Source organism: Halobacillus sp. ACCC02827, from assembly GCF_030291935.1.
Lineage (GTDB): Bacteria > Bacillota > Bacilli > Bacillales > Halobacillaceae > Halobacillus.
This window is the reverse complement of record NZ_CP128168.1, coordinates 1,270,962-1,495,554: the sequence shown is the minus strand read 5'-3', so window position 1 is coordinate 1,495,554 and position 224,593 is coordinate 1,270,962. Positions and strand designations below refer to the sequence as shown.

The window sequence follows — 224,593 nt, the reverse complement described above, 5'->3', positions numbered from 1 at the left end:
CTTCGTGCCGCGCTCCAGTAGTTCAATAGCCGCATAATGACATTCCCTTTCTTCCATATCGAACAGGAGTTTCGCAGCCTCCATCCTCTCCGCTTCCTCTATGTTCCGGTATTCTTTCCATATCGGCCGGCATAGAAGCCGGCGATCCGGTGCTTTTATCCCAAAAAAAGAAAAATGGTGTTTCATATAAGCTTCCATGGGCCTCTTGTTTTTCTCGTTCTTGTTTGAAGCAAGCGCCTCGTGAACAGCTGCGGCCAATACCTTCGCCCTATTCATCAACTTTCTTTCCCCAAAAAAGAAGCTAGAAGCTCTGCAGACTGTTTCGCTTCTTCATACCCTTGAACATAGAGCTGGTGCAGACGTTCTCTGTTCTTTTCCACACGCCCGACCTTAAGCGGCTCTTTCGGCCGGATAATGAAGACCGATCCTTCCTCTTCCATCTCCTTCAAAAGCTTAAGCTGCTGATTGTATTTGATATGGCGTTCGATCATAGCTCTTGCGAACAAGGGAAACTGCTTGTACTTCCGATTCATATACCAGGCGCCTTTCATCTTTCCTTTGATATACCCATCGTTCCTGGTCAGGACGACGACGTGCTTCTTATTGCCGTCCTCCATCGAGCGGTCCAGGGGAATCGGGTCCGCTATGCCGCCATCCATCAACTGCCTGCCATCGTAAGCTATGCTTGGAGCGATCATGGGTAGAGAGCTTGAAGCACGTATCAACTGAAGCAGACTGCTCCTATCAGGATACTTATCATAAAACACCGGAGCCCCGGACTCCATATCCGTCGTACCGATCACAAAAGTCGTATCCTGTTTAAGAAACGCATCGTAATCGAAAGGAACCAATTGGTTTGGAAGTGTATCGAATATGAAATCCATTCCAAACAATTGACGTTTTGTGAACATCCGTTTGTAAGATATGTATTCCGGATGACTCCCGTATTCGACGATTACTTCATAGTTCCTCCCCCGCTGTCCCGCGACGTAAGAACTGCCGTTACAGGCTCCTGCAGAAGCACCGACGACGTAAGGGAATTGGATGTTTTCATCCAGGAAGTAGTCCAACACCCCCGCTGTATAAGCGCCGCGCATGCCGCCGCCTTCCAGCACCAGTCCCGTATTTTCCATTGAAATCACCTTCTGATTTGTTTTAAGATATTCTTATTATCATTCTGCCACAAATGATTCCGGAAAGTAAAAAGAAGCGCCCGCAGAATCGGACGCTTCTCTCATGTACTGTTATCAATTGACATACGTTTTCTTTTCCAGTCTTTTGGCATGCTTTTCATCTATTTTGTTCTCGATTTCTTCGAGGGCGTCTTCGTCCTTCAGAAGCTGCTGTTTGTTACGATCTACAAGATCTTCAAAGGAAATTCGGTTTGGTCTCATAGCTGTTCTCCTTTCCATTTCTTCCTTAGCAGTATACCAAATGTCTGAAGGCTGCACCATTAAATTGTTTGAACATTTTGTTAATTATGTGTTACAAGGAGAGAAACGATGAAACATAGGATCAATACGAAAGTAACAGAAATCGAAATATCCGGAATACGACGGTTCTTTAATATGGTCAGTGGCTACAAAGATGTTGTTTCTCTGACAATCGGGCAGCCTGATTTCCCGACACCGGCAAACATCAAAGCAGCCGGGATTAAAGCCATCGAAGAAGACCGGACCAGCTACACGCACAACGCAGGCATTCTCCCATTAAGAGAAGCGATCAGCAGACATGTACAGACGAATTACCGACTCAATTATGCACCGGAAGATGAGATTATTGTCACCGTAGGAGCTTCCGAGGCCCTCGATGTGACACTTCGGACAATCCTTGAACCAGGCGATGAAGTAATCCTTCCGGGACCTGTCTATCCCGGCTATGAACCGCTTGTGCACCTGGCAGGCGGACAGGTAGTCACCGTCGATACAAGGAAAAGCAACTTTAAACTCACACGGGCCGAAATAGAACGGGCGTGGACGGATAAGACGAAGGCCGTCATTCTTCCTTACCCATCCAATCCTACCGGCGTTTCGATGACAGAGCCGGAATTGGAAGATATTGCGGACTTTCTTGCCGGTAAAAATGTCTTCTTGATTGCTGATGAGATATACAGTGAACTTGTGTACGAACGGCCGCACGTCTCCATCGCCTCGTATGCCGAACTGAGAGATAAGGTCATCGTCATCAACGGTGTTTCGAAGTCCCATAGTATGACAGGATGGCGGATCGGATACTTACTTGCCCCGCGCTGGCTGGCTTCCCATATTCTCAAGGTGCACCAATACAATGTCTCCTGTCCGACATCGATCAGCCAGTACGCAGCTTTAGAGGCGCTGACAAACGGAAAGCAGGACGCCGAACAAATGAGGGATGCCTATAGGAAACGGAGGGATTATGTGACCGAAAGGCTGCGCCAAATGGGTCTGTCCTTCGCTGAACCGGAAGGCGCCTTCTATATTTTCGTGGAATTTCCACTTGAAGGAAGAACGACGTTCGATCGAGCTGTCCAGCTGGTAGAGGAAGCCAAACTCGCTCTCGTACCCGGTGATGCCTTTTCCGCTTCCGGCCAAGGGTTTATGCGGCTTTCCTACGCCTACCATATGGATACGCTGAAAGAAGGACTCGACCGGCTCGAGAAGTTTCTCCAAAAAAATTGAAACAGCAAAAAGCCCGTGGACTGGATCCATGGGCTTTTCCAGAAGATCAAAAAACTTAAAAAGGTAATTCATTTTTTCGAAGCCCGTTCGCTAGGAAAAGTACTTCTTCCATAAGCTAAAAAAGCATATAGACGGGATCCATATGCTTTATTTCGGACGTTTATCACTTTGTATCTCATTCAGTAAGGTGTCTAATTCCTGGCTTAATTTCACGGATTCTTTACTTGAGAGTCCTTTTTCCATGGCTACTTTGGTCATTTCTTTCCGGAGTATCTCCACTCTCGTTATGCGAGGATCCTTATCGGTCATCTGCATTCCGACTACCTCCTGACTTGTTCTATCCATTTCATTGCACTCTTCCTTCTAAAAAGAAAGAATGTGTGTTCGTATGCAACGTGGCACGGGAAGAATTATCTCAATTTTCATTCACTTTGTAAATACGAATGCAAAAAGTTCCTAAAATTCGACAAATATTCCCTTCCATTATACCCTCTACGAGCTGCCGGTATTGTTACATCTGTATTAAATTAAGCTTCCCTTCCCTTTCATTTCTTATCCTCTATGGTAAAATATATGTGATAAAGCGTTCATCGAGAAAGGAAGATCAGATTGTCCGAGCAATCGAAAAAAGAATGGCTGGAGTGGCTGAAAGCCATTGCCGTTGCCATCACGCTGGCTTTTATCCTTAGAACGTTCTTCTTTGCAACTTCCATCGTGGAAGGTGCCAGCATGGACCCGACACTTCAAAACGGTGAACGAGTCATGTTCAATAAAATTGTGTATTATATAGACGAGCCGCAGCGTGGCGATATCGTCATCATCGAACGTCCTGTGAAGAGCTATGTGAAACGGATTATTGGAAAACCGGGTGACACGGTTGAAATTAAAGAACACGAACTGTATGTAAACGGCGAAAAACAAACACAGGACTATTTGACGGACGAGGCAGCTACGGCGACCCGTGACTTTGGTCCCGTTGATGTACCGGAAGGCGAATATTTCGTTATGGGTGACAACCGTTCGATCAGTAAAGACAGCAGAAACGGTCTCGGCTTTATTGATGAAGAAGAGATCATCGGCCGGACAGAACTGGTCATTTACCCATTCCAGGAATGGGGACTCACGAAGTAAAACCCTCCGTGAGCGAAGACACCAATAAAAAAAGAAAGGCCCGGACGGCATAGAGCCTCCGGGCCTTTCTTTTTTATGGAATCCATTTTTCCGGCAGCCGATGTATGGAGTCGATCAACTGGTCCAGCTTCCCTTCTACTCTATGCAGCAAGTAGAACGTTACTGCCACCGGAAAACCGACATCCGCCATCAGCGACAACCACGTTTCCATATCCGCCATCCCCTTAATAGAAAGGGGGTCCCTCAAGGAACCCCTGCTCTTTTAGATTTCAATATCCACCACATTCCGCTCGACGATGCGGGCTTCTTTCTTACCAATCAGAATACCTCCGCTTGAATAGAAGCAGTTCTGGTTGATAATTTCGTCCATAGCGGCATTAACAGCCGCTGGATCGGCCGGCTCGACCGGATCATCCAGCGTAAGCGTTACGACCTTGTCCTCTTCATTGAGAAACTTCAATTCCAGTGTTTTCATCTACTCTCTCCTCCTGTGTTTTAAACATCGATTAATACCGTCTGATCCGTACGCTCCACTTGGAACATCAATCGATTCTGAAGAGGAGCAAGCGCCTGGGATACAAGATACAGCTGCTCATCTGTCGCGGTCAGTTTAATGTTGTTAAACGATTTACGGGCAACGATCACATTCCCTTCCGGATCTCTCCCTGCTTCAAAAGACAACTGCAGCCTTGTGTCAAGTTTGTGGGCTTCCACTGCCATGCTGATCACCTCCTTTCACTTCTATAATCGAAGAAGGATAAAAAGGAGGTGTCGTCTTTCAAAAAAAATGCCGGATCTTTTATAAAAGACCCGGCACCTCTGTTTTTAAGAAGGGTTACCCTCTATCAAACATGCACATCCCTATTAACGAGATCAATATAACCAAACAGACAACAAACATGACCATTTCCATTTAGTCCAACCCCTCTCTACCTGTTTATTTTAACAAATTTTGAAAGCACATGCCTTTTATTTTCTGAAATTTCCCTATCCTTATTCAAGTCTTCCACGCGAGGGCTTTTCCGTTTAATTTTCTTCTAGATGAGGTATGATGATAGAAGGATTCTCCTATATACATAACGGAACTAGTAAAGTGGATGAGGTGTTTTATGACGACTATTATTTACCGCTTCTTTTTATTCTGGTATGCCTGCGGGCTGATCCTCGTAACGTTTGACATCCTTCCGCCCTGGCTGGAATGGGCAAACAGTGTCTTTCTGATTACGGCAGGGGTCGTCGGCGGGATCTATTTCTGTAAGATGTATGGTACATACAAAGGGCTGCTGTACAGCATTATTATCGTTGTGGTCAGTATATACGTGGAGCACCTCGGCGTGGAGCAGGACTTCCTCTTCGGTTCTTACACGTATAATGATAATTTCGGATTAAAAATCGCCGATACGCCGATCACGATCGGTTTCGCCTGGCTTCTTGTTATGGGCTGTTCGCACGAAATGGCCCGTGGCATTACATCCGCGTGGAAAGGACCTTTTAAGAACATCAGCTTTCTGATCATTGGTTCACTCGTTACCGTAACGATGGACTTAATTCTTGATCCTGTTAATTACAAAATCAAGGAATACTGGTTGTGGGATGAGCCTGGGCTTTATTACGATATCCCAGCTTCCAATTTTGTCGGATGGTTTGTCCTGTCTGCTGTGTTCCACTTGATTTTCTTATTATGGAGCCCTAAACCACTGGAGGATACCGGTATGTGGCCTAAACGGATGAGCTATGTGTTCTTAATGATCGTCTTCATGTTCCTTGTCGTCGCACTGACAGGCGGACTGTTTTTTGCGATTACACTTGTTACAATCCTGACGGTTATATGGTATGTCTTATATAAATGGAGGGACGGCGATGTTCAGGGAAGCACGTAAGCACACCCTCATCGAGTGGGGGTTTACACGATTCAACCGATGGTTCCTAAAAAAACACTTTGAATCCATCCGTGTCGCCAGCCCTCCTGAAGTTGCGAGCCGTAACGTGCTGTTCCTCATCAATCACAGTTCATGGTGGGACCCATTGATCATCTTCCACCTGAACGAACGGCTCGTTCAATCGGATGCCTATGGAATGATGGGCGAGGAAGGAATCCGCCGGTTCCCCTTCTTCCGCAGCATCGGCGCTTTCTCTGTCGACAAGACCGATCGCAGACACTTGTTGGAATCATTGAAATACAGCATCCGCCTCCTTGAACGGCAGCGGACCGTCTGGATTTTCCCGCAAGGTGAGGAGCAGCATCAGGAGAAAAGACCGCTCGAATTCTTTTCCGGCATCTCCTATATTGCTGAGAAGACCCCGGATGTGAAAGTTGTTCCCGTCTCGATCTATTACAGCCTCGAGCATACACGGAAACCGAACGCATACATAGAAATAGGAAATCCCTTACCGGAGAACGAATACCTCCCCCTGAATAGAAAGCAAATGACGAATTATTTCGAGAAGTGCGCGACAGACCAGCTCGATCGTCTGCGGGAGAAAGTACGAACGGAAGACCATCGGACATTCCGTAATTTATAATCAAGGTGGTGAATGATACATGATGACGCTATGGACAGTTCTGCTGTTCTTCACTGTCTTCTTAAACCTATGGACCATGCTTAACAGCCTGTCGCTCTATCCTTTGGAAAAAAGACAGGGAGACGCTTCCCGGCACTCTGTCTCCCTTCTTGTGCCGCTGCGTAACGAAGCGGCCAATGTCAAGGGGCTGACAGAGTCTTTGAAGCGTCTGACATATGACAACTTGGAGGTGATCCTGCTCGACGATCACTCGGATGATGATACCTATGACCTGCTCGTCTCCTGTACAGGAAACGACACCCGTTTCCGGATCATCCAAGGAAACGACCTGCCGGAAGGATGGAACGGCAAAGTCCACGCCTGCCATCAGTTGTCTGAACAGGCATCAGGGGACTACTTGTTGTTCCTGGATGCCGATGCAAGGGTCGCTCCTGATGTCATCGAACGGACCATGGCAACGATGGAAAAGCACGGCGCTGCCATGGTGAGCGGCTTTCCGCGGTATCCGAACTTCCATTTCTTAAGTCATATGCTCGTGCCGCTTCAGCATATGATCGTTCTTCTTCATCTCCCATTATTTGTAGCCAATCGGACAACAAAGCCGATGTTCACCGCGGCATGCGGCATCTTCCTTATGGTGGAGAAGCAAGCGTACCAAGCAATCGGCGGCCACCGATCCGTCAAAGGCTCGCTGGTGGAAGATGTCCATATCGCACGACAGATCAAAAAGCACGGGTATCGAATGATACTCGTCAACATTACCGGATCGGTCCTGTCCTATATGTACGATTCTTCCGCAGAAACGTGGGCTGGTTTTAAGAAGAACATCTTTACAGGAATCGGGCGCTCGACCGTCATGGCCGTCGGTCTTTCCGTCTTTTATACGGCCGTTTTTCTTCTGCCGGCGTTTCTCGCTGTAACCGTCCTCTTCGGTGCTCCTGTCTATTACCTGCTCCCTTACTTATTGACGGTCGCTTTCAAGATGTACACCGATGTAAAGACCGGCCACCCGCTGTGGCTTTCGTTCTGTCTGCCAGTCGCCATCGTGCTGTTAATCGCTATTCTCTTTGCTTCGATGGCGGTTCATAAACGGGGCGAATCTTATCAATGGAAAGGAAGATCCTACTTATGAAAGTCAGCATTATAGGTGGCGGACTCGGAGGTTTGTCCGCTGCCGTAACGTTAGCCAAGCACGGGGCGGACGTCACGCTTTTTGAAAAAAACAGCCATTTCGGTGGAAAGATGATGCCGGTGGATGAAGAAGGGTACCACTTCGATTTCGGTCCGAACACCATAACCATGCCGGAAGTTTTTCGGGACGTCATTAAACAGGGTGGACTGGATCCGGACCTCGAACTTCCGTTTATCCACGTCGTCCACCACACGAGAAATGACTTCCCTGATGGTTCTACGTTCGACTTCTCCACCGATCAAGCGTATATGAAGCAGCAGTTGGGGCGGCTGGATCCTTTCGGCATGAAGAACTATGATTCCTTTCTCCAGGAAATCGAACGGCTGTATCAGCTGTCCCGAAAACATTTTCTCCACCGTACATTTTCCGGGTGGAAGGATTATCTATCCCCTGCCCTTGCTTTGAATACGGCAAAAGTACGGCCGCTTGAGTCCATGGACCACTTTTTCCAAAAATATTTCCGAAATCCTGCCGTTATCCAATCGTTAAACCGTTATTCCACGTATATTGGGTCCGATCCTTACCGTGCCCCTGCGACATTCGCTATGATTGCTCATCTGGAGTGGAACGACGGTGTGTACTACGTGAGGGGCGGCAATACGAAGATCGCCGAAGCTTTCGTAAAGGCAGCAGAAAACGTCGGAGTGACTCTCTACAGCGGCACCGAGGTGAAGAAGATCCATACGAAAAACAAGCGCGTGCAAGGCGTGGAAACAGCAGATGGTTACTATGAAGCAGACCACGTCATTGTAAACGGTGACCTGCTCAAATCTGTTCCCGAGCTGCTTTCAGACTCGGAACGCCCTTCCCTCTCCAACCGACGGATCAGTCGTTTTGATCCTTCTATATCGGCCTTTGTTATTATGGCAGGGTTGGATACCGAATTGGACCGGCTTCACCATCATCACCTCTTCTTTTCCAAGAATTATAAAGAAGAGTTCCAGACTCTGAAATCCGGAAAGTACCCAGAAGATCCGACTATCTATATATCCACTTCCTCCAAAACAGATCCCGGCATTTCCAGGCAAGGAGACAACTGCTTCCTTCTCGTCAATGCCCCTGCAATCAGAGCAGGAGGAAACAAGCATTATGATAAAGAGGCCTACAAAGAAAAGATTTACGACAAGCTGGAGCATTATCAGATTCCGATCCGCAAGCATGCCGCGTTCGAGATGGTCATGGACCCTGCCGATATCGAGAACCAGTTCGGCGCACATAGAGGGTCGCTGTACGGCCCCTCTTCCAACACCCGGGCACAGGCGTTCATGCGTCCATTCAACAAGTCACAGGATATCGAAAGCCTGTGGTTCTGCGGTGGCAGCACGCATCCGGGCGGCGGATCTCCGATGGTTGTCTTAAGCGGACAGAACGTTGCCAATAAGATCATTGGAAGGATTGTTGAAATGGAATAACAAAAGAAGGCCCACCCTGTTATGAGATAGAACAGGGTGGGCCTTCTTTTATCGATCGATTGTCTGTACTTTATTCCGCTGTTCTATAACCTTCGCATGTCCGGATCGCTGGAAGTATTCATCGATCACAGCCAGTTCATCGTAGGGGACCTTGACGTCACCAATGATTTGATAGCCGCCGAATCCAATTCCGGTCAAAAGAACGACATCTCCCGGCTTCGCTAAATCAAGCGCTTTGTGGATTCCGTCTTCTCTATGCAGCATCGGATGAATAGTCGGGGCGTCAGGCTGCCGGAAGCCGGCCAGCACGTCATCGATAATGCTTCGACGATCCACATGCCCGGGCTGATCTACACTCACGACAATTTCATCCGCCCGTCCCTCCACTACACTTGCCATGAGTGGACGCTTCTTCGGATCACGCAATCCAATTCCCGTGATCATCACGATTAACCGGCGGTAAGGCAGTCCTTCTACCGCACCAAGTACTTTTTCAAGCGCATCCGGTGTATGAGCGTAGTCGGTAACAATTTGATAAGGTGCTTCCCGATCTACCAATTGAAAACGTCCTTCGGGGCGTTTAATCTTATCCACTCCTGTAAGTATTCTCTTCAAAGGGAATCCGAGCAGCAAGCAAGCGCCGATCGCGGCCATCAGGTTGGAGACATTATAAAGTCCATAAACCGGTGCCATTATTTCGTGCGTCTCGCCGAATGCACGGAGTCGGAATGACGTCCCTTGAAGATGGGGCTGGACATCCTCCGCCCGCAAGTCCGCTTCGTCGTTCATTCCATAAGTCAATCGTTTACCGCTGAATTCCCGGAGCAAGTCCCCGGACATACCCGGGTCATCCACATTGATGACCGCAGTTTCCGCCTGCTTAAACAGCTTGATTTTGGCTGTTTTATAAGCTTCCATCGTCTTATGGAATTCCAGATGCTCCGGAGTCAGATTGGTATGGACCGCTACATCGAAAAGAATGGTATCCAAGCGTTTCTGCTCCATCGCAATGGACGTCGATTCAATGACAGCTGCCTGCATGTCCCTCTCACGGAAATAACGGAGTACGCGCTGAATATCAGGCGCTTCCGGGGTCGTCGGTACCGTCTGTTTAAACGTTGTTTTCTGCTGATCGTCCCAAATGCCGGCCGTACCGATGGATCCTGTTCGACATTCCAGGTGATTAAGAAGGGAATAGATGAAAGCCGACACCGTCGTCTTTCCATTCGTACCGGTAACGCCGATCGTATGCAGAGACCGAGCGGGATTTCCACATACGGCAGCCGCCATCCAGGCGAGCGCCTCTCTGCTGTCTTCGACGATAACAAAACTATGATAAGGATAGTCATGCACGTATGTATGGATTTCCCCTGCATCCGTACCGATGATCGTCCGTGCTCCATTACTGATTGCCTGCTTTATATATCGATGACCGTCCAAATGTTCACCCGCGATACAGACGAATGCGTCTCCGTCTTTTACTTCTCGGGAATCATAGACGACGTCTACAATCCTCTGCTCCACAGGACCTATAAATGTTCCTGTCAGGATGTCATCCAGTCGGAAAATATTCTTATTCATGGTATCACCCTTTAGTATCAATCTATGCTTTACTAAGTGAAAGCATTCAATATCAGATACATACCCGGGTTTATGGAATATGAAACGTATGTACGCGGATTTTGACGAATAAGAAAAAACCGTGAAGGCAGATGCTTCCCGGTTTCTCAAATTAAACGAATGTGGGTGATTTTGGATTTAGGATCCGTCTTCAAGTGCTCTTCACGGGCTTTTTCCTTATGGGAAGCCATGACAGCTACCTGTTTGACAACTCCTGATTTCAACTGGTGATAAACCAAATATTTCTCCGTCACGGGAAACCTCCTAAGACATTGTAGTCAAGAAGAAGTATTCCATTTTGACCGGATAATTATACATAGTCAGTCATCCCGCGTGCTTCTCTGATAGACAACCACCGTCATAAATACAGCAGCTAATGCCCATAAGGCAAGCAGGGAGACACTCTGCCATGAACCATCTGCCGCTCCGGCCTTTTCCATCAGAAAATTAGGGAAGTACTGAAGGAAGCCGAGAAATTCATATTTATCCATCCATGCCTGGAACATCGAGCCCATTCCAAAGATCAGCAGGACGGGCACAATGAAAACAGACGCCTCCATTAATGAACGGGACAACAGCCCGATCACCGTTCCGAAAGCAATATAAAAGAGAAACAGCAATAGGAAAGCCGTCATCCACATTCCATCAAAAGTAAGACCTTTGCCTAAGATTCGCAGCGACAATAAAAGAAGCAGAAATGTCATCGACGCGGTAAGCAGGCTCTTCCCTACAAGGATCTCCGTCGTAGAGGCTGGGGACAACATCAAACCACGCAGGGTATTCTTCTCCTTCTCTTCTGCAATCATGGCGGACTGAAGAAACGTTCCGACAGCTGCAAAAGTAAGGTTGATAATCATATAATAAACCATATCCTGGACTCCTTCTGCCGTACGCATAAGAAAAGCCAAAAGGACGGGGATCAGCAAAGACGATAAAACATAAAGATTTTTAGATAAGTCCTTGAAATCTTTCTCGAATATTGCGTAAATTCTTCGCACACTTCCTGTCATACTAAATGCCTCCCCGTTACTGTCATAAATACGTCTCCAAGACTCGGTTCTTTTGTATGGATGCTTGCAACCTGTTCGGTATGCATATAGTGAAACACTTCTTTGGCGCTGTCCTTCGTATGATCCAGCTGGATTTGAGTCCCATTGGTTAACTCCAGGACAAGCGTCGAGTCAGAGTACTTCCGGCGGAGCACATCCGGCCTGCCTATTTCTTTGACTCTTCCATCACTAAGAAATGCGACGCGGTCACACAGGCTCTCAGCCTCTTCCATATCGTGCGTCGTCAGAAAAATCGTAGCACCATTGTCCCTCAACGTACGGAGACCTTCATGAATATGACGGGTATTCAGAGGATCAAGCGCTCCAGTCGGCTCATCCAAGAAAAGCAGTTTCGGTTCATGAAGGATTGCTCTCGCAAGCAGAATGCGCTGCTTCATCCCCTTGGACAGCCCGGCCACTGTCTCCTTATCTGTACCGGTCAGTCCGACGATGGAAAGCACCTCATCCACCCGTTTTAAAGGAATGTCATACAGCTTACAATACAGTTTCAAATTCTCCCATACGGACAAACGCTCATATAAACTGCTGTTGTCTGTCATGATTCCAATATTCCTTAAATGCTGCGGTTCTTTAATTTTAATGGAATCTATTCCAAAAACGCGGGCTGAGCCTTGATCAGGAACCATCTGACCTGTCAGGATTTTAATGGTGGTCGTTTTCCCTGATCCACTCGGACCCAGAAACCCGAATATCTCCCCTTTACTTACTTGAACATCCAATTCATTCAACGCCGTTTTTTGTTTGAATGACTTAACGACTTTCTCCATTGTTATCACTATCGTTTTCCCCTTCCTCTTTTCGTGATCTGATTACATCGTAATAGAAACGGAGGTCGCCTTCCTCCTTATTCACACGAAAAGAGCATAAAAGAGGTTGAATGGAGCTATTTGATCCCTAAATGAGTCTTTAAATCCGCCATTTTATTCTTGGACAGAGGAATCTGCCGTTTCTCTTTGCGATCCAGAGTCAGACTGTAGCTGTTTTTCGACCATGTGATGATCTCCCTTACCCGCTGCAGGTTAACGAGGTACGAGCGGTGACAGCGGAAGAAACCGACATGCTTTAACCGCTCTTCCAACTCTGCCATCGTAAAGCCGCATGGAAAATGCTCTCCATGACAATAGAGGACGGATGTCCCCTGGTCACTTTCAAAATAATCGATTTCCGCCGGGTCGAACAGCAGCCATTTGTCCTCACACTTGGCCGGAATTTTATCGATCCTTATGACCGTGTCCGTATCTTGGCCCTCCTCCTCTTCTCCTTTCTCTGAGGGGAGCAGGGACAAGCCCTTTTCATCCAAATGATACGCCGTGTCACTTAATAAAACCGCCGGTTCCATGTGCTCCGTTAATACAAGTACCGTTTTCCCATCGTTTTGGAGCTGTATCAGCAGCTCTCTGATCCATACTTTCGTTTCCATATCGACGTTCTGATCCGGTTCCTCCAACAGAAAAATTTCCGGATTTTGAATGAGGAGCTTTGCCATACCTAAACGACGCCGGTGCGATAAGGAGAGTCGCTCCACCTGCACTCGCTCATGCTTCGCCAATTTGACCGTATTTAAAATATCTTGTATGGAATGAGCTGATCCATAAATCCTTTTGTAGAATCGGAGGTGATCTTTCACATTAAGCCTCTCATAATACCCTTCATCAAGAAATAATATCCCCAGTTCTTCTGGTGCAGGGGGGCGCTTTTTATGTATAGACTTCCCGAATAATTTGACATCTCCGCTTGCTTGATCCTGTTGCCCGATGAGCAGCGCCTGAAGCTCCCTGCGCCTTTCCAGACTCGTATAAACGCCTATCCTCGCCCCTTTATCGATCGAAAAGCTCAACGAAGGAAGGATGACATGATCGCCGGATCGTCTTTCCACCTTTATGAATTGTACTGCCTCCATGTCTTTCCTCCTGACCCATTTTTCAACTATTATAAAACATGTTTACGAAAACGTATAGGAACGAAAAAAAGAGATCACTGCATTTCTGCAATGATCTCTTTCTTTTCCTGATCTGAAACGAAGTTGCGTTTGCCGAACACTTGATAGTTATTCCTGCGGACAGTCGGAAGGATGGCACGGTACATTTTGGCAGCACCCCCGACAGGCATCCGGGAGTAGACAGGATACTCAGGGAGCGTAGCAAGTGCACGCTCATAATATTCCTCGGCATCCGCGGCCAATTCTTCCCACATCGCTATGAACGATTCGTTGATCTTCCCGCTCCGGAGATCGATCATCGTATAGCCGTGCTTTTCCATTGTCTCTTTAGGTAAGTAGAGGCGTCCGATTTCCATATCTTCGCCGATATCCCTAAGTATGTTCGTGATCTGCATGGCATAACCGAGCTCGATCGCTCCCGTCCTTAATGCAGCGACACGTCCAGGTGCGATTACCGGCAGCAGCATCAGCCCTACAGTACTTGCGACATGATAACAGTAATGGAGAAGGTCCTCTTTCGTTTCTATGGGTTCGGGATACAGATCCATCCGCTGTCCCCGGATCATTTCGTAATAAGGCTCGGGGTCGATGGTGAAATTCCGAAAGACGTCGTCGAGCGCCAGCCAGGCCGGATCATTCAGCTCGAGCTTTCCTTCCATGAAATTATCGAATTCCAAGGCAAATGCTTCAAGCTCAGCTTTCGGATTCGCCCCCTCATCAACGATATCATCCACGCGCCGGCAAAAAGCGTAGATGGCCCAAACCGCTTGTTTTTGCTGTTTCGGCAGCAGGGCGAAAGCTTTGGAGAAGGTCTTGGAATGTTTTTCAATTACTTTGCGACAATGATGGTATGCTTGGTTCAAATCCGTCATCAATTAAACACCTCGCTTGTAATTATGCCTTGCTTTCCCCTCAAATTGCAAATAATCAGCCAATATCTTCGCTCCCTGCATGACAATCGGCACCCCTCCTCCCGGATGGATAGAAGCACCGACGGCATACAGGTGGTCGATTTGATACGGTTGCAGCTGCGGACGAAAGACACCCGATTGGAAGAGCGTAGGGGCAATTCCGAAGCTTCCTCCCGCATAAAGCCCCTCCTGCTCTGCCTGTGCCGGAGTACGGACATGGAGCCATTCGATATGCTCCCGCAGATCAGGAAAGCCCCTTTCTTCCATTTGATCGAGCACATGCTCGATCAGCCGGTCTTTTCCGCTCCAGTCGACCTCTTCTCCAGAGGGGACCGGAATCAATGTATAAAGGACTCCCTTGCCTGCCGGGGCAAGCGAGTCATCGACCAAGGAGGGATGGAAGGTGTAGAACGAAGGATCATCCGGAAGCATTTTGTCCTGAAACACCTGCCTCATGTGCCGGTCGAAATCCCCTGTCATAAAGAACTGGTGAATAGAGTGGTTGGGATAATTCCGATCGAGTCCCATGTAGAGTAATAAACAACCGGAAGAAGGCGTGTATTTACGGTTCAGCCGGTACCGCTCTGGAAGCATTCGATCCATAATCGGAAAATCTCCGTTCATGACAAGCTCATCATAGTAGGCCCGGCCTTCCTTCGTAGCTATGCCCTTCGCCGTTCCACCTTCCACGAGCACTTCTTCCACTGCCGTACCTGTCCGGATCACCACTCCGCGTTTCTGCAGTTCCGCTTGGATGATGTCAACCAGTCGGGCATAACCGCCTTTCATGTACCATATACCGTGTTCATGTTCACTGTATGAAACGAGGGAATACATTGCCGGAGACTGCTCCGGGTGACCGCCGATATAAAGCGTCTGCAGCGTATATGCCTCGATGAGACGTTCATCATCAAAGTAGCTGCGCATCATTTTCTTTACATTCTGATAGGCTTTCAATTTCATGAGCGTTTTTAAGTTCTTCCTTGAGAAGAACGTTCGCTTCTCTACGAAAGATTTCTCAAGAAACTGGGATTTCCCCTGAAGGAACCTTGTTCTCATATCCGCAAGAAACCGGTCGAAGTGCTTCTCATTACCAGGGAACTTCGCTCGCAGCTCTTCTTTCTGTCTCTCCGGATCGGAGAATTTCACGAAACTCTTGCCGTCCTCAAAATGTACGTCATAAAGCGGGCTGCACGGGATGATCGGTATATCCTCCCTCGGAATCCCACCCTCTTCCAATATATCAAGAAGCATATCAGGGAGAAGAATAATCGTCGGACCTTGATCGATCTTGAACTCTCCATGACGTTCATACGTCAACCGGCCGCCGAGATGGTCATTCTTCTCGAAAATAGTCACTTCCCTGTTCTCTTCGCGGGATAAAAGCAGTGCTGTCACAAGCCCGCCGATACCTCCACCGATAATCGCAGTCTTTGTCATGAAGGCTGCACCTCCGCTTCCCTGATCCAACCGGTTGTAATACGGGCGGATTCTAATATCGTCGGCAGACCGCTTCCTGGATGGGTACCGCCTCCTACAAGCCAACAGTGGTCCAGTTCCTGAAATCGATTGTGAGGGCGGAAATACATCATTTGTGAGAGCTGATGCCCCATGCTGAACGTCGCTCCCTGATGCACATAATGATCCGTCTGCCATTGCTTCGGTGTCAGCACTTTCTCGACAACCACATGCTCCCGAATATCGTGAAATCCTGTTTTCTTCTCTATCTCGTCATAGACGAGTTCTTTAAAAGCTTCCTGTTTGCCGTCCCAGTCAATATCCGAATAATTATTCGGGACCGGTGCCAGAATATAGACGGCTGAATGGCCATCGGGTGCAAGGGTCGGATCCGTAACGCTCGCATTATGGATATAGATGGAAGGCTCATCAGACAACACAAGATCCTTCGTCATCTCCTCTACGTTCTTTTTATAATCATCGGCAAAAAGAATCGTATGATGAGGCATATCGTATTTCTTATCCAGGCCGACATAAATCATGAATGTCGAGCAGGAGAATTTTTTCCGGTCCAATTTGTCTCTGGAATGCTTTTTCAGTGCCCCGTCATCCACAAGGTTGGACATCGCTTCGGCGAAATCCGCATTTATGATGTACTCATCCGCAATCACCGAATCCCCGTTTTCAAGCTCAAGTCCTGTGATTCGTTTGCCGTCTACCGCAATCCTTTTCACTCCACTGTTTAAATGGATCCTGCCGCCGTGTTCTTCCGTCACCTTCGCCATAGCCTTCGTCAATTGATTGACCCCTCCGATCGGATGAAACACTCCCCATTCATGTTCCATATAGGAAAGGATAGAGAAAGCACCTGGACATTCCCAAGGTGACATCCCCAGATATTTCGCCTGGAATGTAAAAGCGATTTTCAGCTTTTCATCTGTAAAGTATTCGGACAACACATCATAGACCGATTTCCCAAGCGATAATTTAGGGAGTGCTTTCAAGGCGCGTCTGCTCGCATAGTCCATCAGACGATGGTGACGTGTCTGTAGAAGAGGCATCAATGCCTGCATCTTTTCACCCGTGTCCTCCATGAAGCGCTCGTATCCTCTCTCATTTCCTGGGAAATAATCACGGATGACAGCGAGCATTTTCTCCCGGTCTCTATACATAGGAACACGCTTACCGTCAAACTGGAGTTCATACATAGGTGAAAGCTCCCGCAGATCCATATAGTCATGGACATTCCGCCCTGACATTTCAAAGATTTCTTCCATGATCTGCGGCATGCTCAAGAACGTCGGCCCGATATCGAATGTATAATCCCCAAGTTGGAAATGCCCGTTCCGCCCTCCTACATAAGCCTGCTTCTCATATACATCGACTTCGTATCCTTGGGACGCAAGGATCATGGCGGATGCAAGGCCACCCGGGCCGGCACCGATCACTGCAATTTTTCTCATAACTTCCACCTTCTCTATCTGTCTTTTAAGTGTACAAGTATTATACAAAAGTTGTACAAAGATATCTAATGAATATGCTTTACCAATATGTTGTAGCTTTTATGTAAAAATAACTATATCCATCATGTACCCTTATTTGATCAGATATAACCCAGGCAGGCGATTACGTTATTATTTCTGTATAAAGAAAGCTATTCCTGCACATGCGGGATAAAATCCTCTATAAAGGAAAGAATACGGCCAAGGAGGTCGATTGCATGTATGCCAATCAAAGAATTTCAAGTCCGTATTTCCCTTCCCATTCCACCCACCACCCTCCCCACAACCAATTCAGCAACGAACGACTGAACCATTGGTGTGAAGAAGTGGATCGGTGTGAACATTACGAAGAACAGCGAAAAAATGAACAACATCATAAAAGCAAAATCGCTAAACTGGCAGCTCCGACTTTCACTATTTGATAAAAATGGGTGAATGACTATACACCACCGCCTCCATCTGCATAGGCTACGAATGTAGAAACAGGAGGTGAGCTTATGTACGGAGGCTATTACGGAGGAAGAGGCTGTGGCAACCCATGCTACAGACCACGTGGTTATGGCAATAACTTTGCCTTAATCGTCGTATTGTTCATTCTATTGGTTATCGTCGGAGCAGCATTCTATTGCTAATAAACGGGTAACAAAACGTACCGGCAACCTCGGTCGTTGCAAAACAAAAGCACACAGCGAAAGCTGTGTGCTTTTTATTATCATCCTATAATAACGCGTTCTTTCGGATAGTGGTACTTCCCTTTCGGCTTATCCTCTTTCTTGAACGAGAACAGGAAAGTAAGCAGGCCGATTCTTCCGAGGAACATGAGAAGCATGAGTATACATTTCCCGAACCAGGAAAGACCAGGCGTAATACCGAGGGATAACCCTACCGTACCGAAAGCGGATGTCACTTCAAAGATCAATTCATTCAGACTGAACGGTTCTGTAATGGAAAGAACAAGGACAGCGGTAAAGCAGACGAACAAAGCGACGATCGTTACGACGACGGCCTTGTTCAAATCTTCCGGATGGATTTCGCGACGGAAGATGCGGATGTTATCGCCGCCACGTGCAAAGGTGAGAACGAAAATGACGACCAGCGCGAACGTCGTTGTCCTTATACCGCCTCCTACGCTGCTCGGTGAAGCTCCGATAAACATGAGAGAGGACATGAACAGCTGTGTTTGCTCCGTAAATTGATTGATATCAAGCGTCGCCAGTCCTCCACTACGTGTCGTTACCGATTGGAACAAGGAATAAAAAAGAATCTCGTGCCACGATTTGTCGACAAAGAAGTTTTTGAATTCCAGGAGGAAAATCATGATGGTACCGAATACGACCAATGCCAGGAACGTAAATGTTGTTAATTTTGCAAACAGAGAGAAGCTGATGCTTTGCTCGTCCGTATTATGGAGCAGGTATTGCTTCACTTCAATTAACACCGGAAATCCGATAGCTCCGGAAATGATCAGAATCATATGGATGAATTGAACGAAATAATCGTCTTTATATGGTACAAGGGACTGTCCTGTAATATCAAAACCGCCGTTCGTCATGGCGCTGATTGTTCCGAAGAAACCTTGAAGATACGCTTCCCCAGCATCGTAATACTGCAGATAATACGTACCCAGGATAAGGAAACCGATCAATTCGATGATGAGCACCACAAGGACGATCTGCTTGACGAGCCGGACCATTCCCTGGAACGAAGTCTGGTTCTGGTCCGTCATAATAAGCCGGCGTTCTTTCATCCCTATTTTCTTACCGAGCATCAGCCAGACAAGTGTTCCAAGCGTCATGACACCGATCCCACCGAACTGCAGCACAAGAGCGATGATGAAGTACCCGGTCGTACTGAACGTGTCGGCAATCGGAACAGTCGTAAGGCCTGTAACGCTGACGGCACTGACAGCAGTGAACAATATATCGATAAAGCTGATCGTAACCCCTTCATTGTGAGCGACCGGCAAAGATATCAATATGGATGAAATGGTGACGGCTAATAAGTAGTATAGTGCGATTAGTTGAAATGGCGATAAATCATTCAGCCACAGCAGGCTTTTTCTCCTCACCCACATAGTAAATCTCCTTTAATGTTTCATTTTCTGATTCCTCTTGTGAATCACCATGTCATAGTATAGCAGGATGTTAGATAAATTTCTCCCATCTTTTTAAATCCATTGATTCTAAAGACCTGCCGGCTCTTACTAAAAAAAGCGACGAACGGGCCGGAACCCATTGTCGCCATCGTTATGCTTTCGTTTTCTGCCCGCGCTGTTTAAACGCTTCAAGGAGCGCTTCTCCCTGATATCCCTCGTCAACGAGCTGTTTCAACACCTGCTCGACTTGTTCCAGTCGGCGGTCGATAATCGTACCCATGAAGATGACATTCATAGAATCCCCGATTTTATTAATATCAATCGGCTTTACCATGAAAGCAGCTGGCGTATTGGTCTGCTTTGTTATTTTCGCCTGGATGATGATTTCTTCTTGTCGCTCGTACATGTCTTCAAAGAATTCCTGATAGCTGTGGTCCACATAAGCTTCAATGACCCAGCGCCCGTGATCATCTTCTCGGTTTATGATTAAACCGTCCTGCAGCTTGATCCGTCTCTGTGTAATGTCATCATTCTTCTCTTCCACGATATCTAAAGAAATCAATTTAAAGGTTTTCACGAGAACAACCTCCCCGAAAAAGATTATTATTTATATTATAGAGGACGATGCTGCATGGGGCAAAGAAAGAACAACAATCATCCTCCGATATAGGACATTTCAATTTTATTGTGCTTCATCGGTTTTCCTTCGGCTCTGTCCACAGAATACTGATCGGCCCTTCCTGTCCATATGGATAAGAGGTAATCCGTGATTTGCTGATCCGTAGACCCGTCCCTTAATCGTTCCCGCAGATCAAAACCGGACGTTGCAAAAAGACATGTATAGAGCTTTCCGTCAGCAGACAGCCGCGCCCTCGTACAACTGGAGCAGAATGCCTCCGTCACGGAAGAGATAATTCCAATTTCCGTGCTGCTGTCTTCATACTTATAGCGGGTGGCTACTTCCCCGAAATAATCCGCATCAAGCGGGATGAGAGGCATTTCTTCGTGAATCCGGTCAATGATCTCCTTCTTCGATACGACAGCATCCATGTTCCACCCATTGTGGTTGCCTACTTCCATGAATTCGATAAAACGCAGGGTGTCGCCGGTACTTTTGAAATATCTTGCCATCGGCAGAATTTGGTCCTCATTCATGCCTTTCTTCACGACCATATTGATCTTGATTGCAAGACCCGCCTCTCTCGCTGCTTCTATCCCATCCAGCACAGGCTTTGTCTTAATGCCCATCCCGTTGGTTCGTTGAAATACCTCATCTTCAACAGCATCCAGACTGATATTCACACGATCAAGCCCGGCCGCTTTCAACCGCTCTGCCTGCTTGGTGAGCAGCACAGCATTCGTTGTCAACGCGATATCCCGGATTCCTTCCACCTCACGGATTCTTTGAATCAACACGTCCAAATCCTTCCTGAGCAGTGGCTCGCCGCCCGTCAGACGTATTTTTTCCACTCCGAATGCAGCAGAAATCCTTACGAGACGGAGGATTTCGTCGAAGCTCAGCAGTTCATCCTTCGGGAGGAAGGCATAATCTTTCCCGAATATTTCTTTCGGCATACAGTAAGTACAGCGGAAGTTGCACCGATCGATGACGGAGATGCGTAAATCCCGGATCGGCCTTCCTAATTGATCAATGATGTTCGGATCGATACGATCACCCCTTCTACTGGAAATGAGGTTGGCTTCCCGGCGACTCCAACAAAATCGCCTGGACAGTATCCCCTTTCTGGTATCCGCGTGTACCGCCTTTCAAGACGATCAGCACGTTTGTATGTGCAAGTGAAGTTACAACAGCCGATTTATCCACTCCTGCAGGATACACGAGAACCCTTCCTTCCTCATAAGCAAGGAAGCCGCGTACAAACCTTGCGAATGGGTTCGGCTTCTTAAAATCTTCTCCCAAAACGGCTTGAATGGAAGGGTGATACGGCTTTTCTCTGCCAAGGAAGGATTGAATCACTGGGTAAGCGAACAATTCAAACCCGACATAGCAGGCGGACGGATTACCGGAAAGTCCATAAAGGAGTGTTCCGTCTTTCACCGCTACCGTTGTCACGCTGCCGGGGCGCATGGCTACTTTATTGAAAAGCACATCGGCTTCCAGTTTTTCATATATGGCCGGCATTAAGTCATAATCCCCTACCGAAACGCCTCCGGTCGTCATTAGAAAATCGAAATCCTTCATCGCACGGGACACAGCCTGATAGCAGACTTCGAATTCATCTGCCAGCTTACCGAGATACACGCCTTCTCCCCCAGCACGTTTAATTTGGCTCAAGACCATTTGGGCATTCGAGTTGCGGATTTTACCCGGCACCAATGCTTCGTCTACTTCCAGCAGCTCCGTACCTGTAGCGAATACACCGATCCGCGGCTTCTTATGTACTCGGATGTCTGAATAGCCGAAAGTAGCAAGGAGTGCCTTCACTCCCGGATTAATCGGTGTCCCTTTCTCCACCAGCACTCTCCCGGATTCTGTTTCTGTTCCTTTTCCTATGACATTCTGGCCGGACTGCATCGGCCGTTTCAACGTTACCCAATCCTTACCGGCTTCTTCATATGTATGACAAATTTCAAACATAGCGACACAATCGGCACCTTCCGGCATTTCTGCTCCGGTCATGATCCGGACGGCTTCCCCCTCCCTGAGGGCTCGCGAAGCGCGGGCACCTGCTCCGATTGTTTCCAATACGTGGAAATTTCCCGGATGATCTTTGGAGAGACCTTCCGTATCACCTGCTTTTAACGCAAATCCATCATACGGGGATTTATCAAATGGCGGAACCGGATGAGTCGCTTCCACATCTACAGCAAGAATTCTTCCGTCACAGGACCCGATGGGAACGATTTCCGAAGGGCCGTTCCATGCGTACTCCATCACACGGGCGACGGCTTCCGGAACGGGGAGTGGTTTTCTATGTAAATACATCGTGCATCTTCCCTTCCCTTTTCTTCCATTGTACCATTTACACATGAGATTACCGAATATTCTCTCTTATTGAGTGAGTGACTTCTTCTTCCATCCGTTTTTTCCCTTTGATGACAGGGTATAAACCTGTACAGACAAAAGGAAAGGGTGAGCAGTGAAAATGGACGCAACCTATAATCTGATTGTAATCGGAAGCGGGGCCGCCGGCAGAAAAGCGGCGACAGAAGCTCAACAATACGGCTGGAAGACCGCGGTCGTTGAAAGCGGCCCACTCGGCGGCACGTGCCCCAACCGGGGATGTGACCCGAAAAGGATATTGTCAGGCATTACAGAAACCTATGATGACGCTCACCGTCTTAAGGACTATGGAATACAGGGGGCATTGTCGTTAGACTGGAATCGGATGAAGAAATTCAAAGATACGTTTACCGTTCCTGTTCCTGCACAAGTAGAACATTCCTTCCGAGAAATCGGCATGGAAGTGTACAAAGGGACAGCAGTATTTATAGACGGATCGACGATCGAAGTCGGGGATTGTGTTCTGAAAGCGGATCACTTTCTTATAGCGACGGGATCGCTTCCTGCACCGCTTCCGTTTGAAGGGACGGAACATTTACTAACCAGTGATGATTTCTTCGAACAGGAGGAGCTTCCCGATACTATTGTTTTTGTAGGAGGAGGTCCTGTTTCCTTCGAATTGGCTCATATGTGCAGAAGGATGGGGAGGAACGTTTCCATATTCCATGACGCCGCGCACATACTTGAGGAATATGACATAGAAATGACGAACAAACTCGTGGAATTATCCAGGAATATCGGAATTAACGTCCATACGAACGCGCAGGTGACAAACATTACGAGAACAGATCGGGAAGGGTTTATAGTAGAAGCGGAAAAAGACGGTTTAACCCATAAGTTCAACACCGATCTGGTCATCCACGGCGGCGGAAGAGTGCCAAATATTCAATCCCTTCATCTTGAGCGTGCCGGTATAGACCCTACGGACAAAGGTATTCCTGTCGATGCTAACTTTAAATCCGCATCCGACTCATCTATCTATGCAGCTGGAGATGCGGCCGACAGCGGGCTTCCTCCACTGACACCAGCCGCATCTTTCGGCGCATCGAGAGCCCTTTCCCATATGCTTGAGGACAAAGACCATTCCGCCTTTGATCCAGTCATTCCATCCGTCGTTTTCACCTATCCCAAACTTGCGAAAACGGGCCTTAGTCAGCAGGAAGCGGAGGAGCAAGGAGTACCCTACGAAATCCTGTCGAAGGAAATAACCCCGTTCTTTTCTTATCAAAGGACACGATCGACAGGTGCTTTCATTAAGGTACTTACAAGTCCCGGGACGGATGAAATCCTTGGAGCACACCTCTTGAGCGATCATGCGGATCATCTTATTAACCTGTTCACCGTCGCCATCAAGAAAAACATGACAAAGCAGGAATTGTCACAAATCTTATGGGCATACCCCTCAGAAGAAAGTGACATTCCAAGCTTTTTTCAATAACTAAACCGGACGCCCCTACGAAGGGCGTCCGGTTTTTAATGTGGTTTATTTGCTCTGCTTTTCTCGTTTGCCTTCTGCTTTCTCTGCATGCTTGCGCTTATTGCGTTCGTTGATTTTCTTGTTTCCCTGGGCCATTAGTTATCCCTCCCTCTTTTTAAGTATTCACCTCCATCCATCCTTTATTGCTGGAAACAAAAGAAAGTCTCTGCCCGATTTCGAGCAGAGACTTTCTTTTTATATACTGGTGTGCTTCAATTTTGCATCGTTGATTTTATTTTCAATCACGCGTTTGCGTTCGATCGATTTGTCGATGGAAGCCGCATCCCGCCGCTGAATGAAAATCGCAAAAATCAAAAAGTTGATTCTCATGCCGGTACCTCCTTCCGTGCCTATGAGAGCTAATCCGTATCCTTCTCCCCGTTATACCAATCCATAAATGCCATCCTCATGAGTGCCATCATAGTTTCCTACCTCCTTGTGTTTGTTTTACATGTAATGGATAAAGGATGATTTACGGTCCAGCCATTGATCTTTCACTGTTGGATGATATCCAGGCAGCTGTTGGTATTTCTTCCGCTTGTTCTTAACAACGGTAACTTTGAAGATAAGAAAATTCATCGTCATGGGTAACGCTCCTTTCATAAGAGTAATTTTATATCAAAAGAGTAAATTTACTCTTTGATAGCATAATAAAAAGCCGCAGGTGGCCTGCAGCTTCTTTAAAACGGATTTCTCCACTAAAAAAGCCACAGGAATACATTATGCATCACCTGCGGCTCCTATGCGTGCTATTTCGCAATTTGGTCAATAAGCTCAGAAGTTGGTTCCTGCGCAGGTCGATAATATGAAGTTGGCTGAAGTTTGAATCATGTTATATGCCATTGTAGTCGACCTCGCTTTCTGAGAAATTTTGTTTACACTGGAAAGTATATAGGACTATTTTCCAAAAGTAAAGCACTTTTCACTAAATTTTCAAAATAATAGCTTGACAGACAGAGCATACCTTATCCAACCATCTCACCTTCGACCTTTTTGTCCAATTCATGAAGAAGCTGAACAGCCATACTTTTATCCATTTCTTTGTAATGATGGAGCCCCATCGGCTGTTCATCTTTCTCGTCTGCTTTCCTAACCACTTCCTGCAGATCCGTTCGTTTTCCATCCAACCCGAAAGGAAGATAGCTGTCCGTATGGAGAAGAACCGCGAGAGACACTTCCTTGGCACGAAGGCGGTCTTCTCCAAGCCTGATCAAAAGCTTATGGGCCCGCTCCGCTCCTTTTATAGCATGAATATCGTGCTTGCGATACTCATCGTAATCCCACTTCCCGTCCCTGTACCATTCATAATGCCCCATGTCATGAAGAAGCGCGGATTTCGTGGCAAGGTCAGGGTCGACACCTGCCTCCACCGCCATATCATAGGCATACCCGGCTACGGTGACCGCGTGGTTGATACCTGACCGCTGCAAATACTTTTGTGTAATGCGATGTTTGAATACATCCACTAATGTCACTCGTTTCATACGATCACCTCCAATTTTTTTAGAAATCATACCACGTTCTCCGAATACCGACAAGCAAATCCATGTTTACCTTTCCCCTTCTGTAGGAAAATAGAAACAAGGAGGTAAGCACATGACATTCCATAATGAATTAGTAATGATTACGGGAGCTGCGAACGGCATCGGAAAAGGCCTTTCGTTATACTATGCAGAAAAAGGTGCGCAGGTTATAGCGCTGGATGTCGATGAGGAGGCGGGAAAAAAGCTTTCGGATGAAAATCCAGCCATCCATTTCCTTGTCTGCGACGTGCGTGATCCATCCGCTATCAAGAAAATCCACGAAGATGTAAAAAAACGTTTCGGAACGATAACGATCTTGATTAACAATGCGGGCGTCAGCCGCTTTCAATCCCTTTTCGATATCGACGCAGAAGGGTTTGATGATGTGATTCACACCAACTTGAGAAGTTGTTTCCTCATGTCGAAATATGCAGCAGAATTGTGGAGAGAGACGGGAACCAAGGGCCGAATCGTTCATATCGCTTCCACCCGGGCATTCATGAGTGAACCGGACTCGGAAGCCTATGCAGCTAGTAAAGGCGGAATTTATGCATTGACCCATGCCCTGGCTGCATCCTTAAGTCCTTATCAAATCAGAGTAAACGCCGTAAGCCCCGGGTGGATCCATACAGGAGACGCAGAAGACCTGAGGGACATCGACCATCAACAGCATCTTTCCGGGCGCGCCGGTAACGTCAGAGACGTAGCCAAAGCCTGTGCATACCTGACAGACCCTGATAACCACTTCGTAAATGGAGAAAATATTGTCCTTGACGGCGGGATGACACGGAAGATGATCTACGAGCACTGAATCCGGTCAGGTTTATATGATCCGGGAGGCGGGTAGTTTCTATACAACTATACTATTTCGGAGGTGACTGCCGGTGAGTGAACTGTCCTCTTACCAGGTCCAACTGCGCCAACCATTAGAAACGAACCAAATCATGAAATTATATAAACTGATTTCCCGCGGCGGTTGTGATTTATACTTACATCAGGACCAACTGATTACGGACGCCAAGCATCTGCCAAAGCTCCTTTCCTTCTTCCTTTGCATGAAGATGGAGGAACCACTCGTCCTGATCATCGGCGGCGAGCGCTGTGCAGAAATTTATACAGACATAGAAAACCTATGGGCTGCTAACGGTGCCGTCAGCACCCCGCGCCAACAGTACAGCGAAGCAGTTCTTAAAAATGTAAGCTCTGTATTCGTGTAACCAAAAGAACCCGAACCTGAGAATCAGGATGCGGGTTCTTTCTGTTGGTGGGTCTGCTTTTTTTTGAAATAATTCCAGTGAAATTGAACGAATCCTACAGCTATGATTCCCGCGAAAAAAAGGAAAATATTGCTGTAGATCGCCGTGTCCCCTTGAAAGCCGATTCCGTGGAGCGGTGAGACAGGTTCATAAAGATCCAAAGCCTTCCCGATCAAAGCACCGCTTAAAGCACCGGAGATAAAATTGATCAGGTTGAAGACTCCCATCCCCACTCCCGTCTCCTTGTCATCGAGTATATTGGCAAGTATGTCGGCGGACGAGGCCTGAACAAGCGGGAAACTCATGTAGGCGACAATCATGGCTGCCCCGACAACATAAGGATGGGCTCCGACGATGAATGACAGCAGGAGAAAACCTGAGATCAGCAGTATCATCGCGGTATATAGAACAAACGTATTTCCTTTCGTATCGACAAGACTGCCCCCCTTCTGCCCCATGAGCGCTGCACTGACGGCTCCGGGAAACAGGACGAGGCCGATCATCATCGTCTCCATTTGATAAGCGTCCCGGAACATGATTGGAAGCATGAACATCATTCCGAATAAACAGAGCACGGCAAGAAAGCTTGTAATGATCGTCGTTCTGTAAGGAACATCCTTGAACAAGTGCGTCGGAATGAACGGCTCGGCAATTGTCCGCATCCGCCACACGTTTAAGGCGAGGAACAGGCCGGAAGCGACAAAAAGCAAGGGCATATCAAGTGTGATACCTATTAATAGGGTAGATATGAATCCTGCAATCAAGGCGGCACCAATGAAATCGATATACCCCTTTTTCGCTTCTTCCTGAGGAAGGTTCTTCCTTAAGAAGGGCAGCGTGACAATAATGGCTGCAGAGGTCAGGAACAAATACCTCCAGTCTAAGAAGCCTGCGATAAAACCGCCTGCTATCGGTCCAATACCGGAAGCGAATGCCATGACGGATGCAACAATCCCAAGCACCCGACCACGCTCATGCTTGAAATATTTCAAAGGGGCAAGGAATACGAGGGCCGGAATCATGGCGCCACCCAAAGCCTGGAGCACTCTTGCCGCCAAGACCATGGCATAGTTCTGAGCGAAGAAACCAAACAACGATGAAGCGCTGAATATGATCAATCCGTACGTAATCAATGTCCTGTAAGGATAAAAGTCAGCCAGTTTCCCATATGTCAAAGCTCCGATAGCGTATACCATAATGTATCCTGTCATCACCCAGCTGACTTCCGACGGCATCAAATGATAAGTCTCTGCAATGTCAGGAACGGCTATATTGAACATCGTACCGTTCATAACGGACATCATCATGACTGCACATAAAGAAATTAACAGCCCGCGCGGATTTTTCACACGTTGGTCCACATGTCTTACCTCCCTTTCTTTCGAGTATCGAAATGAATCATACAGCACTTCACAAGAGAAAGCAACAAGAGTATACACAACCACTTAAAAAAGTCGGAATATTTAGATATAATGAAAGGAGTAATAGGATAAGGAGGGTTGCTTCATGTACGATGTCGCCATTATCGGCGGTGGCCCGGCAGGCGCAAGTGCCGGACTTTTCACCGCCAAAGCAGGCAAGAAGACAGTCGTATTCGATCACGGAAAAAGCATAACGAAGATGGCCTGGGTGGAAAATCATTACGGAGTGGACGGAATCAAAGGGCCGGACCTCTTGAAACAGGGACAGGCCCAGGCAGCGAAGTTCGGAGCAGAGATTGTATCGGAAACCGTAAACGGAATTGTCACTAAAGGCGAAGCACATGAGATTCAAACCGAAACCCGCTCCTACGAAGTCGAACACATCATCTTTGCAACTGGCATGTCCGTCAAGGCAGCGGAAAATCTTGGCGTAGACATTATAAAAGGCACCGAGCCCCGGGTCGCAAAAATAATCCAAACAGACGAAAACGGGCACACATCGATGCCTAAAGTTTGGGCGGCAGGGACCGCAGCAGGCGCAAGTGTCCATACCATCATCACTGCAGGAGATGGAGCAAAAGTAGCGGTTAACGTTATCAGCGCCCTGAATGGAAAGCGCTACGTCGACCATGATGTATTGGAATAAGAGTGCGGATAACGGGGGCAGACCGTCATCCATTTGCTTTATTTGCTTAGACCTGTCACACTTGTAACGTAATGTTTTATGGGAAAGTGCAGGTGAAAATAATGATTGAAGTACGTACATCCCGTTTCGAGGATGAGGAGTTGAACAGAGGAATGTTTGCAACCCGCGACATTGCCAAAGACGAACTGATCCACGAAGCGCCCGTCATCCCCTACCCCAACAGCGAACACGTGCATATTGAAAAGACGCGTCTTGCCGACTATGCCTTTGAATACGGGGAGAACCATACCGCCTTTTTGCTCGGTTATGGAATGATGTTCAATCACTCCTACGAACCGAATGCCAATTATAAAATTAACTTCGAGCAGCATACGTTCGATTTCTATGCTTATAAGGACATTAAACAAGGAGAAGAAGTGTTCATCAACTATAATGGTTTCGTAGATGAGCAGGAGCTTCTATGGTTTGACAAAGAAGAAGAATAAGAAAAAGGCCGGGGACACGTGACCCCGGCCTTTTTTTAAAAGCATTAATCAAACCATCCTTTGTTACGGAACCAGATGTACATCCCTACCGCAACGCTGATCATGATGATCCAAACAACCAGATAACCGTATGTGGTACTTAATTCCGGCATGTTTGAGAAGTTCATCCCATACACGCCTACGATAAAGGTCAGCGGCATGAAGATGACCGAAATAACCGTAAGGATCTGCATCGTCCGGTTCGTTTCATGGGAGTTTAAGGATAAATAACTGTCCCGGATATCCTGCGTCATCTCCCTGTTGGAAGCGATCATGTCCGCCACTTTGACCAAATGATCGTGGATATCAGCAAAGTATTCCCTCCGGTCAAAAACCCCGTCCAAATGGTGGGAGTTCAAAATACGATACAGTAAGTCGCGCATCGGATGGACCGTTTGACGCAGCGTCAAAAGTTCCCCTCTGCGATCAAACAGCTCCTCCAGCAACCGCTCCATGGAAAGGTTCTTCGTATTGTCCTCGATATCATTGATGTGATCCTCAATCTTATAGATGATCGGGAAATAATTGTCTACGACCTTATCGAGAATCTGGTGGAACACGAAATATTCATCGATCTCTTGGTAATCTTTTACGCGTCGGACCATCCGTTTCGCCTGTTCAAGCGGATCGTTTTTCTCTTTATGAAAGGTTACAATCGAGCAGTCACCAAGGAAGATATCGATCTCCTTCTTCTCAAGCTCCATTCGACTGACCGAGTGGATGACAAAAAAAGTATGGTCGTCGTAATAATCCAGCTTCGGTCGCTGCAACCCTTGCAGACAGTCTTCGATGGCGAGCGGATGGAAATGGAATTCCGTTTCCAGCATCCCGATTTCTTCCTTCGTCGGCTCTTCGAAATCCACCCAGTACCAGTCCCAAGTCTCAGACCGCAGCTCCTGCATCGGTATTCCTTCCTGCATCCCCTTCTCTTTGGAGTAAGCCATAATGTTTATCATTGCTATCACCTGCCATTTATGTACGATACCTTTTTTCTTTACCCTCTGCAACATTCCTTCAAACAGGGCCGTCAGGATGTGGTACGATGGAAAAAAAGGAAAGAACGGAGGATGCGGGCATGGCAGATACGGATAAAGCACTGCATATACAAGGACGGCTCGTACGTTTGAGAAGCATCGAGGATACGGATATTCCCGTCCTTTATGACTTGATTTATCAAGGATTCGAGCCGGAGTGGAAGAAGTGGGACGCTCCTTACTACCCGTTGGAGCCGCACACGTTGGAAAGCTACCGCAGCCACGAACACGCAAGAAAAGCAAGGCTGAAGAATGGAGAACCGGACTCTCGATTAATTATAGAAGTCGAAGGCCGAATCATCGGTACCGTCACCTATTATTGGGAACACAAGCCTTCCCTCTGGCTCGAAGTCGGTATCGGCATCTATGACCCGCACTACTGGAACGGCGGTTACGGTTCCGAGGCTTTGGAATTGTGGATCGATCACCTGTTCCGTCATCTCCCGCTCGCACGGGTCGGGCTCACGACATGGTCAAGAAACGAACGGATGATGCGGGTCGGCGAGAAATTGGGAATGAAAGTCGAAGGCAGAATGCGTAAGTGCCGAATTTATGAAGGAGCCTACTACGATTCGATTCGGATGGGAATCCTGAGGGAAGAATGGAATAGACGGATGGTTCTATAGAATCAAGACAGGATCATCTATCTTTTACAATCATCGAAAACAACGATTTTCTTCTAAATAAAAAGAGGACTCCACGAATTGCGGGGTCCTCTTTTTACTGAATTCTTATTTAAATAGACTCATGGAGGAAGGTGGATAACAGCCGGGAATCGGCTTTTGCCTTTATTTCATAATCTTTTTTGGTATAAACGATTCCCTCCATTAAGAGCCTCGCCGTCCTTCCGATTTTCACCCGGACATCCGGATCTTCGGTAATATATGCTTCCAGAACGCCTCCAGGATGTCCGATCCGAAGGGAATCCTGCGACCGGATTGCCAGATCAGAGAGCACGGTACCGGTCAACCTGCTTGCAACAGAGAGGCAGACGGCCCCTGTAATAGCCAGGGCCTTGTGCGGCTTCTGCATTGACATCATTCTAACAAGCACGTCAACGTCCTCTTTCTCATGAGTAATTCCCTGGATATCCGTGTGCTTAGAAGTCTCGGCTACAATAGTCAATTTCGGTACAGCAGGTGATTGGTCAGAAGCATCCTCCTTCGCTGAGAACCCACAAAGCTCAGCTGCTATCGAACGGACTTCCTCCAACCTCTTTAATGTTTCACTGGAAAAATCATCCGGTAGTTCATCTCCTGCGAGTCCGACGTGAGCAGCATTTACCATCACGAGCGGATTGGCCACATCCACAATGGAAATAGGAATGGTACCATAAGAGCACGCAACGTACTCTTTAGGCTTCCCGGAAGGAAAAATTCTCCCAGTAACGGCCCCTTCCGGTTTCTCGAAGGAAAGAAAAATCGGCGATCCACTTCCAGGGACGCCCGGAATCTCGTAGCTTCCCTCCGTCTTGACTTTACCGCCTTCGACTTCCACCTCTGCACTTATCAGCTTCTTCGTATTTGTGTTCCATATTTGAACCGTCGTAACCGGCTCAAGGACATCCACCATCCCTTTACTGATTGCATATGGTCCGACAGCGGATGAGATATTGCCACAATTCCCATTAAAATCTACGACTTGTTTGTCAAGACTGACTTGCGCGAACGTGTAGTCTACGTGATGGAACGGATGGGTGCTTTTACTGATGATCGCCACTTTACTTGTAAGGGAATTTGCCCCTCCCAATCCATCGATTTGATTGGGATCGGGGCTCCCCATGATATCGAGAAGAAACGGCTCCCACTCTTCTCGATCGGCAGGCATGTGATCCTTCAAAATAAATACACCTTTGCTCGTTCCCCCTCGCATAAGAGTCACCGGAACTTTATACATACGCTATCCTCTCCTCCAGGAATACTATTGTGATCAGGTTGGTTCTAGCGTACAATGGAAGTCACCATAAGAAAAATCACGAATTTCGATCTTATCAGATAAAAATATTTTATAATAGGAGGCTCGACATGGATCAAAAAGATTGGGACATCCTGCGTGCTGTAGATGAAAGGAAAAGCTTGACCAAAGCAGCCGAGGCCCTGTTCATATCTCAACCAGCCTTGAGTTATCGTTTAAAACAGCTGGAGGATACCTTTCAAGCAAAACTCTTCTTCCGCACGAAGACAGGCATTGCATTCACCTCGGAAGGAGAACACCTCGTCGCCTATGCAAAAAGACAGCTCCAAGAGCTGCAGACCTTGTCCGATGAACTGATGAACATTGGTAAAGAGGTGCGGGGCACGTTAAGAATCGGTGTTTCCAGTAACTTCGCCCAATATAAACTCCCTGCTCTTTTAAAGAAATTTTCGGAGCAATACCCGAACATTCAATTCGACGTTCAAACAGGATGGAGTGTTGAAATTAAGAATTTGTTGAGCCGGTCCCATATCCACCTCGGCATTTTGAGAGGAGATTATGATTGGGAAGGCGAAAAACAGCTGCTCATTAAGGAACAGCTCCATATCATTTCCAAAGACGCAGTCGCTGTGGAGGATTTACCGAGCCTCCCGTTTATTAACTACAAGACAGATAATTCCCTGCAGTCGCTCATTACGAAGTGGTGGAACAATCATTTTTCCCAGTCCCCGTACTCTCCAATGGAAGTGGATCGTCAGGAAACGAGTAAAGAAATGGTCAAGCACGGCCTCGGCTTTGCGGTAGTACCGGAAATCTGTCTCCGTCCATCCGATCAGCTGTACACAGAAGGGCTTCATTATAAGAACGGGGAACCTGTCATGCGGGATACTTGGTTAATGTACAGGCCGGACTACTTGAAGCTTCACATTGTCAAAGCCTTCATCGACTTCCTCATGAGCCAGCAAAAAGTTAAATTATAAAAAAAATTTATTTAACCTCATAATTTTTCGCTATTTTACTTATGTCCTGTTTTTTTATAACCTTATGCCAACCACATAAAAAGGAGGACGAACAGTGAATAAAATGTATGCGCTTACTTTTATATGCATATGCGCCTTATGCTTAACCGGATGCTCTTCTCTCACGCTCGGTCAGTCCCAGCTATCAACTTCGGATAAGGAAGGCATCGGAACAGATCTTTTGACGATGGTAGTTCCCTATAACTCCGGAGGCGGCACAGATGTCTTCGGAAGATATATGTCGAACCCACTTGCTTCTCATATAGAATCGAAGCCGAGTATCCAGGTGGAGAACATCCCCGGAGGAGGAAGCATCACAGGCGCCAACGAATACATCACTTCCTATGACAGAGACGGGAGCAACCTCATCACGACAAGTGCCTCCACACACATCCCGCTTCTTCTGGGTCAATCATCTGTAAAATACAACTTCGAAGATTTAAACCCCATCATCGGCGCTCCTACCGGGGCTGTCGTCTATGTATCCGACTCCCTTGGAATAGAGAGCGCATCAGATCTGAATGAACTGGATGAGAAGCTTTACTTTGCAGGCATGTCACCGACGGGGCTCGACCTCACTACCTTGATTTCCTTTGAGGTATTGGGAATGGATGCGAAGGCTGTCCTCGGGTATGAAGGAAGAGGACCTGCCAGAGTGGCATTCGAGCAAGGGGAAAGCAATATCGATTTTCAGACGACCACCGCTTATAAGAGGAATATAGAACCAAGAGTGGAAGAAGGAAGTGCTGTACCACTCTACAGCCTTGGACAGATTGATGAAAAAGGCAACGTCGTACGCGACCCGCAGTTTCCTGATCTCCCTACTGTGAAGGAAGTCTATGAAGATCTATATGGAAGGGAACCGTCCGGGGAAGACTGGAACGCCTACAAACACTTCCTGAATGCGACTTACACGCTACAGAAAGTCATCTGGGTCCACGAGGATGCCCCCGAACCTACCAAAAAAGAACTGGAAGAAGCGGCGGATCGTTTGAAATCTGATGAAGATTTCCTGAAGGAGTCAGCGGAAATTTTTGAAGACTACGAGCTATATACAAATGAAGAATTGAAACAACGAATTACCAGTTTAGAAGAAAACACTACTCCGGAAATGATCGACTGGATCTATGAGTTCCTACTGCACGAACACGGAGTTGATGTGAAAAAATTATGAAGAGATGAGGTGTCCATATGTTGGAAAGTGCAGTGTCAGCTTTGCATATTGTCCTTGACCCTTCCCGTATGCTGTTTATGGTTCTCGGAATTGGTCTCGGTATTGTTGTAGGATTGTTGCCGGGGCTCGGAGGTACCGTCGGGATGTCCCTTCTCCTTCCGTTTATATTCGGAATGGACCCTTACATCGGCATGGCGTTACTAATCGGAATGGTCGCTGTTGTCCACACCGGGGACACCTTCCCTTCGGTCCTGCTCGGTATACCTGGTTCATCGGGATCTCAGGCAACCATCATGGACGGATATCCCCTCGCGAAAAAAGGCCAGGCAGCACGTGCCATGGGGGCAGCTTTGTTCTGTTCGATGATCGGAGGCGTCATCGGAGGAATTGCCCTTTACGCCGCTATCCCTTTTGCTACTCCTCTCATCACGAGCTTTTCTTCCCCGGAACTGTTTATGCTGACCATGCTTGGTTTAAGCATGGCCGGCCTTCTGGCTGGCGATTCTCCAGCTAAGGGAGCGATGTCCGGTCTTCTCGGACTTTTAATAGGCTCTGTCGGCAGCGCCCCGGCCATCACAGAATATCGCTATACTTTCGATTTTCTATATTTATCAAACGGACTCTCTCTTCCAGTTGTTGCGCTTGCCATTTTTGCATTCCCCATCCTCATCACTATGCTGACGGATAAAGGCAGCGTGTCAGATACCGGCAAATTACAAGGCGGCGTGTTGGAAGGGGTAAAGGATGGCCTCCGCAATAAGTTCCTTATCTTTCGGAGTGCCGTCCTCGGGAGCCTCATCGGCTTCATTCCCGGACTCGGCGGGAGCGTCGTCGATTGGCTCGCTTATGGAGCCGGGAAGAAAACCGTGAAGAACAATAATTTTGGGGAAGGAGATATCAGGGGAGTCATCGCTCCGGAGAGTGCTAACAACGCCAAAGAAGGAGGCTCTCTCATCCCTACCCTTCTCTTCGGCATCCCAGGAAGCGGAACGACAGCCATTTTACTTGGAGGATTGATTCTAATGGGGTTGGAGGCAGGTCCGAGAATGTTGACAAACGACCTCCCCGTCACGCTTTCCATTGTATGGACACTTGTTATTGCAAATATTGTCGGTGCGCTGATGTGTATGGTACTCATCCGTCCCATTGCAAAAATCAGTCTTATTCCGGGTGAAAAGCTGGTTCCTTTCCTGGTCATTCTATTATTAATCGGGGCCTATCAAAGCAACTTCGCATGGGGAGATATCGTGACCTTCCTTGTCATTGGACTGCTCGGATATGTCATGACAATCCTCGACTGGCCGCGGCCGCCGCTTTTGATCGGCTTCGTCCTGGCCATTTCCGCAGAAAGGTACTACTGGATTTCCATTGAACGTTATGGATGGGAATGGATCAGCAACCCAATCGTCATCGCACTGGCGGTCCTGATCGTCGTATTACTTACAGGCGGTTCTGTAATGAAAAGGATCAGCGGCCGCATTCAGAAAGAAGGTGTGTAAGCATGGATAAACAAAAGTTGAATATCGCTTTTACTATTTTCTTATTCGCATTATTTACCTGGGCTGCCATCACAGCACTCTCTTTCTCAAGGCTTGCTCAGTTTTTTCCCATTTACGTATCAACAGCGGGAAGCATCGTCACCGGACTGTACCTCTGCTCTGAAATCATCAAATATGTAAAGCAGAAAGATAAGAAGCATCAGAAAGTTCTTATTGTCCAGCCGCTTATTTATCTCGCCTGGATTGTAGGGTATGTAATACTGATTTACATCATCGGAGTGCTGGCAGCTTCCGCGGTCTTCCTGATGACTTTTCTAGTAAAGGAATCCCGATTCACCATCGGCAAGGCGGCGTACTCAACGGGAATTACAATCGTTGCCCTGATCGTTCTCAGCAGTTTCATGAAAATTGCCTGGCCGGAAAGCCTGCTTGGTTTATAATGGAGTGCTGTTTTGCGCCGGGACGCATGGAGGAAAGCACTCTGCTTTCCGGAGCCTTCTCTCTCTGTAATCCGATAAAAAAACGCGGCCCTTTTATAGAAGGACCGCGCTTTTTTTTATCCGAAATACGTATTCAAAGGTGGAACAATCTGCTTCTTACGGCTGACGACACCAGGAAGGACGGCTTGATTACCGTCAAGCGTTACGTCAAATGCTTTCGCTACCGCGTCTGTCGCTTCGCCTACTGCTACGACGGTGGAGTCACTTTCAAGGATGTCTGTAACAACAAGGACGAAGAGATCAAGCCCTTTATCCGCTGTTACTTTTTCAATCGCCTGCTCCAGTTCACCTTTACGGGAAAGGACATCGTTCGTGTCAACCGTATTCACCTGAGCAATCTCTACTTTCTTATCACCCATAGAGAATTCCTTCGCATCAAGGGAAATCAACTGCTCTGCTGTTTTGTCGCTGATGTCAGCTCCGGCTTTCAGCATTTGAAGGCCGTATTCTTCCGCATCGACACCTGCGATGGCAGCAAGCTCTTCCGCCGCTTTACGGTCTTCCTCTGTGCATGTCGGGGATTTAAACAAGAGAGAGTCGGAAATGATCGCAGAAAGCATCAGTCCGGCCATTTGTTTCGGCACTTCTTTTCCGTGCTCTTTATAAAGCTTGTTCAAGATCGTTGCCGTACATCCGACAGGCTCTGCACGATAATAAAGAGGGCCTTTCGTCTCGAAGTTCGCGATTCTGTGGTGGTCGATCACTTCAAGCACCTGGACATCATCAATATCGTCGGCACTCTGCTGGCGTTCGTTGTGATCGACAAGAATAACCTGTTCCACTTCGTCGGATACACGTTCTACGAAACGAGGCGCCTCCACATTGAATTGTTCAAGGGCAAACTGTGTCTCTCCCCCTACTTCACCGAGGCGGACGGCTTCCGCGTCTTCCCCAATCGTCTTTTTCAGATCCGCATACACAAGTGCAGAACAGATCGTGTCCGTATCCGGGTTCTTGTGACCGAAAACTAGAGTTTTAGCCAAAATAATCTTCCTTTCTATAATCGAAGTATGTAAGCATTACGTCTTTTCGATTATAAAATAGAATACCGGAAGAGTCCAACTTCTCCTATAGGAAAAATGATTACCGGCGCTCCTTCAGAAAACATGCCGCAGCGGCATATCCGGCCACCATTTGGACGACAGGACTCGCAGACGGATTGGTAACAAGGACTCCGGGAAGCAGCGCAGGCAGAGGAAGCACGAAAGGAACGAATAGAAAATAGAGGCAAAGAGTGATCACCCCCACCCCTTTCTTATTCCACCTCCATAAGACGTCTTTCTTCCTCCATTGTGTTATTTTTTCAAATTTCAACAGAAAACCGGCAGGAATATAAGCCGTTTGACCGAAGATTATATAAGGGTAAACAATAAACGACTCTGCCGCCAGCGTCTGAAGCTTCGATTGTATAAAAGAAACCAGCCATAAATAAAAGAAGAAAACAGCTGCTTTCCAAATGATCGCCTGATACCTTCCCATTATCCATCTCCTCCTTTTCTATCACTCTATGAATCCGTTCCAATAAAAATCGCTGAAAAGACGTTTACGACAAAAAATTAAGGGAATTGTCAAAAAGATGTTTGAGATTTCACGACATTATGTGTTAGAATTCCTTACATAGACATTTTGAGGTTCTTATCCGATGCATGATCAGGGATGGAAGACTCATAAAAAAAGATAAAGAGAGGGTATTGTATGACTTACACAAAAGAACAGATCAAGCAGGAAGTCAAAGAGAATAACGTAGAATTCATCCTACTAGAGTTCACAGACATGCTAGGGGATACTAAGAACGTAGAACTGCCGATAGATGAATTGGACATGGTGCTGAACAACGAAGCGATGTTCGACAGTTCTTCCATCTCCGGTTTCTCTGCAATCCAAGAAAGTGACATGTATCTTGTACCAGATTTGGATACGTTCCTACTACTTCCATCTATGGTCGATGAAGATCGCAGCGCGCGCTTCATTTGTGACATCTACAAGCCGGACGGCACTCCATTCGAAGGAGACCCTCGCTACATCCTGAAACGTGCTATGAAAGAAGCAGCGGATTTAGGCTATACCGTTAACGTCGGTCCTGAACCGGAATTCTTCCTGTTCAAACTGAACGATGAAGGTTATCCGATTCGTAAGATGAACGACCGCGCCGGATACTTCGATGCTTCTCCTAAAGATAAAGGAGACAAGGTACGCCGTGATATCGTACGCACCCTTAAGAAGTACGGTTTCGAGATGGAAGCTTCCCACCACGAAGTAGCGATGGGACAGCACGAAATCAACTTCCGTTTCGATAACATGCTGAAAGCAGCAGACAACATCCAAACCTTTAAGAACGTTGTAAAGGATATTGCAACAAACCATAACTACCACGCGACATTCATGCCGAAACCGATCGCAGGCGAGAACGGCTCCGGAATGCACTGCCACCTGTCCTTGTTCCGTGATGGAGACAGCGCGTTCTACGATGAAGATGCGAAAGACGGCGTGTCTAAGACGATGAAACAGTTCATCGCAGGAATTCTGCATCACGCAAGCGGAATTGCAGCAATTACGAACCCGAACGTGAACTCCTACAAGCGTCTCGTTCCTGGTTATGAAGCTCCTGTAAGTGTAGCTTGGTCCCACTCCAACCGTAGTTGTATGGTCCGCGTACCAACAACACGTGGTAAAGGAACGCGTTTCGAAGTCCGCAACCCGGATCCGACGGCTAACCCTTACTTGACGCTTGCTGTATTGATCCAGGCAGGTCTTGAAGGTATCCGTAAGGAAATGGACGCAGGCGACGCAGAAACTCGTAACCTTTACGAAGTGACGGATGACAGCGTGCCTACTCTTCCTACGAATTTGAAAGAAGCTATCTCTGCTTTGAAGAAAGATGAAATCCTTCTGAACGCACTTGGCGATCACACATCCCAAGCTTATATCGAAGAGAAGGAAAAAGAATGGACAGAATACTCCCTGCAGGTCAGCCAGTGGGAAGTAGACATGTATATGAATAGATAACACCAAAAAGAAGCAGCCTTTTGTAAGGCTGCTTCTTTTTAAGTGTAAACAAAAAGCCGCCGCCGATGCGGGGCTGTTCCACCTGCTTTATTTTCCTATTTCTCTTCGATACCGCAACGAAATATAGGACTTTTCTGAAGGAAGCTTATGAGACGGCCGCTCCCCTTTGTAAACAAAGCCGGACTTCTCATAAAAGGGAATGCCCATCTCGTTCCCTTTCGTTACAGAGACCCATTGCTCCGATGCACCACGAGCAATATGATCCTCTGTGATAGCTTCAAGCAGTCTGCCTCCGATGCCTTCCCGCTTTCTCTCAGGATCAAGATAGAGAACAAAAAGTTCAGCTGTTTCAGATCCGGTCATTCCTCCCCCGCCGGCACCGACGACAGTCCCTTCCTCATCGACAGCCACAAACCACCCGTTCCATTCATCGGAAATATTACGAACTTCCCGCGCAATCCGGTCTGCGTTATAAAATTCTTCAATCACCTGCTCAATATCTTCTTTCTCCAGCAACGATTTGTATGTTTCCCGATAGCCAGCTTCACAGACACGAATAATGTCCGCTACATTGGAACCATCCGCTTTCCGTACCTCCACCATATCTACCGAACCGCCCCTTCTTCAACTGCGTACTTTTTTCATTCGGCCTGTCACGACATATGTATTCGTCTTCGAGCGAAAGAACTGCCTCGCCCCATGATAAGTCGTGTACCAAAGATTGTTGATGACCTTAAACTCTCTTTCCTCTACATCGACGAAGATTACCGGATGATAAGAGGTTCCGAAAACTTCATCCTGCAATTCCACAACTCCGACTTCCTTCTGTTCATCCATCCACATCGTTTTCATATTTTTCATTGCGTTCCTACTCCTTCATTTACTACCAAATGTCCAATTTCTTTAGAAGTAATTATTGCAAAATTAAGACAATAAAACAATAGCGATTTGACAAAAAACAACTTCGTTCCACGAAATATAACACCCTGTGCAAACGCTTCAAATCAGTAAAAAAACCCCTTATCCTTCAGAGGATAAGGGGTATTTTTTATCACTTTACAGCGTTCAAACCCTTGTGAAATCAAGGGTGAAGGATTACAGCATGCAATGGTATGCACGAAAAAAATCGGAGGAAAAACACTCCTTCAATTCCGGAAAAAAACATCAGAAAAAAAGTTAAAAAAATAATTAACAAACTTTTTAAAGCAGCCTGGAAGCGATGAAAAACCGATGTTGTCTGACGTCTAAACACTTGTTATTACTCATTTCCTTGTGAATAGAGAGCAGCTCTTCTCTATATTTTTCCACTGTGAAATCAGGCACCTGCCAGGGTATGGCTTTCAAATAGTAGATCAGCGCTCCGATATCATAAAACCTCTGAGTCGGATGAGCTTCCCCTGACGCAATCAGTTCCCATTCAGGAGATTGAAAGGGTTTTTCAGCCGTTTGCAGGGACCACCCAGCGTACTCCTCATTAACAGGAACCTCCAATCGATCGTTTATGCCGGAACAATCCACCCCTCCTACTTGCTGCGTAAGAAATATCCCTCCAGGCTTCAATACACGCTTCACCTCTCCCAGGTCGTAAGAGTCGTGTTGATTCAGTACAAGATCGAAGCTTGCGTTTTCGAAGGGAAGCGTGTCATTCTCGACAGGAACCACCGTCACTCCGTGTGGCTCCAGTCGTTCTTTTGCCAGCGGGTAATTAGGTGCATGCCCCTCTGTCGCAGCCATATACAGCGGAAACGGAAGGAGCTTTTCCAAAAACTCGCCTCCCCCGGTCCCCATATCGAGTACAGCACGTGCGCCATGCAGGAAGTTCCTGGCCATCGATCCATACGACCATGGCAGCAGTCCGCTCTGCATTCTTCCTGCCCCGGTAATGTAAGAGAAATCCCATCCATGGAAAGGCCGGTCTACCTCTTTTAAATAATCATTAAAATTCATCTTTGCGCCTCCTCTATTATTTTGTGGACGATTCTATCCTCCAGGAGGTGCGCGTGCCCGCTGGTATTGTTATGTATCTGGTATTCGGCTGTACATAGATTCATCCCTTTCTATTAATTCGATAATGGATGGTGAGAAACGGAAAACCGAACATTCTCATCGTATGAACAGCACAGAGGACGCCGTTCTCTTCATGGCTCACGCGAAAATGCTCCGTCAGCGGCAGAACGATGGGGCGGCCGCGAACAATAAGGTACGTGCCGGCATCCGATTCCGGGTTCCCCTTTTCACTAGTGAGAACGAGCTCTTCCCTTTCCCTTCTCACCTCCAAGATGCCTGCCATTGCAGAAAATGGCAGCGGCAGAGAGATGTTCATGTACGTCTGCCCTCTGGATGTATGGGAAGCATACAAGGCGATAAACACCTCGGATTCATTGATCTTCCTTATCCAGGCACGAGTATTTTCTCTTCCATCTAAATTATCCGAGACAGAACGGATAGCCCCCGTCATTTCATACGTCTGCCTCGACAGCGGAAGGTTGATCTGCTTTGTCACGATACTGACGGCCCGGTAGAGAACAGCGAAGGGATAGAACCACCAATGCCAGCAGACACGGGAATATAACCGGTATTTATCGGTCTGCTCGTAAAAGGATACGATCTCCGGATGGACCTCCCCTTCTTCCCGTTCGGATACGTAGATCGAAAAATCGTCGACAAGGCCGCTGCAGGACCTTCCACCTTCCTTCCCTTTCAAAACATGCTCTCCAATCCGCCACCCTCCAGTTATGTTACTGACAGGAAAGCGAGGGACTTGGTACATGGAATCCGGAAAGGCGAGACTCCACCCCCACACTCCCGACAAGCCGAAAGCGACCATATTGATAACGCCGTGAAACATAATCATAAATTCGATGGTCACGACAAACTCATCCATGACTTGACTGAGAGCATAAGCAAGGGAAAAGAGAATCGTCACACCCAGCGAAGTAAAAGAAATCCGACACAACAGTTCCTGCATCCGATTTTTGAACGACGTCCTCCACGCTGTAGCGATAAGTGTATAAATACCAACGATATAAAGAAGGACAGAGGCTACCTCAAGGATAGGAGAAAAGGAAATGCCGAGCGCAAGCAAGATAGGGGCCGCCACGACGGACCATCCCGCGGTATAATAGGAACGCGATTTCCTCCTTCTGCCGAGAAGCCCGAGAAAGGTGAGCAGCATGAATCCCGCATAATGGAAGTGAATACTCGTCAGCCATGTAAGCAGAGGGTAAAAGCCGGTATCTATTTCCGCCACAAAAGCAAAGAACCAAAACCCTCCGATACCGAGATACACATACCCCACATCAAGGAAAAACTCTTCGACATGGGTAAACCCTCGCCGCACCATTCGGCGAACGCCATGAAAAGCGACGAGAATGGTAAAAATAAAATACAAAAGACCAAGAGCTGCATCCCACGGCATGTCCCCCGTCAACCGAAGAATGGCGACCATGACCACCGCGGTACCCGCTCCGTACAAGAGAAGCGGGGATTTCCCCTCTTCCGGCCGCCTGTTTGAAAGGAGGAGAGGGACATAAATCATTTGTGCGGCGGTAAGAATCGAATAGTACCACGGATCTGCGGAAAAGAAGGCGGCTAAAAGAAACAGCAGCGTTGAGACAACCAACCAAGGCTTCATTCCCCCGTCACCTGCCTTCTCCTGCAGTATTTCGCAGTCGGCACGTCTTTACTGAACGAAAACCCCAGGAAAGAAAGCGCGAAAAGAGCCAGATTGAAAGTTAACGGGTTAAATGGCTGTGTCAGCGATTCCGGGGCAGCCGTGACGGCTCCAATTGTCAATAGTGGAAAAGCAGCTGTCTGAGCGGCGAACAACCAGCGCTTCCTTCGGCATAGCAACCAAAGAAGACCGATGACGACTTCGCCAATTCCGATCGCAGACATGACCCGGTGAGCCACGGCTTCTCCAATGGGTAGAACAGATGTCAGCATCGCCAGTTCCTGAGGATGCTGGAAAATCAGTTTTGGTACAAGCCCGTGATAGATCCAAATAAAGCTGAATAGGATGGCGGAAAGCCATGTAACGAAAAAATTTCGATACTGCACTTCCGGCACTGTCCCTTTTTCCAGCCACCTCTTCAGGACATCGAAGCTGAGTGCCGTCGCCCAGCCGATTAAAGGGCGGAAGCACAACCTGTCGAACAGCCGGCCTGCTGCCCCGAAATTGGTCGTATAATCATAGCGGGTGAGGAACGTCACCCCTCCGTCTTGCCTCGGCACATACTTCCAAAAACCCCGCCCCTCCCGAATGATCGAACGTTTCTGTTCTGTACCGAAGTGGAGCGAAGATGTCCGTGCACCATCTTTCCCCTCCCTCGCTGCCACACTCTTCCCCCATCCTGCAATATCGAGGCCGAAGCCTATTCTCGTCTTGTATGTAAATCTCTGAGGAGACCCTTGCGCTTTCGGAAGATAAGTAATAGAAGAAAAGCGCAGATCCCAACGTTCATGAACAGAAGGTTCCTGGCTTGCTTTCCACAGGTCATCCATAGAGGTACGGATTGGTATTTCTACATAGATTGATTTCTTCTTCATCTTCATCACCTCAAGATTGTGAAATATAGCACATACTCATTATTCCAAACTTTGAAAGCGATGACAATATGGAAAGAAGAAAAGATACCTCGTTAAAGGTATCTTTTCAGATTGGTGAGAAACATAAGAGGTTTAAAGAACCGTTTCCTTCACAAATATAATATCGCTGTAACTATATATCTAATTAGGAACGGAAAATTTCAGCGAACGGACGGGAGCATGCCCTCTCCACCCGACATTAATTCTTCACCGTTTATTCGATCCGTGCAGCATGCGGTTCGTCCGATGCGTGCCGTATTTATCTTTCAACTCCAGCCGCTTCAATTCGCGCTTGAGCTTATTATAGCTCTTCAGACGACCTTCCGACAGCTCGCCGGAATCTATCGCCGCCCGCACCGCGCATCCGGGTTCGCTTTCATGTCTGCAGTTGCGGAACTTGCAGCTGTTCCCAAGAGCGTCTACATCGCTGAACGTTTGGTCGAGGTCTGCATCTTCGCCCCACAGCTGCAGTTCACGCATGCCCGGTGTATCGATCAGGTACACTCCACCGGGGATTTCAAAGAGTTCCCGGTGTGTCGTCGTATGACGGCCTCGCCCATCCTCTGAACGCACGGACTGGGTGTGCTGAACGGCTTCCCCCATAAGGGCGTTCGTTAACGTAGACTTGCCGACACCGGAAGACCCAATCAGAGAGACGGTCTCGCCGGGACGGAATGACTGCCGGATTTGCTCTATACCGGCACCGCTGAGGCTGTCTACGGCATAGACGGGGACACCGGGAGCAACCTGCTCCACTTCTCTCGTCTTTCCGTCCGGATCGCTGCATAAATCTTTTTTCGTACAGACGACGACAGGACTTGCCCCGCTTTCATATACCTGCTGGACGTAGCGCTCGATCCGTCTCACGTTAAATTCAAGCGTCATGGCGGTGACGATGAATACCGTGTCCACGTTCGCCGCTATCACCTGTTCGTCGTGTCCTGTTCCCGCTTTCTTTCGCGAAAGAACCGTCTTCCTCTCCAGGACCCTCTGGATGATTCCCCTGCTTCCGTTCTCATACGCCTCAAAAATGACCCAGTCACCGACCGCAGGGTAATCGCTGTCATGAAGAGCGGTATGATGAAAACGTCCTGCCACTTCTGCTCTGACATCCCCGTTTCCAGACGCCAGTGTGTACAGACCGCGTGTATGGCGTACGACTCTCCCTGCATGCTCTTCTTCCTTCACTTGCTCTTGAAAAAATTTATTAAAATCTGTCCGTTCCATTCGATTCCTCCTAAGGTAAGGAGGACGTCAGAAGTGATGTCCTCCTTTTGTATATGGGTGGGTGTAAGTTACGTTAAATGGCTTTGTCGTTTTCATAAAACATCACTCCTGACTTATTTGGTTCCTTTATTATATCAGAAAACGTTGGAATGGAGGCAATTTTCTGATATCATCCACGAGCCACCGCTTTTTTCGCAGAAACAGCCGCAAACGTGATCGTGATTGCACAGGCGATAAGGATGGCGATAACTCCTTTCATCAGATCCCCGAACACCCAGCCGTCAATCATCACCGTCCGCATGCTTTCAAAGACATACGTCGTCGGGTTGATGGCAGCGGCTACCTTCAGCCACTGCGCTTCGATAAGGTCGTACGGTACGAATGTCGTGCTCAGGAAGATGAGCGGAAAGAAGATGAAGGTTCCCGCCTGAGACGCCTGTGCATTCTTCGTTCTTAACGCGACCCCCGCCGAATAGCCGGCAAAAGCAAGCCCCCACCCGATAGCAATCAACAAGACAAACAGCATGCCGAGAAAACCTGTCTTCACCTCAAGCCCCATCAAGAAGGCGATTCCGAAGATCAATACTGTCTGAACAAGAAGCTGGAGCATTCCTGCAATGATGGGTCCGAGCACGATTGCAAGTCTTGAAGCCGGCGTCAGCAGAAGCCTGGAAAAGAAGCCGTTCTCAATATCTTTGACGATTCCCTGCCCTGCCCCGCCTGCGCCTCCGATTGCCGCTGAAACGATGGATACAGGAAGAATGAATGCTAAATAATTGGCTCCTTCGAAGGTAGGAAGCTGGGAGATCCCGCTTAACCCTCCGTCATAGACGAGCAGGAAAAAGACAGAAATGATTAAGTTCGGAATGAAAGAGAACGGATTACGGATCGTCGTCTTAATACTGCGTACAGTGAGCAGCCATGTATCTTTCCATACATTATTACCCATGTGCTCTCTCCCCTTCTTCCTTCTGCTCTTTCGTGATCTTCAGGAAGATATCATCCAACGTCGGAGAAGAAAGTTGGATGTCATCCACTGCGATCCCCTCCTGATCGAAGATACGGACGACTTCCAGCAGCTGTTTCGTCCCTTCTTCTACGTATATCAGTAAATTTCCGTCCTTCCTGATGACATCGTTCTGTTCCAACCGGTCATGAAGAATAGCTTGGGCGGCTTCCTCCTGATTGGAGTCCTTCAACCGAAGAGTAATCAAATCATCCCCGATCTGCTGCTTCAATTCCTTCGGTGTCCCGGTAGCGACGATTTCCCCCTTGTTAATGATGCTGAGCCGGTCAGCGAGATTATCCGCTTCCTCCAAATATTGTGTTGTAAGGAAGATTGTCGTCCCGTTCTCTTCATTTAAGCGGCGGAGTTCTTCCCAAATGGCGATCCGATTTGATGGATCAAGCCCGGTCGTCGGTTCATCCAGAAAAAGAATTTTTGGTTCATTGACAAGTGTCAGCGCCAAGTCAAGGCGCCTGCGCATCCCGCCGGAGTAGTTGCCTACACGACGCTCGGCTGCGTCTTCCAACTGCACAATCTCCAAGAGTTCCCTCGCGCGCTTCTTCCCGTCCTGTTTGCCAAAACCGAAAATATAAGACTGTAGTTCTAAAAGCTCTCTTCCGGTCAAATCAGGATCTACTCCCGTTTCCTGGAGAGCAACGCCGATGTAGCGTCTCACCTCTTCCGGTGCACGTATGACATCGTGACCTGCAACCGTAATGTTACCGGAGGATGCATTGATGAGCGTTGTCAATATTTGTACCGTTGTGGATTTACCCGCACCGTTCGGTCCGAGAAATGCAAAAAATTCTCCTTCTTCCACTTGGAAGGAAACGTCTTTCACCGCGGTGACATTTCCCTTCTTGAATGTTTTCGACAAATGCTCTACTTCTATTCTTCCATTCATAACAAACCCCTCCATCCTTCTTTGCCTATTCCTTCATCTTTATCCTTATACCCCGTTCCGCATACATATGAGCCTGGGGGCATTTATTTCGAAGTAAAGGTTTGATGTTTTTATAGAGCGGGTATAAACAACTTCACAACACAAGTTGGAAACCGCAAAACTAGACGGTTTTCGCTCTTGTCCCATACCTCCCACCCATGATAAGATATAAAAACACTTAATTTTCTGACAACATTAATTTACAGGAGGTGACAGTCATGGGATTATTGGAATTATATCCATGGATCGCACCTGTACTCCTACTGGTGAGTATCGCGACCCTGTTCGCGTCCTACTTCAGTTTGAAGTCCAGGAAATATATGATCTTTACAGCACTGGGAATGGTGCAGACTTTTATCAGCCTTAACTTCGCGACGACCGTCGGACCGATCCTCTTCGGTATCGGCCTCATCCAGTTTTACGCTGGTTTGGTGAATATAAAAAGGGTGAAAGCTATGAGACATGAGTAATCATGTTCTTATAGACCTTTCACCCTTTTTTCAATATAGAAGCATAGATGCCCGATTGTAGGAAAATAGTTGAATTCTTCGCCTCTTGGAATGTCACTCTCCGGATGAGGCTCGATATTCCAATAAGCAAGCAGGCTTGCGAATGTTTCTAAAAATTTCCCTTTATTATACTTATATAACTCAGGGACGCAGATGTTTGTAGTCAAGTGCTCGAACGGTTCCTCATACTGAGGTTCGATATACATATGTACATAATGAACCACACTTTTATAAATTGCGACAGTCGTCCGTTCATCCTGAAAAGACCGTCCTTTTTTCTTCTTTTGATAATCTTTGAAATTGTACACTTCCGCCATCCTATCCGACCTCCCCATACAATAGTATAGTACAATAATTCTTTCAAAAAGGACAATCTCCTGCATGACTGCAATATATTCCTACCCCTGCATGCTTTTATGGTATTCTTAAATCAAGATCCCACGAAAGGGAGAGGAGATCCAAGTATGAGGAAATGGTTGTCGATTCTTTTCCTTCTCCTCCTGATCATTGCAGGCTGCAGCTGGACAGGCAGTGCCGGGGAAAAAGGTTCGGACTCCGCTGCAGGCGGTGACTCGAAGGAAGAACAGGAAGAATCAATCAAACTTGATGTGGACGGCACAACTTACATAATAGAGCAGGATAATTTCCCTATTCTTTGGCAGTTCATCCACTCTTCAGGAAACACGGAGGCTGCAATAGAAGGGCTGCATTATCAGGAGGTAACGGAAGACCGTTATCTTATAGATTTTGCATGCCGGGAAGACGTCTGCTCCCATTTATTGATCAGCTTTGAAGACGAAGTATCTTACCTTCTGAGCGATTTAAGCGAACGGGAAAGCATAGAATTATCTCCGGAGGGAGGGTATGCGGCCTTCCTTTTCTCCCGTGACGTCAATGGAGAAAAGAAACACCAGATGACCGTTGTGGATATGGCTTCCCTCAATCCTATGGAGCTGGAAACCGCCGATGAATACTTACTTCCCAGACCGGATCAGTACCAATATGCGATTGATTCTGTTACTTTTATGGAAGAAACGCTCATTCAAATGAAAAGCGAATCCATTCCGGAAGAACCCGGACGCGAAAGCGTAACTTCGCTATGGAAGTATGGAAAGGAATAAGGAGGAACACAAAAATGAACGAAACTTTAGAAACGATTTTGAATCATAAATCCATCCGCAAATTCAAAGATATTCCGCTGACCGGCGAGCAGTTGAACACCATTATCGCATCTGCTCAGCAGGCTTCGACTTCCAGCTATATGATGGCGTATTCCATCATTGGCGTCACGGATGAAACGAAGAAAGCACAGCTGGCGGAGATCACCGGACAATCGTACGTGAAGGATAACGGACACCTGATGATTTTCTGTGCCGATCTGCACCGCCACACTCTTCATGCGACAGAAGACCAATATGAAGAAATGGTGGAAAACCTGGAGAACAGTGAACACTTCCTTGTGGCAGCGATCGATGCAGCACTGGCCGCTCAGAATGCTGCCATTGCAGCAGAATCGATGGGACTTGGTATTTGTTATATCGGCAGTATCCGAAACCAATTGAATAAAGTAGATGAAATACTTGATCTTCCTAAACACGTTCTTCCATTGTTCGGCATGGTATTCGGCACGCCGGATGCTGAACCGGATAAGAAACCCCGACTGCCGAAAGAAGCCGTTTATTTCGAAAATACCTATCAGAAGGATCACAAGGAGAAACTTGCCGAGTTCGATGAAACGATTGCCGCTTATTACGCAGGCAGACAGACGAACAACCGCAGCGATTCGTGGACAGACCAAATGCTGCGCCGTTTCACGAAGCCGATCCGGATGGACGTTACCGGCATCGTGAAGAAGAAGGGCTTTAACAAACAATGAAAATAGAGGAAGTAAGAAAGGTTCTGGATGAGGCAGAACGAGTTGTCGTCTTAACAGGTGCCGGCGTCTCGACGGCAAGCGGCATACCGGATTTTCGTTCTTCTCAAGGGCTGTGGACAGAAGACCATTCCCGAGAGTACTACATGTCCGCTGATTATTTCCACCAGAACCCGCAGGACTTCTGGAACAAATATAAAGAGATCTTCCGGCTTAAACTGCTCCAGGACTACGAGCCTAATGATGTGCATCACTTCCTGAAACAACTGGAAGCGGGCCGTCGTGTTTCCATCATTACGCAAAATGTAGACGGGCTGCATGAACGTGCAGGCAGCACGGACGTGCTGGAATACCACGGGACGCTTGGAAGCTCCAGCTGCACACAATGCGGGAACGCTTACCCGGTTGAATCGATCCGGGAAGCTGTCCTTCCCTCCTGCATCTCCTGCGGAAGTGTGCTTCGACCCGACGTTATGCTGTTCGGTGACCCGATCACGCTTCATGAAGAAGCGGAAGCACGGATTGAACAGGCAGACGTGCTGCTTGTCATGGGAACGTCCCTTACGGTCACCCCTTTTAGTCTGCTTCCGTATACGGCAGCGGGGAATCCCCGCATCACGACGGTCATCATCAACCGGGAAGCAACCGGCCATGATCACCTTTTCGATTATGTCATCCACGGGGACTTAACGGAAGTGCTGCGGGCTTTAAAGAATAAGGGATGATAGAAAGAGAGGCTCAGAGTAGATCCATACTCTGAGCCTTTTTGCTTTCCCGGACAAGCATCCTTCAGGTCGTTTCGTTCTATTTCGATTATACTACACAAATGTAAGGGTTTCCACAGCTATATTAATAGGAAAGAACACGATTTCCTATAAGCTTTGTCACTTTTTGCAGAAAGGCTTCCAGCGACACCGTTTCGGACTCTTTTTGTCCGTAGATCCGTACGTTCAAGGAGTGATTGTCTCTCTCCTCATCTCCTACGACGATGATATACGGTGTTTTACTCATTTGAGCATTCCGCATTCGATAGCCGAGTTTCTCTTCTCTTGCGTCCACCCCTGCTCTTATTCCTGATCTTTTCAAGTGTTCGATGACACGGCCGGCATATGCCTCATGGGCAATAGGCGATACGGGCAGCACTTTCACCTGTTCTGGGGCCAGCCAGACGGGAAATGCTCCGGCGAAATGTTCAATTAAAATGCCAAGGAAGCGGTCAATGGAGCCGAATACGGCGCGGTGCAGAACGACTGGACGGACTTTCGCTCCCGTTTCATCTACATAAGTGAGATCAAATTTCTCGGGCATTTGAAAATCAAGCTGGACGGTTGCACACTGATGGCTTCTCTGCAGCGCATCTTTAATATGAATATCGATCTTCGGTCCATAAAACGCACCGTCGCCTTCATTAATCACGTAATCATTCGGCAGGCGGTCCAATACGGATTTCAATGCTTCCTCCGCTTGGTTCCACATCGCATCCTCCCCCATCGACTTCTCCGGACGAGTGGATAACTCAACAGTATATTCAAACCCGAACGTGCGGTACACCTCGTCGATCAACCGGAGAGCAGAAGCAATTTCATCTTCGACCTGATCCGGTCGGACAAATATATGCGCATCATCCTGACAAAAGGACCGCACCCGGAGAAGCCCATTCAACGCGCCGCTGTATTCATGACGGTGCACCTGCCCGAACTCAGACATGCGGATCGGCAGGTCACGGTACGAATGAAGCTGATTTTTGAAAATCAACATATGGCCCGGGCAGTTCATCGGTTTCATAGCGAACGTCTGATCATCCACTTCCGAGAAGTACATGTTCTCCTTATAATGATGCCAGTGCCCAGACTGCTTCCAAAGGCGCTGATTCATCATAAGAGGCGTCCGGACTTCCTCATAGTCGTGTGCCTCTTGAAGACCGCGCAGAAATCCTTCCAGTTCGTTCCTGATTATTTGACCGTTCTTCGTGTAAAAAGGCATGCCGGGAGCTTCTTCCGAGAAGAAGAAAAGATTGAGTTCCTTCCCGAGCTTCCTGTGACTGCGACGCTCTGCCTCTTCCAGAAGGGCTGAGTGTTCATCAAGCTCTGCCTTTGTCGGGAAAGCTTTACCGTACACCCGCTGCATCATCGGCTTCTCCTTATCCCCCTGCCAATAAGCTCCCGCAACATTCGTAAGCACAAAGGCACCGACCCATTTTGTGGACGGAACATGGGGTCCTCGGCACAAATCGACGAATTCCCCTTGTCGATAAATAGAAATCCCCTCGTCATCCGGCACCCGGTCGATCAGCTGTTCTTTGTATGGATCCCCTGCAAACAAGGCATCCGCCTCCTCTCTCGTCATCGATTCCCTTGTTACCGGGTAATTTTCCTCTATGATTTTTTTCATTTCTTTTTCAATTACAGGAAGATCTTCTTTCGTCAGCATGTGATCCATGTCGATATCGTAAAAGAACCCATTCTCTGTGACCGGTCCAATGCCGAGGTGGACGTCCCCGTAGAGCCGCCTGATCGCTTGGGCAAGCACATGGGCGGCCGTGTGACGCATCATTTTCACGAATGCCTCTGACTTTGAGTCCAGCAGTTCGATGGCCGCATCTTCAACAATCGGACGTCGGTAGTCATACAACTCCCCGTTGACCGTTCCACCGACAGACCGCTTTTTAAGACTCGGGCTGATTGAATCCGCAATTCCTTCAAGCGTGATGCCACTTTCGAATTCCTTCTTTTTTCCGTCTGGAAAAACGATTTCCACGTTTGAGTGCTTCATAACAAATCTCTCCTTTTTTTGTATAAAAAAAACGCACCTCATCCCGATAAAGGGACGAGTGTGCGCTCGTGGTTCCACCCAGTTTCCCGTCTTCGTTGAAGACGGCTCTCTGACAGCTTGTAACGCAGCAATACGGCACGGCATTGGCCTCCGCGCGGCTCGGAGGTGGTAAGGAACAGCCCGGCATCGAGGAAGTTCTCAGCATACCCTTCCCTCTCTGTCGATCGTCAACGGTTCCCTTTTGTCCTCTTCTTCGCTTTTTCCGTAAATAAAAAAACACGCATCCCTCACAGTAAGGGACGAGTGTTCGACTCGTGGTTCCACCCAAATTCCCGTCACATAAGTAACGGCTTCGGCTGCATTAACGGTGCAGATCCGGCATGGCATTATCCTCCATGCAGCTTCGAGGTGGTAAATGGAGACGGCGCATTCCAGGAAGCTCTCAGCTTGTGCTTCCTTCTCTGTGGACCGCTGTACCCCACCGTTTGTCCTCATCACGGCTGTTGCCTATCGAATTGATATACACTTTATACCAAAAGGAAAATCCAGTCAACCACTTTTTGCAGATTTTTCCGCTTCGAGTCCGAGGACGGCCCCCATGTACTGGGAGGCGGTCGTGAAGCAGATGTACGCACACAGTTCACTGATTTCTGCATCATTGAATACATCCCGTAAGACTTGGAAGAGCGAATCCGGAACCATGCCGCGATAGACGGTGAACACTTCTGCGAACCCCGCAGCGACAGCAGTCCGTTCGTCATACTCGGAAGGATCCGGCTTTCCTTTCGCCTTACAATATTCACAGCCGTTCTTCTGTGCGAGCACCCGCCGTACCTGCTCCTTCAATGCTGCGGACAGTTTTCCCTCCTCCATAAGACAGGTACCTAAGCTGCTCCACGCTTTCATCGCAGCGGGCTGATGTCCTAATAATCGTTCAAATGGTGTCGTTCCTTCTGATGCAAAATTAATTCTTGGCATTTCCTCTCCCCCTTGTCATAATCATAAGAGAAATACACGGATCTAACCATTACATAATAGAAGCAATACTGAGGAATACCTTACATTCACAAATGAATTCGAGAGGATGCTATCCAAATGAAAATCGATGACATAGATAAGCAGATTTTAAATGAATTGCAGAATGACAGCCGCCTTTCCATGAGAAAGCTCGGCGGGCGTATCGGCATGTCCGCGCCGGCTGTCAGTGAGCGGATCAAGCAGATGGAATCGTTCGGCATCATCAAGGGGTACGGGGTACGGATCGATTACGCAAACGCCGGTCTGCCGATCTGCTGCATCATCGAAGTGACGGTCCGTGACGGACAGTACGAACGCTTCCAAAACAGAATCATGAAGCGGAAAGACGTCTCCTCCTGTGAACGAATCGCCGGCCGGGCCTGCTATATGTTGAAGCTCCATGTCAGCGAGCTGATAGAAATAGAAGCGTTCATCAACGAGTTCGCCGATATCGCTCATACCGTGACGAACATCGTATTCTCCCAAGTGGAAACATCTATAAGCCTCTGATCGATAGAAAAAAAGAGCAGCCGTCATCGGCTGCTCTCTACCTGTTCCGTCCTTCTTCCGTCAAGCGGTTCACCTGCTTCATTGGTCTTCGTTCTGCAGTTCGATCTGCTCCGATTCCCCGTCCCAATCAATCGTAAAGACGATGTCGTCGTCAGCTTCGTTGACGGCACAGCCTGAGCAGCCCCCTCCGGAATATTGAAACGCCCCGTCTTCTAGCAAGGCCCCTGTTCGGGAAGACTCTCCGGCCGGGGTATCCAAATAGTAATCGACCGTGGAAGGAGCTTCCCCATCCCCGATGTAGCGGATCTGCAGGGACGATGTCTGCCTGTCTTCCCCTGTCACCTCCGCCTGGAAGCGGACATCCCAGAAATCACCCGTTCCTTCAAAACGGTGTGTTTCCTGGGAACAGCCGAGGAGAAGAAGAAAAAACGCGAAGACCCCTACTGCTTTTTTCACACGATCCCTCCTCTTTTGACACTATTATAACAGATTATGGAATATTTAACGTTTTATGAGAGGGTATTAGGAAACCCGGCAGCGGATCTCCCTGTCCGTAAAACAGCCGGCACTTGAAATGCGGATGGAAATACAAAGGAAGAAGACCCTTTTATGCAAACGAGCCAAAAGGGTCTTCTTCTTATTGTTCCGTATCCTTGGTCACTAATTTAAGTGGAACCGGAATGTATTCTTCTACTTTCTCTCCCTGCAGGACATCAAGCCCTGCTTCTACAGCAAGGGAGCCGATCTCCTCCGGCTGCTGGGCTACTGTCGCTGACAAATTCCCCTGTTCGATGCTGGAGAGAGCGTCCTCGTTTCCATCAAATCCTACGACAAGCACATCCCTGCCGGAGCTCTTGATTGCTTGGTACGCCCCGAGCGCCATTTCATCGTTGTGAGCAAATACAGCCTTAATATCCGGGTTTCCCTGGATCAGGTTTTCCATGGTATCCAGGCCTTCCGTCCGGTCGAAGTTCGCCGTCTGCTTTGCGACGACGTCCAGCTTCTCATCTGCAACATGGTGGAAGCCGGCACCGCGTTCCCTCGTCGCGGATGCTCCCGGCACGCCTTCAAGTTCTGCTACTGCCGCACCTTCGCCAAGCTGCTCGACGATGTATTCCCCGGCCATCTCGCCGCCCTTTTCGTTATCCGAGCTGACGAGCGTCTCTACGTCCCCTTTTTCAGAAGAGCGATCGAGTGTGATGACAGGTATACCGATGCTGTTCGCAGACTGCACGGCTGTTGAAATAGCCGCAGAATCCGTCGGGTTGATCAAGAGCACATCGACACCCTGCTGGATCAAATCTTCGACGTCACTGATCTGTTTCGCCGCATCGTTCTGTGCATCGACCGTCAACACGTCCATTCCTTCTGCCTCCGCTTTCTTCTCCACACCGTCTTTCATAGATACGAAGAACGGGTTATTTAACGTCGAAACGGACAAACCGATTGTGATATCATCCATATCTGTCTTATTTCCAGGCTTTGCCCACTCCGGCGGCTGCAGCGAACAAGCACCGAGAAAGATGAGCGAAAAGCCGATGACTATCATCCATAATTTCTTCATACGATTTCCCTCCTATGCTGCTTTCTTGCGATCGATCAATACGGCGATGATAATGACGATTCCTTTGACGACCATCTGGAAGAAGGACGAGACGCCGAGCAGGTTGAGCCCGTTGTTCAATGTTCCGATGATCAAGGCGCCGATCAACGTCCCGACAATCAATCCACGCCCCCCGGATAAACTTGTCCCGCCGAGTACGACGGCTGCAATCGCATCCAGTTCGTAAGACGTACCCGCCGTCGGCTGCGCGGAATTCAGTCGGGAGGTAAGAATCGCCCCCGCCAATGCGGACAAAAGGCCGGCAAGGGAATAGATCATGATTTTCATCCGGGAAACGTTGATCCCAGAGATCCGTGCTGCCTTTTCATTTCCGCCGATCGCATACGTCCTTCTTCCGAACGGTGTCTTATGCAGAATCACCCATAAGACGAGAAAAGCTAGAAGCATCGTGATCGCCGGTACCGGAATACCGAGGAAGTAGCCCCTTCCGAACAGCTGAAACGCATAGCTGTCTCCGAGCCCTGTAATCGGGTTCCCGTCGGTGTAAACAAGGGTCAAGCCGCGGAACATGGTCATCGTAGCAAGTGTCGCGATAAACGGAGCCATTTTCCCTTTCGTAATTAACAGCCCATTGACCATACCCATTACGGCGCCGAGCAGACAGCCGATCAAAATGGCAAGGATCGGGTCCATGCCGGACACCATCATCCCCGCCATCAAAGCACTCGATAAAGCAAGGATGGACCCGACGGACAGGTCGATCCCTCCTGTCAGAATGACGAAGGTCATGCCGTAAGCAATTAATGCATTAATGGCAACCTGCCTTAATAAATTCAATAAGTTCAATGGTTCTAAAAAGCTCGGATTAATTATTGAAACGGTCGCCATCAATACGATCAGACCGAGCAGCGGTCCGAGCTTCTGGATGAAATTCCCGATATGGTTCGTTTTGACTGCGTTATCCATGTACATGACCTCCTGTAGCCAATGTCATTATTTTTTCCTGATCGGCATCTTCTCTGCCCAATTCTCCTGCGATTTCTCCTTCATGGACGACGAGAATCCGGTCGCTCATACCGAGCACTTCCGGAAGCTCCGAAGAGACCATGATGATGGCTACTCCCCTGTCCGTCAGTTCGTTCATCAACTGGTAGATTTCCCGCTTCGCGCCGACGTCGACCCCTCTTGTCGGTTCATCGAGAATCAATACTTTCGGCCCGATTCCGATCCATTTCGCGATGACGACCTTCTGCTGGTTTCCTCCGGAGAGGTGGTTCGCCGGCGTTTCCGAAGATTCTGTTTTGATGGTCAGCCGCTTGATAAGGAGATCGACGAAATCCGATTCACTCTTCTCTTCGATCCGGCCGTACTTCGTAAAACTCGCCAAGCTGGGAAGAGCGATGTTATCTTTAATGGAAAAATCAAGGACGAGCCCTTCTTCTTTCCGGTCTTCCGTAATAAACCCGATGCCCTTGGCAACGGCCTCGGAAGGACGCCTGACGACAATCGGTTCCCCGTTCATGACGATTTCCCCGTCGTCTTTCTGATCGAGTCCAAAGATCGCCCGCATGATTTCGGTCCGTCCCGCCCCCATCAATCCTGCGACACCGACGATTTCGCCGGCTCGTATAGAAAAGTTGACATTTCGGAACGCTCCTGCCCGGGAAAGATTCTTTACTTCCAGCACCTTTTCTCCGACAGAAGGTTTTCGGGCAGGGAAACGATCCGTCAGTTCCCTGCCGACCATTTTCCGGACGACGTCATCGAAGTCCGTTTCCGGAATCGGTGTCGTATCGACGGTTTTTCCGTCACGCATCACCGTGATCCTGTCGCAAATCGTAAAGATCTCTTCCATCCGGTGGGAAATATATACGATGGATACCCCGTCTTGTTTGAGGGAACGGATGACCGCGAACAACTTTTCAATCTCTCTTTCTGTAAGCGCCGCCGTCGGCTCGTCCATGATGATCACTTTCGCATCCGTCATGAGCGCTTTGGCGATTTCGATCATCTGCTGCTCCCCGACGGAACACTCCCCTGCATCCTTGGTCAGCGGGATGGTGATCGCAAGCTTCTCAAATTGCTTTTCTGCAATCGCTTTCATTTTGTTCCTTCGAATTAAACCGAAAGATGTAACCGGTTCCTTATTGATAAATAAATTGTCAAGCACCGTCATATCCGGCCACACGTTCAGCTCCTGATGGATAAAGGCGACACCGGACTTCTCAGCTTCCTTCGGATTGGTGAAGGTATGCTTCTCGCCATTTATGATAATCGTACCTTCATCCCGTTTATGCAGCCCCGTCAATATGTTCATCAGAGTCGATTTTCCGGCTCCGTTCTCCCCCATCAGGGCATGGACTTCCCCGTCCCTGATTTCTATATCGACACCTTCGAGCACCTTATTTTTACCGAAGGCTTTATGAATGTTTTCCATACGTATGTGCATCGTATCCCTCCTTAAAAAGTGACGCCCGCATGAAGGATAGCATTCGCATAGGGCGTCGTTTCTCCTGTACGGATCACAGCTTTTGCATGCGCCGTCGCTTCCTTGAAAGCTTCGTGGGCCGTGTAGCGGATGGCCGGGAAGCTTGCGGCCATCTCTTGGTGCACCGCTTCATTGCCTGCGATTTCTTCTGCAAGCGTCACCTGTTCGATGACCATTTCCTCCTGCATAAGCTTAATGACTTCCAGAAAGGACGGCGTTCCTTCCCGGAGAGCCACATCGATTTTCCTTACACCATCCGGCACCGGCAGCCCGGCATCGGCAATCACAATCGTATCGGTATGGCCGAGATCTGCGAGCACCTTCGCAATATGACTGTTCAACATCCCCTTTTTCTTCATGACCGTAACGCCCTTTCCACTTCTTCTCTCGTCGGCATTCCGCCTTGCGCACCGAAGCCTGTTACAGAAAGCGATGCCGCACGATTAGCGAAGAGCAGTGCCGCTTCCATGTCCTGCTTCTCTGCAATAGCTGTTCCGAACGCCGCATTGAATGTGTCCCCTGCCCCTGTCGTATCGACGACCTGAACGGAGAAAGAAGGGATGAGCTTCTCTGTTGCGCCGTCATAGTAGCGGACGCCTTTTTCCCCTTCCGTGATGAGCAGTTTTCCAGGATAACGCTTTGTTACATCCTCCGGGTTGCCGCCGTCGAACAGCACGGCTGCTTCATGCTCATTCGGAGTAAGAAAAGCAGCCTGTTCGATGACTTCCGCCGGTATTTGCCTGGCAGGCGCCGGGTTGAGCAGCAGCGGGACCCCGATGTCGGCACTGATTTGAGCCATCGTCTCTACGGTTTCTTCCGGAATTTCCTGCTGGATCATTAGCAGGTCGCACGTTTGGAAAAAAGGAATCAGCTTCTCTACGTAATCCGGCGTCACGTGATCATTCGCCCCTTTAACGACGACGATGCTGTTGTCCCCCTCGGCCAAAATGATGTGAGCCGTTCCTGTCCTAGCATCTGTAACCGGTTCCACATAGTCCGTATGGACACCGTTTTCACGAAAATTAGTGAGAACAGCTTCCCCGTATGGATCTGTTCCGACGCAGCCGATCATATAGACATCAGCCCCGAGGCGAGCTGCCGCTACCGCCTGATTGGCTCCCTTGCCTCCAGGCACCGTTTGAAAAGATTCCCCCAAAACCGTTTCTCCTGCCGACGGCCTTTTTGCTGATGTTACTACGAGATCCATCGACGAACTGCCGATGACGGCAATTTTAGCTTTCTTCATCATGTGTTCCTCCTCTAGTCGTTTGTCTGTCTATAAATGCTACCGGCAGTTCGACTGCCGTTTCCGTTATGCTTTGTTTTTTAATTAATCGGATCAGAAGCTTCGCTGCCTCCCTGCCCATATCGTAGGCAGGCTGGCGGATTGTCGACAGTGGTGGATAGGCGAGACTGCTTTGTGGAATATCATCATAGCCGACCACCTGCACGTCTGCCGGAATCCGCTTCCCAAGGCGCAGAGCTTCATGGAGAATCGCAATTCCGACGATATCGTTACTCGCAATCACACCATCCGTGTCCGGGTGCACCCGGAACAGCTCTTCCGCCCAGCCTTTCGCTGCATCGAATGTGTAAGAGTCTGTCGACAGGACCGAGAAGTCAACTTCTGCCGACCCCAGCACCTCGAGCGCCCCCTGAAACCGCTCCATCGCAGGCTTGACGTGCGCCGGTCCTTTTATAAGCGTGATTTTTTTCGCGCCTCGTTCGACCAGCGCTTTTGCCGCCAGTCTGCCGCCTTCCCGTCCATCCGCATAAACGGACGGATAGGCACCGGAGGTACGGTCCATCAGCACAAGCGGAATCGATAAAGGCTCATAAATACCATCATCCGCCCTGTTGGTCGCGGAGATGACTCCGACGACGTTATTCTGCAGGAACGTTTGAATGTATTCCTGTTCTTTCTTCGCTTTCTCATCACTGTTCCCAAGGAGCAGACGAAACCCTTCGCGGGCCGCCTCGTCCTCGACACCTCTTGCCAGCTGCGGGAAGAACGGGTTCGTAATATCAGGAAGCAGCAGGCCGATCAGCCGCGATTCCCGCTTATAAAGAGATCGGGCTACTTCATTCGGACTGTAATTCAGTTTCGAGATCGCCTCCATCACCTTCTCACGCGTGTCGGCACCGACATATCCGTTGTCGTTCAACACACGGGATACGGTCGCGACAGAGACGCCGGCTTCCTTCGCTACATCTTTTATTGTAACCACGTCTTCACCTCATTTTATGTAACCGGTTACATAAAATGTAGCATACCCACTCAAGGAAAGCAACCTCCCTTTTTGCAAAAAAGAGCTTTCCTCTTCAAAAAATAAGGAAAGCTCTGTTCTTTTTATCAAAGGTCGAAGACGGCCTTAGCGTGGGCAGGCATTTGCTTCACATGAAGCAGGTAGTTCGTCATCGCCTCATCTTCTCCATCCGGATAATCGTACCCGCCCGCCCCGGAGACCTCCAGGCCGAGGAAGCGGAACAAATCTCCCATCGTAAAGAGAGCGGCCCATATATCCGGATAGCTGTCATCGGCGTATGTAGCCGCGTAGAGATTCCAATACGGATCCGGAAGCAGGCGTTTGAATTCGCTGCCCGCTTTTCCGACAGATAGGTCGAAGCCCATATCGAAACCGATCCACCAGGACACCATTTGGTTGAGCCTGCTGCGTATGATCTCTTCCATCATGAATTTCGCATAGGGCAGCTGATCCCGCCAAATCGCTTTCGCCACATTCTGCTGACACCACCAGAAGTCGTTGCAGCAAAGGTAGAATTCTTCCCTGTCCGGCTTTTGAATATGGTAATCCGTATCCGCAGATTCAGGAATTGTCGGAAGAATTCCGTCTTTATCGAGAATAGGCAGTGTCAGAGAATCCTGTCCATAGTTCGCTTCTGCATGCGCGATCGTTTCCAAATGGAGATCGATGCGGTTTCCGTCTTCCAACAGCATCAAGTACCCGTACCAATCCCATTCGTCTTGGTCCCTCCCCTTATCCGGCTCCTGCGCGATAAGAATCCGACCGAACCGATGGATCCACGAACCGTCTGCAAGAAACGAACCGATGTCCTTCACGACAAAAACAATATCATAATCCTGGAAAATATCCTTTTTCACATTGGGATTTGTTCTTGAACCATTCATATACACGGCACGGATCCGCTCATCCGCTTCGGCAATTCCATTAATCAGATTCATCATTTCCAATTCCGTCCTCACCTGTTATCCCTCCGTCCATTGATCCTAGTATATCTTTGACAGAAGGAACCTTTTTTCCTCTATCCGCTCCTTAATTTTCCGAAAATTATGGTAAAATCAGAGAGTAATTTTATTCCTTATGGAAAGCAGGCGAATCCATGAAAGCTCTTTTCTTTTTATACGACGGGTATGTCGATTGGGAAATCAGTCCACTTGCCTATATATTCAGCGAAACAGATGTCACGATTGAGACGGCCGGCCATACGGAAGAGATCAGACATTCGGGTCAGTTTGTCATCCGGGTAGACCACAACATAAATAATTGCGACGTGGATGATTATGACATGCTCGTGATCCCGGGTGGAGATCCGGAGCCTTTGATCGGCGATGATGCCTTAAGGACACTCATCCGATCGTTTCATGACAAGAACAAGCGAATTGCCGCCATCTGCGGGGCCTCTGCTCTGCTTGGCATGAGCGGAGTGCTCGAAGACAGAGAATATTCCACTTCCCTCGAGTCGGAGGAATTTCCGGATTACCTTCCCGAAGTAGGCAGAAGCAAAACGGACGTGACGGTAAGCGGGAATGTCATTACTGCGGAAGGGAATGCCTACATCGAATTTGCCGTCGCCGTCGCCAAAGAAGCAGGATTGTTCCGGGACCGGGAAGATGAACTCGAAACCGTGCTGTTCTTTAAAAACCAGCTTCGTGCTTGATCATCAGGAGGGAACATATGAAAGAGATAAGCATGGTGAAATTTACAGAGGGGGACTTCTCCGACTACTTCCGCCTTGTTTCTGATGTCCGTGTCATGGCTCAAATAACCGAGCGTGCCATACCAGAAGAAGAAGCCCGGAGCAACTTCGACAAACTGCTGAAGAGGAATGCCGACGGGACGTCGTTCGGTTCGTATAAAGTGTACGATTCGTCCGGCGGCTTTCTCGGACTTGCCCATTTAACCCGCAGCGTGGAAAAACAAGAAGAAGCGGAAATCGGTTATATGATCGTGCCGGATTGCTGGGGTCTCGGATACGGAAGTAGGATAGCCGGAAGGTTAATCACCATGGCAGAAAACCAAGGCCTCGATAGACTGACGGCCGTCATCGATCCGAAGAATACCGCTTCGAAAAGAATCTTAACGAAACAAGGTTTTGTTTCTGTTTATCAAGGGACGATTGACGGACTTCCCGGGGAAATCCTCCACAAAGAGCTGTTGTCCATCGATGATGTTTGACCGCGGGCAGCCTGCAGGAAGGGATCGATGATGCAGTCCCAAGCTTTAAACCATTCCTTTTCTTATGTTTGAAAGAAAAAGGAAGCATTAGGGTAATTCCCCTATGCTCCCTGGCAATAGCATAAAACGCCTCTCCAAAGAGAGGCGCACATCTAATCTCCGATCATTGTCCCCTGATGGAACGTCATCTGCCACTTCCCGTCTGTCCGTTTCCATACCGAGGTCCGCAGGGAGTGTTTGTCCGTTTTTTGGATGTATATACGAAAAGAGGTCATCGCGCTTTCCGGCGAAAGCGGCGTGCAGTGAAAATCATCAAGCTGGAAGCCGGGATCGTCTTCACCGGGGAGCCGCTTAAGAACGTGCTCTTTCCCGTACGCTTTTCCTGTGCTCGAAAATTCCAGGAAATCATCCGCCAGCAGCTCGTTTAGAGATGTGGCCGATTTCCGCACCTCTCCCTCCAGCAGTTTGGTTTCCAGCTGATACAAATGCTTTTCTAAAGCTGTTTCCATGTCCTTCCCCCTTTTCTCAGTCCTTATGGATGACAGCTGTCGAGAAAGGGACGCCGTTGTCGTAATTCAGAATGAGCTGATACGACCGCCCCTTGTTTTTGTCTCCTGCTTTCTTAAGGACCGCTTCATCGAATGCCAATGCTTCCTGCACGTCCGACTTTTGAAAAGTCGTTTGTACGACAAGCGCCTCCTGATCAGGCTGATATGTGATCGACTCAATATTCTCAGAAAAATCTTTTTGGAGAACGTCATCGATCACCTTCCCTACCTTCTCCTTCTCTTCCTGTGTCACTTCCCCTTCCCATTTGACAGGTGCCGGTTCCGCTTCGGATCCGGCGACGGCAAAATAGCCGAATAAGCTTAACCCAACGGCCGCAAGTAACCCGATGCCGATCCACACATACTTTTTCAAACAGATCCCCCTGCCTCTCCATTATCATTGGCTTTCTACCATCCTATGATATTGGTCGGTTGAAGATAATAGCTTTCGCCGAAATAATCAGTGCCGTCACCTTGAATTTACATAAAAATCCACTACTGTGATACTCTCAATATAACACAGCGTGAACGGAATGGGAGCAGATAAAAGCACCCCTGAACCAGGAGGCTGCCTGCTTCAGGGGTGCGCAGAGTTAAATAGCTTCATTCATCTTCTTCAACGTTTCATAAGAATAAGCGGCCACATCCGTATGTTCTGGAAGTGTCCCCGCCCATTCCATCAATTCCCACTCCGCCAGCTGGTGCGAGTGGTCCAAAAGATAGCGCGAGCGATCATACCTGCGATTCATAAACGCCTGCATGATCGTATGGACATCCTCATGCTCCTTGATCAACTCCGCTAAGACGACGGCATCCTCGACTGCGAGCGCTGCCCCTTGACCAAGATGAGGAGTCGTACAGTGAGCAGCATCTCCTATTAATAGGACAGACCCTTCATACCACGGACTTTGCAGCATATGATCAAAGATTGGACGGTAAACGACAGCATCAGGATCGGTAATCCATGGCTTGATGGCAGCCACTTGTCCACCGAAACCATCGATCCTGTCCAATAATAACTCATGAAGGCGATCTTCCGGCATTCTCGGATTCCCTGGTTCAGACGTCGTTAGTAACAGGTACATTTCCTGTTCCGACATCGGAACCAAGCCGGCTTTTGCCTTTTCACCATAATACAGGATACTCGTTTCCACACCTTCCAATCGAGGCAGTTTGTATCTCCATACAGCCTGACCGACGTAAGACTTTTCGATCGGTCCGAATAACAAGTCTCTCATTCTGGAATTCGCTCCGTCTGCGCCAATGACGAGATCATAGGTTTGTACAGTCCCGTCCGTAAGCTGTACGGATACCCCTTGCTCTATATGGTTGAAAGATTCAACTGTTGTCCCCATTCGCATTGTCGTGTCGTAAGACAATGCCTCTTCAAGAAGAAGATCATGGAGTTTTTTTCTGGAGATGACATTCAGACCGGGGTACCCTGCAATTTTAGGAGATTCCGGTTCTGCGAATCGGTTTCCTTCCGCATCGCAGTAGGCCATTCCTTCAAATGAATAACCTTCTTCCAGACACCGTTTCGCTACATTTAATTCATTTAACGCACGGAGTGCATTCGGCGGCTGGAAAATACCGACTCCATACACCTGCCAATCTTGTTTCACTTCGGCTATTTCTGTTTTTATCCCCAGTTTTCCGAGGGCGATGGCCGTCGACAGTCCACCGATGCCTCCGCCGACTATAAGAACACGCGTAATTGGTAATTGTGACATAGAATGACCTTCTTCCTACTAATCTTCGTTTGAACACCTTCTACATTGTATACTGGACCTCTTGTGGAAACATCCCGTTTTGTGACATAAACCCTATCAATCCTTGTCATTTGCCAGTTGTGCATATACCTTTTCCAATACGTTTATATCCACCTGTTCCTCATAATGGTACATCCGGCTACCGCTTTGCTGAACCTTCGGAGGTTGATGTGACCGGGCTTGTTTACGATATTGGTGGGGAGTTATATGGAAGGTAGTTTTGAACAGATTATGGAAAGTGGTCAGATTCGAGAAACCGGATTGGAGTGCAATATCTGTGATAGACCAATCCGACCCGATAAGCATGCGCAATGCATGTTCCAAGCGCACTCCCTTCAAATAGGACATGAATGATATCCCCATGTGCTTCCGAAAATATCTGGACACATAAGACCGGCTCAGCCCTTCCTGTTTCGCAAGATCTGCTAATGTAATCGGATAGGAAAAGTGGTCCTGGATATATTGAATCATACGGTTAAGACGTGAACGATCGTTTTTCTTTTTCCGGAAGCATACCCTATTCGATGACGTCCTGAAACCCTTCAATAATAGGTAGAGTATGTCCAAACATAAGGAATGAATCTTAATATGATCAAACGGTTTATTCTTATCAGCCAGAATCAACATTTCAATCATTCTCTTTCTTATTTTGTCCGCGCTCGTTACATCCCCTTCTGCTGAAAGGAACCGCATAAAACATTCCTTTGCAGCGTCCGGGTCTACAGATTCCAAGAATTTCACAGGTATCTGCATAATGATCAGGCGGTTATGTCCCCGTGCTTCTACTCCATGGATTTCATCAGCATTGACAACTACCAGGTCAAGCGCCTGCAAATCGTAGACATCCTTCTCGACGGTAAGACGCACGTTCCCATCCAACACCAATATTAGTTCCAGTCGATCATGCCAATGCATCGATATGTATTCCACGGAAGGCATAAGCATGAAAATTTGTGTTTCTCTTTCCATCATCACCTGCTCGTACGGGTACTCCATCTTACCCCTCCTAAACCTTTAAACCTCCATTATAAAAACATCCCGGCTTCTATGTAAGTAATATGTCCAAACAATCAGGAGGGCAGGAAAGGGGGGAACGAAAGCAGATCGGTACACGAATTCATTCTGAAAACAAAAAAAAGCAGGCTTTATACCTGCTTTTCATCCATAGAAACAAGATCCAGTGCCGGAGATTTCCTCGGTCTGACTTTTTGTTCATACCCATAGGCGAGCGTTAATAACGTAGCTTCATCGTAGGACCGTCCCAGAAGTTGGATGCCTACAGGAATGCCGTCCTGTGTGAAACCAGCTGGCATAGACAAGGATGGAAGACCGGTCTGAGAGGAAATGAGGGTGTTGGTAGGGAATATTTCTTTCATCCACTTGCCACTGTACAACTCATCTCTCGTCGGCGGTAGTACTTGGACATCCGGGAAAGCAAGCGCATCCAAATCATGAAGAGCGAGCACGTTCTCGATCTCTCGCCTGAAAACTTCCTGTAAGTGACGCTGCTTATAATACAGCGGATTTTCTTCAGGACGATCCGGCCCTGTCATGACCGCATGGAATAAATCAAGCAGCCGGTGATATTGACCTTTTTCATAAATCTCCTCCAAAGTAACTTCGCCTTTCGTCTCCAAAAATTGATTAATATCATATTTGGACTGAATATGATACAGTGCCGTTTCCATCGTATACTTCTCCAAATCAGGGATGGATACAGAATCAATCACTTCCGCTCCGTTTTCTTCCATAGCAGCAATGGCAGCGACTGCTACTTCGTTTACTGCCGCACAATCCGGGTTTCCTTCCGGCCCAAACGCTTCCCGTAATATTCCAATTCGGGCTCCGTTCAATCCTTCCGCCGATAGCTGCTCGGTGTAGGTACCTGCATCTTTTGTCTGAAGAACAGCAGTGGTGTAGGGATCTTTCGGATCATACCCGACCATTGTATCGAGCAGGATGGCGGCATCTTTTACCGTCCGCGTCATCGGCCCGGGTGTATCTTGGAAGTGGACCAGGGACGATAATCCATGACGGCTGATCAGTCCTGTCGTTACGCGTACACCGAATATATTATTGAAGGAAGCAGGAAGACGAATCGATCCCGCCGTGTCTTCCCCTATCGCTACCGCCCCGAAATTCGCGGCAACACCGGCGGCACTGCCGCTGCTCGACCCACCCGCATCCCTGTCCAGTGCATACGGGTTCTTCGTTTCACCGCCGGAGGAAGAACAAGCGAAGAAGGAAGCGGCGAAATCAGGCAGCAGGGTTTTCGCCAATACAATAGCCCCGTCCTGCTTCAGCTTCTTAATAATCTCGGCATCCTCATCAGGGATATGCTCATCGAACACTTCAGATCCATAGGTCGTGCGGATGCCTTTGGTATCAATCTGGTCTTTGACGAGAATGGGGATCCCGTGCAGCGGCCCCTTCAATTTACCGGCAGCGGCAAGGTAGGTGTCGAGTTCATCAGCTTCCTCCATCACCTTCATGTTCACGTCGACTATGGCGTTGATTTCCGGGCCGTTCTGGTCATAATCGTGAATTCGCTGCACATACATCTCGACAAGCTCCCTGCACGTCAATTCCTTGTTCATCATGGCTGTATGGATCGATGCAATCGTAGCTTCCTCGATTTGAAAACTCATATCCCATCTCCACCTTTTAATTTTATGGTTTGTCCTTCCGAAAGGCTTTCCATCAGACTTACTGAAATCGTTCCCACTATAGTGAACAGCGACTGAGATAACCACTTCCTTCCAATCGAATAAGAAGGTAAACTCTATCATACGATAATTTGTTATAATTTTCAAAATATTTTATACAAAAAAAAGACACCAGTGATCATTCCCTGCTGTCTCCATTCTTATCCTATTCATGTGTCTTTCCCAATCGAAAAGCCTTCGAACAACCTTCCGCCGTGCGGAACCATCGCTTCATCCACCAATTGAATGACTGATTCTTTTTCTCCATTCCGATAATAGCGGTCAAAGGCGTCACTAAATTGTCCAGCTATGGTTGGGTCATGTCTCTTAAGAGCCCGCAGCAGCCACTTGGAAGACCCGCTCCAGCACTTATTCGTCCGTAAAATAAAATCTCCCGTCCGCTCTGCCAGGGATCCGGCAATGAATATTCCTTCGTCCCTGGAGGAACACCCTATGAAGTCTTCCAGCAGATCGGTAATAAAATATCGCTTCTCCCTGATTACCGATTCACTCCACAGGTCCGGTCCTTCCAAGAGCACCTGCTTCGCTTCCTCCCGGATACGTTTTAGTTCAGGGGCATCCCGCACGATCCCCTTCCGAAACCATTTGCTGCAGGCTCGGCTGTCCTCCTTCCCTGTCGCTTTCGAAATAATTTTCATAAGAAAGGAAGCTGTGCACGAACACTTCCATCGGCCATCCGTATGCAAAGAAGGATGTGCGATAAGAGGCCTGTCTTTCCCGCTCAAACAGGACGATATCAAGGTCCGACGTCGCCGTCCCTTCCCCTCGGATGACACTCCCGGCAACGATCGCCGCATCACAGGCGGGGAACCTCTCGTCTATTATCCGTTTCACAGCCTCAAGCGGCTCCAATCTTTTAGACAAAGCCATTCCTATCTCTCCTCTACTTTTTATCCATCATGCCACAAGAATAGCGTACCCGCCATTCTTTTCCAATAGTTGTGACTTTTTTGTTACAAAATAACTTTTTACAACATTTTTTAACAATCAAACTATTGTTTCGACACTCTTATAAGGCTATCCTTTAATAAGATCTTACATAGTTTTATAGAAATGAGGGCTGCATGATGTTACCCATTGAAAGAAGGAAACAAATTTTAACATGGCTTGAGAAAGAAGAGTTTCTCCGAGTTTCAACGATCAGCCGCCGCCTTGATGTGTCGGAGATGACTGTCTATCGTGACTTGAAACCTCTTATCGAAGCAGAAGAAGTAAAGAAAGCGGCGAACGGTATTACACTCGCCGCTGGGGAGTCCAGCTCTTCTAACGGATGTCCCTACTGCCTGAAAGAAACAACCAGCAGACTTGCCTGTCAGATCATCAAGCGAAATCAGCAGATCGAGACGACCTGCTGTGTCCACTGCGCCCTGCTTCGTTACGAAGACTTGCAGGAAGAAGTGGTGCAGGTAATCGCCCGCGACTTCCTGCTCGACACGACGATCAGTGCCAAAACGGCGACGTTCCTGCTCCATTCAGATGCCGGCATTCACTGCTGCCACCCGCAGCCAATCATATTTGCTTCAAGGCATCAGGCGGAGAAGTTCCGCAAAGGCTTTGGCGGTGAACTCCACACGTTTGACAGTGCGAAAACAACGATCATTAAAGAAATGAACGGAGATTGCTGCTCCGACAGAAAGTAAGGAAGGGGTACGACATGCAAGCATTACACAAAGAAGAAAACGCTCCACCGAAGAAGAAAACCAATCCATTATATAAAACCGTATGGCGCTGGCACTTCTATGCCGGTATGATTTTCGCACCTTTCCTCATCATTCTGGCGTTCACGGGTGCTATTTATTTGTTCAAACCGCAGATAGAAGCTGTGCTGTATCAAGATTATTATGATGTAACGCCGCAGGGAGAGAAGATGGCTGCATCCGAGCAGGTCGAACTGGTCAAAGACAGCTATCCGAATGCGACCGTCACGTCCTACCGCCCAGGGGAAGACCCTGGGCGTTCCAGTGAAGTGAATATCTCCACCGAAAACGGGACCACAACCGTTTTCCTCAATCCCTACACAGGAGAATCACTTGGAACCTTGGACAGTGATGACCGAATCATGGATAAGATTGAAGAATTCCACGGAGAACTGATGGCGGGTACGACCGGAGACCGGATTGTGGAACTGGCGGCATGCTGGGCAGTCGTCCTGCTAGTGACCGGTCTGTATCTGTGGTTTCCCAAGAAGAAAAAGAATCTTCGGGGAACGTTGATTCCGAGATTTACGAAAAAGAGAAAAATCGTCCGCAGGGATTTGCACGCGATTCCAGCCTTCTGGATAGCTGCCGGCATGCTCTTCTTGATTATGACAGGTCTTCCCTGGTCCGGCTTTTGGGGAACGAACTTCCAAAATGCTGCGACAAATACAGGAGAAGGCTATCCACCATCGATATGGACAGGCAGCGCACCAACTTCTGATGTGGAGACACAGGATATTGCGGACGTCCCATGGGCGGCCGAGACGCTTCCTGTACCGGAATCCGATGGGAATGGCCTGACACCGGTATCGATCGATGACGTCGTCTCGACGGCGGATCAGCTCGGGGTACACCCTAGCTATACAGCCTATTTCCCGGCAGACCAATCGGGCGTCTTCACTCTTTCTGCCTTTCCTCCGAAAGCGCAGGACGAAGCGACCGTACACATCGATCAATATTCCGGTGCTGTGATCGCTGATTATCAATACGAAAATTACGGCTGGATCGGAAAAGTTGTCGCCTGGGGGATCACCCTGCATAAAGGCACGCAATTCGGTATCATCAATCAAGTGATCAGCCTCTTGATTTGTCTGGGAATCATCTTTGTAGCCGTTACGGGTTTTTACTTGTGGTGGAAACGAAAGCCAAAAGAAGGGCTCGGTGCCCCGAAAGCCCCGCCGGCGAAGACGATGAGAGGTTTTGTGATCGTACTCATCGCACTCGGCATCCTTTTCCCACTCGTCGGATTGACGCTCGTAATCGTCTGGCTTGTCGACTGGCTCGTCATTCAACGAGTGCCGCGCTTGAAACGATTCTTACATGCCTAGTCACGAAGAGAAGGAGGCGATGTTGATGAAGAAAACAATAATAATGGTACTACTAATCTTCCCAACCGTTCTCACGGGATGTTCCCTTAAGGAAGATGCAGCGTCGCTGTATAAGACGGAAACTCCATTGGCAGCCGATATACACCTGCCGAATTCTATACAGCCGGATGAGGAAGAAGCAATAACGATTGATTTGACGCAGAACGGCAGGCCGGCAGCAGATCCGGACTACGTCCATTACGAAATCTGGAAAGACGACGGGTCGGTTTCCTACCCAATGAAAGAGGCCCGGCGTGTGGAAGCAGGTGTCTATTCTATTGATATGACTTTCAAATCAGACGGCCTGTACCATATCAAGCTCCACGCCGAAAGTGACGGGTCGACGATTGTCCCGCAGAAGCAGTTCGTCGTAGGGGAATTGACCGAAGAAGACAGACAGTCCTTAGAAGACGGTTCTTCGAAAGAACCAAGCTCCTCCGGTCATCACCATTAATAAAAAGAGACATGGCTTTATGATAGGGAGCCGTGTCTCTTTTTTCGTACCTCCCCCTGACCTTTTTCTGAAACGAAATCGTTCCCCGTTCGTATATAGGTGAGACGTCCGTTTATGAAAAAGGAGGCAGGACATGTTCGAGGTACGTGTGAAACATACAGGAAGCACGATCAAAATCCGCTGGCAGTTTTTCAAGGTGGACATACCTGCTGAAGACATTCTTGACATCTATCAGGATGAAACGTACGGCGGAGGACCCGCCGACGCGGTGCGCATCGGTTTCCCATCTGCCACGACAGATAGAATCGTTATGAAGACGACAAAGGAAACCTACATCCTGTTTACGACATCCCCCGCGACCATCTTGGCAACTCTAAGGAAATAAGATTACGAAAAAAGGAAGGGCTCTCCGCCCTTCCCTTTATTTTTCCTGTTGATGGATCAATCGTGTCAGTTCCTTGAACTTAGCGTCCAGTTCCTGATACGCATCATCACCCGGCAGGAGGAAGCTCAATTTCCCGAGCACTTCCTGCCGTTCCGTTTCCAGACGCATCCGCATCGCTTCTGATTCCTCCACGGGTTTTACCCTGGTTCCCTTTCTGATCTTACGGCCTGCCAACGACCATGTTGTGTCAGTCGTCTTCTCCATGAAATAGCGGTCGTGGGATACGACGACCAGCGTCCCTTCATAAAGAGCGAGCGTCTTCTCCAGCTGTTCTCTGGAGGGGAGGTCCAGGTGGTTCGTCGGTTCATCAAGGATGAGCACATCTTTCCCATCCAGTAAGTGAACCATCAGTTTGCACTTTACACGCTCCCCCATACTCATATCCTTGAACTTCTCTTTCCACTGATCATCCGTGAAGCCCAATTGATCCATCAACGTCCGCACTTTCCCTCTCGCTTCAAACGATTCCTGATAAAAGTAGCGGGCGGGAGTTTCGTCCAATGGTAAATCGAAAACCTGCTGGGTAAGAACACCGACGTTGGCAGCCGGCGAAATCCACACGTCTCCTTCTGCTGTCTCCCTGCCAAGGATGATGTTCAACAGTGTCGTCTTCCCGCTGCCATTTGGCCCTGCGAGCCCGATTTTTTCCCCGTGCTGAATGGTAAAGTGGACATCCTCAAACAATATCCGGTCACCGAACCGCTTCGTCAACCCTTTCGCTTCCACGAAACGTCTGCCCGTTTTATCTTTCGTCTTTAAGGAGAATCGGATGTCTTTCTCCTCCTCCAACCGGTCGATCGTATGCTTATCCAGTTCTTTCTCCAAACGCTTCTGTTTCGATTTCACCTGTTTATCCGTCCGCTTGGCCTTTTTCCGGTAGTACTCTTTGTAGCCTTCCTTCTTTGTGGAGGCATCGTGCGCTTTCTTCGACCACGATGCCAGTTCCTTCATCTGGCCTTCGATCTGCTCGACCATCTTCTGTTGTTTCGCGACCGCCCGCTGCTCCGTCCGTTTCCGCTGTTCCCGGACCTCCATGTACGCCGAATAGTTCCCGACGTTCTCGACAATCCCTTTGTTCTCGATCGACCAGATTTTCGAAACAGCTTCATCGAGAAAACGACGGTCGTGGGAAACAAGCAGAATCGTGCCCTTGTAGCGCTTCACTTCCTGAAGGAGCGCTTCCATACCGGCTTCATCCAAGTGATTTGTCGGCTCATCCAACAAGAGCAGATCAGATCCTTGAGCGAAAGCCCGGGCCAGTCGCGCTTTCAACTTTTCTCCGCCGCTGAGAGAAGTGAACGTACCGTCTGGAACCTGCCACTTATTACGCAGCCGCTTCTCCTCCGGCAGCTTTGGTTCCGTTGGAAAAGTCTCCACCTCTTGTTCAAGCAGCCTCACGGAACGGCCTAGGATTTCTATCCGCCCTCTGCCTGGATTCAAACATCCCGAAATCAAGCGGAGCAGCGTCGACTTCCCGCAGCCGTTCGGCCCGATGATGCCGATGACGTCTCCCTTATGACAGGTCGCAGCCGCTCCCTTCAAAATCACTTTCTCATTCGTTGCCGCATCGACGTCCCTTATTCTCACGTGTTCGTTCATAAACATCCGATCCTCTCTTTTCCAGGAGAACAAAAAATCCTCCCAGATTCCTGGAAGGATTAGCCGCACGAAAACAACAACAAACAAAGCCTTCCCGTGGGAACAGCTCCTGTCGCTATGGAAAATGGGCAGACTAATCCTAGATTCGTAAGCATGAAATGTTTCGATTTCAGACTTTGGAACATAAGATTAGTTTTTCATCGGCCACCCATCATCCCTTCTTCATAAGTTAGAACCACTATAGCACAGCCGTCATTTCATGTAAAAGCTTTCCTCCAAAACCATTCCCATGTTTCAGGAAGTACACAGCGGGTACAAGTACTCTGCAACCACTTTTATCATAAGGAGTGTTCGAAATGGCAGATAACAAAGGACTCAGCGATAAAGTGAAAGGTGCTGTCAACAAAGTCAAAGGGGAAGTGAAAGACCAGGTAGGTAATGCCAAAGACGACCCGAAAATGCAGCGCGAAGGCAAGAAAGACAAAACGAAAGGCAGCATGCAGGAAGGCATCGGCAATATGAAAGACAACGAAAAACACAATCGATAACATAAAGACGGAAGAGGAATGCACGCCTCTTCCGTCTTTTTTTCTTACCCTGCGGCCTCTTCATTCGCGTTCTCTTCCATGTACATCACTTCCCAAAGGTGACCGTCAAGGTCCTGGAAGCTCCACCCGTACATGAACCCGTGATCAAATGGTTCATTCGATGGTTTCCCGCCGGCTTCCAGCGCTTTGTTCACGATGTCATCGACCTGTTTCCGCGAATCGGTGGAAACGGCGATGATCATTTCCGTCTGTTTCGCCGTGTCTGCCCGCTCCTTATTCGTGAACGTATCAAACATGTCGTTAACCAACAGCATGAGAAACGTCCGTTCGTTGATAATCAGACAGGCTGCTTTGTCGTCCGTATAATCGGTATGAAAGTCAAACCCCAATTCCTTGAAGAAACGCATGGATTTATCCAGATCTTTGACAGGTAGATTCAGATACGTCTGTTTAGCCTGTAAAGCCATCTTTAATCCCTCCATTACAAAGGATGATTCTTACCAGCTGACAAAACGACCTCCCCTCCGCACACAGGATATACGTTCTTGTTTCTCTAAGTATCGATGCAATTCCTGCCCGATCTTGTAGAATTTTGTTCCCTTACTCCATTCCTCTGCTGTCTTCACAGCCGCTCTCGTGCTTTATTTCTTGTTTATTTCGTTTCTCCTTCCAAGCATCGTCACGTACGAGAAGGGAAAGGAAAAGGATATCACCGGCTGACGAAAAAAAAGGCTGTCCGCATAGACAGCCTTTAATTCTTACATCCACCTTCCTCTTTCACGCCTCAATCGTCTTCCGTCACGCGATTTAACAGGTCATATCCAATGATTTGTACAAATACAAAACCAAGCACAATTAGAAACAGCAGGAAGCGGAAGTACCCCGGAGAGTCCCCGTGGGAAGCCTCCACCATCACCGGTTCTGCGATGAAAGGAACGACGAGGCTGTAGATGATACTGACTCCGAGAAACAGATACTTATTCGACCGCTTCGTAATGATCGAACGTTCCGCTGCATTAGCTGTGATGATGGCAAATAAAGCGATGGCTATATGAACACCGGTCATGACGTTCATACCGGCAGACATTCCGAGATACATAACAAACAAAACGTACATTCATCCTATCTTTAAACAAATATTAGAACAGCTGTTCCAGATCCTTAAATGCTTCGATCTTCTTATCATATCCTTCGACTTCACCGAAACCATAGGCCGCGTACACAAACGGGATGCCGGCATCCGACGCCGCCTTCTCATCCCCGTTCGTATCCCCCACGTACACCGGGGCATCAAGGTTGTTGCGGTCGATCACCAGCTTGATATTTTCGCCTTTTGACAACCCCGTCCGGCCCGGATTTTCATAATCTTTAAAGTAGCGTTCGAGTTTGTGATATTCATAGAAGGACTCGATGTAGCCGTCCTGGCAGTTGCTGACAATAAACAGATCATAGGTATCAGAAAGCCGATCCAACACTTCTTCCACCTGTGGAAAAAGGGCTCCCCCCTGCTTCCGGATCTGCTCTTCTTCAAGCTCGAAGCAGCGGTCCATGATGTCCAGACGATCGGCTTCCTTAAGCTCCGGCATAAGTTTTGCACTCATTTCCTTCACCTGAAGTCCCATAACCCCTTCCAGGTCGGCACGGGTGAATGTCGTATCGATCCTGTCGTCCTGCTCCAGTGCTTTGTTCCAAGCATCGAGCACCGTATCAATCGGATCCCAAATGGTTCCGTCCAAGTCAAAAATAATGCTGTCCATATATACTGCCTCCTGTCTATCCTCTTTCTCTTTTTAATGTATCACAGAAAAAAGGTACGACACAAAAAAAGCCGGAGTGATCCGGCTTTTTTCTATAGACTTACTTTTTCTGTTCCATAACGGCGAAATACTGTCCTTCGTCATCTGCAAAGTTGAACACGCGGCCGCCGGGCATGTCGACTACATCCCCGACCGTTACACCACGCTTCTGCATCGTTCCGTACAGGTGATCAAGGTCGTCCGTGAAGAACATCAGCGACGGGGTACCGAGATTCATCTCCGGATCCATCTTTTGGACAAAGGCTTTGTCATGAAGAACGATGCTTGTTTCCGAAGTTTCTTCCGGCGCCAACTCGATCCAGCGCATCCCGCTTTCCTTTTTCCTCCGAACGTACGTGAAACCCCAGCTTCTCTTTCCAAAAATCGACAGCCCTATCCTGATTCTCCACATACACCATCACCTGTCCGAGCTTTTGGAACATAAGAACGCCTCCCTGATTAAATAGTTGATATTGATTCTATTCGACAAGAAAGCCGTTTCCCCTTCCTTAGGATCATCTATCCTCGATGACAATATAGGAGGCTTTCACGGGACCGTGGATACCGCAACGCATTACCTGATCATCCTCCGACAAAAAGACCGCCCCGACAGGACGATCCTTTTCCTTTTTACCCCTTCCCGGCACGGAAAGATGGATAGAGCTTCATTCCCCCGTCAACAAACAGCGTCGTTCCTGTAACGTAGCCTGCCTGCTCGGAAGCGAGGAACGCAGCGATGGAAGCGACCTGCTCCGGCTCACCGATCTCCTTCATCGGAATCATGGAAAGGACCTCCTGCTTTGCTTCCTCATCGGCGAACTTCTCTGCATTGATCGGTGTATTAATGGCACCGGGACCGATATTGTTGACGCGGATTCCTTTCGCTGCATACTCAAGGGCGAGCGTCTGGGTGAGCATCTTGATGCCGCCTTTACTGGATGCATAATGAACGAAATGCGGCCACGGAATCACTTCATGGACGCTCGACATATTGATGACACAGCCCTTGATGCCGTGTTCGAGCATATAAGCGATCGCCTTTGTGGAACCAAGGAAGGTGCCGGACAGATTGACCGATATCACCTTTTCGTAATCGGCAAGCGACATCGTGTGGGACTCGATTTCCTTCTGGATACCGGCATTGTTCATCATGACATCCAGCGTCCCGAAACGGTCATGGGCGGCCTCAATCAACCCAGCGACATCCGCTTCCTTGGAAACGTCCCCTTGGACAGCGGCTGCGTCTCCGCCTGCATGTTTGATCGCGGTGACGACCTCCTCCGCTTCGTCCGGATTATTCAAGTAATTGACGATGACGTTCATTTTCTCTTGTCCGAACCGGACAGCAATCGCTTTGCCGAGTCCGGATGACGCACCTGTGACAACGGCTACTTTTCCCTGCAAATCTTCATACATGGATGACACCCTCCTATTTTTTCGTGAAGCCGAGCATGACTCCACCGATAATGATCAGCACACAGCCGACGATGACGAAGACGATCTGGCGCTTCGTTTTCTTCTCTCCGAGGAGGAAGATACCGCCGAGGGTTGAAATGATGATCCCTGTCTGGGACAAGGAAAAGCTCGTCGCCGTCCCGACGCGCGGAATCGAAAGCAGCAGGGCCAGGTTTCCTGTCGCCCACATCAGGCCTGGAATGAAGTTCCTTATCGTATATTTGCTGTACGGTTTTTCTTTAATACTTAAAAGCACCGCGCCGATCACCATACCGACCGCCTGTGGAAGCAGGGCGGTCCATCCGTCGATGGAGAACCAACGGATGATGACGACGTAGCCGACATAGCCGACGGTCGAAATAAGCAGGATCGGGACTCCTTTGGCAAGCGGGCTCTTTCCACCATCATCGTTCTCTTCTTTCTGCTGGTAGGAAGTGAAAACGACACCGATAATGATCAGAACGAGTGCCGATATGCCGATAATCAACTTCATCGTCGTCGACCATTCCCCGAAGACGAGGACGCCGAACAGCGAGGTACCGACAAGTTGGAGACCTGTCGAAATCGGGAGCGTTTTTGATACGCCGAGATGGGTAACGGCTTTGAACTGATTCATCTGGCCAAGCGACCAAAGAAGACCGGATATAAAGCTGATAATGATGGCTGTTCCCGTATAGTCCGGAGAAATGAAGAAGAGCGCTCCGATCGCGAATACCAGCGCTCCGAACGTCGTTCCGACCACCTGTTCTTCAGGGCCTCCCCCAAGCTTGCTTGCAACAAGCAGAATACTTCCCCACATCAACGCAGGGATCAGAGCTATGATAATGTCCATGTCTTCACCGCCTTTTCCCTGTTATTCTCACACCTCGCTGCTTTTTTTATGCAGTTAGAAAAGGAAGAGCGGGAGATGGCGTGTCTGTTTTCAACAGACAGGAGACAGGTTCGATTCGAAAACTTTCATTACAATACCATGGGCGGACGGTGCGCTTATTCCGTCCGATTCGGTCTTCATCTATTCCCGCGTATAATGGGAAGCTCCCCGTTCCTTTCTATCCCGGGTTCTTCCGATAACAGCACTACCACGCTCTCCATGAATTCGACCGCTTTCTCCTCTTCCGAAAATACGTGACGGATCCAATCGCCTTCTTCCTTTAGAAGCAGCAAAATCTCCCGCGCCGCTTTCCGGTGAAGGGATGGTGTCATCCATTCATAAATGGCTTCGATGCGGAAACGCTTATCCTCCGGCAGATGTTTCGGTAATGCCTTCAATCCTAGCACGGAACGATCCGGTTCATATTTATAAAGCAGCACGTTCGCAAGGTTTCTCATGACGTGCCGGAGCATTTCCACCGCCCATACGGCACTGCCTCGCGCGGCTGCTTTCCAATATTGAAATAAGAACCAGGACACATCCAGCATATGTTCCGTTAAAGCGGTTTTGGTAAGCGTCAACTTCCCTTCCGTTCGAAATGGATCCATGATACCATCCGGGTCGTATAAGACCGTGAAGTAATCCTTATTCTGAAACGTCGCTTCTGTGACGGTAAACAGGTCGATATGTAAATGATCCTCATAGACACCTATGATCTGCGGGGCGATGATGAAGATGTCGTCTGTGAAAATCAGTTCTTTATACGCCTTCAAATGGTCGATCCGCCTTTTCAAAAACGCTTGTTCCTCCTTTTCTTCGACCATGCAGTACAAATCAATATCCGAGTAGGCATCGTGATCGTTCCGCCCCATCGATCCTTTCAGAAAAATGCTCCGGACAGCCGGATCTTTTTTCAGACTTGCTGTGATATCCTGCACTGCTTCTTCCTGCCGCATCCGCGTTTCCCCCTTTAAAGATAAATATTACGACATTGTATCTTTTTTCCAATAAATAAGCAATAAAAAAAGCACCTTCTCAGTGGAGAAAAGGTGCAAGGACAATCAGGAAAATGGAAGTACTCACGAGTAACAAGGTAATCGGCCGCTTCAACTTCATCCGTCCCTTCCCCTGATAATAACCGGTGAACTGGAGTTTGTTCCGGTACAAGACGAAGTACAGGATAAGCATCGACAAGGATAAGGCTGTACCTCCCCGCGTCTCTGCCACGTCGATCCCGAAGCTCCGGAAGACTCCGTTCACGGCGGTAAACCCTATTCCGGCGATAAGGAAAAGCAGAATCAACAGCCGGATCATTTCCAGAAATACCGAAGTCGTTTTCATACGCTCCCCCCCTCCTCTTCCAATTATTACAAACAGCCATCCAGGAAGCAATAAAACCGACAGCTCTCTTCAGCTGTCGTTCTTCTTTGAGCGAGGACAACCTTCCTTTATGAACGGATGTACCTCCTTCCAAGACCTTCATTCTGCTAAAAAAAGGATTTTTATCGACCCATAAACGCCGATTCGTAAATCAGATCGGATGCAGCCGGACAAGATATTCCGCTCCCCCCGTATAATAAAATCTCCAAATGAAAAAGGCTGCTTAAGCAGCCCCTTGCCTCAAAGATCTTGTTTACAGAAATACCAGTCCACGCAATCATAATCCGGATCGTTCAAGCGTTCTTTCGCCGCCTTCGTCGTCTTCGGGGGAGAAGCGATGACCTGATCCCCCTGCTGCCAGTCCGCCGGTGTCGACACGCCGTGTTCATCCGTGACCTTCAGCGCTTCGACGAGCCGGACGATTTCCTGCATATTCCTCCCCGTTGTCAGCGGATAATAGATGACAGAGCGGACGATCTGATGATCATCGATGACAAAAACCGCCCGGGAGGTTTCGGTTCCATCACTTTCCGGCATGATCATTCCGAATTTCTGTGCCACCGACTGATCAAGATCCGCAATGACGGGAAATTCGATCGTCGTGTCGAAGTTCTTTTCTATATTCTGAATCCATGCGATGTGGGAGGAAACACTGTCGACGCTCAGCCCTAGAAGCTCTACTCCCTTGTCCCTTAGAGAACCATAAATCGATTGGAACGCGACGAATTCTGTCGTACACACCGGGGTAAAGTCAGAAGGATGGGAAAACAGGATCAACCATTTTCCGGCGAAGTCGCCTAAGGACAGCTCCCCGTGTGTCGTCTGCGCCTTGAAGTCTGGTGCTTTCTCGCCGATCCTCGGCAGGTGATACGTTTCTTCCTGCTCCAATTGTTCTCGTTCCATTTCTATTCCTCCTCCAGTAAGATAGTTCCGTCCGTTTGATAACGGATACATTTTGTAAATAACCGATTCACTTTATACCTAAACGGGTATATAGTATGAGTATACCTATAAATTTCCAATTCGTTAGGAGGACTATGTATGTATTTGAAGTATTTCTATGATCGCCATCTGGCCCAGGCTTCTTATATGGTCGGCTGCCAGGCTTCCGGGGAAGCTGCCATCATTGATCCATCCAGAAACATTAACGTATATTTGGAGACGGCACGCCGGGAGGGCTACACCCTGACGAAGGCGTTTGAAACCCATATCCATGCCGACTTCGTTTCCGGAGTGACGGAACTTGCACGAAGGACAGGAGCGACCATCTATCACTCCACGGAAGGAGCCGATAACGGCGGCTACGAGCTCCCTTCCTCGTTACCAACGCACGGATTAAAAGGTGGGGAAACCATCATTCTCGGGAATGTACAGATAAAAGCAATCCATACAGCGGGACATACGCCGGAGCACATGTCTTTTGAATTGACCGACGGTGCCGCAGCGGACAAGCCGATCGGTGTATTCACAGGCGACTTCGTATTCGTTGGTGATGTCGGCAGACCGGACTTACTTGAGAAGTCGGCCGGTGTCAAGAACTCGACGGAAAATGGAGCGAGGCAGATGTTCCGGTCCCTCAAAGCTTTCAAGAACTATGAAGACTATATTCAAATATGGCCGGGCCACGGAGCAGGGAGCGCCTGCGGGAAGTCGCTCGGAGCTGTGCCGACAAGCACCGTCGGATATGAGAAGTTATACAATCCTGCCTTCCAATTCGAAGAGGAAGAAGCATTCCTCTCCTTCCTCCTTGAAGGGCAGACGGAACCGCCCGCCTACTTTACGAAAATGAAACAAGTCAATCCGACCGGCATGACACCTCTGTCCGACGTGAACCCCGGCGTAGAAATGGAAAGAAAAGCGGAAGACATGGCAAGGCTCGCTGCGTCCAGGAGTGCGGTGGTCATCGACACACGGAACGCCTTCGATTATGCCAACCGCCACCTTCCCGGCACGATCAACCTGCCTTTCCCAGACGTTTTCGCTGAATGGATGGGAAGACTTGCCGATTATGAGAAAGACATCTACATCATCGCCGACCCTCCTCAATTTCAGGAAATCCGGAGCGTTCTTTCAAGTATGGGGATGGACCGCCTGAAAGGGCTGTTTTCCCTGTCTGCCCTTTCTAAAACCGAAGCACCCCGCTCCTATACGAACGAATTACCGAAGGAAGTGGCAAAAAGAGATATCCCGGTTCTGGACGTCCGCTACGACCACGAATGGAACGAAAGCCATATTCCAGGCGCCGAGCACGTTCCTCTTCCGCAGCTGCCGGAAACAGAACTGCACCTTCCCGGAAATAAAGTGGCCGTCCACTGCGCCTCGGGAAAACGATCTGCTGTTGCAGCGAGCATCCTCTTGAACAAAGGGTATGAAGTCATCAACGTTACAGGCGGCTTCCACCAATGGAAGAAGGAGAACCTGCCAGTCACTTGATCAAAAGGAAACGCCTGTCAAGGATGACCTGACAGGCGTTTCAGGGTGTCGAGAAACCCTTCGCTATGGACGGAAAGCATAACATTCCGATCAACCATTGAAAACTATAGACGATTGGAAGAAAACAAAAGAAAGACATTTGGACAAAGGGCGGAGGGGAATCGAGCAGACTCCTGTGGGAATAGTGGCACAGGTGAGACCCCGGAAGAGCAGAGCGATGAGAAGGCTCACCGGCCACCCCACGGAAAGCGCTCGATTCCACGGAGCCCGCTCACTCCTTATGAAAAGTGTTTCTTCAACAAGTTGAACGCCTGGCAGGAATGACCTGACAGGCGTTTTGCTGTGAATCCACTATACATTTGGATGATCCGCAAACCTCGGTTTACTGAAGAAGGCTGCGCTCAAAAGGAAAAACAACGAAACAATCAATCCCCACCCTGCCTGATCCACCGTCATCGACAACGGGATGGATAAAGCGGAAAGCATAAAACAAAGCTTCATCAACATCGGCTCACCTCCGGACACAAATGATGCGGTTGCTTAAAGTGTACCAGATTGGAAATGTTCTCCACAAGCAAACGCAAGGATAAAAACGATAGGCGCATGTGAAAAGGACACACCCGGTTGGATGTGTCCTTCCTCTTATGATTCGACGGGTGTGGAAAGAGACAGTTCCGCGCCGTTTGTTTCGATCACCTTCTGGTACCAGTAGAAGGACTTCTTCCGGCGCCTCTCCAGCGTCCCGCTTCCATCATCGTGTTTGTCGACATAAATATAGCCGTAACGCTTCGACATTTCCCCTGTCGATGCACTGACAAGATCGATACATCCCCAGCTCGTGTAACCCATCAAGTCGACACCGTCTTCGTTGACCGCCGCACGCATCGCTTCCACATGCTTCTTCAAGTAATCGATCCGGTAATCATCCTGAATCGATCCGTCCGCTTCGATTTCATCGTAGGCTCCAAGCCCGTTTTCTACGATGAACAACGGCACCTCATACCGTTCATACAATTTATTCAACGAGACACGCAGACCGATCGGGTCGATCTCCCATCCCCAGTCGCTCGCTTCGAGGAACGGATTCTTCACCCCGGAAAGTATGTTGCCGTGGACGTTATCCTCCGCAGACTTATGCTTTTTCTCCGTCCGCGACATATAGTAACTGAAGCCGATGTAATCGACCGTATGTTCCTTCAGCAGTTCGAGATCCCCTTCTTTGATATCTAGTTCAATGCCGTTCTGTTCGAAATAGCGTTTGACGAACGGCGAGTATTCCCCGCGTACCTGGACGTCGGCACAGTAATAGTTGAACAAACGCTCCTCCTGCAGGGCATGCAGCTGGTTTTCCGGATTGCTGTCAAACGCATACACCGGTGCGAAAATGATCATGCAGCCGATCTGCGCCTCCGGCATGATTTCACGACACGCCTTGACTGCAAGGCTTGAGGCGACAAACTGATGGTGGAAAGCCTGGAAGGTCGGCGTGAACTTGTCTTCTTCCTTTTCAATAGAAAATCCGAGACCCATAATCGGCATCATCAATCCACTGTTGATTTCATTGAACGTCATCCAGTACTTCACTTTGCCTTTGTACCGATTGAAGATCGCATGGACATAACGCTCGAAGAAGGTGACGACCTCCCGGCTCCGCCAGCCGCCGTACTCCTTGACGAGGTTGACCGGCATTTCATAGTGCGAAATGGTGACGACCGGCTCGATGCCGTGCTTATGGAGCTCATCAAACACGCGGTCATAGAACGCGAGTCCCGCTTCATTCGGCTCCTTCTCGTCCCCCTTCGGAAAAATTCTCGTCCAGGCGATGGACATCCGGAAGACCTTGAATCCCATTTCGGCAAAAAGAGCGATATCTTCTTTATACCGGTGGTAGAAATCGATGCCTTCATGGTTCGGATACGTGTACGTTTCTTTATCGATTTCAAAGTTGAACCCAGGCTCGGCTAAGATGGAAAGCCGCTTTTTTCCTCCGGGAAGAACATCAGCGATATTCAGACCCTTCTCTCCTTCTCCGAAGCCGCCCTCCATCTGATTGGCCGCTGTCGCTCCACCCCATAAGAAACCTTCTGGAAATGCTTGTGATTGTTTTGTCATTGTCTTTACCCCTTTATTATTTTTTACCGGCTTCCGCCGCATTTACATTTGGTATGTTGAGAGAAAAGGGACATCGCCCTCCTCTCTCCCGCCTCCTTTACGCCTGCATCAACGTATCCCCGGCCTGCAGCTGTGTCTGCTTCGTTGTCACAAGCTGATAGGGAAGCTGGTTCGTCACGACTACAGGCGTCGTGACAGCGAATCCTTCGGCCTTGATCGCCTCGATATCAAACTCGATCAGCACCTGTCCCTTTTCGACCCGGTCGCCCTGAGCGACACGGCTCGTGAAGTGCCGCCCGTTCAGCTTGACCGTATCCATTCCAATGTGAATGAGGATTTCCGCCCCGTCATCGGTTGTCAAACCGACCGCATGGTTCGTCGGGAACAGCGCCGATACATTCCCGGAGAATGGAGCGAACAGCTTTCCTTCCGTCGGCTCGATGGCGACACCGTTTCCAAGCGCTCCGGATGCAAAGGCTGCGTCTTTGATCGTCTCAAGAGGAAGGACGTCCCCGTGCAGCGGACTGGCAATAACTAAGTTCTCCACCTTCACTTCTGTCGTTTTCGCTTCCACTGCCCCCTGCTTCTCCGGGCCGTCCGCTTTCACTTGTTTATTGACACCACCGAACAGGTAAGTGAGCACGAATCCCAGTACGAATGCGGCAGCAACGGCGATGATGGATCCCCAAAATGCTAGATCCAAACCACCGGAAGGACTGATGAAGGACGGAATACCGAAGATACCAAGTCCGCCGATAATAAAGGTTTGAGAACCGAATACCCCAAGGAGCGCCCCCCCGAGGCCGGCTGCGATACAGCTGATGATGAACGGCCGTTTAAGCGGCAGAGTAATTCCATAGATCGCGGGCTCGGTGACACCGAAAATACCGGAGAGAAACGCTGGAAGACTGAGCGTCTTCATCTTCTGGTTTCTCGTCTTCAACCAGACACCTAGAACCGCACCGATCTGTGCGAAGGAAGCTGCGAACATCATGGCAAGCACCGGATCTGATCCGTTCACCGTGAGGTTGTTGATGGCGACAGGGACCAATCCCCAATGCAGGCCGAACATGACGAATACCTGCCATAATCCACCGATAAAGATTCCGGCGATAATCGGACTCAAGCTGTAAATACCGACGGAGGCGGCTCCTACAAGCTGCCCTGCCCATGTAGCAATCGGTCCGATGATCATGAACGTAAGCGGTACGACGATCAACAGCGTACAGAACGGAACTAAGAACATTTTCACGACATCCGGAATCACCTTTTTCAACCCTTTTTCCACACGTGAGCTGAAATAGGCAGCAAGAATGATCGGAATGACGGAAGAAGAATAGGTCATTAGGATGACTGGAATACCTAGAAAAGTGATATGAACCGGTGATTCAATCAACGTTCCGGCAAACAGCGTGTAGAGCGGGTCGCCTGCTGTCAGACCGGAAAGGGTCGGATAGACGAGAGAAGCACCGATGGCCATGCCGATAAACGGGGTGCCTCCGAATTTTTTACTGGCTGTATAGCCGAGGAAAATCGGCAGGAAGTAGAACAAACAGTCCCCGATGGCATTGAGGATCTGATAGGTCCCCCCGGCTTCATCGAGCCAGCCGAACGTGACGAATAGTGCATTGAAACCTTTGATCATACCGGTTGCAGCAAGCACACCGAGCACCGGGGTGAAAATACTTGCGATGATATCGATGAATCGGTTGAACAAGCTCTCCTTCTCCCGCGGTCCTTCTTGTTCGACGGCCGCCTGATCCGCGAAACCGCCGACTTCGACGACGGCCTTGTACACATCAGGAACCTGGTTGCCGATGACGACTTGATACTGACCACCGCTCTTCATGACGGTTACGACATCATCCATATCTTTCAGAACTTCTGTATTGGCTTTGCTTTCATCCTTCAACTTAAAGCGTAGACGGGTAATACAATGAACGACACTCAACACGTTTTCTCTACCGCCGACGTTAGCAATAATGTCTCTTGCCAGCTGTTCGTATTTCATCATCGATCCCTGCTTTCTGAGGTATTTTTTGCAAATAAAAAACCTGAACCGATTCGGAAAGCGCGCGCTTTTCCGAAGCAGATCAGGTTATGCCCAAATTTGGTAACATTCCTTCGAAGGTTATTCAGTTAAATAAAAGATAGCATGAGCGCGAGTTTATGTCAACGCTTACATTCAGAAAATTAAATCTTTTTATGAAATTTGCTGCCTTTGACTGACCCTGTGGATATGGACGGTCAAATACACCTGCTCATCCCTCGAGATCAGCCACTCATAATTGCGCTCCAAATACAGCGCAACTTTTCGGGTAGCTTCAAAGGCGTCCTCATATTTCTGTCTGATTTGATCGAAAAGGAAGTCATCGATGGAATCCTCCAGCTTCTCTTTTCGGACGAACCTGACCGCAAAGAAACGCAGATGGGTCAGGAACCGTTCATAATTGACAGAGTCTTCGTCGAGTTCCATTTTGAAATGATACTTCACGATGTTCAAAATATTGTTGACCATTTCCGTCACCTGCACGGCAGAAGCCATGTTGTCACTGGAAAGCTGACTGTTTACGAGGTGGAGGGCAATCGACGCTGCTTCATCCTCCCCAAGCGTGATGCCGGTCTCCTCTTTGATGATGTCAAGCGCTCTCAATGCGACCTGGAACTCCTGCTTGTAGTACTTCCTGATCTCCCATAACAGCTGATTCTTTAATTCGATCCCCTGCTCATGCCGGCTGATTGCGAAACTCAAGTGATCCGTCAAGGCTACATACAAGTACTCGTCCAGCTTATACGGAAGCAGCGACTGCGCATAGTCCATGATTTTCGAGGAAATATCCAAATAAACCGCCGGCGTATCCCGCAAGAGCTGTCCCAGCTTGTCCGCTGTCCCCTGTTTCTCCAGCACGAACGTCTTTTCGATTTTCGACGTATCCACCTCTTCGCCGACCTTCTTCTTGAATGCGAGTCCCCGTCCCATCACGACAATTTCCTGGTCCGCCTCATTGTTTGACACGACGACATTGTTGTTCAGTATCTTCCTGATCTCCATATCCCGCCTCCTCCTTAAGCGACGCATAAAAACAACAAAAACCTAAATTGAGCGCAAGAAGACCCATTCGTCCTCTGTACCAATTTAGGTTTTGCCTGCCGAACAGTAACAATCCAACTAGGTATAAAGTTGTAAACGTTTTCTTTTATTTTATATAGAGGGATTGAGATTGTCAATGGCATACTTTTACACAGCAGGAGATCCGCCTCTATCCCTGCTCACAAGAAAGCTTCCAATGAAACGCAAGCAGGCTGACATCCTTCTCAACGACCGTCCCACCGCTTTTGAGACAGGAAGCTTCTGCCTCTTTAAACCCATAGTAGCTAGAGGCGACGGCAATCGCTGCACTGATCATCAAAATAAACCCAACGGCTTTCCATTTCCTTCTCTTCATCGCTGTACCACCTGTCCTTTAATCGAAGACCAGACTGTTCCGCTTCAGAAATCTGCCGTCAAACGTGATCGGAACGCCTTCTCCATCTCTCTCCGCGTGGATGTGCAGATGAGGTTCCGTCGTATTCCCCGTATTACCGACGCTGCCGAGCCTGTCACCGGTTTCGACCATTTGACCTTCTTCCACTTCTACACTCCCCGGCTTCATATGAGCAAGATGGACCTCCGCCCCGTCACAGGATAAAATGACGTGGTTCCCGGCTGGAGATGCCTCTTCATCCAGATCTTCCTGCGGGGATAAATCGTCATAACGATCGACGGCCGTTGTCACTTCGCCGCTGCACGGGCTGTACAAAGGGGTTCCGTAAATGCGGTATTTCTTCAAATTCTCCGGAGACAGTCCCGACGCCCGCATCCCCCACCAGTGGAGCTGGGTGATGTCATTCGCATAGGCTTGAGGAGCAACGTCATGGTGGTAGTTGATTGCCGTACTCGCCCCGCCATGACCGACCGTAAACACCCCGTCCTCCATCGGAAAAGCGAGATCCACCGCCTTTTCTTGTTCCGGCATCCTGTACCCGGTCAAAGCGCCGGCGGTAATGACACCAAAGTAGAGAAAGAGAGCGATACTGATCCCCATGGAAAAGCGGTACGGCTTATTTTTCTTCGGTCCTTTCACCGGAAGCCCCGGGTACCTGCGCCAGACGAAGAAGGAAACGACTAGGAACAATACCGGCCAGAGCCAGCGCAGATAATGATTATAAATGGCCCACGGACCAAGGAAGAATATGTAGCTCATAAACATCAGGCAGGCAAGCCATTCCAGGACGAGCAGCTTCCTGCCTGCATAATCCGTCTTCCATAGATTGAACAATAGTGCCAGTGGAAGAAGGAGATAAATCGGTGCCAACATCCAAACCATCAAACAAAGACCCCTCCTCTTCTTTCCTTACGGAGACTGGATTCACACATGCAGCCGGCAGCGGAAGCCGCGGGCGGCATAATAGGATTCCGCTCCGTTGTGATAGAGAAACACCGTCCCATAGCGATAGTCGCAGAACAGCGCTCCGCCGAGAGAACGGATGTCCGCCGGCGTCTGTACCCAGCTTGAGGTTTTTTTATCGAATTCCCCGAGCTTCTGCAGCGAGCGGTATTCCTCTTCCGTCAGCAGCTCGACGCCCATTTCTTCCGCCATATCCACGGCACTCGTTTCCGGCTTATATTTCTTCCTCGATTCGAGCGCCGCCCTGTCGTAACAGACGCTTCGTCTGCCCTTAGGGCTCTCCGGCGAACAGTCACAGAAAAGATACCGATCTGTCTCTTCTTCATAACCGACGACATCCGGCTCCCCTCCGGTGCGCTCCATTTCACGAAGCGACCACAGCTTCGATTCATCCGCTTCGAGCTTTTTCTCGATATGTTCCCACCCAAGGCCCGGGTGACGCTCGGCATTTGTATCAAAGCGATCCTTCCATTTCGCATAAAGCTCCGCCTTCTCATCCTGTGATACGTGTCTGGACATAGTGATCCTCCTTCTTTATATGTACTCCAAGCTTAATCCTGCATAAATAAGCAGGGCTGCAGCCGCAAAGCCGGCAAAGAACAAACCTTTTTGCAGCTTCGACCAGTTCTTCATCCAACCCCATCTCCTCTGGTCGACGTCCAACCAAAAGAAATCGACGACCACCGCCAACAGGATGACGAGTACAGCAGTTATGGCACCCATAGCCGTTCCTCCCTATTCCGATATTTATATAAGAACAACCACCTTAATTAAGAATCAGCCGACATATTCGTCTTTCAGGACCGCCATCAGGATTTCATCCGAATAGCGGCCGTTCCAAAACAGCGACTGCCTGCACACCCCTTCCTTTTGAAACCCCGCTTTCTCGTAGGCTTTAATACCTCGGATATTATGCGAATACACCTCAAGCTCCAGCCGGTTCAGCTCCAATTCTTTGAACGTATACCGAACGGCCAGCTTCACCGCTTCTGTCCCATACCCCTTATTTTGATAGGCTCCGGCGTGAAGCGAAATTCGAAAACCGGCCTTACGATTATCCTGATCGATATCCACAATCGCCAGGTCTCCAATCACCCTGTCACCTTCACGAAGACAGATCGCGAAATCACGTCTCGAAGAGTCCTCCCGAAACTTCCGGTACCTGTCAATGATTTCTTTCTTCGTGAATGTCCGCCGTGTCCCTGTCATATAGCGGGTCTCTTCATCCTGGACAGAATGATAGATTCCATCGATGTCCTGATCTTCGATGGGACGCAGATACAGACGGCTGTCTTCCATCATCACGTTCCTCCTTTATAGTCACTAATATGGAGTAGATAACTAATCAACAATAGTAAAAAAATTCAAACATTTGATATTATAACTCTACCGAACAGAGGAGCATCTGTCATCCTTGCGACAAACGATTCTAATGATTATTCTAAATAATCTACAACCTCCTGCAGGTTTTCGGTCAGTTCATCCGGGAGCGTATGCCCCATCCCTTCGATGACCATCAACCTGCAGTCAGCTCCCTTGGACTGAAGAAGTTCGACCACTTTCTTCGTCTCCTCATAAAAAGGATCTTCATCCCCCGTAATGACGCACCCTTTCACGTCCGATACATCCTGATCCCCGATAAGTGCTGCAAGCTCGTCCACATCTGTAAACGACGGAACAAAAGCGAGGAAGCTTTCGACTTCAGGCAGCTTGTTTTGGAGAAGCAGTTCGATGACGGTCTTTCCTCCCTGGGAGGCGCCCGCCGCGAGAATCCGCTTTTTCTCTGTTGGAAAGCTTTGATAGAAACGCTGATACATAGACGTAACATCGGCCGCAGCCGTATCTGGATCGTCCCAGTGGTAGATATCTTTGCTGAATACCTGCGAGGACTGAACGAAGCCGAAGAAATAACGCGCGAGAATCACCGGGTCGCTCCATTGAACTGCAAAGTCAGCCGCGTTGGAGCCTTTCCAATGCAGGGCAACTATAGCAACATCCGCTTCCGGATTACCTGTCGTTTCAAGCTCCGCGCTGGCTGCGCGATCAGCTTCTTCAAACCGCTCGGCGCACTGACTCAGGATACGCTGAAATTCCTTGGATCCCTGCAATGGGGCAAGTTCCTCATCCTGTTCCAGCAAGGACGGATTCCACCATACTCCTTGATCAAGCACCTGCTGAAGCTCTGTGACAGCCCTGTCCTTCTCCCCCAAAAGCATGTCGATGCCCGCTTTCCAATGACCAATCCTGGGCAGGCGTTCTGGATATTGCGCTTTTCCTTCTTCCAGAAGTTCAAGCGCTGCATCGCATTGCTTATTCTCAACGAGTGCGACGGCCTCCCGCTGAAGCCCCGTAAAAGATTGCTGTCGATTCGTCTTCATCTGAACTGTCTCCCTTCGATTTTTCAAGCTATAGAAAGGCCGCAACGACGATGCCTATGACAACTAAGCAGATAAAACACGGACAAACGTCCCTCTCCTCGCCCTCTTTTCCGCATCCTCATTCCTTTGCCTCACGTTGAAGGAAAGCTCCGAAACCGGGGTGAGCTTTGCTCCCTTCCACACAGAAGGATCGATCAGCCTGATCTTGTTCACCCGGTGGATATGATAGTCCTCTTCATCGATCACTACCTCCACATCGGAATGCAGAGTAGCCAGCATCTGAAGAATTTTGCTGTCTCCTGCTTTTTTAATCTTTCTTATTACTGCCTCATCCTCCAGAAGAAAATCGTCTGTCGTTAAAATCCCTTCACCCATAGCGAGCTTCAACACTTCCGCAAGCCGGTCGTAGCTGTAGATGTTCAACGGATCAAGGAAAAAGTCGATGACTTCCTTATAGTACGTCTCGACAAACCACTCACCGGCAGCCACGGAGGAGACATACATACTTCCGTCCACTACTACAAGCTCTTCAAGAAACCTCTCTACCTCTTCTTTCGTGATCTTACCGTAGCGGTACATATCACGAAGCGTGTAATCGACGCGGTCGGCGCACAGTTCAGGCGAAGGCCGCTCCAACAGCGTCCACCTGCTGTCGTCCAGAAGATCTTCGCAGCGATATCCGTACGTTTCCAAAATGTCAGGAATTTCCGAATGCCGGACGACTGAATCGAAAATTTGTTCATGGTAGTCCTCTGCTCTATTATCAAACACGGTATCGACCACATGGGAAAAAGCCGTGTGCGATACGTCATGCAGGAGTCCTGCGATCTGTTCTTCCACCGATCCTCCAAGCTTCCGGATCAGAAGCATGACTCCAATCGAATGTTCGAACCGGCTGACGTCCCACGTTTCTTCCACCAGATAGGCGGCTCCTGCCTGATGGACCCCTTTCAAACGCTGCACCGGCGCACTGTTGATCAGTCGCTCCAACACTCCGTCCACTTCCGATTCTCCGTAAATGCAATCCCTTATGTACACATGGCCCGACCTCCTTTTTTATCACGTCTCGTCACCGATTATGTCCGTATTCATATCGTACATAAGCAGCTATTCGGCTTTCACTGATCCTTCCTTAAAAAAGAACATGACCAGGCAGCCCAAGGATCAGCATCAGTGCAAAGCTCCCAACAAAACGTAACCGATGATCCGGATCGGCAAAGGAAGCGTCCCGTCACCAGGTGCAGGCGATCCTTCTATCTTCTACTGGTGCTCCACGGCATCATTGAACGGTTCCTTCTGCATTGCTTCCACCTCCCCATCTCTACTGCCAATTATTTCAAAACTAACACCTCGGCTCAAGCCTATTTTCTTATGAAAAGGTTCTGCGAGGGTTTATTCAACAAAGACCCCGTTTTATTTCTTACCTATTCGTTCTAAAAGTATAGGTGATATATTCAGTAAGATAGAAACAATTGTCAAAAACCAAAATACCGTTGTCATACCAGGTACTACATCCGATATAGCCGCCCAATCTTCTGCTTCTATCCACCGATTTAGATAACTGTAATCTGCACAAATTGTTAATGCTGTAAATGATAATGCCATCGCCATAGCAAGCTTATAATCCTTTCCTGCTGCATACAAAAAAAGGTTTACAACAGTAACTACTATGGCAATAACCCCAAATATTACCCACATTTCTACACCCCTATATTTATTAAAGTTTACTGCTCCATCAGTTAAATAGGTTTAACAACTGATATGGAAAATCATTTCTTGTGAGTGCTTCATAGTCTTATACAACTGATGTTGCAAATAGTTAGCAAATCGTATAGATGAGATTTAAAAAATTAATCCTTTTCAATGACATAAAGGCGTACAAGATTATCCCCTTCATAGTATTCTCTTACATAATTCAAAAGAGAACTCTCCAGTATACGAACAGAGTAGATATTTTCTTCTTCGACTTCTGCCTTCACTTTCTTTACCTTCAAATCGTCGAAGCAATATGTCAAAAGACCTTCCAGAATTTCACTTCCGTACCCATTTCCCCAACATTGTATGTCTTCTAAAATCCTGTCCGTTAGCCAATTTTAGAGGCACACTGCAAGAGTATCACATGTATTTAAGTACTTTTTACATATTCCTCCTATTCACATTCAAAAACAATGCTAGCTTTTCTAATTAGGGATAATCTTGAATTTCTTGCCAAACCTACTGACATGGAGGTGATTGGTAAATGAAAAAGAACCAGATAACACCCGGAATTAATGGGGAACAAAAAGAGGTACAGAAATCAACGATGAAGGCAGGCTGTTCAGGAACAGATCCAAAAAAAGTAAGACAGGAAATTCAACAGGATGTAAGCAAAGGTGTAGGGGATATGACGTCTCGTGAGGCGGGGTCCATGAGAGATTAAAGAACCAAGCTTTTTTGGTTCTTTTATTTTTTAGAAAGTAGCCTTTTTATTTTCCAAAGATCTTTTTTCCCTTTACCAAAGTCCGGTTGCTTACTGACTGCCCTATACTGAGTAAGGAAGTGACTACCCTTGCTGGATAATTGCACGCGGTTTATAAGACTTGATATCATGTTATATCTTATTATTTTCTTTAACACTCATTAGTTAAATAAACTTCCAAATAGTAAAACACAACCCAGAAACGCTGATAAACTAAGTGTTACTATTATTGAAAATACACTTCTTGCCATACCCTTCCAGTCTCTAACACCAGAAAAACCAAATACACCAGCCAGAAATGTAAATAACGTAATAAATAAAATTAAAGTGAAAGGGTGAATACCCATCATTTTGGAATTACTGAACCAACCTGAGAAAGAAAATGTTAGAAACAAAATCACACAAATAATTGAAAAGAAAAATGACCACAAGTTGATTTTCTCTTGAATCCTTCTCTCCTCCTCCAAAGTACATTATTTCTATATTCAACTAAATCCTTACCTCAAAAAGCAATAACAAGATCTTTTTGTAATCCTGAAAAGTCCCAGTTACAGGAAGACTCGACACTGAGATATGTTACATAAAAACGTCGAATTACGTCTTTAATTACTCTCTTCCAAAAGAACGTTTGTTCTAGTATGATAATTGAAGAGGAGGGAAAAAATTGAATTCAATTGATTTGGTTATTTTAAATTTAAACGAAGTTAGAAGAAGAAGTCTCAAAGTGTGGAAGTCAATTCCTGAAGAAGCCTATAACTGGCGTCCAGATATCAACGCCATGTCATGCTTAGAAATGATTCGTCATGTATTAGAGTCAGAACATTATTACCATTTAGCTATAAAGAATCAGGGTAGCGTTCCTGACTTTGAGTCACCGTTTACAAATCGTCCGTTAATATCTCCAGAGGATGAAGTCGACTTTTCACAGTCTCTGAGGGATGAATTTATTAAGACCATCCAAACATTCAGTGAAAATGATTTATCAAACATACAGATAGATCGATCCAATGTCGGGTACATCCGAGAACTAGGAGATATGCTATTGAGAATTGCTTATCACGAATCTATACATACTGGTCAACTCTTAGATTACTTAAGGTCTGCTGGTGTTGAAAGAGCTGACATATGGGACTGATTCTTAAAGAGTCTTAGTCTTACTAAGGCTCTTTTTGTACGAGACATCATGTATCTTACCTTCACTAAAGGTCACTATACTTTAAGACTCGATATCAAAGTATCATTCTAAAAGCTACGTAATTATTCTAAGCTCCTCTATGCTCTTGTAAGGCAACTTAAATTCCATTTTTGCACTCTGATCTAAATGTTACTTTATTCTTTTCACCTGAATAAGGGTTTGAAGATTCTAGGGGCCTCCAGTACCCTTTGGTTTCAGTATAAGAAACTACATGATCATACTCTCCAACAGTTAATACTTTATTATTGCTCAGTTGGTCACGTAAAGGTACAATGTATTCTTCTGGTAATAACACTTCAAACTTCACATAACTGAAATTCATCAAATTTCCTTTCCTCTTTAATAATAAAGCCCCCGTTACTTGAAGACTCAGTGTCGAGATGTCTTCAAATAGAGCTATGAACTAATTAACTGTATTAAGTCAACGTGTAAACCACCATACAAAAAATAAGATTACTGCGATGATAAACCAAGTAAGTGCAACTATATGTTTTCTTTCAGTCTTTTTCTTAGAAGAGTTAGAAAAAAGTATTCCACTGATCAAGGCGATAGCAATTGCTATCCAGGTCCAAAAGCTCATAAAATCCTCCTTTCACTACCATTTAAGACATAATTTGCGATAGACATTATTTAATTAAAGCCCCGTTTCATTAAGACTTTAATTCAAGATATATTAAGCAAAATTTCAACGAACGCTTCCGTTAGCACAAAAATGAATACTGTGTCACTACGGTTTAATCAAGAAGAAGATTGCAACTGCAATAAGTATTGGTGTTAACATACTTTTAGCTTTATTTTTTCTCCACATATCCACCGTAATTGTAATACCTGCTATGATCATTAAGAAAATCCCAGGTAACTTTATGATATTTAGTGTCAGTAGATTTCCAATAGAAGCGAAAAAATAACCTATTACAAGTAACCCGATTGTGAAAACAAAATGTGCCGATTTAAAATCCTTCTTTGCGGAGTTCCTATCATCTGAATCCATTTTTAAATAAGTTCTAACAACCATAAAAGTTGGTATTCCCCACGTAATAAGGAAAGTAACCAATGAATCAGTATCTATGTTCAAATACAGCCCCCCTACCTAACTTCATTCTTCACCTATTGCCCCCGTTTGTTTAAGACTCGAATTCGAGATATACCTAAATATACTGCATCCTTATAGTCCCTTTTCCATCTTGATAAGTTACCGTTGAGTATGCTCCATTTACGAGTATATTCTGTGGAGGCATATGTCCAATATCTGCGTCATATATAACTGGTATCTCTTTTCCAAAAACATTCATCAAAGCATCCTCTAATTCGAAATCTTTGGTTGGTGAGTACCCACTCGCTCTTCCTATAAGTACTCCATTGACATTCTTAAACCATCCACTATATTTCATCTGCCACAAACACCTATATATCTCTGCAGCACTCCAATCAACAGATTCCAAGTACCAAATTACTCCCTCCTTGGCATGTTGAGTAGTGAATTCCATTACCTTATCGTAAGGAGTACCAATCAAGGTTTGTAATGTATTCATGACACCTCCCAGTAATCTTCCTGAAAACTCATGAGATTTCTGACCGGTAAGTGATTTCCACTCTGTTGCTGTATCAAAGTAAAAACCTGTAGCTGGGTTCTCAAATGTTTGAGTCCAAGATGATTGGTATTGATTTGAGGAGTATTGAATCACATCCTGACCTTTATTACAGCCTAAAACGTCCGTCCATTTTGTAGTAAGCTCGTCCCATTTAGGAGCTGATAACTCATTAAAATTCGTTCCATGTGCTGAAGCATTCCCAGTTATCGTCGTATATGCTAACAAGATCGTGCTAACATCTGAATAACCCAGTATCCATTTAGGGGGCAAGCTCTTAATGTAATTCCAGTCAATCATAGGTAAGACTTCCATGGAAAACTGTCCTCCCCACGGAGGGATAATTGCCTTAACATTTTCATCCTCCAGAAATTTGATCAGCTCTTTTGCTCTTATAGATGCCTTAGCACTTCTAGATTTAGTTTCTGTCCATACTGTCTCACCTATTTTTACTATGAACCCTTTATTCTCGACGTTTTCTTTAGCTTTATGTACTAACATATGTAATTGCTCTTCTACCCCACTTGAAGGAGCTGTTACAGCAATCTCGTCATCTTTTTCTAATGCTGGCGGATACTTAACCACTCTATTGTCCCCCTTTAACCTTCCAAGATAATTATTTCATTATTGCAAAATCAATTACCATTATCAACCATACTTATGATAAAAGAGAGCGACTATCTTTTTAGATAATCGCCCCATAATGTGGAAGACTTGAACACGAGATATCTTCCTATTGGTTTTAACTAACGCACCTGTTGGCGCAATAAATTTTAACGGTTTAATCTTCTTCTTTTTTTAAAACTTTCTTTATTCCTGAAGCGATAAGTACACCTATGAGACCAGCTATACTCATAGTAACGATATGTCCCCAGTCCTGCATTCTTACCCGATAACAAGTCTAAATCTCTGTCACCAATCATTATCGTTTCTGTTTGATCCATATTATGTTCATTAATTAAATGATAGATTGTAGCAGGATTAGGTTTTCTTTCAAAACCCCGTTTAGCAATTATTAATTCAGAAAAATATTGAGTTAAACCATATTTATTCAGTAACTCAATAGAAGAATCCCCTCTATTTAACTTGTGGAAGAATATCCAGGATTCTTAGAAATACTGTCAATTGAACAGGATGGACTCCGTGAGGATGCGCCAATTATTATAAAGGGTACAGATGGAAATGCCAGAAAGCCTAGTATCGTAGATCCTTCCAATGGGTCAGGCCAGTTTAGTATTGCATCGCAATCATTCTTTAATGGAAACAAATAATATGTATCTCCTTCCTCCCCGCTCTATTCCAGCCTTTATTTGGACGAGTGGAGCACGAATATTGAAGTGAATAGATAATGAAGTGCAACTGAGGTTGACCTTGCAACTCCATTATTAAGAGGTGGAAAGATAGAGAAGAGCAAAAACATTTATATGTGTAAATAAATTTCTGAAAATGAAAAAGCTAAAAGCCTCTATTATGAAAGTTTTACGTCTAAAAGTTTAAATAGACTAAATATAACCAACCTAAAAACATTGATAACTTAGTCTATAAACGTGAACAAACTTTGAGGAGAGGATTTTGTTTAATTAGCATTTCTGACTATTTTTCAACTCCTACCATTCATTATTTTCTTTTCAACAAGAAGGTGAATGCGAATACTGATTAATATTTTGGCTATCTGCTTATATTTCGTTTGAAATACACTTTGAAAAATACCATAACAGAAATACCCCGAACAAGGACATTTTATTATCAGAGTCCACTATTCGGGGTATTGTTTATTAAAAAGGAATAAATACTTTTTCTGGTCACTCTTTTTTTCTTTCTTTTTTATCATAATAAGCATATAGAATACCAGTAATTACTAAACCAACCATTAAGATATTCCACCAAGGTTCATTGCTTATGTGTGAGTGATTCACTATGAATGTTCCTATGCAGAATAAAATAATTATGGAAAGGAAAAATATTGACTTTTTAATGCTATCCCCTCCTAAGGTGTTTTGAATTATTATACCATTCTATCCATATCGGCAAAACTCCCAAAATCACTATAGTGTATCTTAATTAGTATGTGCTTCTTTGAGGTGCTGATTTAGCTAACCCAATTAAATGACTGTAGCTACTACTATCATAATAGTATGTAAGATTTCTAGTGTATGGTGCACCAGTTGAACTGCTAATCCCCTATTGATTGTGTTGGATATAGTACACATTTGGAAGGTGGTGCCCCCATATGACATTCGCAATCGGTTCAGCTAAACCTGTTGTTATTTTGCCTGCAGCTGATACAGCACCAATTAATGCTGAGACGTCTGCGAGATCACTTTTAAAACTACTTTTAAATGTCCTTCTTGTCGTCCAGTCAACATCAGTCACCCCACCACCTGGTTGTACAACAACTTGGGTAGATGCACCACCATTCTTTAGGATCTCACTAGGTTTAGGAGTATTAAAATATGGGCTATCATTTTCAGCAGCAAAAACAGAACCTACAGGGATTGATGATAACAAAACCAAAGAACTAAACATTACAACAGCAAATTTTTTCAAAAAACTCATAGAATATGCACCCTTCTTTACAAATTTATTACAATATACAAAATAGTATATTTATTATTTTGGATTAGGAGTAAAGGTTTAACTTTTAAGTTCAATTCTTATTGTTATAAAAAGCTGATATAAGGGTAATATATCTTAATCTTTTATTGATCTATGATCACTAGTGTTACATAAATAATATCTGAATGATAAGAACATATTCAGTTCCAACAAAAATTCTTTATAATGGTAGGCTCAGGGCTGCCAAATCTTCCCCGATATCTTTAACATATGATCTCACCGTACTTCCACCGACTGCCAGGTCCGGATATCTCTAAGCCAATCATGTATTTGGGCAGCACTCAAGTGAGGATAATCTTCTTACCACTCTGTATAAGCTTTTGCTTAAGTTCTTAATTTTTGGCTCTGTTAAAGTTTAGTGTTGATATTACCTATAAAAGAGGACTTCCAATTTTATGGAAGTCCTCTTTATATAAATTTGCTTATTAAACTAAAGCCCCCGTTTATTGAAGACTTGAATTCAAAGTATTTCAAAGGGTTACGCACCCAACCATAATTCCTTTGCTTCATGCTTAGATAGTTTAAACTTCTCAATAAAGAACTTCTGGAGGTTGATCTCAGAAGAATTATTTGCCCAATCCTTATAGTATTTAATTAACTTATCTATGTCTCCACCACAATATTTATCAATCAATACGTGAACGATATGAGTGCTTCTCCAGTAATCATAAAAAGCAGATGAATAACCAAGGTCATGTCCACCTCGATATCCAGACTCACCAAAAAGGTCAATCGTATATTCTCCATAGTCTGCCTTATATAACTCAATTAAACTACGCTCAACCTCCATAATCGAATTGAATTTTTCCGTTGATAAAATTATTTTACGTGGGATGTAAAAACACATCCCTTCTTCAAACCACATATTCTCTTCTTCATCCCAATCTTCAAATTCAGAATTAAAAAAATCAGAATGGTGAGTTAACTCATGTGCTGCAATAACAGCAATATCATCCATTGAAAGATCATTATAATACTGTTCAGCCTTTACAAGCCCTCTAGTCGTTGATAAAAAAATGTCCTTCCATGTATCTATCAGCGGGTTAATATGTATTAAGTCTCTTGATGTATATGCAGGGAGAGGGATTGTTGAATAAAGCTCCGTAGCCGATTTCAAATCATGAAAAATGATTCCCCTCGGGGTTCCAAAAGTAGTTATGGATTCTAGCGAACGTGAGAAATGGGTAAGTTTTTCTAAAAGGAGTCGTCCGTTTTTTTCAATTTCTTCTGTATAAGACGTATCTGTTACTGAAACTGCGTATTCCATTCAATCCACCTCAAAATAAAAATTAATAGACACTGTTCATCTCATCCCAATTATTTCAAATAAAGCGTAATATCTCAATAAATATTATCAGTATAGAGGGGGATACCTTGTTTAAGATAGCCCCCAATACTGGAAAACTTCAAATCAAGATATTTGCTTTAAAACAGAATATTTCACCATGTTTGATTTAGTTTGCCGGAATAGAAATCTATAGCTTTTCTGTAGCTATTAATCCAGGGATCGGACGATGTTTTAACTAATGTTTCCAACAAACTTCTAACTGAATTTTCTTCTTCGTTTAAATTGTACATAACAATGGCCAAGAAGGCTTTTATCGCTAGATTATCTGGATATTCGATTTCTCCTTCTTCTAATATAGCCTTACTTTTTTGGTATTCACCAATACACCTCAAACTACTACCCAATTGTACATATGTACGCTCACGCAACTCTCCATTTATCCCATAAGAAAGAGCTGCTTCGTAGAAAGGTATAGCTTCTCGCTCCATACCTAAAGCATCATGTGAAACTGCACTGTAATAGTTTAGTTCCGCATTTTTCGTACTTTCTCTAACTAATGGGAGAAGTTTTTCACGAGCTGTTTTAAATTCTTTATCTTCAATTAATTTGATTATCTCTTTCAAGATTTAACCTCCTTCAAATAATCGCTCATTTTTCAGTATCGCCCCCGTTAGTCGAAGACTCAAATTCGAGATACTTTGAAGTAAGTAACCCATTTAAAATCAATATTTTTGATTATGTATCAAGGGCGAACACTCTCGTGATACGCCCAATATGGAATAGTTTATGTCAAGACCTCATTAGATAGTTTCCAATCAAACCATCGACCATGTCCATCGGTTTCACCAACAGTTTCTCTTTTAGTTACTCCTTGTACAATTGAATCCACATGCAATTTCCTGTCTTCAATATTGTTGTAAATATGAAAAACGTCTCTTTGTCTTCCTACTTCATTTACTTTTTGTAACAAATTTTCTTTAACTGGTTCTGGCATCTGATTAGCTACATGAGTATGGAAAATACACAGGGTTGTATCAGCAGGTATTTCTTCTATGACTTCTGTTAATAGGCCGACACCATCCCCTTCAATGAGGTGAGGAGGTTGTAACCTTAGTTGCTTTACAGAATCCTCAAAGTTTGCAATTCGGTCTTCATGTTCTGGCCATATTAAAGCTTTTAACCATAGGTAGTCTTCTTCGCTAGTAAGATCACTAACATGTAAGTCCAAACCTCGTCGATCATTTACAGGAGGTGTTGAAGATATTAAGTCTCGTGGAACCTCTCCTTCCCGGACTGTAGATGTTAGATGTACATAAGAATCTTTGTTTCCATAAAGTTCTTCATTTCCATAGGAATAAGAATACTGATCCCATAAAAGCTGTAGACCAGCGCTTGTACCTATTTCAATAAGGGAAAGAGGTTTATTGGTTTGTTGATGGACGTAGCCGAATACAGGAAACAAATAAGCACATCGGCGGACTTCATTCGTTTGTACAAGTTTATTTTTTAGAATAGATTTTATTTTACTTGAGTTCTCTATGCAAAAGTCTTTAAATGTCTCAAACAAATGACTGTCCTTTTTGGGTTCATTTACTATGCTTGGGTAGTATTCTTTGAGTTGATGATCACTACCTTGGAGAAGTAAATAGTGGACCGCACCCAAAAGTAAATTTGGTATAGGTTGTCCTTCTCTTGCTTCTAGACATAATGTTAACATTTCATCATCTTTAGCTATCTCTGAGGCTAAGCGTTTATAAAGTTCACTAGATCCTTCACATTCTAAGACAGCAAAGTTATTAAATCTTTCCGTCAAACTATTCTTATTCATGACTATTTATCTCCCTTCATTGATAACGCTATCATATTTAACTCTAAACTATTACCAATATTATGTAAATTCAAGTGAATATGAATTGCAGAAGAGTTAACTCAAACTGAATCTCCAAAAAACTGTTATATAAAAAAGAGCGATTATTCTTATTGAATAATCGCCCCCTTTATTTCAAGACTTGATTTTATGATAACTTAATCATACAAACCTAAAAGGCTCAATACTTTCTATTCCAGAATCCATATTTTTCATCTTCAATTCATTATTTTTCACTTCTTCCTCACCGATGATAATCACATTTGGAATATTTTCTTTATTTGCTTTATCAAGCGCTTTACCTAATTTCTTATTACCTAATTCCAACTCAATCTTAAAGCCTTGTTTTCTGAATTTATCTGCCACAAGTAACGATTCCTTAGGTTTTCCTAGTGGAATTATGTAATAATCTATATCCGAGTTCACTTGTATATTATCAGCTTTACTTAATGCAGCATAAATAACATCTAAACCAAAGGATATACCTACTGTTGGAAATTCCTCATTTGTTTCCATAAGTCCACTTACTGCATTATTGTACCTACCTCCACTACCAATACTCGAATTTATTGACTTATCAGCTAAGAAAATCTCATATATTGTGCCAGTATAAATCTCCAGGCCTCTTGCTAAGAATGGATTGAATATACACTGAGTTTCAACACCAAGCATATCTAAATAAGATTCAAGATCTCTTAATTCGTTCAACCCTTGATTGACCATCTCACTTCGTTTTGCAATAGATTCAAAATAGCTGAAAGTGGTATTCCTTTCATCAGTCAAAAATGTTCTGATTTGGTCAATGATAGAACTGGATAGATTTTTTTCTACAAGTTCAGAAATTACTGCATTAACCCCTATTTTTTCTAGCTTGTCTAAAACTAATATTACCTTATTAGTCATCTCTTCAGCCAAACCAAATTCCTTTAGCATTCCGACTAGCAGTTTTCTATTATTATACTGAATCGTCACATCTACTTTTAGCCTATTAAAAGCTTCCAGAGCCATGCTCATTAATTCAGCTTCAGCTATCTGCGAATCAACACCTACAATGTCAACATCACATTGAGTAAATTCGCGGTACCTTCCTTCTTTAATTGGTCCATCCCTAAACACTTTCCCGATCTCGTATCTCTTAAAGGGCATTCGCAAAGTAGGATTCATCGCCACAACCTTAGCGAAAGGAATCGTGAGGTCATATCTTAATGCTAAATCTCTTTCCCCTCTATCTGATAATGTGTACATTTCTTCTAATATCTCTGAACCTCCGCCATATTTAGAAGCCAATAGCTCCGTATAGTTTAAGATCGGTGTTTCTAATGGTTTACAACCATATTGAATAAACACATCTTCTAATGTCCTTTTAATATTTCTTTTTACTACTTCTTCCCTCCCTATATAATCTTGTGTTCCTTTTACATTTTGATAGTTCATTTTCTTCATGGTTATACCTCCTGTGATTTTGAATATAAAAAAACCGCACTTGATTTAAGTGAAAAACTTAATCAAATGCGGTTCATGATAAATAGTCTTCCTATGTACGATGTTTAAATCGAATAGCAAGACTAGTACATATGATGATGTAGTTGTGAACAGTAAGTAAATGTATTAAATATCATTTTGTTCACCTCAGATTTCTTGTAATGTATCATACTTCAAATAACTAGTTTTTTCAAACTTTTCCATAAAATATTTTCAGACATACAGTTTACAGGTGACGTTGTTAAACAATCGCCCCCTATTCTGTATGACTTGAAATCAAGATAATTACCAAATCGTTAGTAATCACCGATGCCCATCTATTCGAGCTTGTATGTATCCATAATAGGCGCATGTTCCATTTTGAAATAAATCTTTAACCTCGAAACCACATTTTTCGTAAAAACTAAAATTATTAGTAGAAGTATGGGCAAACCAATCACCATGTGGGAGTTTTTGTACACATAGTTCAACAAGTTTCTGTCCAATCCCTTTACCTCGATAGTTTGAAGAAACAACTAAATCCATGATATTAGCCGCCATGATTTGATCAGAAATAACCCTTACCATCCCAATCATTTTATCGGCATCCCAAACAGTAAATGCCCAAGTAGAATTCTCAAACATGAGAGTGAATTTTTCCTTTTGCCAACTTGGGGTTTCTCTTACCCAACCTGCCTCCTTAAATAGCTCTTCAACAAATTTACCAGGAACACCTTTTACACCTTCTCTAATTACAAGACCATTATAGTATTGATACATAAGCTACCCCCTTTTCACTTTAAAACCTTAAATTTTTTAAAGAAACGTCCCATTTAACAGATGACTTGAGTTCAAGATTCTAATAAAGTCATTGCTGTAGGATCTAACTCTTCGCTTTCTATTACAATAGCAGTTAAACCGTCTTCTGTTTTTGTTTCATGCCATTCATCTTTTTCCCAATAAACAGCATTACCACTTTTAACAGTGATAGAACTATCTTCTTTTCCTTTTACTATCCCTTCGCCTTTTACTATTAATAAGAGTTGGGGGACTACTGCTTGATGGTAGCCGATTATTCCGTTCTTTTCTAAATGCATGACACCAATATGAGCACTTTTTTGTGTATGGGTAATGCGATTCATAATAAAATTCGAATCAAACTTTGTGATTTTCTTTCCATTTTCCTTATTGAATTGATAAATTTCCATCTCATTCCTCCAAATTTATGTAAGTACCACACTCTTCCATAATTCAACAAAAAAGATGAAAAACCTTTATTGTAGTATTGGTTTTTAGGCGGATATCTCGAAACTGAGTCTTCAACTAACCTGCCCTTTAGCGAAAGACTCAGTTCCGAGATAAACATCCACTTCGAGGAACAAATACCCCTATTACAGAACACTTATTTAAATAATCCATATCAACCACACACTTTAACAGAGCCTATAAAAAAAGAGCGGCTCCCACAACCCGGGCTGCCGCTCTAATCCATCCTTACACCGTTTTTTCCTCTTGATGCTCCGATTTAAGAGTTACCAGAAATCGCCCTCTCATGAAAAAGAGATACCCGGCCGATGCTGCCAGCAGTCCTCCTGCCAGCAAAAAGACGCTCTGTACACCGAACGCCTCCGCCAAGGCTCCCATGGTTAAAGAGGCAATACCGAACGTCAGCGAAGTCAGCGCTCCCTGCGCACCGTAAATATTCGGGAGATCTTCCGGTTCGGCTTTCTTCTGAAGATAGGTCTCCATCGCGATCGATTTGATCTGTTCGCAGATGCCGAAGAGAACAGACAGGACGAGCGCCATGATGGCAGCACGGTTCAAACCGAAGACGACGGTGAAGATGCTGACAGCGATGGCCGACCAGAGCAGCATTCGAAACAGATGCCGTTCCATCAGCCTCGCATACACCGCAGTTAGCAGGCCGCCGAGCAGCAGGCCGATAAAGAAGGTCGTATTGATATACCCCCACCATGCTTCCGATTTATCAAGGACTTCAGAGACGAACACATAGATGATCGCGGCAATCCATACGACATTGGCCATCGATTCAAGGAAAAGAACGATGTGAATCGACAGGAAAACCGGCGTCTGCCAAATCGCCTGCCACCCTCGCTTCAACACCGACGCAGCCGGGGCTCCCCCTGTACCGACAGCCACATTCGTACGATCACGGATCAGGAGCATCAGTCCTGAAGCAACCACAAACAGAAGGAACGTAACCCATAGGACGGAACGACCTCCCAGCCACGCAACGAGAACCCCGCCGAGCGCCCAGCCTCCCAGTTGGATGACTTGACTGACGACAGAAAAGAGGCTGTTCGCCCGGACGATTTCCTCCTTCCCGACAAGTCTCGGCAGCATCGCTCTGCTTGCCGGATCCGCCCAGCCGTCGAGAAAAGCGAGCAGGAACACGCCGAATAGGACGAAACTGAATACACCATCCGTCCAAGTGAGCCATAACGCCAGCCCGAAGAACACGACAGTCTTACTGATCTGCGAAAAGCAAAGCAGACTTTTCAACCGGTATTTATCGAACAAAAGCGGGGACAAATACCCGCTCGCGAAGCGCCCCACCGTATTAATGAACGGCAAAAGCGCCAGGAAGAAAGCGGACTGTGACACCGAGTACATCATCGATATCATACCGACGATATAGAAAACATCTCCAAGATTAGCAAAAGCCTGCCCGATCCATAAGGACCGGAAAGAAACGGATTTCATTTTTTCCTACCCCTTTTTCATCATTTTCGAATGCCATGATTTAAAAAAGGGTTATTTACATTGGACCAGCCTCCCCTGTGGTATCTTCCCGAGCGTTGTTCGTTCTAAGAAATGGACTGCGCAGCAAGTGGGGGCAGGAAAAAAGGAAACCGTATAGGTTAATCTAACAATCTTTCTCCATTGTAACATAATGGAAAGGAACGGATTGCCAATCGTATTCGGATGCGGTAGAATGAAAAATTGTTAGATTTTACCTGAAAGAAGGAGAAGGAAGGATAAACATGAAGAAGCTTTTTATCGTCATGTCGGGGTTTATGGTGATCGGCCTCCTTGCCGGTCCCTTTTTCTTAGAGACGACGACCGTCCCGCAAGCACCTGTGGCAGAACCGAAAACGGAGGCCGCGGAAGATGCCGGGGCATCAGAAACGGTATCCTACGGGTCACGATATACGGAAGGCGACGTCACCTATTCTTTGGAAAAGGAGCAGCCGCTCATATCATACGACGGCGGGGACCATTGGCAGGATGTGCCCCTCGATACCGCCATGCTGTTTAACGGCGAATACAATGGAAGCGGACAGCAGCTGATCGATGGCAGCTACGCGTTTGACCAAAACCGCACCTCCTTCGTTTATATCGAAGCCACCAGCAACGAACCGGAGCCGGTCAAACTTCTTACAAGCTTCGATCACGGAAAGACGTGGGAGGAACAAACGATTACCGATGAGTTTTACAGCCTGCGTTTCAGGAAAATCGCTTTTCCTACAGAGAATTTCGGGTATGCCGTTCTCTCCGGTGGCCGGACCATGTCAAGCGAACTCACCGCCATCTATCTCACCACGGATGACGGACGAACCTGGCAGGATATCGGCCGCCCGGATACAGAACGCCTCGTCTATGACGGAGGAGCCATCGACGATGAAACTGCCTTCCTCTCCTACGGAACGATTAACCCGCAGGAACCGACCCTGTACGTCACGCAGAACGGCGGAGACAGCTGGGAGCAGTCCGCTATCGACGCCACGCCGGAATACAGCGGGGTATTCGTGACGGCTGAGATGCCCTTCCAAGAAGAGGATCATTTAGCCATCCATATCGGACAAGGGCCGAACGGCGATTATGAAGGAGGGCTCGTTAAAGGAAAATTCCTTTCCGAAGACGGTGGACAGACGTGGACGTTTGATAAGGTGGTGGAACCAGATGAAACAACTTAAACAAGTCATGAAAATCATTCTCCCGCTCGCAGCTGCCGGTCTGTTCCTCATGCAGGGGGCTTATCTTCTCCTCGATTCCAGGTTGAGAGTGGAATACATAGACATGCGCCTCTTTTACGTAGTCAACTGCATCATCATTATTTGTCTCGCAGGCACGGCGCTTCTTTTATTCCGCGCAACGAAAATACGCCTGCCGATCGTCCTGGCACTTACCATCAGCCTGATTACTTTCCAAATGGTCATGATGGTCAAACAGAGCGGACATATTCATCAAATAACCGATTTTTCACCGGATTGGAAGCATACGTTAGTCCTGAAAGAAGATGAAGATACAGGAAAAACCACCTATTACCGGACAGCTTTCGGTATCCTCGCCCGGGCACAGGATGAACTCCCATACGAAACCAAAAAGGACTTCCAAGTGAAGTGGCTGGATCATGATATAGCGGCCGTGACCTACAAAGCAAAGGATGACACGATTCACCAATATATAGGGACCTATGGTTCACGGGACAACGACCTCTCCTATTCTTATGTGTCCGCTTCTATGTATGGACAGTGGTCCGGAGAGAACACGCACATCACAAGCGGTCCGGATGGAATAACGATAAAAGAGGACGGCAGGACCGAAACCTACGAAGCGAGAAAAGCCGTACAATTCGGTACAACGGCCATTGTGCTGCTGAAAGATGGCGAAGCCGCATGGACCATCGCTTTAAACCAAAACTTCCTAAGCCATTCAAACGACCCGGAACCGCCGGAAGGAAACATCACCCTGTATAAAGCGACCATGACAGACAATGAACCGATCCTGTTAAACTATGCGGGGGAAGTACCCTATTAAAAGGTTGCATAGAGTTCATACGATCAACCAAAGAAGAGGAACTTCCAATTTCATGGAGTTCCTCCTCTTTTATCTACGAACCGTTATTCTTCCTTTATACCGGCGTATCCTTCTTATTAAATTGCTTCCCGATTACCAATACAAGCCCCATGAAAAAAAGAAGCAAACCATTCCCTACGGCAACAAGACCTATAAAAGCTGCCATGAAGCCCCCGCCTTGGCCGGAATCCCCGATACCCACCAGGACCAAACCAGCAGCAAAGCCGAGTCCAATGCCCAAAACGGCTGTGAAAAGACCCGAAGCCCAGAGAGGAACTCTCCCGCTCCTGTGCCATTTGACTGCGTATATGTTTGCTGGGATTAAGACTGCTGCAAGCAATAACCACATGACTACATCCATACAATCCCTCCTAAAAAATAGCTTACATAATTGTATATTAATTACAATTTATTGTGACATATCCACGCCAAATAAACAAATTTATTAGTGAAAACCGCTTATTCACAAAAAGGTTCTGTCCCACCCGGAACAGAACCTTTCCTCTTATTTCAAGTATTTCTGGATAGCACCACGAACTTGTTTCCCAGTGGCATGTTTGTTCACTCTCTTCCTTACATACTTCTGGACTTCTACAATCGTTTAAAAGATTTTTTACTATCAAGGACACGCTTTTTAAAGTAGAAGGTTCTCAAAGATTTTGGCGGGAATTGTTAGCTGTATGTCGCCTGTTGCTAGTTACAAAACAACACCCGATTGATAAGATGATACGTATCCTACCAACAAGGTAGATATAAACAAAGGCAGGCTGTAGACAGCCGAAGGAGGTGTAGGAAATGACGTCTGATACCCGCATTAAATTTCCGTCTGGATTTTGGACGGGAGTACAACAGATGGGGGTGCCCCCTCATGAAATAGCCCGAAAAGCGGGACTTCCACTCACCATAATTCATGAACCGATGGTCACCTCCTCCCAGTATCTATCCATCTGGCAGGCGTACTCTGATCTCATAGGGGACACGTCTGAAGCAATCATCAGGCTGTCGACCGGCTTCGAAACCGTTCATTTTCCGCCGACTGTTTTAGCTGCTTATCACGCTCGTGACTATCGCGACGCTCTAACTCGAATGGTTCGTTATAAGCGGCTGTGTCCTCCTGAGGGTTTACTGATCACAGAAGATGGTGATGAGTGCTCTATCGAACTGGGATGGATGTCTAAAGATGAGCCTGGTCCGGCGGTGTTAGCAGGTATTACGCTTGCCTTTCTTCTGGAGTTAGGACGGCGGGGTACTGGTCGTCCATTGACTGCGAAATCCGTGGAACTTTCGTGCTTGCCGGGCGACGTTCAGCCGCTTGAAGCTTACTTCGGATGCCGTGTCCAAACCGGTGGAAACAGGAATACATTGATCCTCCACCGAAAGGACCTTGACCTCCCTTTCGCCTCGTATAACGCAGAGCTGCTTGAAGTCTTGACTCCTGTTTTGGATCAATCGGCTGCGGAGCACCAATCCGGTAATTCCGTTACAGAAATGGTCAAGTGGTTTTTGAAACGCAGCCTGCCGGGAGGACGTGCTGGTATCGAAGCAGCCGCCGCGGAGCTCGGGATGAGCAACCGTACCCTGCAGCGCCGGCTTCATGAGGAGAGGACGAGCTTCAAACATTTGTTGACACAAGTTCGGAAGGAGCTGGCACGTGAGTACTTAGCAGATCCTTCGCTCGATATTCGTGAAGTGGCCTTTCTGATTGGTTATGAAGATCAAAACTCGTTCTATCGGGCTTTTCGACTTTGGGAAGGGGATACTCCTTCCCGTTGGCGCACGGAACGTTTAGGTGAAACTCCGTAAGCTCAGTTTTATTATTGAATGAAAGGAAGATGTATAGGATGGAGATGGGACTAGCCAACAAAACCGCTTTAGTGACCGGTTCTACAAAAGGGATAGGGAAAGCCATTGCTATGGAGCTGGCAAAAGAAGGTGTTCATGTTCTTATTAACGGCCGAAAGGAGGAAGAGGTAGAAGGCGTGGTAAAGGAAATACAAGCAGCTTTCCCTGCAACCTCTCCTCAAAATGCGGCAGCCGATATTGCAGATGTGGAACAACGGGAGCATTTATTCGAAAAGTATCCCGATATTGATCTTTTAGTAAACAACATGGGGATTTATGAAATCATGCAGTATGAGGACGTTACCGATGAAATATGGGAAAAATATTTCCATACCAATGTTCTTGCTGCAAATGGTTTATCTAAATTTTATTTACCTAAAATGCGGAACAAGGAGTTTGGTCGAATTATCTTTATTGCCAGTGAAGAAGCCGTTATGCCTTCCGGACAAATGCCACAATACTGTATGACAAAATCCATGCTGTTATCTTTGTCGAAAAGCTTATCTAAATTGACACGAGGAAAAGATGTTACCGTCAATACGATCATGCCAGGCCCGACCCTCTCTGAGAATGTGCAGCAGATTATTGAGGGAATGTACGATAATAAAGACATGACGTTCTTAGAGAAAGAAAAGGCATTTATGGCCGCAAACCTCCCTCAATCGGAGATACAAAGATTCATCAGACCCTCCGAGGTAGGTAGGCTGACAACATTCGTCTGCAGTCCTTATGCATCGGCATTTAAAGGATCCCCGATCCGTATGGACGGCGGCCTGGTACCGACTATCTTTTAACGCTCAACCGGCACTCTACATCCCGTCAATGAAAAAGCACCATACCAAAATGGGATTTGTCATTCCGGTCGATAAAATTCTCCCTCCCCATTCGACCATCTTCAAATAGAGTGGATTTCTGCCATCCACCACGGCCATGCAGACCGGCGTATCCGTTTCGTAAATCTTTGTTCCCACAGGAAGTCGGTTGGCCGTTCCGTTGCGGAAAAGGACCGCTTTATCCGTCTGCCTCGATATTTCCCCGATTTGTCCGCCTGCTGTGTATGCCAACTCCTCGACCCACTCGATACCTTCCGCATTTGAGTACACATATCCGTCCAGGAGGAAAATGTCGGCTCCCTCCTCCTTTAAAAAATCTGCAGGAGTTGGGTTCCCGATTGTTTCAGACTCTCCACTGCATCCGGGAAAAAGGGCTGTATCTTACAAATTGGAAAATCAGGGTATATAATGTGTGACAGCAATTTTCTATCTGCCAAAATGAGTTGAAATTCAGTTTTTTTGTTATAAAATGGGTACGGAGTTAGAAGTTTCAAAATGGAAGGTGGATTTTCAATGAAAAATAAAGATACACTCTTTGGAATTTATATGTTACTGTTCAGCATCGTCCCGATTGCCGGATTCTCGTCCTTGTTGTTTTTAAACGGATCGCAGTCGATCATCGTCATTTGGACTTTCTTGATTGTCGCGATCCTATTGACCGCCGTGTCATTCAAGAAACAAAAAGTGTTGGCTTCTATTTCTCTGGTCGTCTTGTTGGCCACCGCAAGCCTTATGACATTCGCAGCAATGATGGCTGGTATGACACCAGAATAATCAACAAAGTAATACCGCTCGTTATCGGGAAGAAATGCAAAAAAACCCACTCTTAATGACAAGAGTGGGTTTTTCTGTGCGGTTCTTTTGTTAGCAATTATCAACAACGATTGGATATTTCAATAGATAAAGAGGACGACACACGTCGATAGTAAAAATGTTTCTTAAAACTCCCGCATCTATATTCAGCACGCAGATGGTCGTTCCGTTACGCTATTACTTATGGTGCTTACATATTACGAAAACAGGAAATGTCAGCTGACACCTTTTCCGTGAATCGAATGCTTTTCACTTTTTCTGTTTCGTATGTATAAAACGGAACCATGCGGGAAAAAGGAACAGCAGCATACATAACAAACCTGCGACCTTCTTCATGACAAGCCTCCTCAAAAAGATGTTATGTCGTCGGATGTTCCTCTCCTGCCCTTAGATACTCTTTATACGTTTCGATCTTATGATCCAGCATTTCCTCGGTCGCCTTCAGTGTCCGCAGCTGTTCCTGGATGGCCCGGCGGTGTTCTTCCAGCAGCTCCAGGCGTTTCGAGGAGGTATGCTCCCCTTCTACATAAAGCTCGGCATATTCTTTAATATGTTGGATCGGCATCTGCGTCTCCCGGAGCTTCTTCACGAAGCGGAGCCAGCCGATCTGTTCATCTGTAAATGTCCGGTACCCCTGTTCATCTCTTTCACTCGTTATGATACCTTCCCGTTCATAGTACCGAAGCGTGTGCGGTTTCAGCTCCAGCATCTCCGCCGTTTCTCTAATTGTAAACATATCTTTTCCTCCAATCGGTTAATGAAAGTGTTTATGCTTGCGTTGAAGTGCACTTCAAGCCTTATGCTAGGAGCATAACATAAAATCATTGGAGGTATTCACATGAAATACACGGTTATTACAGGAGCAAGTTCAGGAATCGGCTATGAAACAGCCCTCGCCTTCGCGGCCCGCGGCAAAAACGTCATCGTTGTGGCAAGACGGGAGCAGCAGCTGAAAGAATTGAAGCAGGAGATCAACGGACTGGATAAGAACGTGGAGGTCGTCATCAAAACAGCGGACCTTTCCAAAAGCGACCAGGTGTATGACCTGTATGAAAGCCTGAAGGAATATGAATTGGAGACATGGGTCAACAACGCCGGTTTCGGCAACTTCGATCCCGTGTCCGGGCATGACCTGACGAAGATTGAAACGATGCTGCGATTAAACAACGAAGCATTGACGATTCTTTCTTCTCTGTTTGCACGTGATTATGCAGAAAAAGAAGGCACACAGCTGATCAACATCTCGTCCGGTGGCGGATATACGATCGTAGCCAACGCCGTGACCTACTGTGCCACCAAATTCTTCGTCAGTGCCTTTACAGAAGGACTGGCCCAGGAGCTGAAAGGCATGGGTGCGAAAATGCGGGCGAAAGTACTGGCTCCGGCCGCGACCGAATCCGAATTTGCCAAGCAGGCAATGGATGTCGATCAGTTCAACTATGACGAGGCTTTGCCTAAGTACCATACATCCAAAGAAATGGCCCACTTCCTGCTGGACCTTTACGACAGTGACAAAGTAGTCGGCATCGTAGACGGAAACACCTATGAGTTCCATCTGAAAGATCCGATTTTTCCTTACGTCGACCGCAATTCCAATAATTGAATAGAAGGGGCTGACGAGAAATCCAGGAAAGCATCCCATTTTCCGCAGCCCGACCGCACCGAACAAGGTGTAAAAAAAAGCTGCCGATTATCCATCGGCAGCCTTTTCGTTTATGTCCATCCTTACTGAATCGAAGCAAGCTTTTCCAGAAGATGCTGATAATTGGCGGAATCGTCCTCTGTATCCTCGATATACCAAACATCCTCCCTGTTCTCTTCCCCGCCGGTCCACTCATAAATAGTGGCGAAGTAATCAGCCTTCGCAGCATCCGGAGTCGCTTCATAATCCATTCCCTCCGTTACAAAAGGAAGATGGCGCTTTTCCGATTTCACGAAAACTGCCGGCACCGATGATTCTTTGAACATGGAAACATATTTATCCTGTGAAGCTTCCGCAAACTGATCGGGCATCACAAATAACGCATCGTATTGGTCGGAAAGCGAACCGTCCTCCGTCCATTCCTTCAAGGAATAAGAGGAGAAATCCACCGTCTCATCGGAAAAATCAGGGAGCTTCCCGATGACGGCTGCTTTCCATGGTTCCGTCCCCTCGGCTTCCGAGCAGGCAGCAAGCAGGAACAAGACCAGGACAGAAAAGAATAGGCTCTTTTTCAACATCCTTACGCCCCCTTTCTCCAAATAGAAAAATATTACAATCAGTGTATCATGAAAGGAACGGCTGCAGAAGAGGTTTACTACATTTGGATATTATGGTTAGATGAAGAAAGGAGATGGACGAAAGGAGCATGGATCGGTATGGGCGATATCCTTTAATGGTAAGGGATGAAAAAGAGAGTTCCTTCAATCAAAAGGGACGTTTATTTCGTATGCCATTACAGGATCGCTGGCTTCTGCTATTACCGCATCAGTGTTCTTCCATTAAGGATACGTGCGTAACCCTAACATCTCCGATAGCCGTCTGCTCAGCGTTTCCATAAAGGGAGATGCTTTTTATGACACGACTCATTCATAACATTGCCATTATAACAGGGGCCAGCCGGGAATCCGGAATTGGCACCGCCATATGCAGGACGCTTGCTGAGGAAGGAGCCGATATCTTCTTCACCCACTGGTCCGCGTACGACCGTACGATGGATTACTCGGAAGAAAAAGATGCCGCTTGGCCGGACATCCTGATGGAAGAAATCCGCAGCCTTGGCGTAAGGTGTGCATCGATGGAGCTCGATCTGTCCCGACCGGATGCGGCGGCAGAATTATTGGATACCGTGAGCGGGACACTCGGCTCCCCTTCCATCCTCGTCAATAACGCCACCCATTCCGTTGATGTCGATTTCCGGTCCATGCAGGCGGACATCCTTGATGCTCATTACGGAGTGAATGTGAGAGGCACATGCCTGTTGACGGTGGAATTCGCACGCCGGATCGAGGGGAAGCACAGCGGCCGGGTCATCAATATGGTTTCCGGTCAGGACAAATCACCGGAGCCGGGGAACTTGGCGTACGTAGCGACAAAGGGCGCCGTATCTGCGTTTACGAAATCCGTTGCGCTGGAGCTTGCTACCCACCACATTACGGTCAATGCTGTCGATCCCGGTCCGACGGACACCGGCTGGATGAGCGGGACGCTGAAAGATACGCTGCGGCCGAAGTTTCCGATGGGACGGATCGGCGAACCTGCGGACGCAGCCAGGCTGATCGCCTTCCTCGCCAGTGACGAAGCCGCCTGGATCACCGGACAAATCATCCATTCCGACGGAGGATTTTCGTAATGTCATCTGTCGGTATGGCATAGGGAAGGGCTCCGGAAAACGGGGCGCTTTCCGCGGGGTGGCCGGTGAGCCTCCTCATCGCGCTGCTCTTCCGGGGTCTCACCTGTGCCACACTTCCCGCAGGAGTCTGCCCCATTTCCCTCCGCCCTCGGCCATATTTGCCGACCATTTCCTCAGGATAGCGGCACTCCACTGTCCTTAGGTATGAAAATAGCGAGGTGCTATGCTTTGTACTCTAGTTAAATGATTCTGAAAACATAAAAAGGAAGGGGAACGTATCGGTTCCCCTTCCTTTTTCCCTGCTCACGCCCATTCCTTCCCGTGCTTGCGGAGGAAGGCGATGTCTTTCTGATAATGTTCCAGATGTCCTTCCTCTATCATCTTCTGAAAGGCAGCGTCTCCTTCGGCCGCTTTTCTCGTCATTAAGGCTGCAAGACCTTCTAAACGAAGCTCGACCATCTCCAAGTATCCTTCTTCTTCCATTCCGTAGCCTGCAAAAAACAATTTCACCCTTCGTTTGATCCGCTCGGCATCTTCCGGAAAACGATAAGGGACGGCATTACCGTCTGCATCATCGTGCTTGCGGCTCAATGGGACGCACGTGTATAACGTGTAGGCGATATCCCACATCCGCGGCCCCGGGGCTGCGACATCAAAATCAATGACTCCTGCGGGATGCTCGTTATGGAAAATGATATTGTACATGGCGAAATCATTGTGACAGATGACTTCCCTCGGCGCAGGCGTCCGATCGAGCGACGGCCACTCCTCCGGGATAGGAAAGTCACAGACGGCATCATGATACCTGCGCAGCATCCCTGCGATCTCTGTGAGCACTTCATCGGATCCCATGTATCCTTTCAAAGGGTAATGACCGGCTTCCCCTTCGATGTAGGATAGAACTTCCCGGCCCTGATCGTCCACCCCGAGGAACCTCGGGGCATATGGATACTGCTTCTTTTCCAAATGCAGCAGCAGCTTGTGGATTCGTCCGCTTTCCGGTTTCCACTCCCGCCGGACGGTGTTTCCTGCCCGGTACACGTTTGATACGTTTCCTCCGGCGAGTCTTTCTTCTCCATAATCAGCCAACAGCCATGCTCCTTCCCTGTTTAAAACCGCCCTCACTCACCACGGCGGATCGTATCATTCAATTGCCGGCGGTGCTTATCTCTCCAAGACTGTTCATCCTTCACCAGGTCATCACAGAAGGCCGCTACGTCCTCTCCCGTAAGGTCCGTGACTTTCTTCCCTTCTGCCGCCCCCATTTCGAAAAGATCAAGGATGCCGCTGAAGATGCGGTGCGTGCTTTCCCAATCCGTGGGTGCGCCGGTCGTCCACATATACTTCTGAATCGCCTTATAAGCCGTATGGTATTCCTCCGGCAGTGACTTGGCTCGCGCTTCCATTGCTCTCCATTCCCGTTTGTCCTGCATACTCCCGATCATTTTCTCAAAAATACTCATTGCTGTTCTCCCCTTTCCTTTTTCAGTTCGTTGATTTTTGACGAGAGGAACCCCCACTTCTCCCAAAATAGTTCCAGCTGCTCTTCTCCGGCCCGGTTCAAGGTGTAGAACTTCCGCGGCGGCCCCATATTGGAAGGCTTCTTCTCGATCTCCACCAGCTTGTTCTTCTCCAGCCTCATCGTAATCGTATAGACGGTTCCTTCCACAACGTCGGTGAAGCCGAGCTTGCGCAGCTGCTGGGTGATTTCATAGCCGTACGTTTCTCCGCGACTGATGATTTCAAGCACACACCCTTCCAGGACCCCTTTCATCATTTCTCTGAAATTACTCATGTGTACCTCCTTTCCAGTACTATGTGATACCGATATTAAGTATTACTTACTACCACTATATAGTATAACGGAATAGCTGGTCAAGCTATTCCGTATAAGCAGCAGGCAGATCACCCTTTATAGAATGTCAGATCCACGCCTCCACACACTGCACCGTTCGAGTCTGTGTGTCCATCCGCACCTTTTTCCCGATGGCGAGGGGATGCATCGGGTGGGTATGACTCGTGTCGAACTCACCGATAACCGGAATGTCCCGGCCGTCGAGCTGTTCCATCAGCAGATCGATCGGTTCTTTTCCCGTGCCGAGATCGTCGTACCGCTCGTGTTTTCCTAAGAGAACGCCGCAAACACGATCGAAGATGCCGTGCAGCTTCAGCATCGCGAAGTTCTTTTCCACTGTGGATGCATCCTTCATGCAATCTTCTATCAAGAGGATGTCCCCCTCTTTCACAGGAGGGAAATATTCCGTTCCGATGAATCCGTACATGGCATTGACATTGCCCCCGATCAGGCGTCCTTCGGCGGTTCCCTCGTTCCTCGTAATCCAGGCATTATCAAACAGCTTCTTCTTTCCTGTCTGATGCAGCCAATTTACTGGATCGTCCGACCAATAGGGAGGCATTGGAACCTCATAGGGAAGCTTCATGTCTTTCAGGAAATAGTTTTCGAAATATCGATACGTGTCTTCGACAAGCGGTTCGAACTCGCCGAAAGATGGAATGAGCGCGGGGCCGTAGTAGGTTGTCATCCCCGTCTTATGATAGAGAGCGAGCAGGACCGCCGTCGCATCGGAATAGCCGACGACGAGCTTCGGGTGGGTGCGGAATGCTTCGTAATCGATGTAGGGAAGCATGCTGTTGGAATTAGTCCCGCCGATGGATGCCATCACCATCTTTATGTCCGGGTCCCTTAACAACTCATTCAGCTCCTCCGCCCGTGCCTTCGGCGAACCGGAACGGTAACCTTCCGTTTTTCCTGTCAAACGTCCTTCTACGATGGTGAATCCTTTCCCTTCAAGAAACGCTTTCGCCCGTTCGAACCGGACTTTGGCTGTAACCGTCGCCGGAGTAGATGGTGTGAAGATACCGATTTTATCTCCTATATGTAAGCCAGGCATGTGGTTTCCCCTCTCTATAATTCTTGGAAAATAGCATGAAACAGTTAATGATTTACAAATCAGCATACCACAGCCTGAAGAAAGAACAAGTATGATCAAAAAAAGGCCGGGTTCTATCAACCGGCCTTCCTCTTCAATAAAACGGATGAATTCTGGAGATCAGAATGGTTTCCTAATCGTTTAACAATAATTACGACTCTTTTCGAATAAACAATACAGAAAAGTTAACCGGTAGATCCCGATAATTTTTCCCCAGAATCGTCTCCTCATACGGACGGTAAATGAACCCAGTCTTGTCCACATTAATTAAATCGACACCATAGCCGAGAATGTCTCCATTGGCTCCGCTCTCGCAGCAGGTACAGGAACAGCAGCAGCTTTCCTGCGGTGGGATCAAGTCTTCAAACACTTCTATCTGCACTCCGCCCTCTAGAAGCAATTCCACATTTAACTCCGGGCGGAAACGCATCCTGTAGTATCCATTCACGCTCGGGTTTTTAACAATGGTAAAGGCGTACTCGTCACTAGTACCAAGTGTTGTACCGTCAAGAATCCGGCCTTGAGCATCCACCAATCCAGTAATAATATCAGAAACGTTCCCCACCGGTGCCCCGACTCCAACATTAATCGGTTCAGGAATAACCGTCACTTCCGGCGGCTGATTTTCCGCGTCGACAATGGTGAAAGCCCTTTTGAACGTAACGGTATAGATACCCGTGCACGCCTCATGCGAAACGGAAAAGTTCTCTCCACCAGTGACCACCGTACCGTCGCTTCGAACTGTTCCAGAAATCATCCGCGGACCAAACGGGTTAAAGTCGATCCCAAATGCACTAAGGGATACGGCTCGTTCAACCTGCTGTCCCCCCTGGCTGATGACATACGTAAAACCGTTGGTATTGAATCCGATAATATTCACATTCACCAAGCCGCCTCCAACACAAACGTCTTTACAGGAACATCGGCAGGATCTCTTGTCGTCATGTCCGTTACAGGAACGGCAGCACTTGTCCCTGCTGCACGGGGGTGGACAGTTATTACCGCAGCCCTGGCAGCAGGATTTTCCATAGCCGTTCACATGATTATTTGAATCATTCATTTTTCATACTCCTCATTATAGTAACCTGATTGTCTTACATAACATCCAGGTTTGATATAATGTATGGCTGCAAAAGATTCCTGTATAGATGAATGTGATAGATTCACATAAAACGGTTAGAAAGAACCATCCGAATGGGAAAAACGAAATGGATATGCATTCTTCCTTTTCCAATCCAGCGCTTTTCTTTCCAACTCTTTTACAAAGTCGTCCTTCCCGGCACTGTATCCGGCGATATCCTTCGGAAACTCAAGGGCAAGGGACGCTTTCAACGCGCCATAGGCGGCCGCCGCTTCCTCGTGCGCCCGCAGGTAATCACGGACGGCAAGGTGCCGGTCAATTTCGTGGTGGTTATCCTTTTGGAATACGTGGATTTGGTGGGTCCGGTTCTCGCCGCCTTTCCTGAAATAACGCCGCCCCGGAATCCCCATCTCGCCGAGCGGCTCATACCCCAATGCCAGCAACGATTCATTGTAGTCATCCACTTTTTCTATCTGCTCCACCACCGGCATGATGTCGATGACAGGCTTCGCTTTCAGTCCGGGAACGGCCGTACTGCCGATATGATGAATGGCAGCGAGTTCTCCCTTCCAAACGGCTCGCAGCTTTTCGGCCTCCTCTTCAAAAAAACCGGCCAGCTTTCCTCGTAGTCTTTGACCATAACGTTCATCGCACGATTAACCATTTCATCTCTCCTCTTTTTACTGAAGCTGCTGTCTTTAGAAAATCTTTATGGTACTTCAAGAATTGCTTTATAACACTTAACAAATAATGGTATTTTATATAGGGGGCTTGTTTATAAAATAAGGTTTAAGAATGAAAGTGAAATTTAGTGAAGAATGGAGAGTGTACTCCAAAAAAGAAAGAGCTCGTATTTTTCAGTTTCCAAGCAAAACAGAAAACAAACCGTTATCCGTTCATACTCTCTGGACGGAATAGTAACTAAGGGAGGTGTGTGAAGGTGTTGTTATTAAGAAGAAAGCTATTATCTGCATTGATTACCACGGTTATTGCATCCATCATTGTCACTTTAGTTACTCCACCCCATATGCTTTTAGGGGAGCAGCAATCTCCTGGATTCTTGAGTAGCTTTAGCATTGTAGCTGGATATATATCTATTGGCGTATTTTTGTATGGGCTACCTATTTCAATAGTATCTGATTTAATTACAAAAAAATGGGGAGCAGCACGTTTCTTTTTTTCTTATGCCTTTCATATTTTTGCGGGAATATTACCGCTTTTTATATTATGGACTTTTACATTTTACTCTCTTGTGATAGCAGTTTTTTATTTCGTCATTGATGAGCTGTTGAGGAGTCGTTCAGGTAAAAAGCAACCGATGAAAGGTCGTTAAATGGTATACCACTGTATACCTCCTATCTTTACCCCCTTTCCCCTCCTCTTTACCTGTTTTCCTTTTCCTTCCGTTTCCGCTTATGCTCTATAACCGCCCAGTACAAATTGACGATAAACGCAGCGGCCGTCGCCCCCACAAAGGACACGCTCTCTCGTAAACCCGCAAGCATCAACGCAAACGCAGCAAGTAGGAGGACGATGAATGTCCACTGCAAAAGACGACCTTTTCGGTTCAACCTCTTCATAAACTAAACGACCCCCGATTCGATCACCAATTGAGGCGGAGAAGTGGACAAGGTCGCGTTCGCACCCAGCGGAATGCCGCAATTCGGAGAGCAGTGGCCGAACGGGAAGTTCCCGACGACTGGAAACGGCGAGGAAGCGAAGAAGTCTTCCAGCACTTGACTCACCCGTGCTTCCTCCTCCTGTTCCACTTGGAAATTTCCTAAAATGACTCCTTCCACCTGGTCAAAGACTCCTGCCTGCTTCAGGTGGGTAAGCATCAAATCAATGCGGAAGGCGGGCTCTGCGACTTCCTCGATCAAAAGAATCGCCCCGGACGTTTCCACTTGATAAGGTGTGCCCATCCCATTGGTGAGAAGCGTGAGATTCCCGCCGACGATACGGCCCGTCCCTGTCCCGGAAGCCAGCGTGAACAGCTGCGAGTTCCTGGAATCAAAGGTCACGCTTTTCCCCGTGAACAAAGGGGAAAAGGAGGCAATGGTTCCGCTCGTTCTCTGTGCCTCATTCAAGTCGGACGCCACCATCGGCCCATGGAAGGTAACGAGGCCGCTTCCTTTACGAATGGCTTCCAGCAAATAAGTAAGATCACTATATCCCCAGAAAATCTTAGGGTTGTGCTCCATCAATTGGTAATCGAGCATCGGCGCGAGTTTCGCCGACCCGTATCCGCCATTCGCACAAAACACCGCTCGGATGGAAGGGTCGCGGAACGCTGCATGGACATCATCCACCCGATTTTGGATAAGATGCGCTCCCGCTTCCTCCCCATCGAACACGTGACGGCCGATGAATACATTAAGCCCCATCTCCTCCAATGCGGCTATGCCTTGATTAAGCAGCACTCGATCCGGAGGACCGGCCGGTGCAATAACCGCAACCTTGTCCCCTTTTCGTAAAGCATTCGGTTTTATCATCGTGCCCGCTTCCTTCTTCATTAACATTCCTCCCGGGATTTTCTTATCCTTTAAAAGGCAGGGTTTCCTTTCCTTCTATTCATCAAAAGGCTTACGATGATGGAAAGAACCGTATACACCATCACCCAGATGAAAAAGCTCGAATTGAAAACGGTGAACGTAAGAATGGTAAACACGACAAATACAGCTGTCGGCATGACCGCCCATTTGTGGAAAACGGCATGGCTGATTACCGAAGCAGCGAGTACCATTAACGGACACAAAAGAAAAACGATGGTAAACTCGGACATGATGCGCCCCCCTTTCTTTTTAAATTGTCCCCTTATCCTTGAAACGTATAGGGTGCAGATGCTTGAAGCAGCCGCTCCAAACCATTCGCATGATAAGGCATCCATCCGTCTGCCGTTTCATAATCGACCCACTTTATTTCTTCGATTTCATCTTTATGTACGACTCGGATCGATCCATCCACAACCTTCGCCTTGAAAGTAAGGAACAAGGCATGATGGGCTTCTTTCTCAAAAAATGCTTCATTCACAGCTACGATCGTTTCGACTTCTATCGTCACATTTGTTTCTTCCTTACACTCGCGAATCGCGGCCTGCGCAAAGGTTTCTCCCTTTTCTACAGCTCCGCCGGGAAGGGACCAGTCCCGGCCTCTATTTTTCACCATCAATACTTTTTCTTCGACCTCGTCAAAAACCAAGGCGTATGCAACGTCTACACGTTTCACTAACCATGCCCCCCCCCCTTTATCTTCTTCGAGCCATACAAAGAAAAGCCTGGACGTGATGCATCCCCGTCCGGGCTTATTTTTTCTATGTACAGCTATGCCTGCTTTTTCTTATGTATCCATACTTCCAGCACGGACAAAGCAACGACCCCGATTACAAATAAAACCGGGTGGTCCCACACCAACAGAAGGGAGAGGACGCACATCAATAACATACTTCTGATCCACTGTTTTTGAAAGAAGCGCAAACGCAACCCCCCACAATTTTTTCATAAAAACCGCTGATTAACAACCTCATTTTTCCATTTTACCATGAGTTGATCTGCTCTCCAATAGGCAATGGAGAGGGTGTATTCATCCAATCACTGTTTATCCTCGTGATTATAAAAAAAGTCTGTAAAGTCATACTAACTTCCATGTTTGTATGATCAATAATCCGGGTTCGAATCATAGTCACCTGCTAACATGCCGTACACTTCCGTATCTCTGAACTCACCTTTGATCCACTCATTCTTCCTCAATGTTCCTTCATGCTGCATCCCCAATTTTTTCATGACCTTCTGAGAGCCGAAATTATCCGTATCGGATCTGCCTTCGATTCTATTCAGCTCCAGATCCTTGAAACCGTAGTGGACGAGTTCCTGCAGCGCTTCTGTTGCTACGCCTTTTCCCCAATAATTCTCGGAAAGAAAATACCCCAGTTCCACACACTTGTGTTTGTTGCTCCAATCAATGAATGCTGCCACGCCGATCACCCGGCCGCTTTCCTTCCATTCTATCGCCCATTCACCGGAACCCCCTTTTTCATAGCCGGTGATGACCATACGCAGAAACTCGTTTGTCTCTTCTTTCGTACGGTTCGCTTCCCATGTCATCGGCCCTGCTACGTTAGGGTTGGAGCAGAAGGCGAACACATCCTCGACGTCTGAATAGGCTAACTTTCTCAGCTTTATTCGTTCTGTTTCAAACTCCGGCATTCTTTTTAAATGCTTCTCTATGTCCATACGTATCCGCTCCCCATTTCCCTCTTAATCGAACGGTATTCTTTTCACAGAAAATACTTCTCCACTGCGTTTGTTTATCTAGATTACCACTTCAAGGTTCAACTGGAAAGCTTTTCAAAGATTCTTCCTATCCTCCTCCCTGCTTCCTTTGATATGATAAAACAAACAAAACAAAGAGGTGCGTATGGAAACGGTACATTGGTTATGGAAGAGGGTCCGCCAGAAGCTCATGGATCGTCCCTATGGAAGGAATGAGGTTCTGGCGGAACGATATCAGATTAAGAAAGTGCTGCAGAATGGGAGCTACGGCATCATTTATCTTTGTAAAGATTTGAACGCCGGGGATACATGTGTAGTCAAGCAGATGCGTAAAAGCAAGGGGAAGGAGAATAAAGAGAATTACGAGGAAGAGACGTCGATTCTCCAGCGGCTGAAGCACCCCGGGATTCCTGCATTGACCGAAACCTTCTCCTTTGATGGAGAAGCGTTCTTTTCCATGGAATTTTTCGAGGGGAAAAACATCGAGGACACGCTGTTTGCATCCAATCAGAAATACTCGGAGAAGGAATGTCTGGAGCTTGTGAAAAAGCTGATGGGAATCGTTTGTTATATCCACCAAAACGACGTCTTTCACGGAGACATCCGAATTCCGAACGTCCTCCTTCATGAAGGAGAAGTGCATCTGATCGACTTCGGCCTGGCGCACACGCTGGACACCAAGGACCACGTGCAGCGTGAACGGCTGGCCCGGGATGATTTCTTTGATGTCGGTGATTTCCTGTTGTTTCTCCTCTACTCGTCTTACGAAGGCGACACCAAAAGGAACCGGCCGTGGACGGAAGAACTCACCCTTCACCCGCTCACCACCAAGCTGTTGAAGCGACTGCTTGAGATGGAACCTCCGTATAACAATGGAGAAGAGATACTGGGAGCGCTTGAGCAGGTACTCGCGCGGATCTCTTCCCGGCATTAAAAAAAGACTCCGTACCCTACGGAGTCTTCTGCATGTCGATCAGCTGCTGGAATAATGTCGTTTCTTTTTATAACGGTGCGAACCATAAAGCGGATTCCGCCCACGTCGGCTGCTGCTGCTTCCATAATACTTACGCCGCTTCCCACTGCTTGAGCCGTGACGATAAGACCTTCTGCGGCCGCTGCTGCTTTCCCGCTTACTAAACTCTTTCGAAATGCCTTTCATGATCTTTTTAAACATTTAAGCACACTCCTTTTCGAGGAGAGATGTCCTATATTTCAAGGCAGACACATCCTCTTATTATGAGCATAAAGCGGGCGGCCGTTTTGGACAAGTAATATCTATCTTGTCATCATTGCCCGACTTGTCCCTCAACACTTCAATTCCAGACGCTTCTATGACTTCCGCGCTTTCTCCCGATAATAACAGCGGTATGTTCAGAGAGCCACAATTCTGAGCTATGGCTCTCTTGTGTTGGGACTCTTGTAGTCAGCTTACTTTTTTATCCGTCCATTCGTTTTTCATTGCCGCTCCGCTGACCGCGTCCGGTTCTTCCTCCGCCGTTTCCAGTTGATAAGCATCGATGATCGACTGCAGATTCTCGGAGGATGCACTCAAGCTGTCTGCCGAAGAAGATACCGACTGCATCGCCTGCACCTGTTAGGCGCTTTCAAATGGAATAATTTTGTGCACTTAATGCTATGCCTACGATAGATTTTTCCCAGCATTACGAATTAGACAAGTACCTTACAGCAAGTGTCTTACTATTAATTTGCAGAAGAATATCCTTTAGCATACACTGGAGTTGCCTGTGTGTATTCATCCAGATTCGACATTGGTTGCTGCAGGTGTCGATGTAATAAAGTTTTTTTTTAGAGATTCTGACATTGTATAATGAACTTTAAAAAGAAAGTGTGTGCAGAATGACATTAATTTCACTAGAAAAAGTAATGAAACAAGAAGATAATCGTACTGTTCTCAAAAATATCAATTTAGTTATAGACAATAATTCCCGCATTGGGTTAAAAATGTCCAGTGAAGAAAGCGAAGTGCTATTTAAGCTTATATCAGGGGAACTTCTGCCTTCAAGTGGTTATATTGAGAGTGAAACAAAATCAATAGTAACAGAATATAAAGATGATGGCTTATATGAAAATTTAACTGTTCAAAGCTATTTGAGTTTCTTTAAAAAGATTGCAGGCTTTCCCCAACCTTTAGATAATTACATTACATCGTTTTCTATTTTGGATGTTTGGCGGACCAAAATCAACAATTTGACAGACGATCAGAAAAAAAGGATCAGTTTATTCCGCATGGCTCTATTTTCCCCTGAGGTTCTTTTAATTGAAAATCCACTCAGTACTTTAACAGGTGAAGGCATTGAACTTTATTTAAAAGCATTAGAGTTTCTAAATGACAAGAACATTGCCATACTATTCACGTCTAATTCTATAGAAGATTTATTGCTTTTAAGCAACGAGATCTATCGCTATAACCGATCAAGTGGACTAGAAAAAACGGATCTTACAAATCAAGCGGATCCTGTCTCAGAGGAAAAAGATGAGAGTGAAAATTTTATGCCGAACAATGTCTTTAAAGTGACTTGTAAGCTAGCGGATAAGACAATTTTTTTCAGTCCTGATGAAATAGATTTCATTGAAAGTATTAACAGCGTGAGTAATATACATGTTGATGATGAGTGTTTTCCAACAGACCTAACAATGAGTGACCTAGAAGATAAATTACTGAAATTTGGTTTCTTTCGGTGTCACCGTTCATATTTAGTTAATTTGCAGCGTGTGTCTGAATTGATTAGCTATTCAAAAAACAGTTATACATTAATTCTAAAAGGTAATTCAAATGTGAAAATTCCTCTTTCTCGAAATCGCTTGGGTGAAATGAAACAATTAATAGGGTTTTAAAGTACAGTTGAGGTTGAAATGAGTTCATTTCAACCTCTTTTTTGTACATTTGGGCTTTTTTCAGTACTGTTCACCGGATATTTACAACTTTTCTATTGTTTTTTTCTACACTTAGAACAGCGGGACAACATAAAGTTACATTTTAGATGTACTTTTTAAATCCAACTAAAAAGGAGAAAAGACAAATGGAAAAGCAACTAGTAATCCACGTCGAACAGTTATCTAAAAGGTTCAAAAATGAGTCTGCCTTAAAAAATCTTAATTTCTCAGTGCGCTCTGGAGAAATATTTGGATTTCTTGGACCCTCAGGTTCAGGAAAAACAACGACTATAAAAATATTGACTGGACAATTAGCACAAACCTCGGGAAGAGCAGTGGTTTTAGGCACCCCAGTTGAACAAATTAATGAAAGTATTTATGAACAAGTAGGCATTGTCACTGACAACAGCGGAATATATGAAAGGATAACTGTGTACAGAAATATGAAATTTTTCGCTAACATCTTAGGTGTAGGGAAAGAACGAATTGACTTCCTTTTAACTAGAGTTGGTTTATTTGAACACAAAGATAAAATTGCAAGTAAATTATCGAAGGGAATGACCCAACGTTTAGTCTTAGCAAGATCTCTTTTGCATAAGCCCAAGGTCCTTTTTTTAGATGAACCTACAAGCGGATTAGACCCGACTACTGCTTTAGCTGTTCATGAACTACTTACCGAGCTAAAAGAGAGTGGAACTGCAATTTTTCTTACTACTCATAATATGGACGAGGCGACGAAACTATGTGATCACGTTGCCCTTCTAAATGATGGCGTAATTGTAGAGAATGGAACTCCTAAAGCTTTAAGTCTCAAGTACAATCTGAATAAGAGCTATCAGATATTATTAAAGGATAAAAAGGAAATCATACTGCCTCACTCTGATGAAACAGGAAAAAAAATAAAGCAGTGGATTGCAAGTGATGAACTTGTAACGATTCATTCAAATGAACCGACACTAGAAAAAGTCTTCATAGAATTGACGGGGAGGAACTTACTGTGAACATTTCATTAAGAAAGATAAAAGCAATCGTAGGAATGAAGTTTCAGACGTTATTAAGTAATACCAGTGTGATGTTAGCCCCCATTCTTGCATTAGGGTTTGTATTTGCTATAAAAAATCTAATGCCGGATTTAGATGTAAGTGAGGAAGGAATTAACTTTTCTACGAATGCATATGCTCTTAGCTTTGGGATTGTTTTTAATATCGCAATAGCTGGTATTTCAATGAGCAGTGGCCCTTTAGCAGAAGAAAAGGAAAAAAACACTTTACGAGTTCTAATGACATCTTCGGTAAACGGCTTAGAGTACTTGATTGGGACTCTTCTACCTCCATTACTTATCCTGATTCTAGTAAATATTCTTATGATACCTGTTAGTGGATCCTCTTTTGGGGATGTCCAATTTGGAAGTTACTTGCTCCTGACAACAGTAGCTAGTTTAATCAGTCTTATAATTGGATATATAATTGGAATCCTTACTAAAAACCAAACACAAACATCCTTATATACAATGCCGATTACGTTACTTTTAACATCAGTACCTGCACTCAAACTGTTCCAAGAAGATTTGTCCGCTATGCTTGACTATACTTACACAGGAGTGTTAACGAATTTTTCCAACAGTATATATTCTGAGATTGGATACCAATGGAACCTAACAGATATTAGTGTGTTTTCCGGGTGGTTCATTATTTCTTTAGTTATCTTTATTTTTGCATACAAGAAAAATGGATTAGATAGTTAACTACTGGAAAATAATAAAATGTATGGAGAAGAAATTAGATTAGGTATCTTAAAATATATAAGGAGTAGTGGTAAATGATGTTCCATAAAAAAGAGAAAAAAGAGAATAAACGTTTTGATGAAAAGTTGATACAAACTTCTCAACAAGGGAGTATGATATCTATATGGGTTGATCGTGAAACAGGTGTTAACTATATTTACACATGGAGTGCGCAAGGATGCACTCTCACCCCTTTATTAGATAAGAATGGTGAAGTTATAGTAGCACAAATAGAAGAAGACAAGTAAAAATTGTACGATTACAGAAATTCTTCATTAAGAAGGATTTCTTTTTCTTTTAGTAAACGCATAATCGCAAAGTGGTAAACTCAGATGCACTGGCTGGTGAATAGTGTGGCCGAAATCACGATCAAGCTGTTGATTTTTTGTAATTATGCAGATATGGATTAAATCAACGGTTCTACGTCGTCCATTATTCCGTTAGATTCTGTTGAGCTCTTCTCCTTTATATACATAGGGACCGAAATACTGTTCGCCTTCTTCGTATGTATAAGACTCATACCATCCGCCGGCCCCGAGCGTATCCTCATTGATCTGAATCGCATTTCCCAGTATCGATATGCGGGAAATGATTTTCAAGAAACCACCTAAAGGGTATATATGGATCAGGAGGGATTTAATGGTTAAAAAAACGATGAATCTATTCTTGTTGACGGCTGTGCTTTTACTCATTGCTGGATGTCAAAGCTCACAGGAGGAGACAGATCGGCAAACCTCTGAGCCTGTTGAAAATGAAAGTTCGGAATCGCTGGACGGCAGCACAGGAGACGATGTTGAGAGCGAAAATAACGCGGATGATGGGGACGCTGAAAGTATCGACTCCTCAGGTGAAGCTGAAACTTCTAATGATGACGAGAGCAGCACAGACGTTTACAGCGGAGCACAAAAGAATCCTGATTATTTTATTGATACTCAAGTATTCGATGAGGGAAGTCGGTTTTATACAGCATACGCTATACACCGTGATAAGGAAGAAAAACAAGCACTTTCACCTGAAGAACGCCTGGAAATGTCACTTTTAAAGAATGACCCGTCTGAGCAGGATATACTCCGCTCGTACGCTGATCTATCCTTTGAATGGCCGCACCTATACATCCACTTCCATGAAGATGGGAATGAATTATCCACAACCTCTACTCAAAGCACCTTATTCTTCGACGCGTTATATGGGATCAGTGATCTTTATGGAGTTGAAGAGATTACTTTTTTAAACCCTGATGGTGAAAAAGGTTTGACATTAGCTGAGCGATCCGTCGATGAATCGATTGACGTTAAAGATGAAAAAGGTTTAACACGCGGTTACTATACGATTTATGACGAAGCATTAGAAGAAACCCTATTTCTCCCTGGTGGTGAGCTGGAGGAGCAAGTGGTAAATGAAAACGATGAGCCCCTCAGTTTTCCAGAGACAATAGATGCGATGGGCACCATAGATCATGCCGATTCGTTTTACTCGTCCGCCATTGTCGAAGGGATACAAATTGTCGAGTCTTCCCTGACAAACGGTGTGGCTGCGGTGCAATACACAATGGATGAAGACATGGTAACGGAAGCGGATCAGTCTGTACTTGAGAATGCGATTCAATTGGCGGCGCTTGACTTCCATGCATGGGAAGTTCAAATAATAAATGATACGTTGAAAGAAAGCAGCACCTATTTATTGATAGGTCAGTAACACGAAGCGAAGAACCAGCATAATAGGAGAAAAACTATCAAAGAGTATCCCGTAATGACCTGAAGAATCCTCTCCTGAAGGTACCGTCACCATTCAAAACCTTAAATCCATATTATCCTAATGAAATCGTTGCTTTTTTGGCTGTGCTGAAGCGTAATGTTGCTATTACCCTTAAGTAAGGACTTCTTATTTTTGTGGAAGTCCTTTTGGCTTATCACGAACATTCCACTCCCATCCTACGAAACAACTCGTTCATGCAAAAACGAACCGTTGTGGTTTTACGATTTAAAAATTGGAAGTCTCCATCCTTCATTAATTACTGCATCCAGTCATCACGATGAGTGTAATAAAGGCTAAAACATGTTTCTTCAAGAAAATACGCCTATCTTTTATCGTTGTTTTCCTTATGTTTAAAAATAACTATGCTGCACTCCTGACACCTCAAGGCTGAATTTTTTTTGACTTTTAACCATGCGTCACCTATTAATGTTTCACTTCCAAAATCAGCAAAGATTGAATCAGGCGAGTCGGACCAGCAAATTCTTCGAGGCGAGAAAATATATCCTTGCTTCAACTCTTTACCACATTCAGGACACCTTACTACATCGTCCATCGTTAGTGACACCACCTTCACCTTAGTGTTTTTATAGAACGTTTCTTATTAAAGAAATTGGATGTAATAATCATCAATAGTCCTGTTACTAACATAGGGATCGATGCAGCCTCTAATAGTTTGGGCATACCATCTAAATCAAAAAACTCACTAAATGCTAATCCAACAGCGAAAATCCATGTACCTAAGTAAGCAAGCCATTTTCCTTTTTTGGTTTTCCTATTTGAAAACATCCACCTTCTCCTCTCCGCAAGTGCTATTTCCTTTCACATGTTCTAAGCAATTTAATCCGTGATAGGTAATTAAATACATCCTATCAAACTTGCCGTAATTTGGAAATTACAACCATATACATCTAATGAAAAGTGATGGTTCTAATTGAACGACAGCCCCTCCCTATACCTCGAATCCAAAATTCCAGTTTCCCCAGATGCTTTTCTAACCAATGATGAAACTCCTCCTCAAATCACATTACAAAATGTAATTTATAATTGACATTTTGTAATGTATTGAATAATATAAATGTAGGAGGAGGAGAGGATATTTTTTGAAAAACAAAAAAATGAAGATCGCCCGTGTTGAAGCCGATGTTTCTCAAGAAAAATTAGCAGATATTGTAGGGGTTACAAGGCAGACCATTAATTTAATCGAATCTGGAAACTATAACCCGAGTCTGAAATTGTGTACGGCCATATGTAAAGCATTAAATAAAACTTTAGATGATTTATTCTGGGAGGAATGATCAATGCGTGCTGAAAAATTAGTTAAAGAAACTAAATTAACCATTGGTATATCGTTATTTATCAGCTTAGCCCTGTTTATCACCTGGTTTATTCTCGAAACAACGTCCATTTCTTTTCCTAACAGCAAAGCCTTTTTAGCCTTATCACTTATTCCTCTCAGTGCAGCACTGACTTCCTTCCTTAAACTAATGAAAATAAAAAAGAACCCGAAAATTATTGTATCCGAGACGGATGAGAGACTTGTAGCGGAGAAGAATCAAGCCGATGCAAAAACATTGAAAGTGCTTCAAGGTGTTTTGTTCTTATCCTATTTGGGATACACATTCATCATTCCCGAAGACACATTTAAATCGGTCGGTTGGTGGGTAACGTTAAGTGTACTCCTCTTCTCTTTATTCGCTCCATTGATTTTCCGCCATATCATGAAAGAAACCTGATAAACCTTCCGCCTCTCTCCAACCGTCGAGAAATTCCCCTACGCTGTTACTCACAACATTTAATATTGGATTGAAAAGGGAACCTCATTAAAAATGGGTTCCCTTTTCAATCCAAAAAACAATATTATGAAGTGATTTTCGGCTTTTTATTTAATAATTTTTTTAGTATGTTCCGTCCAGCTGACAACGCAAAATATAAAGGAATGGTGACTAGTAATATTAGATAAAAGTCTCGTCCAGCAAGGTAAGTGGAAGAGTGAAGACCTTTTATAAGGAAGTGAGCAAACAGGTAAGAGATAGGCAGTAGAATAATCTTTTCTAGTCCATTTCTTATTTTTTCGTTCTTACGGAATAGGACCAATCCAATTCCACAAATAAGTGAAATTCCTACAGCAAACAACAGATAATAACTTAAAACAAGCCGAGGTAACGTCATAACAGAACCATCTGTTATGGGATCTCCATAAATTAAAGTATTTTCACTTCCATCGGTTTTGTAATAGTAGACGGAAGCGACCGTTTCCCCATTCGGGTTTAAGACCGTATTTTCTACGTTGTTTCTGCTTATTTTCTGGTGCCAGATCGTTTCCCACGTCGTTATATCATAGACATATCCTGAATTGCCTGCTGCTGGATATTCGGTTACATCAAATCCAGCGACTTCTTCACTAAAATTCAAACGTACAGTTCCGTCATCCTTTTCCATGATTGAAACTGCATCTTCATTATAAGATAGGTATGCCGGCGTTGTCAGATAAGCGATTGTAACCACTGCAAAAACCAATGTTACCATGACTGAAAATATAATCGTCTGCAGCTTTTTCCTTCGCAACGTATTTTGTATGTTCCTTAAGGGAGCTATATCGGTATCTACTGGCGGTTCTTCTGTGTCACCATCTTACCTCCTTACATATAAGACGCGATAAACTCAAATATCTTACAAAAATATAAAAAAACCGAACAAAGTACGCCCGGTCCTTTTTCTTCTACCATAATTACTGGGTACTGAATTCTCCACTAATCTGCACACAATAAACACCCGCCCTTTCTGGAAAAGAGCGAGTGTTTATTAGACATTCAATTCACTTTTCGCGAAGATTTTAAAGCAAAACCGCCGTTAATTGAAGGTATTAAAGGATAACCCCCATACAGAAAGACTTGATATTGAGATATATCATAGCTTTTCTTTTACTTTAGTCTTCATATGTATGATCTATGCTGCATACTACTTCGTTAGTCTATTTGATTCTTCCCATTCACTTAGATACATTTTCTCTGTCAAATTGTTAGGATTACTAATTTTACAAATGAACTCTAAACTATTTCCATCCGGGTCATTAAAATGTATCTTTGCATGGGCAAACTCTCCATTAGGATTTGGCATCACGAATGGTTCAATAGGATCAAAACCAAAAGCTTTTCTCGGTTTATAACCTTTAGTTTTTAGCCAATTAACCGATTTTTTCAAACCATCTAAAGATACTTCAAAAGCTATATGTCTAATTGAAGGATGATACTCTACCTCAACTTTATCGGTTTTCCATAAGCCAACCCAACTTTGGTCTTTTACAATCCATAAGAAAGCTAATCTATCTTCCACTTTATGGTCAAACTTCAACCCTAGTCCTTCATAGAATTCAATCGACTTATTTAAGTCACTTACCGGCAAATGTGCTTCGTATAGACCCTTAATCAATGAAAATACCTCCTATATTTCTTATCTTCACTTGCTTCAAAGCATGTTATTAAAGAAAAGCCCCCGTTTCGTAAAGACTCGAACCCGAGATATACTTCCACTTCATAATAGCTATTCTCTCCATTTTGTCTACGTAAACACCTATTAAAAATTTCACCAATATATATATTGATAATGTGATGGCGGCAACTATAAAAACGTTATAGTCATCTTCTAATACTACTGTTATAAAAAATAAGGATACAACAAAATAAATTACTGCAAATCCTCTTTGGTATCTTTCCTTTTTAGATAACTCATCTGGGTCTTTCAATTAATTCACCCCAAACCTAAAAGCTCTAATAAACAATATCTTTTTTTGCAGTAAAGCCTTCCATTGTATAAATATCCAAATAAAGGAACTTTTTAATTTATGTCCATTTTTTAATTTTTTTCCTTTATTTCTTTTAGTAATTCCAAAATTTGTTCGTTTGTTTTATTCATTTTCCTCAATTGGACCTCGATTGAGAGAATCGTTACTATTACTGCTATTACAATAATTATGTCCATAAGTTGATCTCCTCGAATTTTATGTTATGTTAAACGATATCCCCATAACTTAGCCTTTCCTCTTCAGCCAATTGAAAATGCCTCCATCGCGTTCTATTGATTATAAAATAATATAAAACCATATCTTCAAACGGAGTCTTCCACAATCCTGCGCGCTTCCTTAAGACTTGAACCCAAGATATCTATTCCATCTACGATCTCTTATACGTCCAAAATATACGAAGTAACACAACGACAAGGGATAAAGGAATGCTCCACAATACTTGATAGCTCCCTAACATATACATGAACAATACGGGCATCAATACAACCGCATAAATGCCCCATCGCTGTTTATGAGTGGAAAGATAATATCCGACGAAAGCTGTGACCAATGCCGGAAAGACAACGAGGGACAGAAAAGACATAGTCATAGTGAACCTCCTTTTTTATGGCATCAAATCTTTCTGAAGTTTCCTTTTTATACTATTTATGTAGGAATAGATTCCTTATCCTTCCGCAGCATTAAAAAGCTGCCAGGGAGTAGCCCACGAACATAAAGATAAGGAAACTGAAGGTCATGATACTGTTCAAGACGATTCCAATCCGGCTGCCGCCAAGTATTCCGAATACGACACCGATCGGATTGATGATGAACGTTCCCATCCAGAATCCGTAACCATAGTTTAATAGAAAGTTCGGCAGCCATAAGGCGGCGCCTAAACATGCACAAAGAATCGACAGCAGCTGCCAGCGACTTTCTTTATCTACCGGAATGACACGATGCAACATAATTCCTCCTTCTTATGTAAAAAAATAAATAGTAATCGATGTCAGGATGACGGCTCGTACGCTTTTCCCTTTATTGTTTCGCCACGCACCGACAGCCGTCGTGATCCCGCTTATAGCGAGCAGGGCGATGCCGATCCGGTTGATAAGTGGAACGGAACCTGTCTGTCCGAGCGACGCAAGGAATCCTCCGACGACGAGAAAGCCGATGGTAACGATAAAGGACGGCGAAGTTATCTCCTCTCTCGCTTCCTTTCGCTCCTCCGGCTCCATCTTGACGTACGTCATCCCGACGGCGCTGCCCATCGATCCCCACATGATGGCGAAGGGTATCCAAGCATCTAACACCTCGACGTTCATTGTTACCCTCCTTCGTTGATTTCTATTGCCGTTTCCTGTGGAATCAAGAAATCTAACAATTGCTGCCAATTATATCAAAATCCCCCTCTCCTATGGAAGGCGCTTATCGTTTTACATAAGCAAAGGCCTGATCGAATCATCGATCAGGCCTTTTCATCCTATCCGTAGGCGACGGGATGCTGATTGTCTTGTTTTAATAGGAATCGATCGTGAAGCTGCTGCATCCATGCATCGAGGTTCTTTTCAGGCAGGACGGCGCTCCACGCTTCAGGGTGGCAGTCGGCCGTCTCGGCCTCCTTCGCTTGGAAAAGAGGGCTTGTCCGGATCAGGTTCGCTTGCTTCTTTTTTTGGTCTTCTGATCCGCACACGAGATGCACGAGTGCTTTGCCGGGCTCCTGTGTGACGGTATGGATTCCCAGTGTCTCTTTTTTCCGGTTGATCCGGTTCATCGTTTCATAGATTTCTTCTTCTTTCATTATAATGGCATACGCATCACGCTTGGCGGCTGCTATGCCGCTCCAGGTGACGTGTGCTTCAGCAAGGGTTTCCCGCAGCTTCCTCAGGTCGATATCGCCGGTCATGCGGAGAAGCGTCAGCCCCTTCTGTCCGGTGATACCGGTAACGCCGGGCGCTGTCAGGCCGGGAGCCAGCCGTTCGATGCGGGTTCCTTGGTCTGTATGGAAGCTGGACCGGACGTGCAGTGGAACGTCGTGGCTTCTGGCATGGAGGACCGCCCGTGGATGGATGACGGACGCTCCTGCCGCTGCCATCGCAAGCAGGCAGTCGTAGTCCATGCAGCTGTATTTGATCGCTCCTCGGACTGAGCGCGGATCGGCGGAATAGACGCCGTCGACGTCTGTGAAAATGTCGCAGCGTTCGGCCCCTAATTCCGCCGCAAGCGCAGCGGCTGTCGTATCGGACCCTCCTCGGCCGAGGGTGCAGATTTCTTCTTCACCGGCGGTGCCCTGGAAGCCGGCGACGACGACGATCTTCCAGGCATCCAGCTGCTCTTGGATCGGACGCGTAGCAATCTTCGTGATCCGTGCCTTCCCGTAGGCGTGTTCTGTCTGGATGCCGGCTTGAGGGCCGGTCAGGGCAACGGCATCGACCCCTTTTTCCTTCAGGGCGAGCGAGAGGAGCGAACAGGAAACCTGCTCTCCTGTCGCAAGCAGAAGATCCATGTCCCGCGGATCGGGACGGTTCGTCAGTTCTTTGGCAAGCGAAAGCAGGCGGTTGGTGGAATCCCCCATCGCTGATACGACGACGACCAGCTGGCTGCCTTTCTCTCTTTCCAGCAGGATCCGGTCCCGGATGGCTGCGATTCGCTCGGTGGACTGGAGGGATGTACCTCCGAACTTCTGCACGATGATGGCCATCGTCTTTTCCTCCCATTCGTCAGTGGCTTTTCTCGATTCGTTGGAACTCGGCAAGGGCATTGGTGACCAGGCCGAATTCAGAGGCGTGCGGGCGATCTTCGCCGTCGGCATACCCGTAATCGACCATCCGGTTGCGGTTCAGGCACAGCTTCGTCAATGTCGGCTGGAAGAAGTCGAATAGTTCAAACCGCTCCTTCAGCTGCGGGAACCTGTCCTGGTAGTCATGGATGGACGCTGCGAGCAGTTCGAAAAAGCGCCGTTCGCCAAGCATGCCGTGCCGCTCCATCAACTGGCTCAAGTAACGGAGGTGACAGATGAACAGGCCGGTGAATATGAACTGCGTGAGCCCTTCCGGCGGCTCGCTGCGGAGCACTTCCTTCATTTCGTCGGACAAGCCGCTCAATTCTTCAAACGGCTGATCGGTAATGTTGACGTCATCGACGAAGTCCTTGATCGCAAGTCGATGGGGCTGGTAATCTTTCAAAACGAGGATCGTATTCTGCCCGTGCGGGGAGAATACCGTGCCGTATTGGTACAAGTAATGAAGCAGCGGGTCCATGACGACCTTGTAGAACTTCTGCATCCACGTATCAGGATCAAGACCGGATGCGGCGATCGCTTCTTTAATGTACGGCGTTCCTTCATGGTCTTCATGAAGAAGCGCGGCCAGCGTGATCGCCTGCTCCCCTTCCTCTAAATACGTGTAGATGCTTTCGCGCCAGATCGTCCCGAGCATCTCCAAATACTGATACGGCGCATCAGCGACGTTCGAGTAATGGGGATGATCGACGTTGATGCTGGCATTCTCTCCCGGCAGGATGACCCGGCATTCGTTTTTCAGGAAGTCATCCTGTTCGTACATCCCTTTGATGAGTTCGGTCACTTTCGGCGCTATTTTCGTGCGCTCGGACGGCAGACCGCGATAAACGAGCGTGTTCAAAATACTCATCGGCAGTTTGACGTGGTGCTTCTCCTGAGAGCTTCTGTTTACGAAGGTGCGGATCGATTGCTGCGGCAGGTAGCTGTCCGCACCGTCGCCGACCGGGATGATCCTTTTTGCTGCAAGCTCCTGGGGGAAGTTCTGGACAATCGTGTTTTCCCACTGCCACTCATGGACAGGGAAGAAGTAGTAGTCCTCCGCCCGGCCGCCGGATTGTCGGACGACCTCTTTGAAACGAGTCCGGTCTTTTTCGCTCAGCTCCTTCTCCAACAGGTCGTCCCAGTTCAAGCCGTCGACCGCCTGGAACGTGGCGAGCGTCTTATGTACAGCGATCCATGACAGCTTCACTTCCTGATGCTGCTCCGGTGCAAACCGCAGGTAGTCGCCGTAGCTGAAGCCGATTCTCCCTTTGTTATAGGTGATCCACGGGTGGCCGGTCATGTAGCCTTCGAGCTCGGCATAATCAATATCCAACAGCTCCCGGGAGGTAAGGTCCTTTTTGTTTAACAGGTGGACGTCCGCGATCAGCGTGGCATTCAATTCCTTGATCAAATGTCCCGTCGTTTCAGGGGACATTCCGATCGTCTCCTGAAGATCGATAAGCAGATCGACCGCGCTGTCTGCTTCCTTCTCCCCGTCCTCTGTGATCAGACGGATGGACCGGACGTCGACGTCGAAGCTGTCAAACAGGCGCGGCTCTGCCCGGAAGGTGTACACCGTCCCTTCCTTTGCTTCGAGCCGGTACGCGTTGGTACGTTCCTCCGTCGGATGGATCATATCCTCATACATATATTCCGCAAGCATCTTCGCCATCAGTCGCTGGTTCACTTTCTTCCAATCGTCTTCCTTCAGCTGTTTTTGAATATCTTGAAATAACACGTCAATCCCTCTTTTCTTTCGATTATGGATGGGTAAGTGCGGGCTGCTTCTTCGAGCCGAACGTCTGGAATACGTGGGAGTCTTCGACCGGGTACACGTCCCTACCTGCGATCCGGTTGATGATCACGGCATTCCGGTAGGCGCCGAGACCGAGGTCCGGTGCACCGACGCCGTGGGTATGGAGCTCCCCGTTCTGTACAAAAATGTCCCCTTCGGCTTCAAACGTCGTTTCGATGTCATACTCCCGGTTGATGACGAGCCTTCCCCGGTCATCTTTGACGAGTGCTTCTTCGATGCTTCGGAAAAAGGCCGGAATCCGCTGTCGATAGCCGGTACCGAGGATGACAACATCCGCTTCGGTTTCCACCGCTTCCCCGCTCACCCGCTGATATCCGCGCAGGGTCAGGCGGCCGCCCCGTCCTGCAAGCTCCGTCATTTCCGTCATCGCCTGGAGCTCGATTTCCGCTTTTTCGCCTCCGACGGTCCGTTCATACAGGTGATCATAAATGTCTGCGATCGTCTCAGCGCTTATTCCTTTGTACAAGAGGCTCTGATCCTCCAGCAGCTGGTCCTTCTTCCATTGCGGGAGGGCGTGGAAGAAGTCGATATAGTCCGGTGAAAAGTACTCCAGCCCGAGCTTGGAATATTCCATCGGGAAGAAGCCCTTCGACCGGGTGTACCATTGAAGCGAGCCGCCGCAGTTCTCCTGATGCTTCGCTATATCAAGGAACACCTCGGCTGCACTCTGACCGGAGCCAATGACGGTCACAGCCCCGTCGAGCTCCGCTTCCTCCTTCCTCTTCAAGTATTCCGATGTATGGAAGACGTTCGGTCCGAGTGCTTCCCGGAAAGCTTCCGGCACACCCGGTTCGGTCCCGATCCCCATTACGATATGACGGGTGATATAGGTCTCTTCCTCTCCACGGCTCAGGTCGCGGATCCGCACTTGATAAAGGTTCCGACCGTCCCGTTCCACCATCCGGACCTCCGTCACCTCTTTGCCGAACCGGCAGGAATCAAGGCGCTTACTCACCCAGCGGCAGTAATGGTCGTATTCCTTCCTCGGAATATGGAATTTCTCCAGGAAGTAGAAGTGATAGAGACGGTTATGTTCCTGCAGGTAGTTCAAATAGCTGTGCTCGCTCTTCACATCTGCCATGCTGACAAGGTCTGCGAAAAACGGGACCTGCAGCGTCGCACCTTCGATCAGCATATGAGGGTGCCATTGGAAGTCCGTTTCCCTTTCGAAGAATACAGCACGGACATCCTCTACCCCGTCCAACAGGGCGGCCATTCCCAAATTGAACGGCCCGAGCCCGATTCCGATGACATCATAGACAGGTTGTGTCGTATACATCGTTCCACCTCTTTTCAAATTCTTCTCGTTCACAAAACATCAGCTGCGCCTGCTTATCAGGGAGGGGGATCGGCTTTATCCTCCGGAAGCCGCACCTTTCGAATACATGGATCATCTTTTCATTGCGGATATCCGGTTCTGCTGCGACCTTTGCCGTCTTAGGCTCCTGGAATTGGAACCGCACCATTTCGCGGAGAAAAGGCAGGGCACAGCCTTTACCAAGGTATGCTTTCTCCCCGATCAGCAGGTGGACGCCCTGATCGAATGGGGCGGCGGGATACGAGCCTTCGAGAACGTCCCCCTGTACCCAATAGGCTTCCCAATAACTGACCGGTTCTCCATCAATCGTTCCGATATACAGCGTCTGGTGGCTGTCTGCGAGCGCTTTTTCATAATGGGTACGGAAACGGTCGAGCGGAATATTCAAGTTCCAGAACGGATGGACGTGTTCCTCCTGCATCCAGCGATGGACAAGCGCGAGATCATCGATTCCGGCGCGGCGGAATCCGATCGTCCGGCCGATGTCTTCTGCATAGCGTTCATACTCACACACCATGGATCGTCCCTTCCTTCACTGCGATCGGGTTATCGATGTTGGTGTACACGGACTGCGCTTCCATCGGCCCTTCCAGCTCGTCCATGTCATACAGCCTCGTCAAAAGATTGGCTTTACACGGCAGTTTACCTTCCGTAAGCAGGCTTTTGGCGACAGGAGATTCCGGATGGAGCTGAAGGCGCTCTCTCAGCATTTCCATCAACACCTCTTCCTCGATCAGCCCGCCTGTTCCGAAGCCGTTGATAAGACCGAATAAATGATTGAAGAAGAAATAATAGCGCATCCGTTCTTCCGCCACATCATCTGCGCAGATCGTGTCGCTCGTTTCGTTCAAGGAAGGAAGCAGTGCTTTCAGGAGGTCCGCTTTCGACTCGCTGAAATAATACCCCTGGTTGTCCCGGTAATAAAAACGGGACGGATAGCCGTTTTCCAGGCGGACGACGGCATTCTGTTGATGGGCCTCAAGCGCAATTCCGTAGGTCGAATACAGCCACATCATAGGATCGAAGCTGATCGACAAATACTTTTCAAACCAGTCGAGACTGACCGCTTCTGTCGACCGCTCTTCCTTTTCAGCAAGGCTGTGGATGATGCCCGCTATCCGCGATCTGTCTCCGTACGCGTGATCCTGGACGAGGGCTGCCACGGCACTCACTCCGGATGCCTGCTTTTCCACGAACGGATTCTCACGTAAGATGACATCGAATCCGGGGACGTCCTTCAAGCGGATCGATGCCGGGTCCTTGATGATATCGAAATCCGGATACGCTTGTTGCAGACGGGTACCAAGATCGGTCGCGAGCAGTCGGGATACCTCTACCCCGCGGTCCAGCTCCTTCGGCTGATTACAGCGAAGGGAGTTGGTGATTTTCACCGGGACGGAGAACTTGAACATCCACGGGGATGAGCTGTTGTAAACGGTGCGGAAGGAGGATGTCGCCGTATAAAAAGCTCCTGCCGGCCCGAGGTAAGTCAAAGCCCCGGACTCGAGAAGACGTTGTACATCCTTTCGCTTAAGCAGGCTCGCGGACTGGAGCGGATGCATCGGAAGCAGCACGCGTCCTCCGCCGATCTCTTTTTTCAAAAACTCTGCCGCCCCTTCCCGCTGCGCTTCCTCCTGAATGAGGACGGAGGCAGGCCGGTCGAGACTGGAATCCTGCGCGACGATGTCCGGGTCCGCACTGAAATAATCGAGTTGGAATATCCCCTTATGCTCGGGTGCGTACGTTCGGTCTTCGGCATCCGTCAGTCCCTGTTTGCTCTTCGGTGTCGGGTGGAGCAGATGACCGAACAGCAGCGACTGCTCCGCTTCGATATAGTCGAAGTCTTCTCTGGAGAGCTGATGGCGGTCTTCCCACCGCGCTTCGATGTACTCCTTCATTTTCCTGCAGCTGAGGAGCACCCGCAGGATGAGCTCATCTTCCGCCCATTCCTGCCCGTTCCCGATCAGCCACTCTTTGACGAGGAGCGTCGTCATCGTCACGTAGTCGAGGGTGTGGCCATCTTCCATGCCCTCGGTGGAGTAGACGGCCGGGAACCGGAAGAGGTGCCTCCCCGTCAGTGACCAATACTGCAGCGGTACGTCGATCACCATCTTCTGTCTCGTGAGCGGTATTCGGATCCTTTCTTCTCCTCCGCTGATGCGTTCATAATTTTCGGTTTCTCTCACATAGCAATTGAGGAAACTCTGCATCGTCGCCTGTTCGGCTGTTTCCTTCGCTTTCATCAATGGGAATCTCCTCCTGTCGTCCGTTTGTCCGCAGCGTCAAGAACTGCCTCGATGACTGCCTTCACATCCGCTTCTGTCGTCCGCGGATTCAAAATCGTGCATTTCAAATACGTTTCTCCCCGAACCACCGTTTTGGCGATGATCGGCTTCCCTGAGGTGAAGAGGTCCTGCTGGATCTGCCGGTTCAGAGCGCCGCGGTCTACGTCTCCGCTCCCTTTGTACTGGAAAACGACGGCGGACATTTCCGGTTCTGCATTTTCCACAAGAAAATCAGGATGGCCGGCTAAGCGATCGGCAGCAAAACGCGCCGTCGCCATCGTCTGGTCGACCATGTCGCCCAGTACCTCTGTCCCGACCGTCTTCAGGGTGACGAGCACTTTGAGCGCATCAAAGCGCCGCGTCGTCTGCACGCTTTTGTTGACGAGATTCAAAATGCCGTCCTCTTCGTCCGCTTTCGGATTCAAATAGTCGGCATGGTGGGACAAGAGCCTCATGTGGGCGCCGTCCTTCAGCAGGAACAGTCCGCAGCTGATCGGCTGATAGAGCCATTTGTGAAAATCAAGCGTGACGGAATCCGCTCGCTCCAGTCCCGCAAGCTTCCCTTTGTGTGCCCGGCTGAAGAGAAGCCCTCCGCCGTAGGCAGCGTCCACGTGAAACCAGATGCCTCGCTCTTGGCATATATCCGCAATCTCCTCCAGCGGATCGATGCTGCCGAAATCCGTCGTCCCGCACGTGGCCGCGACGGCAAAGGGATGGAGTCCTGTTTGTTCCATTTCATCGAGCGTATCCTTCAGAGCTGCCGGGTCCATCCGGTGATGCTCATTGACGGCGACCGGAATGACGGCATCCTCTCCGAGACCGAGCTGGGCAAGACTTTTCCGGACGGAGAAGTGAGCTTCTTCAGAACAGAGCACACGCAGCTTCCGGAAGTTCTCCGGGAGCCCCTTTTTCTGGACGTCGTGTCCGAACCGTTTGAGGCAGTATGCGTCTCTTGCAAGCAGCATGCCCATATAGTTGGACTGGGTCCCGCCGCTTGTGAACACGCCGTCCGCCTCTTCCGGAAACCGGACTAGATCCGTCCAGTACTTGACGAGCATTTCTTCGACATACGTTGCCGCCGGACTTTGATCCCACGAGTCCATCGATTGATTCCATGCTCCGATCATCACCTCTGCCGCTATACCTGTGACAAGCGGCGGACAGTGGAGATGGGCCATGCTCTGTGGGTGGGAGACGTGCAGGCTGTTCTTCAAAACAGGGTCCTTAAGTTCATTCCATACGTCCTCAAGCGCCCGGCCATTCACAGAGTCCGTGTCCATCGCTTGTATCTCCGCTCTCACCTGCTGATGGGACTTTCCGATAAAGGGCTGATCGACCTCTTCATATACGTCCAGCACCGCTTCTGTAACAAGCTCCATCTGCTTACGAAAAGCGGTAAGTCCTGCTTCTCCGTGGAGGAAAAGGTGATCGAACCCCGTGTTCATCTTTTTGCATGCCGTTGTCATCGTTTCACCCCGCCGTCGCAGCAGCAGTCGCTTCTCGGAGAATCGCCACCACGTCATCGATTTGTGCTTCGGTAATGATCAGCGGCGGCAGGAACCGGACGACGGCGCCGTGCCTTCCACCTACTTCAAGGATTAACCCGCGGTCGAAGCATTCCTTTTGAATGCGGCTTGCGACTGCCGCGTCTGCCGGCAGGCTGCCCTGGATCGATGCTTTTCCTTCCGGGTCGACCATTTCCATTCCGATCATCAATCCTCTCCCTCGGACGTCGCCGATCGCCGGGAAATCACGCTGCATGTCTTTCAATTCTTTCATCAGCTTCGCACCCATTTTTTCCGCATGTTCCGATAAACGCTGCTCTTTCACGTATTTCAATGTCGCTGTTCCGGCGGCCATCGCCATCTGGTTGCCTCGGAACGTCCCGATATGGGCGCCCGGTTCCCATGCGTCCAGCTCCCTGTCGTACACGACGACGGATAACGGCAGGCTGCCGCCGATCGCTTTCGATAGAACGAAGGCGTCCGGGACGATGCCGGCATGCTCGAAGGAGAACAGTCGCCCTGTGCGGCCGATCCCTGTCTGGACTTCGTCGATGATCAATGGAATCCCCCGCTCCTTCGTAATCCGGCGCATTTCCTTTAGCCATTCAATCGGAGCAGGGATAGCTCCCCCTTCGCCCTGGACCGTTTCGAAGATCATCGCTGCCGGGGGAAGAATGCCGCTCTCCGGATCGTCCAGCAGCTGTTCGATATAGGTGGCGCTCAGCGCCTGTCCCTCGTCCCCGCCTTTACCGAACGGGCAGCGGTACTCGTATGGATACGGCAGGAAGTGGGTATCCGGCATCAATCCCTGTACATGCCGCTTCGGAGCAAGGTTGCCGCTTATGGACATCGTTCCATGCGTCGCTCCGTGATAGCCGCCCTGGAAGGTCAGGATGCTCTGTCTTCCTGTCGCCGTCTTTGCAAGCTTCAGCGCTGCTTCGATGGCATCCCCTCCTGTAGGTCCGCAGAACTGTACCTTCGCCCGCTCCCGGAAGCCGTCCGGGAGGCTGTCGAACAGTTCGTCGACGAAGCTTTCTTTTACTTCTGTCGTAATATCAAGCGTGTGAAGCGGCAGGCGGTCACGAAGGACCTTCTCCATCGCTTCGATGACGACCGGATGGTTGTGACCGAGGGCTAGCGTACCGGCACCGGCAAGACAGTCGATGTAGCGCTTCCCTTCGACGTCGGTTATGTAGATGCCTTCCGCTTCCCGGATGGCTAATGGAATACGGCGCGGATAAGAGCGCGCATTGGATTCTCTTCGTTCCTGCTGATCTAATAATTGTTTATTGGATTTTTTTGTTTGGATACTCATTTCATTCAGCTCCTTGTCTCTTCTGTTCGTTAACCTATCGATATCGTAATTGATAATGATTTTCAATGTCAACGGTAGTTGAGAACTATTATCAGTTGGTGAGATGAAGAAACATCCTCTACAATCCCTGTTACGACCGCATTCTCTCTCCTTTTGCAAGTACTGCTTTTTTTCTGACAATTAGGAAAAAAGACCTGTTACTTAAAGGAGAAAATGGTTATATTTCCAAACATTAATTTGTCGTTTTCGTGACGTACGCGTCATGGACTTTGTCGACTCCTGCCCCTATGATTAAGAAGAAGATGGAAAATACAGGAGGGATCGTATGAAAAGAAGAACGATGTCACTCGTCCTCGTCACTGCCATGGGCGCAGCTATGATGCCCGGTTCCACGCTTGAAGCGGTCGAAGGTCCGTCGATCGAGATGGAGAAAAAAGAAAATCCTCATGCCTCTGTCCACCGCCCGTCTTTCCCGGCGTCTTCGTGGGACAATCCGCTTCCTTCCTCTCCCGTCCTGCATCCCGGTTCTATCCGCGGAGCAGGTATGAGAAGCGGACCGCTGAAAGCAATCGATCCGTTGATCGAGCAGGCGATAGCCGATCAGGTGATGCCGGGTGCTGTAACCTTCGTCGCCCGCCGGGGCCACATTGTTCAGCAGGAAGCCTACGGCTACGCTGTCCGGTATAAGGATGATGCCTTCACAGAAGTAAAAAGTCCGATCAAAATGACGGAGCATACCATTTTCGACCTCGCCTCCATCAGCAAAATCTTCACGACGACCGCCGCCATGAAGCTGTATGAAGACGGAAAGTTCAAATTGGACGACCCCGTCGCCAAGTATCTGCCGGAATTCGCTGCCAACGGCAAAGAAGACGTGACGATTGAGCAGTTGATGACCCACACCTCCGGATTCACACCATGGATTCCCCTCTACCAAGTCGACGGAGACCGGGACGACCGGATCCAGCACGTGCTCCAATACCCGCTTGAAAATGCCCCGGGATCTACATACACGTACAGCGACCTCAACATGATCACGCTCGGCGCACTAATTGAACGTCTGTCCGGCATGCGTCTCGACGCCTTCGTCAAACAGGAAATAACCGGACCGCTTCAAATGAACGACACGATGTACAATCCACCAGCACAGCTCAAGGCCCGCATAGCCGCAACCGAATACCAGCCGTGGACCGAGCGCGGACTCGTCTGGGGAGAAGTGCATGATGAGAGTGCCTGGTCCCTGGACGGTGTCGCCGGCCATGCAGGCGTCTTCTCGACTGCTTCCGACCTCGGCAAATTCGCTCATATGTTTTTGATGGAAGGAAAATACGGCGGCACCAGAATCCTCGAACCGGAAACGGTCGAGCTGCTCACGGAAAACCGGATCCCACAGTTTCCCGGCGATGACCACGGGCTCGGATGGGAGCTTCAGCAGGGCTGGTTCATGGATGCTCTCTCTTCCCCGTCTACGTTCGGTCACACCGGCTATACAGGAACGTCGATCGTCGTCAATCCGGCGAACCAGACCATTGCGATCCTGTTGACGAACCGGGTGCACCCGACACGGGAAACGGTATCCACCTCCCCGACGAGACGTGCGTTCGCCAGACAGGTCGCCGATGCCATACCGGTAGCGTCTTCCACGAAGAAGGCCGAACGATGGTTTGCCGGTTATGGCGACAAGCTGGCCAGATCGATGACGGCAGAAGTCGATTTGAAGAAAGCTGCCACTCTTTCCTTCGATACGTGGTACCGCATCGAAAACACCTATGACAATGGTCGCCTGGAACGATCGACGGACGGCGAGAATTGGGAAGAGTTGGAGGTATTTACCGGGGAAAGCTATGATTGGGTTCATAAGGACTTCTCTCTGCCGAAAGACACCAAATTTATCCGCTTCACGTATGAAACAGATAACGCCGTCAACAACCGTGGCTGGTACGTAGAGGGAGCAAAAATCAATAAGAAGCCACTCGATTTTGATACGAATGAATGGGAGAAACGATAGTAAAAAAAACGCCCGGGAGCTCGATGCTCCACGGGCGTTTTACATTTCCTGTAAAAGGTTATAGTGAAAAATAGGAAGAGTAAAGGAGGTAGACTGTGAGCAGAACAACCAAAATCACGCTGTTTGCAATCTGTAGTGCCGTTTTAGTCGGATTTCTCATGTATGATCTGATCGTTGGAGACTTTGGTTATCGGACCTTCCGTCTGATCGGTGTCATCGCTGTCGCCTTTTACATCCTCTATACCGTCCTTTCAAAAAAGAAAAAAAGTGAACTATGACAGCGTCGACGCTTTCCGGTCCGATGTCTGTTCCTGAACGGTCTCCTTGTGCTCCTCATCGTACAAATGACAGGCGACCTGGTGCCCTTCTTCGGCCTCCTGCCACACGGGTACCTTCTGTGCGCAGATGTCCATGGCGACAGGACACCGGGTCCGGAAGACGCAGCCGCTCGGTGGATCGATCGGACTTGGGATTTCCCCCTCGATCAGCACCTGCTCCCGGGCATCCTCAAGGTCCGGATCGGGAATGGGAATCGCAGATAAGAGCCCTTTTGTATAGGGGTGCAGCGGGTTCGCGTACAGACGATCGCTGCTCGTCAGCTCCACTAGATGACCAAGATACATGACACCGATCCGGTCCGAGATGTGCTGGACCATCGATAGGTCGTGGGCGATGAATAAATAGGTAAGCCCCTTCTCTTCCTGCAGCCTTTCGAGCAGGTTGACGACCTGGGCTTGAACAGACACATCCAATGCCGATATCGGTTCATCTGCGATGACGATATCCGGATCCAGCGCAAGCGCCCGTGCGATTCCAATCCTCTGACGCTGGCCGCCGCTGAATTCGTGCGGATAGCGGTTGGCATGATCCCGGTTCAGTCCGACCTCTTCCAACAGCTCATAGACCCGCTCCGTCCGTTCTCGCCCAGTGGAAAACAGACCGTGGATTTCCATCGGTTCGGCTATGATCTCCGCAACTGTCGATCGTGGATTCAAGGAAGCATATGGGTCCTGAAAGATCATCTGCATGTTCCGTTTCAGGTGGAATTGTTCTTTCGGATTTCTACCGTGGACGCTTTTCCCTTGATAGAGCACTTCTCCATCCGTACGGTCATAGAGATTCATAATCGTCCTTCCTGTCGTCGATTTCCCACACCCGGATTCCCCGACAAGACCGAACGTTTCGCCTTTGTATATATCGAAGCTGACGCCATCCACCGCTTTCAACGTCCGCCCTTTTCCTAAATGGAAGTGCTTCTTCAACTGTTTCACTTCCAACACTTTTTCTCTGTCCATCAAGATGCCCCCTCTTCTGTCCCATACCTTCTTACTCTGCACCATTCCTTCTCGTAATCAGAACCCTGCAAATCTATGATTTCAATCGCCTTGCCGATATTCGGGGAATGCAGCATCTTTCCATGTCCGTAATAGAAACCGACGTGGTGGATCCTGCCTTTTCCTTCTTCATAAGCAAAGAATAATAGATCCCCCGGTTCGACGCGATCCAACGGGATGTCTATGCCATGGAGGGCCTGGTCGGACGCATCACGCGGAATAACGTGACCGTGCGCTTTGTGCATGTTGTAGGCGAAACCGGAGCAGTCATAACCGAACGCGCTCATTCCGCCCCAGAAATACGGAAGACCCTTGAAAGCCTCTGCCGTCTTTATGATAGACGCCCCGCTTCCCTCCCGGATATCCTTCGGTTTGCTTCGTGCATCTTCTCTGCTTACATAGCCTTCCCCATCTGCCAGTCGGACCCGGATGAACGAGTCTTCCTCATACAGGAAAGGAAGCTCGGTCAAAAAGCTGATTTCAAACAGCGGCTGTTTTTTCTCGTCGTAAAGGATAGTTGCTTTTGCATGGACGACGACCAGATCGACGCCTTTCCAGTCCGCTTCCGGCACCTCTGTCAATTGGCGGTACGGCACATAGCCTGGATATCCACGCGCATCCTTGCTCGAAGGCTGACTCGGAATGACAACCTTCGCCCAGTCACCCTCCACCTCATCGACAAGGACACGTTCACCGTAAAGCAGCTGGGATTGGACGAGGTTATCGTCACACATGGCATGCTTCGCCGGGTCATCCAACTCCTCCAGCCACTTCTTCACAGAAAACGTGCGCTCTAATCCCTGTTCATCGATCGGTCGCGGGGACTCCGGTGATGTCCATACCGTTGCGACCGGTGCCGAGACGATCCAGATTCTCTCCTGTTGATTCATCGTGTCTTCCCCCTTTTCTTCTCTATGATAGAACGTGTTCCTGGAACTGCACCTCATCGATTCCAAGCCCTGGTTCATCGGGCATAGTCATAACGGCCCGGTTGTACACGACACCACCGACGATTGGATCTCCCGTCAGCATGAGCGGTGCATCGAAATCGACCTTGGTTACATTATTCAATCCAGCAGCAAAATGGGCGGCAGCCGTGATCCCGAGCTTCGTTTCAATCATTGAACCAACCATGCACGGGATGCCGCAGCTTTCTGCCAAGGCATTGATTTTACATGCTTGATGGATGCCGCCTGATTTCATCAGCTTAATATTGATCATATCGGCACTTCTTGTTTCAAGGACCCGCTTTGCGTCCGCCGGTGAAAAGACGCTTTCATCAGCCATGACGATCGTATGGGTTGCGTCCGTTACCTGCTTCAGTCCTTCGATATCTCCTGCCTTCACCGGCTGCTCGACGAGTTCGATCGGCAGCTTCAGTTCTTCCATCCGCCGGATGGCGCGAATGGCGTCTTTCGCACTCCATCCCTGATTCGCATCAAGGCGGATTGCAGCATCGTCCCCGATCCGGCTGCGAATTGCCCGGATCCTTTCTATGTCCTTGTCAATCGAGTCTTTCCCGACCTTCACCTTGAGCGTACGGAAACCGTCTTTTATATATCGTTCGGCATCGTCCGCCATCTCCTCCGGCTCATTGACGCTGACCGTATAGTCGGTCTCAAGCATCCGCTTCGCCCCTCCGAGAAACTGATAAAGGGGAAGCCGGCAGAAGCGGGCGAGACAGTCATGGATCGCGATATCGACCGCTGCCTTGGCACTTGTATTACCGACACAGCTTGCATGAAGTGCTCCAAATAAAGTATCTCTGTTAAGCACGGATTCTCCAAGTAGAACAGGGGCCAGGATCGTGCGGATGGTGTGCTCGATACTTACGAGACTTTCTCCTGTTATGACGTGGGTCGGCGGCGCTTCGCCCCAGCCGGTGATCCCGTTGTCGCACGTCACCTTCACATAGATGGATTGTGCAACCGTCACGGTCCGGAGCGCCGTCTTGAACGGTTTATGAAGCGGAACAGCTATCGGGTAGGTGTCTATGGAGGCTATCTTCAAATCTCTCACCCTTCCTTTCTATAAACATACCGGTTATGTAAAAGAAAAAGAGGCAGTCTTTCCGTGACGGAAAACGGCTGCCTCTTTTCGTTGATCCTTACTTCTTATCTGCCCATTTCAATTCAAGATATCCGACCGGGTGACGGACGATATCTGAAACGGAATCTTTCTCCAGCAGCACTTGGTTGTAGAAGTGAATCGGGAAGATCGGCATTTCTTCGAACAGCACTTTCTCTGCTTCATACATCAGCTCCCAGCGCTTCGCTTCATCCGTCTCCGCTTTCGCATCGGCAATCAACTGATCGTACTCTTCATTTGACCAGCCGGTCCGGTTCATGGAGGAGTCGGAGATGAAGCTCTCCAGGAAGTTGATCGGGTCTGCATAGTCAGCAAGGAAGGAACTTCTGGAAAGCTGGTGCTCCAAGTTCTTCTGCGCTTCCAGGAACACGTTCCATTCCGCATTTTCAAGGGTCACATCGACATCCAGATTTTCCTTGAACATTTGTTGGATGGTTTCCGCTACTTTCTTATGATCTTCACTTGTGTTGTAGGAAAGTGTGACAGCAGGAAGTTCATCATAACCTTCTTCTTCCATTCCCTCTTCCAGTAATTTCTTCGCTTCCTCTGCATTGAATTCGATCAGGTCGCCGTTATGCTCACGGAAATCATCCCCGGACGGCCCTTCAAATCCGTAGGAGACGAAGCCGTATGCCGGCTCTTCGCCGTTCTTCGTAACATAATCGACGATGTCCTGTTGGTTCACAGCCATGGCGAACGCCTGTCTGATCTTTTTATTCTGGAACGGCTCTTCATTGACGTTGAAACGGTAGAAATACGTTCCCGCCTGATCCGTGATGTTGACTTCTTCACTATCCATCAACTCATCAGCAAGCTCTGCCGGGATGTAGGACGTGTCGAGCTCGCCGCTCTTATACATCTGATATTCCGTATTCTCATCAGGAACCATGGACCATTTGACTTCATCCAATTGAACGGTTTCGTTATCCCAGTAGTTTTCACTCTTCTTAAAGACCATTTCGCTGTCATGCTTCCATTGATCAAGCGTGAATGGTCCGTTACCGACGAAGCTGTCCGCTTCGGTGTACCATTCCGGATTCTCTTCTGCCACCGACTGATTGATCGGGAAGAATGCCGGATTGGAGATGACGTGAAGGAAGTAGCCGGTCGGTGCTTTCAACGTCACTTTCAACTCTTTATCGCTGACCGCTTCCACCATGACGTCATCCGCTGTTCCATCCCCTGTGTTGAATGCTTCTCCACCTTCAATGAAGTAACCGAGGAACGCAGCTGGTGAAGCCGTTTCCGGATCCAGCAGACGCTTCCAGGCGTACTCGAAATCCCCTGCCGTCACGTCATCGCCGTTGGACCATGCCGCATCATCCCGGATTTTAAACGTGTACACCTTTCCGTCTTCCGACACTTCCCATTCCTCTGCCGTTGCAGGCTGTGGAGAATGATCTTTACCCAGACGGGTCATACCTTCCATCAAGTTGTTCAAGGCATTCCAGGACAAGTTATCAAAGCCCATCGGCGGGTCGAACGACGTCGGCTCTTCCCCGTTATTGATGAGAAGCGTCTTCGTACCGCTCTCCTCCGAGCCGTCCCCTTCATCTGATCCTTCACTAGAACTCTCATTTGCCGTACAAGCCGCCAGCATCGCGACAAGTACAATCCCCATGATTAACGTCAACCACTTTTTCATACGTGCTCCCCCTCTTTTTTATGATCCTTTTATTGTTGCCATATAAGTGCGAGCCCGTTCATCCTGCAGCCAGCATTCGACTGCGTGAGTGGTACTAAGCTCGGTGTGAACCGGCTGGACTCTGCCGCATACTTCCATCGCTGCCGGACAGCGGGCCGTGAACGGGCACCCTTCCGGTGGAGCGAAAAGATCCGGCGGAGTGCCTTCGATCGGAATCAATTTCTCTCCTTTTTGATCGAGACGCGGGACCGAGTGCAGCAAGCCTTTCGTATAAGGATGATTCGGTGTATAGAATATTTCCCGCCTCGTCCCCGTCTCAACGACCTTCCCGGCATACATGACCGCGATCCTGTCGGCGATTTTCGCAACGACGCCGAGATCATGGGTGATCAAAATGATCGACACTCCCGTCTCCTTCTGAATCTTACGGAACAGCTGAAGAATCTGGGCCTGGATCGTCACATCGAGTGCCGTCGTCGGCTCATCCGCAATCAACAGCTCCGGTTCACAGATCAGTGCCATGGCAATGACGATACGCTGTCTCATCCCACCGCTGAATTGGTGGGGATACTGCTTCATCCGCTCATCCGGATTCGGAATACCGACAAGGTTGAGCATGGAAACGGCCTGTGCCTTCGCTTCTTTATTCGATATCTTTCTGTGCTGCTTCAATCCTTCCGTCAATTGATCTCCAACCGTGAGCGTAGGGTTCAGCGCTGTCATCGGATCCTGGAAGATCATCGATATGTCGACCCCGCGGATGCTGCGGATCTGCTTCTGGGACAGCTTCGTCATGTCCTGTCCCTTGAACAAAATCGACCCCTGTTTGATCCGTCCCGGAGGTTCCGGAATGAGCCGCATAATGCTGTTTGCCGTGACACTCTTGCCGCAGCCGGATTCGCCGACGATCGCGAGCGTCTCCCCCTGATACAATTCTAAATTCACGCCTCGAACCGCCTGCACCTCACCACCGAATGTGGTGAAGGAGACGTGGAGGTCGCGGATGTCCAATATCTTCTCCATCTTCTACCTCCTAAGTCTTGGATCGAGGGCGTCCTGCAGCCCGTCTCCGAGTACGTTAAACGCGAACATCGTTGCAGATATGAAGAACGCCGGGAAGAACAGGCGCCACCAGTCTCCGGAAAGAATGACTCCCAGCGCGTCGTTCGCCATCATTCCCCAGCTCGCGTACGGCGACTGAATGCCGAGTCCGAGGAAGCTGAGAAAGGCTTCCGCGAAGATCGCGGATGGAACCGTCAGCGTCATCTGTACGATGATCGGACCCATCGTGTTCGGAAGCAGGTTCTTCCGGATGATCCGCTTCGTCTTCGCTCCGAACGACTGGGATGCCATGACAAATTCATTGTGTTTCAACTGCAGGACCTGTCCGCGGACAATCCTCGCCATCCCTACCCAGCCGGTGACGGTGAGTGCGATGATGATGGTCAAAAGACTTGGACCCATCACGACGAGCAGCAGGATAACGACAAGCAGATAAGGAAGACCGTAGAGGATTTCAATGATCCGCATCATCACGTTATCCGTGCGGCCGCCCTTATACCCGGAGATCCCTCCGTAGGCGACGCCGATGAAGAAATCGATCAGGGCCGCCATAAGACCGACGAATAAGGAAATTCTCGCCCCGTACCATGTACGAGTGAAGACGTCCCGACCGAGTTCATCCGTGCCGAACCAGTGGCTCGCAGAAGGCGCCTGGTTTTGATTGGCCAGCTGCGTCTCCGACACGCTGTGTGGGGAAATCCATGGACCGATCACCGCCATGATGCCGAGCAGCACAAGGAAAACGAGTCCGAACATGGCAAGCTTGTTCTGTCTGAGTCTCCGCCAGGCATCGGCCCAGTAGGACAGAGACGGCCGGACGACCGATTCTGCCTCTTCCAAGTCCTTCTCCTTCGGACGGAACCATTCATCGGGGATCGATGAGTGGTGGTTGTTTGTGTGTTCTTTCTCTAAAGCCGGCATTCCGTCATCGGCCCCCTTCTTTATGTAATTTGATTCGAGGATCGAGTATTCCGTAGGCGATGTCTACAAGGAACAGCATGAAAACGAGAAATGCGCTGTAGAAGACCGTCGTTCCCATGATGACTGGATAATCCCGCTGGTTGATTCCTTCGACGAAATATTTGCCCATCCCCGGGATGGCAAAGATCTTCTCGATGACGAACGTCCCGGTTAAGATACCGGCAAGCAGCGTCCCGAGTATGGTTACAACAGGCATGAGCGCATTCCTTAACGCATGCTTCACGACGACTTTGAAAGGCGACAATCCTTTTGCCCTGGCCGTCTTAATATAATCCTGCGTCAGCGTCTCCAGCATGCTCGATCTGGTCAAACGGGCGATAATTGCCATCGGACCGGTCGCAAGTGCAATGATCGGAAGGATCATGTGCTGGGGCGAACTCCACGTCGCCGCAGGCAGAAGTCCTGCATTGACCGCCAGCTGCTGGATCAGGAAGGTCGCAAGTACGAAGTTTGGAATGGAGATCCCAAGAACGGCGAGTGTCATCGCCAAGTAATCAATGACGCCGTTATGTTTAAGCGCGGCCAGCACACCGAGGACGATTCCGGATACGACGGCAATCAATATCGTCCATATCCCGAGCTCTGCAGAAATCGGAAAACCTCTGCTCAGCAGCGAGTTCACCGAATCATTCGGCTGCTTGATCGATGGACCGAAATCAAGCGTCACAATCGATTTCAAATAGAGAACATACTGGACGGCAAGTGGTTCATCGAGATGGTAGAACTCCTCCAGGTTCTGCTGGACGGCTGCATTCGTCGTCCGCTCTTCGTTAAGTGGAGACCCCGGAATGGCATTCATCAGGAAAAACGTGAGCGTGGCGATGATGAACACCGTCACGACCATATAGGCGAAGCGTTTCAAAATATAGGTAAACACAGCTGTCCCCTCCTAGCTTGATGTGGCCCGCATAGCGAGGTCTGTCATGACGAGCATCGCCTGATAGGCTTCCTTGATATCCCGGGCTTGAAAGTGGACGGTCGTCGAATCGGATGCCAGAACGGCCCCCGGCATCATGGCCGCCCACTCGGCTTGTCCATAATTCATGAATTCAATGGCGAGCGCCGGACTTTCCGACGATCGTAAAGGTGGAACGTTGGATCGGTTATGTATCGCTTCTTTCGTTTTCTGCTGCAGCAGTTCTCCCGCTTTTCTCGGAGTAAGGCTCTTGACGGCTGCCCGTGTGATCGTTTCTTTGACAGCTGCCGTCGTCACGTTCGGCAGGAGGTCTTCCGCTTCCATCGCAGCCTGATCATCCCCTGCGACCATCAGGACAGGCACACCGTAGTGACCTGCCATGTAGGCATTGAAGCCGAGTTCCCCCACCGCCCTCTCGTCCACGTAAAAGTTACGGACCCCGAAGGTCATGGAGTGGGACAGTACCCCTTTCATGGCTGCGCGTGCATGGTAGCCGATGAACATCGCTCCGTCGAAGCTCTCATCGAGCCCTTCGACCATCGAATAAGGTTTCGCTCCTCCCGTAATCAAGAGAACGTCCGGATGCAGGTCATCGATAAGCAGATTATTCATTTTGGAATGGCTGTCATTGACGAGAATTTCCGTGGCTCCGTTTTCATAGGCCGTATGTAGGACGTAATTGACTTCTTCCGTCATTATTTTTCTTGCCCGTTCGTAATTGTGCTTCGACGAATCGACGAACGTGTGATCTGGAATACCCGTGATCCCTTCCATATCAACGGAAAGGTATAACTTCATCCCGACTCCCCCTTTTTTGTCAATTTTTATAATTTTCAATTAATTTAACAATAATTCCACATATTTGCAAGAGTACAAATACTTAGGATAAGTGGATGAGCCTGTAATACCAGGCTTTTGCCTCTATCATTTTTTTCTAAAATAAAGAAAGTTTTAACCTTAGACAGGAAAGGTAAATAGTACCAAGGGATTAAATAAAGGAGTGGTAGTCCATGAGTAATCCTGCTGGTTTTTGGGTGAGGGTCGGGGCGAGACTTCTGGATGGATTGATTCTGTTCCTCGTCATCAGTCTGGTCTCCTGGCTCATCTATGGCAGCTTCACCTCCACGGATGAGTATCGTCCGACCAACGTCATCGGTCTGCTTTATTGGGTTCTGGTTCCGACAATATGGTCGGGATACACGATTGGAAAGCGGATCACAGGCGGCATGCGGGTAGTGAAAGCAGATGGCAGCGAAGTCTCGCTCGGCACCATGCTGTTGAGGGAAGTGGTAGCAGGACTCGTGTATGTCGTGACCTTGGGCATCGCCCTGATTGTCAGTGCTTTCATGGTCGGCATGAGGGACGATAAGCGGGCTGTCCATGATTTCATCGCCGGCACGTATGTGACGTACGACGCACCGCAGGGAGCCTCTGCGAAAAATGCAGCAGAAGTAGAGGTGTAGGAAGAAGCAGCCGACCTCTCTTCCTCCAAAAAAAAAGAAGGTGGAACCAGATTGCTGGGCCCACCTTCTTTTTTATCTTATGTATAAAATTTCATATGGGGCATCGCCGCTTTATAATACGCGAGCCGCTTTTCGAGCGTACCGGTGTGGAGTTCGAACTTATGCCCGTCGGGATCTGTGAAATAGATCGAGCTGCCGTCCCGTGTGTCCCTCGGCCTGCCGCTTAGTATGGGGACACCGAGTTCAAGAAGCTCCTCATATGCGGACTCCACTTCCTCTTCTGCAATCGTAAACGCGATATGGGTATAGGACTGATGAATCTCTTCCCGCGGAATATCCTTTTCCTCATTCAAAGCAAGCCACATTCCGTTCAAATCCAAATAAGCCGTCGTCCTCCCCTTCACGAGTAACTTCGCTTGGAAAACCTCCCGGTAAAAAGTGATCGAGCGGTCCAAATCGGCGACAGAAAACAAATAATGATTGACCGGTCCTATGTTCATAAGCGCTCTCCTCCTGTTTTGGAACGCTTCAACGTCTGCAGCAAGTGATAAAGCAGCGAATAAAAAACTATGACGACGATGGAAGCTTTCACGTTCTCCTCCCATAGAATCGAATCTCCAGCCATGTAATCATAAATAGAAAGCATACTCCACAAGACAAGGAAACAGAATAAGTAACTGAATGTTCGTGCAAAACTCATAAAAAACGATCCTCCCTTCCTTCATTATAGAGGAAGAACGGGAAGTCTCGTCAAGGTTTCATAGAAAAACCCCCATGCAGCGAGCCGCACAGGGGATCCGGTTTATTTCTCTACCTTGTTTCCTTCATAAATATTCAAATCCATCGGTGCAGTCAGCAGTTCCTTCGCTTTTTTGACGAAGTTCTGCAGATGGGAGGATTTATTGTGCTCCTCCATAGCGGCGGCATCTTTCCAAATTTCAATCATCTGATAGACGTTTTCTTTTTCTGTGTCTTTCATGAGATTATAGGACACGTTGCCTTCTTCTTCACGGGAACCTTCCATAAGCGCTCTTGTCGCCTCCAGGAATTCCGGTTTTTTCTGTGGATCCACCTCAAGGGTTGCATGAATGATGTACATGGGATCTCCTCCTTTTCACAACTATCAAGACTCCTCCACGAAGGAAGGATTTATAGAAAACTATACGCCTCCTGCCCACGGGAAATCAAAAGATTTGTTTATGGAGTCAGAGTCAACGTTTCCCCTTCGTAATCGGTCATACTCGTCTTATGGTATCCGCCTTCCACCCAATCCATCATCTGGTCGTGGTACCAGTCGCTCCGAAAGTGACCCGACTGACCGGGACCAACGACGTGGTAGGCTTCTGTTGGATCTTCCATATCGATGACAAACCGCCACGAGGCACCATGATTGACGATCCCGTCATCGTTGAACCCTGCAGCCCTGACCGTTACGCGGCTTCCGCTGACAGGCTCCGGGTCGCCGGGGTTCAGGAAGCGTTCGAGAAAGCCGATGCTGGAAAGCGGATGCGTGAATTCAACCGCGTGCCCGTCCCCCCACGTCCAGGCGGAAGGATCCTCCCCATACATTTCCGTCAGGTCCGTGACCGTCTTTCGGAATGACGACTCCAATACTTCTTCCACCCCGCCGCCCTTTTCCATCCAGCGGGACTCTTCCCCATCCTGGACCATGCGAAGCAGTTCGTCCGTTGTCTGCGCAGATCCGCCGAACAGTCCACGCATGTCTTTTGAAATATCCTTATACAACACGTCCTGCATCGTTAACATCCAATGGTGAAAAATGAGCGGCTGAGCAAGTCCGGCATCGTCTTCCAAATTCCAGTCCTTCATGAGGGCGAGGCTCTCTTGTTCGATGTCGTTCCAATCCCCATTCATCGTTTCCGTCATATAGCCGAGGAATTCTTCCGCCTGCAGGTTCTTCACATCCATCTGCATCGCCTGAAAGTCCTCCGGCGTCATGTCATCCTCCGCCTGAATCATCTCAGCGATCCGCTCATATCGATAAGGCTGTGCCCAGTTGTGACTGATATGATAGGGATAATCGCCGTTTGTAATTTTGTTATTGGCTGTCGCAATAAAGCCCTCTTCCGGATTGACAGACGTCGGCAGCTCGTCGAAAGGAATGAATCCTTTCCACTCCGTTTCCTTCTTCCAACCCGGGAGCGGCAGCAGCGCGTCATCCGGATTTTCATAGATCGGAATGCGGCCGTTCGCTTTATAGGCGATCGTTCCATCTTTATCGGCAAACACGAAATTTTGAGCAGGAGCGAGGAACTTCTCCAACCCTTTTTCAAAAGAAGACCAATCATCCGCCCGGTTGATCTCCATGACCGCTTCCAGCTCCGTTGTCGGATCGAGCGCCGTCCACCTTAGGGAAAGCACCTCATCCTTGCCCGTCTCTTCGGCAAATTCGCTGATGACCGGTCCGTGACGCGTTTCCAGCACCTCTAATTCGACCGTGTCTCCATCTTTGACCTCAATCGGTTCGGCGATCACCTCCGCCTGCTCCCACTCCCCTTCGAATTCGAACTGCGTAGGATCGTCCGGATTACGCTTTTCTACGTAAAGCTGCTGCACGTCCGGACCGACGTTGGTTACCCCCCATGCGATATCTGCATTATGACCGAGGATGACCCCCGGCACTCCCGCGAAAATAACGCCCGAAACCTGGTAATCAGGAGCCTCCAGCTGCATCTGGTACCAAATCGATGGTGTGGCGATTCCAAGATGCGGATCGTCCGCAAGCATCGGTGCGCCCGATTCTGTCCGCTCCCCGCTCACGACCCAGTTGTTGCTGCCATTGAACGGCTCCGGAATGACTGCCTGTGCAAAGCTCTCTTCCATATCCACTGCTGTCAGGACGGTCGGCGCATCTTCCGGGTACGATGAAAACAGCTCGTACGCCTCTTCTTCATCGAAGTTCTGCAGAAGGTACGCATGGAACGCCTGCCGCTCCCAGTGCCCGCCTAAGTCAAAGGCCATATACTTGCCGATCGTGATGGAATCAAGCGGTGTCCAAGGCTCCGGTTCTATGCCCATCATTGCAAATTCCGGCGGGAGCGGCTCTTCTTCCATAAACGTATTGACCCCATCTGCAAAAGCCTGCAGATCACGGATCGTCTCCTCTGAATAGACCTCCAGCGACTTTTCTGCCGCCCGGCGCAGACCCAGTGTCCGGAAATAACGATCCTGATCCACCGTCGCTTCCCCGACGACTTCGCTCAACCTTCCCGATGCCTGCCTGCGAGCAAGCTCCATTTGAAACAGGCGGTCCTGAGCCTGCACGTACCCTTGGGCCCGGAATAGATCCGCTGTATTCTCCGCTTTAATATGAGGAACCCCGTCCGCATCCCTTGTGATGGTCACCTGTCCCTCCAAACCGTCCAGCTGCTTTTCCCCGCTGACCTGCGGCAGGCTGCGGTTTATGTAAACGTTTACAAAAATAAGCGCCGAAACGACTAATAAAACGATAACCCCCGCGGTCCACAGCGTCACCTTCTTCCATCTTTTCCTGCGTGGTTGATGGTCGTCCCATTTCCTTACCGTCTCCACTGCACTCATCCCCCTTTTCTCCTATTATACCTTACTTGTTCCGGAAGAATGCGAGAACTTATGATTACTAGATTGACCATTCGGGTAAACTACACCCATATGCTCGACTTGGAGGTGCTTATGATTATGGAAAAAATAAATATCAGCAATACTTCTATGGAAGCAAGCCGAATCGGTCTTGGAACATGGGCGATCGGCGGCTGGATGTGGGGTGGTACCGACGAGAAGCAGTCTATTGATACCATCCATAAAGCGCTGGATCATGGGATTAACTTCATTGATACAGCTCCTGCATACGGCTTCGGTCATTCCGAGGAACTCGTAGGAAAAGCCGTCAAAGAATATGGAAACAGGGAGGATATTCTCCTCGCTACGAAAGTCGGCATCGAATGGAAAGAGGACCAGGCGTTCCGTAACGCCAGCAAAGAACGGATCCATCAGGAAGTGGAGGATTCCCTCCGCCGTCTGCAAACCGATTATATCGATGTTTACCAAGTGCACTGGCCGGATCCTATGACACCGATCCACGAGACGGCCGAAGCGCTTAATTATTTATATAAACAAGGAAAAATCCGCGCCATCGGGGTAAGCAACTTTTCTCCAGAGCAGATGGATACGTTCCGGGAAGCGGCTCCTCTGCATACCCTGCAGCCGCCGTACAACCTGTTCGAGAGGGACATTGAATCAAAAACGCTCCCTTACGTTCAGGAACATGACCTGACATCCATAACCTACGGATCACTGTGCCGCGGACTTCTCTCCGGTAAAATGACCGCTGACAGGGAGTTCAAAGGCGATGACCTCCGTAACAACGATCCGAAATTCCAGCAGCCGCGCTTCAAACAATATCTGGATGCCGTGCACGAACTGGATCAATTGGCGAAGGATCGTTTCGGCAAGAACGTCCTTCATCTTGCTCTCCGCTGGGTACTCGACCAGCCCGGATCCGGCATTGCCCTCATGGGAGGACGGAGACCGGACCAACTGGACCCTGTTCAGGAAGTGAGCCATTTTGAAATCGATCAGGAGACGCTGCAGGACATCGATGAGATTCTGCTGAAACATGTCAAAGACCCCGTCGGACCGGAGTTTATGGCCCCACCTGATCGTCAGGAACTTGGTATGAAATAAAGGACAGAAAGTCGGGCTCCTCTGAGACCCGGCTTTTTTAAATGAACCGTTGCTGAAACCGAACCGTTTGTTTATCGTAAAGTAGATGTACGAAAGAAAATTTAGGAGGAAATGAACGATGGATGTATTGATTTGGGTAATTATCATCGCGTGTTTCATCGCGAGCTTTGCAAGCATTATTTTTCCGATCATTCCCGGACCGCTCGTCTTGTGGATCGGATTTCTCGCTTACTATTTCTTTTTGAACGGAGGAGCCTTATCGATCTTCTTCTGGATCGGCATGGTCATCTTAACCGTTCTGTTAATTGTTTCTGATATCATTGCCAACAGCTACTTCGTCAAGAAATACGGAGGCAGCAAATGGGGAGAACGGGCGGCAGCTGTCGGTGTCATTGTCGGTTCTTTCATCATACCCCCGTTCGGCATCCTGATTGTGCCGTTCCTGGCCGTCATTGTCGTAGAGCTCATACAGAAAAGAGCTGCAGAGGAGGCATTCAAGGCGGCCGTCGGCTCTCTATTCGGGTTCCTAGGCGGCACCGTGGCGAAAATCGTAATTCAAGTCATCATGATTGTATGGTTCTTCCTGGAAATTTAATTAAGGCCGGGCTTCCATTTAAATATAACCATAAAAGAAACGGGTCTGCGCAGACCCGTTTCTTTTCTAATTCTTCTTATTTATTTCCCCATCCCTTTCAGGAAGGCTAGGAGCATCGTGATGCTGCGGTTGATTTCCGGATCTTTCAGCACTTTGGCAAGGTCGAGGATCGACGTTTTTTCTTTGTATCCTTCCCCCTCCATCTGTTCAATCCCGTTATTTAATCGGGAAGAAAGGTCGCGCAGGCCGGATACGTTCAAATCTCCAAGCAGAAAGATGAGCTCTGGGATGTTGTTCAGTAAGGGTTCATACTGGTCTTTATCAATTTCCTTCACCACATTGGCAAGCGCCTCGTCTTTCGCCTTCAAGAAGGCCGTCGCTGTATCCAGTGTCCCTTCCTCATCAAGCGTCCGGAGCAGGCGGATGCCTTTCAGGATGGCATCCTTATTGTCAGCGACCGCTTCCCTGACTTCCTGAACATCTTTTTCGATCTGCGTATCCCGGGATATTTCCATCCGCTTAATATTCGTGATCGCCTTCGCCATTCATCGTTCCCCCTGACTGCCCGGGAATACATAATCTTCCCGCTGCCATTTTTTCTTCACCTGTACACTGATCTGTGGTACTGGATCGCCTCTTCGGTGGTTGTTGGAAGGAATCGGTGATTTCCCTTTCTTCTTCAGCACTTTCATTTTGACCGCTATCTCCTTATATGCCGGGGTATTGCTGTCCTTGTCAACACGGTTGTCTGTCAAATAATTGACCGCTGATTTCCCGTTATCATTCAAAGGCAGGAAGATTTCCTTGCCGCGGACGCGGTCGGTAACGGTGACGACCCCGGTCGCTTCCCCCGCCTCCGATATCAGCTTCACTTCCGCTCCTTCTTCGATACCACGCTCTTTTGCAAGTTCCGGCGAGATTTCGATGAAGGCGTTCGGCGTCTTGCGCCGGATACCCTCTGACTTATAGGTCATATTTCCTTCGTGGAAATGTTCCAGCAGGCGGCCGTTGTTGACGTGAAGGTCGTACTCCTCATCCGTGTCGTACATCAATTCATACGAGAGAGGATACAGCTTCGCCTTCTTATCGTCGAATGGAAAACCGTCGAGGAACAAGACAGGCTGATCACTTCCGTCTTCGGCTACCGGCCACTGCAGCGACTGATACCCTTCGAGGCGATCATAGCTTACGCCCGCAAACAACGGGGCAAGTCCTGCCGCTTCTGCCATGATTTCTCCCGGGTGACTATAATTCCAGTCATAGCCGAGCCGCTTGGCAATCAGCTGGATGATCTGCCAGTCCGGCTTCGTTCCTTCCAGCGGATCAAAGCTGTTGTAGAGCCTCTGGATTCTCCGTTCGGTATTCGTAAACGTCCCTTCCTTCTCCAGACTCGGGGAAGCAGGAAGAACAACATCGGCATATTCTGCCGTCTTCGTCAGGAATAGGTCCTGTACGATGAAGAGGTCAAGCTTCTCAAAGGCGCGTGTGACATAATTGATGTTCGCATCAACGACGCCGGTATCTTCTCCCATGACATACATGGCAGATAAGTCCCCTGCATGGATCGACTCGATCATTTCATGGTTGTCCATCCCCGGGTCCTTCGGAATAGAGACGCCCCATGCTTTCTCATATCTGGCACGTGCTTCGTCGTCTGTTGTCTTCTCGTACCCCGGGAAGAAGTCAGGCATACTGCCGAAATCACTGCATCCTTGGACATTGTTATGCCCGCGCAGCGGATAAGCGCCAACGCCGGGGCGTCCATAGTTCCCTGTAATAAGAAGCAGGTTACTGATTGCCGTACTCGTGTCACTTCCGAGCATATGCTGCGTCACACCCATTGCCCAGCATATGACGACAGATTCTGATTCAGCGATCTCCTTAGCGACATCTTTAAGCTCGGATACTGGAATACCGGTCAAGTCACTGGCATATGCAAGCGTAAACGGCTCCAGGCTCTCCCGATACTCCTCAAACCCGTTCACCCACTGATCCAGAAACTTTTCGTCCTGCCAGCCCTGATCGAGAATATACTTCGTCACAGCGGAAAGCCAGACAAGATCCGTTCCTGCTTTCGGACGGTAAAAGCGGTCCGCCCGCTTCGCCATTTCATGCTTACGGAGATCGAAGACGAAAAGCTTCTGGTCGAAAAGCTTCTGGGAACGCTTGATACGGGAAGCGAGCACCGGGTGGGATTCTGCCGTGTTCGAGCCGATAGTAATGACGAGCTTACTCTTCGCTATATCATCGATGGATCCTGAATCGCCGCCGTAGCCGACCGTCCGGAACAAGCCTTTCGTCGCCGGTGCCTGACAGTAGCGGGAACAGTTATCGACGTTATTCGTCCCGATGACCTGGCGTGCCAGTTTCTGCATCAAGTACGATTCTTCATTGGTCGCTTTGGACGAGGAAATGAATGCGAGGTGATCGGCTCCTTTTTCCGCTTTGATCTTCTCCATCCGGTCCCCGATGAAGTCGATCGCTTCTTCCCATTCCACTTCCTCGAATTGATCGCCGCGACGGACCAGCGGCTTGGTCAGACGCTCATCACTGTTGACATAGTCCCAGCCGAACTTCCCTTTGACACAGGAGGAAATCCCGTTTGCCGGAGACTGGGCGTTCGGTTCCACTTTAAGAATCTGGCGGCCCTTCGTCCATACGTCAAACGAGCAGCCTACCCCGCAGTACGTACAGACGGTTTTCGTCTTGTCGATCCGGTCCTCACGCATCGCTGCTTCCGAATCGGATACGGCAAAGAGCGGACCATACCCCGTCTCCACTTTCTTCGTAAGCTGGATCATCGACTTCAGAATGCCGGGCTCGGTATCCGTAAGAAAACCGGCTTCGCCCTCCATGCCCTTCTCCATCATTGCGTTACACGGACAAACAGTCGAACACTGTCCACAGTTGACGCAGGAAGACTGATCGATCGGAACATCATTATCCCAGATGACGCGTGGTTCTTTCCTGTCCCAATCGATGGTAAGGGTTTCATTGACCTGGACATCCTGGCAGACTTCTACACATCGTCCGCACAAGATACACTGATCCGGATCATACCGGTAAAAGGAACCAGATTCATCCTTCTCATAGCTCGTCGGTTGAAACGGCCGCGACTGGTGCTCCAGTCCGAAATCCGCCATCGTGTTGTGAATCTCACAAGAGCCGTTATTATAGTCACACACCGTGCAGTAAAGCTCATGCTTCTCAAGAATCCGGTCCAGCGATTCCTTCTGGGCTTTATGTACGTGAGGTAGTTTCGTCTGGACTTTCATGCCTGCCTTGACTTCTGTACCGCAGGCACGCGTAAGCTCGCCGTTCACCTGGACGATACACGTATCACACGTCTGGATAGGTCCGAGGGATTCGTTGTAGCAGATCTGCGGCACCTGTTCCCCTGTCGTATTGATCAAATCCAGTAAATTTTGTTCCGGGTCTGCTAAATATTCTGTTCCGTTGATGGTCACCACTGTGTGCTCATTCAACCGAAACGCCTCCTTTCGATGATTCCTTGATTCGACTCGGGTGTGTATAAACGTTCATCCGCCTTCCACGGACGAAGCCGACGGCCGTTATATGGAGGTCCTCGGCCAGCTGGAGAGCGAGGTCCGTCGGTGCCGATTTGGACAAAAGGAAACCAATCCTCATCTTCGACACCTTCAATAACACTTCCGAAGATATCCGCCCGCTGAACAGGACGGCGAGTCCCCTGTGTTCCATTCGCTCCATCAGGAGGTACCCGTAAAGTTTGTCGAGGGCGTTATGCCGTCCGATGTCCGTGTACGCCTTCATGATCTTCCCGTCTTTCGCAATGGCTGCCTGATGCACGCCGCCGGTCTCGCGGAACGTCTCTGCTTCCCTATGGAAAGCATCCATCATGCGAAAACAGGTGTCCGGCGTATAAGCGGTATCATCGACCGCCGTCCTCGCCGTAGCAGCATCATTCTTGAAATAGAACGCCCGGCTCTTGCCGCAGCAGGAACCGATCCACCTTTTCTGGCCTTCCCCGCTGACGGCAATCGGTCGATGTGTTTCTGCGTAGGCGATACCGCGGTCCATGTCGATCGTAAGCTTTTTGATATCGTCTGCTTTCCGGATGAGCCCTTCCGATGCGAGAAAACCGGTGACAAGGACTTCCAAATCGATCGGTGTACACACCATCGTCGCGAATTCGTTGCCGTTAATAAAGATGGTCAATGGATATTCCACCGCCACGATATCTGACTTTCTGTCTGCTTCTTCTCCTTCATAACGGTCGATCGTCCACGGTGTCGTCTCCATTCGGATTCCTCCAATTACCAAAGTCTACCTCTATATATTCCCATTATTTCGACAAAACAAACGCCCGCCACCGTTCTGGTGACAGGCGTGCTGACTGCATTCTTCTATCCCGTTATTTCGCTGATTCCCTTCCCATTTCCTGCTTCGCCGGCACTCTTTTTCTTATACTGGAAAAGCAAATAAAGCACAACTGCTCCAATCATACCGATCAAACCGCCGCTGAAGCCGACCAGCCTCTCATGGAAATGATCGATGAGCACACCCGAAATGAACATGACGAGGCCGATTTGGACATTCGTCCAGGATTCAATGCGACCGAACACCCGGCCTTCTTCTCCGGCAGGTGTCGATTTCATAATGTAACTGTCCACCACCGCACCGGCTGCTCCCCCAATAAAGGAAACAAAGAAAAATGCAGCTGCGAGCAGCGGGAACGATGTCATTTGACTGGCGGCCGACTGTCCGGCTCCTTCCATAAAAAGCAGCAAGAACGCATAGGTCAATAAATGCTCTCCCTTCAACCTCCTGGTCACATGAAAGCTGATCATCATCCCGGCTCCGAGTGAGCCGTACAGCAGACCGACCCCCAGTTCTCCAAGGTTGAATAGCCGCTCGCCATAAACGGTAATCATAAGATTGAACACACCATCCATCGCTGCTCCTATCAAAAGGAACGCCACCGCGAAACCGATTCCGCCTTTCCAACGGAACTTCGGAGCAGAAGCTTTTGTGACAGAGACCTTGCGCTTATCCTTCAGCGGCAGCAGGAATAATGCAGCGCCAAGAAACGATGCCGCATTAAGAAGGAAGGCGAGCGAGCCGCCGAATAAGTAGCTGACGATCCCACCGGTGATCGAACCGCCGATCAAAACGATACCAAGAAGCGCCTGCTCCCGACCGTTGACCTCAAGGATATCCTTCTTCTCCACGATTTGTGCAATCATACTTTTTCGCACCGGCTGATAAAACGCCTCTCCGCTTGCAAGGACGACCATTCCGACAAACAGGATCCATACGTCCGCTTCTGATCGGACAAACAGAAAGGATAGAGCAAACGGGAGACGGCACAAATCGGTAAGAATCAACAGACGCTTCTTGCTCCATCTATCCGCCAGCCGTCCCGCAAACGGCGAAAGAAGCAGATAAGGGAGGACGCGGAGCCCCAAGGCTGCCCCCACCGCCATTCCCGATCCCGTCAGCTGCAAGAGAAGCGTCAGTACAGCCACCTGGCTGAAACGATCCCCGACGCCGTTTACAATTCCAGCGTAAAATAAATATCGATATGGATGATTTTTCATTTCCCTCCCCCTTATTAGACGAATATCTAATTAGATATTCAAAAGAAAACCGCCCTTCCAGGAGCGGCTGCATCCGGTCTCAGCCAATATGATCGGGAACGACCACCGGCCACATAGCTTCCGGATTGCGTTCATACTTCCCGTTTTCCCTGTATACGAACTGCTGCATGACCCATTCTCTTCTCAGCGTTGCGGGATCATCGAAGAAGGTGCGGATATACGCATTGATGTCCTTCTCCTCATACACTTCGCCTTGTTTTAATCCCTTTACGAAATAGCTGAGAACGACATTTTTCTTCTTCAACTGACTAGGCAGGTGCTTCAGCTTTCCATCTATCGTGATGAAACTGCGGATAATCTTTCTTTGGTCGGAGTCATCGACATGAAGTTCCTGCGCCTTCCATCCGCTGTCGTCCCCAATCCGAAGAATCGCTGTCGACATCATCTTCAGCCGTTCCTCATCCAAATGGAAGTACACCGTATTTTTATCGCGCCTGGCATACACCATCCCCGTATCCTTCAGCTTCTTCAAATGATGGGTGATCGTCGGCGGCTTTAAACCGAGCTTTCCTGCGATCGCCTGCCCGTGCAGCGGCCCCTGCCTTAGCATAGCGATGATCCTGAGCCTCGTCGGGTCACCGACCGCCTTGTGGAAATGAACCATTTTATCCAGCTGCATCCCTTTTCCTCCTCAACTAATTTAATGTGTATCTAATTAGATGATAATTAAATTAGGTCGTTAGGTCAATGTTTTATTTCATAAAAATGGTATAATAGAAAAGAAGTATCCGAGTTTAGGATAAACAAAAGTCATGGTACTGGAAAGAAAGGTTGATCGTTGTTGGCTACTATAAAGAAAAAAAGAATACTTCGAGAAGTAAGATTCCTTGTTATGATCACAATCGGTGCGATGATCGCAGCCGCGGGTCTTGAATTCTTCCTCGTCCCGAACGACATTCTCGACGGAGGGGTCATCGGCCTTTCCATCATCGCTTCGGAACTTACCGGCTGGACGATGAGTATCTTCCTCATTCTCTTGAACCTGCCATTCCTATACATAGGCTACAGGAAAATCGGGATGAAGTTCACGATGCATACCCTCTACGGAGTCGTCGTACTCTCGTTAAGCACTGCTTACCTTCACCATTTTGAACCGGTGACAGATGACCTGTTCCTGGCAACGGTGATCGGGGCCGTCATTCTCGGCACAGGGGTCGGGCTCGTCATCCGAACAGGAGGAGCACTCGATGGTACAGAAATCATCGCCATCCTCGTCAGTAAGAAACGGCCGGTTTCCGTCGGCCAGTTCATCATGGTCGTCAACGTATTCATCTTCATACTGGCCGCGCTGCTCGTATTCAGCTGGGAAACGGCCATGTACTCGATCATTACGTATTATATTGCTTATAAGATGATTGATATCGTCGTGGAAGGGCTGGAAGAATGGAAATCGGTCACCATCATTTCCGAGAAACCAGAAGAGATCGCCGACTCCCTTCTCGACCAGCTCGGCCGCGGGATGACGTATATTCAAGGGGAAGGGGTCTTCTCTAAACAGCCGAAGAAAATTATCTACACGATCGTATCGCGGATCGAACTGTCCACTGTCCGCTCGGTCGTCGATGAAATCGATCCGAACGCCCTCGTCGCCATTGAAAACACGACAGACGTACGCGGGTCCAACTTCGACACCGGCTCTCCCCACTAAAACCAATCGGCGCAACATAGGCAGTAAAAACAAAAAAGAACTTCCAAATGGAAGTTCTTTTTTTGCTTATTTATGCACTTTTCGGAGCTGGTCTTCCGCCATCCTGCCGAGGACGGGCAGATGATAGCGCCCTCCCTGATAAGCCTTGTACATAAGAAAAAGCCAAAGGATGAAGGAAACCGGCGCGATCAGGATGCTTACAAGCAGGCCGAGGACGGGAACGAAATTCAGCACGATGGTCAGAAGGAAAATCCCTCCGAAGACGAAAATCGACTGGACAGCGTGGAAGCGGATCGTCTCGTTCTCTTTCTCGATGAGCAATAGGACAGTGCCTGTGATAAAACCAAGCAGATAAGCTAACAGACTGCCGACATTCTCCTGCAACCCTGTGGATGACCGCCGCGGACTCATTTCCTTCGGCCCTGGAGCCATTTCGACCACTCCTTCTTCCATAATAAGAGCATAGGATGTAAAAAGTTTTCTGATTATTCTGTAATTTTATTATACGAAGGATGTCGAAACCCGTCAACAAAAATCGAAAAATAACTACTTACTATCCAGCACGGCGGGAACAAGAAGGAGTGCACGGAAGAGATCGGGATCCGGAGAATAGAGCACTTTCCGTGAGTCGTGCCATTTCCCGGAGTCCGCTCGCTCTTGCCCCCATCCCCTCTTCATTAAAGCTCCGGCCTTTTAGAAGTCATAGTCCTCTTCCCTCTTCTCCAGCATCTGCTTGTACGTATCGGCAAGCAGTTTCGTATCTTCGACGAGACGCTCGATCCGAAATAGAACGTCATCATTCACGATCGCTTTCCCTCGGAAGTCCTCTTCGACGAGAAAAACGAACGTCTGGACGATCTGTGCTTTCATATAGGACAGAATCGGTTTCAGCTGCTGCTCTGCAATCAAATAGTGCTTGGATGAGCCTGCCGTGACGACAATGCTTACGACTTTATCAAGGAAAGCATTGACCGGAAGCATGTCGAAGACGTTCTTCAGCGCCCCGGGAATGGATGCTTGGAATATCGGCGTGCCAATGATCACAGCATCGGCTTCCATGATCGTTTTTGTCACGTATCCGGCATCCCCTTCATATTCCAAGTAGTTGCGTCCATCGCTGTATGGAATGTCATACTCAGCCAGATCAAGCAGCTCAAAGCTGGTATCCGGATATTTTTGTTTCCACTCTTGCTCTACCTGTCCCAGCGCGGTTCTTGTTTTCGAACCGACGACGGAACCGGAGATCGCTACCGTTTTCATCCCTGTATTCCTCCTTGTTTCTTCTTTATTTTCCTTTGGTGTATTTACGGACAGCGGGCAGGATTTCTGTTCCAATCAGATCGATGTTCCGCTTCAAGTGCTTCAAGGGCATGCCGCCGAAGTCGATTTGAGCCAGGTAACGCTGATGTCCGAACACTTCCTTCTGATAGAGAATCTTCTCGATGATCTCCTGCGGACTGCCGACATTGATGACGTTCCGCTTGTCTCTCGCCTGAGCAAAGACCTGCTTCGGAAAACCCTGTCCGTTCGTCTTCTTCATCCCTTCGTTTATATACGGATACATCGTACGCAGTGCCTCCTGTGTCGTATCTGCGGCAAAGAAGAATCCGGTCGTTCCCACAGGCAGTTGGGCAGGATCAAATCCATGCTCCTCCGCGGATCGACGGTACGCCTCCACCCTGCTTTGAAACACACCTGCCGGACCTCCAAGGGCGGCAAGCATCATCGGAACGCCCGCTTCTCCCGCTTTCCGGGCGCTTGCAGGCGTTCCTCCGACCGCCCGCCAAATCGGAAGAGAGCCGTTCTTCGGCCGCGGCAGCACTTCTGCGTTTCTGAGCGGCTTGCGGAATTCCCCGCTCCAGTTGACTACTTCTTCCCTGTTCAATTGAAGAAGAAGGTCGAACTTCTCTTCGTATAATGCCTCATAATCCCGTACATCATAACCGAGCAGTTCAAACAGTCCGACTCTCGATGCACGGCCGGCAATGATTTCCGCCCGGCCGTCCGATATAAGATCGATGGTCGCAAAATCTTCATACACCCGGACCGGGTCCGAGGTGCTGATGATGGTCGAGGAGCTTCCAATTTTAATGTTCTTCGTCGCCTGAGCAACAGCAGAAAGAACCACGGCATGGGCCTGGGTCGCAAAATAATCCTGATGGCTTTCTCCGACACTGAAAAAGTCGATGCCGGCTTCATCTGCCAGTTCAGCCACCTCTATAATTTCCTGTATCCTTTGTTTTGCTGAAATACGTTCGCCTGTATTCGGGTCCGGAAGGTGATCGCCGAGCGTGTATAGCCCGAACTCCAATCCCTGCTCCGGATTAATTCGATAGGACTGCATCGTCATACCTCCTGGTTGAATGATCGTTCCCTTTCATTATGCGCCTCGATGTGGAACGTGTGAAGAACGCACTTCAAAGTGGTATAGTATACTTAAAGAAACTGTGGAAGGAGGAACCCTTTTGAATCCACAATTATGCCGCGTGGATGACGCGCTCCAAATCCTTGTCGGGAAATGGAAGCCGATTATCCTGCTGCACTTACTTGAAGAAGATACCCTCCGTTTCAGTGAATTGAAACGCCTCATTCCAGGTATTACACAGAAGATGTTGACCAATCAGCTCCGGGATCTGGAAGAGGAGGACATCATCGAACGGGTGGTCTACCCTGTCGTGCCACCGAAAGTCGAGTATTCGATAACGGAGTACGGCCGTACGCTTCACCCTATTCTTGATGCCATGCATGCATGGGGAACCAATCATCTCCAACGCAAAGAAGCCAAACATAAATAAAGACCGCCTGGAGTCTATCTCCGGCGGTCATATTTGTTTGTCTGTCGGCATGACGATCGCTGCGATGATGTAGATCAGCCACGTCATCCCCCCGGTGAAAAAACCGGAGACAACGAGCAGGATACGCAAGAGACTGACATCAATGCCGTACATCTCACTGACCCCTCCGAGCACTCCTGATACTTGGGAATCTTTCGTCGAACGATAGAGCTTCTTCATACCTTCTCCTCCTTCCACCTAAAATAATTCCTGTACGTAAGAAAGCGTGGGCACAAGCCTGTTCTCCCCGACCATCGCTTCCAGCTCCTGCCGTGTCACCCACCTGCCCTCACTAACTTCGCCTTGCTGCAAGACAACCGCTTCTTCCTTAAAATCGTGCTGAAAAACCCAGACATCCATGAAATCTTGAAACTCCGCTCTGCATACAGATTTCTCCAACGAACCGGATGCATCCTGCAGATCGATACCGATTTCTTCCTTTACTTCCCGAAGCGCTCCTGTATAACTGTCTTCCCCTGCAGTCACCGATCCACCCGTTCCTTCCCAGTACCCGCCGAAATGCTTCTCCGGGGCACGCTTCGTCACAAACACTTCTCCCCTGCTGTTTTTAATCCAGACATGCACAACTATGTGATACTCCCCGACAGCCATCGGCCGGCCGCGTTCCACCGTTTGCCCTGTCTTCCGGCGCTTTTGATCATAGATATCCCAAAGTTCGACTGGAGCCATCTCCCTTCATGCTTTCGTATAAATCATGACAAAATGAAGCACCGCTTCTTCTTTTCCCCTGTTCCGATATCCGTGCGGCTGGTCAGCGTGAAACTTGATCGAGTCGTGGACGTTAAGCGGATAGACTTCCTCTCCTACCACGACTTCCGCCGCCCCTTCCATGACCGTCACGAACTCGATCACACCGGGTTGATGGGCTTCCGCAGTGTAAAAGCTGTCCGGTTTCAGAAAAGCACGATGCGTCTCCAACGAACCGTAGCCGGAGTTCGTAAACATCGGTTCGAGCGTCAGCGATTCATCTGCGCTCAATACTTTACGGCCCTCCTGCTTTCTTGAAATGACGACCTCTTTACTGTCAGCGACCAGCGCCGTGATCGGGATGGCGAGTCCATTTGCGATTTTCCAAATGATCGTGAGAGAAGGGTTCGCCTCCCCGCGTTCGATCTTGCCGAGGGTCAGTTTGCTGACCTGCGTCTTTTCCGCCAGGTCGTTTAACGACATTTCCTTCTCTTTGCGGATATTCCGCAGTTTCTTTCCGACATGTTTGGCGAATGTTTCCGGGTTTTCCCAATGTTGATTATAGTCCATAGCATTCTTCTCCTATTTTTATGTTGCCGAAATCCCAGGTATTAAGTATATTATAATAAACCTAAACAAAACTATAATATACCAAAAGGGAGTCCTATTGTTATGAAAGAGCTGTTACTTGGCATCATTTCCTCGATGTTTTTCGCTGTCACATTCATTTTGAACCGTTCGATGGAACTGGACGGGGGCAGCTGGATGTGGAGTGCTTCCCTCCGATTCCTGTTCATGATTCCGTTCTTATTCTTTATTGTACTCGGTAGAAGAAATCTCCTACAAGTGTTTTCTGAAATGAAGCAGGCCCCCCTGCAATGGCTTACATGGAGCTTTGTCGGATTTGTACTTTTCTATGCACCGCTTACCTATGCCGCTGCTTACGGACCTGGTTGGCTTGTCGCCGGAACGTGGCAGATGACGATCGTCGCAGGCATCCTTATCGCTCCCTTGATTGTGAAAGGCAAGGGTGTCATGCAGTGGCGGGCACTCGCGATCTCTTCCATCATCCTCTTCGGCGTGTTCTTGATACAATTCGAAAAGGCCGCCGACACGACATTTCTTGAATGGGTCGTCGGAGTACTTCCTGTGCTTGTCGCCTGCTTCGCTTACCCGCTTGGTAACAGAAAAATGATGGCCGTTTGTGGCGACAGGCTGGATACGTTCCAGCGCATTTTCGGGATGACGCTTGCCAGTCTGCCGTTCTGGCTTGTATTAAGTGCCATTGCCGGCGTTCAAGCAGGCGCACCGAGTCCCGGCCAGGTCGTACAGTCGCTGATTGTTGCGGTTTCCTCCGGAATCATTGCCACAACCCTGTTCTTTTTTGCAACGAACCGCGTCCAGCATCACCAGGGGAAGCTGGCTGCTGTGGAAGCGACACAGTCGACGCAGATCCTGTTCGTCATTGTCGGGGAAGCGTGGCTGCTTTCCAGTCCGCTGCCGAGCGGCCTTGCTCTTCTCGGCGTCTGTCTGATTATGATCGGGATCGTCATCCATACGCTGTTCATGAGTTTCCTGAACAAGCAGGCCTCTCCCGTCCAAGCGTTGTCCAAAGCCGAGTAAACAGAATGGTTGGTCTCTTTCCAGGAAAGCACGCATAGGCTTGTGTTAGAGATTTTTTCCTGGGAGGGGATGATGAACATGAATGATGGCAGGGATCAGCTTGCGTGGCAGGCGATGAAGTATGATCTGATGGCGAATTACTACAAATATATCGACCCCAGGCTGCATGTGTACTATTACCAGAGACACCTGGAGTGCATGCAGCGGCTCATCATGAGCGAGCGCAGTGAAATGGGACCGGGTGGATCCGGAGGAAACACGGGGATGAATGCGATGGTGCGGGTGCTGCACGCCTCACCGGACGCACCGGCCGTCGACGTCTATGTAAACGGACAAAAGGTTCTTGGAGGTATCTCTTATAAACAGCAGAGCAATTATTTGACCGTTCCAGCAGGCACTTATAAGATTGACATCTATGCAGCCGGAGATACAAGCAGTCCGGTCTTGTCCCAGCAGGTGAGCGTCGACGGAGGCAACCGCTATACCGTAGCCGCAGCAGGAGCTGTGAATAACCTTCAGCTGATACCGGTAGTAGACAGCAGCAGTGTCTCTTCCGGAAGCAGCAAGGTGAGGGTGTGGCATTTATCACCGAACGCTCCGGCCGTCGACGTCGCCGTCAAAGGCGGGGACGTCCTCTTCCGGAACGTTCCATTCGGTAAAGCGACCCGTTACATGACCCTGCCGCCGACGACGGCCGACCTGGAAGTCCGGGTCGCCGGTACGAATCAGGTCGTCCTTGAAATCCCTCAAGCGACGTTTAAGCCGAATGAAGCATATACAGCTGTTGCCTTAGGTTTCGCCGGGGGCGACCCAGCCCTTGAAGCGATGTTCCTTCAGCCATAATACCGCCAAATCCCGGGCCGTCCCGGGATTTTTTTATTGGGCTGTCGGCGAAAGAGGCTTCTCCATACGGATATCCGCCCACATCCTCCCGTCATAGTAGGTGAATCCTTCTTCTCTGGCTATCTCCTTGTAACCGAGTCTGCTGTATAGTCTGTGCGCAGACTCGTTGAATTCAAAAACTCCGAGCTCGACCCGATTCAAGCCCATCTTCTTCATTTCCTCCTCCATAAATAAAATCGCTTTAGCGCCGATACCTTTCCCCCGGGCGCCGGCTTCACCGATGGTGATCCCGATCCAGCCGGAGCCCTTCTCTTTCCTAAAGAGATGTTCCGGATCGATCATGAAGTTCATTTCACCGACAAGGACCCCGTCCAGCATGATGGCATACATTTCATGGTCCTCCAGGCGCTTCGTCAGCGTATCCACCGTCTGCAGACGTTCCTTCTCGAAAGACGCTTGATTTTTATGAGGTCTTGCAAGTGCACTGATTGTTCGATCGTTCTCCCAACGGTTGTATGCCGCGACCATTGTCTCGTCGAAGGCGGTGATCTTTCGGAATTCCAATTTCATCCTTACCACTCCTCTTCTATTATGCAGCTCTTTTCAGCTGCTGCCATAAAGCATCCGCCTCTTCAAGAAGCTCCTTGTACTCCAAACCCACATATATGCATAGGGCGAGGATGAAGGCGATCGCGACGACATCCAACACTCCCTGCCACTTCGGTGAAAGAAGAGCACGCGTTCCATACCTTTTTGAGAAAATACGGGACCCTGCCCCGATGACTAGAAAAAGAGGAAGACTGATGATCCAGGCAAAAAAATTGTGGAGGCGTTGATCCATGGCAAGAACAGCGACTTCCTGCTCACTGGAGAGCGCTTGAACCTCAACAACTTCCTTTTTCTCCCACATCCAATCTTGACGAGTGACTGTCTTACCGTCTTCTCCCATATCCATCCCTAGAGGAACCGTATCTACGCCATACATCAGGACTTGACTCAACAGGAATACGGATGCAACAGCGATGATCTCGATGACGATGCCGGTTGCTTTCATAACATCCCCCCTCCTTCTATCGTAGCATAAAACGTTCCCGACACAGAAAAACCCCCGGACGCTCATCATCCGGAGGTAGTCTATCAATAGGTCGTAAACCACGTCCATTTCTGCAGGTAATACGTGGCATAGCGAATAAACGTCAGCTTATCCGTATATTCCTCATAATCCGCTGTGAAATGACCGTCTTCGTTATTCCAAAGCTTGGTGAAGTAGCCGTCGACCTCCTGAAAAACAGGCTCTTCTCCGCTTCCTTTCATCACGACGTTCGCTTCCAGGTTCAAGTCTGCCAGGTTCCGTCTCGTATAGTTGGCGGAGCCGGCAATGATGACGTCTTCCTCTTCTTTATCTAAATAAAGCATCTTCGTATGGAATTGTTCGATATTCACATCATACCAGCGGAGATGGATGTTCTTATTCCCGAGCCGCTGCATCTCTGCGGCTACGGGTAAATTAGGAATCCCCGTCTTCTCATGTCCAAATGACTGCTTGTTCGGGTCCATGATGATGTTCGCTTCCGCCCCCCGGTCTGCTGCTTTGTCAATCAGGTCAATGATCTTTCTGTCCGCAAGGTAATACATGCCGAGCCAGATCGTATCTCCTTTTCCAACATCCTTAAGTTCTTCCAAAATTGCCTGGTACGTCTTTCCTTCCGTGACGAACTTGGTCTTCACTGGACCATCCTGTTTTTCCCATTTCCTGTTCTTGTAATCCGGGAAATCAGCGTCGCCGGAATAACGGACAACTGCCTCCTCGGCTTCGAGAATGTCCCGGATGATCGGGCCTGTCATCTTGAACGCCACATTCTCATGGTAACCGCTCGCGTCATGCGGGTTGGCCGTCGATACGATTGCCGCATCTTCCGTCACAACGAGCTTCCTGTGATTCGCTTTAATATTCATCAGCTTCAAATACGAGCGCAGAGTGACACCGGGTGCATCTTTTGCGAGCGGGTTGCTGATCCAGCCGCCGTCGCCTGTCCCCATCCATGAAGCCGTAAGCCTCCAGACGCTGGAGTAGAGCGGGTTGGAATCACGGAGCTCGTTCAGGTCCGTCAGCACGACATCGACACCCCCATCCCTCAGCCGCTTGATCGATTCCGACTCATAAGACCCGTAAACCGTATTGATTGGATCGGTGATGAAAACGACCTTCAAGTCAGGATGCTTTTCCTTTTGGGCGAGAATGGCATCCACCAGGTTTTCCGACAGTGGCGGAAAATCTCTTTTTCCATCTGTGTAGCCGTTAAATAAAAACATATCTGCAACAATGAAATCCTCCGCCTCATCAATCATGGCGTTTATTTCATCGAATATCTCCGCGTCGTGAACCGTATTACCTTCTTCATCTTCATACGTGAGATCCCGAAAAAACTCCACGCCCGATAGTTCGTGCACGTCCCCTTCATAGGAGATGCCCTCAGGAAGCTTCTTCCACGATGTATGATAAGCGATCATGAAAACGAGTACGATAAATATAAGAATGACAATCAACCAAAACCGCTTCTTTCTAAAAAGCTTCTTCATTTCCAGCCCTCCTTTTATGTAACCAGTGCAATGGTATATACACTTCTACAGGAAGCATGAAACCCATATGCTATAAAATAGGGTCTCCCTCCCTATAAAAAATAGAAAAGCATCGTGCCGGAGCACGATGCTTTTAGTGGTTTAGGATTCCTAGGAGCGGGATGGGAACCTTGTATTATTCTTGTGTGAGCAGCTTCGGACGCTGCAGAAAAAGAATGATGAGGACGATACTGCTCAATACGAATGCAGGCAGCATATACCCCCCGTTATAGACGAGCGAATACAGCCAGACCGGCTGTCCTTCCGGCGCGAACTCCCCGTAAAAGACGATCCCTGCGAGAAAATGTCCGAAGAAACGCAGGAGACTCCCGACAAAGCAGCCGACAATGATCCAGCCGACGATCGCTTTTTTGTTTTGTTTCCGTACCGCGTTCCATACCGGCTTTGCCGCGACACCTGCAAGTCCGATGACACCGAAAGCTACGAAGTAATCAAGAAACGTCTGAAGAGGTGTCATGATGTAAGCACCGGTTAAGATTTGATAGGCCCCGAGCAGCAGCCCGGTGGCGACTCCGCCTTTGATTCCCCAACGGAAAGCGATGATGAAGACAGGAACCATCGCGAGCGACACAGAACCACCCTGTGCCCACAATTTGAATGAAAGAAATGGAATGATGTCCAAAAGCAGTGCCAAAGCAGAGAATATAGCTACTTCGACAAGAAATAATACACGACGATTTCTCATCGTTATCTACCCCCAATAATTGAACACAAAAAAAGCAATGCCAAAAAGGGAAGCTTCCTGATGGAGGAGTCCCTTGTTGAGCATTGCACCATCAAAAAAGCCGCCATCCCTGCGCCAGTGCTAACTGACAGGTTCGAAGGGTCTGGACACAGCGTCCACTCTCAGCCGGAGGCTCCCCTTGAAGGCTTTATACCGTTTACTTTTCTTGATTTGTCTTCTATTATAGTCGAAACCACCCGAAATTACAAAGGCCTTTTATTTCCCGGGGAATGCTATTTCGTATTTGTGTACGTCTGGAAAAACTCCAGACTGCGCTCGATGATCAAGTCTTTATCATGGTCGAGCGTTGCGACGTGATAGCTGTCATCCAAATGAATAATTTCTTTATGCTCGGAAAAAACCGTTTCAAAGATTACCTCGGAATTGTTCGGGGGCACGACATGATCCTCCCTTGAAACGAAAACGACGATCGGACAATGAATGCTGCTTAATAGATCCCTGGTCTTCCCCATGAGCATCGACAGCTCTTTAATCGATTTTACCGGTGTCCGATCATAGCCGAGCTCGTCACTTTCCGGATCTTTAATATCCGATCCAATCGCTTCAAGAAAGCGCTCCTCTGTGCTCGAGCTGTTCTCAAGCACCGGGATATCGATTGCTGCATTGATCGGGATGACGCCGGCGACCTTCTTCTTCCCTGCCACATATAAAGCAAGCGTCCCTCCCATCGACAAGCCGACGACGAAGATTTTTTCACAACGCGCTTCCAGCCAGTCAAAGGCTTCCATGACCGATTGAATCCAGTCTTCATGACTCGTGGACTCCATGTCCTCCGGCGTGGTCCCGTGCCCCTTCAGTCTCGGACAGACGACGGTATACCCGGCGCGGCCATATGCTTCTGCCAGCGGCCTCATACTTTGCGTCGTTCCTGTAAATCCATGGGATACCAGGATCCCTACCTCATTACCCTCGAACCGTATCTCTTCTGCCCCACTCATCACTGCGGTCATTTCGTTTCCTCCTGTTCGTTTTTCCTTTTCCTAAAACCGTCGTCAGCACTGCTTTCTCCAATATTCTCCAAGGCATGACCCGTTTCAGAAATACGTTGAACTTCACTTTCGCTCCGATTGGAAAGCGCAGCTTCCGTATTCTGTCCTGCTCGACCAACTCGGTCATCAATGCAGCTACATCCGACGGATTTTCGCGGCTGTCTCCATTCAACGCATTCCATAGTCCTTTTATGTAATCAGCATAGGGAGAATCAGGGTCATGGACAGCGTCCGGGAGTTCCATTCCGGCTGACCATATATTCGTTTGGTACGAGCCCGGCTCTACAAGAGCAACATCGATGCCGAATGGCTGGACCTCGAAGCGGAGGCTTTCTGTAAGCCCTTCGAGCGCATGTTTCGATGACACGTATGCCGATAACCCCGGGAATCCGATCAAACCGCTGACGCTGCTCACATTGATAATCTTGCCACGCTTCTGCTTCCGCATGAGCGGCAGAACTGCCTGGGTGACGGCGATGACCCCGAACACATTCGTCTCGAACTGACGTCTGTACGCTTCCAGCGGTATCTGCTCGAGAAAGCCGCCGATTGCAAAACCAGCATTGTTGACGAGAACGTCGACTGCTTCCAAATCGTTCAGCTTTTCTTTAAATGCAGCGATGGAAGCATCATCGGTCACGTCGAGCTTCCAAACCGTGATCCGGCTCCTCACGTGATTGGAAATCGCTGCGTCCTCGAATACTTCCGCTTTTTCCATGTTCCTCATTGTCGCGATTACCGAAAACCCTTTTTCCGCACATTTGACCGCCGTCAAATAGCCGAACCCACTCGATGCTCCGGTAATCAATACGGTTGGATTCATGTCATTTCTCCTCTCTGCTTCCTCATTCCTTATAACGTTCGATATCAAACACTTGTTTTCCTCTAATGCCCTCTGTACAAAAACACAATGGTTTCTCTGACGGGATTGATCTTATAAAATAAGTTCTTCCCTTTCTCTCCCGTACTTTCCCCTGTTCTCCCGCATATCACGGCAGGCAAAAAGAAAAGGCCCCGCTTAATCGGCGGAGCGCAGGACAGGATAAGTCACATATAAAACGAAAACACTCACGAGAAGGGGCAGCGCGCTCCATGCCATCAACGTTTGAATCGGAATTCCCCAGCCGAGAAACAGAGAGGTGACCGCGTACGAGAGCGGAATCAACCCAAGCGACCCGGTCCGTATCAGACTCATCACCCTCCCCACCTTGCTTTCTTCTGCAGACGATTGAACGAGGGATAGGAGCGGAATATTGACGGCCGTAATGATCATGCCGATAAGAACGATAATGAGCACGGATAGAACAAGCGTATCTGTCCGGCTGAAGATAAACATACCGGCTCCTTCGAGAGCGATCAAGTACAGCGCATACGCTCCCCGTCTCCGCCGGATGTTGAGAAAACCGATCAGGACTGCTCCGAGAATCATCCCGAACGTCAGTCCACCTTGGACGAGACTGAAATCGAGGGCACTTCCTTTCAGGACTCCCTCCACGAAGATCGGCAGCCCCATCATCAAAGGGCCGGAGATGAAAAAGTTGACGATGATCGTAATGATGAACAGCGACCGCAGCAGTCTGGACTGCCACGTGTAACGGAAGCCCTCCGCCAATTGGGCATAGAACGGGGAACGCTCCCCTTCCTGCGCATCCTTTCCCTGCTTTTTCACAAATAGAATTCCGACACCGGATAAGATAAGAAACAGGACGATGATCAGAAGGACGAAGCTGTAGGAAAGCGAATGGATCAGGACACCGGCAAGGAGTGGTCCGGTGAACGTAGCAATCTGGATCGTTCCCTGAATAACGGAGTTTGCGCGCGTCAGCTGATCCTTCCCTGTCACTTTCGGAAGCAGCGCATCTCTTGCCGGCTCGAACATTCCGCCGCAGGCTCCGAACAGGCCTGCGTGGACCGCCATGATCCAAACAGGAACCTCCTGAAGGGTAAGAAAACAAATCGATAAGGTAAAGAGGAAGACAGCCATCGTTAAGTCCGATGCCGCCATGACCTTCGTTTGACTGCAGCGGTCCGCGACCACTCCACCGACAATCATGGAAACCATCCGCACCGTCGTCAAGGAAATCAACACCATGCCGAGAGCCGCTGCCATATGTAACGACTCTACGATGTACCACGACTGAAGAAACATAAACATCGACAGGCTTAAACTGGAAACAACCGTTGTAAAGGACAATAGGAGAAAGGATCTTGACTTCCATAACGAAACCCCTCTTTTCTCCTCATATGACTTTGCGCTTTCCATAACATCTCCTCCTCGGATGCCGGCGCAGGCCGACGGTAAAAATTATTTTACTGTTGCACAAAAAAAGAGACCTCCACCCCCACTTCATGTCTCTCCCTTTTTCCCAAACCGACTTTCCTCTATCTGCAAACCGAGCATGTGAAAATAATACAGCTTCGCATCTTCTGTCGGTTCCGTACGTTGAATCGATGCAAGTTCTTCCATTAAGTCGGAGAATTTCTGCTGCCAGGCCAGAAAGTCCTCCTCCTTTGCATGAATTTCATAAGCGGCGGATCGGTATTTCCAGTCTTCCGGTTTTTTAGACAGGGAATCATTCTCCAGCGACTCCTCCGGCACAGATAAAACCCGCTGTTTGGAATGATCGAGCATGGCGAGCATCATCTGCCGGATTGGACCCGACACCTCTGCGTTTGGCAGCAGTTCGGCATCCGGTACAAACCCGCGGGCTACCGTTTGATAGAACTTCTGGACAATCCCGTTCTTTTCTTCCGTTCTAGCAATTTCCAAGAGCCCGTTCTTCTCCAACTCTTTCAAATGATAATGGATGCGGGCTCTTGAGAGCTGATAGATTTCAGAAAGCTGCTGACCGGTCTGCGCCTTCCCCATCAGACGCAGAAGCAGGTCCGACCGGAACGGATCCGCCATCGCCTTCAGCTGGTCGTGGGTTGTTAGTATTTTTATGTCCTCCACTAGACCGTTCACTCCTTTTTACTCGGTAAAATTTATTTAACTGTAGTATCAACCACAAAGAAGGAATTGTCAATAAGAAAAGCCGCTTTCCTTCATCAAAAGGAAAGCGGCTTTTCTATCAACCTCCGGCAATCATACGTGCGAGCTGACCACAGAGCAGAGCAGCATAGGTTCCGACGACGTTACCAAGGATCCCCATCAGCAGGCCGACAGGGGCAAGCGCAGGCTGGAAGACCGATGCGACGATCGGTGCAGAGCTTGTCCCTCCGATATTCCCCTGTGAACCGACGGCGACAAAGAAGAGCGGCGCCTTCAATAAGCGGGCCGCAAGGAAAATACACAGCACGTGGATGGCGAGCCAAACGATTCCCATCAGGATAAATTGCGGCGCTTCCACAATATCCAGAAGGTTCGCCTGGCTTCCGATCCCCGCCAGGAACAAGTAGATGCCGGCATAACCGATCTTACTGGCTCCATAATATTCGAGGTTCCGCACCTTCGTAAAGGACAAAAGAATTCCGACGGCCGTAATGATCAAGAACGTCCATGTCGACGTATTCATGACCTCCGACTTCGGAATAAAGGAAAGATCGGCAAACTGACGGACGAGAAACGAGCCGGCAATACCGATGGACAGAATTCCGAAGAGCTGCGGAAGCTCGAGCGGTCTGGCATTCTTCTCCACGTCTGTCGCGATCTCCTCATTCACCCGTTTAATGGTGGAGTTATCCGCACCATTCCATTTATTGAAGCGGTTCTGGAAGTTGGCAAGCGAAATCATGACCCCCATCCAGCCGATTCCGACGATCGTATCGGTCAAAATCATCGGGCTTAGTATATGATCCGGCGTATCAAAGGCTTCGATCATGGCTCCCATGTTAGCCGAGCCGCCGATCCAGCTTCCGGCAAGCGCCCCGACACCTCGCCACGCATCCTCAGGGAGAATCCCCTGGAACAAGGCGAACGCAATCGGTCCCCCGATCACGATGCCGATCGTACCCGCAAAGAAAACGAGCACGGCCTTCGCGCCAAGCTTGAACGTTGCCGGTACGTTCGTACTGATCATTAACAGCAGCAACCCGGCGGGAAGGATATACGTACTCAAAAAGCTGTACACATCCGAGCTCTGCGGGATGATTCCGAACGTCGTCGAAAGCATCGGAAGGAAATACATCCAAATAAGCGGAGGAAGATAGCCGAAGAATTTCTTCAAAGGCTTATACTCCATCGTTGATAACATGAACACGATTCCCACGACAGCGATAAGATAAGCGAATACCGCCATCGGTTCCTGTATAAGTGCGTGGTCCATAAACTTCTTACATCTCCTATCTGAAACCATTAGAAATTTGAAAAAATTACAGATATGTAATTTTGCATTTTGCCAGTTTAGCACACAACCGCAGGAAAAGGAATTCATTGAACTTATGCATTTTTTTCCTCTATATACGCAAAATGACATGAGAGAGTATCGATCGAATATTACGCTACTGCAATCGGCACGGAACTGCTATACTGGGTCTATTGCTTATAAAGAGGTGAAAGTATGAAAAAGATTTGGCACTTATACAAAGATTCTTCTTTTCTATTGAAAATGACGCTCGGTTTCCTGCTCGGGATCGGAGCCGGCATCCTTTTCGGTCCGTCCATGGAGGCGGTCAAACCGCTCGGTACGATATTGATCAATTTGTTGAATTTGATCGCTGTTCCGGTCATATTCCTGACCGTCGTCCTTGCGATCAATCAAATGAACCCGAGGTACCTTGGCAGAATTGGAGGGAAGCTGCTCGTCTATTACGGCATAACGACCGCTGCAGCTGTCCTTATCGGGGTAGCACTCGCCCTGTGGATCAACCCGGGAGCCGGGCTGGAACTGCCAAACGCGGATGTCGAAAAGCCGGAAACGCCCGGATTTTCCGATGTACTGCTTAACATCGTCCCGGACAACTTGTTCGCTGCGTTTTCTTCCGGGGAGCTGATGGGCATCCTTTTCCTTGCCGTCATCACCGGCCTCGCTTTGGTGAAGATGCGCTATTCGGACAAGGACGAACTCAAGAAATCAGGAGAGACGCTGCACCAGTTTTTCTCGGCGGCCAATGACCTGTTCTTCCTGCTTCTGCAGGGGATCCTTCTCTATGCGCCTGTCGGAATCTTTGCGATCGGTGCTTCGACATTCGGCAGTCAAGGCTGGGAGACCTTCCGCTCGCTGTTCGCGTTTACCGGTGTGTTTTACTTAGGTGTCCTTCTGCTTTGGCTGCTAGTATATACGTCTTTCTTGAAACTCGCGAAGTGGCACGTTCGTGACTTTTTCTCTAGTACGAAGGACGCCTATGTTACGGCATTCTTTACATCAAGCAGTATCGCTTCCCTGCCCGTTGCGATGGAATCGGCGAAGAAAGCCGGCATTTCCGATCGGATTGTGAACTTCAGCCTACCGATCGGAGCCGTGTTCAACTCGGATGGCGGCGCCCTGCGTATGGGTGTTTCCATCGTGTTCGCCGCCAATGTGACAGGGCTTGATTTAACCGTCATGGACTTCATCACCATCGTCGTCATCGGCACACTGCTGTCGATCGGGACAGCGGGCATTCCCGCGGCCGGACTCGTCACCCTCGCAGCCGTGCTTACGATGTTCAACCTCCCGCTTGAAATCGTCGCCTTAATTGCAGGCGTTGACGTCCTGATCGGAATGGCAGGAACGGCCTCGAACGTATTCGGTGATATGGTAGGATCCGCTTTTGTGGATAAAAAAGAAACCGACCGTACCAATCCAGAATCATAATTGTCCAATCAAAAAAGGATCAGAGCCTTCTCTGATCCTTTTTCCATATAGTCGGGAAACTTAAGAGCGCCTTGACTTCAGGTTGTTGAAGAAGTAATTTTCTTTGGCCGGTGAGCCTGATGGACTCTGCCCATTCCTCTCCACACGATGCCGCAATCGATCTTCCATAATCAGTAATTACTCTTCCTCTACAAATCGATGTTCCGCCAGAATGACTGCGATCCGGTCTTCCAGGTCTCCGACATCCTCGACCAGGTAATTATTCAAAACAATAGAGAAAATAAGCTTCTCTCCGTCTTTTGTCGTCACATAGCCCGATAAAGAGGAAACCCCTGTCAACGATCCGGTCTTTGCCTGTACGTTATCCTCGGCAGCCGTGTCCTGCATTCGGGAACGGATGGTGCCGCCGACGAACCGTTCGGCATTCCCTGCAACGGGCAGGGAATTCAAATAGGCAGAGAACCATTTTTCGTCCTGGACCTGATAAAGCAGCTCCGATATTTCATGAGCGGGAATCATGTTGACATGGGACATCCCGGAACCGTCTCTTAATCGGAGGGTGGACGTGTCGACACCGGCGCTTTTCAGATAACTATCCACGACTTCAAGCCCCTTCTCCCAGCTGCCTTCGTCATGGACGACTTTCCCCATTTCCTTCACCAGCACCTCCGCATGGCCGTTGTTGCTCAGCTTCATGAACGGAATAAACAGCTCCGCAAGCGGCATCGATTCATGAGTGATCAGCTTGAGAGCTTTCTTTGGTGTCCGCTTCCCTTCCTTGTTTTTTCCTTTCACTTTGATCCCTTGTTCCTCCAAGGCGCTTCGGAATACGTCCAAAGCAAGTCCGGTCGGTTCCGATACGGCTATCCAAGAGCGGGATCTGCTTGAGTCGAGAGGAATCGTTCCTTCCACGATGATCCGGTTCGTTTCATGCTCCCTTTCCATCGATATATCCCTCTCCCCATCTGCCGGCACCGTTTTCGTCCGGTTGATGATTTTCACATAATCCGTCTTCGGCGTGACTTCCACCCGAGCCGGGTCCCCTTCCTTCTCTGCCGGATAGGCAGCGACGATGACCGTCCCGGCATCGTAATCTTCATTCGGCGCCACGGTCAAAGCAGAGACCTGCGCACCGTAGTAGTGGGTTTCATCGTTCCACGTAATGTCTTCAGAAAGCCGGACGTCGTCATACCATGTGTCGTCCGCGATCAAATCCCCTTTCACCTCTCGTATGCCATTCTCCTTCAATTCTTCCGCCATCTTCTCAAGGTCTTCCATCATCAAGGTCGGGTCTCCCTTGCCTTTCAAATACAAGTCGCCATGCAGCTTATGCCCCCGAATCGTCCCCTCTGCATAGACTTCTGTAGAAAATGTATAGTCAGGACCAAGCTGATCCATCGCCGCGGCCCCACTGAACAGCTTCATATTGGAAGCCGGCTTCAGCCTTGTGTGAGCATCATGCTCATATATCACTTCGCCGGTTTCCGCCATCCGGATACTGACCCCGGCAAGAGCCCCTTTCAAATCTTCATCTGCAAGCACCGTATCCAGCTTCTTCTTCAAACCCGATTCCTCCTTTGCCGCATCCACTTCCGATTCCGCAGGAGCTTGGTACGAGGAAAACATTAAAAAAGATGCAAGCAGCGGAACGACGACGTGCTTTTTCTTCATTGAAATCATATATGTATGGGCCTCCCATCCAGTTTATTTACTTATAACCATAGCAAAGAACTTCATCTATTGTAATAATTTTCTAATAATTCTGACTAAAACAGACCGTTAGCCGGAGGTCAATGGTCCATCTTTATTCTATGCGAGAGAGGGAACTTTACCCTTTCCGTGCTGTTTCTCCTACTGAAAAGACCGGAACCCGTCAGACGGGTTCCGGTCTTTTTTAGAGAGATGGACCCTCAGCCATTTACTTTTCGGTTATAGTACACGCGGGACAGGAAGTAGACGGCGACTCCTCCAATGAGAATGGTATACTGCCAGCCGCCGTCGCCCCCTTTCGTAATCTGATTATAGATCGACCAGATCAAGAGTACGACGGTATAATAGACAAACCCATTCTTTGCCGCCCTACCGCTTTGGTGTTTCTCCATTTCGTCCTGCTTCTTCCACTTCATTTCTTTTCCTCCTCATACGAAAACAGCTCGTCTACGGATGTTTTTACCGGGAGAGACAATGGAAAGGCGGGTTTCCGTGTCGAGTCGCATTAATCGTCTGCCTCGTCACCAGGCGCCGTTTTGCCAGTACATCCGGAGAGTTCTTCCTCGTTTTCCTTTTGGACCGGATGCAATTATTTAATCAGAGGTCCCCTCATTATGTAAAAACTTTTCACATATTCAGTATAGAGAAAGAAACAAACATGTCAAAACCTTTTTACATTTAAAAGCTTTTCCAAAAAGTCCGATGTCCCCGGAGAAATCCGAGCAGGAATGGTATGGTTATCTCTAGAATAGTGTTAGAATAGGAAGGGTTTGTCCTAAACCAATTTTAATAGAAAGGAAGTTTCATACTTATGAGTACCAACATGAAGCTTCAAGAACTCTCCCCATCCTTTGATCCTTGGGAAGCTTACATGGATGTAAAGGAACACGGAGACATGACGTTATCCAACATAGAATTTACGACGACGACACTCTGCAACATGCGCTGTGCGCACTGTGCTGTCGGTTATACGCTGCAGTCGAAGGACCCGGATGCCTTGCCGATGGACCTGATCATTAATCGTCTGGATGAAATCCCTCACCTGCGCACCTTGAGCATCACCGGCGGAGAACCGATGATGTCGAAGAAATCGGTCGACAATTATGTCCTGCCGCTTCTTAAATATGCCCATGAGCGCGGAGTTCGGACTCAGATTAATTCCAATCTGACGCTGCCGTACGAGCGCTATGTTCCGATCATCCCTTATCTCGATGTGCTACATATTTCTCATAACTGGGGAACAATCGAGGAGTTCGTTACGACCGGCTTCGCCCGCATGGAAAGAAAGCCGTCGGAGGAGGCACGCAGGAAGTTCTTCGACCGGATGGTGGAGAACTCCCAGAAACTCGCCGCAGAAGGCGTCATGGTATCTGCAGAAACGATGCTGAACAAACGGACATTCCCTTATCTGGAATCGATCCATGACCATGTCAAGGAAATGAAGTGCGCCCGCCACGAAATCCACCCGATGTATCCGGTCGATTTCGCTAGCGCGCTTGAAACACTGAGCTTGGAAGAAATGCGGGAAGGTATCAACCGCCTGCTGGATCACCGTGATGAAGATATGTGGATGCTGTTCGGCACGCTGCCCTACTACCCTTGCAGCACTTCCGACGAAGATTTGGACATGCTGAAACGTTTGTATAGTGCAAAGAATGTAACGGTCAGAAATGATCCGGACGGACGTTCCCGCCTGAATGTAAACATCTTCAGCGGCGATATCATCGTGACCGATTTCGGAGACGAACCGGGCCTCGGCAACATCCAGGATACGAAGCTGACGGACGCTTACCAGCAATGGATGGAAACAGACACAGCAAAAAGCCTGAACTGCCACTGCCCCGCTGTCGAATGTCTCGGACCGAACGTACTCGTCAAGAACGCCTACTATTCCGATATCGACTTCCAGAAACGAAAAGCCAAGATCTCCTTATAAAAAGGACGAAAGCCCCGCTGATAGGTATCAGCGGGGCTTTCAGCTTTTTGAAGAAGTGATTCCCAGCTAGGGAGAGGGCGGGGTCCGGGAAATGGGACGCTTTCCACGCGGCGGCCGGTGAGCCTCCTCATCGCGTTGTTCTTCCAGAGTCTCTCCTGTCCCTCTAATCCCGTCGGAGTCTGCCCATTTCCCTCTACCCTTTGCCGGAATGATCCCTCCCATAATTACTGCTGTTCCTTTCACCAGGACGCTCTTATCTTGCTCTTGCAGCAGTCGTCGAGGCTTTTCTTAGGACCATCCAGCTCGGAACGAAAGTCAACAGGGCTGCAACCAGAAGAAGGAAGAAATCCACGTGAAGCGTCATCCCCTGAAGTCGAAAAACCTCACTGAACAGATAATCCTTCGTGACAGGAAGCATCATCAACACCCCAAAGACCGCCACCCCGCTGAAGCCTCCAATAAGGCCGTATCGGTAAAAGACGGAACCGAGCAGGAACCCGATGGAGATGAACAGAAAGAACAATAAACCAAGCACCCAGATCTCGTTATACCAGGCTGCCTGCACATCCAACATGTCCATAAGGGAATAGTGACGGATGCTTGATATCTTTTCCGCATCCAGGACTGCCCGAAATCCACGTACAATCCCGAGATGAACCATGGATAAAACGAGAGAGAAAAACAGGCTGAAAGCGAACGTACCGAACAGATACCGGGTACGCGTCGTCCCCATTTTCACACAGAACGGGAAAGTTTCCTTCGTCATATTAAGGCCGGAAATGACACAGAAAACGAAGACGATGGGACTTGTAAAGACAATCATGGAACTGTCCGGAACAAGAATAGAAAGCAGCGTAAACCCCACGAGCGTCGCCGTTAATATGCTCCAAAACACTAGAAAGGAAAAGCGGTAATCGATTAATAAATAATAGAAAATCCCTTTTAAATCCCTAAGCATTCTTCTCCACCCCTTCGAGTTCCGTCAAATGAACCATGATGCCCTGCATGGAAATATGCTCCGCTTCAAGCCCGGCATTTCTGGCGCCTTCAAGCGAATAGCCCTCTCCATACAACCACACCGTTTTCATCCCCATCATTTCCTGCTCTTTTAATACATGCTTATCCGTGGTGAAAGCATCCACCTTTTCTTTCATGCCGGCGACCTTCAAGCTCTTCTGAACCATCGCTTCCGCCTGATCGTGAAACATGATTTCACCATTATGAAGCATGATCACCTCTTCAAACAGCCGGCTTACCTCATCAATCAAGTGCGTCGAAAGCAGAAACGTACGCGGAAATTCTTGAAATTCTTCCAGCAACAAGTCATAAAACATATACCGGGCAGCTGCGTCGAGTCCGATATACGGTTCGTCGAATATCGTAATCTTCGCCCTTGAAGACAGACCGATGATGATTCCAAGCGCTGATTCCATTCCTTTGGAAAGTCCGCTGGCGTTCGTGCGTGGGTGCAGGTGGAATTTCTCCATGAGGCGGTCAGCCGTTTCCTGGGACCAATTCGGGTAAAACATGGAGACAATCTTCAACACATCTTTAATTTTCAGGCGCCGCTTAAAGTTGCTCGTCTCATTGATCAGGCATATATCCTGCAGCACCGTCCTATTATCAAACGGGGACTGCCCATCCACCAGCACCTCCCCGGAAGTGGGAAGCGTGTGACCGGCCAAAAGCTGCATCAAGGTCGTCTTTCCTGCTCCGTTCTTTCCAAGCAGCCCGTAGAATTTATTTTCTTCCAGCGTCAGGTTGATCCCGTTCAGCGCCGTTTTCTCTCCATACTTTTTCGTCAAGTTCTTCAGTTCGATTTTCATTTGATTCCCGCCTCCCCTAATAGACGATCCAGCTCTTCCTTATCCAACCCGATTTTCTCTGCTTCCTCCTTCAAAGGAAGAATATACTCTTCATAGAAAACCGTTTTACGCTTTTTGAGTACGATAGCCCGCGCACCTTCTGCAACAAACATGCCGATTCCCCTCTTCTTGAATATGATCCCCTCATCCACCAGCAGATTGATTCCTTTGGCAGCCGTCGCGGGATTGATCTGATAGAACTTGGCGAATTCATTCGTTGATGGGACCCTTTCCCCTTCGGTTATCGATTGATCCAAAATGCCTGCTTCGACTTTTTCCGCTATTTGTTGAAATATCGGCTTGTCGACCGCCAAATCACGATCCATAAAAGCACCTCTTCGTTGGTTCATTAGTTATGTAACTAACCATATAACTAGGATGGTGGAAAGTCAAGAAATATTTTACAAATAAAAAAAGCTGTCGGGTACATTCCCGGCAGCTTCTCGCTTCAGTTTCTTCGAAATAAGCACACAATACACGTCCAACAGCAGGTATATCCTTCGACTACTGCTTCATACCGCTCTTGTTTTGTCATGTATGATCCTCCTCATCCACAACTTTTTTTATATAATTTCCTTCCTCTACTTTCATTAAACGCTCACTTATGCAGCTGGGTCACTTTCGGAGAAATAGGACCTGCTTTCACTCTTTCTCTCCGCGTTTCCGTTCGCTTGAAGAACCAGAAGACGGCTCCAAGCAGTGCGAGTGATCCGATCATGAAGACGACGGACAGCGGCGAGTAGCCACCTGCAGATTCTGCGATTCCGATCGGAGAGAAGAAGACATACATCGCGATCATCAAACTAATGGTGAAAATGGCGAAGGCCTTCGCATGTTTCCAAGGGGTCAAGTCCACTTTTCCTGCATCGAGAAGAACATAAGGTGTGATGCGCGGTTTCAGTTTTCCTACCAGCACCATAATAAAGATGTTCAGCGGGAACAGGATGGCGAGGACATAAAGGAAGTTGACATGCCCGAGAAAAACCTTACTCAACGAATAGGCGATCAAGTGAACAATGATCGTAATCTTCGGTGCACTGGCCGGCACATATTTGCTGAAGAAGCCGACGAGGACCATGGCAATGATCGGCAGGTTATAGAATCCGAACATCTCCTGTAAGTAACTGTACAGTCCGGAGGGTGCAAATATGATAAATGGTGCGACGATCACGGAAACGAGAGCCAGTGCTCCTGCGAAGAATCGTCCCGCTTTAACAAGCTCCCTCTCGGATGCTTCCGGTTTAAAAATCGGTTGATATATATCAAGCGTGAATAACGTAATCGAACTGTTCAAGGCAGCATTGAACGAGCTTAAGATTGCTCCGAACAAAACGGCAGCTAGAAATCCTGACAGTGCAAGCGGCAGGACATCACTGACGAGTGTCGGATAAGCCATATCCCCTGTAGGAAGAGTATTTCCGTAAAGGAAAGAGGCGATGATTCCCGGCAGGACGAGGAAGAATACCCCGAATATCTTGAATAAACCGGCGAACAAGACTCCCTTTTGCCCTTCAGCCAGATTCTTCGCAGCGAAGGTCCGCTGGATGATGGACTGATTCGTACACCAGTAAAAAAGATTATTGAACAAGAGTCCTGTCAACAGCACCGTCCAGGGTACCGAGGATTCATGATTACCAATTGCGTTCAGCTTAGCGGGATTCTTATCGATCAATTCTTTAAAGCCGCCGACAAGATCTCCTCCGCCGATCGCCACAAGTGCAAGGATCGGAATCAAGAGACCGCCGATTATGAGACCGATCCCATTAATAGTATCACTGATTGCACAAGCCCGTAGCCCTCCGAAGATAACATAACCGCAGCCGATGATGCCGATTGCTGCCGCCACGATGGAAACAGTCATGATCTGACTCGTACCTGCAATGCTTGATAAAGAGAAAATGCTGTCCAGCACCAACGCTCCAGAATAAAGGACCGTCGGTAAATAGGCGACCGCATAACCAAGAAGGAAAAGGACAGAAACGATCTGTCTCGTTTTTCTGTCATACCGCTGCTCAAGGAAATCAGGAATGGTCGTGATGCCGGACTTCAAATACCTTGGAAGAAATACGAACGCCATCAGGATGAGCACCAGTGGACTCGTCACTTCCCAGCCCATGACTGCCATGGTCTCTGAAAATCCCTGTCCGTTCAAACCGACAAGCTGCTCCGTCGAAAGATTGGTTAATATTAAAGACCCTGCGATGACGACGCCCGTCAGGCTGCGCCCTCCCAGAAAATATCCATCTGAACTGGAAAGATTCGTTTTCCGCGTTTTGAACCACGAATACCAGGCGACGAATATGGTGTAAAAAAGAAAGCTGAAGATGATGATGCCTATCATATGAAATCCTCCCTAAGTTATGTAGTGAAAAGATGACAAGAACGAAATGTTAAATCCTCCCTGTTTTTTTCACTTAACTCAGAGATACCCCGGCGAAAAAAAGCCAAAACTAAAGTAAGCGATTGCAATGTTATTTTTCTAAAAAACCATCAAATCATACGGAAGGACCCCGCCCTTTTTTTGGAGGATATTTCTGCCTTCAGACACTTTTTATTCCTAAATATGAACAAGCTTAAAGCCTGTATTATCAAGGGTCACAGCAATAAGCAAGCCTATTTTTAAATAAATTTCGAACATTTTGTGTCCAAAATAAGAAATTTCTGTTACAATGAATACAAAGAAACCGTTTACACAAACTAGTGTAACAAAGGAGATGAATATAATGGGTGTAGCATCCATGTTCTTGTTGTTGGCGACAGTGACTCCGATTTTGTTTCTGATGATGAAGAAACCTGCTTTTGCGATCGTTCATTCTGTCTTGCTTATGGGCATGTGGGTCTATTACTTCCAAGTACTCCTTTATACAACACCTACCGCATTCTCACCGACATGGACGATGTTCTACCTCGCCCTCATCGGTACACATATCGGATGGGTGATGTTCTTCATAGCAACCGTCAAAGAAGGCCCGATCTACAAACAGGCACTTCAAGAGAAAATCGAAGCGCCGGACAAAATATAATTCAGCGAAGTGAAAAGACCCCTTACCGCCTGCCGGTAAGGGGTCTATTCTGGGAGAAAAAGAAAAGCGAATTAAAGTTGGAAGAGGAAAGCTTCAAGAAGACTGCCTGACGCGCGCAAAAAGCGTTCTTTTTTTGCAGAACGCCCCTCTCCATAAAAAAAGCCTCTTCCTTACTATTAAGGAAGAGGCCTTTCTGTTATTGATCCTCGATCGGCTGCGCTTTGAACAGCTGAATCATCGCCTGAACAAAAGCGACACCGCTCAGGATATAGAGAACGAAAGTCGGTTCATAATGAGAATACATCGCACCTGTAAGAGAGAAAGCCGCCAATACGACACATAGAACAAACCCGATCATATGCTTCCACTGCAAGCCTCCGATCATTGGTGCCTGCTCATTGTCCATCTGCTGTTTCTGTTCCATTACTTTCTCCCCCTGTTTGATGTATTAATGCCCGCTGTGTTCTCCACTGTCCATATTCATTTCCTCGTGATTCATGTTTTCCATGTCCCCGTGGTCTCCGTGTTCCCCGTGTTGGAACCCGAAGGACATCGTGAATAAGGAACCTGCTACGAGAATCGCAGCAAGAGCGAAACCGTGGAACATCATATTCCATGGAACATGACCGCCACCGCTGCCCTTTTCTGTGATGTGCATGAACATGAACAACTGAACACCAGCCTGAAGCAGCGCCAGAATCAGAATACCTGAAATGATCACTGCAACTGGAAGGTCGGAATTGATTGCTGCCCAGGCAGCGACAAGCGTCATAACGACGGATAACAAGAATCCTATTACGTGACTAGTCGGTACTTTCTTTGACGTATCTGCCATCTAGACCACCATCCCTATCAGATAGACAGCTGTGAAGATGAAGATCCACACAACGTCCAGGAAGTGCCAGTACAAACTGACGATAAAGAATTTTCGACTTGTCTTTGTTGTAAGTCCGCGTTTTCTTAGTTGGATCAGAAGTCCGATCGCCCAGCCGATACCAAGGGTTACGTGAAGCCCGTGGGTTCCGGCAAGGACGAAGAATGCTGACCAGAAGGCAGCCGACTGCAGTGTCGCGCCTTCGTGCGTATAATGGAAGAACTCGAAGATTTCGAATCCAAGGAATCCTAAACCAAGGGCAAGCGTTATGATCATCCATAACGTCATGCCTTTGACATTCCCTTTACGCATTTGGTGAATCGCAAGTCCACACGTGAAACTACTCACCAAAAGCAGGAACGTCATGATTAACACGATGCCTGGCTCGAACAACTCACCAGGTGTCGGTGCATCAGCTGTACGGCCGAATAGGACGGCATACGTTGCGAACAGCGTAGAGAAAAGTACGACTTCGGCTCCAAGGAAAATCCAAAATCCGAGAATACTCATCTGTCCTTCTTGCGTCCGGTATTCTAATGGACCTGTTTTCAATTCTTCTGCAGCCATATCATAACCCCCTCGCTTTTCGCTCGATGCGTTTCACTTCATCGACGCTTACATAGTAACCGTCATCGTAGTCGAAGGAACGGATGATCATCATGATCACACCACCAACAAGACCGAAGATCGCCACAGGCATCCACTCGAAGACGAGACCGAAGCTTCCGATGAACAGGAATGTCATCATGATGATCGGCTGCCCGGTGTAACTCGGCATGTGGATCGGCTTCAATTTCGATTCGTCGAATGTCGTTTGACCTTCTTCTCTCATGCGCTCATACGGGTCGATACGATCGACGTATGGTACGGTAGCAAAGTTATAGAACGGTACAGGAGTTGTCGTAGACCACTCAAGCGTACGTCCATGGCCCCAGGAGTCGCCGCTTGTTTCACGTTCTGCATAGCGGTAGCTGTAGTAAACGTTGTAAACGAAGACGATGAAACCAAGTCCCATTCCAAATGCACCGACAGTAGAGATGACGTTCAATGGAAGCCACTCGACTACGTTTGTGATGAACAAACGACGAGGCATTCCATCCAAACCTAGGAAATACTGCGGGAAGAAGCAGACATGGAAGCCGGCAAAGAACAACCAGAATGCCCATTTCCCGAGACGTTCGTTCATCTTGTGACCGAACATCTTCGGATACCAGTAAGTCAAACCTGCGAAACAACCGAAGACTGTTCCGGCGATCAGCACGTAGTGGAAGTGCGCGATCAGGAAGTAAGAGTTATGGAACTGGTAGTCCGCTGCTGCCATACCGAGCATAACCCCTGTCACCCCGCCGAGTACGAAACTCGGAATGAAGGATAGAGACCAAAGCATCGGTACGGTAATTTCGATTTTCGACTTGTACAATGTCGCAAGCCAGTTAAAGATTTTAACCCCTGTTGGTACAGCGATCAACATCGTCGATACAGAGAAGACGGAGTTTACGAACGCGCCTGCTCCCATCGTGAAGAAGTGGTGTACCCAAACAAGGAAACTCAGTAGTGCAATAATGATCATGGACCAAACCATGGCGTTGTAACCGAACAAACGTTTCTTCGCGAAAGCCGCAATGACTTCGGAGAAGATACCGAATGCCGGCAGAATAACGATGTAAACCTCAGGGTGTCCCCACATCCAGAATAAGTTCGCCCACATCATCGGCAGTCCTTCTCCGGTCAGTGTGAAGAACTGAGCACCGAAGATACGGTCGATCGTCAATAGCGCAAGCGCTACAGTAAGGATCGGGAATGCGAACACGATGATGAAACAAGTAACCAATGTCGACCATGTGAAGATCGGCATGTGGAACAGTTTCATACCAGGGGCACGCATCTTAAGGATGGTTACCATCAAGTTGATTCCGGTACCCAATGTACCGATACCCGAGAGCTGTAAGCCCATCAAGTAGAAGTTCTGACCTGGTCCTGGACTCATTGCCGCACCTGCAAGCGGTGTGTAACTTGTCCAACCAGCGTCCGGTGATCCCCCGATGACGAAGGAAATGTTGAATAGAATAGCTCCGAATGCAAACGACCAGAAGCTGACAGCGTTCAAATAAGGGAACGCGAAGTCACGTGCTCCGATTTGCAATGGAACGATAATGTTCATCAAACCGATAAGGAACGGCATCGCCATGAAGATGATCATGATCGTACCGTGTGTCGTAAAGATTTCATTATAGTGTTGGGAATCTAGGAATCCAAGACCTGGAAAAGCAAGCTGGATCCTCATCATTAAGGCGTCGACACCACCACGGAATAACATGAGCAGTGCAGCCAGGATGTACATGATTCCGATTTTCTTATGGTCGACGGTAGTCAACCATTCACGCCAAAGCCAGCCCCATTTCTTGAAATACGTCAATACGAAGACGATTGCGATCGAAACGAGTGCAATCGACACCATAGCGCCGTAAATAAGCGGTTCGCCGGTGACTAATATATCAGTAATGTGCATGTCCTCTCACCTGCTTTCTTAATCGAATGTTTCTTGTGTTTCAACCTCGTCGTTACCTAAGTGAAGCTTCTCTCCATAAAGATCGAAGTATCTGTCAACGACGTAAGACGCTCCTTCATGTGTACCGTGATCAACAAATTCCAAGTGCGTAGAGGAATAAGATGATTTGTCTGTCAGACCAGGTTTGACCAAATCATTGTATTGATCCTGTGTAAGTTCCGGAGACTCGTTCTGGATATCGCTGACCCAGCTGTTAAAGTTCTCTTCGCTTTCCGCATGAACTTTGAACGTCTGTGCTGCGAAACCTTCTCCGTTGAAGTTGGAGTTACGTCCATCGTAGACCCCTTCTTCATCTGCCTGAAGATAAAGCTTCGTCATCATTCCTGCCATGTTGTACTTCTGACCACCGAGTGCCGGGATCCAAAGTGCGGACATGGAGTCTGCGGATGTCAATCGGAATTCGATCGGACGATCCGTCGGAATGTGTAAGTAGTTCACTGTTTCAATGTCCTGTTCCGGATAACTGAAGAACCATTTCCAATCCGCCGCTGTCGCATAAACGACCAGAGGTTCTTTCGCCTCTTCTCCTGCAGCAGGTTCTGGAGGTTTCTCCAGGTCGAACAATGTAGTGACCGTCGGGATCGATAGTAATGTAACGATAATGATCGGAATAACTGTCCAAACAACTTCAATAGCTGTGTTACCGTGAAGGTTCGGAGCATAGTCCTTATCGCCTCGACCAGGACGATCGCGGTACTTGATGACCATATACGCAAATAGTGCAAAAACAACCACGACAATTCCAAGCATGAACCATAAGGAATATACGATTAGATCTTTCTGGCTTTCCGCCACTGGACCTTTCGGGTTAAGCACAGTCATTTGCCCACAGCCGCTCAGGAACAATACCAGGCTTAGTGGAAGTAGTCCTAGCCATCTAGAACGCAGATGTTTAGCTTTCATTTGTTTTAACCCTCCTATCAGACTATTATTTATAAGTACAAGAATGAGACATCTATGACTCTCATCCATACTACTAGGGCTTGAATGATTATATCAGATTTTGTAGAATTTCACCTCCCTTTCACAAATATTTCACATTAACAGGCGCATCTTTGTTAACTTTTTGTTACAATCAAGCGTTTACATGCTATTTACTTCCATTTATTAATAAATTTGTAACACTTTTATCTCAATCTTGGACTTTTGACGGAATCTTCCGTCTCCATTAAACTGGTTAATAGAATAAAGGAGAGAATACTAATGCAGACCATCGTATATGATGACAAAGAAATACACTATGACCTACATAAAAAACCGGATGTCCCGTTTATCAAAATTTATATGGACGATTTGAACGGTGTACAGGTGACGGCTTCTTCTAATAAAGAAGAAACACGGGTCCGCGCATTCGTCGAGAAGAAAGCCGGCTGGATCATCGATCGTTGGTGCGGCACCCATGAAGACTTATACATCTTGGATACGATCGATTTTAAGGAAAAGGAACAGCGGATTCCTTACCTTGGCCGCTCCTATAAGCTGAAGATTCATCCGGAAACAGACTCGACCGAGGCTTCCTTCGCCTTTCGTAAAGGAGGGTTCGCCTTCCATTTCCCACAGGAGTGGAACGAAGAGAAGCGTCAGGAAGCCTGGCGGGAGCAGACAAAGGCATGGTTTAAACAAAAGGCTGCCGATAAGCTCGCCTCCCTTGCAGAGGAAACCTCTGTATCCATCGAAGAGGACCACATCCGTTTGGGACGTAAGCATAAGGACGGCATTCAATTGAACTGGCGGCTCGTCCATCGCCCGAAAGAAACGACCGCCCGGACAATCCAGGACCTGATCGAAGAAAAAGCATACTGACATAAAAAACCCTTCCACCTATATAGTGGAAGGGTTTTTTCGATGAGTAAAATTCAGATGAATAGCAATAAGCTGAGCGCCATCACAGCCATACCGGCTACGACACCGTAAATGGATAAGTGTGCTTCCCCGTACCGTCTCGAAGCCGGAAGCAGTTCATCAAGGGAAATGAAGACCATGATTCCGGCAACACCGGCGAACAACACTCCGAACATGACATCATTCAGAAACGGCATGAGAATCAGAAAGGCGAGAATAGCACCAAGCGGCTCAGATAACCCGCTCAAGAAGGAAAGCTTGAACGCCTTCTTCTTATCTCCTGTAGCAAAGTACACCGGTACGGATACAGCGATCCCCTCCGGGATGTTGTGGATCGCTATGGCTGCGGCAATCGCAATCCCAAGCGTCGGATCATTGAGCGCAGCTGTGAACGTGGCAATCCCTTCCGGAAAGTTGTGAATCGCTATAGCAAGTGCCGTGAAGGTCCCCATCTTCAGAAGAGCCGGGTCATGGACAGCGGAAGCACCGCCGCTCTTCATATCTTCGACTTTCTTCACTTCGTGCGGATTTCCGGCTTTCGGAATCAAGCGGTCAATCAGAGCAATGATGAGCATTCCGCCGAAGAAGGCACCGACCGTCGACCACTTCCCAGGGACTTCACCGAGCGCACTCGTCAGCGAATCCTGCGCTTTAAAGAAAATTTCCACCATCGACACATAGATCATCACCCCTGCCGAAAAGCCGAGTGCCAGTGACAGAAACCTCGTGTTTGTCGTGGAAGTGAAAAAAGCGAGCACGCTGCCGATCCCGGTCGCCAATCCTGCAAATAATGTGAGCCCGAAGGCTAATAATACATTTTCCATACTACCTCTCCTTCTATCTCGTACTATCTAATCGACATTTTACTCGAAGTTTTTCCTTAGTGCAACTTTTTTTGTTTCAGTTATATTTTATGCGCCTATGTAAAAAACGTACCTTTTCCTCGAAAAAATTATCTTGTTTCTTTTCAACCTTCTGCATAGATTGTCCCTTTTCAGAATCTGCTATGTCCGCTGTACGCAAAAAAACCCACAGGCACCTGTGGGGATCAAGGCAAATATTGAAACCACACCTCCACGGCTGCGGACGCCCCGATCGTTCCCGGCTGAATCGGCGTGGCGGAACCTTGGAGCATCTGTGTCTTCTGGAACGGCTGTACAGGCTGCGTACCATTCGTGATTTCCGTCATACGGATCGGCGTCGGGTCAAGCTGCACAGCCATCGTTTCTGCCATTGTTCCTGCATGGGCCACGGCGCCTGCCAGGGCTTTAGTCAATGCCTGTTGATAAGCCTGTTCCGGATTCCTGATGGTGAATGTAATGCTGGAAACACGGTTGGCCCCATTGGCGACAGCGGTATCGATTAAATAACCGGTCTGTTCCACCTGGTCGATCGTAATTTGAAGGAGATGGGTCACCTGATACCCCCGAAAGACCTGGCTCCCGTCCACGTAGTCATATTCCGGAAATATCGTATATTGCGATGTTTGGATCGCTTCTTCCGGAACACCCGCCTGCATCAGCTGCCGCTTCACTCTCTCCGTGACAGCGGCATTTTCTTTCTGTGCCTGCTCCAGGCTCTCTTTCTCTGTCACGACACCGACCTCTAATACGGCTCTGTCCGGAATGACGTCGACTGTCCCGCTTCCGGTCACCTTCATGATTCGCCCTTCTCCATGCCTCATGTTCCATTCCTCCCCTTTTTTTCATTCGATGTCGCGGCTTTACGGATTATGCCTGGAAAAGGGAACAAAATCTCATAATGGACGGCATTCAATTGGAATATATAGTAAGAGGGGGTGTTTTCATGCACACGAGGAAACCTGAAGAGCTGTCCTACCCGGAAGATTTCCTGAACATCATCCGGCAGGGACTTCCGTCCGCGGAAAACAAAAAGAAGGTCATCATCATCGGTGGAGGGATGGCCGGGCTCGTAGCTGCGGCGCTGTTAAAGAGCGCCTCCCACGACGTGACGATCCTGGAAGGGAACAATCGGCTGGGAGGACGTGTTCATACTGTCAGAAAGCCGTTTTCACAAGGGAACTACCTCGACGTCGGTGCCATGCGCATCCCTTCCAACCATCTGCTCGTGCAGGAATATATTAAAGGCTTCCAGCTTCCGACCCAGCTGTTTGCCAATACAAGAGACACCGATGTTCTGATGGTGAATGGGAAGAAAGTCTATAAGAGAGCGTATGAAGAAAACCCGGATATCCTCGACTACCCTGTCAATGAAGAGGAAAAAGGAAAAACCGCACAGGAATTGTTTGTGGAAGCTGTCGGGACCTTTTTTTCAATATATGAGAACAGCACGGAGGAAGAACAGGAGAAGCTGCGCAAACAATTCTCCTCCTATTCGATGGGAGAATACCTGCGTGAGAATCCTCTCGGCCCGTCGCTCTCTTCAGACGCCGTCCGCAAAATTAAAGTGCTGCTCGGAATTGAAGGGTTTCCGGAATTTGCGTTTCTCGACATCTTGACCGACATCACCTATCCGATCTTCAACGAAGGGACGACGTTCGTCGAAATTGAAGGCGGCAACGACCGCCTTCCTTATTCCTTCTATCCATACCTCGCATCCGACATTCATTTGAACCAGCGTGTAGAGCGGATTGTCCAGTTCCCGGATAAAGTGAACGTCTATACCGTTGATACACAAACGAACGCCCAAAGGGTTTGGGAGGGAGATTACGTCTTGACGACCATCCCTTTCACCACCTTCCAATTCGTCGATGTGTATCCTCATGACTCGATCTCCTTCAAGAAAAGGGAGGCCATTCAGGAAATCATCAACGTCCCGGCTGTCAAAATCGGAATGGAGTTCAGCCGTCCGTTCTGGGAAGAGTATCCCATCGGCAACGTCACCTCCGACCTGCCCATCCGGTTTATGTATCTACCGAGCCACGGGCAGGGAAAAGATGGGCCTGCCGTCCTTCTGGCTAGTTATTCATGGGGACAGAATGCCATGCTCTGGAACAGTCTGACGAAAGACCAGATTGTCAAAGAGGTGCTGGAGAACCTTTATTTGATCTATGGTCCTGTCGTCTATGAAACCTACATGCAGACCGTCGTTTACAACTGGACCAGGAACCCATTCTCCGCCGGATGTTTCACCTTATTCACCCCCGGACAAAGCCGTGACCTCGGAGACGTGATCACCAAGCCGGAGGGCCGGATCCACTTCGCCGGCGAGCACACCTCCTCCTTCCACGGATGGATCGAAGGGGCGGTGGAATCAGGCATCCGCGCCGCGAATGAAATTCATCATCGTTCCTGATACCTGAAAAAGATTGCGGCGTATCAGGGACCTTTCAACGAAGAAATCCATCCTATGTAGATAAAATAATTAAAAGCTTTCTCTAACGGGAAGGCTTTTTTCAGGCTATCAAGAAAAGCGCTTGGGACAGTAACTGGAGGTAACACATTTATCTAATGAAACGAGCTAGAAAGAATATCTTACCTATAGTCCCCGTCCTATTCCCATTAAAGAATTTCCACTTATTGTGGAAGGCTCCGTTTCGATATATTAGGAGTTAGTACCGTTTCAAGATAACTATTCCCGTGCAGGGAAACAAGATTCCATGTAGGTTTCAACACTTGGAAATAATATTCTCTCCGTTATCATATAATTCCAGTCAGGATACAGATAAAGATACTTCGGTGGTGCTCCACTAGAATGCTGTTGCATAATAAAAAACCTCTCCCAAACGGGAGAGGTTTTTTTTACGCTGCTTCTTCTTTATCTGGTTCGCCATCTTTTTTCTCTTTAGAATCTTCTGCTTCTTCATCTTCCGCCTTCAGCTCCTGCACGCTGCCTTCGCCGATTTTAACAGCGCGATTTTCCGATACGACAGGGTAGACGACTTTATATTTTTTCGTCACCACATCTCCGTCGACTGTCTCCTCCGTTGTCAGGAAGGCTGTCACTTCCACGAAACCCTCTTTCGGATCAGCGACGACGTTGTCCACTTGAACGTTCAGGATGTCATGGTATGTGGAACGAAACTCCTCAAAGGATGCTTTCTCCTGCCAGCTGCTGCTTAACAGAGAAAAAGCGGTTACGAAATCGCCTTGATTGATGCTGTCATAGAAATATTGGACGAGGTAACTCGCCTGTTCCGCATCCGTGCCGGTGACAGGGGAAGGGGTCTGGTCACTGAATTCCGGAAATTCCGGCAGGGACTTCATCGGAGACTCACTCCAGCGCTCGACCATAGGCAGTACGTCCGCAATCGGTATACTGAAGCCGATTGTTTCTTCATCCAGCTTTGCTGAATTGATGCCGATGACGTCACCCGTCGTCCTGTCCAACAGCGGACCACCGCTGTTCCCTCTTTCGATCGGTGCAGAGATCTGATACATGTTCTCATAGCGGAACGGGTCGATGTCGAGGGTACGATCCAGCCCGCTGATTTCTCCGCGCGTCACGGTATTCTGCAACCCAAGCGGGCTTCCGAGAGCCAGCACCTCATCCAACAGTTTAGCAGAGTCTTCCCTGCGGATCGGAAGCGGCTCTTTCCCTTTCAATCCCGGAACGCGGACGACCGCGATATCCGTATCTCTGCTGATGCCGATCACTTCCCCGGGCATGCTCTTCGAGTCGGCGGTTATGACACTCACATCTTTCGCATTGGCGACGACGTGGGCGTTGGTCAGAATGTCTCCTTTATCGTTGTAAAGGAAACCGGACCCGATCGTCCCGTCCTCCAGTTCTACCTGGACGACAAGCTTTTGTGATTCGAATATAATTTGCTGCGTATCTTTCGGTACCTGCGTTTTCTCTGCATCTTCTTCCGGGGGCGCACTAAGCACAGCCTGCACAGTCATTTGTCCAGGCACAGATTTCATGATGTAGAAAACGCCCGCAGCGCCGCCCCCTATCAATATGAGGGAAACAGCGATGCTGATGATCCATGCGCGATTCATCTGCTATCCTCCTATTCTACCATCCATTCCATCTCTGTCATGTTGACAGAGTATTCGCCTTCTTCAAGCTCGTAATATACCTTTTCGAAGCTGCCTTTTGTACCCGGATTTATATACGTCGGATACACTTTCGCAGATTCAGAACGGACGACTTTCCCGTCTTTATCGAGAATGTCATACTTTACCGTAACGGTACTGATGATCTGGGTGGCCACACTCTCCAGCTGGCCTTTCACCTTGTAATCCCCGAACTCATCCTTTGTAATGTCGAAGCTCAACACTTTCAACGCTTCCGTCTGGTTGACGAGTTCATCTTCCGCCGCCTGCTGCATCGCCTGCTCCAACCGTTGCTGCTCTGCCTGCTCGAAGGCCTCTTTCTCCTTCTGGATCCGTTCCTTCAGCTGGATCAGCTGGTCATCATTGGACACATACTGCAACCCCTGGTCGATCAATGCAATCGCCTCGGTGTACTGCTTCTCTTTCATGGCGGCTTCCGCTTCTTTGGTCGATCGGTTAACGATCTTCTCGAAGATTTTCTCTCTCACCTTTGCCGTCTCTTCCAAATTCAAATCCGACAGCGTATTCAATTTAGCCGCCAGCTCATCGACGCTGGAAAGCTTCGCCAGTTCCTTATTTACTTCCTGAAGCGTAATGGTGGAATTCAATTCATTTAATCTCGGTACAAGGGTAAGGATGACCCTGCTCTGGTTTTGTTGGATCTTCTCCTGGATCGCAGAGAGCCTCTCCTTCGCTTTCGCCAGGTCTTCCTTCTCTATCTGCTTCTCCGCTTCCGTTAACTTCTTATCGAGACCTACCGCTACCTGTACTTCCTTCAGTTCTGCTTTCAACGATTCATTACCCGGACGCTGATCGATCGCTTTCGAGAGCAGCGTTTCCGCCTGACGATACTCCCCGTCCATTGCAACATTCTCGGCCTTCTTCTTCCATGCGGCCACTTCTTCATTCACATGCTTTTCCTGCTCATATACAAAATAAAGGGCTACCCCAATCACGACCAGAACAACCGCTGGTGTGACAACGGGCAACCACGATCTCTTCTTATTTTTGTTAGAATTATTTATTAGTTGAGACTCCCCGTCTTGATTCAACGCAGCTCCGCAGTGGGAGCAGTACCGGGAGTTTTCCGTCATTTCCTGTTTACATTGAGGACATTCTTTCACAGTCCCGTCCTCCTCCTCTATCAATCTTACATAATAATGGAACGAGTTCCATGCTAACAAACATTATAGCACGCCTGTATACAGTTCTGTAAACGTTCTTTAGGCCTTTTTTTCAAGGTGGAAAGTAATTTTTTTCACAAAAAGCGGGAAAAGCGAACACCCCTCTGACCTGCGGCCTGCATACAATGGATTATCTCAATGTTGAGAGGAGGGATTCTATATGGGAAGCCGCGGAAATCAACAAAGTCAGCCGAAAAGAAAACCCTGCTGTGGACGTAAGCCGAAAGGAAACTCACGCTAAGCGCTCCTCCCTTCGGGCAGTCGTGCCCTACAAAGAACGCAAGCCCTGCATTCATAAAGAATACAGGGCTTTCTTACATATATTTCTTACACGGGGGAGGTGCGCCGGATGTATGCCAAGAGGTTCTTCGAATTGCATTCAAGTGAACGACGAAAAACCGACGAGTGACATAAGAGCGAACGACGACAGGTATAAGACATCCCTCCCATTATTATTAACAAAGCCTGTCTACACTTCCATTCTACCATTCTGCGGGACGGCCGGATGTAAAATCCTTGTAAATCAGGTACTTGTCCCCTCTGTACAACCAATGTATGCATGTTTGTTTACAAAAAGAACACCATCCCTTAAAATGAGAAAAAGTTAATACCGAGTAAACAAATGAGTATTAGGAGGTTTTTATAGATGCAGCAAGAAGCTGTCCACCAAGACAACAGACGTACGACCGTCGTCGCTCCGCTTGATCCAGTGCAGAAACCGTTCGTATGGATCGGCGTCATCGTATCCATTGTTCTGCTGATTGCTATCACAGCGGCCACGACTATGACACAAGGGGTGCTTTTCCTCATCGGAATCGCGCTCGGACTCGTGCTGCTCCATGCACGTTTCGGTTTCACATCGGCCTTCCGCAGACTCGCTTCTGTCGGAAATGTACAGGGGCTGCAGGCACATATGCTGATGCTCGCCGTAGCTACAACACTTTTCGCCATCATTCTCTCTACCGGCTTTAGTTTCACAGGGACGACCCCGCAAGGGTATGTATCCCCCGTCGGGATCAGCGTCATCTTCGGTTCGTTCCTTTTCGGAATCGGGATGCAGCTTGGATCCGGCTGTGCGTCCGGAACGTTATATACGGTCGGAGGCGGGAAATCGTCCATGATTCTGACGCTGCTCGGTTTCATTGCCGGTTCCGTTCTAGGTGCCTATCACATCGGTTTCTGGCGGGAAACACCATCCCTTCCGGCGATTTCCCTCGCGGAATCAACCGGCTTCGGTTATTTTGGCGGTTGGGTGCTGCAGATGCTTATTTTCCTAGGGATTTACGGCGCGACCGTTAAAATCGCCAAAAAGAAGAACCCACCGAAAATGGCGCCGCTGAAGACAACGACAGGCTTTAAGAAATTATGGCGCGGGGCATGGCCGCTGCTCGTCGCTGCCGTACTGCTTGCCCTGCTCAACGCACTCACACTGACGGTACGCGGCAATCCTTGGGGCATCACCTCCGCTTTCGCGCTGTGGGGTTCCAAATTCATCCAGATGTTCGGCGTGGACGTCGCAAGCTGGACGTACTGGGCGGATAACCCTGCACCACTGAACCAATCTGTCCTTGCCGATTCCACAAGTGTCATGAACTTCGGCATCATCCTTGGCGCGTTCATCGCAGCGAGCTTCCAAGGAAACTTCAAACCAGGTAAAATCAAGCCCGGTATTGCGACGGCTTCCATCTTCGGAGGCATCGCTATGGGCTACGGCGCACGCCTTGCCTTCGGTTGTAACATCGGTGCTTACTTCGGAGGAATCGCCTCCTTCAGTCTGCATGGATGGGTATGGATGATCATGGCTCTGCTTGGTACGTACCTGGCGCTGTTCATCCGACCGATGTTCGGATTGAAGAATCCGAGTCCGAAAGATTCCATCTGCTGATCGGACAGTCCTATAAAAGAACGAACGCATCCTTTCCTGCATAGGAATAGGATGCGTTCGTTTTATTTTCAAAAAGGAAAAAAGCGCCCTTTTATTGAGAAATGTGGTATGATAATGGTAGATAAAGGGTACACATGAAGAAAGAGGCCGCAGCTGGCACTGCGACCTCCCCGGATAGCTGTCGTCCAAAAGGGGCGCAGCCTACATGAAGAAAAATAGACTCACCCGCATTCACGTCAGAATAGGGAGTCTATTTTTTTATGCGAAAAATCGCTACGACTAAACCGAGGATCGATACAGTAAGGGAACTGAAGGCGATCATCACCATTAACGATTCATACATACTCAGAGGCATCACCCCCTCCAGCCTTCGACATGGGGATTAGCCGACACCCTATTCAGTTGGAACGAACAACTACCCTATACAAATTATACCATGTTCACCCGCGAAGAAAGACAGGTTTTTCGACCTATCCTTAGTCCCCACCTGTCCCGCTTTTTCCACAAAAAAAGAGGCGTCATCCGCCTCTTTCCCCTATAACAGCTTCGCTACGAATTTCCGTTGCCTCGGACCGTCGAACTCACAGAAATACAAGCCCTGCCACGTCCCGAGTACAAGCCGCCCGCCGTCAATGATCAGCGTTTGGGCATGACCGATGGTGCTCACTTTCATGTGAGAAGCCGTGTTTCCCTCCATATGCCGGTCCTCGGGATGTTCCCAGGGATACACTTCACGGAAACGACGGAGCATATCCGTCTTCACATCCGGGTCGGCATTTTCGTTGACGGTAAGTCCCGCCGTCGTGTGAAGGGAGGAAACGACGACGATGCCGTCCTTCACTCCCTGTTCCTGAATCCAATCTTCCACTTGAGCCGTCACATCGATCATTTGATCGTGATGATCGGTTTTTACATGGAACGTCTTCATCACAGCAATCAGCCTCCAATTTCAGAAGCAGCGAAAGCTTCCAGTTTTTCGTACAACGCATTCTCTTCTTCAAAATATTCCTTCTCGGAAACGGTGAACGCAGCTGCATGTAAATCCACCTCGACAGCCGCTTCGTACACATTCGTTCCATTCCCGCGCAGCTGGATGGAGAAACGCCCTTCCTTCTTCTCCACGACGCAGTTGACCATTCCGCCTTTGTTAATGACGACAATCGGCGTATCAAGATCGTTCGGTCCAAGGATGGTCGACACCAGAGAAGAAGCGGACATGGCTGTTCCACAGGCATTCGTCAAGCCGACACCACGCTCATAGGTACGAACGAATATTTTGTTCTTCTCAAGCACCTGAACAAAGCTTACGTTTACCCCGTTCGGAAATACCTCCGGAAGATCATTCGCCTTCCTGCCAACTGCCAGGATTTCTTCCTCCTCCACACGGTCGACAAGGGTTACAATATGCGGATTCGGGACGCTCAAAGCAGTGAACGTGCGAATATCCGAAAGCTCCGGAATCTTTATATCCACCGCTTCCGATCCTTCTGTGCGTATCGGCAGGCTGGCCGGATCAAAGGAAACCGGTTCGATCATAACGGAATACGTATCGACATCCGGGTAGATTTCTTTGACTTTCCTGACAGGAAGAACGGCTTTCTCTGTTTCAATAGCGATATCCTCGCGGCCGATCTTGTCGATCATATGACGGGCGACACATCGGAGACCGTTGCCGCACATCTCTGCTTCTGTTCCGTCTGAGTTGAACATCCGCATCCGTCCTTCTGCTTTCTTACTCGGCAGGACGAACAGAATTCCGTCAGAGCCGATCCCACGCTCGCGGTCGCATAAAAGCAAAGACAGCTCTCTTCTATCGTCCTCTGTGAATGCAAAGTCATGTTCTATTTCATCGATCAGGATAAAATCGTTTCCCGACCCGTGGCATTTAATGAATGGAATGCGCATGTTGGTTCTCTCCCCTGTTGTTTTCTTCCTATCATAGCATATTTGTTAAGCGGTGCGGCGTTTCATCAACCATAGAAAATAAGGTGCCCCGATCAGAGCGACGAGAATGCCGGACGGAATCTCATTCGGCGCAAGTAGCGTCCGGCTGAAAAGATCCGCAATGACAAGCAGAGCGCCGCCAATGAGCATCGTCACCGGCAGCAGCTTTTGGTTGACGCTGCCGACAAGCAGGCGTGCTACATGTGGTGCAATCAGTCCGACGAAGCCGATGGCACCGACAGCTGCGACGCTCGAGGCCGCAAGCAGTGTCGCAATGAAAGCCATTTGAAAGCGGATCGAGCGGACATGCAGCCCGAGGCCTTTTGCCGTATCATCGCCAAGCGCCAGCACATCGAGCGTTTTCATATAGAAAAGGAGCAGCGGCACGAACAGGAGTACCGGCCAGATCAAGTACTGAATCAAGTCCGACCACCCTTTTGCATAGGTCGTTCCGGACAGCCACGTCAAGGCGGAGGCGACACCCAGATCCGCCTGTACGACAAGGATTTGGATCAGGGCCGAACCGAATGCGGACATCCCGATACCGAGAAGAGCGAGCACCGTCGGCTGAAACTCCGCCTTCGCACCGAGCGTCATGACAATTAAGAAGAAAACAAAGGCACCGACCATCGCTCCGACTGGAATCCATATAGCCGACACGCTGAACACATACATCGTGAACAGGGCACCGACGCCGGCGCCGGAAGTAATCCCGATGACAGACGGGTCCGCAAGAGGATTCCGCATCACCCCTTGAAAAATGAGCCCGCTGACCGCAAGCACCGCGCCGCTGAAGAGAGCGACAAGTGCCCGGGGCAGCCTTAAATCAATGATAAGGCTCTGCAGGAACGTATTCCCTTCTCCGAAGAACGCCTGATAAGTGACGAGCGGTTCGAAGCCGTAGTTCCCGGAAGCGAGGCTGACGAGCACGGTCAGAAGAATGACGATGACGAGGACAGGGAGCATTTTCTTCAGCGGCCATTTAACCGAGTGTTTCCCGGCAAGCAGCGCTCCCGTCTCCTGTTTATTTCCGGACTGCTTCATACGCAGGACAAGCCAGATCAGCCACGGCGACCCAATCAACGCCGTAATGGCACCGACAGGAAGTTCATTGAAGGATGGATCGATGACGCGTGCAAGCACATCGGCAAGCAGCAGCACATTCGCTCCCCATAGAAACGAACCGAGCAGCAGGAGCACATGGGAACGATAGCCGAGCAGCTTGATCAGATGCGGAGCTACGAGGCCGACGAATCCGATCGGACCGACGATGCTGACCGTTACACTAGTCAAAAGAACTGCAGCGAGTACTGTAACCAACTTCACCGTCCGGACATTTTGTCCAAGGGCTGTCGCCACATCGTCCCCCAGGGTGAGCGTGTCGAGCTTCCCGGCAAACACTAAAGCAGCAGTCAAGCCGAAGGCAATCAGCGGCAGGGAAAAGCGGACGCCGCTCCAGTCATTTTGGATCAGCGTACCGGACCCCCACAAGAACAGCCCCTGTGTTTCGTTCTCGAAGAAGATTTGCAGGACAGAAGTCAAGGAGGAGAACAGGAACGTGACAATCATTCCGGCGAGAACCATTCGGACCGGCGTCGCATCGCTGCCGCCAGACAGCACGTACACGAACAGGAAAGTAAGGATTCCGCCGAGGAAAGCCGTCAGAATTCCATTCCCGAACATGACGGACGGGAAGAAGATCGTGGAGACGACGACAGCGAAATACGTACCGGAATGGATACCAAGCGTACTTGCAGAAGACAGCGGATTTTTCGTAACCGTCTGGAGGATCACTCCGGACACAGCAAGTGCTCCGCCCGCAAGTATCCCCATGACCGCCCGCGGCATCCGAAGCGTACGGACGGTATGATGCTCAAGCGTATCCTCCGGACGGAAGACCGCATCGATCACTGTTGATAAGGGAATCGAAACATTCCCTTGATTGATATGTATAAATGTTAAAAGACACAACAGCGCGGTCCCACCTCCGAAGGTGAGGACCGCAACTATTGTGTTCTTAAGCTTAGCGTTCATCCGTATTCACGCCCTTTTCTACTCTTCCAGAGCGGCATCCGCTACCTGCTCAGCGAGTACCTCTGCGGACAATGGTCCACCGAACGTCCATGCATCACCGGGTAGTTGATACGTCCGGTCTTCTTTAACGAAGCCGAGACCGTCCCATACCGGGTTTCCTTCCAGCTGGTTCGTGAAGATATTGTCTTCCTCCTGCACGATATAGAAGAAGTTCGAATCCTGATAGTTCTGCAAGGCTTCAACCGTTGTTTCCGTGTAGCCGTAAACTTCCAGATTCTCCGATTCGTAATCGTTCTTCATGCCCATCTGGTTCATAATTTGAGCGGCCATCGAGTTGTCTGTGAACAAGCGGAGTGTCGGTGTGTTTTGAGCGGTGAATGCCTGAGTCAGCACATAATTCATCCCATCCTTGCCGCTATCCTCGAGACGCTTGGCCTGTTCCTCAAATGTCTGTTCCATGTCCTGGATGACTTCATCCGCTTTTTCTTCTTTATCCAGGATTTTAGCCATGGCTGCAAATTCATCCTTCATGTTCTGGAACTGATCTTTGGAGGCTTCTTCAGAATATGGAGCGAACAATACCGTCGGAGCAATCTTCTCCAAATCCTCTTTGATCGCTTCATGACGGAAATCGACCCCGATGATCAAATCAGGGTTCAAGCGGGAGATCGCCTCGAGGTTCGGTTCCTGGCGCGTACCGACGTCTTCGACGGAGTCACTGAAAGGGATACCGACATTGACCCAGTCCCCGTAATCACTCAATCCGGCTACACCGACAGGCTCCATGCCGAGCGCCTGCATATTTTCTGCATACGTCCACTCGAGAACGACGACTTTCTCAGGTGTTCCTTCGATCGTCTTCTCCCCTGTAGCATCTTCAATCGTTACGGAGCGGGAATCGGTTCCTTCTCCGCTTTGACTATCCGAGCTGTCTTCGCTTTCTTCCTGACCACCACAGGCAGCAAGCAGCACCAACCCTAACATTAACGCAAACAACCAAACTTTCTTCACGTTCAACACCCTTTCCAATTATGTAAATGATAAAGATTCTCATTCTCATAACATCTATCATAATCTATGCTCAATTTTCTGTCAATAACCTTTCACACGCTTTCATTCACTTGGAGCCAGTCATAATAAAGGAGGGATTCCTGCCGCTGAAAAGCCTCTTTCCTTGCCTGTATTTCAAACGTCCGCACAAGCCCCCCGTAATAATAGCGTAGCAGCTCTGTCCGTATTCTTCCCTTTTTCCACGCGTACACGCCCTGTTTGAAAGTTTGGATGTACAAGTCTTCATAAGCTTCCAACGGCATCATCAAATCTGACTGTTTATAGGCATTTTCTACCGTGCGCCATGCATCAAGGATCTTATCTGTCTGTAAAAAGGGTATTGTTGTTTGAATGAAGCGATTCGGTATGAAAGAGGGAAGGTAGGATGCGTCGAGGGGTACTGATTTACTAAGAGAAGCTTTTCTTTGTTTTTCCTTTGTTTCCGGTTGGGTAAATGATGCTTCCGAGCAGAGATGGAAAGGTTTCTCTGATTTTTGAGGGGTGTCAGGAAGGGTGTCGGGAGGGGTGTCATCAACGGGAAGGGAACCCGTGTCCTGTGGAAGGAAAACGATCAGGTTCACGCCCTGCCGACCGTTCGGTTTCGTCGTCCTTACTTTTTCAATCAGGCCTTCCTGGACGAGCCGCCGGAGTGCCCTTACGACTGTGCTCTCACTCAGGCCGGTGCTTTTTACGACGGTCTGCCTTTTAGGGAAAGTGACGCCTGGAAACTTCACGGCGTGCCGCCAAAGGAACGTAAGCACCTCAAGCGTCCCCTCCGACAAAGCGGCCTTTCTTCTATACAAGAAGCTTCTTACGTGCTTGTCCAACTCCGCCTTCGATTGAAATGTTTGATGCTTGCGGACCCAGTTCATCATCATTCGTCATTCCTCCGATTTAAGTGTTCTATCCTAATAATCGAAAGAAGGACTAAGGGAGGTGTCTATAAAATGAAAAAAATCCGCATAAAAATATGCGGATGATGCGTTTATAGAAAAAGCGTGGCCCGGGAATGGACACGATCCTACCTGTACTCACGCTTCCAGCTGCCAATACCATTCCCCGTCCGACTCGCCGGTCCGCTGGAATCCGGCTTTCTCAAGCACCCGGATCGATGCTTGATTTCCGGTCGAGCATGACGCCGTGATTTTCTTTACACCCGGCTGCTTTAACCCCCAGCGGACGATCGACGACGCCATCTCCGAAGCATAGCCGTTTCCGCGGTATTCTGGAAGGATGCTGTAGCCGATGTCCATTTCCCCATTCTCATCGGGGCCGCCTTTGAAGCCCATATCTCCGATGATTGTGTTCGATTCTGTATGAATGATGAGACCTTCCCATAGATTCTCTTCCGGATGTTCGTGAAATCGTTCGATTTTGTACGGCAGCATCTGCTTGTACAATTCCATGGGATAATTCTCCGGAACTTCACAGCCCGATGCTTCCTTAAGCCGGGTGTTACTCTCAAGAGCAGCGTTCATCATATCCAAAGTAAAAACCATCATCGTCAATCGTTCCGTTTGGTATTGATCCATTTGTCCTCCCCCTATTCCACGCTTACCGTCTGCATAACGACGGGCAGCAGATCCTGTAAGTCATTAATGATGTAATCCGCTTCGGCAAGTTCTTCTTCCTTGGCAAAGTCAAAACGGCAGCCGACAGAAACCAACCCGTTTGTCTCTGCCGCCCGTATATCGGAGAGACGATCACCGACGACTACTGCGTCCTTTAAATCGTATTTGTTCACGATTTCCTTTACCAGGTCTGCCTTATCGAGAGAATCGATTTGTTCAATGCTGAACATCTCCGTCACCCATTCATCCAAACTGTAACAGCGAACAATTGCCTGAAGGTAGTCGATCAGACCGTTGCTGGCTATGAATAAACGGCAGCCTTTCTCCTTCAGCAAACGCAGCGTCTCTCCAGCATGAGGGTAAAGGGCCCCGTTCCCTTCTTTGATGTGGTGAAGGAGCCTGGCAAGAAAGAAAGCATCCGTCAAACGTCTGTCCTCTTCGGAATGATCCGGCATCAGGGCTTTCCATACTTCAGGAAGCGGCACACCCATGATTTCCCGATACAGCTCAATCGGTGTTTGTCCTTCCCATTTTCCGGAATTCCTCAAGTAGTCGAAAGCATCATCCAGTGCTGATTCCAATACCAGATTCGTTTGAAACAAGGTTCCATCCATGTCAAAAATCACGGCTTTTTCCATTTTCTAATCCCCTTTTCTTTATACTAAGAATTTAGTGAACCAACCGATATAATAAGCGCCTGGTATAAACAGCAGCTGGGCAAGCAGCGTTCCCAGAAGCCGGGAGGTGATCATCATCAGCGAGACGCTTTTTAATCGGCTGTAATCCCCGCGCTTATGAATGACGTCATCCGCCATGACGGAAATCTTCGGATCGACGAAAACGGCAAGCAGAATCGTCGCGATCCCGTTGATCATCCCGGAAGCCATCACTGCGGTATTGGATCGGTCAGGGACAAGCAGCGAAGCGTATAGAGCAGACAGCACGCCGATAGTATAGACGGCTGTGACAACCATGTTGATGAAGAACAAGCGTTTCGGGATACGTGTGAACGATACCCCTTTCAAATAAGAGCGCTTCGGTATATGCATCAAATGAAGACCGCGCTTGATGTACTGCGGGGTGAGAAGCAGTTTGATCAAAGACGGCACCGAGCCTCCCTGCTTCGACAGCTGAATGATTGCCCGCGAGAACAGGGCGATGAATGTCGGCAGCAGAATAATGCCAAGCAGGGTACCTAGCGTTGACGCTCCGATGATGACACGGAATTGATCTTCGATAAAACCAAGCGCGTTCCCGTCCGGAGCCTTATCCACCAGACTTCCGGTAAAAGGCTGTTGGAGCATGTTCGCCATCCGTGACACGATGACCATCAGATTGAACAAAGACAGGGCCGCCGCGATCATCCCGACCCGCGCCCCTGACAGCCGGACTGCATAGGCAAGGGTCTCGATCGTATGAATAATTAAAATGAACAAGGAAATATACAAGACTTTCGCTGTGATGAACGCCATCTTTCCTTCTCCTCTTTCTCTGTGTTTTACTAAGTATTAAAAGGAATGAAACCTTGCCATCAGAAGCGTATCGTAATAGCCGTCTGCGAGACGTTTATCTGCCCGCAGCCGGCCTTCTTCTACAAAACCATATTGTTTATACAGCTCCACTGCTTTTTGATTGGCTGCAAGGACACTCAGCGTAAGTTTAACAATCCCGCTCCTGTCCGCCCAGGCAACAGCTGATTCAAGAAGGCCCCTCCCAATCCCACATCCCCAGTATTCCTTTTTTACGGCAACACCGAACTCCGCCTGATGGGCTTTCCTTTTTAAATCCATCCCTTCACACCGTGCAAAACCGACCAGTTTCCCTTCTGATTCTGCAACAAGAAACAAACGGTTCTCCGCTTCTGCATCCTTCTCAATCAACTTACGGAAGCCTGTCTCATCAAGGAACGCTTCCCCCTGTTCCCGATCGAGGTATTCCGTCTCCCCATCTATCTGATAACGTAAGGCAGACAACTCTCCCGCATCGGCCACTTCGGCCGACCGGATCGTCCACCGGCGTTCGTCATGCTTCATCCCATATCCCTCCTGCGCACCAGACTGTCCAGGTTTTCAAGATCGCCGCTCCATCGCGTCACCCGTTTCGTCTTCGGAAGCAACCCGGCTTCTGACTGCAGGAACTTCCGTTTCTCCACCTTTTCGAAATGTCTGTTCCAACGAAACATCCGCAGGAAAATTTTCAGAGAGGGACGATAATTGGCTGATTCCAAGCCTGCTTTCTGACGGAAGAAACGGCGGATAATCCGCCAGGTTCTAAGCATGTATGGCGGATCCAGCATAAGGACGACATCCGCTTCGAGGAACGTTTCCTCCGTCCAGTCCCCTCGGTGCACCCCCTCGAGGATCCACTGATCTTCCACCAGAACCTGGTGAAGGCAAGCATCCCTCTCTTGCGGTGTACGCCGACGGTCTGTCCCGCTCCCTCTGTCCCATACAAGATTATCCATTTCAATATAGGGAATATGTAAATATTCGGAAAGTTCCTTAGCCAGCGTCGTCTTCCCGCTTGCCACCGAGCCGATAATCCTGATCTTTTTTGTAGCGTCATCCATTCTGCATCTCTCCACCCACTAGATTCCCAGACTCTTTACAGAAAGGAAAAAGTCTATGATTACAATTCTGATCGTCATTCTCATTCTATTGAACACAGCCGTAGCCACTTTTGTGAAAAGGAATAAGAAAAGCTGGCTGATCACCGGAGCCCTTCTGTCCACAGCAGGCGCTGCTGTATTCTACTTTCTTATCCGGGCGGCGCTCGCTCTTTTTGTCACCCGCGACCTTGACGGAGCGGAACACGTCTTCGGAGCGATCGGCGCGATGGTCCTCTTCTTCAACGGACTGATCATCATGGCAGGCGGCCTGCTGTTCAAGCCCAAATATTACCCAAAAGATCTTCGTTGATCCACTACCGGTTTCTCAGCTGACGCTCCATGAAAAGGAAGCCGACAGCACCGATCACCAGCTGCTTCTCGTCCTCCCGAAGCTGTCCGGAGAGTCCGACGATATCATTATCGATATCCCGAAACAGTTCCGTATATTCATGCGGGAACCTGCCGTTATAAAAGTCCGCCCAACACCGCCCTTCTTCGTCCACCAGGTTGAAATCACCGGAAAACCCGGACACCTGAACAGACAGAAGTTTGTTTCCATCGGTTCCCCTGAGCTCCCCCTTAATATGGACAAGGCTTTTGAATTCTTTCTGTATGTAAGACCCGAGCGTTTCCCCATCCCGGTCGTAAATCGTTACGACCGTATCTTTAAACCCTTTTCGACTCCAGGAGAGGATTCGTTCCCCTGTGTTGGAGTAAAATCCGAATGTCGCCGGAAAGAATGACAGCACCGATTTTCGATAGAGGATCAGAGGGCGCACCCACCAGGCGGCTTTGTCTAGCTTCCATCCGCCCAGATAAGCGCCGTTCTTTTCGAAGATGAGCAGGCGGGGGAACCATCCGGCATCTCCTTTCAGCACAAGATGATCCACCTCTGAAAGAGAATTATTCGATTCCGGTACCTCCACTTTCTTTACTTTGTTATATTTCTGTCTGCTGGAAACCACCATACTGCCCATGAATAGAAGTGGAAGCGCAAATACAGCAATATTCAGCCACTGCTCCGCTGTTCCCGGCGGTCTCCATAACACATAGACAGAAAGCACGGCCAAAAGAATGACGGACAGCAGGGCGGCCAGTTTCTCCCTCCGTTTATACATCGTTGCAAGCATTCGTTCACGACCACCTTTTTAGAATTTTCAATATTCCACCTTTATCCAATGTAGCATGGTACGGTGTCTAATGGAATAGTAAAAAAAAGCAGGGGACCCTTTCTCGGGATCCCCTGCCTGAATCGTTATCGTATCCTGTTTTCCACCTGCATGATCCAGTTCAAGTCCGCCTCCAGGTGCAGCAGCAGCCCGCTCATCCATAGGTACGTATTATCGTCTCCCTTCATAAGGGCTTCCGTCTTCGCGGACGTCAGTTCCATGACCCCTTCAAGGATCACTTCCTTCTGATTCTGGAGCATTTTATCTTCGTCCTGAAAACCGATTCTGCGGGAGCAGTTCCATTTGAAAAAGAAGTCGTCCTTCGTCGAATGATAAGGCACCGGTTCCAGCAGCCACTTTTCCACCTGGTCCTTCCCCTTCTGCTCCAATTCAAACAGCTTCCTGTCCTGATCATCCAATCCCGGAGACGATACCAATTCGTCCCGGATCAAACGGTCGAGCGTCGTGTAAATCTGTCCCGGATTGACTTTTCCCTTCATACCAAGAAGGGAGTCCATTTCCAGCTTCAATTCGTAGCCATGATGTCTCTCTACATATAACAAAGTTAAAATTCCATATTTAACGGACAATGTATCAACCTTCTTTAAGTGATGCCTGTACATCGATTTTACTTGCCGACCGGCTTGAAATCCACGCCGCGCCTATACTTAAGACAATTCCGGCAGCCAGCGCCACCATCATCGTCGGTACAGGGAGGCGGAAAGTCATAAACCCTTCCATCAGTTCGGATTTACTCGTCGCATAGATGAAAAGCACCCCAGACAATAAACCGCCTGCTACGCCCGATAAGCCGATGAGGAGCCCTTCGGACAGAATCATCGTCTTCACCTGCTTTTTCGTAAAACCGAGCGCTCGCATCGTTCCGATCTCAAACCTGCGCTCGTACGTATTCATCAACAGCGTATTGGCGGTACCGACACTTGATAAGGCAATGATGATGACCATCAATAACAGGATCAATTCATTCATCCCTGTAATAGCGGAAGTGGTGGACTGAATTTCCTCCTCTGCTGTCTGCACTTTGGACAGATGCTCTCCGAAATCCTGCCACAATTGATTGCGCAGCGCCTGGTCGGCGTTGTTCGTTACCGTTAACAGCATATCATAGCTTTGGCTCCAACCGAATTCATCCGCCAGGTTCTCCTCCTTCATGAAAGCTGTATAGCCGGCATGATGGGAGGTTTTCACGACGTCGACCACTTCGTACTGCTGCTCTCCGTTCGGAGTGTTCATCAAGATGGAATCCCCGATCTCCCCGCCCCATTCATCAAAGGCCCGTTCACCAAGCGCAATCGTAGATTCCTTTTCCAGGGAGGCATAGGTGTCTTCTGTCCCCTTTTCTTCAAATAAGACGGGGCCTTCCTCCCTCACAGAAAGCACCGAAAACTGCCGCCTCTCTCCTCCCACGGTTTCCCATGTAATCGGAGCAGCTTCCGACAAAGGCTCTACATCCGTAAATTCCTTATACGTAAGCAGTTTATCCACATCATCCTGCGTCCACGGAGCCTCTGAAGTGATTCTCATATCCCCGCCGTACGTACTCGTAATTTCTTTTTCATAACCTTCCGGCGCTGTTTCAATTACGGCACTAAGTAACAAAATGATTGCTACTCCAACAGCGAGGATCGCAGCGGTATTGGCGTTTCTGTTTATCTGCTGATACAGATTACTGACAGCCACTACACCCGGATAGTGAAAAAATGACCGGAATAAAGGGGCCGTCAGTTTCCCTATCCCCGCTAACAAAAGCGGGAACAAGAGAAGGACACCTGCAATTCCCGCCGCGTAGGAAATTGGATGATCGATGAAAACACAGCAAATAAGCACAAGTCCTGCGAGCCCTCTTCCTACATAGCTTGTTGATGAAGGCTGTTTGACACCTGCTTCCTTCAACGCCAATAAAATAGAAACCTTCCCCGCGTGATAGATCGGAAAAAGAGAAAACAACACAGGATAGCAGAGACTGAGCAGGAAGGCGGTCAAAACAGGTCCCTTCCAATTTAACGTGTAAACCATATCGAATTGGAATACTTGCAGAAGCGCCCCCATGAATGCATCCCCCATCCAAATACCAAGCGGTACCCCGACGAAGGAGCCGATTAAAGCGAGAAGCACCATTTCAATAAGAACCAGTTTGGAAACAGAACCCTTCGTGTAACCAAGGCTCTTCATAATGGCGAATTCTTTCTTCCGCTCAATCACGCTCGTATAAATCATATTGAACACGATGAATCCGCTGATAAATATGGCAAGTGCTGCAATGATATAGAAGAAGGTGTACAGCCCTCCGATGTCATTACTCTGCAGATCATCGGCGACGACAGGTTCGATATAGGCGCCCGTCCCCTGGAATTTCTCCTGCCATTTCCGGAACAGCGCTTCCCCATCCCCATCTGTTTGAAAACGCACATAGGACAGCGCATCTTCCTCCCCGGTCCACTCTCTTAACAGGTCAAGTGGAGCCATGACGCGGAAGCTGCTAGATTCCGCCCCTTCCCAGTCACTTGGACTGGAGAGCAGCTGGGTATATTCCGTAATGGCAGACACTTTCGCCTCTCCCATGCCTGTGAAGCGGACGGTATCGCCGACTTCCTTATCCAGCAGGGCTGCAACCGGTTCCGGAAGGACGATCCCCTCATTATCGAGCTCCCCCTCTATTACAGGAATCTTCAAAAGAGAACTCTTTTGATCATCGACGCCGGTAATCCGGACAGACCTCTCATTAAGAGTACGATCCCCCTCCAATTCGAAGAAGGTCTGCTTATCAAGTGCATGCAGCGTCTCCGTAACAGCCGGATCATTCTCCATTGGAGTGATCGTGGATTCCGGATACGTCTCCCCTTCGCTCAGCACCCAATAGTCCGCATCCGCTACATACATATCTTCGTAATAGTCAAAGACGTCTTCCGTCGTTTCGTTCGCGATCAACATCGCCGTCAACATCATCGTTCCAACGATAATCGCAAGCAGGGTAAAGAAAAAGCGCTTCTTGTTCGACGTCGTATTACGCCATGAAATCAGCCAAGTATTTAGCATAGTCCCGATCCTTCCTCGATATGACCTGATCGACGACCCCGTCACGGAAAAGAACGATTCGATCCGCAAAACCCGCCGCAAAGATATCATGGGTCACCATGACGATCGTTTGTTTCTGTTCGCGGTGGAATTTGGAAAACAAAACGAGAATCTCTTCCGCCTTTTGTCTGTCCAAATTCCCGGTCGGCTCATCCGCCAGCAGGACAGCCGGGTCATTGACAAGTGCACGGGCAATGGCGACCCGCTGCTGCTGCCCTCCGCTCAAAAGGTTGGCCCGTTTCTTATGCAGTCCCTCCAACCCTACCGATTGAAGCAGCTCATGGACGTATTCCTTCTTTTCTCTCGTCAGCTTCCCATCTGCATGGAGCGGAAACGCGACGTTCTCCTCCACCGTCAAGGTCGGGAGCAGTTGATAATTTTGAAAGACAAACCCTAATTCTTTTCTCCTGAAGATCGTTCTTTCCTTCTCCTTCATGTCATGCAGCGGACGCCCCTTCACATGCATCTCTCCGTCTGTCGGCGCATCCAGCCCTCCCAACAGCTGCAGAAGCGTACTCTTCCCCGACCCGCTCGGCCCCATGATCGCGACGAATTCTCCTTCCTGCACTGACAAATCGATGCCTTTCAACACGTCCACACGCTGCCTCCCCTGGACAAAGTCTTTCGTTAAACCATTAACTGTAATCATTAACAATCCCTCCCATCTTTATCTACGCTCATTATATACTAAGTATATATAAAAGGGTAGGAATAATCCTAGAATAATTATCTAAATGAGACAAACAAAGAAATAAACCATTATACTAAGTATGCAAATAAATTAGTTTTCTGTTAAATTTTGAACCCTTTTGGGTCGTCCGGACGTAGGTATAAAAAAGAGGAGGAGAGGCCCTATGTTTAAGAAATTCCTGGCAAGTGTCGGCGTCGGTGCTGCGAAAGTGGATACCCAACTGGAAAAGAATCAATTCGTTCCCGGGGAGGACGTGCGTGGGAGAGTCGTCATTAAAGGAGGAGATGTCGAGCAGTCGATCGATTCCATCCATATGTTTTTGATGACCGAAGCGGTGCGCGAAGTAGATGAAAAGAAAGTGAAAGAAAAAGTGGCGCTCGAGAAATACTTGATTGCAGACAACGAAACGATCGGGGCAGGCGAAACGAAAGAAATACCGTTCGTCATACAAATGCCATTTCACGCTCCCGCTTCCCACGGCCGCCTGCCGATCTGGTTTGAAACGGGACTGGATATTCCGATGGCACTGGACCCGGGTGACAGGGATCCGATTAAGATCGCTCCGCATCCGTCCATCCAGAAAGTGATCGAAGCACTCGAATCCATCGGCTTTCACATTAGGAAAGTGGATATGGAGGTATCGAAACGCCACGGGTACGTCCAGGAATTCGAGTTCGTTCCTAACGGGGAATACCGCAGCTACCTGGACGAATTGGAGGTCATCTTCTTCCTGAACGAAAATAAACTGGATGTCATGCTGGAAGTGGACCGCCGGGCCAGGGGGCTTAAAGGGCTGTTCTCAGAAGCGTTGGAGATGGACGAGAGTATCGTGAAAGTATCCTTTGACGAGCAAGAACTTCAAGAAGGAACGACAGCGATAGCCGGTAAACTGAGGACATCCATCGACCCCCTTAAACAATAATACTTCCCATAAAAAAAACGTCTGAGAAGCCATTCTCAGACGTTTTCCTATCCTTTTAAAAACCGCCGTTCTGGACGACAGCGATGACAACGAAGAGGAGCACACAGACGGCATTCGGTGCCCCGATCAGCAGGAAGCGTACCGTCCAGCTGCCCCTTGCCTTCCTCGTCTCCTTGTCCCCGGAATGATAATTCGCTCTGTTCCGATCCCCGCTGACGAACACCCCCGCAAGCAGACCGGCAAGCAGAAGAGGCACCAGCGCGAACCAGCCGATGATCTGCACTGTCGTTTCCCAACGCTGCGTGAAAAAGCCATAAATAAGAGCCAGAATGGTACCGATCAAACCTATTCCGATGAAACGCACACCGTTCACTCCTTCCATCCTTCCTATCACAAAGGAAGACGACCTCCTCCGTTTAGGAGACCATCCTCCCTTAACAAAAGCTATGCTTGATATGCCGGTTGTGTGCCCGGATTAAAGCGATCCCGGGTCCTTTTTTTATCGTAGAAATTCCGCCCATTCCCGGTCACACGTATCCGTATGCTCTATCCAATAATCCAGCCGGTGATGGTATTCCTTGATTCTTTTCCTTGCATGGCTTGTAAAATCCATCCTGCCATATTCATAGACCAGAGCTGTTAACTCATAAATCGGTAACCCTAATGCATGGGTTCCTACGTGCACAGTTGCTCCAGCATGGCCGACAGCTTGACATAGAGCGGCATACGCAGGATCCGCTATTTCTTTGGAAGCGGCATGCGCATCCAGGATGGCTCTCTTTGCTTCCGGCATCTTGACAGCTCCCTGCGCCCATTCATCGCAGCGCTCCAGACAGATCCTCGGCCTCTCTTCCTCCGGGTATCGATCCTGCAGGCGTAAGAGTGGAACACGGGCACTCTCCAACGCCCACATCACAAGCGTTCTGCGGGGCTGTATGGCCATGCGATCTCTTAATGGCTGTAAAGAAGGACTGTTTCGAGTAAATAGAAGCTTATTTTTCCTGTCTATATTTCTTTTCACATCAGAAAATATGTCATTCATCCTATCGTTCATTCCCTCTTATGAAATTCCCTGCCCCTTTTGCCAACCATACCTGCGTTTCGTTGTCCTCAGCTGTTCGTTCGACCTTGTTTATAAACTATTCCGCATCCCTGCCTGTGAGGGTTTTGATCTTTCTGCCTTCCTAAGTTAAGAAAACCGCACCGTTTTTACGCGATTGGAGTTGTTAAATATTACCTGTTATCAACTGTTGTTTATCTATCCCCATCTTCACGCTCCCTTAAACACCGGCAGATTTGTCTAGATTGGATGGGAATATCTATCTCTTGAAGCTTTAAATACGATTGATGATGGCTACCATAATTTAGAAAAAATGTCAATCGACCAAAACAACTTCTAGATCCGGAAACACAAAGATTGCTGATAACCATTCTTTTTTCATTTTCCCTATCTTGTGTACCTACATTACTTTTGATAGCATCTATTGATGTGGGAAAGGGGATCTTATTTTGAAACGTTTTTTATTTATAATTTTATTTTTATCACTTATTTTATTAAGCGCTTGTTCTAAAACCAATTCCAATGATACTTCAAACAAATCAACAGAAAACGACCATGAAAAGACTGAAGAATCTGAAAGTGAAAATGTTTTTTCTTTAGGTGATTTTGAAGTTGTTAACTCAAAAAAAGAAATCGGAACCTTGGAATCTGGCCCAATATCGGTAAAAGTCCACGCCATCTCATTACAAAGAGGGGAAATGAATAGTAATCTATCAGAATCCCTACCAAAAGGCGAAGCCGAGTTTATTAGAATGGATATGACAGTTATTTCAGAAAAAAATAATTTAACTTTTGACGAAAAGCATTTTCAATTAAAAACGAAGGAAAGTGAAGAGTGGATCGAACCAAATCTCCTAATGAGTGGCAACTTGAGATTCGGCTACAGAGATCCAGGGGAATATAGGGCTCAAGCCACCTATTTACTAGACGAAGTAAGTATTGAAGATATAAAGTCTATGACTTTACGAATAAAACCTCCGTTGAACGGAAATAATGAGCCTCTAGGTGAAGATCAAACAATAACTGTGAATTTTTAATTGATTAGACAAACAAAAGAAATAGGTTCTTGTAAAGCTACCCATATTTAGATATTAATAACACGATTAAGTAAGTTATATCTTAATCCTTCTTTTGACAACAGCCCTCGTACGGGGGCTGTTATTATTACAACCACAGTTAAATTTGAATGGACTACGATCCTGATTCCTTATACCAGACTGAAATTAAAGAAAACCAGAAGACCCATATTTAAGAATAATAAAGGGTATTTTTTCCAACCAGGAGCCAAAATACCACTTAACAATCCAAGAAACGGCGCTACAAACAATCCGACAAACATGCTCAACGCAATAATTCCTGAAATGGAAAAGAAATAACTCACATATATTCTGACACCAACCCACAAAAATACAAAGACAAACGCAAAAAAGAGCGAAACCTTAAAGAATATGGTCCAATTCTTTTCAATTAATGAAACTGCAACATACCCATAATATCCTTCTTCTCCTGAATAGGATCGGTTCACTACAAAAGCATCAAGTAGCCGTTCCATAGTTTTACTTTTAGGTCTTACTTTACCTTGTTCAAAACTCTCATTCATTACACCGGAGTCTATAAGTGTTTTTTCAACGCGCTTTAACATGCTGGATACGCTTTCTGTTCTTTTAATTAGAAGGTTCATTCTCAAATGATATAGTAGAAGAGCCAAATGAAACCACGTGATTTTTTTTATATAAATGTCTAAAATCCTCTCTAATATTAGCGTCCATGGAAAAATAACAAAATTCTATCCCTTAACAATAAGTAGAACGTCTTTCAACATAATATATTATGTTTTTCAGAACAATATTATATCAAAAATAATTGATTCCCCAACCCTAATCCGCATAAATTGTTTTAATAGAAAGCTAGGAATGACACTCTAATAGAGTTAAAAGATCTTAAACATGAGATATAGGTATGGAATAGATTGATAAGGTAGTACGCTACCTGTTGATCACCCACTCCGCAAACACTGCCGCCCCTCTACTGATACTCTCGGCACGAATCGAGTGGAACAAGTCGAAGTTATGCTCCGCACCCGGCAACTCTACATAAACAACCGGATGTACAGAGGACCCGGCGATGTGCTGAGAAAGACGCTTCGCCCCTTTTTGGCTCACGTACGTATCCCGGTCCCCGTGCACAAGAAAGAAGGGAGGAGCGTCCTTCGCATCATGATTCAGAGGAGAAGAAAGTTCCTTCTTCATCTCCATTCTTC

General features: G+C 48.1%; 257 protein-coding genes, 1 pseudogene and 1 riboswitch (2 of these 259 only partly in view). Of the genes and pseudogenes, 68 read left to right on the top strand and 190 right to left on the bottom strand.

Annotated features, from left to right (window positions below; translation table 11 throughout):
- The 3 genes from QRD89_RS08025 to QRD89_RS08015 all read right to left on the bottom strand — a co-directional run.
- Positions 1–276: the beginning of a DNA alkylation repair protein gene (locus tag QRD89_RS08025; RefSeq protein WP_062513288.1), read on the bottom strand. It extends 423 nt beyond the left edge of the window; the window shows 276 of its 699 coding nt (coding positions 1–276); it begins with the start codon at positions 274–276; the stop codon falls past the left edge of the window.
- Entirely contained in the window at positions 276–1,133 is an 858-nt protein-coding gene (locus QRD89_RS08020) for a patatin-like phospholipase family protein (RefSeq protein ID WP_286096705.1), read from the bottom strand. Before QRD89_RS08020 ends, QRD89_RS08025 begins: the two co-directional genes overlap by 1 nt.
- A gap of 114 nt (positions 1,134–1,247) precedes the next feature.
- Positions 1,248–1,394: an FbpB family small basic protein gene (locus QRD89_RS08015; RefSeq protein ID WP_008639884.1), complete on the bottom strand. Its 147-nt coding sequence runs from the start codon at positions 1,392–1,394 to the stop codon at positions 1,248–1,250.
- Positions 1,395–1,502: 108 nt separating this feature from the next.
- Here QRD89_RS08015 and QRD89_RS08010 point away from each other — a divergent pair, with 108 nt between their 5' ends.
- A complete protein-coding gene (locus QRD89_RS08010; RefSeq protein WP_286096704.1) occupies positions 1,503–2,657 on the top strand; it encodes an aminotransferase A in 1,155 nt (384 codons plus the stop codon).
- A 147-nt stretch (positions 2,658–2,804) separates the two neighbouring features.
- Here the strand turns inward: QRD89_RS08010 and QRD89_RS08005 are convergent, their stop codons facing one another.
- Positions 2,805–2,972, bottom strand: coding sequence for an aspartyl-phosphate phosphatase Spo0E family protein (locus QRD89_RS08005; RefSeq protein ID WP_008639888.1), 168 nt, complete (start codon positions 2,970–2,972; stop codon positions 2,805–2,807).
- A 294-nt stretch (positions 2,973–3,266) separates the two neighbouring features.
- On the opposite strand from QRD89_RS08005, the gene lepB reads away from it, so the two are divergent.
- Complete coding sequence (gene lepB, locus QRD89_RS08000; protein ID WP_008639890.1) at positions 3,267–3,788, top strand: signal peptidase I; 522 nt, start codon at positions 3,267–3,269, stop codon at positions 3,786–3,788.
- Positions 3,789–3,861: 73 nt separating this feature from the next.
- On the opposite strand, the gene QRD89_RS07995 is transcribed toward lepB, so the two are convergent.
- From QRD89_RS07995 to QRD89_RS07985, 3 genes are read right to left on the bottom strand one after another with little or no spacing between them, the layout of a single operon-like run.
- Positions 3,862–3,999, bottom strand: coding sequence for a YvrJ family protein (locus tag QRD89_RS07995; protein WP_008639892.1), 138 nt, complete (start codon positions 3,997–3,999; stop codon positions 3,862–3,864).
- 51 nt (positions 4,000–4,050) lie between these two features.
- Positions 4,051–4,263 (bottom strand): DUF2922 domain-containing protein, encoded by a 213-nt coding sequence (locus QRD89_RS07990; RefSeq protein ID WP_008639894.1) that lies wholly within the window; start codon positions 4,261–4,263, stop codon positions 4,051–4,053.
- Between the two features lie 20 nt (positions 4,264–4,283).
- Positions 4,284–4,508 (bottom strand): DUF1659 domain-containing protein, encoded by a 225-nt coding sequence (locus tag QRD89_RS07985; protein WP_026577546.1) that lies wholly within the window; start codon positions 4,506–4,508, stop codon positions 4,284–4,286.
- Between the two features lie 389 nt (positions 4,509–4,897).
- On the opposite strand from QRD89_RS07985, the gene QRD89_RS07980 reads away from it, so the two are divergent.
- Genes QRD89_RS07980 through QRD89_RS07965 form a run of 4 tightly spaced genes read left to right on the top strand, consistent with a single transcriptional unit; the run spans position 4,898 to position 8,915 of the window.
- Positions 4,898–5,668, top strand: a complete 771-nt coding sequence (locus tag QRD89_RS07980; RefSeq protein ID WP_008639898.1) for a carotenoid biosynthesis protein — start codon at positions 4,898–4,900, stop codon at positions 5,666–5,668.
- Positions 5,649–6,311, top strand: a complete 663-nt coding sequence (locus QRD89_RS07975) for a lysophospholipid acyltransferase family protein (RefSeq protein ID WP_286096702.1) — start codon at positions 5,649–5,651, stop codon at positions 6,309–6,311. Before QRD89_RS07980 ends, QRD89_RS07975 begins: the two co-directional genes overlap by 20 nt.
- Positions 6,312–6,330: 19 nt before the next feature.
- The gene (locus QRD89_RS07970; RefSeq protein WP_026577549.1) at positions 6,331–7,443 is read left to right on the top strand and encodes a glycosyltransferase family 2 protein; all 1,113 of its coding nucleotides are present in this window, start codon (positions 6,331–6,333) and stop codon (positions 7,441–7,443) included.
- Positions 7,440–8,915 carry a phytoene desaturase family protein gene (locus tag QRD89_RS07965; RefSeq protein ID WP_286096701.1) on the top strand — a complete coding sequence of 492 codons (1,476 nt, stop codon included), beginning with the start codon at positions 7,440–7,442 and terminating at the stop codon, positions 8,913–8,915. The genes QRD89_RS07970 and QRD89_RS07965 overlap by 4 nt, the downstream gene beginning before the upstream one ends.
- Before the next feature lie 48 nt (positions 8,916–8,963).
- Here QRD89_RS07965 and QRD89_RS07960 read toward each other — a convergent pair whose 3' ends face one another.
- The 8 genes from QRD89_RS07960 to QRD89_RS07925 all read right to left on the bottom strand — a co-directional run bounded on the left by QRD89_RS07960 (position 8,964) and on the right by QRD89_RS07925 (position 17,376).
- Positions 8,964–10,496 (bottom strand): UDP-N-acetylmuramoyl-L-alanyl-D-glutamate--2,6-diaminopimelate ligase, encoded by a 1,533-nt coding sequence (locus tag QRD89_RS07960; RefSeq protein ID WP_286096700.1) that lies wholly within the window; start codon positions 10,494–10,496, stop codon positions 8,964–8,966.
- Positions 10,497–10,642: 146 nt separating this feature from the next.
- A complete protein-coding gene (locus QRD89_RS07955; protein WP_008639914.1) occupies positions 10,643–10,789 on the bottom strand; it encodes a hypothetical protein in 147 nt (48 codons plus the stop codon).
- Positions 10,790–10,855: 66 nt separating this feature from the next.
- Entirely contained in the window at positions 10,856–11,545 is a 690-nt protein-coding gene (locus tag QRD89_RS07950) for an ABC transporter permease (RefSeq protein ID WP_286096699.1), read from the bottom strand.
- Positions 11,542–12,381: an ABC transporter ATP-binding protein gene (locus QRD89_RS07945; RefSeq protein ID WP_026577552.1), complete on the bottom strand. Its 840-nt coding sequence runs from the start codon at positions 12,379–12,381 to the stop codon at positions 11,542–11,544. Before QRD89_RS07945 ends, QRD89_RS07950 begins: the two co-directional genes overlap by 4 nt.
- Positions 12,382–12,488: 107 nt before the next feature.
- Entirely contained in the window at positions 12,489–13,505 is a 1,017-nt protein-coding gene (locus QRD89_RS07940; protein WP_286096698.1) for a LytTR family transcriptional regulator DNA-binding domain-containing protein, read from the bottom strand.
- Between the two features lie 74 nt (positions 13,506–13,579).
- Entirely contained in the window at positions 13,580–14,416 is an 837-nt protein-coding gene (locus tag QRD89_RS07935; protein WP_286096697.1) for a phytoene/squalene synthase family protein, read from the bottom strand.
- A gap of 3 nt (positions 14,417–14,419) precedes the next feature.
- Positions 14,420–15,895 carry a phytoene desaturase family protein gene (locus tag QRD89_RS07930; RefSeq protein WP_286096696.1) on the bottom strand — a complete coding sequence of 492 codons (1,476 nt, stop codon included), beginning with the start codon at positions 15,893–15,895 and terminating at the stop codon, positions 14,420–14,422.
- Positions 15,892–17,376: a phytoene desaturase family protein gene (locus tag QRD89_RS07925; RefSeq protein WP_026577555.1), complete on the bottom strand. Its 1,485-nt coding sequence runs from the start codon at positions 17,374–17,376 to the stop codon at positions 15,892–15,894. The genes QRD89_RS07930 and QRD89_RS07925 overlap by 4 nt, the downstream gene beginning before the upstream one ends.
- A gap of 257 nt (positions 17,377–17,633) precedes the next feature.
- On the opposite strand from QRD89_RS07925, the gene QRD89_RS07920 reads away from it, so the two are divergent.
- A complete protein-coding gene (locus QRD89_RS07920; RefSeq protein WP_008639930.1) occupies positions 17,634–17,837 on the top strand; it encodes a hypothetical protein in 204 nt (67 codons plus the stop codon).
- A 75-nt stretch (positions 17,838–17,912) separates the two neighbouring features.
- A complete protein-coding gene (locus QRD89_RS07915) occupies positions 17,913–18,047 on the top strand; it encodes a YjcZ family sporulation protein (RefSeq protein WP_008639932.1) in 135 nt (44 codons plus the stop codon).
- 80 nt (positions 18,048–18,127) lie between these two features.
- Here QRD89_RS07915 and QRD89_RS07910 read toward each other — a convergent pair whose 3' ends face one another.
- From QRD89_RS07910 to QRD89_RS07895, 4 genes are all read right to left on the bottom strand, one after another.
- Positions 18,128–19,489 carry a TrkH family potassium uptake protein gene (locus QRD89_RS07910; protein WP_008639934.1) on the bottom strand — a complete coding sequence of 454 codons (1,362 nt, stop codon included), beginning with the start codon at positions 19,487–19,489 and terminating at the stop codon, positions 18,128–18,130.
- 172 nt (positions 19,490–19,661) lie between these two features.
- On the bottom strand, positions 19,662–20,087 hold the full coding sequence (locus tag QRD89_RS07905; protein WP_008639936.1) for a YwpF-like family protein: 426 nt from the start codon (positions 20,085–20,087) through the stop codon (positions 19,662–19,664).
- Positions 20,088–20,164: 77 nt separating this feature from the next.
- The gene (gene moaA / locus QRD89_RS07900; RefSeq protein WP_026577557.1) at positions 20,165–21,178 is read right to left on the bottom strand and encodes a GTP 3',8-cyclase MoaA; all 1,014 of its coding nucleotides are present in this window, start codon (positions 21,176–21,178) and stop codon (positions 20,165–20,167) included.
- Between the two features lie 13 nt (positions 21,179–21,191).
- Positions 21,192–22,457 (bottom strand): molybdopterin molybdotransferase MoeA, encoded by a 1,266-nt coding sequence (locus tag QRD89_RS07895; RefSeq protein WP_062513274.1) that lies wholly within the window; start codon positions 22,455–22,457, stop codon positions 21,192–21,194.
- Positions 22,458–22,617: 160 nt separating this feature from the next.
- Here QRD89_RS07895 and QRD89_RS07890 point away from each other — a divergent pair, with 160 nt between their 5' ends.
- Positions 22,618–23,973, top strand: coding sequence for a dihydrolipoyl dehydrogenase family protein (locus QRD89_RS07890; RefSeq protein ID WP_286096695.1), 1,356 nt, complete (start codon positions 22,618–22,620; stop codon positions 23,971–23,973).
- 234 nt (positions 23,974–24,207) lie between these two features.
- Here the strand turns inward: QRD89_RS07890 and QRD89_RS07885 are convergent, their stop codons facing one another.
- From QRD89_RS07885 to QRD89_RS07875, 3 genes are all read right to left on the bottom strand, one after another.
- Complete coding sequence (locus QRD89_RS07885) at positions 24,208–24,342, bottom strand: hypothetical protein (RefSeq protein ID WP_008639943.1); 135 nt, start codon at positions 24,340–24,342, stop codon at positions 24,208–24,210.
- Between the two features lie 117 nt (positions 24,343–24,459).
- Positions 24,460–24,597 carry a hypothetical protein gene (locus QRD89_RS07880; protein WP_161484895.1) on the bottom strand — a complete coding sequence of 46 codons (138 nt, stop codon included), beginning with the start codon at positions 24,595–24,597 and terminating at the stop codon, positions 24,460–24,462.
- Positions 24,598–24,977: 380 nt separating this feature from the next.
- Positions 24,978–25,496: an HD domain-containing protein gene (locus tag QRD89_RS07875; RefSeq protein WP_026577560.1), complete on the bottom strand. Its 519-nt coding sequence runs from the start codon at positions 25,494–25,496 to the stop codon at positions 24,978–24,980.
- Positions 25,497–25,608: 112 nt separating this feature from the next.
- Between QRD89_RS07875 and QRD89_RS07870 the strand changes: the two genes are divergently transcribed.
- Positions 25,609–26,346, top strand: coding sequence for an SDR family NAD(P)-dependent oxidoreductase (locus QRD89_RS07870; protein WP_026577561.1), 738 nt, complete (start codon positions 25,609–25,611; stop codon positions 26,344–26,346).
- 73 nt (positions 26,347–26,419) lie between these two features.
- Positions 26,420–26,752 carry a hypothetical protein gene (locus tag QRD89_RS07865; RefSeq protein WP_286096694.1) on the top strand — a complete coding sequence of 111 codons (333 nt, stop codon included), beginning with the start codon at positions 26,420–26,422 and terminating at the stop codon, positions 26,750–26,752.
- 23 nt (positions 26,753–26,775) lie between these two features.
- On the opposite strand, the gene QRD89_RS07860 is transcribed toward QRD89_RS07865, so the two are convergent.
- Positions 26,776–28,152, bottom strand: coding sequence for an MFS transporter (locus QRD89_RS07860; protein ID WP_286096693.1), 1,377 nt, complete (start codon positions 28,150–28,152; stop codon positions 26,776–26,778).
- A gap of 145 nt (positions 28,153–28,297) precedes the next feature.
- Between QRD89_RS07860 and QRD89_RS07855 the strand changes: the two genes are divergently transcribed.
- On the top strand, positions 28,298–28,858 hold the full coding sequence (locus tag QRD89_RS07855) for an FAD-dependent oxidoreductase (protein ID WP_008638379.1): 561 nt from the start codon (positions 28,298–28,300) through the stop codon (positions 28,856–28,858).
- A 101-nt stretch (positions 28,859–28,959) separates the two neighbouring features.
- The gene (locus QRD89_RS07850) at positions 28,960–29,343 is read left to right on the top strand and encodes an SET domain-containing protein (RefSeq protein WP_008638380.1); all 384 of its coding nucleotides are present in this window, start codon (positions 28,960–28,962) and stop codon (positions 29,341–29,343) included.
- A gap of 44 nt (positions 29,344–29,387) precedes the next feature.
- Here the strand turns inward: QRD89_RS07850 and corA are convergent, their stop codons facing one another.
- Positions 29,388–30,338, bottom strand: a complete 951-nt coding sequence (gene corA / locus QRD89_RS07845; protein ID WP_286096692.1) for a magnesium/cobalt transporter CorA — start codon at positions 30,336–30,338, stop codon at positions 29,388–29,390.
- Positions 30,339–30,424: 86 nt separating this feature from the next.
- On the opposite strand from corA, the gene QRD89_RS07840 reads away from it, so the two are divergent.
- Positions 30,425–31,042 carry a GNAT family N-acetyltransferase gene (locus QRD89_RS07840; RefSeq protein WP_235601459.1) on the top strand — a complete coding sequence of 206 codons (618 nt, stop codon included), beginning with the start codon at positions 30,425–30,427 and terminating at the stop codon, positions 31,040–31,042.
- A gap of 109 nt (positions 31,043–31,151) precedes the next feature.
- Here the strand turns inward: QRD89_RS07840 and QRD89_RS07835 are convergent, their stop codons facing one another.
- Positions 31,152–32,312, bottom strand: coding sequence for a 2-methylaconitate cis-trans isomerase PrpF family protein (locus QRD89_RS07835; RefSeq protein WP_286096691.1), 1,161 nt, complete (start codon positions 32,310–32,312; stop codon positions 31,152–31,154).
- A gap of 128 nt (positions 32,313–32,440) precedes the next feature.
- On the opposite strand from QRD89_RS07835, the gene QRD89_RS07830 reads away from it, so the two are divergent.
- From QRD89_RS07830 to QRD89_RS07815, 4 genes are all read left to right on the top strand, one after another.
- A complete protein-coding gene (locus QRD89_RS07830; protein WP_008638388.1) occupies positions 32,441–33,310 on the top strand; it encodes a LysR family transcriptional regulator in 870 nt (289 codons plus the stop codon).
- 103 nt (positions 33,311–33,413) lie between these two features.
- On the top strand, positions 33,414–34,523 hold the full coding sequence (locus tag QRD89_RS07825) for a type 2 periplasmic-binding domain-containing protein (protein WP_286096869.1): 1,110 nt from the start codon (positions 33,414–33,416) through the stop codon (positions 34,521–34,523).
- 17 nt (positions 34,524–34,540) lie between these two features.
- Positions 34,541–36,022 (top strand): tripartite tricarboxylate transporter permease, encoded by a 1,482-nt coding sequence (locus QRD89_RS07820; RefSeq protein WP_062513261.1) that lies wholly within the window; start codon positions 34,541–34,543, stop codon positions 36,020–36,022.
- 2 nt (positions 36,023–36,024) lie between these two features.
- On the top strand, positions 36,025–36,462 hold the full coding sequence (locus QRD89_RS07815; RefSeq protein WP_062513259.1) for a tripartite tricarboxylate transporter TctB family protein: 438 nt from the start codon (positions 36,025–36,027) through the stop codon (positions 36,460–36,462).
- A gap of 116 nt (positions 36,463–36,578) precedes the next feature.
- On the opposite strand, the gene QRD89_RS07810 is transcribed toward QRD89_RS07815, so the two are convergent.
- Positions 36,579–37,505, bottom strand: coding sequence for a manganese-dependent inorganic pyrophosphatase (locus QRD89_RS07810; protein ID WP_008638397.1), 927 nt, complete (start codon positions 37,503–37,505; stop codon positions 36,579–36,581).
- A gap of 100 nt (positions 37,506–37,605) precedes the next feature.
- On the bottom strand, positions 37,606–38,001 hold the full coding sequence (locus QRD89_RS07805) for a hypothetical protein (protein ID WP_286096690.1): 396 nt from the start codon (positions 37,999–38,001) through the stop codon (positions 37,606–37,608).
- A gap of 216 nt (positions 38,002–38,217) precedes the next feature.
- On the opposite strand from QRD89_RS07805, the gene glnA reads away from it, so the two are divergent.
- Positions 38,218–39,528 carry a type I glutamate--ammonia ligase gene (gene glnA, locus QRD89_RS07800; RefSeq protein WP_008638400.1) on the top strand — a complete coding sequence of 437 codons (1,311 nt, stop codon included), beginning with the start codon at positions 38,218–38,220 and terminating at the stop codon, positions 39,526–39,528.
- An 87-nt stretch (positions 39,529–39,615) separates the two neighbouring features.
- Here the strand turns inward: glnA and QRD89_RS07795 are convergent, their stop codons facing one another.
- The 8 genes from QRD89_RS07795 to QRD89_RS07760 form a co-directional block, all read right to left on the bottom strand.
- Positions 39,616–40,131: a GNAT family N-acetyltransferase gene (locus QRD89_RS07795; RefSeq protein WP_286096689.1), complete on the bottom strand. Its 516-nt coding sequence runs from the start codon at positions 40,129–40,131 to the stop codon at positions 39,616–39,618.
- Between the two features lie 21 nt (positions 40,132–40,152).
- On the bottom strand, positions 40,153–40,389 hold the full coding sequence (locus QRD89_RS07790) for a hypothetical protein (RefSeq protein WP_008638404.1): 237 nt from the start codon (positions 40,387–40,389) through the stop codon (positions 40,153–40,155).
- A 339-nt stretch (positions 40,390–40,728) separates the two neighbouring features.
- A complete protein-coding gene (locus QRD89_RS07785; RefSeq protein WP_286096688.1) occupies positions 40,729–41,475 on the bottom strand; it encodes a class I SAM-dependent methyltransferase in 747 nt (248 codons plus the stop codon).
- 100 nt (positions 41,476–41,575) lie between these two features.
- Complete coding sequence (locus QRD89_RS07780) at positions 41,576–43,162, bottom strand: YndJ family protein (RefSeq protein WP_286096687.1); 1,587 nt, start codon at positions 43,160–43,162, stop codon at positions 41,576–41,578.
- Complete coding sequence (locus QRD89_RS07775) at positions 43,159–44,076, bottom strand: DoxX-like family protein (protein ID WP_286096686.1); 918 nt, start codon at positions 44,074–44,076, stop codon at positions 43,159–43,161. The genes QRD89_RS07780 and QRD89_RS07775 overlap by 4 nt, the downstream gene beginning before the upstream one ends.
- A 246-nt stretch (positions 44,077–44,322) precedes the next feature.
- Positions 44,323–45,342: a ribosome small subunit-dependent GTPase A gene (rsgA, locus tag QRD89_RS07770; protein WP_286096685.1), complete on the bottom strand. Its 1,020-nt coding sequence runs from the start codon at positions 45,340–45,342 to the stop codon at positions 44,323–44,325.
- A 169-nt stretch (positions 45,343–45,511) separates the two neighbouring features.
- On the bottom strand, positions 45,512–46,291 hold the full coding sequence (locus QRD89_RS07765) for an ABC transporter permease (RefSeq protein WP_008638410.1): 780 nt from the start codon (positions 46,289–46,291) through the stop codon (positions 45,512–45,514).
- Positions 46,284–47,252 (bottom strand): ATP-binding cassette domain-containing protein, encoded by a 969-nt coding sequence (locus QRD89_RS07760; RefSeq protein ID WP_008638411.1) that lies wholly within the window; start codon positions 47,250–47,252, stop codon positions 46,284–46,286. The genes QRD89_RS07765 and QRD89_RS07760 overlap by 8 nt, the downstream gene beginning before the upstream one ends.
- Before the next feature lie 257 nt (positions 47,253–47,509).
- Between QRD89_RS07760 and QRD89_RS07755 the strand changes: the two genes are divergently transcribed.
- Complete coding sequence (locus QRD89_RS07755; RefSeq protein WP_008638412.1) at positions 47,510–47,761, top strand: hypothetical protein; 252 nt, start codon at positions 47,510–47,512, stop codon at positions 47,759–47,761.
- An 8-nt stretch (positions 47,762–47,769) separates the two neighbouring features.
- On the opposite strand, the gene QRD89_RS07750 is transcribed toward QRD89_RS07755, so the two are convergent.
- Positions 47,770–48,117 (bottom strand): hypothetical protein, encoded by a 348-nt coding sequence (locus QRD89_RS07750; RefSeq protein WP_008638414.1) that lies wholly within the window; start codon positions 48,115–48,117, stop codon positions 47,770–47,772.
- A gap of 147 nt (positions 48,118–48,264) precedes the next feature.
- Here QRD89_RS07750 and QRD89_RS07745 point away from each other — a divergent pair, with 147 nt between their 5' ends.
- Genes QRD89_RS07745 through QRD89_RS07735 form a run of 3 tightly spaced genes read left to right on the top strand, consistent with a single transcriptional unit; the run spans position 48,265 to position 50,398 of the window.
- Complete coding sequence (locus QRD89_RS07745) at positions 48,265–48,921, top strand: hypothetical protein (protein WP_286096684.1); 657 nt, start codon at positions 48,265–48,267, stop codon at positions 48,919–48,921.
- 14 nt (positions 48,922–48,935) lie between these two features.
- Positions 48,936–49,676: an oxygen-insensitive NADPH nitroreductase gene (gene nfsA / locus QRD89_RS07740; protein ID WP_008638419.1), complete on the top strand. Its 741-nt coding sequence runs from the start codon at positions 48,936–48,938 to the stop codon at positions 49,674–49,676.
- Entirely contained in the window at positions 49,673–50,398 is a 726-nt protein-coding gene (locus tag QRD89_RS07735) for an NAD-dependent protein deacylase (protein ID WP_286096683.1), read from the top strand. Before nfsA ends, QRD89_RS07735 begins: the two co-directional genes overlap by 4 nt.
- Positions 50,399–50,522: 124 nt before the next feature.
- Here the strand turns inward: QRD89_RS07735 and thrS are convergent, their stop codons facing one another.
- Together thrS and QRD89_RS07725 are read right to left on the bottom strand one after the other, a co-directional pair.
- Positions 50,523–52,445, bottom strand: coding sequence for a threonine--tRNA ligase (thrS, locus tag QRD89_RS07730; protein WP_286096682.1), 1,923 nt, complete (start codon positions 52,443–52,445; stop codon positions 50,523–50,525).
- A 549-nt stretch (positions 52,446–52,994) separates the two neighbouring features.
- Positions 52,995–53,423 (bottom strand): carboxymuconolactone decarboxylase family protein, encoded by a 429-nt coding sequence (locus QRD89_RS07725; protein ID WP_062513234.1) that lies wholly within the window; start codon positions 53,421–53,423, stop codon positions 52,995–52,997.
- Between the two features lie 117 nt (positions 53,424–53,540).
- Between QRD89_RS07725 and QRD89_RS07720 the strand changes: the two genes are divergently transcribed.
- The gene (locus QRD89_RS07720; RefSeq protein ID WP_286096681.1) at positions 53,541–53,972 is read left to right on the top strand and encodes an Lrp/AsnC family transcriptional regulator; all 432 of its coding nucleotides are present in this window, start codon (positions 53,541–53,543) and stop codon (positions 53,970–53,972) included.
- 78 nt (positions 53,973–54,050) lie between these two features.
- On the opposite strand, the gene QRD89_RS07715 is transcribed toward QRD89_RS07720, so the two are convergent.
- The 8 genes from QRD89_RS07715 to QRD89_RS07680 form a co-directional block, all read right to left on the bottom strand.
- Complete coding sequence (locus tag QRD89_RS07715; protein ID WP_286096680.1) at positions 54,051–54,428, bottom strand: hypothetical protein; 378 nt, start codon at positions 54,426–54,428, stop codon at positions 54,051–54,053.
- A gap of 181 nt (positions 54,429–54,609) precedes the next feature.
- Positions 54,610–55,536, bottom strand: coding sequence for a ribose ABC transporter substrate-binding protein RbsB (rbsB, locus tag QRD89_RS07710; RefSeq protein ID WP_286096679.1), 927 nt, complete (start codon positions 55,534–55,536; stop codon positions 54,610–54,612).
- Positions 55,537–55,548: 12 nt separating this feature from the next.
- The gene (rbsC, locus tag QRD89_RS07705) at positions 55,549–56,508 is read right to left on the bottom strand and encodes a ribose ABC transporter permease RbsC (protein WP_051348869.1); all 960 of its coding nucleotides are present in this window, start codon (positions 56,506–56,508) and stop codon (positions 55,549–55,551) included.
- Complete coding sequence (locus QRD89_RS07700) at positions 56,495–57,985, bottom strand: sugar ABC transporter ATP-binding protein (RefSeq protein WP_008638431.1); 1,491 nt, start codon at positions 57,983–57,985, stop codon at positions 56,495–56,497. Before QRD89_RS07700 ends, rbsC begins: the two co-directional genes overlap by 14 nt.
- 11 nt (positions 57,986–57,996) lie before the next feature.
- On the bottom strand, positions 57,997–58,383 hold the full coding sequence (rbsD, locus tag QRD89_RS07695; protein ID WP_286096678.1) for a D-ribose pyranase: 387 nt from the start codon (positions 58,381–58,383) through the stop codon (positions 57,997–57,999).
- The gene (gene rbsK, locus QRD89_RS07690) at positions 58,380–59,270 is read right to left on the bottom strand and encodes a ribokinase (RefSeq protein ID WP_286096868.1); all 891 of its coding nucleotides are present in this window, start codon (positions 59,268–59,270) and stop codon (positions 58,380–58,382) included. Before rbsK ends, rbsD begins: the two co-directional genes overlap by 4 nt.
- Complete coding sequence (locus QRD89_RS07685; protein WP_026577585.1) at positions 59,257–60,252, bottom strand: LacI family DNA-binding transcriptional regulator; 996 nt, start codon at positions 60,250–60,252, stop codon at positions 59,257–59,259. Before QRD89_RS07685 ends, rbsK begins: the two co-directional genes overlap by 14 nt.
- A 125-nt stretch (positions 60,253–60,377) precedes the next feature.
- Complete coding sequence (locus QRD89_RS07680; protein ID WP_286096677.1) at positions 60,378–61,250, bottom strand: aminoglycoside 6-adenylyltransferase; 873 nt, start codon at positions 61,248–61,250, stop codon at positions 60,378–60,380.
- Between the two features lie 137 nt (positions 61,251–61,387).
- Here QRD89_RS07680 and QRD89_RS07675 point away from each other — a divergent pair, with 137 nt between their 5' ends.
- Both QRD89_RS07675 and QRD89_RS07670 read left to right on the top strand, forming a co-directional pair.
- Positions 61,388–61,945: a DJ-1/PfpI family protein gene (locus tag QRD89_RS07675; protein ID WP_286096676.1), complete on the top strand. Its 558-nt coding sequence runs from the start codon at positions 61,388–61,390 to the stop codon at positions 61,943–61,945.
- A gap of 17 nt (positions 61,946–61,962) precedes the next feature.
- Positions 61,963–62,463: a GNAT family N-acetyltransferase gene (locus tag QRD89_RS07670; RefSeq protein ID WP_286096675.1), complete on the top strand. Its 501-nt coding sequence runs from the start codon at positions 61,963–61,965 to the stop codon at positions 62,461–62,463.
- A gap of 152 nt (positions 62,464–62,615) precedes the next feature.
- Here the strand turns inward: QRD89_RS07670 and QRD89_RS07665 are convergent, their stop codons facing one another.
- The 7 genes from QRD89_RS07665 to QRD89_RS19235 all read right to left on the bottom strand — a co-directional run bounded on the left by QRD89_RS07665 (position 62,616) and on the right by QRD89_RS19235 (position 68,376).
- Positions 62,616–62,972 (bottom strand): nuclear transport factor 2 family protein, encoded by a 357-nt coding sequence (locus tag QRD89_RS07665; protein WP_286096674.1) that lies wholly within the window; start codon positions 62,970–62,972, stop codon positions 62,616–62,618.
- A 16-nt stretch (positions 62,973–62,988) separates the two neighbouring features.
- Complete coding sequence (locus QRD89_RS07660; protein WP_286096673.1) at positions 62,989–63,384, bottom strand: hypothetical protein; 396 nt, start codon at positions 63,382–63,384, stop codon at positions 62,989–62,991.
- A 220-nt stretch (positions 63,385–63,604) separates the two neighbouring features.
- Entirely contained in the window at positions 63,605–64,741 is a 1,137-nt protein-coding gene (locus tag QRD89_RS07655; RefSeq protein ID WP_286096672.1) for an FAD-dependent monooxygenase, read from the bottom strand.
- A gap of 96 nt (positions 64,742–64,837) precedes the next feature.
- Positions 64,838–65,776, bottom strand: coding sequence for an AraC family transcriptional regulator (locus tag QRD89_RS07650; protein ID WP_286096671.1), 939 nt, complete (start codon positions 65,774–65,776; stop codon positions 64,838–64,840).
- Between the two features lie 149 nt (positions 65,777–65,925).
- Complete coding sequence (locus tag QRD89_RS07645; RefSeq protein ID WP_286096670.1) at positions 65,926–67,428, bottom strand: amidase; 1,503 nt, start codon at positions 67,426–67,428, stop codon at positions 65,926–65,928.
- Between the two features lie 227 nt (positions 67,429–67,655).
- On the bottom strand, positions 67,656–68,072 hold the full coding sequence (locus QRD89_RS19240; RefSeq protein WP_353477945.1) for a nucleotidyltransferase: 417 nt from the start codon (positions 68,070–68,072) through the stop codon (positions 67,656–67,658).
- Positions 68,056–68,376 carry a nucleotidyltransferase domain-containing protein gene (locus QRD89_RS19235; protein WP_353477944.1) on the bottom strand — a complete coding sequence of 107 codons (321 nt, stop codon included), beginning with the start codon at positions 68,374–68,376 and terminating at the stop codon, positions 68,056–68,058. Before QRD89_RS19235 ends, QRD89_RS19240 begins: the two co-directional genes overlap by 17 nt.
- Positions 68,377–68,570: 194 nt before the next feature.
- Here QRD89_RS19235 and QRD89_RS07635 point away from each other — a divergent pair, with 194 nt between their 5' ends.
- The 4 genes from QRD89_RS07635 (at position 68,571) to QRD89_RS07620 (ending at position 71,409) form a co-directional block, all read left to right on the top strand.
- On the top strand, positions 68,571–69,146 hold the full coding sequence (locus tag QRD89_RS07635) for a DeoR family transcriptional regulator (RefSeq protein ID WP_353477943.1): 576 nt from the start codon (positions 68,571–68,573) through the stop codon (positions 69,144–69,146).
- Between the two features lie 14 nt (positions 69,147–69,160).
- Positions 69,161–70,531, top strand: a complete 1,371-nt coding sequence (locus QRD89_RS07630) for a PepSY-associated TM helix domain-containing protein (protein WP_286096669.1) — start codon at positions 69,161–69,163, stop codon at positions 70,529–70,531.
- 25 nt (positions 70,532–70,556) lie between these two features.
- Positions 70,557–71,024, top strand: coding sequence for a FixH family protein (locus QRD89_RS07625; protein ID WP_286096668.1), 468 nt, complete (start codon positions 70,557–70,559; stop codon positions 71,022–71,024).
- 133 nt (positions 71,025–71,157) lie between these two features.
- A complete protein-coding gene (locus QRD89_RS07620; protein ID WP_062513214.1) occupies positions 71,158–71,409 on the top strand; it encodes a SunI/YnzG family protein in 252 nt (83 codons plus the stop codon).
- 36 nt (positions 71,410–71,445) lie between these two features.
- Here QRD89_RS07620 and abc-f read toward each other — a convergent pair whose 3' ends face one another.
- Positions 71,446–73,068 carry a ribosomal protection-like ABC-F family protein gene (gene abc-f / locus QRD89_RS07615; protein WP_286096866.1) on the bottom strand — a complete coding sequence of 541 codons (1,623 nt, stop codon included), beginning with the start codon at positions 73,066–73,068 and terminating at the stop codon, positions 71,446–71,448.
- A gap of 356 nt (positions 73,069–73,424) precedes the next feature.
- On the opposite strand from abc-f, the gene QRD89_RS07610 reads away from it, so the two are divergent.
- A complete protein-coding gene (locus tag QRD89_RS07610) occupies positions 73,425–73,616 on the top strand; it encodes a CsbD family protein (RefSeq protein ID WP_008639437.1) in 192 nt (63 codons plus the stop codon).
- A 44-nt stretch (positions 73,617–73,660) separates the two neighbouring features.
- Here QRD89_RS07610 and QRD89_RS07605 read toward each other — a convergent pair whose 3' ends face one another.
- From QRD89_RS07605 to QRD89_RS07565, 9 genes and pseudogenes are all read right to left on the bottom strand, one after another.
- Positions 73,661–74,083: a VOC family protein gene (locus tag QRD89_RS07605; RefSeq protein ID WP_008639436.1), complete on the bottom strand. Its 423-nt coding sequence runs from the start codon at positions 74,081–74,083 to the stop codon at positions 73,661–73,663.
- A gap of 317 nt (positions 74,084–74,400) precedes the next feature.
- Complete coding sequence (locus tag QRD89_RS07600) at positions 74,401–74,724, bottom strand: hypothetical protein (protein ID WP_026577594.1); 324 nt, start codon at positions 74,722–74,724, stop codon at positions 74,401–74,403.
- Positions 74,725–74,755: 31 nt separating this feature from the next.
- Complete coding sequence (locus QRD89_RS07595; protein ID WP_026577595.1) at positions 74,756–75,373, bottom strand: HAD family hydrolase; 618 nt, start codon at positions 75,371–75,373, stop codon at positions 74,756–74,758.
- A gap of 100 nt (positions 75,374–75,473) precedes the next feature.
- Positions 75,474–75,855: pseudogene (locus QRD89_RS07590) on the bottom strand (VOC family protein).
- A 187-nt stretch (positions 75,856–76,042) separates the two neighbouring features.
- Entirely contained in the window at positions 76,043–76,828 is a 786-nt protein-coding gene (locus tag QRD89_RS07585; RefSeq protein WP_286096667.1) for a glucose-1-dehydrogenase, read from the bottom strand.
- Positions 76,829–76,841: 13 nt separating this feature from the next.
- Positions 76,842–77,699, bottom strand: a complete 858-nt coding sequence (locus QRD89_RS07580; RefSeq protein ID WP_008639431.1) for a GRP family sugar transporter — start codon at positions 77,697–77,699, stop codon at positions 76,842–76,844.
- A gap of 176 nt (positions 77,700–77,875) precedes the next feature.
- Positions 77,876–78,694 (bottom strand): aminoglycoside 6-adenylyltransferase, encoded by an 819-nt coding sequence (locus QRD89_RS07575; RefSeq protein WP_286096666.1) that lies wholly within the window; start codon positions 78,692–78,694, stop codon positions 77,876–77,878.
- Between the two features lie 79 nt (positions 78,695–78,773).
- Positions 78,774–79,079 carry a hypothetical protein gene (locus QRD89_RS07570; protein ID WP_286096665.1) on the bottom strand — a complete coding sequence of 102 codons (306 nt, stop codon included), beginning with the start codon at positions 79,077–79,079 and terminating at the stop codon, positions 78,774–78,776.
- Positions 79,080–79,358: 279 nt separating this feature from the next.
- Positions 79,359–80,021: a peroxiredoxin gene (locus QRD89_RS07565; RefSeq protein ID WP_286096664.1), complete on the bottom strand. Its 663-nt coding sequence runs from the start codon at positions 80,019–80,021 to the stop codon at positions 79,359–79,361.
- A gap of 138 nt (positions 80,022–80,159) precedes the next feature.
- Here QRD89_RS07565 and QRD89_RS07560 point away from each other — a divergent pair, with 138 nt between their 5' ends.
- Entirely contained in the window at positions 80,160–81,551 is a 1,392-nt protein-coding gene (locus tag QRD89_RS07560) for an MBL fold metallo-hydrolase (protein ID WP_286096663.1), read from the top strand.
- Between the two features lie 351 nt (positions 81,552–81,902).
- Here the strand turns inward: QRD89_RS07560 and QRD89_RS07555 are convergent, their stop codons facing one another.
- The 13 genes from QRD89_RS07555 to QRD89_RS07495 all read right to left on the bottom strand — a co-directional run bounded on the left by QRD89_RS07555 (position 81,903) and on the right by QRD89_RS07495 (position 92,552).
- Entirely contained in the window at positions 81,903–82,058 is a 156-nt protein-coding gene (locus tag QRD89_RS07555; protein WP_008639424.1) for a hypothetical protein, read from the bottom strand.
- Positions 82,059–82,193: 135 nt separating this feature from the next.
- Positions 82,194–83,663 carry a glycoside hydrolase family 1 protein gene (locus QRD89_RS07550; RefSeq protein WP_286096662.1) on the bottom strand — a complete coding sequence of 490 codons (1,470 nt, stop codon included), beginning with the start codon at positions 83,661–83,663 and terminating at the stop codon, positions 82,194–82,196.
- 97 nt (positions 83,664–83,760) lie between these two features.
- Positions 83,761–85,674: a beta-glucoside-specific PTS transporter subunit IIABC gene (locus QRD89_RS07545; protein WP_286096865.1), complete on the bottom strand. Its 1,914-nt coding sequence runs from the start codon at positions 85,672–85,674 to the stop codon at positions 83,761–83,763.
- 192 nt (positions 85,675–85,866) lie between these two features.
- Entirely contained in the window at positions 85,867–86,715 is an 849-nt protein-coding gene (licT, locus tag QRD89_RS07540; RefSeq protein ID WP_286096661.1) for a BglG family transcription antiterminator LicT, read from the bottom strand.
- Positions 86,716–86,923: 208 nt separating this feature from the next.
- Positions 86,924–87,109, bottom strand: a complete 186-nt coding sequence (locus QRD89_RS07535) for a hypothetical protein (protein WP_286096660.1) — start codon at positions 87,107–87,109, stop codon at positions 86,924–86,926.
- An 18-nt stretch (positions 87,110–87,127) separates the two neighbouring features.
- Positions 87,128–88,030 (bottom strand): M23 family metallopeptidase, encoded by a 903-nt coding sequence (locus QRD89_RS07530; protein WP_286096864.1) that lies wholly within the window; start codon positions 88,028–88,030, stop codon positions 87,128–87,130.
- A 42-nt stretch (positions 88,031–88,072) separates the two neighbouring features.
- Positions 88,073–88,630: a DUF4256 domain-containing protein gene (locus tag QRD89_RS07525; RefSeq protein ID WP_035388489.1), complete on the bottom strand. Its 558-nt coding sequence runs from the start codon at positions 88,628–88,630 to the stop codon at positions 88,073–88,075.
- A 15-nt stretch (positions 88,631–88,645) separates the two neighbouring features.
- On the bottom strand, positions 88,646–88,834 hold the full coding sequence (locus QRD89_RS07520) for a hypothetical protein (RefSeq protein WP_026578581.1): 189 nt from the start codon (positions 88,832–88,834) through the stop codon (positions 88,646–88,648).
- A gap of 54 nt (positions 88,835–88,888) precedes the next feature.
- The gene (locus tag QRD89_RS07515; RefSeq protein WP_286096659.1) at positions 88,889–89,413 is read right to left on the bottom strand and encodes a GNAT family N-acetyltransferase; all 525 of its coding nucleotides are present in this window, start codon (positions 89,411–89,413) and stop codon (positions 88,889–88,891) included.
- 134 nt (positions 89,414–89,547) lie between these two features.
- Positions 89,548–90,489 carry an alpha/beta hydrolase gene (locus QRD89_RS07510; protein ID WP_286096658.1) on the bottom strand — a complete coding sequence of 314 codons (942 nt, stop codon included), beginning with the start codon at positions 90,487–90,489 and terminating at the stop codon, positions 89,548–89,550.
- Positions 90,490–90,552: 63 nt separating this feature from the next.
- On the bottom strand, positions 90,553–91,527 hold the full coding sequence (locus tag QRD89_RS07505) for an HD domain-containing protein (protein WP_286096657.1): 975 nt from the start codon (positions 91,525–91,527) through the stop codon (positions 90,553–90,555).
- 375 nt (positions 91,528–91,902) lie between these two features.
- Positions 91,903–92,187, bottom strand: coding sequence for a hypothetical protein (locus QRD89_RS07500; protein ID WP_026578577.1), 285 nt, complete (start codon positions 92,185–92,187; stop codon positions 91,903–91,905).
- 152 nt (positions 92,188–92,339) lie between these two features.
- Positions 92,340–92,552, bottom strand: a complete 213-nt coding sequence (locus QRD89_RS07495) for a GNAT family N-acetyltransferase (protein ID WP_286096863.1) — start codon at positions 92,550–92,552, stop codon at positions 92,340–92,342.
- A 176-nt stretch (positions 92,553–92,728) separates the two neighbouring features.
- Here QRD89_RS07495 and QRD89_RS07490 point away from each other — a divergent pair, with 176 nt between their 5' ends.
- On the top strand, positions 92,729–92,908 hold the full coding sequence (locus QRD89_RS07490) for a hypothetical protein (protein ID WP_062513186.1): 180 nt from the start codon (positions 92,729–92,731) through the stop codon (positions 92,906–92,908).
- A 703-nt stretch (positions 92,909–93,611) separates the two neighbouring features.
- Positions 93,612–94,082 carry a DinB family protein gene (locus QRD89_RS07485; RefSeq protein WP_286096656.1) on the top strand — a complete coding sequence of 157 codons (471 nt, stop codon included), beginning with the start codon at positions 93,612–93,614 and terminating at the stop codon, positions 94,080–94,082.
- Between the two features lie 157 nt (positions 94,083–94,239).
- Here QRD89_RS07485 and QRD89_RS07480 read toward each other — a convergent pair whose 3' ends face one another.
- The 12 genes from QRD89_RS07480 to QRD89_RS07430 all read right to left on the bottom strand — a co-directional run bounded on the left by QRD89_RS07480 (position 94,240) and on the right by QRD89_RS07430 (position 105,687).
- Positions 94,240–94,467 (bottom strand): hypothetical protein, encoded by a 228-nt coding sequence (locus QRD89_RS07480; protein ID WP_286096655.1) that lies wholly within the window; start codon positions 94,465–94,467, stop codon positions 94,240–94,242.
- Between the two features lie 402 nt (positions 94,468–94,869).
- Positions 94,870–95,217: a hypothetical protein gene (locus QRD89_RS07475; RefSeq protein ID WP_286096654.1), complete on the bottom strand. Its 348-nt coding sequence runs from the start codon at positions 95,215–95,217 to the stop codon at positions 94,870–94,872.
- A gap of 73 nt (positions 95,218–95,290) precedes the next feature.
- Entirely contained in the window at positions 95,291–96,316 is a 1,026-nt protein-coding gene (locus QRD89_RS07470; RefSeq protein ID WP_286096653.1) for a S66 family peptidase, read from the bottom strand.
- Positions 96,317–96,504: 188 nt separating this feature from the next.
- A complete protein-coding gene (locus QRD89_RS19230; protein WP_353477951.1) occupies positions 96,505–96,795 on the bottom strand; it encodes an HAD-IA family hydrolase in 291 nt (96 codons plus the stop codon).
- Positions 96,796–97,912: 1,117 nt separating this feature from the next.
- On the bottom strand, positions 97,913–98,287 hold the full coding sequence (locus QRD89_RS07465; RefSeq protein WP_286096652.1) for a hypothetical protein: 375 nt from the start codon (positions 98,285–98,287) through the stop codon (positions 97,913–97,915).
- 538 nt (positions 98,288–98,825) lie between these two features.
- Positions 98,826–99,614 (bottom strand): hypothetical protein, encoded by a 789-nt coding sequence (locus tag QRD89_RS07460; protein WP_286096651.1) that lies wholly within the window; start codon positions 99,612–99,614, stop codon positions 98,826–98,828.
- A 173-nt stretch (positions 99,615–99,787) separates the two neighbouring features.
- The gene (locus tag QRD89_RS07455; protein WP_051348971.1) at positions 99,788–100,258 is read right to left on the bottom strand and encodes a tetratricopeptide repeat protein; all 471 of its coding nucleotides are present in this window, start codon (positions 100,256–100,258) and stop codon (positions 99,788–99,790) included.
- A 161-nt stretch (positions 100,259–100,419) separates the two neighbouring features.
- Positions 100,420–101,463 (bottom strand): DUF2332 domain-containing protein, encoded by a 1,044-nt coding sequence (locus QRD89_RS07450; protein ID WP_286096650.1) that lies wholly within the window; start codon positions 101,461–101,463, stop codon positions 100,420–100,422.
- Positions 101,464–101,664: 201 nt separating this feature from the next.
- Positions 101,665–102,945, bottom strand: a complete 1,281-nt coding sequence (locus QRD89_RS07445; RefSeq protein ID WP_286096649.1) for a histidine--tRNA ligase — start codon at positions 102,943–102,945, stop codon at positions 101,665–101,667.
- Positions 102,946–103,287: 342 nt separating this feature from the next.
- Positions 103,288–103,743: a GNAT family N-acetyltransferase gene (locus tag QRD89_RS07440; RefSeq protein WP_286096648.1), complete on the bottom strand. Its 456-nt coding sequence runs from the start codon at positions 103,741–103,743 to the stop codon at positions 103,288–103,290.
- 71 nt (positions 103,744–103,814) lie between these two features.
- Entirely contained in the window at positions 103,815–104,171 is a 357-nt protein-coding gene (locus QRD89_RS07435) for a cupin domain-containing protein (RefSeq protein WP_286096647.1), read from the bottom strand.
- A gap of 286 nt (positions 104,172–104,457) precedes the next feature.
- A complete protein-coding gene (locus QRD89_RS07430) occupies positions 104,458–105,687 on the bottom strand; it encodes an MFS transporter (RefSeq protein WP_286096646.1) in 1,230 nt (409 codons plus the stop codon).
- Between the two features lie 281 nt (positions 105,688–105,968).
- Here QRD89_RS07430 and QRD89_RS07425 point away from each other — a divergent pair, with 281 nt between their 5' ends.
- Positions 105,969–106,901 carry a WD40/YVTN/BNR-like repeat-containing protein gene (locus QRD89_RS07425; RefSeq protein ID WP_286096645.1) on the top strand — a complete coding sequence of 311 codons (933 nt, stop codon included), beginning with the start codon at positions 105,969–105,971 and terminating at the stop codon, positions 106,899–106,901.
- Positions 106,888–107,745 carry a hypothetical protein gene (locus QRD89_RS07420; RefSeq protein ID WP_286096644.1) on the top strand — a complete coding sequence of 286 codons (858 nt, stop codon included), beginning with the start codon at positions 106,888–106,890 and terminating at the stop codon, positions 107,743–107,745. Before QRD89_RS07425 ends, QRD89_RS07420 begins: the two co-directional genes overlap by 14 nt.
- A 94-nt stretch (positions 107,746–107,839) precedes the next feature.
- Here QRD89_RS07420 and QRD89_RS07415 read toward each other — a convergent pair whose 3' ends face one another.
- Positions 107,840–108,145, bottom strand: a complete 306-nt coding sequence (locus QRD89_RS07415; protein WP_286096643.1) for an inner-membrane translocator — start codon at positions 108,143–108,145, stop codon at positions 107,840–107,842.
- 434 nt (positions 108,146–108,579) lie between these two features.
- Between QRD89_RS07415 and QRD89_RS07410 the strand changes: the two genes are divergently transcribed.
- Together QRD89_RS07410 and QRD89_RS07405 are read left to right on the top strand one after the other, a co-directional pair.
- A complete protein-coding gene (locus QRD89_RS07410; protein ID WP_286096642.1) occupies positions 108,580–109,587 on the top strand; it encodes an AraC family transcriptional regulator in 1,008 nt (335 codons plus the stop codon).
- Between the two features lie 38 nt (positions 109,588–109,625).
- Complete coding sequence (locus QRD89_RS07405; RefSeq protein ID WP_286096641.1) at positions 109,626–110,420, top strand: SDR family NAD(P)-dependent oxidoreductase; 795 nt, start codon at positions 109,626–109,628, stop codon at positions 110,418–110,420.
- A gap of 15 nt (positions 110,421–110,435) precedes the next feature.
- Here the strand turns inward: QRD89_RS07405 and QRD89_RS07400 are convergent, their stop codons facing one another.
- Positions 110,436–110,729, bottom strand: a complete 294-nt coding sequence (locus QRD89_RS07400; RefSeq protein WP_286096640.1) for a hypothetical protein — start codon at positions 110,727–110,729, stop codon at positions 110,436–110,438.
- Positions 110,730–110,972: 243 nt separating this feature from the next.
- On the opposite strand from QRD89_RS07400, the gene QRD89_RS07395 reads away from it, so the two are divergent.
- Positions 110,973–111,233 carry a hypothetical protein gene (locus QRD89_RS07395; protein ID WP_062515826.1) on the top strand — a complete coding sequence of 87 codons (261 nt, stop codon included), beginning with the start codon at positions 110,973–110,975 and terminating at the stop codon, positions 111,231–111,233.
- Positions 111,234–111,630: 397 nt separating this feature from the next.
- On the opposite strand, the gene QRD89_RS07390 is transcribed toward QRD89_RS07395, so the two are convergent.
- A complete protein-coding gene (locus tag QRD89_RS07390) occupies positions 111,631–112,008 on the bottom strand; it encodes a MerR family transcriptional regulator (RefSeq protein WP_286096639.1) in 378 nt (125 codons plus the stop codon).
- A 102-nt stretch (positions 112,009–112,110) separates the two neighbouring features.
- Here QRD89_RS07390 and QRD89_RS07385 point away from each other — a divergent pair, with 102 nt between their 5' ends.
- Positions 112,111–112,875: an SDR family NAD(P)-dependent oxidoreductase gene (locus QRD89_RS07385; protein WP_286096638.1), complete on the top strand. Its 765-nt coding sequence runs from the start codon at positions 112,111–112,113 to the stop codon at positions 112,873–112,875.
- A gap of 122 nt (positions 112,876–112,997) precedes the next feature.
- Here the strand turns inward: QRD89_RS07385 and QRD89_RS07380 are convergent, their stop codons facing one another.
- Positions 112,998–113,492, bottom strand: a complete 495-nt coding sequence (locus QRD89_RS07380; protein WP_286096637.1) for a hypothetical protein — start codon at positions 113,490–113,492, stop codon at positions 112,998–113,000.
- Between the two features lie 335 nt (positions 113,493–113,827).
- On the opposite strand from QRD89_RS07380, the gene QRD89_RS07375 reads away from it, so the two are divergent.
- Positions 113,828–114,604: an SDR family oxidoreductase gene (locus QRD89_RS07375; RefSeq protein ID WP_286096636.1), complete on the top strand. Its 777-nt coding sequence runs from the start codon at positions 113,828–113,830 to the stop codon at positions 114,602–114,604.
- A 303-nt stretch (positions 114,605–114,907) separates the two neighbouring features.
- On the opposite strand, the gene QRD89_RS07370 is transcribed toward QRD89_RS07375, so the two are convergent.
- The 8 genes from QRD89_RS07370 to QRD89_RS19225 all read right to left on the bottom strand — a co-directional run bounded on the left by QRD89_RS07370 (position 114,908) and on the right by QRD89_RS19225 (position 119,300).
- Positions 114,908–115,693 carry a phosphotransferase enzyme family protein gene (locus tag QRD89_RS07370; protein ID WP_286096635.1) on the bottom strand — a complete coding sequence of 262 codons (786 nt, stop codon included), beginning with the start codon at positions 115,691–115,693 and terminating at the stop codon, positions 114,908–114,910.
- Between the two features lie 32 nt (positions 115,694–115,725).
- The gene (locus QRD89_RS07365) at positions 115,726–116,067 is read right to left on the bottom strand and encodes a DUF1048 domain-containing protein (protein WP_008640273.1); all 342 of its coding nucleotides are present in this window, start codon (positions 116,065–116,067) and stop codon (positions 115,726–115,728) included.
- A complete protein-coding gene (locus QRD89_RS07360; RefSeq protein ID WP_008640272.1) occupies positions 116,064–116,399 on the bottom strand; it encodes a PadR family transcriptional regulator in 336 nt (111 codons plus the stop codon). The genes QRD89_RS07365 and QRD89_RS07360 overlap by 4 nt, the downstream gene beginning before the upstream one ends.
- Positions 116,400–116,526: 127 nt before the next feature.
- Positions 116,527–117,516, bottom strand: coding sequence for a S66 family peptidase (locus QRD89_RS07355; RefSeq protein ID WP_286096634.1), 990 nt, complete (start codon positions 117,514–117,516; stop codon positions 116,527–116,529).
- A gap of 190 nt (positions 117,517–117,706) precedes the next feature.
- Positions 117,707–118,441, bottom strand: a complete 735-nt coding sequence (locus tag QRD89_RS07350; RefSeq protein WP_026578547.1) for a hypothetical protein — start codon at positions 118,439–118,441, stop codon at positions 117,707–117,709.
- Positions 118,438–118,584 (bottom strand): hypothetical protein, encoded by a 147-nt coding sequence (locus QRD89_RS07345; protein ID WP_162129284.1) that lies wholly within the window; start codon positions 118,582–118,584, stop codon positions 118,438–118,440. Before QRD89_RS07345 ends, QRD89_RS07350 begins: the two co-directional genes overlap by 4 nt.
- Before the next feature lie 147 nt (positions 118,585–118,731).
- A complete protein-coding gene (locus QRD89_RS07340; RefSeq protein WP_353477950.1) occupies positions 118,732–119,187 on the bottom strand; it encodes a GrpB family protein in 456 nt (151 codons plus the stop codon).
- Positions 119,151–119,300: a hypothetical protein gene (locus tag QRD89_RS19225; RefSeq protein ID WP_353477941.1), complete on the bottom strand. Its 150-nt coding sequence runs from the start codon at positions 119,298–119,300 to the stop codon at positions 119,151–119,153. Before QRD89_RS19225 ends, QRD89_RS07340 begins: the two co-directional genes overlap by 37 nt.
- Positions 119,301–119,576: 276 nt before the next feature.
- Here QRD89_RS19225 and QRD89_RS07335 point away from each other — a divergent pair, with 276 nt between their 5' ends.
- On the top strand, positions 119,577–119,969 hold the full coding sequence (locus QRD89_RS07335; protein ID WP_286096633.1) for a hypothetical protein: 393 nt from the start codon (positions 119,577–119,579) through the stop codon (positions 119,967–119,969).
- A gap of 49 nt (positions 119,970–120,018) precedes the next feature.
- Here the strand turns inward: QRD89_RS07335 and QRD89_RS07330 are convergent, their stop codons facing one another.
- From QRD89_RS07330 to QRD89_RS07305, 6 genes are all read right to left on the bottom strand, one after another.
- Entirely contained in the window at positions 120,019–120,216 is a 198-nt protein-coding gene (locus QRD89_RS07330) for a hypothetical protein (protein WP_286096632.1), read from the bottom strand.
- 3 nt (positions 120,217–120,219) lie between these two features.
- Positions 120,220–121,149, bottom strand: coding sequence for a S66 peptidase family protein (locus QRD89_RS07325; protein ID WP_286096631.1), 930 nt, complete (start codon positions 121,147–121,149; stop codon positions 120,220–120,222).
- Positions 121,150–121,178: 29 nt separating this feature from the next.
- Entirely contained in the window at positions 121,179–121,418 is a 240-nt protein-coding gene (locus tag QRD89_RS07320) for a DUF2651 family protein (protein ID WP_286096630.1), read from the bottom strand.
- 32 nt (positions 121,419–121,450) lie between these two features.
- Positions 121,451–121,861 carry an NUDIX hydrolase gene (locus QRD89_RS07315; protein WP_286096629.1) on the bottom strand — a complete coding sequence of 137 codons (411 nt, stop codon included), beginning with the start codon at positions 121,859–121,861 and terminating at the stop codon, positions 121,451–121,453.
- A 95-nt stretch (positions 121,862–121,956) separates the two neighbouring features.
- On the bottom strand, positions 121,957–122,109 hold the full coding sequence (locus QRD89_RS07310; RefSeq protein ID WP_286096628.1) for a hypothetical protein: 153 nt from the start codon (positions 122,107–122,109) through the stop codon (positions 121,957–121,959).
- A gap of 180 nt (positions 122,110–122,289) precedes the next feature.
- Entirely contained in the window at positions 122,290–122,865 is a 576-nt protein-coding gene (locus QRD89_RS07305; RefSeq protein WP_286096627.1) for a GNAT family N-acetyltransferase, read from the bottom strand.
- 184 nt (positions 122,866–123,049) lie between these two features.
- On the opposite strand from QRD89_RS07305, the gene QRD89_RS07300 reads away from it, so the two are divergent.
- Complete coding sequence (locus QRD89_RS07300) at positions 123,050–123,838, top strand: serine/threonine protein kinase (RefSeq protein WP_286096626.1); 789 nt, start codon at positions 123,050–123,052, stop codon at positions 123,836–123,838.
- Between the two features lie 39 nt (positions 123,839–123,877).
- On the opposite strand, the gene QRD89_RS07295 is transcribed toward QRD89_RS07300, so the two are convergent.
- Complete coding sequence (locus QRD89_RS07295) at positions 123,878–124,078, bottom strand: hypothetical protein (protein ID WP_286096625.1); 201 nt, start codon at positions 124,076–124,078, stop codon at positions 123,878–123,880.
- A 249-nt stretch (positions 124,079–124,327) separates the two neighbouring features.
- The gene (locus tag QRD89_RS07290) at positions 124,328–124,486 is read right to left on the bottom strand and encodes a hypothetical protein (RefSeq protein WP_286096624.1); all 159 of its coding nucleotides are present in this window, start codon (positions 124,484–124,486) and stop codon (positions 124,328–124,330) included.
- A gap of 275 nt (positions 124,487–124,761) precedes the next feature.
- Between QRD89_RS07290 and QRD89_RS07285 the strand changes: the two genes are divergently transcribed.
- From QRD89_RS07285 to QRD89_RS07270, 4 genes are all read left to right on the top strand, one after another.
- Positions 124,762–125,760, top strand: a complete 999-nt coding sequence (locus QRD89_RS07285; RefSeq protein WP_286096623.1) for a LytTR family transcriptional regulator DNA-binding domain-containing protein — start codon at positions 124,762–124,764, stop codon at positions 125,758–125,760.
- 185 nt (positions 125,761–125,945) lie between these two features.
- Positions 125,946–126,800 carry an ABC transporter ATP-binding protein gene (locus QRD89_RS07280; RefSeq protein WP_286096622.1) on the top strand — a complete coding sequence of 285 codons (855 nt, stop codon included), beginning with the start codon at positions 125,946–125,948 and terminating at the stop codon, positions 126,798–126,800.
- On the top strand, positions 126,797–127,543 hold the full coding sequence (locus QRD89_RS07275; RefSeq protein ID WP_286096621.1) for an ABC transporter permease: 747 nt from the start codon (positions 126,797–126,799) through the stop codon (positions 127,541–127,543). The genes QRD89_RS07280 and QRD89_RS07275 overlap by 4 nt, the downstream gene beginning before the upstream one ends.
- Positions 127,544–127,617: 74 nt before the next feature.
- Positions 127,618–127,830, top strand: coding sequence for a DUF6440 family protein (locus QRD89_RS07270; RefSeq protein WP_051348966.1), 213 nt, complete (start codon positions 127,618–127,620; stop codon positions 127,828–127,830).
- 192 nt (positions 127,831–128,022) lie between these two features.
- Here QRD89_RS07270 and QRD89_RS07265 read toward each other — a convergent pair whose 3' ends face one another.
- On the bottom strand, positions 128,023–128,181 hold the full coding sequence (locus tag QRD89_RS07265; protein ID WP_162129282.1) for a hypothetical protein: 159 nt from the start codon (positions 128,179–128,181) through the stop codon (positions 128,023–128,025).
- 40 nt (positions 128,182–128,221) lie between these two features.
- On the opposite strand from QRD89_RS07265, the gene QRD89_RS07260 reads away from it, so the two are divergent.
- Positions 128,222–129,277 carry a hypothetical protein gene (locus QRD89_RS07260; RefSeq protein ID WP_286096620.1) on the top strand — a complete coding sequence of 352 codons (1,056 nt, stop codon included), beginning with the start codon at positions 128,222–128,224 and terminating at the stop codon, positions 129,275–129,277.
- Between the two features lie 382 nt (positions 129,278–129,659).
- Here the strand turns inward: QRD89_RS07260 and QRD89_RS07255 are convergent, their stop codons facing one another.
- Positions 129,660–129,890, bottom strand: a complete 231-nt coding sequence (locus QRD89_RS07255) for a PF20097 family protein (RefSeq protein WP_286096619.1) — start codon at positions 129,888–129,890, stop codon at positions 129,660–129,662.
- Positions 129,891–129,907: 17 nt separating this feature from the next.
- On the bottom strand, positions 129,908–130,123 hold the full coding sequence (locus tag QRD89_RS07250; protein WP_286096618.1) for a hypothetical protein: 216 nt from the start codon (positions 130,121–130,123) through the stop codon (positions 129,908–129,910).
- A gap of 314 nt (positions 130,124–130,437) precedes the next feature.
- On the opposite strand from QRD89_RS07250, the gene QRD89_RS07245 reads away from it, so the two are divergent.
- On the top strand, positions 130,438–130,632 hold the full coding sequence (locus QRD89_RS07245) for a helix-turn-helix transcriptional regulator (protein ID WP_008640246.1): 195 nt from the start codon (positions 130,438–130,440) through the stop codon (positions 130,630–130,632).
- A 3-nt stretch (positions 130,633–130,635) separates the two neighbouring features.
- Complete coding sequence (locus tag QRD89_RS07240) at positions 130,636–131,070, top strand: hypothetical protein (RefSeq protein WP_286096617.1); 435 nt, start codon at positions 130,636–130,638, stop codon at positions 131,068–131,070.
- 124 nt (positions 131,071–131,194) lie between these two features.
- Here QRD89_RS07240 and QRD89_RS07235 read toward each other — a convergent pair whose 3' ends face one another.
- The 13 genes from QRD89_RS07235 to QRD89_RS07175 all read right to left on the bottom strand — a co-directional run bounded on the left by QRD89_RS07235 (position 131,195) and on the right by QRD89_RS07175 (position 144,139).
- The gene (locus tag QRD89_RS07235) at positions 131,195–131,776 is read right to left on the bottom strand and encodes a hypothetical protein (RefSeq protein ID WP_286096616.1); all 582 of its coding nucleotides are present in this window, start codon (positions 131,774–131,776) and stop codon (positions 131,195–131,197) included.
- Between the two features lie 519 nt (positions 131,777–132,295).
- Positions 132,296–132,766 (bottom strand): VOC family protein, encoded by a 471-nt coding sequence (locus QRD89_RS07230; protein ID WP_286096615.1) that lies wholly within the window; start codon positions 132,764–132,766, stop codon positions 132,296–132,298.
- A 49-nt stretch (positions 132,767–132,815) separates the two neighbouring features.
- Positions 132,816–133,079 (bottom strand): hypothetical protein, encoded by a 264-nt coding sequence (locus QRD89_RS07225; RefSeq protein WP_286096614.1) that lies wholly within the window; start codon positions 133,077–133,079, stop codon positions 132,816–132,818.
- Positions 133,080–133,506: 427 nt separating this feature from the next.
- Positions 133,507–133,728 (bottom strand): hypothetical protein, encoded by a 222-nt coding sequence (locus QRD89_RS07220; RefSeq protein ID WP_286096613.1) that lies wholly within the window; start codon positions 133,726–133,728, stop codon positions 133,507–133,509.
- Positions 133,729–133,819: 91 nt separating this feature from the next.
- Complete coding sequence (locus QRD89_RS07215) at positions 133,820–134,086, bottom strand: hypothetical protein (protein ID WP_286096612.1); 267 nt, start codon at positions 134,084–134,086, stop codon at positions 133,820–133,822.
- A 12-nt stretch (positions 134,087–134,098) separates the two neighbouring features.
- Positions 134,099–134,443: a hypothetical protein gene (locus tag QRD89_RS07210; protein ID WP_062513170.1), complete on the bottom strand. Its 345-nt coding sequence runs from the start codon at positions 134,441–134,443 to the stop codon at positions 134,099–134,101.
- 158 nt (positions 134,444–134,601) lie between these two features.
- Entirely contained in the window at positions 134,602–135,819 is a 1,218-nt protein-coding gene (locus QRD89_RS07205) for an aspartate kinase (RefSeq protein ID WP_286096611.1), read from the bottom strand.
- 19 nt (positions 135,820–135,838) lie between these two features.
- Positions 135,839–137,638, bottom strand: a complete 1,800-nt coding sequence (locus QRD89_RS07200; protein WP_286096610.1) for an IucA/IucC family protein — start codon at positions 137,636–137,638, stop codon at positions 135,839–135,841.
- A gap of 22 nt (positions 137,639–137,660) precedes the next feature.
- The gene (locus QRD89_RS07195; protein ID WP_286096609.1) at positions 137,661–138,995 is read right to left on the bottom strand and encodes a lysine N(6)-hydroxylase/L-ornithine N(5)-oxygenase family protein; all 1,335 of its coding nucleotides are present in this window, start codon (positions 138,993–138,995) and stop codon (positions 137,661–137,663) included.
- Entirely contained in the window at positions 138,970–139,518 is a 549-nt protein-coding gene (locus QRD89_RS07190; RefSeq protein ID WP_286096862.1) for a GNAT family N-acetyltransferase, read from the bottom strand. The genes QRD89_RS07195 and QRD89_RS07190 overlap by 26 nt, the downstream gene beginning before the upstream one ends.
- A gap of 22 nt (positions 139,519–139,540) precedes the next feature.
- Positions 139,541–141,280 (bottom strand): IucA/IucC family protein, encoded by a 1,740-nt coding sequence (locus QRD89_RS07185; RefSeq protein ID WP_353477940.1) that lies wholly within the window; start codon positions 141,278–141,280, stop codon positions 139,541–139,543.
- The gene (locus QRD89_RS07180; protein ID WP_286096608.1) at positions 141,277–142,842 is read right to left on the bottom strand and encodes a pyridoxal phosphate-dependent decarboxylase family protein; all 1,566 of its coding nucleotides are present in this window, start codon (positions 142,840–142,842) and stop codon (positions 141,277–141,279) included. Before QRD89_RS07180 ends, QRD89_RS07185 begins: the two co-directional genes overlap by 4 nt.
- Complete coding sequence (locus QRD89_RS07175; protein ID WP_286096607.1) at positions 142,790–144,139, bottom strand: aspartate aminotransferase family protein; 1,350 nt, start codon at positions 144,137–144,139, stop codon at positions 142,790–142,792. Before QRD89_RS07175 ends, QRD89_RS07180 begins: the two co-directional genes overlap by 53 nt.
- Positions 144,140–144,464: 325 nt before the next feature.
- On the opposite strand from QRD89_RS07175, the gene QRD89_RS07170 reads away from it, so the two are divergent.
- Both QRD89_RS07170 and QRD89_RS07165 read left to right on the top strand, forming a co-directional pair.
- Positions 144,465–146,147: a serine hydrolase domain-containing protein gene (locus QRD89_RS07170; RefSeq protein ID WP_286096606.1), complete on the top strand. Its 1,683-nt coding sequence runs from the start codon at positions 144,465–144,467 to the stop codon at positions 146,145–146,147.
- 95 nt (positions 146,148–146,242) lie between these two features.
- On the top strand, positions 146,243–146,425 hold the full coding sequence (locus QRD89_RS07165; RefSeq protein WP_286096605.1) for a hypothetical protein: 183 nt from the start codon (positions 146,243–146,245) through the stop codon (positions 146,423–146,425).
- On the opposite strand, the gene QRD89_RS07160 is transcribed toward QRD89_RS07165, so the two are convergent.
- The 8 genes from QRD89_RS07160 to dppA all read right to left on the bottom strand — a co-directional run bounded on the left by QRD89_RS07160 (position 146,420) and on the right by dppA (position 154,971).
- Positions 146,420–147,442: an ABC transporter ATP-binding protein gene (locus QRD89_RS07160; protein ID WP_286096604.1), complete on the bottom strand. Its 1,023-nt coding sequence runs from the start codon at positions 147,440–147,442 to the stop codon at positions 146,420–146,422. The genes QRD89_RS07165 and QRD89_RS07160 overlap by 6 nt on opposite strands.
- Positions 147,442–148,371, bottom strand: a complete 930-nt coding sequence (locus tag QRD89_RS07155) for a C40 family peptidase (RefSeq protein ID WP_286096603.1) — start codon at positions 148,369–148,371, stop codon at positions 147,442–147,444. The genes QRD89_RS07160 and QRD89_RS07155 overlap by 1 nt, the downstream gene beginning before the upstream one ends.
- Positions 148,372–148,393: 22 nt before the next feature.
- Positions 148,394–149,491, bottom strand: coding sequence for a dipeptide epimerase (locus QRD89_RS07150; RefSeq protein WP_286096602.1), 1,098 nt, complete (start codon positions 149,489–149,491; stop codon positions 148,394–148,396).
- A 97-nt stretch (positions 149,492–149,588) separates the two neighbouring features.
- Entirely contained in the window at positions 149,589–151,214 is a 1,626-nt protein-coding gene (locus QRD89_RS07145) for a peptide ABC transporter substrate-binding protein (protein ID WP_026578521.1), read from the bottom strand.
- 18 nt (positions 151,215–151,232) lie between these two features.
- Positions 151,233–152,237 (bottom strand): ABC transporter ATP-binding protein, encoded by a 1,005-nt coding sequence (locus QRD89_RS07140; protein WP_026578520.1) that lies wholly within the window; start codon positions 152,235–152,237, stop codon positions 151,233–151,235.
- A 3-nt stretch (positions 152,238–152,240) separates the two neighbouring features.
- A complete protein-coding gene (locus QRD89_RS07135; protein WP_008637502.1) occupies positions 152,241–153,197 on the bottom strand; it encodes an ABC transporter permease in 957 nt (318 codons plus the stop codon).
- A gap of 4 nt (positions 153,198–153,201) precedes the next feature.
- A complete protein-coding gene (locus QRD89_RS07130) occupies positions 153,202–154,134 on the bottom strand; it encodes an ABC transporter permease (RefSeq protein WP_008637501.1) in 933 nt (310 codons plus the stop codon).
- Between the two features lie 12 nt (positions 154,135–154,146).
- Positions 154,147–154,971 (bottom strand): D-aminopeptidase DppA, encoded by an 825-nt coding sequence (gene dppA, locus QRD89_RS07125; protein ID WP_286096601.1) that lies wholly within the window; start codon positions 154,969–154,971, stop codon positions 154,147–154,149.
- Positions 154,972–155,183: 212 nt separating this feature from the next.
- On the opposite strand from dppA, the gene QRD89_RS07120 reads away from it, so the two are divergent.
- The gene (locus QRD89_RS07120) at positions 155,184–155,636 is read left to right on the top strand and encodes an RDD family protein (protein WP_286096600.1); all 453 of its coding nucleotides are present in this window, start codon (positions 155,184–155,186) and stop codon (positions 155,634–155,636) included.
- A 77-nt stretch (positions 155,637–155,713) separates the two neighbouring features.
- On the opposite strand, the gene fosB is transcribed toward QRD89_RS07120, so the two are convergent.
- The 4 genes from fosB to QRD89_RS07100 form a co-directional block, all read right to left on the bottom strand.
- Positions 155,714–156,136 (bottom strand): metallothiol transferase FosB, encoded by a 423-nt coding sequence (fosB, locus tag QRD89_RS07115; RefSeq protein ID WP_008637495.1) that lies wholly within the window; start codon positions 156,134–156,136, stop codon positions 155,714–155,716.
- On the bottom strand, positions 156,133–156,336 hold the full coding sequence (locus QRD89_RS07110) for a hypothetical protein (protein WP_008637494.1): 204 nt from the start codon (positions 156,334–156,336) through the stop codon (positions 156,133–156,135). The genes fosB and QRD89_RS07110 overlap by 4 nt, the downstream gene beginning before the upstream one ends.
- Before the next feature lie 102 nt (positions 156,337–156,438).
- Positions 156,439–156,735, bottom strand: coding sequence for a putative quinol monooxygenase (locus QRD89_RS07105; RefSeq protein ID WP_026578516.1), 297 nt, complete (start codon positions 156,733–156,735; stop codon positions 156,439–156,441).
- A 98-nt stretch (positions 156,736–156,833) separates the two neighbouring features.
- Positions 156,834–159,197 (bottom strand): penicillin acylase family protein, encoded by a 2,364-nt coding sequence (locus QRD89_RS07100; RefSeq protein ID WP_286096599.1) that lies wholly within the window; start codon positions 159,195–159,197, stop codon positions 156,834–156,836.
- 117 nt (positions 159,198–159,314) lie between these two features.
- Here QRD89_RS07100 and QRD89_RS07095 point away from each other — a divergent pair, with 117 nt between their 5' ends.
- Together QRD89_RS07095 and QRD89_RS07090 are read left to right on the top strand one after the other, a co-directional pair.
- Positions 159,315–160,319, top strand: a complete 1,005-nt coding sequence (locus QRD89_RS07095) for an aldo/keto reductase (protein ID WP_008637481.1) — start codon at positions 159,315–159,317, stop codon at positions 160,317–160,319.
- A 118-nt stretch (positions 160,320–160,437) separates the two neighbouring features.
- Entirely contained in the window at positions 160,438–160,914 is a 477-nt protein-coding gene (locus QRD89_RS07090; protein ID WP_008637477.1) for a DUF456 domain-containing protein, read from the top strand.
- Between the two features lie 80 nt (positions 160,915–160,994).
- On the opposite strand, the gene QRD89_RS07085 is transcribed toward QRD89_RS07090, so the two are convergent.
- From QRD89_RS07085 to QRD89_RS07065, 5 genes are all read right to left on the bottom strand, one after another.
- Positions 160,995–161,459 (bottom strand): helical membrane plugin domain-containing protein, encoded by a 465-nt coding sequence (locus tag QRD89_RS07085; protein WP_008637472.1) that lies wholly within the window; start codon positions 161,457–161,459, stop codon positions 160,995–160,997.
- Positions 161,460–164,399 (bottom strand): formate dehydrogenase subunit alpha, encoded by a 2,940-nt coding sequence (gene fdhF, locus QRD89_RS07080; protein ID WP_286096598.1) that lies wholly within the window; start codon positions 164,397–164,399, stop codon positions 161,460–161,462.
- Positions 164,392–165,195 carry a formate dehydrogenase accessory sulfurtransferase FdhD gene (gene fdhD, locus QRD89_RS07075; protein WP_286096597.1) on the bottom strand — a complete coding sequence of 268 codons (804 nt, stop codon included), beginning with the start codon at positions 165,193–165,195 and terminating at the stop codon, positions 164,392–164,394. The genes fdhF and fdhD overlap by 8 nt, the downstream gene beginning before the upstream one ends.
- 104 nt (positions 165,196–165,299) lie before the next feature.
- Positions 165,300–166,493, bottom strand: a complete 1,194-nt coding sequence (locus tag QRD89_RS07070) for an MFS transporter (protein WP_286096596.1) — start codon at positions 166,491–166,493, stop codon at positions 165,300–165,302.
- Between the two features lie 79 nt (positions 166,494–166,572).
- Entirely contained in the window at positions 166,573–167,172 is a 600-nt protein-coding gene (locus QRD89_RS07065; RefSeq protein WP_008637459.1) for a DUF2087 domain-containing protein, read from the bottom strand.
- A 213-nt stretch (positions 167,173–167,385) separates the two neighbouring features.
- On the opposite strand from QRD89_RS07065, the gene QRD89_RS07060 reads away from it, so the two are divergent.
- Positions 167,386–168,201: a YitT family protein gene (locus tag QRD89_RS07060; protein ID WP_081694928.1), complete on the top strand. Its 816-nt coding sequence runs from the start codon at positions 167,386–167,388 to the stop codon at positions 168,199–168,201.
- Between the two features lie 66 nt (positions 168,202–168,267).
- Here the strand turns inward: QRD89_RS07060 and QRD89_RS07055 are convergent, their stop codons facing one another.
- The 3 genes from QRD89_RS07055 to QRD89_RS07045 form a co-directional block, all read right to left on the bottom strand.
- Positions 168,268–168,633 carry a DUF4870 domain-containing protein gene (locus tag QRD89_RS07055; protein ID WP_008637454.1) on the bottom strand — a complete coding sequence of 122 codons (366 nt, stop codon included), beginning with the start codon at positions 168,631–168,633 and terminating at the stop codon, positions 168,268–168,270.
- 261 nt (positions 168,634–168,894) lie between these two features.
- The gene (locus QRD89_RS07050) at positions 168,895–169,461 is read right to left on the bottom strand and encodes an NADPH-dependent FMN reductase (protein WP_008637453.1); all 567 of its coding nucleotides are present in this window, start codon (positions 169,459–169,461) and stop codon (positions 168,895–168,897) included.
- Between the two features lie 25 nt (positions 169,462–169,486).
- Positions 169,487–170,545 carry an LLM class flavin-dependent oxidoreductase gene (locus QRD89_RS07045; RefSeq protein ID WP_026578510.1) on the bottom strand — a complete coding sequence of 353 codons (1,059 nt, stop codon included), beginning with the start codon at positions 170,543–170,545 and terminating at the stop codon, positions 169,487–169,489.
- Positions 170,546–170,666: 121 nt separating this feature from the next.
- Here QRD89_RS07045 and QRD89_RS07040 point away from each other — a divergent pair, with 121 nt between their 5' ends.
- Positions 170,667–170,996 (top strand): winged helix-turn-helix transcriptional regulator, encoded by a 330-nt coding sequence (locus QRD89_RS07040; RefSeq protein ID WP_008637451.1) that lies wholly within the window; start codon positions 170,667–170,669, stop codon positions 170,994–170,996.
- A gap of 27 nt (positions 170,997–171,023) precedes the next feature.
- On the opposite strand, the gene QRD89_RS07035 is transcribed toward QRD89_RS07040, so the two are convergent.
- The 3 genes from QRD89_RS07035 to QRD89_RS07025 are packed head-to-tail and all read right to left on the bottom strand — an operon-like array spanning position 171,024 to position 172,313.
- The gene (locus QRD89_RS07035) at positions 171,024–171,215 is read right to left on the bottom strand and encodes a PspC domain-containing protein (protein WP_026578509.1); all 192 of its coding nucleotides are present in this window, start codon (positions 171,213–171,215) and stop codon (positions 171,024–171,026) included.
- 18 nt (positions 171,216–171,233) lie between these two features.
- Entirely contained in the window at positions 171,234–171,725 is a 492-nt protein-coding gene (locus tag QRD89_RS07030) for an NUDIX hydrolase (protein ID WP_286096593.1), read from the bottom strand.
- A 6-nt stretch (positions 171,726–171,731) separates the two neighbouring features.
- Entirely contained in the window at positions 171,732–172,313 is a 582-nt protein-coding gene (locus tag QRD89_RS07025; protein ID WP_026578508.1) for a helix-turn-helix domain-containing protein, read from the bottom strand.
- A 102-nt stretch (positions 172,314–172,415) separates the two neighbouring features.
- Here QRD89_RS07025 and QRD89_RS07020 point away from each other — a divergent pair, with 102 nt between their 5' ends.
- Complete coding sequence (locus tag QRD89_RS07020) at positions 172,416–173,366, top strand: DMT family transporter (protein WP_286096592.1); 951 nt, start codon at positions 172,416–172,418, stop codon at positions 173,364–173,366.
- 78 nt (positions 173,367–173,444) lie between these two features.
- A complete protein-coding gene (locus QRD89_RS07015; protein ID WP_026578506.1) occupies positions 173,445–174,209 on the top strand; it encodes a DUF4397 domain-containing protein in 765 nt (254 codons plus the stop codon).
- 33 nt (positions 174,210–174,242) lie between these two features.
- Here QRD89_RS07015 and QRD89_RS07010 read toward each other — a convergent pair whose 3' ends face one another.
- The 9 genes from QRD89_RS07010 to QRD89_RS06970 all read right to left on the bottom strand — a co-directional run bounded on the left by QRD89_RS07010 (position 174,243) and on the right by QRD89_RS06970 (position 182,848).
- Positions 174,243–174,779 (bottom strand): GNAT family N-acetyltransferase, encoded by a 537-nt coding sequence (locus QRD89_RS07010; protein WP_286096591.1) that lies wholly within the window; start codon positions 174,777–174,779, stop codon positions 174,243–174,245.
- Positions 174,780–174,798: 19 nt separating this feature from the next.
- Entirely contained in the window at positions 174,799–175,263 is a 465-nt protein-coding gene (locus QRD89_RS07005) for a hypothetical protein (protein WP_286096590.1), read from the bottom strand.
- An 83-nt stretch (positions 175,264–175,346) separates the two neighbouring features.
- Entirely contained in the window at positions 175,347–176,789 is a 1,443-nt protein-coding gene (locus QRD89_RS07000) for a phospholipase D family protein (RefSeq protein WP_286096589.1), read from the bottom strand.
- Positions 176,790–176,964: 175 nt separating this feature from the next.
- Positions 176,965–177,534 carry an energy-coupled thiamine transporter ThiT gene (thiT, locus tag QRD89_RS06995; protein ID WP_008637432.1) on the bottom strand — a complete coding sequence of 190 codons (570 nt, stop codon included), beginning with the start codon at positions 177,532–177,534 and terminating at the stop codon, positions 176,965–176,967.
- 89 nt (positions 177,535–177,623) lie between these two features.
- Positions 177,624–177,723: riboswitch (TPP riboswitch) on the bottom strand.
- Between the two features lie 83 nt (positions 177,724–177,806).
- Positions 177,807–178,544, bottom strand: a complete 738-nt coding sequence (locus QRD89_RS06990; protein WP_008637430.1) for an alpha/beta hydrolase — start codon at positions 178,542–178,544, stop codon at positions 177,807–177,809.
- Positions 178,498–179,406, bottom strand: coding sequence for an SDR family oxidoreductase (locus QRD89_RS06985; RefSeq protein WP_286096588.1), 909 nt, complete (start codon positions 179,404–179,406; stop codon positions 178,498–178,500). Before QRD89_RS06985 ends, QRD89_RS06990 begins: the two co-directional genes overlap by 47 nt.
- A gap of 195 nt (positions 179,407–179,601) precedes the next feature.
- Positions 179,602–180,846, bottom strand: a complete 1,245-nt coding sequence (locus QRD89_RS06980) for an MFS transporter (RefSeq protein WP_286096587.1) — start codon at positions 180,844–180,846, stop codon at positions 179,602–179,604.
- A gap of 84 nt (positions 180,847–180,930) precedes the next feature.
- The gene (locus tag QRD89_RS06975; protein ID WP_008637426.1) at positions 180,931–181,536 is read right to left on the bottom strand and encodes an ArsR/SmtB family transcription factor; all 606 of its coding nucleotides are present in this window, start codon (positions 181,534–181,536) and stop codon (positions 180,931–180,933) included.
- 118 nt (positions 181,537–181,654) lie between these two features.
- The gene (locus tag QRD89_RS06970) at positions 181,655–182,848 is read right to left on the bottom strand and encodes a DUF819 family protein (protein WP_008637425.1); all 1,194 of its coding nucleotides are present in this window, start codon (positions 182,846–182,848) and stop codon (positions 181,655–181,657) included.
- Between the two features lie 234 nt (positions 182,849–183,082).
- Here QRD89_RS06970 and QRD89_RS06965 point away from each other — a divergent pair, with 234 nt between their 5' ends.
- Complete coding sequence (locus QRD89_RS06965) at positions 183,083–184,318, top strand: dicarboxylate/amino acid:cation symporter (RefSeq protein ID WP_286096586.1); 1,236 nt, start codon at positions 183,083–183,085, stop codon at positions 184,316–184,318.
- A 177-nt stretch (positions 184,319–184,495) separates the two neighbouring features.
- Here the strand turns inward: QRD89_RS06965 and dacB are convergent, their stop codons facing one another.
- On the bottom strand, positions 184,496–185,989 hold the full coding sequence (gene dacB / locus QRD89_RS06960; RefSeq protein ID WP_062514086.1) for a D-alanyl-D-alanine carboxypeptidase/D-alanyl-D-alanine endopeptidase: 1,494 nt from the start codon (positions 185,987–185,989) through the stop codon (positions 184,496–184,498).
- A 239-nt stretch (positions 185,990–186,228) separates the two neighbouring features.
- Positions 186,229–186,444, bottom strand: a complete 216-nt coding sequence (locus QRD89_RS06955; protein ID WP_026578497.1) for a hypothetical protein — start codon at positions 186,442–186,444, stop codon at positions 186,229–186,231.
- Positions 186,445–186,839: 395 nt separating this feature from the next.
- Between QRD89_RS06955 and yfkAB the strand changes: the two genes are divergently transcribed.
- Positions 186,840–187,964 carry a radical SAM/CxCxxxxC motif protein YfkAB gene (gene yfkAB, locus QRD89_RS06950; RefSeq protein WP_026578496.1) on the top strand — a complete coding sequence of 375 codons (1,125 nt, stop codon included), beginning with the start codon at positions 186,840–186,842 and terminating at the stop codon, positions 187,962–187,964.
- Between the two features lie 253 nt (positions 187,965–188,217).
- Here the strand turns inward: yfkAB and QRD89_RS06945 are convergent, their stop codons facing one another.
- The 4 genes from QRD89_RS06945 to QRD89_RS06930 form a co-directional block, all read right to left on the bottom strand.
- The gene (locus tag QRD89_RS06945; RefSeq protein WP_286096585.1) at positions 188,218–188,922 is read right to left on the bottom strand and encodes a hypothetical protein; all 705 of its coding nucleotides are present in this window, start codon (positions 188,920–188,922) and stop codon (positions 188,218–188,220) included.
- Positions 188,915–189,790: an ABC transporter ATP-binding protein gene (locus QRD89_RS06940; RefSeq protein WP_008637410.1), complete on the bottom strand. Its 876-nt coding sequence runs from the start codon at positions 189,788–189,790 to the stop codon at positions 188,915–188,917. Before QRD89_RS06940 ends, QRD89_RS06945 begins: the two co-directional genes overlap by 8 nt.
- Positions 189,787–190,155, bottom strand: a complete 369-nt coding sequence (locus tag QRD89_RS06935; protein ID WP_008637408.1) for a GntR family transcriptional regulator — start codon at positions 190,153–190,155, stop codon at positions 189,787–189,789. Before QRD89_RS06935 ends, QRD89_RS06940 begins: the two co-directional genes overlap by 4 nt.
- 272 nt (positions 190,156–190,427) lie before the next feature.
- Positions 190,428–192,170 carry a solute:sodium symporter family transporter gene (locus QRD89_RS06930; protein ID WP_286096584.1) on the bottom strand — a complete coding sequence of 581 codons (1,743 nt, stop codon included), beginning with the start codon at positions 192,168–192,170 and terminating at the stop codon, positions 190,428–190,430.
- Positions 192,171–192,552: 382 nt separating this feature from the next.
- Here QRD89_RS06930 and QRD89_RS06925 point away from each other — a divergent pair, with 382 nt between their 5' ends.
- Positions 192,553–192,852: a spore morphogenesis/germination protein YwcE gene (locus QRD89_RS06925; protein ID WP_008637402.1), complete on the top strand. Its 300-nt coding sequence runs from the start codon at positions 192,553–192,555 to the stop codon at positions 192,850–192,852.
- A gap of 196 nt (positions 192,853–193,048) precedes the next feature.
- Here the strand turns inward: QRD89_RS06925 and QRD89_RS06920 are convergent, their stop codons facing one another.
- The 5 genes from QRD89_RS06920 to qoxA are packed head-to-tail and all read right to left on the bottom strand — an operon-like array spanning position 193,049 to position 197,198.
- Positions 193,049–193,276 (bottom strand): hypothetical protein, encoded by a 228-nt coding sequence (locus QRD89_RS06920; RefSeq protein ID WP_008637400.1) that lies wholly within the window; start codon positions 193,274–193,276, stop codon positions 193,049–193,051.
- 24 nt (positions 193,277–193,300) lie between these two features.
- Positions 193,301–193,687, bottom strand: coding sequence for a cytochrome aa3 quinol oxidase subunit IV (gene qoxD / locus QRD89_RS06915; protein ID WP_008637398.1), 387 nt, complete (start codon positions 193,685–193,687; stop codon positions 193,301–193,303).
- Positions 193,688–194,293 (bottom strand): cytochrome aa3 quinol oxidase subunit III, encoded by a 606-nt coding sequence (gene qoxC / locus QRD89_RS06910; RefSeq protein WP_008637396.1) that lies wholly within the window; start codon positions 194,291–194,293, stop codon positions 193,688–193,690. It lies immediately after the preceding gene.
- A 1-nt stretch (position 194,294) separates the two neighbouring features.
- Positions 194,295–196,235: a cytochrome aa3 quinol oxidase subunit I gene (qoxB, locus tag QRD89_RS06905; RefSeq protein WP_026578495.1), complete on the bottom strand. Its 1,941-nt coding sequence runs from the start codon at positions 196,233–196,235 to the stop codon at positions 194,295–194,297.
- A gap of 18 nt (positions 196,236–196,253) precedes the next feature.
- On the bottom strand, positions 196,254–197,198 hold the full coding sequence (qoxA, locus tag QRD89_RS06900) for a cytochrome aa3 quinol oxidase subunit II (RefSeq protein ID WP_008637393.1): 945 nt from the start codon (positions 197,196–197,198) through the stop codon (positions 196,254–196,256).
- 300 nt (positions 197,199–197,498) lie between these two features.
- On the opposite strand from qoxA, the gene QRD89_RS06895 reads away from it, so the two are divergent.
- Positions 197,499–198,098, top strand: coding sequence for a YgjP-like metallopeptidase domain-containing protein (locus QRD89_RS06895; protein ID WP_286096583.1), 600 nt, complete (start codon positions 197,499–197,501; stop codon positions 198,096–198,098).
- A 53-nt stretch (positions 198,099–198,151) separates the two neighbouring features.
- Here QRD89_RS06895 and zupT read toward each other — a convergent pair whose 3' ends face one another.
- Both zupT and QRD89_RS06885 read right to left on the bottom strand, forming a co-directional pair.
- Positions 198,152–198,961, bottom strand: a complete 810-nt coding sequence (gene zupT / locus QRD89_RS06890) for a zinc transporter ZupT (RefSeq protein WP_062513111.1) — start codon at positions 198,959–198,961, stop codon at positions 198,152–198,154.
- 224 nt (positions 198,962–199,185) lie between these two features.
- A complete protein-coding gene (locus QRD89_RS06885) occupies positions 199,186–199,821 on the bottom strand; it encodes an SIMPL domain-containing protein (RefSeq protein ID WP_286096582.1) in 636 nt (211 codons plus the stop codon).
- A 122-nt stretch (positions 199,822–199,943) separates the two neighbouring features.
- Here QRD89_RS06885 and QRD89_RS06880 point away from each other — a divergent pair, with 122 nt between their 5' ends.
- Entirely contained in the window at positions 199,944–201,413 is a 1,470-nt protein-coding gene (locus QRD89_RS06880) for a flavin monoamine oxidase family protein (RefSeq protein WP_286096581.1), read from the top strand.
- A gap of 446 nt (positions 201,414–201,859) precedes the next feature.
- Here the strand turns inward: QRD89_RS06880 and QRD89_RS06875 are convergent, their stop codons facing one another.
- Positions 201,860–203,062, bottom strand: coding sequence for a S1C family serine protease (locus QRD89_RS06875; RefSeq protein WP_286096580.1), 1,203 nt, complete (start codon positions 203,060–203,062; stop codon positions 201,860–201,862).
- An 11-nt stretch (positions 203,063–203,073) separates the two neighbouring features.
- Positions 203,074–204,243: an FxLYD domain-containing protein gene (locus tag QRD89_RS06870; protein WP_008637384.1), complete on the bottom strand. Its 1,170-nt coding sequence runs from the start codon at positions 204,241–204,243 to the stop codon at positions 203,074–203,076.
- A gap of 706 nt (positions 204,244–204,949) precedes the next feature.
- Between QRD89_RS06870 and QRD89_RS06865 the strand changes: the two genes are divergently transcribed.
- Positions 204,950–206,188 (top strand): YeeE/YedE family protein, encoded by a 1,239-nt coding sequence (locus QRD89_RS06865; RefSeq protein ID WP_008637382.1) that lies wholly within the window; start codon positions 204,950–204,952, stop codon positions 206,186–206,188.
- Positions 206,189–206,438: 250 nt separating this feature from the next.
- Here QRD89_RS06865 and QRD89_RS06860 read toward each other — a convergent pair whose 3' ends face one another.
- The 11 genes from QRD89_RS06860 to QRD89_RS06810 all read right to left on the bottom strand — a co-directional run bounded on the left by QRD89_RS06860 (position 206,439) and on the right by QRD89_RS06810 (position 215,356).
- Positions 206,439–206,543, bottom strand: coding sequence for a putative holin-like toxin (locus QRD89_RS06860; protein ID WP_286096579.1), 105 nt, complete (start codon positions 206,541–206,543; stop codon positions 206,439–206,441).
- A gap of 180 nt (positions 206,544–206,723) precedes the next feature.
- Positions 206,724–207,119 (bottom strand): secondary thiamine-phosphate synthase enzyme YjbQ, encoded by a 396-nt coding sequence (locus tag QRD89_RS06855; protein ID WP_008637381.1) that lies wholly within the window; start codon positions 207,117–207,119, stop codon positions 206,724–206,726.
- Between the two features lie 5 nt (positions 207,120–207,124).
- Positions 207,125–208,093, bottom strand: coding sequence for a diaminopimelate epimerase (gene dapF, locus QRD89_RS06850; RefSeq protein WP_008637380.1), 969 nt, complete (start codon positions 208,091–208,093; stop codon positions 207,125–207,127).
- 45 nt (positions 208,094–208,138) lie between these two features.
- On the bottom strand, positions 208,139–210,166 hold the full coding sequence (locus QRD89_RS06845) for an iron ABC transporter permease (RefSeq protein WP_008637379.1): 2,028 nt from the start codon (positions 210,164–210,166) through the stop codon (positions 208,139–208,141).
- An 18-nt stretch (positions 210,167–210,184) separates the two neighbouring features.
- Positions 210,185–211,177 carry an ABC transporter substrate-binding protein gene (locus QRD89_RS06840; RefSeq protein ID WP_286096578.1) on the bottom strand — a complete coding sequence of 331 codons (993 nt, stop codon included), beginning with the start codon at positions 211,175–211,177 and terminating at the stop codon, positions 210,185–210,187.
- Positions 211,178–211,269: 92 nt separating this feature from the next.
- On the bottom strand, positions 211,270–212,094 hold the full coding sequence (locus QRD89_RS06835) for a helix-turn-helix domain-containing protein (protein WP_286096577.1): 825 nt from the start codon (positions 212,092–212,094) through the stop codon (positions 211,270–211,272).
- 153 nt (positions 212,095–212,247) lie between these two features.
- Positions 212,248–212,748, bottom strand: a complete 501-nt coding sequence (locus tag QRD89_RS06830) for a GNAT family N-acetyltransferase (RefSeq protein WP_286096576.1) — start codon at positions 212,746–212,748, stop codon at positions 212,248–212,250.
- Positions 212,749–212,759: 11 nt separating this feature from the next.
- Positions 212,760–213,425, bottom strand: a complete 666-nt coding sequence (locus QRD89_RS06825) for an HAD family hydrolase (protein WP_286096575.1) — start codon at positions 213,423–213,425, stop codon at positions 212,760–212,762.
- 18 nt (positions 213,426–213,443) lie between these two features.
- Positions 213,444–214,259 carry a lipid II flippase Amj family protein gene (locus QRD89_RS06820; RefSeq protein WP_286096574.1) on the bottom strand — a complete coding sequence of 272 codons (816 nt, stop codon included), beginning with the start codon at positions 214,257–214,259 and terminating at the stop codon, positions 213,444–213,446.
- A 36-nt stretch (positions 214,260–214,295) separates the two neighbouring features.
- Positions 214,296–214,820 carry a GNAT family N-acetyltransferase gene (locus QRD89_RS06815; RefSeq protein ID WP_286096573.1) on the bottom strand — a complete coding sequence of 175 codons (525 nt, stop codon included), beginning with the start codon at positions 214,818–214,820 and terminating at the stop codon, positions 214,296–214,298.
- A complete protein-coding gene (locus QRD89_RS06810) occupies positions 214,817–215,356 on the bottom strand; it encodes a P-loop NTPase family protein (RefSeq protein ID WP_286096572.1) in 540 nt (179 codons plus the stop codon). Before QRD89_RS06810 ends, QRD89_RS06815 begins: the two co-directional genes overlap by 4 nt.
- A 55-nt stretch (positions 215,357–215,411) precedes the next feature.
- Here QRD89_RS06810 and QRD89_RS06805 point away from each other — a divergent pair, with 55 nt between their 5' ends.
- Positions 215,412–215,705, top strand: coding sequence for a hypothetical protein (locus QRD89_RS06805; protein WP_008637361.1), 294 nt, complete (start codon positions 215,412–215,414; stop codon positions 215,703–215,705).
- Between the two features lie 4 nt (positions 215,706–215,709).
- Here QRD89_RS06805 and QRD89_RS06800 read toward each other — a convergent pair whose 3' ends face one another.
- The 4 genes from QRD89_RS06800 to QRD89_RS06785 form a co-directional block, all read right to left on the bottom strand.
- Positions 215,710–216,525, bottom strand: coding sequence for a hypothetical protein (locus QRD89_RS06800; protein ID WP_286096571.1), 816 nt, complete (start codon positions 216,523–216,525; stop codon positions 215,710–215,712).
- Positions 216,526–216,650: 125 nt separating this feature from the next.
- A complete protein-coding gene (locus QRD89_RS06795; RefSeq protein ID WP_286096570.1) occupies positions 216,651–217,154 on the bottom strand; it encodes a PadR family transcriptional regulator in 504 nt (167 codons plus the stop codon).
- 4 nt (positions 217,155–217,158) lie between these two features.
- Positions 217,159–219,621, bottom strand: a complete 2,463-nt coding sequence (locus QRD89_RS06790; RefSeq protein ID WP_286096569.1) for an FtsX-like permease family protein — start codon at positions 219,619–219,621, stop codon at positions 217,159–217,161.
- Positions 219,590–220,309: an ABC transporter ATP-binding protein gene (locus QRD89_RS06785; protein ID WP_062513082.1), complete on the bottom strand. Its 720-nt coding sequence runs from the start codon at positions 220,307–220,309 to the stop codon at positions 219,590–219,592. Before QRD89_RS06785 ends, QRD89_RS06790 begins: the two co-directional genes overlap by 32 nt.
- Before the next feature lie 205 nt (positions 220,310–220,514).
- Here QRD89_RS06785 and QRD89_RS06780 point away from each other — a divergent pair, with 205 nt between their 5' ends.
- Entirely contained in the window at positions 220,515–221,273 is a 759-nt protein-coding gene (locus QRD89_RS06780; RefSeq protein ID WP_008637352.1) for a sporulation protein, read from the top strand.
- A 55-nt stretch (positions 221,274–221,328) separates the two neighbouring features.
- Here the strand turns inward: QRD89_RS06780 and QRD89_RS06775 are convergent, their stop codons facing one another.
- Both QRD89_RS06775 and QRD89_RS06770 read right to left on the bottom strand, forming a co-directional pair.
- The gene (locus tag QRD89_RS06775) at positions 221,329–221,667 is read right to left on the bottom strand and encodes a DUF5316 family protein (protein ID WP_286096568.1); all 339 of its coding nucleotides are present in this window, start codon (positions 221,665–221,667) and stop codon (positions 221,329–221,331) included.
- Between the two features lie 105 nt (positions 221,668–221,772).
- Complete coding sequence (locus QRD89_RS06770; protein ID WP_286096567.1) at positions 221,773–222,216, bottom strand: putative immunity protein; 444 nt, start codon at positions 222,214–222,216, stop codon at positions 221,773–221,775.
- Between the two features lie 566 nt (positions 222,217–222,782).
- Here QRD89_RS06770 and QRD89_RS06765 point away from each other — a divergent pair.
- The gene (locus tag QRD89_RS06765; RefSeq protein ID WP_062513075.1) at positions 222,783–223,370 is read left to right on the top strand and encodes a hypothetical protein; all 588 of its coding nucleotides are present in this window, start codon (positions 222,783–222,785) and stop codon (positions 223,368–223,370) included.
- A gap of 170 nt (positions 223,371–223,540) precedes the next feature.
- Here QRD89_RS06765 and QRD89_RS06760 read toward each other — a convergent pair whose 3' ends face one another.
- Complete coding sequence (locus QRD89_RS06760) at positions 223,541–223,975, bottom strand: hypothetical protein (RefSeq protein WP_062513073.1); 435 nt, start codon at positions 223,973–223,975, stop codon at positions 223,541–223,543.
- Positions 223,976–224,318: 343 nt separating this feature from the next.
- On the bottom strand, positions 224,319–224,593 hold the end of the coding sequence (locus QRD89_RS06755) for an alpha/beta hydrolase (protein ID WP_286096566.1). It continues 874 nt past the right edge of the window; only the last 275 of its 1,149 coding nucleotides appear in the window; the start codon falls outside the window, past its right edge; its stop codon occupies positions 224,319–224,321.

Coding starts and splice junctions, on each gene's coding strand:
- QRD89_RS07830 (WP_008638388.1), top strand. CDS start 32,441: ATGGATCAAAAAGATTGGGACATCCTGCGTGCTGTAGATGAAAGGAAA.
- QRD89_RS07885 (WP_008639943.1), bottom strand. CDS start 24,342: ATGAGAATCAACTTTTTGATTTTTGCGATTTTCATTCAGCGGCGGGAT.
- QRD89_RS07875 (WP_026577560.1), bottom strand. CDS start 25,496: ATGAAACGAGTGACATTAGTGGATGTATTCAAACATCGCATTACACAA.
- QRD89_RS07090 (WP_008637477.1), top strand. CDS start 160,438: ATGGATGTATTGATTTGGGTAATTATCATCGCGTGTTTCATCGCGAGC.
- QRD89_RS07630 (WP_286096669.1), top strand. CDS start 69,161: ATGCAAGCATTACACAAAGAAGAAAACGCTCCACCGAAGAAGAAAACC.
- QRD89_RS07045 (WP_026578510.1), bottom strand. CDS start 170,545: ATGCAGTCCTATCGAATTAATCCGGAGCAGGGATTGGAGTTCGGGCTA.
- QRD89_RS07675 (WP_286096676.1), top strand. CDS start 61,388: ATGAAAGCTCTTTTCTTTTTATACGACGGGTATGTCGATTGGGAAATC.
- QRD89_RS07995 (WP_008639892.1), bottom strand. CDS start 3,999: ATGGAAACGTGGTTGTCGCTGATGGCGGATGTCGGTTTTCCGGTGGCA.
- QRD89_RS07565 (WP_286096664.1), bottom strand. CDS start 80,021: ATGGAACGAGAACAATTGGAGCAGGAAGAAACGTATCACCTGCCGAGG.
- dapF (WP_008637380.1), bottom strand. CDS start 208,093: ATGCGCATTCCATTCATTAAATGCCACGGGTCGGGAAACGATTTTATC.
- QRD89_RS07030 (WP_286096593.1), bottom strand. CDS start 171,725: ATGGCTCCAGTCGAACTTTGGGATATCTATGATCAAAAGCGCCGGAAG.
- QRD89_RS07965 (WP_286096701.1), top strand. CDS start 7,440: ATGAAAGTCAGCATTATAGGTGGCGGACTCGGAGGTTTGTCCGCTGCC.
- QRD89_RS07585 (WP_286096667.1), bottom strand. CDS start 76,828: ATGTATGAAGATTTGCAGGGAAAAGTAGCCGTTGTCACAGGTGCGTCA.
- QRD89_RS07725 (WP_062513234.1), bottom strand. CDS start 53,423: ATGCCAAGAATTAATTTTGCATCAGAAGGAACGACACCATTTGAACGA.
- QRD89_RS07110 (WP_008637494.1), bottom strand. CDS start 156,336: ATGAGTTTTGCACGAACATTCAGTTACTTATTCTGTTTCCTTGTCTTG.
- QRD89_RS07100 (WP_286096599.1), bottom strand. CDS start 159,197: ATGAGTGCAGTGGAGACGGTAAGGAAATGGGACGACCATCAACCACGC.
- QRD89_RS07895 (WP_062513274.1), bottom strand. CDS start 22,457: ATGTATTTACATAGAAAACCACTCCCCGTTCCGGAAGCCGTCGCCCGT.
- thrS (WP_286096682.1), bottom strand. CDS start 52,445: ATGAAGCACTCAAACGTGGAAATCGTTTTTCCAGACGGAAAAAAGAAG.
- QRD89_RS07500 (WP_026578577.1), bottom strand. CDS start 92,187: ATGTGGGTAATATTTGGGGTTATTGCCATAGTAGTTACTGTTGTAAAC.
- QRD89_RS06970 (WP_008637425.1), bottom strand. CDS start 182,848: ATGGACCACGCACTTATACAGGAACCGATGGCGGTATTCGCTTATCTT.
- QRD89_RS07205 (WP_286096611.1), bottom strand. CDS start 135,819: ATGGCCATCATCGTGCAGAAGTTCGGAGGTACATCCCTCCAGTCCACC.
- QRD89_RS07555 (WP_008639424.1), bottom strand. CDS start 82,058: ATGTTGATGAAGCTTTGTTTTATGCTTTCCGCTTTATCCATCCCGTTG.
- QRD89_RS07390 (WP_286096639.1), bottom strand. CDS start 112,008: ATGTTTACAATTAGAGAAACGGCGGAGATGCTGGAGCTGAAACCGCAC.
- QRD89_RS06920 (WP_008637400.1), bottom strand. CDS start 193,276: ATGGAACAGAAACAGCAGATGGACAATGAGCAGGCACCAATGATCGGA.
- QRD89_RS07985 (WP_026577546.1), bottom strand. CDS start 4,508: ATGGCAGTGGAAGCCCACAAACTTGACACAAGGCTGCAGTTGTCTTTT.
- QRD89_RS06810 (WP_286096572.1), bottom strand. CDS start 215,356: ATGGATGACGCTACAAAAAAGATCAGGATTATCGGCTCGGTGGCAAGC.
- QRD89_RS07605 (WP_008639436.1), bottom strand. CDS start 74,083: ATGGCTTTACAGGCTAAACAGACGTATCTGAATCTACCTGTCAAAGAT.
- QRD89_RS06965 (WP_286096586.1), top strand. CDS start 183,083: ATGAAAAAGATTTGGCACTTATACAAAGATTCTTCTTTTCTATTGAAA.
- QRD89_RS07260 (WP_286096620.1), top strand. CDS start 128,222: ATGGTTAAAAAAACGATGAATCTATTCTTGTTGACGGCTGTGCTTTTA.
- QRD89_RS07535 (WP_286096660.1), bottom strand. CDS start 87,109: ATGAAGAGAAGGAAATGGAAAGCCGTTGGGTTTATTTTGATGATCAGT.
- abc-f (WP_286096866.1), bottom strand. CDS start 73,068: ATGAACGAACACGTGAGAATAAGGGACGTCGATGCGGCAACGAATGAG.
- QRD89_RS07935 (WP_286096697.1), bottom strand. CDS start 14,416: ATGACGGATTTGAACCAAGCATACCATCATTGTCGCAAAGTAATTGAA.
- QRD89_RS08020 (WP_286096705.1), bottom strand. CDS start 1,133: ATGGAAAATACGGGACTGGTGCTGGAAGGCGGCGGCATGCGCGGCGCT.
- fdhD (WP_286096597.1), bottom strand. CDS start 165,195: ATGGAGACGACACCGTGGACGATCGACCGTTATGAAGGAGAAGAAGCA.
- QRD89_RS07365 (WP_008640273.1), bottom strand. CDS start 116,067: ATGAGTATTTTTGAGAAAATGATCGGGAGTATGCAGGACAAACGGGAA.
- QRD89_RS07325 (WP_286096631.1), bottom strand. CDS start 121,149: ATGAAGAAGGAAGCGGGCACGATGATAAAACCGAATGCTTTACGAAAA.
- QRD89_RS07330 (WP_286096632.1), bottom strand. CDS start 120,216: ATGAAGAGGTTGAACCGAAAAGGTCGTCTTTTGCAGTGGACATTCATC.
- QRD89_RS07355 (WP_286096634.1), bottom strand. CDS start 117,516: ATGCCTGGCTTACATATAGGAGATAAAATCGGTATCTTCACACCATCT.
- QRD89_RS07580 (WP_008639431.1), bottom strand. CDS start 77,699: ATGGACATTATCATAGCTCTGATCCCTGCGTTGATGTGGGGAAGTATT.
- QRD89_RS08015 (WP_008639884.1), bottom strand. CDS start 1,394: ATGAGACCAAACCGAATTTCCTTTGAAGATCTTGTAGATCGTAACAAA.
- QRD89_RS07020 (WP_286096592.1), top strand. CDS start 172,416: ATGAAAGAGCTGTTACTTGGCATCATTTCCTCGATGTTTTTCGCTGTC.
- yfkAB (WP_026578496.1), top strand. CDS start 186,840: ATGAGTACCAACATGAAGCTTCAAGAACTCTCCCCATCCTTTGATCCT.
- qoxD (WP_008637398.1), bottom strand. CDS start 193,687: ATGGCAGATACGTCAAAGAAAGTACCGACTAGTCACGTAATAGGATTC.
- QRD89_RS07665 (WP_286096674.1), bottom strand. CDS start 62,972: ATGGAAACAGCTTTAGAAAAGCATTTGTATCAGCTGGAAACCAAACTG.
- QRD89_RS07345 (WP_162129284.1), bottom strand. CDS start 118,584: ATGGAAAATCCTGCTGCCAGGGCTGCGGTAATAACTGTCCACCCCCGT.
- QRD89_RS07890 (WP_286096695.1), top strand. CDS start 22,618: ATGGACGCAACCTATAATCTGATTGTAATCGGAAGCGGGGCCGCCGGC.
- QRD89_RS07815 (WP_062513259.1), top strand. CDS start 36,025: ATGGATAAACAAAAGTTGAATATCGCTTTTACTATTTTCTTATTCGCA.
- qoxC (WP_008637396.1), bottom strand. CDS start 194,293: ATGGCTGCAGAAGAATTGAAAACAGGTCCATTAGAATACCGGACGCAA.
- QRD89_RS07765 (WP_008638410.1), bottom strand. CDS start 46,291: ATGGGTAATAATGTATGGAAAGATACATGGCTGCTCACTGTACGCAGT.
- QRD89_RS06955 (WP_026578497.1), bottom strand. CDS start 186,444: ATGAAGTGGAAGAAGCAGGACGAAATGGAGAAACACCAAAGCGGTAGG.
- QRD89_RS07465 (WP_286096652.1), bottom strand. CDS start 98,287: ATGAGTTTTTTGAAAAAATTTGCTGTTGTAATGTTTAGTTCTTTGGTT.
- QRD89_RS07570 (WP_286096665.1), bottom strand. CDS start 79,079: ATGAAAACGACTTCGGTATTTCTGGAAATGATCCGGCTGTTGATTCTG.
- QRD89_RS07975 (WP_286096702.1), top strand. CDS start 5,649: ATGTTCAGGGAAGCACGTAAGCACACCCTCATCGAGTGGGGGTTTACA.
- QRD89_RS07295 (WP_286096625.1), bottom strand. CDS start 124,078: ATGTTTAAAAAGATCATGAAAGGCATTTCGAAAGAGTTTAGTAAGCGG.
- QRD89_RS07915 (WP_008639932.1), top strand. CDS start 17,913: ATGTACGGAGGCTATTACGGAGGAAGAGGCTGTGGCAACCCATGCTAC.
- QRD89_RS06820 (WP_286096574.1), bottom strand. CDS start 214,259: ATGGCGTTCATCACAGCGAAAGTCTTGTATATTTCCTTGTTCATTTTA.
- QRD89_RS07140 (WP_026578520.1), bottom strand. CDS start 152,237: ATGGAGAAGATATTGGACATCCGCGACCTCCACGTCTCCTTCACCACA.
- QRD89_RS07430 (WP_286096646.1), bottom strand. CDS start 105,687: ATGAAATCCGTTTCTTTCCGGTCCTTATGGATCGGGCAGGCTTTTGCT.
- QRD89_RS06780 (WP_008637352.1), top strand. CDS start 220,515: ATGTTTAAGAAATTCCTGGCAAGTGTCGGCGTCGGTGCTGCGAAAGTG.
- QRD89_RS06800 (WP_286096571.1), bottom strand. CDS start 216,525: ATGCTTGCAACGATGTATAAACGGAGGGAGAAACTGGCCGCCCTGCTG.
- QRD89_RS07300 (WP_286096626.1), top strand. CDS start 123,050: ATGGAAACGGTACATTGGTTATGGAAGAGGGTCCGCCAGAAGCTCATG.
- QRD89_RS07785 (WP_286096688.1), bottom strand. CDS start 41,475: ATGAATTTTAATGATTATTTAAAAGAGGTAGACCGGCCTTTCCATGGA.
- dacB (WP_062514086.1), bottom strand. CDS start 185,989: ATGAAGAAAAAGCACGTCGTCGTTCCGCTGCTTGCATCTTTTTTAATG.
- QRD89_RS07000 (WP_286096589.1), bottom strand. CDS start 176,789: ATGAAGAAGCTTTTTAGAAAGAAGCGGTTTTGGTTGATTGTCATTCTT.
- QRD89_RS06860 (WP_286096579.1), bottom strand. CDS start 206,543: ATGCCTCTGAGTATGTATGAATCGTTAATGGTGATGATCGCCTTCAGT.
- QRD89_RS07440 (WP_286096648.1), bottom strand. CDS start 103,743: ATGTATCAATACTATAATGGTCTTGTAATTAGAGAAGGTGTAAAAGGT.
- QRD89_RS07645 (WP_286096670.1), bottom strand. CDS start 67,428: ATGAGTTTTCAAATCGAGGAAGCTACGATTGCATCGATCCATACAGCC.
- QRD89_RS07065 (WP_008637459.1), bottom strand. CDS start 167,172: ATGCAGCTGGATAAAATGGTTCATTTCCACAAGGCGGTCGGTGACCCG.
- QRD89_RS07510 (WP_286096658.1), bottom strand. CDS start 90,489: ATGAAGACGAATCGACAGCAATCTTTTACGGGGCTTCAGCGGGAGGCC.
- QRD89_RS07755 (WP_008638412.1), top strand. CDS start 47,510: ATGGGATTATTGGAATTATATCCATGGATCGCACCTGTACTCCTACTG.
- QRD89_RS07415 (WP_286096643.1), bottom strand. CDS start 108,145: ATGGATGTAGTCATGTGGTTATTGCTTGCAGCAGTCTTAATCCCAGCA.
- QRD89_RS07700 (WP_008638431.1), bottom strand. CDS start 57,985: ATGCACATACGTATGGAAAACATTCATAAAGCCTTCGGTAAAAATAAG.
- QRD89_RS07490 (WP_062513186.1), top strand. CDS start 92,729: ATGAAAAAGAACCAGATAACACCCGGAATTAATGGGGAACAAAAAGAG.
- QRD89_RS06980 (WP_286096587.1), bottom strand. CDS start 180,846: ATGGAAAGCGCAAAGTCATATGAGGAGAAAAGAGGGGTTTCGTTATGG.
- QRD89_RS07215 (WP_286096612.1), bottom strand. CDS start 134,086: ATGTTGCATCGTGTCATTCCGGTAGATAAAGAAAGTCGCTGGCAGCTG.
- QRD89_RS07050 (WP_008637453.1), bottom strand. CDS start 169,461: ATGAAAACGGTAGCGATCTCCGGTTCCGTCGTCGGTTCGAAAACAAGA.
- QRD89_RS07720 (WP_286096681.1), top strand. CDS start 53,541: ATGAAAATCGATGACATAGATAAGCAGATTTTAAATGAATTGCAGAAT.
- qoxA (WP_008637393.1), bottom strand. CDS start 197,198: ATGAAAGCTAAACATCTGCGTTCTAGATGGCTAGGACTACTTCCACTA.
- QRD89_RS07940 (WP_286096698.1), bottom strand. CDS start 13,505: ATGGAGGCAGTACAATTCATAAAGGTGGAAAGACGATCCGGCGATCAT.
- QRD89_RS07805 (WP_286096690.1), bottom strand. CDS start 38,001: ATGGGAAGGTATCAGGCGATCATTTGGAAAGCAGCTGTTTTCTTCTTT.
- QRD89_RS06880 (WP_286096581.1), top strand. CDS start 199,944: ATGCACACGAGGAAACCTGAAGAGCTGTCCTACCCGGAAGATTTCCTG.
- QRD89_RS07670 (WP_286096675.1), top strand. CDS start 61,963: ATGAAAGAGATAAGCATGGTGAAATTTACAGAGGGGGACTTCTCCGAC.
- QRD89_RS06785 (WP_062513082.1), bottom strand. CDS start 220,309: ATGATTACAGTTAATGGTTTAACGAAAGACTTTGTCCAGGGGAGGCAG.
- QRD89_RS06885 (WP_286096582.1), bottom strand. CDS start 199,821: ATGAGGCATGGAGAAGGGCGAATCATGAAGGTGACCGGAAGCGGGACA.
- QRD89_RS07460 (WP_286096651.1), bottom strand. CDS start 99,614: ATGGAATACGCAGTTTCAGTAACAGATACGTCTTATACAGAAGAAATT.
- QRD89_RS07930 (WP_286096696.1), bottom strand. CDS start 15,895: ATGACAAAGACTGCGATTATCGGTGGAGGTATCGGCGGGCTTGTGACA.
- QRD89_RS07420 (WP_286096644.1), top strand. CDS start 106,888: ATGAAACAACTTAAACAAGTCATGAAAATCATTCTCCCGCTCGCAGCT.
- glnA (WP_008638400.1), top strand. CDS start 38,218: ATGACTTACACAAAAGAACAGATCAAGCAGGAAGTCAAAGAGAATAAC.
- QRD89_RS07395 (WP_062515826.1), top strand. CDS start 110,973: ATGAAAAATAAAGATACACTCTTTGGAATTTATATGTTACTGTTCAGC.
- QRD89_RS07850 (WP_008638380.1), top strand. CDS start 28,960: ATGATTGAAGTACGTACATCCCGTTTCGAGGATGAGGAGTTGAACAGA.
- QRD89_RS07005 (WP_286096590.1), bottom strand. CDS start 175,263: ATGAAAGCAACCGGCATCGTCATCGAGATCATCGCTGTTGCATCCGTA.
- QRD89_RS07970 (WP_026577549.1), top strand. CDS start 6,331: ATGATGACGCTATGGACAGTTCTGCTGTTCTTCACTGTCTTCTTAAAC.
- QRD89_RS07780 (WP_286096687.1), bottom strand. CDS start 43,162: ATGAAGCCTTGGTTGGTTGTCTCAACGCTGCTGTTTCTTTTAGCCGCC.
- zupT (WP_062513111.1), bottom strand. CDS start 198,961: ATGGAAAATGTATTATTAGCCTTCGGGCTCACATTATTTGCAGGATTG.
- QRD89_RS07745 (WP_286096684.1), top strand. CDS start 48,265: ATGAGGAAATGGTTGTCGATTCTTTTCCTTCTCCTCCTGATCATTGCA.
- rbsD (WP_286096678.1), bottom strand. CDS start 58,383: ATGAAGAAAAAGGGGATGTTGAACAGTCATATTGCGAAGGTGCTCGCA.
- QRD89_RS07610 (WP_008639437.1), top strand. CDS start 73,425: ATGGCAGATAACAAAGGACTCAGCGATAAAGTGAAAGGTGCTGTCAAC.
- QRD89_RS06985 (WP_286096588.1), bottom strand. CDS start 179,406: ATGAATCCAACCGTATTGATTACCGGAGCATCGAGTGGGTTCGGCTAT.
- QRD89_RS07405 (WP_286096641.1), top strand. CDS start 109,626: ATGGAGATGGGACTAGCCAACAAAACCGCTTTAGTGACCGGTTCTACA.
- QRD89_RS07880 (WP_161484895.1), bottom strand. CDS start 24,597: ATGACGATGAATTTTCTTATCTTCAAAGTTACCGTTGTTAAGAACAAG.
- QRD89_RS07650 (WP_286096671.1), bottom strand. CDS start 65,776: ATGGAGTACCCGTACGAGCAGGTGATGATGGAAAGAGAAACACAAATT.
- nfsA (WP_008638419.1), top strand. CDS start 48,936: ATGAACGAAACTTTAGAAACGATTTTGAATCATAAATCCATCCGCAAA.
- thiT (WP_008637432.1), bottom strand. CDS start 177,534: ATGAGAAATCGTCGTGTATTATTTCTTGTCGAAGTAGCTATATTCTCT.
- QRD89_RS07980 (WP_008639898.1), top strand. CDS start 4,898: ATGACGACTATTATTTACCGCTTCTTTTTATTCTGGTATGCCTGCGGG.
- QRD89_RS07015 (WP_026578506.1), top strand. CDS start 173,445: ATGAATGATGGCAGGGATCAGCTTGCGTGGCAGGCGATGAAGTATGAT.
- QRD89_RS07120 (WP_286096600.1), top strand. CDS start 155,184: ATGAGTAATCCTGCTGGTTTTTGGGTGAGGGTCGGGGCGAGACTTCTG.
- QRD89_RS07950 (WP_286096699.1), bottom strand. CDS start 11,545: ATGACAGGAAGTGTGCGAAGAATTTACGCAATATTCGAGAAAGATTTC.
- QRD89_RS07410 (WP_286096642.1), top strand. CDS start 108,580: ATGACGTCTGATACCCGCATTAAATTTCCGTCTGGATTTTGGACGGGA.
- QRD89_RS07095 (WP_008637481.1), top strand. CDS start 159,315: ATGGAAAAAATAAATATCAGCAATACTTCTATGGAAGCAAGCCGAATC.
- QRD89_RS07835 (WP_286096691.1), bottom strand. CDS start 32,312: ATGTATAAAGTTCCGGTGACTCTTATGCGAGGGGGAACGAGCAAAGGT.
- QRD89_RS07280 (WP_286096622.1), top strand. CDS start 125,946: ATGGAAAAGCAACTAGTAATCCACGTCGAACAGTTATCTAAAAGGTTC.
- QRD89_RS06990 (WP_008637430.1), bottom strand. CDS start 178,544: ATGACCGCAGTGATGAGTGGGGCAGAAGAGATACGGTTCGAGGGTAAT.
- QRD89_RS07625 (WP_286096668.1), top strand. CDS start 70,557: ATGAAGAAAACAATAATAATGGTACTACTAATCTTCCCAACCGTTCTC.
- QRD89_RS07990 (WP_008639894.1), bottom strand. CDS start 4,263: ATGAAAACACTGGAATTGAAGTTTCTCAATGAAGAGGACAAGGTCGTA.
- QRD89_RS07240 (WP_286096617.1), top strand. CDS start 130,636: ATGCGTGCTGAAAAATTAGTTAAAGAAACTAAATTAACCATTGGTATA.
- QRD89_RS06830 (WP_286096576.1), bottom strand. CDS start 212,748: ATGGATCAATACCAAACGGAACGATTGACGATGATGGTTTTTACTTTG.
- QRD89_RS07445 (WP_286096649.1), bottom strand. CDS start 102,945: ATGAAGAAAATGAACTATCAAAATGTAAAAGGAACACAAGATTATATA.
- QRD89_RS07135 (WP_008637502.1), bottom strand. CDS start 153,197: ATGCCGGCTTTAGAGAAAGAACACACAAACAACCACCACTCATCGATC.
- QRD89_RS08005 (WP_008639888.1), bottom strand. CDS start 2,972: ATGCAGATGACCGATAAGGATCCTCGCATAACGAGAGTGGAGATACTC.
- dppA (WP_286096601.1), bottom strand. CDS start 154,971: ATGAAGTTATACCTTTCCGTTGATATGGAAGGGATCACGGGTATTCCA.
- QRD89_RS07170 (WP_286096606.1), top strand. CDS start 144,465: ATGAAAAGAAGAACGATGTCACTCGTCCTCGTCACTGCCATGGGCGCA.
- QRD89_RS07435 (WP_286096647.1), bottom strand. CDS start 104,171: ATGGAAATTTATCAATTCAATAAGGAAAATGGAAAGAAAATCACAAAG.
- QRD89_RS08010 (WP_286096704.1), top strand. CDS start 1,503: ATGAAACATAGGATCAATACGAAAGTAACAGAAATCGAAATATCCGGA.
- QRD89_RS07360 (WP_008640272.1), bottom strand. CDS start 116,399: ATGAGTAATTTCAGAGAAATGATGAAAGGGGTCCTGGAAGGGTGTGTG.
- QRD89_RS07105 (WP_026578516.1), bottom strand. CDS start 156,735: ATGTACATCATTCATGCAACCCTTGAGGTGGATCCACAGAAAAAACCG.
- QRD89_RS06825 (WP_286096575.1), bottom strand. CDS start 213,425: ATGGAAAAAGCCGTGATTTTTGACATGGATGGAACCTTGTTTCAAACG.
- QRD89_RS07285 (WP_286096623.1), top strand. CDS start 124,762: ATGACATTAATTTCACTAGAAAAAGTAATGAAACAAGAAGATAATCGT.
- QRD89_RS07515 (WP_286096659.1), bottom strand. CDS start 89,413: ATGATGGAAGACAGCCGTCTGTATCTGCGTCCCATCGAAGATCAGGAC.
- QRD89_RS07180 (WP_286096608.1), bottom strand. CDS start 142,842: ATGACGTGGTGGCGATTCTCCGAGAAGCGACTGCTGCTGCGACGGCGG.
- QRD89_RS07250 (WP_286096618.1), bottom strand. CDS start 130,123: ATGTTTTCAAATAGGAAAACCAAAAAAGGAAAATGGCTTGCTTACTTA.
- QRD89_RS07925 (WP_026577555.1), bottom strand. CDS start 17,376: ATGAGAAAAATTGCAGTGATCGGTGCCGGCCCGGGTGGCCTTGCATCC.
- QRD89_RS07735 (WP_286096683.1), top strand. CDS start 49,673: ATGAAAATAGAGGAAGTAAGAAAGGTTCTGGATGAGGCAGAACGAGTT.
- QRD89_RS07750 (WP_008638414.1), bottom strand. CDS start 48,117: ATGGCGGAAGTGTACAATTTCAAAGATTATCAAAAGAAGAAAAAAGGA.
- QRD89_RS07195 (WP_286096609.1), bottom strand. CDS start 138,995: ATGTATACGACACAACCTGTCTATGATGTCATCGGAATCGGGCTCGGG.
- QRD89_RS07795 (WP_286096689.1), bottom strand. CDS start 40,131: ATGGTGGAGGTACGGAAAGCGGATGGTTCCAATGTAGCGGACATTATT.
- QRD89_RS07855 (WP_008638379.1), top strand. CDS start 28,298: ATGTACGATGTCGCCATTATCGGCGGTGGCCCGGCAGGCGCAAGTGCC.
- QRD89_RS06945 (WP_286096585.1), bottom strand. CDS start 188,922: ATGCTTAGGGATTTAAAAGGGATTTTCTATTATTTATTAATCGATTAC.
- QRD89_RS07545 (WP_286096865.1), bottom strand. CDS start 85,674: ATGAAATACGAACAGCTGGCAAGAGACATTATTGCTAACGTCGGCGGT.
- QRD89_RS07575 (WP_286096666.1), bottom strand. CDS start 78,694: ATGCGGCAGGAAGAAGCAGTGCAGGATATCACAGCAAGTCTGAAAAAA.
- QRD89_RS07870 (WP_026577561.1), top strand. CDS start 25,609: ATGACATTCCATAATGAATTAGTAATGATTACGGGAGCTGCGAACGGC.
- QRD89_RS07175 (WP_286096607.1), bottom strand. CDS start 144,139: ATGAGTATCCAAACAAAAAAATCCAATAAACAATTATTAGATCAGCAG.
- rbsK (WP_286096868.1), bottom strand. CDS start 59,270: ATGAAGAAAGCTAAAATTGCCGTCATCGGCAGTTCGTCGATGGATCTC.
- QRD89_RS07450 (WP_286096650.1), bottom strand. CDS start 101,463: ATGAATAAGAATAGTTTGACGGAAAGATTTAATAACTTTGCTGTCTTA.
- corA (WP_286096692.1), bottom strand. CDS start 30,338: ATGATAAACATTATGGCTTACTCCAAAGAGAAGGGGATGCAGGAAGGA.
- QRD89_RS07220 (WP_286096613.1), bottom strand. CDS start 133,728: ATGACTATGTCTTTTCTGTCCCTCGTTGTCTTTCCGGCATTGGTCACA.
- QRD89_RS07620 (WP_062513214.1), top strand. CDS start 71,158: ATGTTCGAGGTACGTGTGAAACATACAGGAAGCACGATCAAAATCCGC.
- QRD89_RS07560 (WP_286096663.1), top strand. CDS start 80,160: ATGTATTTGAAGTATTTCTATGATCGCCATCTGGCCCAGGCTTCTTAT.
- rbsC (WP_051348869.1), bottom strand. CDS start 56,508: ATGTACATGGATAACGCAGTCAAAACGAACCATATCGGGAATTTCATC.
- QRD89_RS06790 (WP_286096569.1), bottom strand. CDS start 219,621: ATGCTAAATACTTGGCTGATTTCATGGCGTAATACGACGTCGAACAAG.
- QRD89_RS07070 (WP_286096596.1), bottom strand. CDS start 166,493: ATGAAAAATCATCCATATCGATATTTATTTTACGCTGGAATTGTAAAC.
- QRD89_RS07160 (WP_286096604.1), bottom strand. CDS start 147,442: ATGGACAGAGAAAAAGTGTTGGAAGTGAAACAGTTGAAGAAGCACTTC.
- QRD89_RS06835 (WP_286096577.1), bottom strand. CDS start 212,094: ATGATGATGAACTGGGTCCGCAAGCATCAAACATTTCAATCGAAGGCG.
- QRD89_RS07550 (WP_286096662.1), bottom strand. CDS start 83,663: ATGACAAAACAATCACAAGCATTTCCAGAAGGTTTCTTATGGGGTGGA.
- QRD89_RS06865 (WP_008637382.1), top strand. CDS start 204,950: ATGCAGCAAGAAGCTGTCCACCAAGACAACAGACGTACGACCGTCGTC.
- QRD89_RS07790 (WP_008638404.1), bottom strand. CDS start 40,389: ATGAAAAATATGAAAACGATGTGGATGGATGAACAGAAGGAAGTCGGA.
- QRD89_RS07055 (WP_008637454.1), bottom strand. CDS start 168,633: ATGGCTCCAGGGCCGAAGGAAATGAGTCCGCGGCGGTCATCCACAGGG.
- QRD89_RS07270 (WP_051348966.1), top strand. CDS start 127,618: ATGATGTTCCATAAAAAAGAGAAAAAAGAGAATAAACGTTTTGATGAA.
- QRD89_RS06815 (WP_286096573.1), bottom strand. CDS start 214,820: ATGAAGCATGACGAACGCCGGTGGACGATCCGGTCGGCCGAAGTGGCC.
- QRD89_RS07840 (WP_235601459.1), top strand. CDS start 30,425: ATGGAAAAAAAGGAAAGAACGGAGGATGCGGGCATGGCAGATACGGAT.
- QRD89_RS07035 (WP_026578509.1), bottom strand. CDS start 171,215: ATGAAGAAGCTCTATCGTTCGACGAAAGATTCCCAAGTATCAGGAGTG.
- QRD89_RS06935 (WP_008637408.1), bottom strand. CDS start 190,155: ATGGATCGTGATTTGGCGGTCGACAAGCCGATATTTCAACAAATAGCG.
- QRD89_RS06940 (WP_008637410.1), bottom strand. CDS start 189,790: ATGAAAATCGAACTGAAGAACTTGACGAAAAAGTATGGAGAGAAAACG.
- QRD89_RS07760 (WP_008638411.1), bottom strand. CDS start 47,252: ATGAATGGAAGAATAGAAGTAGAGCATTTGTCGAAAACATTCAAGAAG.
- qoxB (WP_026578495.1), bottom strand. CDS start 196,235: ATGCACATTACTGATATATTAGTCACCGGCGAACCGCTTATTTACGGC.
- QRD89_RS07305 (WP_286096627.1), bottom strand. CDS start 122,865: ATGGACATAGAGAAGCATTTAAAAAGAATGCCGGAGTTTGAAACAGAA.
- QRD89_RS06875 (WP_286096580.1), bottom strand. CDS start 203,062: ATGAATCGCGCATGGATCATCAGCATCGCTGTTTCCCTCATATTGATA.
- QRD89_RS07290 (WP_286096624.1), bottom strand. CDS start 124,486: ATGCAGTCGGTATCTTCTTCGGCAGACAGCTTGAGTGCATCCTCCGAG.
- QRD89_RS06760 (WP_062513073.1), bottom strand. CDS start 223,975: ATGTTAAAGCGCGTTGAAAAAACACTTATAGACTCCGGTGTAATGAAT.
- QRD89_RS07530 (WP_286096864.1), bottom strand. CDS start 88,030: ATGGTTTGGATGTTGGCACCGATTTATCTCCTTCTTCCACTGGCACTA.
- fosB (WP_008637495.1), bottom strand. CDS start 156,136: ATGAACATAGGACCGGTCAATCATTATTTGTTTTCTGTCGCCGATTTG.
- QRD89_RS07425 (WP_286096645.1), top strand. CDS start 105,969: ATGAAGAAGCTTTTTATCGTCATGTCGGGGTTTATGGTGATCGGCCTC.
- QRD89_RS06930 (WP_286096584.1), bottom strand. CDS start 192,170: ATGATAGGCATCATCATCTTCAGCTTTCTTTTTTACACCATATTCGTC.
- QRD89_RS07155 (WP_286096603.1), bottom strand. CDS start 148,371: ATGAATCAACAGGAGAGAATCTGGATCGTCTCGGCACCGGTCGCAACG.
- QRD89_RS07910 (WP_008639934.1), bottom strand. CDS start 19,489: ATGTGGGTGAGGAGAAAAAGCCTGCTGTGGCTGAATGATTTATCGCCA.
- QRD89_RS07820 (WP_062513261.1), top strand. CDS start 34,541: ATGTTGGAAAGTGCAGTGTCAGCTTTGCATATTGTCCTTGACCCTTCC.
- QRD89_RS07825 (WP_286096869.1), top strand. CDS start 33,414: ATGTATGCGCTTACTTTTATATGCATATGCGCCTTATGCTTAACCGGA.
- QRD89_RS07025 (WP_026578508.1), bottom strand. CDS start 172,313: ATGGACTATAATCAACATTGGGAAAACCCGGAAACATTCGCCAAACAT.
- QRD89_RS07235 (WP_286096616.1), bottom strand. CDS start 131,776: ATGGAAAAGGATGACGGAACTGTACGTTTGAATTTTAGTGAAGAAGTC.
- QRD89_RS06845 (WP_008637379.1), bottom strand. CDS start 210,166: ATGAACGCTAAGCTTAAGAACACAATAGTTGCGGTCCTCACCTTCGGA.
- QRD89_RS07525 (WP_035388489.1), bottom strand. CDS start 88,630: ATGTCCAGACACGTATCACAGGATGAGAAGGCGGAGCTTTATGCGAAA.
- rbsB (WP_286096679.1), bottom strand. CDS start 55,536: ATGAAGAAATTATGGATGATAGTCATCGGCTTTTCGCTCATCTTTCTC.
- QRD89_RS07010 (WP_286096591.1), bottom strand. CDS start 174,779: ATGAAATTGGAATTCCGAAAGATCACCGCCTTCGACGAGACAATGGTC.
- QRD89_RS07520 (WP_026578581.1), bottom strand. CDS start 88,834: ATGGGTGCCATAACTGCTGTACTCGTCATCCTGTTGGCGGTGGTCGTC.
- QRD89_RS07655 (WP_286096672.1), bottom strand. CDS start 64,741: ATGTCACAATTACCAATTACGCGTGTTCTTATAGTCGGCGGAGGCATC.
- QRD89_RS06925 (WP_008637402.1), top strand. CDS start 192,553: ATGGGTGTAGCATCCATGTTCTTGTTGTTGGCGACAGTGACTCCGATT.
- QRD89_RS06770 (WP_286096567.1), bottom strand. CDS start 222,216: ATGGCCATACAGCCCCGCAGAACGCTTGTGATGTGGGCGTTGGAGAGT.
- QRD89_RS07085 (WP_008637472.1), bottom strand. CDS start 161,459: ATGGCGAAGGCGATCACGAATATTAAGCGGATGGAAATATCCCGGGAT.
- QRD89_RS07380 (WP_286096637.1), bottom strand. CDS start 113,492: ATGTTGAAAAAGAGCCTATTCTTTTCTGTCCTGGTCTTGTTCCTGCTT.
- QRD89_RS07210 (WP_062513170.1), bottom strand. CDS start 134,443: ATGAACGTCGAGGTGTTAGATGCTTGGATACCCTTCGCCATCATGTGG.
- QRD89_RS07775 (WP_286096686.1), bottom strand. CDS start 44,076: ATGAAGAAGAAATCAATCTATGTAGAAATACCAATCCGTACCTCTATG.
- QRD89_RS19225 (WP_353477941.1), bottom strand. CDS start 119,300: ATGGTTAATCGTGCGATGAACGTTATGGTCAAAGACTACGAGGAAAGC.
- rsgA (WP_286096685.1), bottom strand. CDS start 45,342: ATGGAACGGACAGATTTTAATAAATTTTTTCAAGAGCAAGTGAAGGAA.
- QRD89_RS06895 (WP_286096583.1), top strand. CDS start 197,499: ATGCAGACCATCGTATATGATGACAAAGAAATACACTATGACCTACAT.
- QRD89_RS07960 (WP_286096700.1), bottom strand. CDS start 10,496: ATGAATAAGAATATTTTCCGACTGGATGACATCCTGACAGGAACATTT.
- QRD89_RS19235 (WP_353477944.1), bottom strand. CDS start 68,376: ATGGCTTTGTCTAAAAGATTGGAGCCGCTTGAGGCTGTGAAACGGATA.
- QRD89_RS07145 (WP_026578521.1), bottom strand. CDS start 151,214: ATGAAAAAGTGGTTGACGTTAATCATGGGGATTGTACTTGTCGCGATG.
- QRD89_RS06805 (WP_008637361.1), top strand. CDS start 215,412: ATGATTACAATTCTGATCGTCATTCTCATTCTATTGAACACAGCCGTA.
- QRD89_RS07635 (WP_353477943.1), top strand. CDS start 68,571: ATGATGTTACCCATTGAAAGAAGGAAACAAATTTTAACATGGCTTGAG.
- QRD89_RS07255 (WP_286096619.1), bottom strand. CDS start 129,890: ATGGACGATGTAGTAAGGTGTCCTGAATGTGGTAAAGAGTTGAAGCAA.
- licT (WP_286096661.1), bottom strand. CDS start 86,715: ATGGAGATCAGGAAGATACTGAACAACAATGTCGTCGTGTCAAACAAT.
- QRD89_RS07385 (WP_286096638.1), top strand. CDS start 112,111: ATGAAATACACGGTTATTACAGGAGCAAGTTCAGGAATCGGCTATGAA.
- QRD89_RS07595 (WP_026577595.1), bottom strand. CDS start 75,373: ATGGACAGCATTATTTTTGACTTGGACGGAACCATTTGGGATCCGATT.
- QRD89_RS07320 (WP_286096630.1), bottom strand. CDS start 121,418: ATGTCCGAGTTTACCATCGTTTTTCTTTTGTGTCCGTTAATGGTACTC.
- QRD89_RS07060 (WP_081694928.1), top strand. CDS start 167,386: ATGATCACAATCGGTGCGATGATCGCAGCCGCGGGTCTTGAATTCTTC.
- QRD89_RS07375 (WP_286096636.1), top strand. CDS start 113,828: ATGACACGACTCATTCATAACATTGCCATTATAACAGGGGCCAGCCGG.
- QRD89_RS07920 (WP_008639930.1), top strand. CDS start 17,634: ATGTATGCCAATCAAAGAATTTCAAGTCCGTATTTCCCTTCCCATTCC.